This window comes from Enterobacter sp. 186315, from assembly GCF_053290175.1.
This window is the reverse complement of the sequence record NZ_JBPTTK010000007.1, coordinates 57,364-255,730: the sequence shown is the minus strand read 5'-3', so window position 1 is coordinate 255,730 and position 198,367 is coordinate 57,364. Positions and strand designations below refer to the sequence as shown.

Annotated in this window: 170 protein-coding genes, 1 tRNA gene, 1 pseudogene and 1 riboswitch (1 of these 173 cut by a window edge); of the genes and pseudogenes, 110 read left to right on the top strand and 62 right to left on the bottom strand. The window is 55.8% G+C overall.

Annotation, left to right across the window (positions count from 1 at the left end):
- The 4 genes from tssI to ACSVHP_RS10945 all read right to left on the bottom strand — a co-directional run.
- On the bottom strand, positions 1-1,239 hold a 1,239-nt coding region (tssI, locus tag ACSVHP_RS10960), incomplete at its 3' end, for a type VI secretion system tip protein TssI/VgrG (protein ID WP_447551911.1).
- 390 nt (positions 1,240-1,629) lie between these two features.
- A tRNA-Pro gene (locus ACSVHP_RS10955) sits at positions 1,630-1,706 on the bottom strand.
- Between the two features lie 73 nt (positions 1,707-1,779).
- A complete protein-coding gene (yejM, locus tag ACSVHP_RS10950; protein ID WP_417314859.1) occupies positions 1,780-3,540 on the bottom strand; it encodes an LPS biosynthesis-modulating metalloenzyme YejM in 1,761 nt (586 codons plus the stop codon).
- Positions 3,541-3,559: 19 nt separating this feature from the next.
- Positions 3,560-3,787, bottom strand: a complete 228-nt coding sequence (locus ACSVHP_RS10945) for a YejL family protein (protein ID WP_001135586.1) — start codon at positions 3,785-3,787, stop codon at positions 3,560-3,562.
- A 134-nt stretch (positions 3,788-3,921) separates the two neighbouring features.
- On the opposite strand from ACSVHP_RS10945, the gene yejK reads away from it, so the two are divergent.
- Positions 3,922-4,929, top strand: a complete 1,008-nt coding sequence (yejK, locus tag ACSVHP_RS10940) for a nucleoid-associated protein YejK (protein ID WP_447551910.1) — start codon at positions 3,922-3,924, stop codon at positions 4,927-4,929.
- A gap of 52 nt (positions 4,930-4,981) precedes the next feature.
- On the opposite strand, the gene rplY is transcribed toward yejK, so the two are convergent.
- Positions 4,982-5,266: a 50S ribosomal protein L25 gene (gene rplY, locus ACSVHP_RS10935; RefSeq protein ID WP_006176451.1), complete on the bottom strand. Its 285-nt coding sequence runs from the start codon at positions 5,264-5,266 to the stop codon at positions 4,982-4,984.
- Between the two features lie 125 nt (positions 5,267-5,391).
- The gene (locus tag ACSVHP_RS10930) at positions 5,392-7,152 is read right to left on the bottom strand and encodes a DEAD/DEAH box helicase (RefSeq protein ID WP_447551909.1); all 1,761 of its coding nucleotides are present in this window, start codon (positions 7,150-7,152) and stop codon (positions 5,392-5,394) included.
- Between the two features lie 152 nt (positions 7,153-7,304).
- Here ACSVHP_RS10930 and rsuA point away from each other — a divergent pair, with 152 nt between their 5' ends.
- The 3 genes from rsuA (at position 7,305) to ACSVHP_RS10915 (ending at position 9,847) form a co-directional block, all read left to right on the top strand.
- Positions 7,305-8,012, top strand: a complete 708-nt coding sequence (gene rsuA / locus ACSVHP_RS10925) for a 16S rRNA pseudouridine(516) synthase RsuA (protein ID WP_234671732.1) — start codon at positions 7,305-7,307, stop codon at positions 8,010-8,012.
- A 15-nt stretch (positions 8,013-8,027) separates the two neighbouring features.
- Positions 8,028-9,224, top strand: a complete 1,197-nt coding sequence (locus tag ACSVHP_RS10920) for a Bcr/CflA family multidrug efflux MFS transporter (RefSeq protein WP_234671734.1) — start codon at positions 8,028-8,030, stop codon at positions 9,222-9,224.
- Between the two features lie 278 nt (positions 9,225-9,502).
- On the top strand, positions 9,503-9,847 hold the full coding sequence (locus tag ACSVHP_RS10915; protein WP_234671736.1) for a YejG family protein: 345 nt from the start codon (positions 9,503-9,505) through the stop codon (positions 9,845-9,847).
- Positions 9,848-9,850: 3 nt separating this feature from the next.
- On the opposite strand, the gene yejF is transcribed toward ACSVHP_RS10915, so the two are convergent.
- The 9 genes from yejF to ACSVHP_RS10870 all read right to left on the bottom strand — a co-directional run bounded on the left by yejF (position 9,851) and on the right by ACSVHP_RS10870 (position 21,448).
- Complete coding sequence (gene yejF, locus ACSVHP_RS10910; RefSeq protein WP_447551908.1) at positions 9,851-11,440, bottom strand: microcin C ABC transporter ATP-binding protein YejF; 1,590 nt, start codon at positions 11,438-11,440, stop codon at positions 9,851-9,853.
- 1 nt (position 11,441) lies between these two features.
- Positions 11,442-12,467 (bottom strand): ABC transporter permease, encoded by a 1,026-nt coding sequence (locus ACSVHP_RS10905; RefSeq protein ID WP_447551907.1) that lies wholly within the window; start codon positions 12,465-12,467, stop codon positions 11,442-11,444.
- Entirely contained in the window at positions 12,467-13,561 is a 1,095-nt protein-coding gene (locus tag ACSVHP_RS10900) for a microcin C ABC transporter permease YejB (RefSeq protein WP_234671742.1), read from the bottom strand. Before ACSVHP_RS10900 ends, ACSVHP_RS10905 begins: the two co-directional genes overlap by 1 nt.
- A 9-nt stretch (positions 13,562-13,570) precedes the next feature.
- On the bottom strand, positions 13,571-15,376 hold the full coding sequence (locus ACSVHP_RS10895; protein WP_447551915.1) for an extracellular solute-binding protein: 1,806 nt from the start codon (positions 15,374-15,376) through the stop codon (positions 13,571-13,573).
- A gap of 90 nt (positions 15,377-15,466) precedes the next feature.
- The gene (locus ACSVHP_RS10890) at positions 15,467-17,023 is read right to left on the bottom strand and encodes a cyclic di-GMP phosphodiesterase (protein WP_447551906.1); all 1,557 of its coding nucleotides are present in this window, start codon (positions 17,021-17,023) and stop codon (positions 15,467-15,469) included.
- 123 nt (positions 17,024-17,146) lie between these two features.
- Positions 17,147-17,716, bottom strand: a complete 570-nt coding sequence (gene mepS / locus ACSVHP_RS10885) for a bifunctional murein DD-endopeptidase/murein LD-carboxypeptidase (protein ID WP_234671747.1) — start codon at positions 17,714-17,716, stop codon at positions 17,147-17,149.
- 416 nt (positions 17,717-18,132) lie between these two features.
- Entirely contained in the window at positions 18,133-18,846 is a 714-nt protein-coding gene (locus tag ACSVHP_RS10880; RefSeq protein WP_447551914.1) for a phosphatase PAP2 family protein, read from the bottom strand.
- 34 nt (positions 18,847-18,880) lie between these two features.
- Positions 18,881-19,867 carry a CobW family GTP-binding protein gene (locus ACSVHP_RS10875; RefSeq protein WP_447551905.1) on the bottom strand — a complete coding sequence of 329 codons (987 nt, stop codon included), beginning with the start codon at positions 19,865-19,867 and terminating at the stop codon, positions 18,881-18,883.
- 114 nt (positions 19,868-19,981) lie between these two features.
- Positions 19,982-21,448, bottom strand: a complete 1,467-nt coding sequence (locus ACSVHP_RS10870) for a mannitol dehydrogenase family protein (protein WP_447551904.1) — start codon at positions 21,446-21,448, stop codon at positions 19,982-19,984.
- A gap of 205 nt (positions 21,449-21,653) precedes the next feature.
- Between ACSVHP_RS10870 and uxuA the strand changes: the two genes are divergently transcribed.
- Positions 21,654-22,844 (top strand): mannonate dehydratase, encoded by a 1,191-nt coding sequence (gene uxuA / locus ACSVHP_RS10865; RefSeq protein WP_417313965.1) that lies wholly within the window; start codon positions 21,654-21,656, stop codon positions 22,842-22,844.
- Between the two features lie 118 nt (positions 22,845-22,962).
- On the opposite strand, the gene yeiP is transcribed toward uxuA, so the two are convergent.
- Complete coding sequence (gene yeiP, locus ACSVHP_RS10860; protein ID WP_006176435.1) at positions 22,963-23,535, bottom strand: elongation factor P-like protein YeiP; 573 nt, start codon at positions 23,533-23,535, stop codon at positions 22,963-22,965.
- A 164-nt stretch (positions 23,536-23,699) separates the two neighbouring features.
- Between yeiP and ACSVHP_RS10855 the strand changes: the two genes are divergently transcribed.
- Positions 23,700-23,954 (top strand): YkgJ family cysteine cluster protein, encoded by a 255-nt coding sequence (locus ACSVHP_RS10855; RefSeq protein ID WP_234671765.1) that lies wholly within the window; start codon positions 23,700-23,702, stop codon positions 23,952-23,954.
- On the opposite strand, the gene setB is transcribed toward ACSVHP_RS10855, so the two are convergent.
- A complete protein-coding gene (gene setB / locus ACSVHP_RS10850) occupies positions 23,951-25,132 on the bottom strand; it encodes a sugar efflux transporter SetB (protein ID WP_234671767.1) in 1,182 nt (393 codons plus the stop codon). The two genes, ACSVHP_RS10855 and setB, sit on opposite strands and share 4 nt — an antisense overlap.
- 370 nt (positions 25,133-25,502) lie before the next feature.
- Here setB and fruB point away from each other — a divergent pair, with 370 nt between their 5' ends.
- The 6 genes from fruB to ACSVHP_RS10820 all read left to right on the top strand — a co-directional run bounded on the left by fruB (position 25,503) and on the right by ACSVHP_RS10820 (position 32,778).
- Positions 25,503-26,633, top strand: a complete 1,131-nt coding sequence (gene fruB / locus ACSVHP_RS10845; protein WP_234671769.1) for a fused PTS fructose transporter subunit IIA/HPr protein — start codon at positions 25,503-25,505, stop codon at positions 26,631-26,633.
- Positions 26,633-27,571, top strand: coding sequence for a 1-phosphofructokinase (gene fruK / locus ACSVHP_RS10840; RefSeq protein ID WP_234671771.1), 939 nt, complete (start codon positions 26,633-26,635; stop codon positions 27,569-27,571). The genes fruB and fruK overlap by 1 nt, the downstream gene beginning before the upstream one ends.
- Before the next feature lie 16 nt (positions 27,572-27,587).
- Positions 27,588-29,282, top strand: coding sequence for a PTS fructose transporter subunit IIBC (fruA, locus tag ACSVHP_RS10835; protein ID WP_234671773.1), 1,695 nt, complete (start codon positions 27,588-27,590; stop codon positions 29,280-29,282).
- 288 nt (positions 29,283-29,570) lie between these two features.
- Positions 29,571-30,512, top strand: coding sequence for a pseudouridine kinase (locus tag ACSVHP_RS10830; protein ID WP_447551903.1), 942 nt, complete (start codon positions 29,571-29,573; stop codon positions 30,510-30,512).
- A complete protein-coding gene (locus ACSVHP_RS10825; protein ID WP_234671777.1) occupies positions 30,500-31,435 on the top strand; it encodes a pseudouridine-5'-phosphate glycosidase in 936 nt (311 codons plus the stop codon). Before ACSVHP_RS10830 ends, ACSVHP_RS10825 begins: the two co-directional genes overlap by 13 nt.
- A gap of 95 nt (positions 31,436-31,530) precedes the next feature.
- Positions 31,531-32,778, top strand: a complete 1,248-nt coding sequence (locus ACSVHP_RS10820) for a NupC/NupG family nucleoside CNT transporter (RefSeq protein ID WP_447551902.1) — start codon at positions 31,531-31,533, stop codon at positions 32,776-32,778.
- Positions 32,779-32,796: 18 nt separating this feature from the next.
- Here the strand turns inward: ACSVHP_RS10820 and ACSVHP_RS10815 are convergent, their stop codons facing one another.
- The 3 genes from ACSVHP_RS10815 to ACSVHP_RS10805 all read right to left on the bottom strand — a co-directional run bounded on the left by ACSVHP_RS10815 (position 32,797) and on the right by ACSVHP_RS10805 (position 35,862).
- Positions 32,797-33,891, bottom strand: coding sequence for a sugar kinase (locus tag ACSVHP_RS10815; RefSeq protein ID WP_447551901.1), 1,095 nt, complete (start codon positions 33,889-33,891; stop codon positions 32,797-32,799).
- A 2-nt stretch (positions 33,892-33,893) separates the two neighbouring features.
- Positions 33,894-34,751, bottom strand: a complete 858-nt coding sequence (gene nfo / locus ACSVHP_RS10810; protein ID WP_417315733.1) for a deoxyribonuclease IV — start codon at positions 34,749-34,751, stop codon at positions 33,894-33,896.
- A 64-nt stretch (positions 34,752-34,815) separates the two neighbouring features.
- A complete protein-coding gene (locus ACSVHP_RS10805) occupies positions 34,816-35,862 on the bottom strand; it encodes a YeiH family protein (RefSeq protein ID WP_447551900.1) in 1,047 nt (348 codons plus the stop codon).
- Between the two features lie 98 nt (positions 35,863-35,960).
- Between ACSVHP_RS10805 and yieE the strand changes: the two genes are divergently transcribed.
- The 3 genes from yieE to cirA all read left to right on the top strand — a co-directional run bounded on the left by yieE (position 35,961) and on the right by cirA (position 40,809).
- Entirely contained in the window at positions 35,961-36,827 is an 867-nt protein-coding gene (gene yieE, locus ACSVHP_RS10800) for a DNA-binding transcriptional regulator YeiE (RefSeq protein ID WP_234671798.1), read from the top strand.
- 315 nt (positions 36,828-37,142) lie between these two features.
- Positions 37,143-38,612 carry a lysine-specific permease gene (lysP, locus tag ACSVHP_RS10795; protein WP_447551899.1) on the top strand — a complete coding sequence of 490 codons (1,470 nt, stop codon included), beginning with the start codon at positions 37,143-37,145 and terminating at the stop codon, positions 38,610-38,612.
- A gap of 226 nt (positions 38,613-38,838) precedes the next feature.
- Positions 38,839-40,809, top strand: a complete 1,971-nt coding sequence (cirA, locus tag ACSVHP_RS10790) for a catecholate siderophore receptor CirA (protein ID WP_447551898.1) — start codon at positions 38,839-38,841, stop codon at positions 40,807-40,809.
- 109 nt (positions 40,810-40,918) lie between these two features.
- Here the strand turns inward: cirA and fghA are convergent, their stop codons facing one another.
- Positions 40,919-41,755 (bottom strand): S-formylglutathione hydrolase, encoded by an 837-nt coding sequence (fghA, locus tag ACSVHP_RS10785; RefSeq protein WP_447551897.1) that lies wholly within the window; start codon positions 41,753-41,755, stop codon positions 40,919-40,921.
- Between the two features lie 137 nt (positions 41,756-41,892).
- On the opposite strand from fghA, the gene ACSVHP_RS10780 reads away from it, so the two are divergent.
- The 7 genes from ACSVHP_RS10780 (at position 41,893) to mglC (ending at position 50,085) form a co-directional block, all read left to right on the top strand.
- Positions 41,893-43,041, top strand: coding sequence for a YbfB/YjiJ family MFS transporter (locus ACSVHP_RS10780; RefSeq protein WP_447551896.1), 1,149 nt, complete (start codon positions 41,893-41,895; stop codon positions 43,039-43,041).
- A gap of 102 nt (positions 43,042-43,143) precedes the next feature.
- The gene (gene folE, locus ACSVHP_RS10775; protein WP_368541840.1) at positions 43,144-43,812 is read left to right on the top strand and encodes a GTP cyclohydrolase I FolE; all 669 of its coding nucleotides are present in this window, start codon (positions 43,144-43,146) and stop codon (positions 43,810-43,812) included.
- 17 nt (positions 43,813-43,829) lie between these two features.
- Positions 43,830-44,987: a DUF418 domain-containing protein YeiB gene (gene yeiB, locus ACSVHP_RS10770; RefSeq protein WP_447551895.1), complete on the top strand. Its 1,158-nt coding sequence runs from the start codon at positions 43,830-43,832 to the stop codon at positions 44,985-44,987.
- A gap of 155 nt (positions 44,988-45,142) precedes the next feature.
- Positions 45,143-46,165, top strand: coding sequence for an HTH-type transcriptional regulator GalS (galS, locus tag ACSVHP_RS10765; protein WP_234671830.1), 1,023 nt, complete (start codon positions 45,143-45,145; stop codon positions 46,163-46,165).
- Between the two features lie 295 nt (positions 46,166-46,460).
- Complete coding sequence (gene mglB / locus ACSVHP_RS10760; protein ID WP_234671841.1) at positions 46,461-47,459, top strand: galactose/glucose ABC transporter substrate-binding protein MglB; 999 nt, start codon at positions 46,461-46,463, stop codon at positions 47,457-47,459.
- A 79-nt stretch (positions 47,460-47,538) separates the two neighbouring features.
- Positions 47,539-49,059: a galactose/methyl galactoside ABC transporter ATP-binding protein MglA gene (gene mglA, locus ACSVHP_RS10755; protein ID WP_234671843.1), complete on the top strand. Its 1,521-nt coding sequence runs from the start codon at positions 47,539-47,541 to the stop codon at positions 49,057-49,059.
- 15 nt (positions 49,060-49,074) lie between these two features.
- Complete coding sequence (gene mglC / locus ACSVHP_RS10750) at positions 49,075-50,085, top strand: galactose/methyl galactoside ABC transporter permease MglC (protein WP_119937015.1); 1,011 nt, start codon at positions 49,075-49,077, stop codon at positions 50,083-50,085.
- Between the two features lie 41 nt (positions 50,086-50,126).
- On the opposite strand, the gene ACSVHP_RS10745 is transcribed toward mglC, so the two are convergent.
- The 6 genes from ACSVHP_RS10745 to ACSVHP_RS10720 form a co-directional block, all read right to left on the bottom strand.
- Positions 50,127-50,561, bottom strand: a complete 435-nt coding sequence (locus tag ACSVHP_RS10745) for a helix-turn-helix transcriptional regulator (protein WP_417314524.1) — start codon at positions 50,559-50,561, stop codon at positions 50,127-50,129.
- On the bottom strand, positions 50,558-51,907 hold the full coding sequence (locus ACSVHP_RS10740) for a type II toxin-antitoxin system HipA family toxin (protein ID WP_447551894.1): 1,350 nt from the start codon (positions 51,905-51,907) through the stop codon (positions 50,558-50,560). Before ACSVHP_RS10740 ends, ACSVHP_RS10745 begins: the two co-directional genes overlap by 4 nt.
- 320 nt (positions 51,908-52,227) lie before the next feature.
- Complete coding sequence (gene sanA, locus ACSVHP_RS10735) at positions 52,228-52,941, bottom strand: outer membrane permeability protein SanA (protein ID WP_234671856.1); 714 nt, start codon at positions 52,939-52,941, stop codon at positions 52,228-52,230.
- 129 nt (positions 52,942-53,070) lie between these two features.
- Positions 53,071-53,955, bottom strand: a complete 885-nt coding sequence (gene cdd / locus ACSVHP_RS10730; protein ID WP_447551893.1) for a cytidine deaminase — start codon at positions 53,953-53,955, stop codon at positions 53,071-53,073.
- A gap of 128 nt (positions 53,956-54,083) precedes the next feature.
- Positions 54,084-54,779, bottom strand: coding sequence for a CidB/LrgB family autolysis modulator (locus tag ACSVHP_RS10725; protein WP_234671870.1), 696 nt, complete (start codon positions 54,777-54,779; stop codon positions 54,084-54,086).
- Positions 54,776-55,174: a CidA/LrgA family protein gene (locus tag ACSVHP_RS10720; RefSeq protein ID WP_234671873.1), complete on the bottom strand. Its 399-nt coding sequence runs from the start codon at positions 55,172-55,174 to the stop codon at positions 54,776-54,778. The genes ACSVHP_RS10725 and ACSVHP_RS10720 overlap by 4 nt, the downstream gene beginning before the upstream one ends.
- A gap of 203 nt (positions 55,175-55,377) precedes the next feature.
- On the opposite strand from ACSVHP_RS10720, the gene map reads away from it, so the two are divergent.
- From map to ACSVHP_RS10680, 8 genes are all read left to right on the top strand, one after another.
- Entirely contained in the window at positions 55,378-56,157 is a 780-nt protein-coding gene (gene map / locus ACSVHP_RS10715; RefSeq protein ID WP_447551892.1) for a type I methionyl aminopeptidase, read from the top strand.
- A gap of 66 nt (positions 56,158-56,223) precedes the next feature.
- Positions 56,224-57,159 (top strand): tRNA dihydrouridine(16) synthase DusC, encoded by a 936-nt coding sequence (dusC, locus tag ACSVHP_RS10710; RefSeq protein WP_234671878.1) that lies wholly within the window; start codon positions 56,224-56,226, stop codon positions 57,157-57,159.
- 195 nt (positions 57,160-57,354) lie between these two features.
- Positions 57,355-58,047 carry a hypothetical protein gene (locus ACSVHP_RS10705; protein WP_447551891.1) on the top strand — a complete coding sequence of 231 codons (693 nt, stop codon included), beginning with the start codon at positions 57,355-57,357 and terminating at the stop codon, positions 58,045-58,047.
- A gap of 2 nt (positions 58,048-58,049) precedes the next feature.
- The gene (locus ACSVHP_RS10700; protein ID WP_447551890.1) at positions 58,050-58,235 is read left to right on the top strand and encodes a hypothetical protein; all 186 of its coding nucleotides are present in this window, start codon (positions 58,050-58,052) and stop codon (positions 58,233-58,235) included.
- Between the two features lie 32 nt (positions 58,236-58,267).
- The gene (locus ACSVHP_RS10695; RefSeq protein WP_234671883.1) at positions 58,268-58,747 is read left to right on the top strand and encodes a type VI secretion system tube protein TssD; all 480 of its coding nucleotides are present in this window, start codon (positions 58,268-58,270) and stop codon (positions 58,745-58,747) included.
- Positions 58,748-59,163: 416 nt separating this feature from the next.
- Positions 59,164-59,997 carry a BglG family transcription antiterminator LicT gene (gene licT, locus ACSVHP_RS10690; RefSeq protein ID WP_234671886.1) on the top strand — a complete coding sequence of 278 codons (834 nt, stop codon included), beginning with the start codon at positions 59,164-59,166 and terminating at the stop codon, positions 59,995-59,997.
- A gap of 137 nt (positions 59,998-60,134) precedes the next feature.
- On the top strand, positions 60,135-61,997 hold the full coding sequence (gene bglF / locus ACSVHP_RS10685) for a PTS beta-glucoside transporter subunit IIABC (RefSeq protein ID WP_447551889.1): 1,863 nt from the start codon (positions 60,135-60,137) through the stop codon (positions 61,995-61,997).
- A gap of 12 nt (positions 61,998-62,009) precedes the next feature.
- Positions 62,010-63,404, top strand: coding sequence for a glycoside hydrolase family 1 protein (locus tag ACSVHP_RS10680; protein WP_447551888.1), 1,395 nt, complete (start codon positions 62,010-62,012; stop codon positions 63,402-63,404).
- 39 nt (positions 63,405-63,443) lie between these two features.
- Here ACSVHP_RS10680 and yohP read toward each other — a convergent pair whose 3' ends face one another.
- On the bottom strand, positions 63,444-63,527 hold the full coding sequence (gene yohP, locus ACSVHP_RS10675) for a small membrane protein YohP (protein WP_071785213.1): 84 nt from the start codon (positions 63,525-63,527) through the stop codon (positions 63,444-63,446).
- Positions 63,528-63,731: 204 nt separating this feature from the next.
- Here yohP and mdtQ point away from each other — a divergent pair, with 204 nt between their 5' ends.
- Both mdtQ and ACSVHP_RS10665 read left to right on the top strand, forming a co-directional pair.
- Positions 63,732-65,150: a multidrug resistance outer membrane protein MdtQ gene (gene mdtQ / locus ACSVHP_RS10670; protein WP_447551887.1), complete on the top strand. Its 1,419-nt coding sequence runs from the start codon at positions 63,732-63,734 to the stop codon at positions 65,148-65,150.
- 49 nt (positions 65,151-65,199) lie between these two features.
- Positions 65,200-65,964 (top strand): SDR family oxidoreductase, encoded by a 765-nt coding sequence (locus ACSVHP_RS10665; protein WP_447551886.1) that lies wholly within the window; start codon positions 65,200-65,202, stop codon positions 65,962-65,964.
- Positions 65,965-66,058: 94 nt separating this feature from the next.
- Here the strand turns inward: ACSVHP_RS10665 and ACSVHP_RS10660 are convergent, their stop codons facing one another.
- Positions 66,059-66,631 (bottom strand): DedA family protein, encoded by a 573-nt coding sequence (locus ACSVHP_RS10660; protein WP_447551885.1) that lies wholly within the window; start codon positions 66,629-66,631, stop codon positions 66,059-66,061.
- 157 nt (positions 66,632-66,788) lie between these two features.
- Between ACSVHP_RS10660 and ACSVHP_RS10655 the strand changes: the two genes are divergently transcribed.
- Positions 66,789-67,376 (top strand): Yip1 family protein, encoded by a 588-nt coding sequence (locus ACSVHP_RS10655; RefSeq protein WP_234671897.1) that lies wholly within the window; start codon positions 66,789-66,791, stop codon positions 67,374-67,376.
- Positions 67,377-67,541: 165 nt separating this feature from the next.
- The gene (gene pbpG, locus ACSVHP_RS10650; protein ID WP_234671909.1) at positions 67,542-68,465 is read left to right on the top strand and encodes a D-alanyl-D-alanine endopeptidase; all 924 of its coding nucleotides are present in this window, start codon (positions 67,542-67,544) and stop codon (positions 68,463-68,465) included.
- A gap of 165 nt (positions 68,466-68,630) precedes the next feature.
- On the opposite strand, the gene ACSVHP_RS10645 is transcribed toward pbpG, so the two are convergent.
- On the bottom strand, positions 68,631-69,185 hold the full coding sequence (locus ACSVHP_RS10645) for a GNAT family N-acetyltransferase (RefSeq protein WP_234671918.1): 555 nt from the start codon (positions 69,183-69,185) through the stop codon (positions 68,631-68,633).
- Positions 69,186-69,296: 111 nt separating this feature from the next.
- Positions 69,297-71,045 carry a D-lactate dehydrogenase gene (dld, locus tag ACSVHP_RS10640; protein WP_234671920.1) on the bottom strand — a complete coding sequence of 583 codons (1,749 nt, stop codon included), beginning with the start codon at positions 71,043-71,045 and terminating at the stop codon, positions 69,297-69,299.
- Positions 71,046-71,235: 190 nt separating this feature from the next.
- On the opposite strand from dld, the gene bglX reads away from it, so the two are divergent.
- The 5 genes from bglX (at position 71,236) to ACSVHP_RS10615 (ending at position 77,427) form a co-directional block, all read left to right on the top strand.
- Positions 71,236-73,533, top strand: a complete 2,298-nt coding sequence (bglX, locus tag ACSVHP_RS10635; protein WP_447551884.1) for a beta-glucosidase BglX — start codon at positions 71,236-71,238, stop codon at positions 73,531-73,533.
- A 142-nt stretch (positions 73,534-73,675) separates the two neighbouring features.
- Positions 73,676-74,593, top strand: coding sequence for a glycine betaine ABC transporter substrate-binding protein OsmF (gene osmF / locus ACSVHP_RS10630; RefSeq protein WP_447551883.1), 918 nt, complete (start codon positions 73,676-73,678; stop codon positions 74,591-74,593).
- Between the two features lie 11 nt (positions 74,594-74,604).
- Positions 74,605-75,759: an ABC transporter permease gene (locus ACSVHP_RS10625; protein ID WP_447551882.1), complete on the top strand. Its 1,155-nt coding sequence runs from the start codon at positions 74,605-74,607 to the stop codon at positions 75,757-75,759.
- Positions 75,756-76,706: an ABC transporter ATP-binding protein gene (locus tag ACSVHP_RS10620; RefSeq protein WP_447551881.1), complete on the top strand. Its 951-nt coding sequence runs from the start codon at positions 75,756-75,758 to the stop codon at positions 76,704-76,706. Before ACSVHP_RS10625 ends, ACSVHP_RS10620 begins: the two co-directional genes overlap by 4 nt.
- A complete protein-coding gene (locus ACSVHP_RS10615; protein ID WP_447551880.1) occupies positions 76,690-77,427 on the top strand; it encodes an ABC transporter permease in 738 nt (245 codons plus the stop codon). Before ACSVHP_RS10620 ends, ACSVHP_RS10615 begins: the two co-directional genes overlap by 17 nt.
- On the opposite strand, the gene ACSVHP_RS10610 is transcribed toward ACSVHP_RS10615, so the two are convergent.
- Together ACSVHP_RS10610 and mlrA are read right to left on the bottom strand one after the other, a co-directional pair.
- Positions 77,402-77,515 (bottom strand): protein YohO, encoded by a 114-nt coding sequence (locus tag ACSVHP_RS10610; RefSeq protein ID WP_010433613.1) that lies wholly within the window; start codon positions 77,513-77,515, stop codon positions 77,402-77,404. The two genes, ACSVHP_RS10615 and ACSVHP_RS10610, sit on opposite strands and share 26 nt — an antisense overlap.
- 69 nt (positions 77,516-77,584) lie before the next feature.
- Positions 77,585-78,325, bottom strand: coding sequence for an HTH-type transcriptional regulator MlrA (mlrA, locus tag ACSVHP_RS10605; RefSeq protein WP_447551879.1), 741 nt, complete (start codon positions 78,323-78,325; stop codon positions 77,585-77,587).
- 220 nt (positions 78,326-78,545) lie between these two features.
- On the opposite strand from mlrA, the gene ACSVHP_RS10600 reads away from it, so the two are divergent.
- The 3 genes from ACSVHP_RS10600 to ACSVHP_RS10590 are packed head-to-tail and all read left to right on the top strand — an operon-like array spanning position 78,546 to position 81,461.
- A complete protein-coding gene (locus tag ACSVHP_RS10600) occupies positions 78,546-80,231 on the top strand; it encodes a sensor histidine kinase (RefSeq protein ID WP_234671943.1) in 1,686 nt (561 codons plus the stop codon).
- Entirely contained in the window at positions 80,225-80,944 is a 720-nt protein-coding gene (btsR, locus tag ACSVHP_RS10595) for a two-component system response regulator BtsR (protein ID WP_447551878.1), read from the top strand. Before ACSVHP_RS10600 ends, btsR begins: the two co-directional genes overlap by 7 nt.
- A 46-nt stretch (positions 80,945-80,990) precedes the next feature.
- Complete coding sequence (locus ACSVHP_RS10590; protein ID WP_234671957.1) at positions 80,991-81,461, top strand: YehS family protein; 471 nt, start codon at positions 80,991-80,993, stop codon at positions 81,459-81,461.
- 94 nt (positions 81,462-81,555) lie between these two features.
- On the opposite strand, the gene metG is transcribed toward ACSVHP_RS10590, so the two are convergent.
- Positions 81,556-83,589, bottom strand: a complete 2,034-nt coding sequence (gene metG, locus ACSVHP_RS10585) for a methionine--tRNA ligase (RefSeq protein ID WP_447551877.1) — start codon at positions 83,587-83,589, stop codon at positions 81,556-81,558.
- 164 nt (positions 83,590-83,753) lie between these two features.
- On the opposite strand from metG, the gene apbC reads away from it, so the two are divergent.
- A complete protein-coding gene (gene apbC, locus ACSVHP_RS10580) occupies positions 83,754-84,863 on the top strand; it encodes an iron-sulfur cluster carrier protein ApbC (RefSeq protein ID WP_447551876.1) in 1,110 nt (369 codons plus the stop codon).
- 88 nt (positions 84,864-84,951) lie between these two features.
- On the opposite strand, the gene ACSVHP_RS10575 is transcribed toward apbC, so the two are convergent.
- Both ACSVHP_RS10575 and ACSVHP_RS10570 read right to left on the bottom strand, forming a co-directional pair.
- Positions 84,952-85,437, bottom strand: a complete 486-nt coding sequence (locus ACSVHP_RS10575; RefSeq protein WP_447551875.1) for a GNAT family N-acetyltransferase — start codon at positions 85,435-85,437, stop codon at positions 84,952-84,954.
- A complete protein-coding gene (locus tag ACSVHP_RS10570; protein ID WP_447551874.1) occupies positions 85,382-85,714 on the bottom strand; it encodes an RcnB family protein in 333 nt (110 codons plus the stop codon). The genes ACSVHP_RS10575 and ACSVHP_RS10570 overlap by 56 nt, the downstream gene beginning before the upstream one ends.
- A 359-nt stretch (positions 85,715-86,073) precedes the next feature.
- On the opposite strand from ACSVHP_RS10570, the gene ACSVHP_RS10565 reads away from it, so the two are divergent.
- From ACSVHP_RS10565 to ACSVHP_RS10555, 3 genes are read left to right on the top strand one after another with little or no spacing between them, the layout of a single operon-like run.
- Positions 86,074-87,204: a polysaccharide export protein gene (locus tag ACSVHP_RS10565; protein ID WP_447551873.1), complete on the top strand. Its 1,131-nt coding sequence runs from the start codon at positions 86,074-86,076 to the stop codon at positions 87,202-87,204.
- Entirely contained in the window at positions 87,195-87,641 is a 447-nt protein-coding gene (locus ACSVHP_RS10560; RefSeq protein ID WP_447551872.1) for an arsenate reductase/protein-tyrosine-phosphatase family protein, read from the top strand. The genes ACSVHP_RS10565 and ACSVHP_RS10560 overlap by 10 nt, the downstream gene beginning before the upstream one ends.
- Before the next feature lie 11 nt (positions 87,642-87,652).
- Complete coding sequence (locus tag ACSVHP_RS10555) at positions 87,653-89,854, top strand: polysaccharide biosynthesis tyrosine autokinase (protein ID WP_447551871.1); 2,202 nt, start codon at positions 87,653-87,655, stop codon at positions 89,852-89,854.
- 40 nt (positions 89,855-89,894) lie between these two features.
- Here ACSVHP_RS10555 and ACSVHP_RS10550 read toward each other — a convergent pair whose 3' ends face one another.
- From ACSVHP_RS10550 to ACSVHP_RS10530, 5 genes are all read right to left on the bottom strand, one after another.
- Entirely contained in the window at positions 89,895-91,361 is a 1,467-nt protein-coding gene (locus tag ACSVHP_RS10550) for a pyridoxal phosphate-dependent decarboxylase family protein (RefSeq protein WP_447551870.1), read from the bottom strand.
- Positions 91,362-91,379: 18 nt separating this feature from the next.
- Complete coding sequence (locus tag ACSVHP_RS10545) at positions 91,380-92,756, bottom strand: diaminobutyrate--2-oxoglutarate transaminase (RefSeq protein ID WP_234671974.1); 1,377 nt, start codon at positions 92,754-92,756, stop codon at positions 91,380-91,382.
- A gap of 546 nt (positions 92,757-93,302) precedes the next feature.
- Positions 93,303-93,659, bottom strand: coding sequence for a hypothetical protein (locus ACSVHP_RS10540; RefSeq protein ID WP_234671977.1), 357 nt, complete (start codon positions 93,657-93,659; stop codon positions 93,303-93,305).
- A 27-nt stretch (positions 93,660-93,686) separates the two neighbouring features.
- The gene (locus tag ACSVHP_RS10535; RefSeq protein WP_447551869.1) at positions 93,687-93,917 is read right to left on the bottom strand and encodes a hypothetical protein; all 231 of its coding nucleotides are present in this window, start codon (positions 93,915-93,917) and stop codon (positions 93,687-93,689) included.
- Between the two features lie 81 nt (positions 93,918-93,998).
- Positions 93,999-94,271: a hypothetical protein gene (locus ACSVHP_RS10530; protein WP_447551868.1), complete on the bottom strand. Its 273-nt coding sequence runs from the start codon at positions 94,269-94,271 to the stop codon at positions 93,999-94,001.
- Between the two features lie 688 nt (positions 94,272-94,959).
- Here ACSVHP_RS10530 and ACSVHP_RS10525 point away from each other — a divergent pair.
- The 6 genes and pseudogenes from ACSVHP_RS10525 (at position 94,960) to ACSVHP_RS10500 (ending at position 99,932) form a co-directional block, all read left to right on the top strand.
- Positions 94,960-95,898 (top strand): annotated as a pseudogene (locus ACSVHP_RS10525) (hypothetical protein).
- Positions 95,899-96,020: 122 nt separating this feature from the next.
- The gene (locus tag ACSVHP_RS10520) at positions 96,021-96,290 is read left to right on the top strand and encodes a hypothetical protein (protein WP_447551867.1); all 270 of its coding nucleotides are present in this window, start codon (positions 96,021-96,023) and stop codon (positions 96,288-96,290) included.
- Positions 96,291-96,314: 24 nt separating this feature from the next.
- Positions 96,315-97,256: a hypothetical protein gene (locus ACSVHP_RS10515; protein ID WP_447551866.1), complete on the top strand. Its 942-nt coding sequence runs from the start codon at positions 96,315-96,317 to the stop codon at positions 97,254-97,256.
- A 187-nt stretch (positions 97,257-97,443) separates the two neighbouring features.
- Positions 97,444-97,540: riboswitch (TPP riboswitch) on the top strand.
- Between the two features lie 35 nt (positions 97,541-97,575).
- Entirely contained in the window at positions 97,576-98,346 is a 771-nt protein-coding gene (gene thiM, locus ACSVHP_RS10510; protein ID WP_447551865.1) for a hydroxyethylthiazole kinase, read from the top strand.
- Positions 98,343-99,143 carry a bifunctional hydroxymethylpyrimidine kinase/phosphomethylpyrimidine kinase gene (gene thiD, locus ACSVHP_RS10505; RefSeq protein ID WP_447551864.1) on the top strand — a complete coding sequence of 267 codons (801 nt, stop codon included), beginning with the start codon at positions 98,343-98,345 and terminating at the stop codon, positions 99,141-99,143. Before thiM ends, thiD begins: the two co-directional genes overlap by 4 nt.
- 42 nt (positions 99,144-99,185) lie before the next feature.
- Positions 99,186-99,932 (top strand): GntR family transcriptional regulator, encoded by a 747-nt coding sequence (locus ACSVHP_RS10500; RefSeq protein ID WP_234672002.1) that lies wholly within the window; start codon positions 99,186-99,188, stop codon positions 99,930-99,932.
- On the opposite strand, the gene ACSVHP_RS10495 is transcribed toward ACSVHP_RS10500, so the two are convergent.
- Genes ACSVHP_RS10495 through ACSVHP_RS10485 form a run of 3 tightly spaced genes read right to left on the bottom strand, consistent with a single transcriptional unit; the run spans position 99,906 to position 103,134 of the window.
- Positions 99,906-100,859 (bottom strand): PfkB family carbohydrate kinase, encoded by a 954-nt coding sequence (locus tag ACSVHP_RS10495; RefSeq protein ID WP_447551863.1) that lies wholly within the window; start codon positions 100,857-100,859, stop codon positions 99,906-99,908. The genes ACSVHP_RS10500 and ACSVHP_RS10495 overlap by 27 nt on opposite strands.
- A complete protein-coding gene (locus ACSVHP_RS10490) occupies positions 100,856-101,860 on the bottom strand; it encodes an ADP-ribosylglycohydrolase family protein (RefSeq protein WP_447551862.1) in 1,005 nt (334 codons plus the stop codon). The genes ACSVHP_RS10495 and ACSVHP_RS10490 overlap by 4 nt, the downstream gene beginning before the upstream one ends.
- Positions 101,857-103,134, bottom strand: coding sequence for a nucleoside permease (locus tag ACSVHP_RS10485; protein WP_234672009.1), 1,278 nt, complete (start codon positions 103,132-103,134; stop codon positions 101,857-101,859). The genes ACSVHP_RS10490 and ACSVHP_RS10485 overlap by 4 nt, the downstream gene beginning before the upstream one ends.
- A gap of 250 nt (positions 103,135-103,384) precedes the next feature.
- Between ACSVHP_RS10485 and fbaB the strand changes: the two genes are divergently transcribed.
- Positions 103,385-104,437 (top strand): class I fructose-bisphosphate aldolase, encoded by a 1,053-nt coding sequence (fbaB, locus tag ACSVHP_RS10480; RefSeq protein ID WP_234672011.1) that lies wholly within the window; start codon positions 103,385-103,387, stop codon positions 104,435-104,437.
- A gap of 54 nt (positions 104,438-104,491) precedes the next feature.
- Here fbaB and ACSVHP_RS10475 read toward each other — a convergent pair whose 3' ends face one another.
- Positions 104,492-105,433, bottom strand: coding sequence for a sugar-binding transcriptional regulator (locus ACSVHP_RS10475; RefSeq protein WP_447551861.1), 942 nt, complete (start codon positions 105,431-105,433; stop codon positions 104,492-104,494).
- Between the two features lie 201 nt (positions 105,434-105,634).
- On the opposite strand from ACSVHP_RS10475, the gene dalD reads away from it, so the two are divergent.
- The 9 genes from dalD to ACSVHP_RS10430 all read left to right on the top strand — a co-directional run bounded on the left by dalD (position 105,635) and on the right by ACSVHP_RS10430 (position 116,488).
- Positions 105,635-107,002 (top strand): D-arabinitol 4-dehydrogenase, encoded by a 1,368-nt coding sequence (gene dalD, locus ACSVHP_RS10470; RefSeq protein ID WP_447551860.1) that lies wholly within the window; start codon positions 105,635-105,637, stop codon positions 107,000-107,002.
- Positions 107,003-107,011: 9 nt separating this feature from the next.
- Positions 107,012-108,475, top strand: coding sequence for a xylulokinase (gene xylB / locus ACSVHP_RS10465; RefSeq protein WP_447551859.1), 1,464 nt, complete (start codon positions 107,012-107,014; stop codon positions 108,473-108,475).
- A gap of 66 nt (positions 108,476-108,541) precedes the next feature.
- Entirely contained in the window at positions 108,542-109,825 is a 1,284-nt protein-coding gene (locus ACSVHP_RS10460; protein ID WP_447551858.1) for an RbtT/DalT/CsbX family MFS transporter, read from the top strand.
- A gap of 307 nt (positions 109,826-110,132) precedes the next feature.
- Entirely contained in the window at positions 110,133-111,287 is a 1,155-nt protein-coding gene (locus ACSVHP_RS10455) for a mandelate racemase family protein (RefSeq protein ID WP_234672021.1), read from the top strand.
- A 33-nt stretch (positions 111,288-111,320) separates the two neighbouring features.
- Complete coding sequence (locus tag ACSVHP_RS10450; RefSeq protein ID WP_447551857.1) at positions 111,321-112,937, top strand: ABC transporter substrate-binding protein; 1,617 nt, start codon at positions 111,321-111,323, stop codon at positions 112,935-112,937.
- On the top strand, positions 112,934-113,971 hold the full coding sequence (locus tag ACSVHP_RS10445; RefSeq protein WP_234672025.1) for an ABC transporter permease: 1,038 nt from the start codon (positions 112,934-112,936) through the stop codon (positions 113,969-113,971). The genes ACSVHP_RS10450 and ACSVHP_RS10445 overlap by 4 nt, the downstream gene beginning before the upstream one ends.
- Complete coding sequence (locus ACSVHP_RS10440; protein ID WP_447551856.1) at positions 113,968-114,873, top strand: ABC transporter permease; 906 nt, start codon at positions 113,968-113,970, stop codon at positions 114,871-114,873. The genes ACSVHP_RS10445 and ACSVHP_RS10440 overlap by 4 nt, the downstream gene beginning before the upstream one ends.
- Positions 114,845-115,705, top strand: a complete 861-nt coding sequence (locus tag ACSVHP_RS10435; protein ID WP_447551855.1) for an ABC transporter ATP-binding protein — start codon at positions 114,845-114,847, stop codon at positions 115,703-115,705. The genes ACSVHP_RS10440 and ACSVHP_RS10435 overlap by 29 nt, the downstream gene beginning before the upstream one ends.
- Positions 115,706-115,714: 9 nt before the next feature.
- A complete protein-coding gene (locus ACSVHP_RS10430; protein ID WP_417316267.1) occupies positions 115,715-116,488 on the top strand; it encodes an ABC transporter ATP-binding protein in 774 nt (257 codons plus the stop codon).
- 81 nt (positions 116,489-116,569) lie between these two features.
- On the opposite strand, the gene yegS is transcribed toward ACSVHP_RS10430, so the two are convergent.
- Both yegS and trhP read right to left on the bottom strand, forming a co-directional pair.
- A complete protein-coding gene (gene yegS, locus ACSVHP_RS10425; RefSeq protein WP_234676554.1) occupies positions 116,570-117,469 on the bottom strand; it encodes a lipid kinase YegS in 900 nt (299 codons plus the stop codon).
- Positions 117,470-117,718: 249 nt separating this feature from the next.
- On the bottom strand, positions 117,719-119,080 hold the full coding sequence (trhP, locus tag ACSVHP_RS10420; protein WP_447551854.1) for a prephenate-dependent tRNA uridine(34) hydroxylase TrhP: 1,362 nt from the start codon (positions 119,078-119,080) through the stop codon (positions 117,719-117,721).
- Between trhP and ACSVHP_RS10415 the strand changes: the two genes are divergently transcribed.
- The gene (locus ACSVHP_RS10415; RefSeq protein WP_447551853.1) at positions 119,079-119,237 is read left to right on the top strand and encodes a hypothetical protein; all 159 of its coding nucleotides are present in this window, start codon (positions 119,079-119,081) and stop codon (positions 119,235-119,237) included. The genes trhP and ACSVHP_RS10415 overlap by 2 nt on opposite strands.
- An 11-nt stretch (positions 119,238-119,248) precedes the next feature.
- Here the strand turns inward: ACSVHP_RS10415 and baeR are convergent, their stop codons facing one another.
- From baeR to ACSVHP_RS10385, 6 genes are read right to left on the bottom strand one after another with little or no spacing between them, the layout of a single operon-like run.
- Complete coding sequence (baeR, locus tag ACSVHP_RS10410) at positions 119,249-119,971, bottom strand: envelope stress response regulator BaeR (protein ID WP_234676368.1); 723 nt, start codon at positions 119,969-119,971, stop codon at positions 119,249-119,251.
- Complete coding sequence (gene baeS, locus ACSVHP_RS10405; RefSeq protein ID WP_234676370.1) at positions 119,968-121,371, bottom strand: envelope stress sensor histidine kinase BaeS; 1,404 nt, start codon at positions 121,369-121,371, stop codon at positions 119,968-119,970. The genes baeR and baeS overlap by 4 nt, the downstream gene beginning before the upstream one ends.
- Entirely contained in the window at positions 121,368-122,783 is a 1,416-nt protein-coding gene (gene mdtD / locus ACSVHP_RS10400; protein WP_447551852.1) for a multidrug transporter subunit MdtD, read from the bottom strand. Before mdtD ends, baeS begins: the two co-directional genes overlap by 4 nt.
- Positions 122,784-125,861, bottom strand: a complete 3,078-nt coding sequence (mdtC, locus tag ACSVHP_RS10395; protein WP_447551851.1) for a multidrug efflux RND transporter permease subunit MdtC — start codon at positions 125,859-125,861, stop codon at positions 122,784-122,786.
- The gene (locus ACSVHP_RS10390) at positions 125,862-128,984 is read right to left on the bottom strand and encodes an MdtB/MuxB family multidrug efflux RND transporter permease subunit (RefSeq protein WP_447551850.1); all 3,123 of its coding nucleotides are present in this window, start codon (positions 128,982-128,984) and stop codon (positions 125,862-125,864) included.
- Positions 128,984-130,231 carry an MdtA/MuxA family multidrug efflux RND transporter periplasmic adaptor subunit gene (locus ACSVHP_RS10385; protein WP_234676378.1) on the bottom strand — a complete coding sequence of 416 codons (1,248 nt, stop codon included), beginning with the start codon at positions 130,229-130,231 and terminating at the stop codon, positions 128,984-128,986. The genes ACSVHP_RS10390 and ACSVHP_RS10385 overlap by 1 nt, the downstream gene beginning before the upstream one ends.
- Positions 130,232-131,354: 1,123 nt before the next feature.
- On the opposite strand from ACSVHP_RS10385, the gene ecpA reads away from it, so the two are divergent.
- The 8 genes from ecpA to ACSVHP_RS10345 all read left to right on the top strand — a co-directional run bounded on the left by ecpA (position 131,355) and on the right by ACSVHP_RS10345 (position 140,598).
- On the top strand, positions 131,355-131,939 hold the full coding sequence (gene ecpA / locus ACSVHP_RS10380) for a common pilus major fimbrillin subunit EcpA (protein WP_417313551.1): 585 nt from the start codon (positions 131,355-131,357) through the stop codon (positions 131,937-131,939).
- Between the two features lie 52 nt (positions 131,940-131,991).
- Entirely contained in the window at positions 131,992-132,666 is a 675-nt protein-coding gene (locus ACSVHP_RS10375; protein ID WP_447551849.1) for an EcpB family pilus assembly chaperone, read from the top strand.
- 54 nt (positions 132,667-132,720) lie between these two features.
- Positions 132,721-135,213, top strand: coding sequence for a TcfC E-set like domain-containing protein (locus tag ACSVHP_RS10370; RefSeq protein ID WP_447551848.1), 2,493 nt, complete (start codon positions 132,721-132,723; stop codon positions 135,211-135,213).
- A gap of 4 nt (positions 135,214-135,217) precedes the next feature.
- Entirely contained in the window at positions 135,218-136,822 is a 1,605-nt protein-coding gene (locus ACSVHP_RS10365; RefSeq protein ID WP_447551847.1) for a fimbrial protein, read from the top strand.
- The gene (locus tag ACSVHP_RS10360) at positions 136,819-137,514 is read left to right on the top strand and encodes a fimbrial biogenesis chaperone (RefSeq protein WP_447551846.1); all 696 of its coding nucleotides are present in this window, start codon (positions 136,819-136,821) and stop codon (positions 137,512-137,514) included. The genes ACSVHP_RS10365 and ACSVHP_RS10360 overlap by 4 nt, the downstream gene beginning before the upstream one ends.
- Before the next feature lie 100 nt (positions 137,515-137,614).
- Complete coding sequence (locus ACSVHP_RS10355) at positions 137,615-138,346, top strand: winged helix-turn-helix domain-containing protein (protein ID WP_447551845.1); 732 nt, start codon at positions 137,615-137,617, stop codon at positions 138,344-138,346.
- Positions 138,321-138,794, top strand: coding sequence for a hypothetical protein (locus ACSVHP_RS10350; protein WP_234676015.1), 474 nt, complete (start codon positions 138,321-138,323; stop codon positions 138,792-138,794). Before ACSVHP_RS10355 ends, ACSVHP_RS10350 begins: the two co-directional genes overlap by 26 nt.
- A 322-nt stretch (positions 138,795-139,116) precedes the next feature.
- A complete protein-coding gene (locus ACSVHP_RS10345) occupies positions 139,117-140,598 on the top strand; it encodes an EAL domain-containing protein (RefSeq protein WP_447551844.1) in 1,482 nt (493 codons plus the stop codon).
- Between the two features lie 41 nt (positions 140,599-140,639).
- On the opposite strand, the gene yegD is transcribed toward ACSVHP_RS10345, so the two are convergent.
- Entirely contained in the window at positions 140,640-141,992 is a 1,353-nt protein-coding gene (gene yegD, locus ACSVHP_RS10340) for a molecular chaperone (protein WP_417316500.1), read from the bottom strand.
- 131 nt (positions 141,993-142,123) lie between these two features.
- On the opposite strand from yegD, the gene alkA reads away from it, so the two are divergent.
- Positions 142,124-142,996, top strand: coding sequence for a DNA-3-methyladenine glycosylase 2 (gene alkA / locus ACSVHP_RS10335; protein WP_447551843.1), 873 nt, complete (start codon positions 142,124-142,126; stop codon positions 142,994-142,996).
- On the opposite strand, the gene ACSVHP_RS10330 is transcribed toward alkA, so the two are convergent.
- Positions 142,961-146,290: a diguanylate cyclase gene (locus tag ACSVHP_RS10330; protein ID WP_447551842.1), complete on the bottom strand. Its 3,330-nt coding sequence runs from the start codon at positions 146,288-146,290 to the stop codon at positions 142,961-142,963. The genes alkA and ACSVHP_RS10330 overlap by 36 nt on opposite strands.
- Positions 146,291-146,633: 343 nt before the next feature.
- On the opposite strand from ACSVHP_RS10330, the gene udk reads away from it, so the two are divergent.
- The 3 genes from udk to asmA all read left to right on the top strand — a co-directional run bounded on the left by udk (position 146,634) and on the right by asmA (position 149,821).
- Positions 146,634-147,275, top strand: a complete 642-nt coding sequence (gene udk, locus ACSVHP_RS10325) for a uridine kinase (protein ID WP_234676024.1) — start codon at positions 146,634-146,636, stop codon at positions 147,273-147,275.
- Positions 147,276-147,366: 91 nt separating this feature from the next.
- Entirely contained in the window at positions 147,367-147,948 is a 582-nt protein-coding gene (gene dcd, locus ACSVHP_RS10320) for a dCTP deaminase (RefSeq protein WP_234676026.1), read from the top strand.
- A 22-nt stretch (positions 147,949-147,970) separates the two neighbouring features.
- Positions 147,971-149,821, top strand: a complete 1,851-nt coding sequence (asmA, locus tag ACSVHP_RS10315) for an outer membrane assembly protein AsmA (protein ID WP_447551841.1) — start codon at positions 147,971-147,973, stop codon at positions 149,819-149,821.
- Positions 149,822-149,962: 141 nt separating this feature from the next.
- On the opposite strand, the gene ACSVHP_RS10310 is transcribed toward asmA, so the two are convergent.
- Positions 149,963-151,546: a TerC family protein gene (locus tag ACSVHP_RS10310; RefSeq protein ID WP_447551840.1), complete on the bottom strand. Its 1,584-nt coding sequence runs from the start codon at positions 151,544-151,546 to the stop codon at positions 149,963-149,965.
- A gap of 683 nt (positions 151,547-152,229) precedes the next feature.
- Between ACSVHP_RS10310 and ACSVHP_RS10305 the strand changes: the two genes are divergently transcribed.
- The 34 genes from ACSVHP_RS10305 to ugd all read left to right on the top strand — a co-directional run bounded on the left by ACSVHP_RS10305 (position 152,230) and on the right by ugd (position 192,949).
- Positions 152,230-153,369: a polysaccharide export protein gene (locus tag ACSVHP_RS10305; protein WP_234676504.1), complete on the top strand. Its 1,140-nt coding sequence runs from the start codon at positions 152,230-152,232 to the stop codon at positions 153,367-153,369.
- A 6-nt stretch (positions 153,370-153,375) separates the two neighbouring features.
- Positions 153,376-153,819 (top strand): low molecular weight protein-tyrosine-phosphatase Wzb, encoded by a 444-nt coding sequence (gene wzb / locus ACSVHP_RS10300; protein WP_234676501.1) that lies wholly within the window; start codon positions 153,376-153,378, stop codon positions 153,817-153,819.
- 2 nt (positions 153,820-153,821) lie between these two features.
- Complete coding sequence (gene wzc / locus ACSVHP_RS10295; RefSeq protein WP_447551839.1) at positions 153,822-155,984, top strand: tyrosine-protein kinase Wzc; 2,163 nt, start codon at positions 153,822-153,824, stop codon at positions 155,982-155,984.
- A 126-nt stretch (positions 155,985-156,110) separates the two neighbouring features.
- Positions 156,111-156,953 carry a colanic acid biosynthesis glycosyltransferase WcaA gene (wcaA, locus tag ACSVHP_RS10290; protein WP_447551838.1) on the top strand — a complete coding sequence of 281 codons (843 nt, stop codon included), beginning with the start codon at positions 156,111-156,113 and terminating at the stop codon, positions 156,951-156,953.
- Positions 156,953-157,444 carry a colanic acid biosynthesis acetyltransferase WcaB gene (gene wcaB / locus ACSVHP_RS10285; RefSeq protein ID WP_234676495.1) on the top strand — a complete coding sequence of 164 codons (492 nt, stop codon included), beginning with the start codon at positions 156,953-156,955 and terminating at the stop codon, positions 157,442-157,444. Before wcaA ends, wcaB begins: the two co-directional genes overlap by 1 nt.
- The gene (gene wcaC / locus ACSVHP_RS10280; RefSeq protein WP_417313543.1) at positions 157,441-158,658 is read left to right on the top strand and encodes a colanic acid biosynthesis glycosyltransferase WcaC; all 1,218 of its coding nucleotides are present in this window, start codon (positions 157,441-157,443) and stop codon (positions 158,656-158,658) included. The genes wcaB and wcaC overlap by 4 nt, the downstream gene beginning before the upstream one ends.
- Positions 158,633-159,853 carry a colanic acid polymerase WcaD gene (gene wcaD / locus ACSVHP_RS10275; RefSeq protein ID WP_447551837.1) on the top strand — a complete coding sequence of 407 codons (1,221 nt, stop codon included), beginning with the start codon at positions 158,633-158,635 and terminating at the stop codon, positions 159,851-159,853. Before wcaC ends, wcaD begins: the two co-directional genes overlap by 26 nt.
- Before the next feature lie 16 nt (positions 159,854-159,869).
- Positions 159,870-160,616, top strand: coding sequence for a colanic acid biosynthesis glycosyltransferase WcaE (wcaE, locus tag ACSVHP_RS10270; protein WP_234676489.1), 747 nt, complete (start codon positions 159,870-159,872; stop codon positions 160,614-160,616).
- A gap of 15 nt (positions 160,617-160,631) precedes the next feature.
- On the top strand, positions 160,632-161,186 hold the full coding sequence (gene wcaF, locus ACSVHP_RS10265) for a colanic acid biosynthesis acetyltransferase WcaF (protein ID WP_234676487.1): 555 nt from the start codon (positions 160,632-160,634) through the stop codon (positions 161,184-161,186).
- A gap of 21 nt (positions 161,187-161,207) precedes the next feature.
- Complete coding sequence (gmd, locus tag ACSVHP_RS10260; protein ID WP_234676485.1) at positions 161,208-162,329, top strand: GDP-mannose 4,6-dehydratase; 1,122 nt, start codon at positions 161,208-161,210, stop codon at positions 162,327-162,329.
- Positions 162,330-162,331: 2 nt separating this feature from the next.
- On the top strand, positions 162,332-163,297 hold the full coding sequence (gene fcl / locus ACSVHP_RS10255; protein WP_447551836.1) for a GDP-L-fucose synthase: 966 nt from the start codon (positions 162,332-162,334) through the stop codon (positions 163,295-163,297).
- Positions 163,298-163,299: 2 nt separating this feature from the next.
- Positions 163,300-163,779 (top strand): GDP-mannose mannosyl hydrolase, encoded by a 480-nt coding sequence (locus ACSVHP_RS10250; protein WP_234676482.1) that lies wholly within the window; start codon positions 163,300-163,302, stop codon positions 163,777-163,779.
- On the top strand, positions 163,776-164,999 hold the full coding sequence (gene wcaI / locus ACSVHP_RS10245) for a colanic acid biosynthesis fucosyltransferase WcaI (RefSeq protein WP_447551835.1): 1,224 nt from the start codon (positions 163,776-163,778) through the stop codon (positions 164,997-164,999). The genes ACSVHP_RS10250 and wcaI overlap by 4 nt, the downstream gene beginning before the upstream one ends.
- Positions 165,000-165,002: 3 nt before the next feature.
- Positions 165,003-166,439 carry a mannose-1-phosphate guanyltransferase gene (gene cpsB / locus ACSVHP_RS10240; protein ID WP_447551834.1) on the top strand — a complete coding sequence of 479 codons (1,437 nt, stop codon included), beginning with the start codon at positions 165,003-165,005 and terminating at the stop codon, positions 166,437-166,439.
- Positions 166,440-166,547: 108 nt separating this feature from the next.
- Positions 166,548-167,918 carry a colanic acid biosynthesis phosphomannomutase CpsG gene (gene cpsG, locus ACSVHP_RS10235; protein ID WP_447551833.1) on the top strand — a complete coding sequence of 457 codons (1,371 nt, stop codon included), beginning with the start codon at positions 166,548-166,550 and terminating at the stop codon, positions 167,916-167,918.
- A 114-nt stretch (positions 167,919-168,032) separates the two neighbouring features.
- Positions 168,033-169,427, top strand: coding sequence for an undecaprenyl-phosphate glucose phosphotransferase (wcaJ, locus tag ACSVHP_RS10230; RefSeq protein WP_234676475.1), 1,395 nt, complete (start codon positions 168,033-168,035; stop codon positions 169,425-169,427).
- A gap of 9 nt (positions 169,428-169,436) precedes the next feature.
- Positions 169,437-170,915: a colanic acid undecaprenyl disphosphate flippase WzxC gene (wzxC, locus tag ACSVHP_RS10225; protein WP_447551832.1), complete on the top strand. Its 1,479-nt coding sequence runs from the start codon at positions 169,437-169,439 to the stop codon at positions 170,913-170,915.
- A 17-nt stretch (positions 170,916-170,932) separates the two neighbouring features.
- Positions 170,933-172,213 (top strand): colanic acid biosynthesis pyruvyl transferase WcaK, encoded by a 1,281-nt coding sequence (gene wcaK / locus ACSVHP_RS10220; protein WP_447551831.1) that lies wholly within the window; start codon positions 170,933-170,935, stop codon positions 172,211-172,213.
- Complete coding sequence (gene wcaL, locus ACSVHP_RS10215) at positions 172,210-173,430, top strand: colanic acid biosynthesis glycosyltransferase WcaL (protein ID WP_447551830.1); 1,221 nt, start codon at positions 172,210-172,212, stop codon at positions 173,428-173,430. The genes wcaK and wcaL overlap by 4 nt, the downstream gene beginning before the upstream one ends.
- Positions 173,431-173,442: 12 nt before the next feature.
- Complete coding sequence (gene wcaM / locus ACSVHP_RS10210; RefSeq protein ID WP_447551829.1) at positions 173,443-174,834, top strand: colanic acid biosynthesis protein WcaM; 1,392 nt, start codon at positions 173,443-173,445, stop codon at positions 174,832-174,834.
- 174 nt (positions 174,835-175,008) lie between these two features.
- A complete protein-coding gene (galF, locus tag ACSVHP_RS10205) occupies positions 175,009-175,908 on the top strand; it encodes a GalU regulator GalF (RefSeq protein WP_447551828.1) in 900 nt (299 codons plus the stop codon).
- A 262-nt stretch (positions 175,909-176,170) separates the two neighbouring features.
- Positions 176,171-177,568, top strand: a complete 1,398-nt coding sequence (locus ACSVHP_RS10200; RefSeq protein ID WP_032103498.1) for a mannose-1-phosphate guanylyltransferase/mannose-6-phosphate isomerase — start codon at positions 176,171-176,173, stop codon at positions 177,566-177,568.
- Positions 177,568-178,950, top strand: coding sequence for a phosphomannomutase CpsG (cpsG, locus tag ACSVHP_RS10195; RefSeq protein ID WP_447551827.1), 1,383 nt, complete (start codon positions 177,568-177,570; stop codon positions 178,948-178,950). The genes ACSVHP_RS10200 and cpsG (ACSVHP_RS10195) overlap by 1 nt, the downstream gene beginning before the upstream one ends.
- A gap of 34 nt (positions 178,951-178,984) precedes the next feature.
- Positions 178,985-180,304, top strand: a complete 1,320-nt coding sequence (locus ACSVHP_RS10190; RefSeq protein WP_447551826.1) for an O-antigen ligase family protein — start codon at positions 178,985-178,987, stop codon at positions 180,302-180,304.
- Positions 180,301-181,431 (top strand): glycosyltransferase, encoded by a 1,131-nt coding sequence (locus ACSVHP_RS10185; RefSeq protein ID WP_447551825.1) that lies wholly within the window; start codon positions 180,301-180,303, stop codon positions 181,429-181,431. The genes ACSVHP_RS10190 and ACSVHP_RS10185 overlap by 4 nt, the downstream gene beginning before the upstream one ends.
- Before the next feature lie 10 nt (positions 181,432-181,441).
- On the top strand, positions 181,442-182,626 hold the full coding sequence (locus tag ACSVHP_RS10180; protein ID WP_447551824.1) for a glycosyltransferase: 1,185 nt from the start codon (positions 181,442-181,444) through the stop codon (positions 182,624-182,626).
- Entirely contained in the window at positions 182,623-184,116 is a 1,494-nt protein-coding gene (gene murJ / locus ACSVHP_RS10175; RefSeq protein WP_447551823.1) for a murein biosynthesis integral membrane protein MurJ, read from the top strand. The genes ACSVHP_RS10180 and murJ overlap by 4 nt, the downstream gene beginning before the upstream one ends.
- Positions 184,117-184,125: 9 nt before the next feature.
- A complete protein-coding gene (locus ACSVHP_RS10170; protein ID WP_447551822.1) occupies positions 184,126-185,325 on the top strand; it encodes a glycosyltransferase in 1,200 nt (399 codons plus the stop codon).
- Entirely contained in the window at positions 185,303-186,484 is a 1,182-nt protein-coding gene (locus ACSVHP_RS10165) for a glycosyltransferase family 4 protein (RefSeq protein ID WP_447551821.1), read from the top strand. Before ACSVHP_RS10170 ends, ACSVHP_RS10165 begins: the two co-directional genes overlap by 23 nt.
- Before the next feature lie 43 nt (positions 186,485-186,527).
- Positions 186,528-187,964 (top strand): undecaprenyl-phosphate galactose phosphotransferase WbaP, encoded by a 1,437-nt coding sequence (wbaP, locus tag ACSVHP_RS10160; protein WP_447551820.1) that lies wholly within the window; start codon positions 186,528-186,530, stop codon positions 187,962-187,964.
- 64 nt (positions 187,965-188,028) lie between these two features.
- Entirely contained in the window at positions 188,029-189,093 is a 1,065-nt protein-coding gene (rfbB, locus tag ACSVHP_RS10155) for a dTDP-glucose 4,6-dehydratase (RefSeq protein ID WP_447551819.1), read from the top strand.
- Positions 189,094-189,107: 14 nt separating this feature from the next.
- Positions 189,108-189,974, top strand: a complete 867-nt coding sequence (gene rfbA / locus ACSVHP_RS10150) for a glucose-1-phosphate thymidylyltransferase RfbA (protein WP_447551818.1) — start codon at positions 189,108-189,110, stop codon at positions 189,972-189,974.
- A 148-nt stretch (positions 189,975-190,122) separates the two neighbouring features.
- On the top strand, positions 190,123-191,529 hold the full coding sequence (gene gndA, locus ACSVHP_RS10145; protein WP_182381304.1) for an NADP-dependent phosphogluconate dehydrogenase: 1,407 nt from the start codon (positions 190,123-190,125) through the stop codon (positions 191,527-191,529).
- Positions 191,530-191,782: 253 nt separating this feature from the next.
- Positions 191,783-192,949: a UDP-glucose 6-dehydrogenase gene (gene ugd, locus ACSVHP_RS10140; protein WP_447551817.1), complete on the top strand. Its 1,167-nt coding sequence runs from the start codon at positions 191,783-191,785 to the stop codon at positions 192,947-192,949.
- Between the two features lie 54 nt (positions 192,950-193,003).
- On the opposite strand, the gene ACSVHP_RS10135 is transcribed toward ugd, so the two are convergent.
- Positions 193,004-194,008: an NAD-dependent epimerase gene (locus tag ACSVHP_RS10135; RefSeq protein WP_447551816.1), complete on the bottom strand. Its 1,005-nt coding sequence runs from the start codon at positions 194,006-194,008 to the stop codon at positions 193,004-193,006.
- Positions 194,009-194,202: 194 nt separating this feature from the next.
- Between ACSVHP_RS10135 and wzzB the strand changes: the two genes are divergently transcribed.
- Positions 194,203-195,183, top strand: a complete 981-nt coding sequence (gene wzzB / locus ACSVHP_RS10130) for an LPS O-antigen chain length determinant protein WzzB (protein WP_447551815.1) — start codon at positions 194,203-194,205, stop codon at positions 195,181-195,183.
- Positions 195,184-195,223: 40 nt separating this feature from the next.
- On the opposite strand, the gene hisIE is transcribed toward wzzB, so the two are convergent.
- The 5 genes in view from hisIE to hisB are tightly spaced (each overlapping or abutting the next) and all read right to left on the bottom strand, a layout consistent with a single transcriptional unit that may run on beyond the window.
- Positions 195,224-195,835 carry a bifunctional phosphoribosyl-AMP cyclohydrolase/phosphoribosyl-ATP diphosphatase HisIE gene (hisIE, locus tag ACSVHP_RS10125; RefSeq protein WP_417313591.1) on the bottom strand — a complete coding sequence of 204 codons (612 nt, stop codon included), beginning with the start codon at positions 195,833-195,835 and terminating at the stop codon, positions 195,224-195,226.
- A complete protein-coding gene (gene hisF, locus ACSVHP_RS10120) occupies positions 195,829-196,605 on the bottom strand; it encodes an imidazole glycerol phosphate synthase subunit HisF (RefSeq protein WP_447551814.1) in 777 nt (258 codons plus the stop codon). Before hisF ends, hisIE begins: the two co-directional genes overlap by 7 nt.
- A complete protein-coding gene (gene hisA, locus ACSVHP_RS10115) occupies positions 196,587-197,324 on the bottom strand; it encodes a 1-(5-phosphoribosyl)-5-[(5-phosphoribosylamino)methylideneamino]imidazole-4-carboxamide isomerase (protein ID WP_234676140.1) in 738 nt (245 codons plus the stop codon). The genes hisF and hisA overlap by 19 nt, the downstream gene beginning before the upstream one ends.
- The gene (gene hisH / locus ACSVHP_RS10110; RefSeq protein WP_234676138.1) at positions 197,324-197,914 is read right to left on the bottom strand and encodes an imidazole glycerol phosphate synthase subunit HisH; all 591 of its coding nucleotides are present in this window, start codon (positions 197,912-197,914) and stop codon (positions 197,324-197,326) included. Before hisH ends, hisA begins: the two co-directional genes overlap by 1 nt.
- Positions 197,914-198,367, bottom strand: the 3' end of a protein-coding gene (hisB, locus tag ACSVHP_RS10105; RefSeq protein WP_234676136.1) for a bifunctional histidinol-phosphatase/imidazoleglycerol-phosphate dehydratase HisB. Its footprint extends 614 nt past the window's final position; 454 of the gene's 1,068 nt are visible here — the last part of the coding sequence; its start codon lies beyond the right edge, outside the window; it ends in the stop codon at positions 197,914-197,916. Before hisB ends, hisH begins: the two co-directional genes overlap by 1 nt.

Genomic DNA, 198,367 nt, shown 5'->3' with positions numbered 1-198,367 from the left:
TACGCGCACCCAGCAGGAGGTGTCTTCAGGGCTTTTCGGGCTGTTGCGATCCCAGCGGAACTTCACCCGCACCCGGCCATGTTCGTCGCAGAAAATTTCTTCTCCCGCTGGCCCGGTGACGACGGCGCTTTGCGGGCCATCGACTTTAGGTTTTTCCAGCGGTTGAGAGCGCCAGGTTCGGTCGGCCGGAATGGCCTCAAACTGATTGCTTAAGGTGGTTCCATATCCCTGACAATCGTGCAATGCCTGCGGTTGTTGGCCCTTTAACATTGAACCAACGACCTGCCACTCGCGGTTCAGTGTTTCCTGAGGATGGCCTGTGAGTGAAAAGGAATTGCCCGGCCACAGCGAAGGGGAGTTACTGGTCCCCGTTGCTATTTCGGCATCGTTGCGTAGTCCTTCCATTTGATAGCGCGTAAAATCTTGCCCACACTGCTCATCTTTAAAGCGTCCTGGATAATCAACGATCTCATATTGTGTAAGCTGATTATTTAGATGTTCGCCTTTTTGAATGCATTGTCCCGACCATCCTGGCGCTTTAAAGGTGTAGTCTTTGCTCAAAACGGATGAAGGGCGAACATTAGCTTCGTAATGAAATTCGCTAATACATTCATTTACGTTTCCTGTAGACGATAAGGATATAAAAGGAAGCGCATCTTTAATCTGATTCAGGCCTTCTACGTTGTCACAAAGAGTAATTTTTTGCTCTGACCGATCTACGTTTACATTGTCGTAGAAGAAAATACCTTCTTCAGCCCAAATACGTGACAAAAAAACCAAATCGCTTTCGCCATATTGGACGCAAAATTCACGAGGGGAATGGTTTTCATATAATATCGGTTCCCAGTTTGTAACACCATTTTCCCTGAGTAGCGTATCTGAAATGGTCAAGATAGTCTGTTGTTGGAAAATACGAAAATTTTGCCGCAAATCACAACGTGAAAGTGGAGACTGTATTCTTAAACGGTACTGCATTTGCCAGTGATTATCCTCCTTAATTTCAAAGCCCGAAATGAAACCGTTGATTAATCTAAGCGCTTTTGAGCCTTCCCAGATAGTGAGTTTTGCATTTTTTTCAAGGAGGTTTTTAGCTTGCCGATCAAATGAGTAACTGGCAACATCGACATCCAGAATAAAGGGAAAAGAGTAGTCCTGGCTAAGCCAAAAGGCCACCACTGCGAAAGTTTCCGGTTCTTGACCATCAACTTCCAACGTAAAACGTAGTCTATTTAATGACATAAATCCCTCCTGGATACGTTCCGAAAAAACTCACGTATCGATATTATCCATGCATCCAGACATGCTTTTGAAAGGTACCAGATTCTTTTTTATTTTTACTAACAAAACGTTGAGTCAAGTCCGTAAGTGAATTTATAAGATAAATTATTCATTTCGAAAATTCAGGAAGTTATTATTGATTATGATTAGAAGAGTTAACTTAAGACTGTTTGAAAATATTTAAGATATCGTTATGCGTGCGGATAAGCATAAATGACTTGGGAGAGGATGGTGTCAGCTTTTGCGCGAAGCGTGCTTAATTATAAGCCTTAGGAACAAAAAACAGCGAGCTCTAAGACTCGCTGTTTTTGTTTGGTTTATGAATTGATGCGGATTGTTCATAAAAAAAGTTGGTCGGCACGAGAGGATTTGAACCTCCGACCCCCGACACCCCATGACGGTGCGCTACCAGGCTGCGCTACGTGCCGACGCATTGACAAGAATACTACTCGATTCCGTTTTGATTGCAAGGGAACCTAACGCTAACTGATTTAAAATTAATCAGTTAGCGATGAAGCGTTTCTCGTCCGTCAGCACCTGTAAGAGCAGGCTGAGCTGCGGTTTCTGATCGTGCAGCTTCTCACCCTGGAGATTATAGGTCTGGTAATTACCGTTGCTGTTCAGCACCAGCGTCAGCTCAGGGGTGGTGACGGCCAGCGTATTATTGCCAGCGGCGGTGACCCAGTTATGACGACGGGTGGCGCTAAACAGATCCTGACCTTGCGAGTACTCATTCGCCGGCGTGCTCACGTGCAGCAGACGCTGCATCAGCGTGGTCATCACATCTTTATGATCGGTCAGCATGTTAATGCGCTGCGCAGGGGTGCCCGGCCAGTGAACCACCAGCGGCACCTGAAGGTTAGGGCGCGACCAGGTCATGCTCCTGGTTTCGTCACCCAGCGGTATGCCGTGACCCGCGGTGATAATCACCACCGTATTATCCAGCTTGCCGGATTCACGCAGCGCGTTCAGCACGCGGACGATTTGCGCGTCAACGTCGCCCGCCGCGCGGCTGTAACGGCGCGCAAAGCCTTTCTGATTACTGTCGACAAGCGTGGTGCCGTTAAAGGCCACCCAGGAGAACCAGCGGTTGTCTTCCTGCGCATAGCGCTGAAGCCAGTTTACCCACTGACTGGCCGTCTGCTCGTCGGACTGGCTCTTCGCGGCTGGGAGCGAGAAGTCGGATAACAGCGCCTGACGATACAGCGAGCTGTTAAAGCCATCCGAGGAGAACAGCCCTAACTGATAGCCCTGCTGATTTAGCCCGGTGATCAGCGCGGCCGGAATACGCGCCGACAGCACGCCGTCCATATATCCCGCAGAGATACCGTAGAACAGGCCAAAGATCCCGGCATCGGTAGAACTGCCCGAGCTCATATGCTGCGTAAAGGTGACGTTTTGATTGCCGAACTCGGCAAGCGCAGGCATCTGTTTCTCGTAGCGCGAGTAGTTCAGGCCATCGACGGTAATCAGCAGTACGTTTTGCCCGCGTCCCATATCACGGTAGCGCAGGTCGCTCAGCGGGTACTGAACGGTAACCGCCTCCGGATTGCCTTGCTCCACCAGACGACGCTGATACTCCTGCGCGTCCAGCAGGCCGTGTTTTTCAAGGAAGCGGCGCGCCGTCATTGGGTAAGAGAGCGGCAGGTTCGCGCGCTGCATGGTGATCGGGCGATAGAAGTTCGCATCCGCCCAGATATACATGAGGTGCGAACTAATAAAGGATACGAAGAACAGGGCCGCGACGGGCTTCGCGTAGTGGCGTCGCCGGGTCAAACTGCGGAGCTTTTGCCAGCTCCACGTTGCAAAGAGCATCTCAATGAGCAGGATCACCGGCACGCTGATAAACATCAGCTGCCAGTCGCGCGCGGTTTCGTTCTGGTCAGGGTTAATCACCAGTTCCCAGACGATCGGGTTGAGATGGAGGTGGAAACGGGTAAAGACTTCGCTGTCGATAAGCAGCAGCGTCATGCCCGCCGTCGCAAGGATAGCGGACAAGAACCGCATCAGACGTTGCGACATGACGATAAACGTCAGGGGGAACAGAATCAGCAGATAGGTGGCGAAAACGAGGAAACTAAAATGACCAACGACGCTCATCCAGGAGTAGATACGCCCGGTTAACGTGGTTGGCCAGTCCGCCACAAACAGATAACGGCAGCCGAGTACCGTGGCCAACAGAATGTTGAACAGGGCAAACCAGTGCCCCCAGCTAACCATCTGGGAGACTTTTTCACGGTAGCGCTGACGATTCGTCACCATAAACTGTTGTTCGTTTCCCTTAGTGGGCCTGGTCGTCGCTGACGGAAGACTGCAAAGCCTGGGCGAAAGATTTGGCGATCGCCTGACGCTGAGCCGGAGCAACGCTGGTATTGATCAGGTTGGTGACCATATTTCCCAACACCATCAGGGAAAGATCGGTCGGCGTTTTATGTTTTTCCAGTACGTTGACCAGCTCACTGAGCAATTGTTCAACGTGTTCATCACTGTAGCGGGAATGTTGTGGCATAAATCAAAATCATTTCGTTGATGAAAGGGCAACATATTACCGTAGCGACGGCTTTTTTTCCCCTTTTTTATCTCTTGTTGCACACATGCGTTGGTGGTGGTTGAATACCGCCCGGTCTAAAAGGAGAGTTTATCATGAGTCTGGATATCAACCAGATTGCCTTGCACCAGCTTATCAAGCGTGATGAGCAAACCCTTGAAGTGGTGCTGCGCGATTCGTTACTGGAACCAACGCCTACCGTCGTTGAAATGATGGCGGAACTGCATCGCGTTTATAGCGCGAAAAATAAAGCCTATGGCCTGTTCAGTGAAGAGAGCGAACTGGCGGATAGCCTGCGCCTGCAACGTCAGGGCGAGGAAGATTTTCTGGCGTTCAGCCGTGCGGCAACCGGGCGTCTGCGCGATGAGCTGGCGAAATACCCGTTCGCGGACGGCGGTATCGTTCTGTTCTGCCAGTACCGCTATCTGGCAGTGGAATACCTGCTGGTTACCGTGCTGAACAACTTAAGCAGTATGCGCGTCAACGAGCAGCTGGACATCAGCTCCACGCACTATCTGGATATTAACCATGCGGATATCGTGGCGCGTATCGATCTGACCGAGTGGGAAACCAATCCGGAATCCACCCGCTACCTGACCTTCCTGAAAGGGCGCGTCGGGCGCAAAGTGGCGGATTTCTTTATGGACTTCCTCGGTGCCACCGAAGGGCTTAACGCCAAAGCGCAGAACAAAGGTCTGTTGCAGGCCGTTGACGACTTCACCGCTGAAGCGCAGCTCGATAAATCAGAACGCCAGACCGTGCGCCAGCAGGTGTACAGCTATTGCAACGAGCAGTTGCAGGCGGGTGAAGAGATTGAGCTGGAGTCGCTTTCCAAAGAGCTGGCGGGCGTCAGCGAGGTGAGCTTCCAGGAGTTCACTGCTGAGAAGGGCTATGAGCTGGAAGAGAGCTTCCCGGCGGATCGCAGTACGCTGCGTCAGTTAACCAAGTTTGCCGGAAGCGGCGGTGGATTAACCGTGAACTTTGATGCCATGCTGCTTGGCGAACGCATTTTCTGGGATCCGGCCACCGACACCCTGACGATTAAGGGTACGCCGCCAAACCTGCGCGATCAGCTGCAACGCCGGACGTCAGGCGGTAAATAGCAGCCATAAAAAAACCCCGCATAAGCGGGGTTTTTATTCGACGTGTTTGCGATTACGCGCGAACGAAGTCGATGTGAGACAGTTTTGGCTTGAACGGGTGACGCTGAACAGCCTGAACCTTCACTTTTTCTTCTTTACCGCCAACAACGATGGTCAGAACTTCGCTGTAGAATTCAGCTTTAGTCTGCATGTTCCATACTTTGTCGTGATCCAGTTCGATAGCAACTGGAGCAGCTTCGCCACCGTAAACGATAGCCGGGAACTTGTTAGCGTTACGCAGGCGGCGGCTCGCACCCTTACCCTGCACGTTACGTACTTCTGCTTCGATAGTGAACATTGATTTCTCTCTGTATTTAAAACCCTGCTACAGGCGACCCAGCAGCAGGTGAGTGTTCTGCCTCACGGATGTGAAGCGGGCGGCATTTTATACTCAATCGCCCCTCACATCAATGAAAAGTCCCGTTATCCGCGCAATTCATTGGCGCGGCGGAAACGTCCCTCATAGTCAAAGACCTTCTCGCGCACCTGCCAGTACTGGCCTTTCAGGCGGGCAACCACGAAATCCGGATGGCGTAACAGGACCTGCTGATGCAGGATATCGGCGGCGGTTATCCAGCGTAGCGGCACGCCCGGGGTGCGGGTGTGCGGGCGAATAAAGAGCTGCTCAAACGCGGTGCGCTGGGCGGGCGTGTGCAGGCGAAAGCGCTCGCTAACGTCCGCGCCGTCTTCGTCGTAATAGGTGATTTTCAGCCACTCGCCTTTGTCATCCGCCCCGGCTTGCAGCGCCATGCCGGAGCAGCGAAGCACCAGCGCATCTTTTAACTTCAGCGCCGCTTTCAGCATGTCGTCCGGGTCGACCAGCACCGTGTCGCACTCCCGGCAGCGGCGGGCGGCGATGTCGTTTTCCGCATTACACTGCGGGCAGTTTTTAAAGCGGAAGCGGAAGTCGCACTGCTCGCGATGCCCTTCGTCATCCTCAAACCAGCCCTGACAGCGGCGGCCAAAATGTTCGATTAGCGTCCCGTCGGCGGTGGTTTTGCCCCAGAAGGTGTTGGCAAAGCCGCAGGCGGGGCAGAAGACCTGCACCGGCACGTTGTCACTTTTGCCTTTTGGCGTTCCGACTTCCGGGGAGTATAGATCGTGCGGATTTCCCGCGTAGTCCAGAATCAGGCAGTCGGTTTTACCCGGCGCCAGGCGCAGCCCGCGTCCGACAATTTGCTGATACAGGCTGACCGATTCGGTGGGGCGCAAAATCGCGATTAAATCGACGTGCGGCGCGTCAAACCCGGTGGTTAATACCGACACGTTGACCAGATAGCGGAACTGCTGCGCCTTAAACGCCTCGATTAACCGATCGCGCTCCGGCCCTGGCGTTTCGCCGGTGATCAGCGCCGCGTCATCGGCGGGAAGCAGCCCGGTGATTTCCCGCGCGTGTTCGACGGTGGCGGCAAAAATCATCACCCCTTTACGGGTCTGGGCGAACTCCTCAATCTGGCTGATGATGTGCGGGGTGATACGCTGCTGTTTTTTCAGCTCAAGGTTAAGATCCGCTTCGCTGAACAGACCGTTACTCTGCGGTTGCAGGCGGCTGAAATCGTACTGCACCACCGGCATATCCAGCCTTTCGGGGGGCGTCAGATAGCCGTGCTTGATCATGTAGCGCAGCGGCAGCTCGTAAATGCAGTCGCGAAACAGCGCTTTTTCGGTTCCGCGCACCATGCCGTGATAATGGAAATGATAAATCCACCCTTTGCCCAGACGAAACGGCGTGGCGGTCAGCCCCAGCAGACGTAAGTGAGGGTTCACCTCTTTCAGGTGCGTGAGGATTTGCTGGTACTGGCTGTCGTCGTCATCGCTGATGCGGTGACACTCATCGACGATCAGCAGCGAAAACTCGCCGCGAAAGTGTTCCAGATTTCGCGCAACGGACTGCACGCTGCCAAACACCACTTTGCCCTGGCTCTCTTTACGTTTCAGCCCGGCGGCAAAAATATCGGCCTCCAGACCCAGCGCGCGGTACTTGGCGTGGTTTTGCGCCACCAGCTCCTTAACGTGTGCCAGGACCAGCACGCGCCCGCGCGCCACGCGCGCCAGCTCGGCGATCACCAGGCTTTTGCCCGCCCCGGTCGGCAGGACTATTGCGGCAGGCTCGGTGTGTTTTCGAAACCAGGCGAGGGTGGCATCAACGGCTTCTTGCTGATAGGGGCGAAGTGTAAAAGTCATGGGGTCTCTATTCTGTTATCACTCTTATAGTATGCCACGAAACTTTTTCCCTTGAGTGGCACAACCAGACCATTATACTGGACCCTTCTTGACTGCTTCTTTTTTCGGACGCGTCGTCCGACTTCCAGCACCATTAAGGCTAAAAAGACTTCATGCGACTTGATAAGTTTATCGCTCAGCAACTCAGCGTAAGCCGCGCTATTGCCGGGCGTGAAATTCGCGCCAGCCGCGTTACCGTGGATGGCGACATTGTAAAAGACTCCTCATTCAAACTTCTGCCTGAGCATCAGGTGGAGTACGACGGCAATCCGCTGACCCAGCAAAATGGCCCGCGCTATTTCATGCTCAACAAGCCGGAAGGCTACGTCTGCTCAACGGATGACCCGGATCACCCGACGGTACTCTATTTCATCGATGAGCCGGTTGCCCATAAGCTTCATGCGGCGGGTCGCCTTGATATCGACACCACCGGGCTGGTGCTGATGACCGACGACGGCCAGTGGTCGCACCGAATTACCTCCCCGCGCCATCACTGTGAAAAAACCTATCTGGTGACGCTGGAATCCCCGGTTGCCGATGACACGGCTGAACAATTCGAGAAGGGCGTTCAGCTGCATAATGAAAAAGATCTGACCAAACCGGCGGTGCTGGAAATCATCACCCCGACCGAAGTGCGCCTGACCATCAGCGAAGGCCGCTATCATCAGGTGAAACGCATGTTTGCCGCCGTGGGAAATCATGTTGTTGGCCTGCACCGCGAGCGTATCGGCGCGATTGAACTCGATCCAGAACTGGAGCCAGGTGAATACCGCCCGTTAACGGAAGAAGAAATCGCCAGCGTCGGTCTGGCTTCGCGCTAATTTCAGGAGAACTCTGTGACCACCAGGCCACACTCGTCTTTCAAAATCGTCTTCATTCTTGGCCTGCTGGCCATGCTGATGCCGCTGTCCATCGATATGTATCTGCCCGCGCTGCCGGTGATTTCCGCGCAGTTCGGCGTGCCGGCGGGCAGCGCGCAGATGACGCTCAGTACCTACATCCTCGGCTTTGCGATCGGCCAGCTGCTGTATGGCCCGATGGCCGACAGCATCGGACGCAAGCCGGTGATTCTGGGCGGGACGCTGATTTTCGCCGGGGCGGCGGTGGCCTGTGCGCTGGCGCAGAGTATCGACCAGCTGATCGTCATGCGCCTGTTCCACGGCCTGGCGGCTGCGGCGGCCAGCGTGGTGATCAACGCCCTGATGCGCGATATCTATCCGAAAGAGGAGTTCTCGCGCATGATGTCGTTTGTCATGCTGGTGACCACTATCGCGCCGCTGATTGCGCCGATGGTGGGCGGTGCGGTGCTGGTGTGGTTCAGCTGGCACGCGATTTTCTGGATCCTGGCGATTGCCGCGCTGCTGGCCTCGGCGATGATCTTCTTCTTTATAGATGAAACGCTCCCCGCCGAGCATCGCCAGAAATTCCATATTCGCACCACGCTGGGCAACTTTGCCTCGCTGTTTCGCCACAAGCGCGTGCTGAGCTACATGCTGGCGAGCGGCTTCAGCTTTGCCGGGATGTTCTCCTTCCTCAGCGCCGGGCCGTTTGTCTACATCGAGCTTAACCACGTATCTCCGCAGCACTTTGGTTATTACTTTGCGCTCAATATCGTCTTCCTGTTCCTGCTGACCATCGTCAACAGCCGCTTCGTGCGGCGGGTAGGGGCGCTGAACATGTTCCGCACCGGGCTGTGGATCCAGTTTGCGATGGCTGTCTGGCTGGTGGTCAGCGCCTACTTCGATATCGGGTTCTGGGCGCTGGTGCTCGGCGTGGCGGCGTTCGTGGGATGCGTGTCGATGATCTCGTCAAACGCGATGGCGGTGATTCTGGATGAGTTCCCGCACATGGCGGGCACGGCGTCATCGCTGGCGGGGACGTTCCGTTTCGGTATCGGCGCGATTGTGGGCGCGCTGCTCTCTCTCGCGACCTTTAACACCGCCTGGCCGATGCTGTGGGCCATTGCATTCTGTGCGACCAGTTCGATTCTCTTCTATCTCTACGCCAGTCGGCCGCGAAAAACGGCACGCTAGCGCATCTAAAAGGCCCAATTCGGGCCTTTTTTTTGACGCATATCAACCAAAGATGCGTTCGTTTACCCTGTGTTTGTTTCTTTTATGTAAAATATATTTGTGTAAAAAGTCACGTCATTGTATTTAAAAAGGTTGAGTTAGATCGCAGAAACGGGTACATATAGCGCCGACGTCAGCCTGTAACGCCTATAAAAACCGCAGAAGAGTGCAGGTTAACAATGATGTGTTACTATAATTGTAAATAAATTGTGAAGTGAATTTGCTTCCGGGGAACGAACGTGAATACATTACAACTCTCCATAGTCCATCGCTTGCCCCAGAGCTATCGCTGGTCGGCGGGTTTTGCAGGTTCGAAAGTTGAACCGATTCCGCAAAACGGTACCGGGTGCGAGAATTGTCTGGTTGCGCTTAAGCTGCTTAGCCCGAGCGATGAATCTGCATGGCCGGTCATGGAACGCCTGAGCCAGGCGCTGACCGATATCGAAGTGGTGAGCTCGGTGCTGGAGTGCGAAGGCGAGCCCTGCCTGTTTGTGAACAGCCAGGACGAGTTTGCCGCCACCTGCCGCCTGAAAAACTTCGGCGTGGCGATTGCGGAACCTTTTTCCGGTCAATACCCTTTCTAAGCGCTAGCTTAAGGCTAACAGCTGGCGCGTGTAGCTCTGCGTCGGCGCAGCAAACACGCGCTGGCACTCGCCCTGCTCAACGACCTCTCCCTGTCGCAGCACAATCACCTGATGGCACAACGCGCGTACCACCTGCAAATCGTGGCTGATAAAGATATAGGCCAGCCGATGTTTTTCCTGTAACCCTTTTAACAGCGCCAGGATCTGCGCCTGCACGGTTCTGTCCAGCGACGACGTGGGTTCATCCAGAATAATCAGCGCCGGTTTAAGGATCAGCGCGCGGGCAATCGCAATACGCTGGCGCTGTCCGCCGGAAAATTCTGCCGGATAGCGATGTCGCGTGGCCGGATCCAGCCCGACCTCTTCCATCACGCCAATGACCGCCTGTTCGCGCTGCGCTGGCGTCAGCGCGGTCTGGTGAACGCGAAGCCCTTCCTCGATAATCTGCAACACGCTCAGGCGTGGATTGAGCGAGGAGTTAGGATCCTGAAAAACAACCTGCATTCGCGGGCGAACGGGCAGCATCTGGCGGCGGTTGCGGTCGTGCAGCGACATGCGGTCAAACAGAATGTGCCCCTGTGAATTAATCAGGCGCAGCAGCGCCAGCCCGGTGGTGCTCTTGCCGGAACCGGATTCTCCCACCAGCCCCAGCGCCTCGCCCGGACGCAGGGAAAAGCTGATGTTCTTCAGCACCGGATTGTCATCAACGATGCGGCGCAACACGCCTTTGCGGATGGGGAAAGAGACCTTCAGATTTTCCACGTTCAGCAGCGGCGTACCGTTCGCGGGCAGCGGAACAGGAGAGCCGGACGGTTCGCTGTCGAGCAGGCGTTTCGTATATGGGTGCTGCGGATTAGCGAGCAGCGTTTGGGCGGCGTTTTGCTCCACGCAGCGCCCGTTTTGCATTACCGCCACGCTATCCGCCAGCTTCTTCACAATGCTGAGGTTGTGGGTGATAAACAGCAGGCTCATGTTCAGCTCGTCGCGCAGCTCACGCAGCAGCTGGAGGATTTGCGCCTGCACGGTCACGTCCAGCGCGGTTGTGGGTTCATCGGCAATCAGCAGCTCCGGGCGGGTCAGCAGGGCCATCGCAATCATCACGCGCTGGCGCTCGCCGCCGGAAAGCTGATGCGGAAAATCCGTCAGCCGTTTTGCCGCATTGCGAATGCCGGTGCGCTCAAGGCAGTCGAGGATCTCCCCCCGCGCCGCCTCTTTACGCATTCCCCGGTGCAGGCACAGCACCTCGTACAGCTGTTTCTCTATGGTGTGCAGCGGATTGAGCGACACCATCGGCTCCTGGAAGATCATGGCAATCCTGTTGCCGCGGATGCCGCGCAGCGTCTGCTCGTCCGCGTGCAGCAGCGAGGAGCCGTGAAACAGGATATCGCCCTGCGGATAGCTCACCGGCGGGGAGGGGAGCAGGCGCAGCACCGAGAGCGCCGACACGCTCTTGCCCGAACCGGATTCGCCCACCAGCGCCAGCGTTTCGCCGCGCTGGATCTGCAACGACAGATCGCTGACCACGGTCTGGCTTTGGCCCTGTTTTGAGAAGGCAATCGACAGATTTTCGATGCGGAGAAGGGGCTGCGTCATCTTATACCGCCTTGTTGGGATCGAAGGCATCGCGCACCGCTTCGCCAATAAAAATCAGCAGCGAGAGAAGCACCGCCACGGAGAGAAACGCCGTTATGCCAAGCCACGGCGCCTGGAGGTTATTCTTGCCCTGGAGCAGCAGTTCGCCGAGCGACGGCGAGCCCAGCGGCAGCCCGAAGCCAAGGAAATCCAGCGACGTCAGGGTGGTGATGGAGCTGCACAAAATAAACGGCAGGAAGGTGAGGGTTGCCACCACGGCATTGGGGAGCATGTGGCGGAAGATAATCCCCCGATCGTTGACCCCCAGCGCCTGCGCGGCGCGAATGTAATCGAAATTTCGGGTGCGCAGAAATTCCGCGCGCACCACCCCAACCAGCGCCATCCAGCCGAACAGCACCGTGATCGCCAGCAGCCACCAGAAGTTTGGCTGCACCACGCTTGAGAGCAGGATAATCAAAAACAGGGTCGGCATACCCGACCACACCTCAATAAAGCGCTGCCCCCACAGGTCGATTTTGCCGCCGTAGTAACCCTGAACCGCGCCCGCCACCACGCCCATCACGCTGGAAAAGAGGGTCAGCATCAGCCCGAACAAAATCGAGATGCGGGTGCCGTAGAGAATGCGCGCCAGCACATCGCCGCCGTTGGCGTCCGTCCCCAGCCAGTTTTGTGCTGAAGGCGGCGACGGGAAAGGGGCGGTGGTGGCAAAGTTAATGCTGTTTGCGCCAAAGCGGACGGGGGCCCACAGCGCCCAGCCGTGATTATCAATTTGTTCGCGAAGCCACGGATCCTGATACTGCGCCGGGGTGGCGAAGGGGCCGCCGAAATCGCTTTCGCTGTAGTTCTTCAGCACGGGCACGTACCAGCGGTCGTTAAAGTGGACCAGCAGAGGCTTATCGTTGGCAATCAGCTCTGAGCACATGCTTAAGATAAAGATGACGGCAAAGATCCACAGCGACCAGTAGCCGCGGCGGTTGTGGCGAAAACGGGCCCAGCGGGCCTGGTTAACGGGGCTTAAGCGCGACATCAGCGACCCTCAAAATCAATGCGGGGATCGACCAGCGTATAGCTGATATCGCTGATGATATTCAGCAGCAGGCCAATCAGGGTGAAAATATAGAGCGTGCCAAACATCACCGGATAATCGCGGGAAACCGTGGCTTCATACCCCAGCAGACCGAGGCCGTTCAGGGAGAACATGACCTCGATCAGCAGCGAACCGGTAAAGAACATGCTGATAAAGGTGGCCGGGAACCCGGCGATGACCAGCAGCATGGCGTTGCGAAAAACGTGCTTCCACATAATCTGTTTCTCGCCCACCCCTTTTGCCCGGGCGGTGACGACGTACTGTTTGCGGATCTCATCCATAAAGGCGTTTTTGGTGAGCATCGTCAGGGCGGCAAATCCGCCGATCACCGTCGCCAGCACCGGCAGGGTGATGTGCCAGAAATAGTCGGTGATTTTTTTATACCACGGCAGGCTGCTGAAATCGGCTGACACCAGCCCGCGGAGCGGGAAAATGTCGAAGTAGCTGCCGCCCGCAAAAAAGACAATCAGCAGCACCGCAAACAGGAATGCCGGAATGGCGTAGCCGACGATAATAAAGGTGCTGCTCCAGATATCAAAACGGCTGCCGTTATAGACCGCCTTGCGAATGCCCAGCGGAATCGACACCAGATAGATGATTAGCGTCCCCCACAGCCCGAGGGTAATTGATACGGGCAGGCTTTGCTTGATTAGGCTTAATACCGAGGCGCTGCGAAACAGGCTGTCGCCAAAATCAAAGCGCACGTAGTTCCACAGCATGGTGAAGTAGCGTTCGTGGATCGGCTTATCAAAGCCGTAGCGATGGGTGATCTCGGCGATCACCTCCGGATCGAGGCCGCGCCCGCCGCGATAGTTGCTTTCACTAATATTGCCCGTCCCGGTGCGAGCGTGGGTTGCGCCCATGCTTTCTCCGCCACCGCCGGGCATTGCGCCGCGATCGCCGAACTCAACGGCGGCAATCGCCTGATCCACCGGGCCGCCGGGGGCAATTTGCACGATAAAAAAGTTGATGGTGATAATGGCCCACAGCGTGGGAATCACCAGCAATAAGCGGCGAATTAAATAAGCACCCATTCTGATTCCTTAGCGCCGCTCTGCGGGTAGTTTGGCGGCTTTATTAACGTCATACCACCAGGTTTCGAATCCCAGCGAATAGATGGGGCGAACGGAGGGCTGAGAGAATTTGTCCCAGCGCGCCAGGCGGTCTTCGCCCATATACCACATCGGCAGCATGTAATAGTTCCAGGTCAATACCCTGTCGAGCGCGCGGCCGAGCGGCAGCAGCTTTTCTTTATTGCCCTGGGTGGCCACGATTTTGGCGATCAGGGCGTCAATAATCGGGCTTTTCACGCCGGGGGCGTTGTAGGAGGAGTTGATATAGCCGGAGGCCCAGGAGATTTGCAGATCGCTACTCGGCCAGGGCTGCGCCGCCCACAGGCTCTGCATCATGTCGTAATCCCGGCTGCGCTTGCGATTGGTGAGCTGTGCGATATCCACCTGGCGGATACCCATCGTGATCCCCAGCCGGGCGAGGTTCTGCTTAAACGGCATCACCCACTGATCGTTCGCGCCTGAGGCAATCAACAGCTCAAAGGTCAGCGGCTTGCCCGTCTGCGTGTTAACCCGCTTTTGATTTTTCAGCGGCCAGCCCGCCTCGTCCAGCAGCCTGCTGGCCTTCAGCAGGTTGTCACGGTCGAAACCGTTGCCGTCGGACGCGGGCGGCTGAAACACGGTGGTAAACACCTCGGGCGGGAGATCGGCCTTAAACGGCACCAGCAGGGTCAGCTCGTCGGCATCGGGATAGTGACGCGCGGCGTATTCGGTGTTCTGGAAATAGCTGTTAGCGCGGCTGTAGGCGCCGTAAAACAGCGCCTTATTCATCCATTCAAAATCAAACGCCAGGGTGATGGCTTCGCGCACGCGGCGGTCGCTGAACACCGGGCGCTGGATGTTGAACGCCAGCCAGCGGGTATCCTGGGCGGATTCGTTTTTGTGCTCGTCTTTGACGATGTAGCCGTTGGCGAAGTTTTTGCCGATGTAGCGCGTCGCCCAGTTTTTGGCGCTGTTCTCGACGCGCAAATCAAACGCGCCCGCCTTGAAGGCCTCGAACGCCACGTTGTCGTCGAGGTAATAGTCATAGCGAAGGGTGTCGAAATTCCACCGGCCCCGGTTTACCGGCAAATTGGCCGCCCAGTAATCCTTCACCCGCGAGTAAATCACGTACTGCCCCATTCGCCAGTCGGTGATGCGGTACGGGCCGCCCGCCAGCGGCGGGGTAGAGAGCGGGTCGCTCAGCTTATGATTTTTCCAGAAAGATTCCGGCATCACGGGCAGGGAGAACAGGCTCAGCATATTCTCTTTGTTTGGCTCAGGCTGTTCGATCCGCACGGTTAGCGGCGCGATGGCCTTGACGGTGGTGCCTTTGTAGACCAGGCGGAACTGCGGCACGCCCTCGGTCATAAACTTGTGGAAGGTAAAGGCGATATCGCTGGCCTTCACCGGCGTACCGTCGTGAAACCGCGCCTGCGGGTTGATGGCGATTTCCGCCCATGAGAAGTCGTCGGCATAGCGAACATTCTCGGCTACCAGGGGATAGTAGCTGCCCGGCTCATCGTCGGAGGTGACAAAAAGCGTGTCGTAAAGGGAGTCGGTTTTCGCCGCCGCCACGCCGCGCAGGGCGTAGCGGTTGAAGTTATCAAAGGTGCCAATGGCGGAAAGGGTAATGTTTCCCCCTTTGGGCGCCGCAGGGTTGACGTAATCAAAATGATTAAAGTTAATCGCGTACTTAGGCTCACCGAGCACGGCAAACGCGTAGCTTTCTTTGATGGTTTGCGACTGGCCGGAAAAACTCACGAACGCCAGTAGCAGCAACACGGAGCGCATTAACATCTCGCGGCGTTTCCCTCTTTTATTCTGACTCATGCGCACCGGCGCACGTGGATACGCTGAATAATAAGTGACGCCGCCGGGGTTGTGAAATTATTCACCGCCTGACGGCAAATCTGGCTGCCATTTTACGAACTGCTCCAGCGGCATCGGGCGGCTGATCCAGTAGCCTTGCAGATAGTTCACGCCATGTTCGCGCAGCCAGGCGGCCTGCTCGGGCGTTTCAACCCCTTCGGCGACCGTGACCATATTCAGGCGGCGCGCCAGCGTCAGCACGGCATCCAGCACCGGTGAGGTGACGGTTTCCGTGCCAATTGCGTTCACAAAACCGCGGTCGATTTTCAGGTAGTCCATGGTAAAGCGCTCAAGGTAGATCAGCGCGCTGTGTCCGGTACCAAAGTCGTCGATTGCAATTTCAAAGCCTTCATGGTGCAGCCACTCGAACAGCTGGCTGGCTTCGCGCTGCTGGATCATGTCGCGTTCGGTAATCTCCAGAACGGTCTGGAAGTGATCCGGCGGCAGGGCGGCGCTGAAGGTGCGCATGTCGTCTTTAAAGCCCTCTGAATGCAGATGGCCCGGCGCGATGTTAATCCCGAGCTTCGCACCCGGCGGCAGCACCGTTTGCAGCGCGGGCGCATCTTTAATAATGAGATCGAACAGGTGCAGCGTCAGCGGCACGATCAGCTGCTGGGCTTCGGCAAAACTGATAAACGCATCGGGCGGGATTTCACCCATCACCGGATGCTTCCAGCGCATCAGCACTTCCACGCCGGTCATGTTGAGCGTTTTGGCATCGACCACCGGCTGATAAACCACGTAGAACTGCCCGCGCTTAATGGCGGTTAAAATCTCTTTTCCAGGGTTAAGGCGGATGGTCATAACGTAGAAATTCAGCGAGCCAGCGGCAATCCCGCACACCAACCCGAAGAGAAGGGCAAACAGGAGTTCATCGCTGGTCCACGGCTCGGCATACAGCCTGATCGTCAGCGGCACCTCTTTAAGCGAGGCGGTACGCGTTGGGGCGTCCGGCAAATCCTGAGCGTTCACCAGTGAGCCGGAACGCGTCGATAACGCGTAGTTGCCAATCACCACCGCAATGCCGGTGAACTCGTCCTGACGGGCGGTATAGATAAGATAGGGCGTCAGGTTGAGATTAACGGAGGTAAACACGCCGCCGTCTTTTACCAGCGGATTGCGATACCAGATAGCGATGGCGGGTGTGTGGGGCAGCATCGGCGTACCGGGCAGCAGCACCATATCCAGCTGCTTATTAATGTGTATATCGGGGATCAGCTCCTCCATCGGGACGTTCATCGGCCCGGTAGCGGAAGAGCAAAACGCGTTTTTGTCGCGGACCAGCAAAAAGGCGCGGACGTTAATGCTAAACGCCGCGCGGGAGGTCAGTTCCGCGCGCACGTCCTGACAGTTATTCAGCGTGAGGGGCTGAAGGGTGTCGATAGAGGTTTTTAGCTCACCGAAATAGCTTTCCATATACACGCGCAAATCGACGATCAGGGCATCGAATTTGGCTTCTCGCTTATGGTAGCTCCAGAAAAACTGCAAGGTCCCGAGGAGCAGGGCGGTGATTAAGCCGGTAATAATACTGAGCATCAGTATCTTACGGTTGCTTGAAAAGTAGCGGGTGAACATAGAGTGTGTCGTTCCTGGTTTACCGCTGAATGTATAGAGTTTAACGGGCAAAAAAAAACACTGCCGTAGCAGTGCTTTTTTTTATCGTGTTACCAGCCAAGGGATAACCGGCAACATGACAGATTAACTGCGGGTCAGTACACGGCGCGCTTCGTTGTAGCGCTTCTTCCAGTAGGGTTCGTTCATACTGGAGATGGTCACACCGCTGCTGGTGGAGGCATGTACAAACTGGTCGTTACCAATGTAGATGCCAACATGTCGACCCGTAGAACCGGCGCGGAACAGAACTAAATCACCTGTGCGCAGCTTATTACGAGAAATCGACTTACCCATCTCCTGCTGTTCGTAGGTCGAACGCGGAAGGTCTAACCCAAACTGTTCACGGAAAGTACGTTGTACAAAGCTGGAACAGTCGATGCCTTTCTTAGTGCTGCCGCCCAGGCGATAGCGCACGCCTTTCCAGTCAGCATACTGGTCCATAATGCGGGACTTGACGTCCAGATTACGTACCATATTTTCAAATTCATCCTGAGAGGCTTGCAGTGAAGAGGAATCTTCCATTCCCACAACACGCGTCTCAGGATGCATATTCTTTGCGGTATTCGTCGAACTACAAGCTGAAAGCAGAACCGCTACTGCAATCGCCGGGATGCCCCGCAAGATATATCTCAAAATCGGTTGAGATTTGACCATTTTGTTTATTTTCCCTTGAAGTCCTTAACGATAAATATCGTTATAAAAATGCCAAACGTGACGAGACTAATTATCCGTACACAATGAGACAATTCTTTATGATCAAATTTGTGGAACAACGCACAAAATTATTCACCCTGATAATAATTGTCTCTCTGGGGCAAAACGAGTTCGAGATTAACCGATTGCAAGGGGTATTGCGAGCAAAAATATCCCTTTTTTTATAAGAAAAAGTGATACAGAAAGTGAATAAATCGATTTGCGTAAAATAGCGTCAATTTAGCTTAAAAATCATGCAACGCGTTCATTTACTACATGAAAAATGTGACGGGATGATGACAGCAGATGTGGGAGTAAGCGGGATAACCATCAGGGATCGAAAATGATCCCTGATGGATAGCGTTAATTTAAGTTAATTACTTGTTTTGAATTTGTTGATTTCTGCCCGGAAGATAGCGCTCAAATAACCCAATTAAGCGATCGCTCAGCGGGGTCATCAGGCACCACGGCAGCGCAATCAATGCGACGGAGAGCGAACCCACGGCAATATCGGTAAACCAGTGTGCGCCAATCATGACGCGTGGGAAGGCAAAAACCACAAAAATAATCAGGGCAACGGCGAAGGCTTTTTTGCCGAAATAGCGCAGCATAATTGCGGAAAAAATAAGCAGCATCATCCCGTGATCGCCAGGGAAACTGTCTTTAGACGCATCCTTGGTGGGAATATGCAGCAATTCACTCACGCGGTGAATATCAGTGAAGAACAGCGTCGGGCTGGAGCGTTTAACCGGAATAATCGCCGTCGCCAGCTGATTAATGGCCACCGCGAAAAGCAACATCACCAGGCCAATAATCAGGATGCGGCGGCGCCCGGCTTTGTCTTCTTTCAGCCAGAACGAGAGCATCAGACCACCCATCGCCAGCAGCGAGCAGCCGTCAAAGGCGCGATTGTTGGTAATGGCGACCAGCCACAGAAACGCCTGACTCTTCACCAGCTCTTCATTGAAGAAGTGAAAAATCGCCGAGTCCAGCGGGAACCAGAAACCGTGATCCACCGGCAGATACCAGGAGAAAAAGAGCGCCAGACCGGCGGCGTTAAGCAGTAAAATCAGGGGGAATCGAGTTGTCATCATTCTTCAGCAGGCTATGAAATCAGGGGCAACGTTAGCCGCCCAAAGTTAAACGAAGCTTCAACAAGCTGGACTGAAGGGCGTTCCAGTCAGCGTTAAGCGCACTAATTAACTCTATACGACTATCCGGCGGCGCGACGTTTTGCGTTTCAATAAAGAAGTCCTCGCCCTGACGGTTGATCCTCACCAGCCCGTCCGGCGTGCGCATAATGCCTTTCACGCGTTCGACCGGGGCCAGTCTCGCCCACTCTAGAATGCCGATGGTGTCGAACACCGTATCCGCATCAAAGATCCAGCCGCAGGCCTGATGGCCCTGACCGCTGTTCAGGTTGCGTCGCCAGCGCTGATGCTCAGGCAGGCTCAGCGCCGCAAGCCCCTGTCTGGCACCGCTGCCGTGGCCGTGCGCCGCGCTGGCGGGCAGCTCGGTTTTGTTCAGTCGGGGCAGGTCCAGCAGGGCGCTGTCGATATCCCCTTGCGTGGTCTGAACGTACTGACGCTCGCCGCCAGCCTGCTGCCACCAGCTGTCAAACGCCGCCTGGCTTTCTGGCGTGGCGCGGTCGGTTTTATTGGCAACGATAATATCGGCGCTGGCAAGCTGGTCGCGGAAGTTCTCGTTGGTGACGGCTTTTTCATCGAGCAGCTGGCGCGGGTCAAGCAGGCAGAGCGTGGCGCGCAGATCGATCCACGGCTCGTAAACGGGGGCGGTGAGTAAATCGAGAATTTGCTTCGGATGGCCCAGCCCGGTGGGCTCAATCAGCAGGCGGTCCGGTTTGCCCTGGCGCAGCAGCGTGTTCAGCCCGACCTGCATGGGTAAACCATTCACGCAGCACATACATCCGCCCGGGATCTCTTTGATCATCGCACCGCTGTCGGCCAGCAGGGCGCCGTCGATGCCCACCTCGCCAAATTCGTTGACCAGAACGGCCCATTTCTCTGCCGGGTCTTTATTGGCCAGCAAATGCAGAATAGAGGTGGTTTTACCGCTGCCGAGAAAACCGGTGATAAGGTTGGTTTTGGTCACATGCGCTCCGTGTGATGCGATAAGAAGTCGCTATCATCCTGGCTAAAAATGCGTGCAATGAGAAGGGGAAGGGCGAACGGAGCTGATGTCCGTTCGCCTTAAGCGCAATAATCGCTAAAGATTTAACGTTTCGATAACGGCCTGACGCGCGCCGCGCTGCACAATTTGCTGATAAGCCTGGCTGACGGCGTCGACAAACGCCGGGGATTGCGCCAGATCCTGACCGAAGATTTCACTGAGCGACAGCAGGGCGGTGACGCGCGTGTCGTCGCTGCTGGCCTCTACGATTGCGCGGATCTTCTCGCTGAGCGGATCGCGAACGTCAATCGCCTCACCGCGTTCATCGACGCCGCTCGCGTAGCGGATCCAGCCCGCCACGCCTAGCGCCAGCAGCGGCCATGCAGAGCCACGGGTAAGGTGAACGCGAATGCCGTCGAGCATCCGCTGGGGCAGCTTCTGGCTGCCGTCCATCGCGATTTGCCAGGTGCGGTGCTGTAGCGCCGGGTTGGCGAAGCGCTCAATCAGGCTGTCGGCGTAGTCCGTTAAATCCACATCGGTGATGCGCAGCGTCGGCGCCTGCTCATCCAGCATCAAACGGCGTGCCGCCTGGCGGAAATGTTCGTCTTCCATACATTCATTGATGTGCGCATAGCCCGCGAGATAGCCGAGATAAGCCAGGAAAGAGTGGCTGCCGTTAAGCATCCGCAGTTTCATCTGCTCCCAGGGTAAAACGTCCTGCACCATCTGTACGCCAGCCGCTTCCCACTCCGGGCGTCCGGCAACAAAGTTATCTTCTACCACCCACTGGATGAACGGCTCGCAGCTGATGGCGCAGGGATCTTCAACGCCCAGCTCGCGGGTGATTTCCGCCAGCGAGGCGTCCGTCGCGGCGGGCACAATTCGGTCGACCATCGTGCCCGGGAAACTGACGTGCGCGCCTATCCAGTCGGCCAGCTCAGCGGAGCGTTTTTGCGCCATCCCCAGCACCGCGTTTTTCACCACGTGGCCGTTGTCCGGGATGTTATCGCAGGAGAGGACGGTAAACGCCGCCAGGCCGCGCTCGCGGCGGCGGTGCAGGGCCTCGACCAGAATACCGGGTGCGGAATGGGGTTCGGACGGATTTTCCAGATCGTGAATGATGCGGGCGTTGTTCAGATCCAGCTTTCCGGTGGCCGGGTCGATGCAGTAGCCTTTTTCGGTGATGGTCAGGGAAACGATGGCCACCTGCGGCTCGCAAAATTTCTCAATGATCGCCGCCAGCGAATCCAGCTTCGCGTTCAGACATTCGTGTACCGCGCCCACCACAATCGGCCGATTGCCGTCGGCGCCTTTTTCCAGCACGGTAAACAGGTGGTCTTGCGCGCGCAGCTGGCCCATCAGCACATCGCCGCTGAACAGACTGATCTCACAGATCCCCCAGTCGCCCCCTTTCGCATTCAGCACGCGGTCGGTTAACAGCGCCTGATGGGCGCGGTGAAATGCGCCAAACCCGAAGTGAACGATGCGCGAGCGCAGCTGCTGGCGGTCGTAACGCGGCAGCTGGACGTGGGCGGGAAGCGAGGCAGTGGCGATAGTCTTCATTAAATACACACCTGATTAACCATTAATTAACAAGGTCAGTGTAAAGTTATATGACAACAAATAAAATTGGTGAGCCGTAAATATCGCCGTTATGTGAGTTTGATCAATCAATGTGCTGCCCTGTATTGACCCTTATTATGAAACATGTATGGTAGTCGTCATTGCACAAACACATATTGGTATAACAACTTTAGAGGGTGAGACAATGGAACAAACCTGGCGTTGGTACGGGCCAAACGATCCGGTTTCTCTTGATGATGTGCGTCAGGCTGGCGCAACGGGCGTTGTCACGGCGCTGCACCATATTCCCAACGGTCAGGTGTGGCCGGTTGAGGAGATCAAAGCGCGTCAGGCGCTGCTGGCTGAAAAAGGGCTGACCTGGTCGGTCGTCGAAAGCATTCCGGTTCACGAAGAGATCAAAACCCGTTCCGGTGAATGTGACGCCTGGATCGCCAACTATCAGCAGAGCATTCGCAACCTGGCGGCCTGCGGGATCGACACAGTTTGCTATAACTTCATGCCGATTCTGGACTGGACGCGTACAGACCTGGAATACCAGCTGCCGGACGGCTCAAAAGCGCTGCGCTTTGACCAGATTGCCTTTGCGGCGTTTGAGCTGCACATCCTGAAGCGCGAAGGCGCGGCGGCGGATTACACCGACGAAGAGCAGCAGCAGGCGCTGGCGTGGTTCAACGCGGCGAGCGAGGCTGATATCGAAAAACTCACCCGCAATATTATTGCTGGCCTGCCGGGTGCGGAAGAGGGCTATACCCTGGACCAGTTCCGCGCGCGTCTGGCGGAATACGGTGATATCGATAAAAACCAGCTTCGCGAAAACATGGCCCACTTCCTGCGTGCCATCGTGCCGGTAGCAGAAGAGGCGGGCGTGCGGCTGGCGGTTCACCCGGACGATCCTCCGCGTCCTATCCTCGGCCTGCCGCGTATCGTGTCGACGATTGAAGATATGCAGTGGCTGAAAGAGACCGTTAACAGCATCTATAACGGCTTTACCATGTGTACCGGCTCCTACGGCGTGCGCGCCGATAACGACCTGGTGCGGATGATTGAAACCTTCGGCGACCGTATTCACTTCACGCACCTGCGCGCAACGTGCCGTGAAGAGAATCCAAAAACCTTCCACGAAGCCGCTCACCTGACCGGTGATGTGAATATGGTGGCGGTGGTTGACGCGATCCTCTCTGAAGAGAAGCGTCGTAAGGAGGCCGGGGATCTGCGTCCTATCCCGTTCCGTCCGGATCACGGTCATCAGATGCTTGACGATCTGCGTAAGAAAACCAACCCGGGCTATTCGGCGATTGGCCGCCTGAAAGGGATGGCGGAAGTGCGCGGCGTGGAGCTGGCGCTGAAGATGACGAAATATCCTGAGCTTCTTTAGTCAGTAATGCCGGGTGGCGGCTTCGCCTTACCCGGCCTACAAAAACAAAAAAACCGGCTCTGAGGCCGGTATTTTTTTGTAGGTCGGGTAAGCTTGCGCCACCCGACACATACCGCTATCAGTCAGCACGACCCATATAGCGTTTTTCTTCGATATGGATACGAATTTTCTCGCCCGCTGACAGGTATTCAGGTACCTGAACAACCAGGCCCGTGGTCAGTGTGGCTGGCTTGTTGCGTGCGCTTGCTGACGCGCCTTTGATGCCCGGCGCTGTGTCAACGATCTCCAGATCGACGGTCTGCGGCAGTTCGAGCGCCAGCAGCACGCCGTCCCAGGTCAGGACCTGCATGTCCGGCATCCCGCCTTCAGGAATGAACAGCAGCTCTTCTTCAATCTGATCTTTGGTAAAGATGTACGGGGTATAGTCTTCTTTATCCATGAACACATATTCGTTACCGTCGATGTACGAGAAATCAACGTAGCGACGGGTCAGGGTCACGGTATCGACGATATCGTCGCCTTTGAAGCGCTCTTCCACCTTCAGACCGGTACGAACATCGGCAAAACGCATTTTGTACAGCGTTGCTGCACCACGGGCGCTCGGGGCCTGAATATCGATATCTTTCACAATCAGCAGCTTGCCGTTGTAATTCAGTACCATACCTTTCTTAATTTCGTTCGCTCTTGGCATTGCAATAATCCTGTCTACGGGAGGTAAAAAATATCGCGCCAAATTACTCGCGCGCGCGCGTTCAGGCAAGTGGAATTCGTGGCTTTTGCTATCAATACATAAAAGGTGTTACTGTGCGCGCCACGCCCGATTGAGCGGGTATCCGTTGCCAGAAGAGAGCTCTTATGGATTGCCGCCCGGACTGCGGTGCCTGCTGTACCGCACCGTCCATTTCAAGCCCCATTCCCGGGATGCCGGAGGGCAAGCCTGCCAACACGCGCTGCGTTCAGCTTTCTGACAACAACCTGTGCCTGATTTTTGGCTCGCCGCTGCGCCCGAAAGTGTGCGCCGGTTTACAGCCATCGGCTGAAATGTGCGGCACCACGCGGGCGCAGGCGATAACCTGGCTTCTTGAGCTGGAATCGCTCACCGCGCCCTAAACATCCTTAATGCGCGTCAGGCACGATATCGTCAGCACGCACATCCCCAGCGCAATCCAGAAGACCGTGTGATAGTTCCAGATTTCAGCGACCACGCCAGCCATTGAACCGGCAATAATCCAGCCCACGCGGGTGGTATTAGTATAAAGGGTGGTGGCAGAGCCTGCCTGGCCCGGCATCAGATCCTGGAAGTAGAGCATCCCGATCCCGGCGAGAATACCGATATAGATGGCGTTCAGCAGCTGTAAAGCCAGCAGCAGCGCTGGCGTATGCACGGTTAACATGCCCACGTAGAACAGCAGTCCGGCGACGGCCGCGATGCGCATTAAAAAACGCTTCCCGAAACGCTTCGCGTAATAGCCCGCAATCAGCATGGTCGGGATCTCAAGCCCCGCGGCGGTGCCCATCATAATCCCGGCCAGTTTTTCCGGCAGATGCAGCTCATCAATAATAAACAGCGGCATATTGATGATGTATAGACTGTTGGTGCCCCACATCAGCGTACAAATAATGAATAGCAGCAGCGCATCACGGCGGTTACGGCGCGGGGCTTCCAGCGTGCCGGTCGCAAGCTTTGGCTCTTTGCGCATTGTCGGCAGGAAGAACCAGACCATTGCGCCGCACACCACAAAGGCAACTGCCGCGCTCAGATACATCACCGTGAAGCCAAAGCCCATCGCCAGCGCGTAGGCCAGCGGGGGGCCAATCACCCATGCCAGCGACACCTGCGCGCGCAGAATCGAGCTGAACATCACCGCTTCACGCCCGGTACGGTCTGCGTGCTCGCGGGCGAGGGCAAACATCTGCGGGTTTGCCGTCGAGCCAAAGCTGCTCAGGAACACGCCGACAAACAGCAAAATAAAGTAGTTACGGTTCCAGGCGAACAGCAGACAGGCGAAAACGCCGAGCAGGCAGCAGAAGACGATCAGGCTTTTACGGTCGCCTTTGCGGTCGGAGCGTCCGGCCAGAAACTGGCTGACCAGGATGCCGATAATGGCGCTTCCGGTAAAGAAAAAGCCGACCATCGCCGGGCGGGCATGGACTTCGTTCGTCAGGAACAGGCTTAGCGTTGGTGTTTGTAACGCACCGGCAATACCGGTGAGGAAGGCAACAATCAAAAACGCCGTTGACGTCAAATCAAATGGCTTTGGTGAGGCGGCAGCGGGGGTGTTGTGCATGTTCAAATATCAGTGATTGCTTGAGTGTCGCGGAGTTTACGCCGCTTGTCAGAAAATAAACAGGCGGTGCGGTCAAATTCCCCACAAAAAATCAAAATGGCATTTCAAAACGAGTTCACAAGCTGAATCTTGCTGAAAGTTATCTGCTGACGCGCTTGCGTCCTTCAGCAAATGTTGTCCTTCCGTTGAGGAAATGTGCTGCACTTCTAAATTCTGAACAGCCGTTTGTAACTTTTCTTGCAAGGTTCAGCAGAAAGAGCAAGACTTCTTGAAACGTTTCAGCGCTACCTTGTTTTGACTAACTGAGCAGGTTAGCGCATTTTTTCTCAATTAAGCTGAAACGATTCAAGTTCAGCAGGAGAGGAGAACCATGTTCCAGTTATCTGTTCAGGATATTCACCCAGGCGAACACGCCGGGAATAAAGAAGAGGCCATTCGCCAGGTTGCTGCCGCGCTCGTTCAGGCAGGCAACGTGGCTGACGGCTACGTTAACGGGATGCTTGCGCGCGAGCAGCAGACCTCCACTTTCCTCGGCAACGGTATCGCTATCCCGCACGGCACCACCGACACCCGCGACCAGGTGCTGAAAACCGGCGTTCAGGTTTATCAGTTCCCGCAGGGCGTGACGTGGGGCGAGGGCCAGGTTGCGTATGTGGCTATCGGTATTGCCGCCAGCAGCGACGAACATCTGGGCCTGCTGCGTCAGCTGACGCACGTGCTGAGCGATGATTCCGTAGCGGAACAGCTGAAAACCGCGACCACCGCAGAAGAGCTGCGCGCGCTGCTGATGGGCGAAAAACAGAGCGAAGCGCTGAAGCTGGATAACGAAACGCTGACGCTGGACGTCACGGCATCGGATCTGGTGACCTTGCAGGCGCTGAACGCGGGCCGTCTGAAAGAGGCCGGCGCTGCGGATGCGGCGTTTGTGGCGCACGTGATTAACGACAAACCGCTGAACCTCGGTCAGGGCATCTGGCTGAACGACAGCGCTGAAGGCAACCTGCGCAGCGCCGTGGCGGTAAGCCGCGCTGCGACCGCCTTCGACGTGGACGGCGAGCGCGCTGCCCTGCTCGTGACCGTTGCCATGAACGACGACCAGCCGGTTGCGGTGCTGAAGCGCCTGAGCGACCTGCTGCTGGCAAACAAAGCTGAAAAACTGCTGACCGCAGATGCCGCGACCGTGCTGGCGCTGCTGACCAGCGACGACGCGCTGACAGACGACGTGCTGAACGCCGAGTTTGTGGTGCGTAACGAACACGGCCTGCACGCTCGTCCGGGCACGATGCTGGTTAACACCATTAAACAATTCTCAAGCGACATCACCGTCACCAACCTCGACGGCTCAGGCAAACCGGCTAACGGCCGCAGCCTGATGAAGGTTGTCGCGCTGGGCGTGAAGAAGGGCCACCGTCTGCGCTTCACCGCGCAGGGGCCTGATGCTGAACAGGCGCTGAAGGCGATTGGCGATGCCATCGCGGCAGGTCTTGGGGAGGGCGCATAATGAGCAGACGTGTTGCGACTATTACGCTGAACCCGGCCTACGACCTGGTGGGCTTTTGCCCGGAAATTGAGCGCGGCGAAGTAAACCTCGTGCGCACCACGGGCCTTCATGCTGCCGGTAAAGGGATTAACGTCGCGAAAGTGCTCAAAGATCTCGGTATCGACGTCACCGTAGGCGGCTTCCTCGGTAAAGACAACCAGGACGGCTTCCAGCAGCTGTTCAGCGAGCTGGGCATTGCGAACCGTTTCCAGGTGGTGCAGGGCCGTACCCGTATCAACGTCAAGCTGACCGAAAAAGACGGTGAAGTGACCGACCTGAACTTCTCCGGCTTCGAAGTGACTCCGGCAGACTGGGAGCGTTTTGTAACCGACTCCCTGAGCTGGCTGGGTCAGTTCGACATGGTTTGCGTCAGCGGCAGCCTGCCGTCCGGCGTCAGCCCGGAAGCCTTCACCGACTGGATGACCCGTCTGCGCAGCCAGTGCCCGTGCATTATCTTCGACAGCAGCCGCGACGCGCTGGTTGCCGGTCTGAAAGCCGCGCCGTGGCTGGTTAAGCCAAATCGCCGCGAGCTGGAGATCTGGGCTGGCCGCAAGCTGCCAGAATTAAAAGATGTGATTGAAGCTGCCCACGCGCTGCGCGAGCAGGGTATCGCCCACGTGGTGATCTCCCTTGGCGCGGAAGGTGCGCTGTGGGTTAACGCCTCCGGCGAGTGGATTGCCAAGCCGCCATCGGTTGAAGTTGTTAGCACCGTCGGCGCCGGGGATTCCATGGTTGGCGGCCTGATTTACGGCCTGCTGATGCGTGAATCCAGCGAACATACCTTGCGTCTTGCCACCGCCGTGGCTGCCCTGGCGGTGAGCCAGAGCAACGTCGGCATTACCGATCGTCCACAGTTGGCCGCGATGATGGCGCGCGTTGACTTGAAACCCTTTAACTAACAGCAGGAGAGGCATAATGAAAACGCTGCTGATCATTGACTCCGGTCTGGGACAGGCTCGCGCCTATATGGCGAAAACCTTACTGGGCGCGGCTGCAAGCAAAGCACATCTGGAATTTATCGATAATCCGGGCGACGCCGAAATGGCAATTGTTCTGGGCGATAGCGTTCCGGCAGACAATGCACTGAACGGCAAGAAAGTGTGGCTGGGCGATATCAATCGCGCGGTGGCGCACCCTGAACTGTTCCTGAGCGAAGCAAAAGGCCACGCGTCCGTCTACAGCGCGCCTGTGGCTGCGGCTCCGGTGGCGGCTTCCGGTCCAAAACGCGTGGTGGCGGTAACGGCTTGTCCTACGGGCGTGGCGCATACCTTTATGGCGGCTGAAGCCATTGAAACCGAAGCGAAAAAACGCGGCTGGTGGGTAAAAGTTGAAACCCGCGGTTCCGTGGGCGCAGGCAACGCGATCACCCCGGAAGAGGTGGCTGAAGCGGATCTGGTCATCGTGGCGGCGGATATCGAAGTCGACCTGGCGAAATTTGCTGGTAAGCCGATGTACCGCACCTCTACGGGCCTGGCGCTGAAAAAGACGGCGCAGGAGTTTGATAAAGCGCTGGCAGAAGCTAAGCCGTATCAGGCAGCGGGTAAAGCGCAGACGGCAACCGAAGGCAAGAAAGAGTCAGCGGGTGCCTATCGTCACCTGCTGACCGGCGTGTCTTACATGCTGCCGATGGTGGTGGCGGGCGGCCTGTGTATCGCGCTCTCCTTCGCATTCGGTATTGAAGCCTTTAAAGAACAGGGCACGCTGGCCGCGGCGCTGATGCAGATCGGTGGTGGTTCCGCCTTCGCGCTGATGGTCCCGGTTCTGGCTGGTTTTATTGCGTTCTCCATCGCTGACCGTCCGGGTCTGACCCCGGGTCTGATCGGCGGTATGCTGGCGGTGAGCACCGGCTCCGGCTTTATCGGCGGTATCATTGCGGGCTTCCTGGCGGGTTATGTCGCGAAGCTTATCAGCTCGAAGCTGAAACTGCCGCAGAGTATGGAAGCGCTGAAGCCTATCCTTATCATCCCGCTGATCTCCAGCCTGGTGGTGGGTCTGGCAATGATTTACCTCATCGGTAAACCCGTTGCGGGCATTCTGGAAGGCCTGACGCACTGGCTGCAAACCATGGGTACAGCGAACGCGGTACTGCTGGGTGCAATCCTCGGCGGCATGATGTGTACCGATATGGGTGGCCCGGTGAACAAAGCCGCTTACGCCTTTGGCGTGGGTCTGCTGAGTACCCAAACCTACGCACCGATGGCCGCAATCATGGCTGCGGGTATGGTACCGCCGCTGGCGCTGGGTCTGGCAACAATCATTGCGCGTCGTAAGTTCGACAAAGCGCAGCAGGAAGGCGGTAAAGCCGCGCTGGTGCTGGGCCTGTGCTTTATCACCGAAGGTGCGATTCCGTTTGCTGCGCGTGACCCAATGCGCGTACTGCCTTGCTGTATCGTTGGTGGCGCGGTAACAGGCGCTATCTCTATGGCGGTTGGCGCGAAGCTGATGGCACCGCACGGTGGTCTGTTCGTTCTGCTGATCCCTGGCGCAATCACCCCGGTTCTGGGTTACCTGCTGGCGATTATTGTCGGTACGCTGGTCGCAGGCTTGTCCTACGCCGTGCTGAAACGTCCGGAAGTGGACGCAGCCGCCGCGGCAGCAAAAGCCGCGTAAGTTCATACCTCTTCAAAAGGGCAGAGATTTCTCTGCCCTTTTTTTATCTCTGCATTTTGTGCCCTGCCTCGCAATTTTATTTTCCCTGCTTAACTGTATCCCTAAAAAATTGTGACTCTGTTCATATCTATTCGCTTTGGCGCTTGTCGACGGATTTACTTTACTCAAAACACGCATATTATGAGCACATGTTCGCAGATGAACATGTGCTCTAAAAGTTGTTAGATGTTGTCGTAAATATTCTTAACGAACTCATTTTTATGGCCGTTTATTGCCAGAGGATGTGCTATGCGTGGAAAGGAATACATAGTAACGATAGGCTCAGCAAATATGGATGTCGCCGGATATTCTCATGCCTCATTAAATTATGCGGATTCAAATCCCGGAAAAATAAAATTTACGCCAGGCGGCGTGGGGCGGAATATCGCACATAATCTGGCATTGCTCGGTAAAAATTCCTGGCTGCTGACGGCCGTTGGCAGCGATTTTTATGGTCAGTCATTATTGGCACAAACCAGTCAACACGGTGTACATGTTGATAAATGTCTGCTGGTGCCAGGGGAAAACACATCATGTTATTTATCATTGCTCGATAATACCGGCGAAATGCTGGTGGCGATTAATGATATGTCGATTTCAGACCATATTTCCGTGGTGTTTTTAAAACAGCACCTGGAATTTATTCGCGGCGCGGCGGCGATTGTGGCGGACTGCAATCTCAGTGAAGAGGCGCTGGTCTGGCTGCTGGAAAATGCCGGAGATGCCCCGGTGTTTGTCGACCCGGTGTCGGCCTGGAAATGCGTCAAAATTCGCGAGCATCTCAGCAAGATCCACACCCTTAAACCTAACCGTCTGGAGGCGGAAACCCTTAGCGGCATCACGCTGTCCGGTCGGGATGATGTGGCGCGCGTAGCGGCCTGGTTCCACGACAACGGGCTCACGCGCCTGGTGTTAAGCATGGGCGGCGACGGCGTTTATTACAGCCACGCAAACGGCGAAAGCGGCTGGTCGCTCCCGGTGAAAACGCGGGTGGTGAACGTAACGGGCGCGGGCGATGCGATGATGGCAGGGCTGGTTTCCTGCTGGGTAGAAGGCCGAACCTTCATTGATTCCGTTCGATTTGCACAGGGTTGTTCATCCATGGCGCTGGCCTGTGATTATACCAATAACCCTGATTTATCTGTTGAAAATGTTACATCCTTAGTGGAGAACACAGAATGTCTGAATTAATGCTGAACGCTGAATTATTACAAATTTCCCCGGAAGTACAGGAAGCGCTAAAAGCAAATAAACCGATTGTTGCGCTGGAATCCACTATTATTTCCCACGGCATGCCGTTCCCGCAAAATGCGCAGACGGCGATTGAGGTTGAACAAACCATTCGTAATCACGGCGCCGTTCCGGCCACCATTGCTATTATCGGTGGCGTAATGAAAGTCGGCCTGAGTCAGGAAGAAATAGAATTACTGGGTCGCGAAGGCCATAGCGTAACGAAAGTCAGTCGTCGTGATTTACCTTTTGTTGTTGCGGCAAAGAAAAATGGCGCAACTACCGTGGCATCCACGATGATTATTGCCGCGCTGGCCGGTATTAAAGTCTTTGCGACCGGCGGGATTGGCGGCGTGCATCGCGGTGCGGAACACACCTTTGATATTTCCGCCGATCTTCAGGAGCTGGCAAATACGAATGTCACGGTCGTGTGTGCCGGTGCGAAATCTATTCTCGACCTGGGGTTAACCACAGAATATTTAGAAACCTTCGGCGTGCCGCTAATTGGCTATCAGACCAAAGCGCTCCCGGCCTTCTTCTGCCGCACCAGCCCGTTTGAAGTGAGCATTCGCCTCGACAGCGCCGAAGAGATCGCCCGCGCGATGGCGGTGAAATGGCAGACCGGTCTGAACGGTGGCCTGGTGGTGGCGAACCCAATCCCGGAACAGTTTGCGATGGCGGAAGGGAAAATCAATGCGGCAATCGACCAGGCGGTGCAGGAAGCGGAAGAGCAGGGCATTGTCGGCAAAGAGAGCACGCCGTTCCTGCTGGCGCGCGTGGCGGATCTGACCGGCGGCGACAGCCTGAAGTCCAATATTCAGCTGGTGTTTAACAACGCCATTCTGGCCTGCGAGATCGCAAAAGCGTACCAGCGCCTCGTCTGAGTTACCCGTCCGGGCAGAAAGCTGTCGCCCACGCAAAGCAAGCATACCTAAACCTGGCGGTTACGCCGGGTTTCCTGGCATGAAGGGAATCCATTATGGACATCGTAAGAAGTGTTGTGGGGATGGTGGTTTTACTGGCAATTGCGTTCCTGCTGTCGGTAAACAAAAAGCGTATCAGCCTGAGAACCGTCGGCGCGGCGCTGGTGTTGCAAATCGCCATCGGCGGGATCATGCTCTACTTTCCGCCGGGCAAATGGCTGGTGGAGCAGGCGGCGCTGGGCGTTCATAAGGTCATGTCCTACAGCGACGCGGGCAGCGCCTTTATCTTTGGCTCTCTGGTGGGGCCAAAAATGGACGTGCTGTTTGACGGGGCGGGTTTTATCTTCGCGTTTCGCGTTCTGCCCGCCATCATTTTCGTTACCGCGCTGATCAGTCTGCTTTATTACATCGGCGTGATGGGGCTGCTGATCCGCATTCTCGGCGGGATTTTCCAGAAAGCGCTCAACATCAGCAAGATCGAATCGTTCGTCGCGGTTACTACGATTTTCCTCGGGCAGAACGAGATCCCGGCGATCGTGAAGCCCTTTATCCATCGCCTGAACCGTAACGAGCTGTTTACCGCCATCTGTAGCGGGATGGCCTCCATTGCGGGGTCGATGATGATTGGCTATGCCGGAATGGGCGTTCCGATTGATTACCTGCTGGCGGCCTCGCTGATGGCGATCCCGGGCGGTATTTTGTTTGCCCGAATGCTCAGCCCGGCGACGGAAGCCTCTACCGTCACCTTCGAAAACCTGTCATTCACCGAAACGCCGCCGAAAAGCATTATTGAAGCCGCCGCGAGCGGGGCAATGACCGGCCTGAAAATCGCCGCCGGAGTGGCGACGGTGGTGATGGCCTTTGTCGCGATTATTGCGCTCATTAACGGCATTATCGGCGGCGTTGGCGGCTGGTTTGGCTTCGGGTACGCGACGCTTGAAGGGATTTTTGGCTACGTGCTTGCACCGCTGGCGTGGATTATGGGCGTGGACTGGAGCGACGCAACATTGGCCGGAAGCCTGATTGGGCAAAAGCTGGCGATTAACGAGTTCGTCGCCTACCTCAACTTCTCACCGTATCTGCAAACGGCGGGGGCGCTGGACGTCAAAACCATCGCGATTATCTCTTTCGCCCTGTGCGGTTTTGCAAACTTCGGCTCTATCGGCGTGGTGGTGGGGGCGTTTTCAGCCATCGCCCCGCAGCGTGCGCCGGAAATCGCCCAGCTTGGGATGCGGGCGCTGGCCGCCGCAACGCTCTCGAACCTGATGAGCGCCACGATAGCCGGATTCTTTATTGGGTTGTAAGGCATTGCAGCCCGGGCATTACGCCTGGGCTGTCTGGATCAGATACAGCGCGTTATCCGCGGAGAGGGTCGGGTTGTTGATGCTGACGCTGGCGCGCGATAGCGCGGCGCAGGCCATCGCAAAGCTGGCGCTGTCGCGGAAACTGCTCCCTTCCAGGAAGCTGTAAATCAGCCCCGCCATAAAGCCGTCGTCGGCACCGAAGCTGTCTACTACCGTATGCGCAGGCGGAGTCAGCAGGAACTGCTCGCCGTTCTTCTGGCTGCAAAATACCGACTCATCTTTCAGGCAGACATAAATGTGCTCAACGCCCTGCTGATGCAGAGAATTAACCGCGCTTATGCGGTCCGCGTCTGAGGTGACAGGCTTGCCCCAGAGGATCTCCAGCTCTTTTTGCGTCGGCTTCAGGGTATGAATGCGCGGGAACCAGGTTTTGATCTTTTCGGCTTTAAATTCCGACACCGTATCAATAAAGACCGGAATATCATCCGCAATCGTAAACACCCACTCGATGGCTTCCGGCGTCAGGTTGCAGTCGGCGAGCACCACGCCTGAGTGACGGATCAGGTCGCGCGAGCTGTTCAGCAGCTGCGGCGTGAGCTTTTCCAGAATATGGGTATCGTTAATCGCCAGCACGGTTTCTTCCTGCTGGTTGGCAATCGACAGATAGGTGGACGTGTTGTGCCCGTGCAGGCGCATGCAGCTGGAGATATTCACCCCGGCCTGACGGGTTTGCTCCAGCAGCGTTTCACCGTAAAAGTCGCTGCCGACGGCGGAAATCAGATGCACGTCGCGCCCCAGAAGCGCCAGGTTATGCGCGATGTTGCGACCCACGCCGCCCGCCGAGCACTGAATGCTGCCGGGATTGGACGCCGCCTGCGGATAGTGAATGTCCGCCACGCCGCGAATATCCATATTAATGGCGCCGACCACCACGCAGTATTCCTGCTCGGTCAGGATATAGCCTTTGCCTTTGATCATCCCTTTGCGCATCAGATCCATAATGTGCGCCGCCACGCGCGAGCGGCTGATCTGCAAAATATCCGCGATCTCGTTTTGCTGGATCAGAGGGTTGCGCCGCAGGATCTTGAGTATCTGCTTCTCTCTGTCGTTCATTATTACGCAACCGCCTTTTCAGTCTGCTGTGCTTTCAGCCAGGCGATCTCCTCGGCCCAGATATCCGGGTTGATGGTTTCCAGCACCATCGGAATGCCGTCAAAGCGTGAGTCCTGCATGATAAAGCGGAACGCATCGTGGCCGATATTGCCTTCGCCGAGGCTGTGGTGGCGGTCAACGCGGCTGCCGAAGGCGCTTTTTGCATCGTTCAGGTGCATTCCGCGCAGGTACTCAAAGCCCACGATACGTTCGAATTCGGCAAAGGTGTCCCGGCAGGCTTCGGTGGTGCGCAGATCGTAGCCGGCGGCAAAGGCGTGGCAGGTATCGATGCACACGCCCACGCGGGATTTGTCTTCCACGCCGTCGATGATGGCCGCCAGGTGTTCAAATTTAAACCCGAGGTTGCTGCCCTGACCGGCGGTGTTTTCGATAACGGCGGTCACGCCTTTGGTGTTATCCAGGGTGATGTTAATGGACTCGGCGATGCGCGCCAGGCAGGCGTCCACGTCGATTTGCATCAGGTGGCTGCCCGGGTGGAAGTTCAGCAGCGTCAGCCCTAGCTGTTCGCAGCGCTGCACTTCATCAAGAAAAGCCTCGCGGGATTTTTCCAGCGCCTCTTCAACCGGATGGCCAAGGTTAATCAGGTAGCTGTCATGAGGGAGGATTTGCCCTGGCCCGAAACCGTACTTTTCGCAGGCGGCCTTGAAATCATCAATGACTTCCGTTGTGAGCGGGGCGGCGCGCCACTGGCGCTGGTTTTTGGTAAACAGTGCGAAAGCGGTCGCCCCGATTTCGTCGGCGCGAATGGCGGCATTCGCAAGGCCACCGGCAGCGCTAACGTGCGCTCCAACATATTTCATTCAAGAACTCCTGTTAACCCAAAACGCTTATGATAGCGGGTTAACAGGAGAAGGACGAGAGGGGTTATGCCAGCAGGCTGTGAACGGCCAGGTTAATGGCGCCGCCGCCGACAATTAGCCAGATGAATAACATCAGCGCCATCAGCAGCGGTTTGGCTCCCGCTTTTTTCAGCGCGCTGACGTGGGTGGTGATCCCCAGCGCCGCCATCGCCATTGCCAGCAGCACGGTGTCCAGCGTGATGAGCATATCCACAACCGCTTTTGGCAGCAGGTGGAAGGAGTTAAAAATCGCCACCACGATGAACAGAATCGCAAACCACGGAATGGTGATTTTGCTTTTCTCACCGCTGTTCGCCGGGGCAAGCTGTTTAACCCGCGCCGCCAGGAAAATCAGGAACGGGGCCAGCATCATCACGCGCAGCATTTTGGCAATCACCGCCGCGTTTTCTGCATCCGGGTTAATCGCATGGCCCGCCGCCACAACCTGCGCTACCTCGTGCATGGTTGAGCCGATATAGATGCCGTAGGCTTCCGGCGTGAACCAGTGGGCGACCAGCGGATACATGGCCGGATAGAGGAATATCGCCAGCGTACCGAAGATAACCACCGTTGCCACAGCCACGGTAACCTTGCTGGATTCCGCTTTGACGACCGGTTCCGTGGCGAGTACCGCCGCCGCACCGCAGATGCTGCTGCCCGCGCCGATAAGCCAGCTGGTTTGCTTGTCCAGGCCGAAGACCTTTTGCCCGATAAAACAGGCGAGGATAAAGGTGCTGCTTAGGGTCAGCACGTCGATGGCAATCCCGCTGACGCCCACGTCCGCAATCTGCGAAAAGGTGAGGCGGAAGCCGTACAAAATGATCCCCAGGCGCAGCAGATGCTGTTTCGCGAAAATCACGCCGCCGTCGCAGGCTTTCCAGATGCGCGGATAGACGGTGTTACCGACCACCATGCCGAGCAAAATGGCCAGCGTAAGGGCGCTGAACCCTGCGCCTGCCACCGAGGGAATACTGCCGCCCCATAACGCCACGCCCGTCACGACGGCGCTGAGCGCAAGACCGGGCACGAAGTGCCACACTGTATGATGATTCTGTAGGGTGATGTCTGTCATAACCTTCTCCTTTCAATGGCTGAAAGGTTACGGCGCTCTGGCTTAAAAATAAAATTGATTATATATTTATAATCAATCTTTATAAGTGGTAAGCAACCATGCACATTACATTGCGCCAGCTGGAAGTTTTTGCCGAGGTACTGAAAAGCGGGTCTACGACCCAGGCCTCGGTGATGCTCTCTTTATCGCAGTCAGCGGTCAGCGCCGCGTTAACCGATCTGGAAGGGCAGCTCGGCGTTCAGCTTTTTGACCGGGTAGGGAAGCGGCTGGTGGTGAACGAGCACGGCCGCCTGCTGTACCCGCGCGCGCTGGCGCTGCTGGAGCAGGCTGTTGAGATAGAGCAGCTGTTCCGGGAAGACAACGGCGCTATTCGGGTTTACGCCAGCAGCACCATTGGTAACTACATTCTGCCGGAAGTGATTGCCCGCTATCGCCGGGATTTCCCGACGCTGCCGCTGGAGATGAGCGTGGGCAACAGTCAGGACGTGATTAACGCGGTGATTGATTTTCGCGTGGATATCGGGCTTATCGAGGGCCCGTGTCATAACGTGGATATCGTGGCGGAGCCCTGGCTGGAAGATGAGCTGGTGGTGTTTGCCTCCCCGGCCTCTTCTTTATTACAGGGCGAGGTGACGCTGGAGCGGCTGGCGCAGGCCCAGTGGATTTTACGCGAGCAGGGTTCCGGCACGCGTGAAATCGTGGATTATCTGCTGCTGTCGCATCTGCCGCAGTTTCAGCTGGGGATGGAGCTTGGAAATTCCGAGGCCATTAAACATGCGGTTCGCCACGGGCTTGGGATCAGCTGTCTCTCCCGGCGGGTGATCGCCGAGCAGCTTGAATCCGGCACGCTGGTGGAAATTCCGCTGCCGCTGCCGAAGCTGGTTCGCACGCTGTGGTGTATTCATCATCGTCAGAAACATCTTTCCAGCGCGTTGCAGCGGTTTTTGCGCTACTGCGAGATGTAATTGTTTGCCCTCACCCTAACCCTCTCCCACGGGGAGAGGGAATTGTTCCAGCGACCACAGTGTCGGCCAATGGCGCCCTGGCACGTTCACAAGTATTGTGATGACAGAGAAGCAAGGAACCTAAGGTGAACGGAATGACCACGACTGCCTCATTTTCCCCTTAGCCACTCGCCTAAAACAGACCATCATATTTATGCTTTACTTATAATCCAGGCCGCGTCATGAAGCTCTCTTATAACTGGGTATTTCTGCCAGAAGGAACGCTTATCGTCTGCTACAATCGCGCCTCATTTAATAAATGGACAGCATTTTCACATGGTTTCAGAAACTAAAACCACAGAAGCGCCCGCGCTACGTCGCGAACTCAAGGCGCGTCACCTGACGATGATCGCGATTGGCGGCTCAATCGGTACAGGTCTTTTCGTTGCCTCTGGCGCAACGATTTCGGCAGCAGGCCCGGGTGGGGCACTCTTCTCTTACATTCTGATTGGCCTGATGGTGTATTTCCTGATGACCAGTCTGGGCGAGCTGGCGGCATACATGCCCGTGTCCGGCTCTTTCTCTACCTACGGCCAAAAATACGTTGAAGAAGGCTTCGGCTTCGCGCTGGGCTGGAACTACTGGTACAACTGGGCGGTAACTATCGCCGTTGACCTCGTCGCCGCACAGCTGGTGATGAACTGGTGGTTCCCGGATACGCCGGGCTGGATCTGGAGCGCATTGTTCCTGTGCGTCATCTTCCTGCTGAACTACATCTCCGTTCGCGGTTTTGGTGAAGCGGAATACTGGTTCTCCTTAATCAAAGTCGCGACCGTCATCATCTTTATCGTTGTGGGTGTGGCGATGATCGTCGGCATCTTTAAGGGGGCACAACCCGCGGGCTGGAGCAACTGGACAATCGGCGATGCGCCGTTTGCCGGCGGGCTGTCGGCGATGATTGGCGTGGCGATGATTGTCGGCTTCTCTTTCCAGGGCACCGAGCTGATTGGTATCGCTGCCGGTGAATCTGAAGATCCGGAGAAGAACATTCCGCGCGCGGTGCGTCAGGTGTTCTGGCGTATCCTGCTGTTCTACGTGTTCGCCATCCTGATTATCAGCCTGATCATTCCTTATACCGATCCGAGCCTGCTGCGTAACGATGTGAAAGACATCAGCGTCAGCCCGTTCACGCTGGTCTTCCAGCACGCGGGTCTGCTCTCTGCGGCGGCAGTGATGAACGCGGTGATCCTGACGGCGGTGCTGTCTGCGGGTAACTCCGGCATGTACGCCTCGACCCGTATGCTCTACACCCTGGCCTGTGACGGCAAAGCGCCGCGCATTTTCGCCAAACTGTCCCGTGGCGGCGTGCCGCGCAACGCGCTGTACGCGACCACGGTGATTGCGGGTCTCTGCTTCCTGACCTCAATGTTCGGCAACCAGACCGTCTACCTGTGGCTGCTGAACACGTCCGGTATGACGGGCTTTATTGCCTGGCTGGGGATTGCTATCAGCCACTACCGCTTCCGTCGCGGCTATGTGATGCAGGGGCATGACCTTAAGGATCTGCCGTACCGTTCCGGTTTCTTCCCGCTGGGGCCGATTTTCGCCTTCATTCTGTGCCTGATTATTACCCTGGGACAGAACTATGAAGCGTTCCTTGCGGACACCATTGACTGGGGCGCCGTCACGGCCACCTACATTGGTATTCCGCTGTTCCTGATCATCTGGTTTGGCTACAAACTGACGAAAGGAACCCACTTCGTTCGCTACAGTGAAATGGAATTCCCTGAACGATTTAAAAAATAATCGCACTTCCTCTCTCTTAGCCCGCTCATTCGAGCGGGCTTTTTTGTCTCCACAGTATGCAGAACGGATATAAATTTTAACAATTAAATTGATAATTGTTATCGTTTGCATTATCGTTACGGAAAAATAAGACCCAGCCAAAACCCGCCGGAGATGCGGGCGGGCGATAAAGCAATATGAGCAAAAATTCTTTGATTTAGTTGTATTTACCTCATGGAGATATGGAATGTTTAGGTTGAATCCCTTCGTCCGGGGAGGACTGTGCGCGTCCGCAATGTCCCTGGCTCTGCCCGTCATCGCAGCGGAATCCGGCGACACCATGGTGGTCACCGCCGCCGCCACTGAGCAAAACCTGAAAGACGCACCGGCCAGTATCAGCGTCATCACTCAGGAAGATCTGCAACGTAAACCCGTCCAGAATCTGAAAGATGTGTTACAGGACGTGCCGGGCGTGCAGCTCACGAACGAAGGGGATAACCGCAAAGGGGTCAGTATTCGCGGCCTGGACAGCAGCTATACCCTGATCCTGGTCGACGGCAAACGCGTCAACTCCCGCAACGCCGTATTCCGCCACAACGATTTCGACCTGAACTGGGTGCCCGTGGATGCCATCGAGCGTATCGAAGTGGTGCGCGGCCCGATGTCCTCTCTGTATGGCTCCGACGCGCTGGGCGGCGTGGTGAACATTATCACCAAAAAAATCGGCCAGAAGTGGACCGGCACCCTGAGCGCAGATTCCACCATCCAGGAACACCGCGATCGCGGCGATACCTACAACGGCCAGTTCTATACCAGCGGCCCGCTGGTGGATGGCGTGCTGGGGCTGAAGGCCTACGGCAGCCTCTCTAAGCGCGAAAAAGACGATCAGCAGAAATCCTCAACCTCCGCCACGGGCGAAACGCCGCGCATCGAAGGCTTTACCAGCCGGGATGCCAACGTCGAGTTTGCCTGGACCCCTACGGAAGACCACGACTTCACGGCGGGCTACGGTTTCGATCGTCAGGACCGTGACTCCGACTCGTTAGATCAGAACCGCATGGAGCGCCAGAACTACTCCCTGAGCCACAACGGCCGCTGGGGCGTGGGCAACAGCGAACTCAAATTCTACGGCGAGAAGGTCGATAACAAGAATCCGGGTAACGCGGGCACCATCACCTCTGAAAGCAATTCCCTGGACGGTAAATACGTCCTGCCGCTGGGCGAGATCAACCAGATGCTGACCTTCGGCGGCGAATGGCGTCACGACAAGCTGAAAGATCCGGTGAACCTGACCGGCGGCAACAGCAGTAATACCTCTGCCAGCCAGTACGCGCTGTTCCTGGAAGATGAATGGCGTATCTTCGAACCGCTGGCGCTGACCACCGGCATCCGTATGGATGACCATGAAACCTACGGCGATCACTGGAGCCCGCGTGCGTATCTGGTCTATAACGCAACGGATACCCTGACGGTGAAAGGGGGCTGGGCAACGGCCTTTAAAGCGCCATCGCTGTTGCAGTTAAGCCCGGACTGGGTGACCGGCTCCTGCCGTGGCGCCTGCGAAATTGTAGGTAACCCGGATCTGAAGCCAGAAACCAGCGAAAGCTTTGAACTCGGACTGTACTACAGCGGGGAAGAGGGCTGGTTAGAGGGCGTACAGGCCAGCATCACCACCTTCCAGAACGACGTGGACGATCGTATCAGCATCAGCCGCACCGCCAACGTTAACCAGGCGCAGAGCTACCCGAACTACGTGGGCCTGAACGCCGACGGCGAGCCGATTTTCCGCTACTACAACGTCAACAAGGCGCGTATTCGCGGCGTGGAAACCGAGCTGAAGTTCCCGATTGCCGAAGACTGGAAAATGACGCTGAACTACACCTACAACGATGGACGCGACATCAGCAACGGCGGCAACAAGCCGCTGTCCGAGCTGCCGTTCCATACCGCCAACGGGACGCTCGACTGGCAGGCAACCCAGGAGTGGTCGTTCTACGTTCAGGGCAACTACACCGGTGAGAAACGTGCGCTGACCAGCGGCGAAGCGACGCCGGGCGGGTATGTGGTCTGGAATACCGGTGCCGCATGGCAGGCAACGAAAAGCGTCAAGCTGCGCGCGGGCGTGCAGAACCTGCTGGATAAAGACCTGAGCCGCGACGACTACAGCTACACGGAAGATGGCCGCCGTTACTTTGTTGGCGTGAGTTATCAGTTCTGATGTGATTTAGTGCGGCCTGCTTGCCGGGTGGCGGCTACGCCTGACCCGGCCTACATACCTGGTTTTTAGGCCCGGTAAGCGAAGCGCCACCGGGCAAGAGAGGCCGCACTCACCCCAGCAAATGCGCCGCATGGAAGCGGAGGTGATCCTCAATAAAGGACGCAATAAAGTAATAGCTGTGATCGTGCCCCGGCTGGATGCGCAGCGTCAGCGGCCACGCCTTCTGGCGTGCGGCTTCGGCAAACACCGCAGGCTGAAGCTGTTCGGCGAGGAACGGATCCGCATCACCCTGATCGATAAGCATCGGGATCGCATCGCCCGCTTCGCTTGCCAGCAGCAGCGCACAGCTGTCCCACGCCTGCCATGCTTCGCTATCTTCGCCCAAATAGTGCGTAAAGGCTTTCTGCCCCCACGGCACCTGGCATGGATTCACGATCGGCGCAAATGCCGACACGCTGGTGAATTTACCCGGATTTTTCAGCGCCATAATCAACGCCCCGTGGCCGCCCATCGAGTGCCCGCTGATGGCGCAACGCTCGCCCACTGCAAATTCAGACCGGATCAGCGCGGGCAGCTCGTCGCGCACGTAATCATACATCCGGTAATGGCTTGCCCAGGGCTGCTCGGTAGCGTTCAGATAAAACCCGGCGCCTTTGCCCAGATCGTATCCGGCATCGTCCGCAACATCATCGCCGCGCGGACTGGTGTCCGGCATCACCAGGGCGATGCCCAGCTCGGCGGCAATACGCTGTGCGCCCGCTTTGGTGGTGAAATTCTCGTCGTTGCAGGTTAAACCGGAAAGCCAGAACAGGACCGGTGGCCTTGCGTTTTTCTCGACGGGAGGAAGAAAAATACTGAACGTCATGGCGCAGTTCAGCGTGGTGGAGTCGTGCCGCCAGCGCTGCTGTCGACCTTCAAAACAACGGTGCTCTTCGAGCAGTTCCATGCAGGGCTCCTTATACGAAGGGGTATTCATGAGAGCCATAATACAGAGTTTTCATTAACCTGTGAGCAACTTTCACTTCCGCTCGACCGACAGATGCGGCATCATAAATTTACTTTTCTTTAACATTTGGAGCGGTCATGGCGCTGCGTATTGCGCTCAGTGGATTCGTGGTTCTGGTTGTGGCGATGGGGATAGGGCGCTTTGCCTTTACGCCGCAGGTGCCGCTGATGATTGCGGCCGGACAGCTTACGCTGACGAGCGCCGGCCTGGTGGCGGCGATGAACTATCTGGGCTATCTGGTGGGGGCCTGGGATGCGATGCGGGCGCACCGCTTTGTCGAAGGACGCCTCTGGCTGGGGATCGGCGGGGCGGTGGCCCTGACGCTGCTCTCTGCCGCTGCCGATAACGCGCTCGTTCATGGCGCGCTGCGCTTTGTTATCGGGTGCATGAGCGGCTGGTCGATGGTGCTTATAGCGGCCTGGACCAACGAACGCCTGGGGCAGCTCGGTAAACCGGGCCTCAGCGCGGCGGTGTTTGCCGGGCCGGGGGCGGGTATCGCCCTGAGCGGGCTGCTGGCAGTCTACATCCAGTCGCGATCGCTGTCGGCGGGCGCGGCATGGCAAATCTACGGCGTGCTGGCGCTGGTTCTGATTGCTCTTGTGGCGCGCTATCTTCCCCGGGGTGGACAGCTTCACCGCCCGGAAACCGCGCCGGAGCCGCTGGTGCTGAACGCCGATTTACGCCGCCTGGTCTGGAGCTACAGCCTGGCGGGCTTCGGCTACATCCTTCCGGCCACCTTTTTATCGCAGATGGCCGTGGCGCGTTTTCCCGGCAGCCTGTTTGCTCAGTTCGTGTGGCCGCTGTTCGGCGCGGCGTCGGTAGTTGGCATTGCGCTTAGCATCCTTCTGCGCAACGCCTCGTCGTCTAACCGCAGGCTGGCGATTGTGCTCTGGCTACAGGGGATTGGCGTGCTGGCGGCCTGGCTGGTGCCGGGCATTGCGGGCCTTCTGCTCGGCGGACTGCTGGTGGGCGGCGGCTTCCTCTGCGCTGTTCAGCTTTCGCTGCTGTATGGCCGGGAGCTTGCGCCAAACCATACGCGCTATATGGCGGGGCTTCTTACTACCGGCTATGCGGTGGGGCAGCTGGTCGGCCCGATGACCTCGGCATTATCCACGTGGCTTATGCATCAGCTGGAACCGGCGTTAGGGCTGGCGGGTGTTGCGCTGTTTATCGGCAGCGCGCTGGTGTGGAATCGTCATCCTGAAAGCCAGCGTCAATTGCAATAATTATCGTCGTGAATACTGGATTATGTGCGCCGCCTCACGCACAATGAGCGCACACTTTTGCCACAACGAGGGCAAAAGAGAGTTACACCTGCGGAGAACAACATGCCATCACTCAGTAAAGAAGCAGCCCTTGTCCATGAAGCCCTGGTCGCTCGCGGCCTCGAAACGCCACTGCGTCCACCGGTTCATGAGATGGACAACGAAACACGTAAACGTCTGATTTCAGGACACATGACCGAGATCATGCAGCTGCTGAATCTTGACCTGAGCGATGACAGCCTGATGGAAACGCCGCACCGCATCGCCAAGATGTACGTCGACGAGATTTTCTCGGGCCTCGATTACGCCAACTTCCCGAAAATCACCGTTATCGAAAACAAGATGAAGGTTGATGAGATGGTGACGGTTCGCGATATCACCCTGACCAGCACCTGCGAGCATCACTTTGTGACCATCGACGGTAAAGCGACCGTGGCGTACATTCCAAAAGATACGGTGATTGGCCTGTCCAAAATCAACCGTATCGTGCAGTTCTTTGCCCAGCGTCCTCAGGTGCAGGAACGTCTGACGCAGCAGATCCTCACCGCGCTGCAAACGCTGCTGGGGACCAACAACGTGGCGGTTTCCATCGATGCCGTTCACTACTGCGTGAAGGCGCGCGGCGTGCGCGATGCGACCAGCGCAACCACCACCACCTCGCTGGGTGGCCTGTTTAAATCCAGCCAGAATACTCGCCAGGAGTTCCTGCGCGCGGTACGTCACCACAACTAATTTTCAGGGCAGGAACCATGGAGCGAAACGTCACGCTCGATTTTGTTCGCGGCGTCGCCATTCTCGGTATCCTGCTGCTCAATATCAGCGCCTTTGGCTTGCCGAAGGCCGCCTATCTGAATCCCGCGTGGTATGGCGACATTACCCGCAGCGATGCCTGGACCTGGGCCATTCTCGATCTCTTTGCCCAGGTCAAATTCCTCACGCTGTTTGCGCTGCTGTTCGGCGCGGGGTTGCAGCTTTTACTTAAGCGCGGCACCCGCTGGATCCAGTCGCGCCTGACCCTGCTGGCGATCCTCGGTTTCATTCATGGCCTGCTGTTCTGGGACGGCGATATTCTGCTGGCCTACGGGCTGGTGGGGCTGATCTGCTGGCGGCTGATCCGCGATGCGCCCGGTGTGAAAAACCTGTTCAATACCGGTGTGATGCTCTACGTGATGGGGCTTGCGGTCCTGCTGCTGCTCGGCCTGATTTCCGGCGAGGCAACAAACCGCTCGTGGATCCCGGACGCCGCTAACCTTCAGTATGAGCAGTTCTGGAAGCTTAAGGGCGGCGCGGAGGCCATCAGCAATCGCGTGGATATGCTCGGGGATAACCTGCTGGCGCTGGGGGCGCAGTACGGCTGGCAGCTGGCGGGGATGATGCTGATGGGCGCCTCCCTGATGCGCACCGGGTGGCTGAAAGGAGAGTTTAGCCTGCGCCACTATCGCCGCACGGGGGCGGGGCTGGTGCTCATCGGCGTGCTGATTAACGTTCCGGCCATCATTACGCAGTGGTATCTGCACTGGGATTACCGCTGGTGCGCTTTCCTGCTCCAGCTGCCGCGCGAGCTGGGCGCGCCGTTCCAGACCATCGGCTATGCGGCGCTGATTTACGGCTTCTGGCCGCAGCTGTGCCGCTTCTGGCTGGTCAGCGCCGTGGCCTGCGTCGGTCGGATGGCGCTGAGCAATTACATCCTGCAAACCCTCATCTGCACCACGCTGTTCTACCGCTTCGGCCTGTTTATGAAATTCGACCGGCTCGAACTGCTGGCGTTTGTTATTCCGGTCTGGGCCGTGAACCTGACGTTTTCCGTTATCTGGCTGCGCTATTTCCGTCAGGGACCGCTGGAATGGCTATGGCGTCAATTAACCGCACATGCTTCGGGTGTATCATTGAATAATACATCCAGATAACGATCTGGATCACAATCATTAACAAAACGGATGTAAGCGTTTTCATCTGTGTGAGCTTCTTCACGTAGTCCCCTTCTTCTCGCTGCCAGAATAGCCACCTTGCTTAACACAGGGGGTGTCTGTGAGTTGCTGCAATCCTTTGAAGGATGGTGAATATGATCACCATTCGTGACGTCGCCCGCCTGGCGGGCGTTTCCGTTGCTACCGTTTCCCGCGTGCTGAACAACAGCGCGCTGGTCAGCCCTGATACCCGCGAAGCCGTGACCAAAGCGGTAACGCAGCTGGGATATCGGCCTAACGCCAATGCCCAGGCGCTCGCCACGCAGGTGAGCGACACCATTGGCGTGGTGGTGATGGACGTATCCGACGCCTTTTTTGGCGCGCTGGTGAAGGCGGTCGACGTGGTCGCCCAGCAGCACCAGAAATATGTCCTGATCGGCAACAGCTATCATGAGGCTGAAAAAGAGCGTCATGCCATTGAGGTGCTGATCCGCCAGCGCTGTAACGCCCTGATTGTTCACTCAAAAGCCCTGAGCGATGAGGAGCTGGCGGGCTTTATGGAGCAGATCCCTGGCATGGTGTTGATCAACCGTATTGTGCCCGGCTACGCCCACCGCTGCGTCGGGCTTGATAACGTCAGCGGGGCGATGATGGCCACGCGGATGCTGATTAACAATGGGCATCAGCGCATCGGCTATCTGGCCTCCAGCCACCATATTGAAGACGATGATATGCGTCGGGAAGGCTGGCAGCGGGCGCTGAAGGAGCACGGCATCGTGCCGCTTGATAGCTGGATAGGTACCGGCTCGCCGGATATGCAGGGCGGGGAAGCTGCGATGGTCGAACTGCTCGGGCGTAATCTGCAACTTTCCGCGGTCTTTGCCTACAACGACAGCATGGCGGCCGGGGCGCTTACCGCCCTGAAAGATAACGGCATTGCGGTGCCGCAGCATTTATCGCTGATCGGTTTTGATGATATCCCCATTGCCCGTTACACCGACCCGCAGCTGACGACCGTGCGTTACCCGATTGCCTCGATGGCAAAACTGGCGACTGAGCTGGCGTTACAGGGTGCGGCAGGGGTGTTGGATCCGGGCGCAACACACTGTTTCATGCCGACTTTAGTGCGTCGCCATTCCGTATCTATTCGGCAAACTGTGGTTCCGATCACTAACTGATTACATCAGGTGATGTAACCGTTTTCAATCTGTGAGTAAATTCACAGTATCTTAACAAGACGCTTACTATGATGTCAGCGTTTTAGGGGCTGAAACGCTATGTAACGGTGATTAATCAGTTTCACCATAGTCAACGTGCCCCAAACAACCAATAAAACGCATTTCTGGAGCGTTACCGAACACGGAAGATAGAAATTTTATAAGTGAACTTCGGCTGTCAGTAACGTTTTATTAACACCTGCCCGCCGTCCGTTATTCACAAGAACTACCCTGCATAAAAAAAACCGGAGATACCATGAACAAGAAGGTGTTGACCCTGTCCGCTGTTATGGCAAGTATGCTTTTTGGTGCAGCAGCGCACGCTGCGGATACCCGTATTGGCGTAACGATTTATAAATACGACGACAACTTTATGTCCGTTGTGCGTAAAGCTATCGAGAAAGACGGCAAATCAGCGCCAGACGTTCAGCTGCTGATGAATGACTCCCAAAACGACCAGTCCAAACAGAACGACCAGATCGACGTTCTGCTGGCAAAAGGCGTGAAAGCGCTGGCTATCAACCTGGTTGACCCGGCAGCAGCAGGCACCGTGATTGAGAAAGCGCGCGGCCAGAACGTGCCAATCGTCTTCTTCAACAAAGAACCTTCCCGTAAAGCGCTGGATAGCTACGACAAAGCGTACTACGTGGGTACTGACTCTAAAGAGTCCGGTATTATCCAGGGCGACCTGATCGCGAAACACTGGGCGGCAAACCCTAACTGGGATCTGAACAAAGACGGCCAGATCCAGTTCGTTCTGCTGAAAGGCGAACCGGGCCACCCGGATGCTGAAGCGCGTACCACTTACGTGATCAAAGAGCTGAACGACAAAGGTCTGAAAACCCAGCAGCTGGCGTTAGATACCGCGATGTGGGATACCGCTCAGGCAAAAGACAAGATGGACGCGTGGCTGTCCGGCCCGAACGCTAACAAAATCGAAGTGGTTATCGCCAACAACGATGCGATGGCAATGGGTGCGGTAGAAGCGCTGAAAGCACACAACAAATCCTCTATCCCAGTATTCGGCGTGGATGCACTGCCAGAAGCGCTGGCGCTGGTTAAATCTGGCGCAATGGCCGGTACCGTGCTGAACGATGCCAACAACCAGGCGAAAGCCACCTTCGACCTGGCGAAAAACCTGGCCGACGGTAAAGGTGCGGCTGACGGCACTAACTGGAAAATTGAAAACAAGATCGTTCGCGTACCTTACGTGGGCGTAGACCAGTCCAACCTGGCTGAGTTTATCGGTAAATAAGTTATTGGTAATGTCATCACTGGGCGCAATCCGTTGCGCCCTTTTATAACGCGATATGCGAGGCCAACAAGGTATAATTATGGTCAGCACAACTACTCAGTCGTCCGGTGAATACTTGTTGGAAATGAGCGGTATCAACAAGTCATTTCCCGGTGTTAAGGCACTCGATAACGTTAATTTAAAAGTTCGTCCTCACTCTATTCACGCATTAATGGGGGAGAACGGTGCGGGTAAATCAACGTTATTAAAATGCCTTTTTGGGATCTATCAAAAAGATTCTGGCAGCATTCTTTTTCAGGGGAAAGAGATCGATTTCCATTCAGCGAAAGAAGCGCTGGAAAACGGTATCTCCATGGTTCACCAGGAACTTAACCTGGTACTGCAACGTTCGGTAATGGATAATATGTGGTTGGGTCGCTACCCAACGAAAGGTGTGTTTGTCGATCAGGATAAAATGTATCGCGACACCAAAGCCATTTTCGACGAGCTGGATATTGATATCGATCCGCGCGCCCGCGTCGGGACATTATCCGTTTCCCAGATGCAGATGATCGAAATTGCAAAAGCGTTCTCCTATGATGCCAAAATCGTCATCATGGACGAGCCAACATCGTCATTAACGGAAAAAGAGGTTAACCACCTTTTTACCATCATCCGTAAATTAAAAGATCGCGGCTGCGGTATTGTTTATATCTCGCATAAAATGGAAGAGATCTTCCAGCTGTGCGATGAAATCACCATTCTGCGTGACGGTCAGTGGATTGCCACTCAGCCTCTTGAAGGGCTGGACATGGACAAGATCATCGCCATGATGGTGGGTCGTTCCCTGAACCAGCGCTTCCCGGACAAAGAAAACAAGCCGGGCGAAGTGATTCTGGAAGTGCGCAATCTTACCTCTCTGCGTCAGCCCTCTATTCGCGATATCTCCTTCGACCTGCACAAAGGCGAGATCCTGGGAATTGCCGGACTGGTCGGCGCAAAACGTACCGATATCGTGGAAACTCTGTTCGGGATCCGTGAAAAATCGGGCGGCACAATTACGCTGCACGGTAAGAAAATTAATAACCACAACGCCAACGAAGCCATCAATAATGGTTTTGCGCTGGTGACCGAAGAGCGCCGCTCGACCGGTATTTATGCCTATCTCGATATTAACTTTAACTCGTTAATCTCGAATATTCGCAATTACAAAAGCAAAATTGGCCTGCTGGATAATTCCCGCATGAAGAGCGATACCCAGTGGGTTATTGACTCTATGCGCGTAAAAACGCCGGGCCATCGCACGCAAATCGGTTCCCTTTCGGGGGGTAACCAGCAAAAGGTGATTATCGGCCGCTGGTTATTAACCCAGCCGGAAATTCTGATGCTGGATGAACCCACCCGTGGTATCGACGTGGGGGCAAAATTCGAGATTTACCAGCTGATCGCCGAGCTGGCGAAAAAGAATAAAGGGATCATTATTATTTCTTCCGAAATGCCGGAATTGTTAGGGATCACAGATCGTATTCTGGTAATGAGCAATGGTCTCGTCGCCGGTATTGTTGACACTAAAACAACAACGCAAAACGAAATTCTCCGTCTTGCGTCTTTGCACCTTTAAGATCAGGGGCTCCTTATGAGTGCGTTAAATAAAAAAAGTTTTCTCACTTATCTGAAAGAAGGCGGTATTTACGTTGTTCTTTTAGTATTACTGGCGATTATTATTTTCCAGGATCCTACGTTCTTAAGTCTGCTGAACTTGAGTAACATTCTGACCCAGTCTTCGGTGCGTATTATTATCGCACTGGGCGTGGCGGGGCTTATCGTAACGCAGGGTACTGATCTGTCCGCAGGGCGTCAGGTGGGGCTGGCGGCGGTTATTGCCGCAACCATGCTGCAATCGATGGAGAACGCCAACAAGGTGTTCCCGGAAATGGCGACCATGCCGATTTTCGTGGTGATCCTGATTGTCTGCGCCATTGGCGCGGTGATTGGTCTGATTAACGGTATCATCATTGCGTATCTGAACGTGACGCCGTTTATCACCACCCTGGGCACGATGATCATCGTTTACGGTATCAACTCCCTGTATTACGACTTCGTGGGCGCATCGCCAATCTCCGGCTTTGACAGCGGGTTCTCGACCTTCACGCAAGGGTTTATCGCGATGGGCAGCTTCCGCCTGTCGTACATCACCTTCTACGCGCTGATTGCGGTGGCCTTCGTCTGGGTGCTGTGGAACAAAACCCGCTTCGGTAAAAATATCTTCGCTATCGGCGGCAACCCGGAAGCGGCGAAAGTCTCCGGCGTTAACGTTGCTCTGAACCTGCTGATGATTTATGCGCTGTCCGGCGTGTTCTACGCCTTCGGCGGGATGCTGGAAGCGGGCCGTATCGGCTCTGCCACCAACAACCTCGGCTTTATGTACGAGCTGGATGCAATTGCCGCCTGCGTGGTGGGCGGGGTCTCCTTCAGCGGCGGGGTGGGGACGGTGCTTGGCGTGGTAACCGGTGTAATCATCTTCACCGTTATCAACTACGGCCTGACCTATATCGGCGTGAACCCGTACTGGCAGTACATTATCAAGGGCGCGATAATTATCTTCGCGGTTGCGCTGGATTCACTGAAATACGCGCGTAAGAAGTAAGCGTTGTGATGTGAAAAGCCCGCTCGTGTAGCGGGCTTTTTTTATGATAAGAGCGAAACGAGCAACGTTTTTGACACCGGGACCAGCCCGGTGACGAGGCCGAATGGCTTGAAGATTTTGTTAATGACCTCTGCGGAATAATTGCCTCTGTCGTTTTCCACATCCGACAGCGTTTTTCGTGACACATTGACCAGCCTGGCGTATTCATCCTGTTTAAGCCCGAGGACTTCAACCCTCAGCCGTTTCAGGGCCGCTCCCTGGGTGATGTTGCCCAGCAAAATGTCCCGAATCGCTGCATGTAACACGGACTGTCGCTCCAGGGTTCCGACCCGCTGTATACCCGGCGAAACGCGCTGTCTTATAACGGGTATCGCCTCGGCACTATCCGTTGAGCTATTTTTCTGATTTTTCTCTGTTTTTCGAACGCGAGCTAATGTCTGTTCGAGGGCAGACTCTTTCTTATCAGGCGTTTTCATAGCAATCCCCAGCGAGCCAGCTTATCCGAAACATATCGAAAACCGATGGCGGGCATTTCCAGTATTTGTTCGGGTACGCCGCGAGCATGTAACCTTTCGGGCAGGTCTATAAGCTGAACGGCCGTTTCATGCAATGCTTCCATTAAAGTGGATGCGGGAACCCATTCCGTCAGCGACTGGGCAATGTTATTAAAATGATATTCGCCTCCCGATTCACAGGATAATGACCACTTAAGCGTGCGTGGTATTCCCTCTGGATCTGCTTTCATCGGGGCAAAATCATACACGGGCGAGAGCATGATCTGATTCTCGGCTTTTATAAACGCGGTGTTTCGACCATGGTTATCGCTGTTTCCAAAAATGATATTCAACAGGTCGCGGCGTACCCATTCAATGACAAAATCCTGAGTATCAAAATGATAACCCTGTTGTTGAACCATATTGCTGCCCGTGATTTTTTCGATCAACGTTCGCAGCGTGGTTTCCTGGTCAAGGATAGTGCCCGGTGCTTTTTGTAACAGCGAATACACCGACTCCATACCCAGTCTGATCAACTGGCCCTGCTCATTTCTTGTGATGTCGAAGCGCGGCAGCCACAGGGAAGGGTAATGTGAACCTTCCTCAAGACGCATCGTCTGCGTAGGAATGGTAGAAAATCCCATCGTGGCGAGTTCATGGTAATAGTAAAATTCAGCCCGGAGGATATTGCAGTCAACTTCCGTTCTGCCGCCGCGTGGATACTTGACCAGATAATAGCGATCTTCTCTGGACGGTTCGTTTTGCCAGGTATCTATCCAGATGGCGTCTTCTTCACTACAACGCAGTAAAAGCTTAGGAGCTTCACCGCCCGCACCGGTAGCGCCACCCGCTGCGGCACCTCGCTCCTGTGCGTAATCCAGAAAATCGGCGGCACGATTAATAACATCATTAACGGTGAATGTTTTAGCGCTCGCCGATTCGCTCCACTCAGGTACGGATTCTTTTATACGTAAATTCCCGACCGGAGACATCGTCCCGTATTTCAGTAGCCTGTAATTTTGCTGCGCCGCGGGCAAATCGCTGATATCGAGCGCATTTACCCAGTATCGGCGGCTCGCTCCGCTTGGAATAATGTCATCAATGAATCTTAACCAGCCGGGGTGTCCACCATCATCAAAGAAAAGTGATACCGGATGATTGAGAGAAACCGCGTGATTATCATCGCGATCGAGAAAATCGAGGGCGTAGTCGGTGAGATAATTGACCTGCGTGGTGTTCCAGTCACCCTTGTCAGCGCCTGGGTAGTTGATAAGCGCAATATCTCTCCATGTTTCATTCAACCACGCCTGTATCGTCAGAGATTCCACGTCGCCTCTCCCTAATAGAGTAATGGGTGAAATAATACTCATTAAAGCGCGTTAAGGCAAATTAGGTTACTTATATCACTCATTGTTGAGTAATTATGTAGTTAATGCGTTTTATATTACGCATTAATTTGAGGGGGCTTCCCGGTGGCGCTGCGCTTAACGGGCCTACATATCCGGTACGTAGGCCGGGTAAGGCGAAGCCGCCACCCGGCTTGAGTTCGTCGCGAAGTCAGAATTTGCCCGGTGGCGCTGCGCTTACCGGGCCTACATTTCTGGTACGTAGGCCGGGTAAGGCGAAGCCGCCACCCGGCGATGAACATCTACTTCTTCTTCTGAATATCCAGCAGCTGCTCTGGCGTGACCGCCGGATACCCCTGCGCATCTTCAGGCACTTCATGCATCGTCGGGATTGGCACCAGCGGGCCTAAAAAACGCGGCTCACGTTTGAAGAGGTACAGGTCGGCCAGCGCACCGAAGCGCGCGCCAAACTCACGCACGCGCACGCTCAGCATATCTTTCGGTGATGGCACCGCGTAGCACTGCGCCTGAATGCCCATGTGCAGGGCGATAAACAGCGCGCGCTCGCAGTGGAAGCGCTGGGTAATGATGATGAAATCGTTGGTATCGAACACCTTACGGGTACGCACGATGGAGTCCAGGGTGCGGAAACCCGCGTAGTCGAGCACGATATCCGCCGGATCCACGCCCGCCGCAATCAGATCCTTACGCATCGTCACCGGTTCGTTATAGCTTTGCAGCGCGTTATCGCCGCTCAGCAGCAGGTAATTAACCTTGCCGCTGTTATAGGCGTTCAGCGCGCCCTGAATACGGTAACGGTAATACTGATTGATCACGCCGGTGCGATAATACTTGGCGGTGCCGAGCACCACGCCAACCTGGCGATAGGGGAGGTCTTGCAGATCGTCGAAGATATAGGGGGCTGTTTTCCAGCTCATCCAGCGGTCAAGGCCAAGCACGATCAACAGCAGTATGCCGACCAGGACAGACAGGCTGTAAAAAACGCGCTTTAACATACGGATGGCTCGTTCCGGAGATGAGAATTAACTCAGGCTACTTTACCCGTCAGGTAAGAGCAAGAAACAGCGAATCAAGTGAGGTGTTTTTCATCAATGCGCGGGCATTTCTGCCCGCACAAAGTGGCGTTATGCAAGCAGCACGCGGTCTATGGTGGTGCAGCCCAGCGCCTTAAGGGTTGCGGCGGTGGCGTCCCACTGAATCAGTGGCGCATCGGCTTTCTCTGCCAGAATGGCGCGCTGGATATCAGGATAATCGTAACCGTTAAGACTCAGCAGGTTCAGCGCGCCCTGTAGCGGAGGCAGGGTTGGGTTGAACGCCGCGTTCTCGGCGTAGCTGCCGCTGAAGATGCGACCGTCGCGGCACTGGAGCGCCACGCCGCTCGGGGATTTGCTGTACGGGGTATGGCTCTTATTCGCGGCAGCGATCGCCGCTTCGCTCAGCGCATCGCCGGAGAGCGTAAAGCCGTGGTCCTGTTCGTCCATCAGCAGCGTTTTGATCTCCAGATCTTTCGGCCCGAAAGCGTCCGGCAGGTAATCGCCCAGGGTATGCGGCGCGCGGCCCGGCAGGTTAATGCGCAGCTGCAATCCGCTGTTGAGTTCATTCATAAACTGACGGCAGTGGCCGCAAGGGGTGTAGTTCACGGTGATGGCGCGAAGCGCTGTTTCACCGCGCAGCCAGGCGTGGCTGATGGCGCTCTGTTCGGCGTGAACGGTTTGCTGCATGGTGGCACCGAGGAACTCCATGTTTCCGCCGAAGTACCAGGTGCCGCTAACGCCGCGCGCAATGGCGCCAACGTTGAAGTGGGAGAGATCGGCGCGGGCGCAGGCGGCAGCCAGCGGCAGCAGCGCGAAGGCCAGCGCGTCTTCGTCAAGTCCCGTCGCCGTTTTGAGCGTCGTGACCTGCTCAGCCGTCAGCAGGGCGGGGAAGTGTGCATCCGCCAGAATCGGGGTCAGGGCTGACTGCAAATTCTCGGCAAGCTCTGCAAAAGCAGCGTGAAAACGTGGGTGCATGGCGAAGCCTCATAAAGGTTAATGGATCGGTAGTGTACGGAGCCGATGGGGCTTTATATGTGATCCATTTCTCATTATTTATGCAACTTATGAAAGCAAAATGAAATTTGCGCGACGCATCGCAAATTTTAGCCCACCACCGCCAGAATAATCGGGAACAGAAACGGGGCGATTAACGAGGTCATGATCCCGCAAATCACCAGGGCCAGCGAGCTAAAGGCCCCTTCCTGATAATCCATCTCGGCGCAGCGCGCGGTGCCCAGGGCGTGAGAGGCCGTCCCCATCGCCAGGCCGCGCGCCGCTTTGGTATGAATACGCATGGCGTTCAGCAGGGTGTGCCCGAACACCGCACCCAGAATACCGACAAAAATCACGCACACGGCGCTGATCGCCGGGATGCCACCGATGCTGCCACCCACCGCCATCGCAATTGGCGTGGTGACCGATTTCGGCAGAATAGAGGCCGCAATCTGTGGCGAAGCGCCCATCAGTAAGGCCACGGTGGTGCCGGTCACCATCGCCACCAGGCTGCCGATAAAACAGATGGTGATGATGGACTTCCAGCGGGCGCGGATCTGGTGCAGCTGCTCATATAAAGGAAACGCCAGCGCGACGACAGCCGGTTGCAGCAGGTCGTTTAACACTTTGCTGCCGGCAAAATAACGCTCGTAGGGGATACCCGTCAGCAGCAGGAAAGGAATAATCACCACCATCGCGACCAGCAGCGGGTTCAGCAGGGGCATTTTGAAACGAACGGCCAGCCTGCGCGCGGCGAAGAAGACCACCAGGGTTAACGGCAAAGACCACCAGATATTAGCCATCATTGTTTTGTTCCTTTCTGCCCGACCACTTTACGTTCGCCGTGTACCAGGTGCGAACTCCAGCTCACCACCAGGAAAACCACCAGCGTACTCACCGCGCAGGAGACCACGATCGGGCCGAACTGGGCTTTAAGAAGCTCGTAATACTGCATCACACCCACGCCGATAGGGACGAACAGCAGCGCCATATAGCGGATCAGCACAAAGCAGCCGGGGTTAACCCATTTGGCCGGCAGAACCTGTAGCGCCAGCAGCACGAACAGGATCAGCATGCCGATAATGCTGCCGGGAATGGTGATAGGAAGCAGGGAGGCGATGAAAATCCCGGCGTAAAGACAGGCGTAAATCAGGACGAATGCGCGCAGGTACTGCCAGATAGTATTGAGTGTTTTTCTCATGGTGAAAGTCCTTGAAGAAACGCATTCATCATACAATTAAACCCGAAAATGTGCCACGGATCACATCATGAATTTTGAGCATACCAGACATTCCAGAATGGAACGTTGGGCATTTCCACAAATGGACAGCCCCGCGTTTCAGTGCCAGTATGTGATTTACAGCTGAATCAAGCAATTAAGCCTGGCAACGCAGGAGATGCGCCATGTCATCCATCATTATCAAAACCGCCGACGAGCTGGCAAAACAGCGTCATGCGGGTGAACTGTTAGCCTCTGTTTTTACAATGTTAGACGGATTTATAAAGCCCGGCGTCACGACCATGGCGATTAACAACCGCGTTGAAGAGTTCATCGTTAACGAACTGCACGCCCGTCCGGCCAGCAAAGGGCAGTACGACTTTCCCTACGTTCTGAACACCTCTGTTAACGACGTGGTGTGCCACGGGATGCCGAAAGAGTCCGAACACCTGAAAACGGGCATGATTGTGAACGTGGACATCACCCTCGAAAAAGAGGGCCTGATAGCCGATTCCAGCAAAATGTATCTGATTGGCGAGGTATCGCCCCTCGCGCGTCGTCTGGTGAAAAAGACCTACGAGGCGATGTGGGAAGGTATTAAGGCGGTCAAACCCGGCGCCACGCTTGGGGATATCGGCCACGCGATTCAGTCTTACGTTGAGGGCAACGGCTACAGCGTAGTGCGCGAATACTGCGGGCACGGCGTGGGCCGGGAGATGCACGAAGATCCGCAGGTGCTGCATTACGGCAAACCGGGAGAAGGCGCGGTGCTGAAAGAGGGAATGGTGTTTACCATCGAGCCGATGGTGAATCAGGGCGACAGCCGCATCAAAACCAAAAAAGACGGCTGGACGGTGGTGACGCGTGACAAAAAACTCTCGGCGCAGTGGGAACATACCGTCGCCGTGACCGCAGACGGTTTTGAGGTGCTGACGCTGCGCCCGGAAGAGTCCATTCCCGATTAACGGCCGGGCTTTCCACATACCTGGAGAGCGGCTACTATAGCGCGTCTTTTTTCACAGGTACTCAGAATGCGTGTTTTACTGGCCCCAATGGAAGGCGTGCTCGATTCGCTCGTGCGCGAGCTGCTGACCGAGGTGAACGATTACGATCTCTGCGTGACGGAGTTTTTGCGCGTGGTCGATATGCTGTTGCCGGTAAAATCCTTCTACCGGCTCTGCCCGGAGCTGCATCGTCAGAGCCGCACCACCTCCGGCACGCTGGTGCGCATCCAGCTGTTAGGCCAGTATCCTGAATGGCTGGCGGAAAACGCCGCCCGCGCCGTGGAGCTTGGCTCTTACGGTGTCGATCTCAACTGCGGCTGTCCGTCGAAAATGGTCAACGGCAGCGGCGGCGGAGCGACCCTTCTCAAAGATCCCGAGCTTATCTATCGCGGCGCAAAAGCCATGCGCGAGGCGGTGCCGTCGCATCTGCCGGTCACGGTTAAGGTGCGTCTGGGCTGGGACAGCGGCGATAAACAGTTTGAAATCGCCGACGCCGTTCAGCAGGCCGGGGCTACCGAGCTGGTGGTTCACGGGCGAACCAAAGAAGACGGCTACAAAGCCGAGCGCATCAACTGGCAGGCGATCGGCGAGATCCGCAAAAGGCTGCGTATCCCGGTGATCGCCAACGGTGAAATCTGGGATTACGACAGCGCGCAGGCCTGCATGAAAGAAACGGGCTGCGACGCGGTGATGATCGGACGCGGCGCGCTCAACGTGCCGAACCTGAGCCGGGTGGTGAAATACAACGAGCCGCGCATGCCCTGGCCCGATGTGGTCACGCTGCTGCAAAAATACAGCCGCCTGGAAAAGCAGGGCGATACCGGGCTGTATCACGTGGCGCGCATCAAGCAGTGGCTGAGCTATTTGCGCAAAGAGTATGACGAGGCGCTGGGGCTGTTCCAGGAAATCCGCGTGTTGCAGACGTCGGCGGAGATTGCTTACGCGATTAATAAAATCCAGTAAGGTATAAGTCACTAAGCGTACGTTTTACCGTATTGCTGTCAGTTCAACGTATGCTCAGTGACTAACACGGAAGCAGCGCGATACCCTGTCAGCTTATCTCGCTGAACCATCCTCAGTTTTGTAGACAACGGTTCACCGGTCGCCGCCCGTGGATAATAAGGAAAATGGATATAGTGAAATAATCAAGGAGCGGTTATGTACTATAGAAATGAAATTATAAGTTACTTACAGGCAAACAAAATTCTTGCGTTAAAACTCGACCATGTATTAACAGGTGTGGGGGAAGCTGTATCAAATGTGATTGAAACGATCGGCGCAGGTGCAACACGTGCGCTGTATTATACATCCTGCTTTACTGAAGAATATCAAGACGTTTGCCAAAAGCAAAAATCCGAAGACATCCGATTTACTAAAGGTCTTTATCATATTATAAGCAATACAGATATTGTTTATGAAATGCTCAAAATATACTTTGAAGGAATATTTCGACATAAAACGTCTGACCAGCTAGAGCACATCAAAAAACTGTTAATGGCCGTAAATATTCATATCGCAGCGAGCTCACTCACTAACATGGGATTTGCTTTTGCAACAGCATCCTTTGTCGCAGCTGGCATGAATTTAAACCTTGAACTCAGTGCCCTGACAGGGCGAAGAGCTGGCGGGGTTGTTGGCGTAATGGGCGTATATGGCGTTGTACAGAAAGCGGCAGATAGTGCGCGTCGTCTTAATTTAATTTATCCAGAGTATTACTCAGCGCTGCATACTCAAGAGTTGGAAATGATGTACTTCCTGATTGAGCCACTGTTTGAACGAGCTGAGGCGTATAAAGCTCAATGGGTATCGGATGATGAGATCGCCGACATCATTTCAAGGATGATTCGATAATCATGATGAATTTTATTAAAAGATTTTTTAGACGAATATTTAGGTCGTTAATATTGATGTACGGCCCTGCTTTATTGACGCTTTTATTTGCGGTAGTCTTTTTTCAGGTCTTTCCTGACGGGCCGGTATGGCCTGTTCCCATTTTTTGCATTTTCGTGATCGTCGTTTTTTATCGGTATGTGAAATAGTAACTTCGAAATTTATCTTATAAGGAAATACGATGTCTACACCAGCACACTTATGGCTTGAAGATGAAAATGGTTCGCCGATTGTGGGTAATTGCCTTATGCCATTTCGCCTGGGTTCAATCGAGTTAAAATCATTCTCACACGGCGTCACTATTCCGGTAGACCCACACTGGGGAAAATTGACAGGAACGCGTGTCCACCGACCTGTCACCATAGTGAAGGAGTTCGATCAAACAACACCACTTTTGTACAGAGCGGTTTGTGAAGGCAAAACGATGCAGAAGGCCACAATCAAGATGTACCGTATTCTGGAGTCAGGTATTGAGTCCGAATATTTCAATATCATCCTTGAGAACGTCAAGTTCACAACGGTTGCGCCATTCCTGTCTCCTAACGGTACGAGTAGTACTCACCTGGAAACGCTCGAATTACGTTATGAGGCGATCACCTGGAAGTATACAGAGGGTAATATTATCTATCGTGATTCCTGGAACGATCGCTGTTGTGGCTGATTAAAATTAAGGTTATCCCCAGCTTACACCAGAATGAAAACTAATAAAATTCAGTCAGCTAGATCGCTCTGCTTTCAGATTGTTTCTGTCGCATAGTGTCGACGGCGGGGAAAACGAGTAAGTTATCCCGAGTGCCCCGCTGACCAAAAAATCGGCCGGAATCCCACCGTTGCAAGCGTTACTCTGGCTGTTGCTCGCTTATTACAACGAACCTTAATCACCTGAATGAGCGCATGAAAATAATAAACGTTACTCCGCTCACACTTTTTTAAAATTTAAAACAATCGCTGTTATCAACAGGGCGTGACGGTGGTAAGGTGCCACTGTTTCAACACAGGATTGTTACTGCTGCGGCAGGCAAAACCTGATTTTCTGGCATAAGCCGGAGGTCAGGTTTTTTTGTTTCTGGGGTTCCGATGAAAATCGCCAAAATTCTAAATAATAATGTGGTGGTTGTTCAGGATGAATGCGGGCGCGAACAGGTCGTGATGGGGCGAGGTCTGGCCTTCCAGAAGCGCGTCGGTGAGGATCTGGATACTGCACTGATTGAAAAAGTGTTTGCGCTGCAAAGCGATGAGCTGGTGCGTCGGCTGGGGGAGCTGTTAAACCAAATCCCGCTGGAGGTGATGACCACCTGCGATCGCATCATCGACCTGGCGGCGCAGCGGTTAGGAAAATTGCAGGACAGTTTGTATATCACGCTGACGGACCACTGCAACTTTGCGATTGAACGGCAGAAGAAAGGGCTGGCAATCAAGAACGTGCTGCTCTGGGAGATTAAACGACTGTACCCGAAGGAGTTCAGCCTGGGGCAGGAGGCGCGGGCCATTATCGCCAGACGCCTCAACGTTGAGCTTGCCGAGGACGAAGCCGGGTTTATCGCGCTGCATCTGGTCACGGCGCAGCTCAACAGCGAAATGCCGGAAGTGATGCACGTGACCCGGGTGATGCAGGAGATCCTGCAACTGGTGAAGTATCAGCTGAAGCTTGAGTACGACGAAGAGTCGCTGAGCTACCAGCGTTTTGTCACCCATCTGAAGTTCTTTGCCCAGCGGATGCTGACCCGTACCGTGGTAGAGGACGACGATGTATCGCTGCATACGGCGGTGAAAGACAACTACGCGAAAGCGTGGAAATGCGCCGAGACCATCGGGCAGCATTTGCAGAAAAGCTATCAGCGCGAGCTGACGACGGAAGAAATTATGTTTCTCGCCATTCACATTGAACGGGTGAGAAAAGAGGGGCGTTAAGCCCGAAAACTGGATTGTTACTGCATAACGCAGGCAAAACCTGAGCGCGGCCTTCGCAAGAAGGACGTTCTCGGGTTTTTTTTATTTTTAAACTCAGTCAACAGGTGCCTGCGGGCATCGGATGTAAGGAAATCGAGATGCAATACCAGGATTTGGCGAAGGATATTCTCGGCCACGTTGGCGGAAAAGAGAACATCGTAAGTCTCGTTCACTGCGCCACCCGGCTTCGCTTTAAGCTGAAGGACAATCAGAAAGCGGACGCGGAGGGGCTTAAGCAAAACCCCGGCGTAATCATGGTGGTGGAAAGCGGCGGCCAGTTCCAGGTGGTAATTGGCAACCACGTTCACGACGTCTGGGAGGCGGTGCGCAAGGAGGGCGGCCTGACGGACGACGCGCCGCCCGCCGGTGATGACAAAGGCGCAAAAAGCAGCCTGCTCGGCACCCTGATCGATATCATCTCAGGGATATTCACCCCGTTTATCGGCATCCTTGCCGCCTCCGGTATTCTCAAGGGCCTGCTGGCGCTTGCCGTGGTCTGCGGCTGGCTTGTTCCCGAAAGCGGCACCTACAAAATCTGGTATGCCGCCAGCGACGCGCTGTTCTTCTTCTTCCCGCTGGTGCTGGGCTATACCGCCGGGAAAAAGTTTGGCGGAAATCCGTTTATCACCATGGTGATTGGCGGCGCGCTGACCCACCCGATGATGATCGCGGCGTTTAACGCCAGCCAGCAGCCCGGCGCGGTGCCGGATGATTTTATGGGCATTCCGGTGACCTGGTTTAACTACAGTTCGTCGGTTATCCCGATCATTCTGGCCTCCTGGGTCAGCTGCTGGCTGGAAAAAAAGAGCATGGCGGTGCTGCCATCGTCGATGAAAAATTTCTTCGCCCCGCTGATCTGCGTAGGGCTGACCGTGCCGCTGACCTTCCTGGTGATTGGCCCGGTGGCGACCTGGCTTAGCCAGATGCTGGCAAACAGCTACCAGTGGATTTACGCGCTGGCGCCGTGGCTGGCGGGTATGGCGATGGGCGCGGTGTGGCAGGTCTGCGTGATCTTCGGCCTGCACTGGGGGCTGGTGCCGCTGATGATCAACAACCTGGCGGTGCTGGGCCACGACTCCATGATGCCTATGCTGCTGCCTGCGGTGTTCGGCCAGGTCGGGGCGGCGCTGGGGGTATTCCTGCGCACCCGCGATGCGCGTCTGAAAATGCTCTCCGGCTCGTCCGTGACCGCAGGGATATTCGGCGTCACCGAGCCGGCGGTCTACGGCGTTAACCTGCCGCTGCGCCGTCCGTTTATCTTCGGCTGCGTGGCCGGGGCGATTGGCGGCGGGATCGTTGGCTTCAGCGATACCCACGTCTACTCCTTTGGCTTCGGCAACATCTTTACCTTTGCCCAGATGATCCCGCCGGGCGGCGTGGATGCGACCCTGTGGGGCGGCATTCTCGGCACGGTGGTGGCGCTGATCCTGAGCTGCGCGCTGACCCTGATTGCGGGTATGCCAAAGAGCACCACCCCAGCCGCCGCCGTGCCGGTGACGGTGGGTGAAAACGATGTCCTGTCACCGATGACCGGCACCGTGCTGGCGCTGGATGAGGTGCCGGATGCCACCTTTGCGAGCGGCCTGCTCGGTCAGGGGGCGGCGATCATTCCGTCCGATAACAAAGTCGTTGCGCCGTTTGCGGGCGAGGTGGCCTCGCTGTTCCAGACTAAACACGCCATCGGCCTGCTCAGCGATAGCGGCATTGAAGTGCTGATCCACGTTGGTATCGACACCGTGAAGCTCGACGGTAAGCCGTTTACCGCCCATGTGAAGGTGGGCGACAGAGTGCAGCCGGGCGACCTGCTGCTGGAATTTGACCGTCAGGCGATTATCGATGCCGGATACGACCTGGCGACCCCGATTATTATCAGTAACAGCGATGAGTATCGCGAGGTAACGACCGTGGCGGGAACCTCCGCCCAGGCCGGAACGCCGTTGCTCAGCGTAAGCCATCAATAACAGGAGAACGTGATGAAGACTTTCCCGGATGATTTTTTATGGGGCGGCGCGGTTGCTGCCAATCAGGTAGAAGGCGCATACCTGGAAGATGGCAAAGGGCTGTCCACATCGGACGTCCAGCCGCAGGGGGTCTTTGGCCCGGTGGTGGAGCGCGCGGTGGGGGACAGCGGCATCAAGGACGTTGCCATTGACTTCTACCATCGCTACCCGGAAGACATTCAGCTGTTCGCCGAAATGGGCTTTAGCTGCCTGCGCGTCTCCATTGCCTGGACGCGTATTTTCCCGAACGGCGACGAGCAGCAGCCAAACGAGGCGGGGCTGGCGTTTTACGATAAGCTGTTCGACGAGCTGGCCGCCCACAACATCACCCCGCTGGTCACCCTGTCCCACTACGAGATGCCGTGGGGGCTGGTGAAACAGTACGGCGGCTGGGGCAACCGTCAGGTGATTTGCTTCTTCGATCGCTACGCCCGCACCGTGTTTGCCCGTTACAAAGAAAAAGTAAAGCTGTGGCTCACCTTCAACGAGATCAACATGTCTTTGCACGCCCCGCTGACCGGCGTCGGTCTGCCGGAAACCAGCAGTAAAGGCGAGGTGTATCAGGCGATCCACCATCAGCTGGTGGCGAGCGCGCTGGCGGTGAAGGCCTGCCACGAGATTATCCCGGACAGCAAAATCGGCAACATGCTGCTCGGCGGGCTGGTCTATCCGCTGACCTGTAAGCCGGACGATGTGCTGGAGGCGTTGCAGGAGAACCGCGCCTGGCAGTTCTTTGGCGACGTCCAGTGCCGTGGCGCGTATCCGGGCTATATGCTGCGCTTCTTCCGCGATAACGGCATTGCGCTGGAGATCACCGACGCCGACCGCGAGGCGCTGAAATCCACCGTCGATTTCATTTCGTTTAGCTATTACATGACCGGGTGCGTCACCACCGATGAAGAGCTGAACCAGCAGGCGCGCGGCAATATCCTGAGCATGGTGCCTAACCCGCACCTGGCAAGCTCCGAGTGGGGCTGGCAGATTGACCCGGTTGGCTTGCGCACGCTGCTGAACGTGCTGTGGGATCGCTATCAGAAGCCGCTGTTCATTGTGGAAAACGGCCTGGGGGCGAAGGATAAACCGGACGCCAGCGGCGTGGTGCAGGACGATTACCGCATCAGCTATCTGAACGATCATCTGGTGCAGGTGCGCGAGGCCATCGAAGACGGCGTTGAGGTGATGGGCTACACCAGCTGGGGGCCGATCGATCTGGTCAGCGCCTCAAAAGCGGAGCTGTCCAAGCGCTACGGCTTTATCTACGTCGACCGTGACGACAGCGGCAACGGCACGCTGGCGCGCAGCCGCAAGAAGAGTTTCCACTGGTATAAAGAGGTGATTGCCACGAAAGGGGCATCGCTGAAGGCGTAACGGAAGTAACTTTGCCCGGTGCTGAGCCGGGCAAAGCGATCAGAAAATCATTTTAAAGACGCCGGTAACCACTAATAACCCTATTAAAAAGATAATTAATACTGCCCACAGTAATATTTTCATTCCCTTCTCCTGCTCTTGTTGGTTCAAAAATAAGTGTAGCAGCGAATTTATGATTCATTTGAATGCGTTGAGTTTAATTATTTACAGGGTGAATAATTTTCTGACTGTATAAATGTATGACAAATTACGGATTGCCACGCGTTACTAAAAAAAAGCGTATCAGCCAGCGTAATTTGCGCCTTTATTTTTCAGATGAATGGCGTAATGAAACCTTCTCGTATTTTATCTCTGAGTGCTCCACTGATTTTAATTCTGACGGCCTGTGCGCCTCAGCATTCCACCGTAACAGCAGAAAAAACGCAGCCGATTAATACGTCGGTGAGCACGCAGCTCAGCCATACCGACTGGCCGAAAAACGACTGGTGGACGGATTACAACGATCCCCAGCTCACGGCGCTTATTACCAAAGCCCTGAGCGACGCGCCTGATATGCACATTGCCCGCCAGCGCATTACGCTTGCGGAAGCGCAGGCCAAAGCGACAATGGCGGCCGACGGCCCGCAAATTGATTTGTCCGGCGACGTCGAGCGGCAAAGAATGTCGGCAGAAGGGCTGATGGGGCCGTTTGCCATTACCGATCCGGCGGCGGGAACGACCGGGCCGTGGTACACCAACGGCACCTTCGGGCTGACGGCGGGCTGGGATCTGGATCTGTGGGGCAAAAACCGCGATTTAGTGCAGGCGCGAATTGGCAAGGTGAACGCGCAGAAGGCCGAGCTGGAGCAGACCCGACAGCTGCTCGCCACCAGCGTGGCGCGGCTGTACTGGGAGTGGCAGACCGAGGCCGCGATCGATTCCGTCCTCGCCACCATCAGCCAGGATCAGCACGCCATTATCGATGCGGATAAAGAGCTGTATCAGCACGGCATTACGTCGTCCGTGGAAGGGGTCGAGACCGATATCAACGCGGGCAAGACCGACGAGCGCATTGCCGAAGTACACGGCAAGATGAAGGCGATCGAGGCGCGTTTGCAGGCGCTGACCAACTCCTCTTCGATCAAACTGAACCCTCGTGACTTACCGGACGTTGAGGCCTCGCTGCCGTCGACGCTCGGCTACGCGCTGCTGGCGCGTCGTCCTGATTTGCAGGAAGCGCACTGGTATATCGAAGCGTCCATGAGCAACGTCGATGCCGCCAAAGCCGCGTTTTATCCCGATTTCAACCTGATGGCCTTTTTGCAGCAGGACGCGCTGCACCTGAGCGATCTGTTCCGCCACTCTGCCCAGCAGATGGGCGTCACCGCCGGGTTTACGCTGCCTATTTTTGACAGCGGTCGTCTGAACGCCGAGCTGGATATCGCGAAGGCGCAGAACAACCTCACGGTCGCGGATTACAACAAGGCGGTGGTGGATGCGGTAAACCAGGTGGCGCGCACCGCGAGCGAAGTGGACACGCTGGCGACCAAAGCGCAGCAGCAGCAGCGCGTCGAGCGCGACGCCGCGCGGGTTGTTACGCTAGCCGAAGCGCGGTTTAACGCCGGGCTGATTGCCGGCTCGCGCGTGAACGAAGCAAAAATCCCGGCATTGCAGGAGCACATCACCGCGCTGACCCTGAAAGGGCAGTACGTTGACGCCACGCTCCAGCTCACTTCAGCGCTCGGCGGCGGCTATCATCAGGGCTAAAAAACGGGATTAACTATACTTACCTCTTTTGATACTTCTGGAGGTAAATATGACGCGAGTGGCCATTGTGACCGCATCGGATTCGGGTATTGGTAAAACCACGGCGCTGATGCTGGCGGAGCGCGGGTTTGATATCGGCGTGACCTGGCATTCCGACGAGGAAGGGGCGCTGGAAACCTGCCGCGAGGTTGAAGCGCGCGGGCAGCGGGCGGAAGCTATCCAGCTGGATTTGGGCGTCCTGCCGGAAGGGGCAAAAGCGATTGAAACCTTAATAGCCCGCTTTGGTCGCCTCGACGCGCTGGTGAACAACGCCGGGGCGATGACCAAAGCGCCGTTCCTCGACATGGCGTTCGACAAGTGGCGGAGCATTTTCACCGTCGACGTTGACGGCGCGTTTCTCTGCTCGCAGATAGCCGCGCGCCAGATGGTGAAGCAGGGGGAAGGCGGGCGGATTGTGAACATCACCTCGGTGCATGAACACACGCCGCTGCCGGACGCCAGCGCCTATACCGCGGCAAAACACGCCCTGGGCGGGTTAACCAAATCGATGGCGATGGAGCTGGTGCATCACAAAATCCTCGTTAACGCCGTCGCGCCCGGTGCGATTGCCACGCCGATGAACGATATGGATGACGCCGAGGTCAAAGAGGGTTCCATGCCGGAGATCCCGCTGGGGCGGCCGGGGCATACCAAAGAGATCGCCAGCCTGGTGGCCTGGCTCTGTGACGATGACGCCAGCTACACGACGGGGCAGTCGTTTATCGTGGACGGCGGGTTTATGCTGGCGAATCCGCAGTTTAAGCCGAAGGAGTAATTCCCCTCACCCTAACCCTCTCCCCAAAGGGGCGAGGGGACTTAAACTCCCTCTCCCTGTGGGAGAGGGCCGGGGTGAGGGCACCAGGCCGCACTCACTCCTCATCGCGTTTCTTGTCCCTATGCCGCATCCACAACCGCACCCCAATCACGCCTACCACGACCAGAATCAGCCACGCCCAGTGCTTAATATGCTGATCCAGGTTATGCAGCCAAGGCCCAATCACCTCGCCGCCCACGTAGCCTAACGTGGTAAAAATCAGCGCCCAGGCGATCGCGCCCGCAATATTCAGCGGCAGAAAAATTTTCGGCGGCAGGCGGCTCGCGCCAATCAGGATCGGCCCGATAATGCGAAAGCCGTACATAAAGCGCGTGCCAATCACGAACAGATAGGGATGGCGCTGGATAAGCCGCTGGGCGCGCTTAATTTTTTTCTGATGCTTTGCAAAGCGCTTAAGCAGCGTCGGCCCAAACCGCAGCCCCAGAAAGTACAGAAGCTGGTCGCCAATCATGCCGCCCAGCGCGACGGCGGCCACCACCAGCGGGAAACGCAGTAACCCCTGGTGCGCCGCGACACCACCCAGTAGGGTGATGGTTTCTCCTTCCGCCACGCTGCCAATGACCAGCGCCGCGTACCCGTACTGCTCAATCAGACCGTTGATATCCATAAACTAACCGTAGTCTCCCTGCGTTTGCCTACGTTAATCATATACCCCATGAATCAACAGCGCGGCAATCAACGGAAATTTCCCACTGTACATAAAATAATCTAAAGCCTGCATTATACTTAAGGTATCGCTGACGGGCCGACAACAAGGGGGCGTTATGAACCATGTCTGGGGACTTTTCTCCCATCCCGATCGTGAAATGCAGGTCATCCGGAACGAGAACGAAACGGTCGCGCATCATTACACTCACCACGTGCTGCTGATGGCGGCGGTGCCCGTAATCTGCGCATTTATCGGCACCACGCAAATTGGCTGGAACTTCGGTGATGGCACCGTCGTAAAACTCTCCTGGTTTACCGGGCTGTACCTCGCCGTTCTCTTCTACGGCATTATGCTGGCCGGGGTGGCGGTGATGGGGCGCGTCATTCACTGGATGGCGCGCAACTACCCGAATCGTCCGTCGCTGAATCACTGTATGGTCTTTGCCGGATACGTCGCGACCCCGCTGTTCTTAAGCGGTATTGTTGCGCTCTATCCACTGGTCTGGCTGTGCGCGCTGATCGGTACCGTGGCGCTCTTTTATACGGGCTATCTGCTGTATGTGGGGGTGCCAACCTTCCTGAATATCAATAAAGAAGAGGGCCTGAGCTTCTCCAGCTCAACGCTCGCCATCGGCGTGCTGGTGCTGGAGGCGCTACTGGCGCTGACGGTTATTCTGTGGGGTTATGGATATCGCCTCTTTTAAGCTCACTGCATTGCTGGCGTAAATGCCAGCAGTGCAGCATCTGTTCACTATTCTCTACTGGCGACAACGCATTGAGGCGGCTATGATGCCGAAGCCAGCCTGGGTTTATCTTAACGCAGGCGGTGTACGTCATTACGTGCGTGAATAATTACCAGAAGCCTCACCATGCTGAAATTCCGAGTTTCTTTACTTAGCCTTGCGCTGATCCTGGGGGCGAACGTTGCCGCGCCGGCGATCGCAAAAACGCCTGCTGTGACCACCGCCGCCGCACAACCGGAAATCGCCTCCGGCAGCGCCATGATTGTTGATCTGAATACCAACAAGGTGATCTATTCCAGCCACCCGGATCTGGTGCGCCCGATAGCCTCAATTACCAAATTAATGACCGCGATGGTGGTGCTTGATGCGCGACTGCCGCTGGATGAAAAGCTGAAGGTGGATATCAGCCATACGCCGGAGATGAAAGGCATTTACTCGCGCGTGCGTCTGAACAGTGAGATCAGCCGCAAGGACATGCTGCTGCTGGCGCTGATGTCTTCCGAGAACCGCGCGGCGGCGAGCCTGGCCCACCACTATCCGGGCGGTTATGACGCGTTTATTCGTGCCATGAATGCCAAGGCCAAATCCCTGGGCATGACCAACACGCACTACGTTGAGCCAACCGGGCTGTCGATTCACAATGTATCCACCGCGCGCGATCTGTCGAAGATGCTGATTGCCACCAAACAGTACCCGCTGATTGGCCAGCTCAGCACCACCCGTGAAGAGATGGCAACCTTCGCCAACCCGCCTTATACCTTACCGTTCCGCAATACCAATCATCTGGTGTACCGCGAGAACTGGAACATTCAGCTGACCAAAACCGGGTTTACCAATGCGGCGGGCCACTGTCTGGTGATGCGCACCGTGTTCAACGGCAAGCCGGTGGCGCTGGTGGTGATGGACGCCTTTGGCAAATATACCCACTTTGCCGACGCGAGCCGTCTGCGGACCTGGATCGAAACCGGGAAGGTACAGCCCGTTCCGGCTGCGGCGCTGAGCTATAAGAAGCAGAAAGCCCAGCAGATGGCGACGGCGCAGAACGACTGAGCCGCCTGTTTGTGCCGGGTGGCGGCGTTGCCTTACCCGGTCTACAAATAACTTACCGTCTTTTGGTTTTCTCCCTCTCCCCGTGGGAGAGGGAACTGTTCCGACTGCTTTTCTCCCTCTCCCCGTGGGAGAGGGCCGGGGTGAGGGCACCAGACCGCACAGAACCTACTCCGGCAGCGTCCAGTCCCCGTCGTTCAGCGGACGCTGCATAATCACCGTATCCCGCCAGTCGCCTTTCTTGTAACCCACGCTGCGCAGCTGCCCGACAATCTCAAAACCGTGCTTTTTATGCAGGCGCAGCGAACCGGCGTTGTTATTCCCGTCCCCGACAATGGCGATAATCTGACGCCACTGGCCCTCTTCGCAGCGCGCAATCAGCGCGTCCATCAGCGCCGTACCAAAACCGCGTCCGGTGGTGCTGGCGTCCACGTAGATAGACTCTTCAAGGGTGTAACGATAGGCAGGGCGCGGACGATAAGGCGTTGCGTAGCAATACCCCACGACAATCCCACGGTACAGGGCAACCAGCCACGGCAGACCGCTCTCAGCGACGTTTTTCATCCGCTGGCGCATCTCATCGACCGTTGGGGGAACCTCCTCGAACGACGCGCGTCCGTGAAGCACATGCCAGGCATAAATGGCCGCAATGGCGTGAACGTCGTCGGGCAGGGCATCGCGCACCTCAACTTCGGTTTCGGATAACGTATCGATAGCCGACATGATGTGCTTGCTCCTCGTCGAAAAAGCCGGAGAAACGTTTCTCCGGCGACAGGCAGTTACTCTAGTACGTTTGAGGAGCGCTTAACAATCTCTTAAATATGGCTGTAGTATTCATTCAGGGACTTGCGTATTGCGAGGCTCGGTTTCATCACTCTCTTTCCAGTATTTATGCCGCGTTGTCTTGCCAATACCGGGATTCATACTGTTTGTAGGGTCATTCTCGCGATAAAAACGCTTAAGCGTATCCGGGGCTTTATACAGATGGCCGACGTTATGCTCCGCAGGATATTGCGCGCCGCGTTCGTGCAGCAGGGCAAGCATCTGCTCTTTCAGCGCGTGGGCATCCACCCCTTTTTTCACGATGTAGTCCTGATGGAACACGTAGCACATGAAATGACCGTAATAGAGCTTATGCACCAGCTTGCTGTCGATTTCCGGCGGCAGATGCTCAAACCACTCGGTATCGTTACGGCGCAGGGCGATATCCAGCGCCAGAATATCCTCCACCTCGTCGGAATGTACCGCCTGATAGCGGATCGCCGCCCCCGCCGCCGCAAAGCGGTGCAGGAAGGCTTTGCTTCCTTCCTCCGGCGTGCAGGCAAAGAAATCGCCCTCGGCGGTTTTGAAAAATTCGCTCAGCCAGGTCTGCGCCTCGTCGATACCGTCCCCGGCCATTTTCAGCAGCAGATGGTGCTCGTATTTATCGCGCCAGGTTTTCATACGTTCCGGTAAATGCGCCGGGAAGACGTTGCCGAGCTTCTGCATAAAGCGGTCGGTGAAGTGCGGCTTGAACAGCGGCACTTTATCCAGCATCGCGTCGGTGCGCCCCTTCATGGTGAAGAAAAACGGCATCTTGTCGGTGCCGAGCTTGTCGATCATCAGGAAGGTGTCTTTGCCGTAGCGCTCGGCGATATCGTAAATATCCCGGTGCATATACTCGCCCGCCACCGGCAGGTGGGTGAACTCGCCGAGAATATGGCGGCGGATTTCGGTCAGCACCTCGGGCTGATTGGTGCCGATGTAAAACACCTGCTGCTTTTTCTCCGCCGGGAAGGTATCCAGACGCACCGCGAAGACCGCCAGCTTGCCCGCACAGCCGGAGGACTCAAACAGCCTGTCCGGATCGGCGTTATAGCGCGCCGGGGTATCGGCGTCGATATCGCGCACGCGGGTCACGTAGTCGTGGTCGTGCGCGTGGCGGCCGTCGTGCTGAACGTCGGTGTCCCGCACGCGGTCGTCGTCAAGCTTGCTGAGGATCTGCTCCGGCGTCACGCCTAAGTCGATCCCCAGATGGTTGACCAGCGTCAGCTTGCCGGTCTCGTCAATGCGGGCAAACAGCGACATCTCGGTATAGGCCGGACCGCGCTGCACCAGCGAGCCGCCGGAGTTATTGCAGATCCCGCCAATCACCGATGCGCCAATGCACGAGGAGCCAATCACCGAATGCGGCTCACGGCCCAGCGGCTTAAGAGCTTTTTCCAGCGAATAGAGGGTGGTGCCGGGGAAGGCGAGAACCTGCTCGCCTTTATCCAGCAGGTGCAGCTTGTCGAGGCGCAGGGTGCTGATAATCACGATGTCACGATCGTAATCGTTGCCGTTCGGCGTCGAGCCTTCGGTCAGGCCGGTATTGGCGGCCTGCATTAAAATAATCTTGTCGGCGGCGACGCAGGCGCTCAGTACGCGCCACAGCTCAAGCAGCGTGCCGGGGAAGACTACCGCCAGCGCGTCGCCCTGGCCGGAACGAAAGCCTTTGCGGTAGCGGGCGGTTTTAGCCGGGTCGGTAAGCAGGTGAGAGGAGCCAACCAGGCGCGACAGTTCGTGAATAAAAGTATTGTTATCGTCAGTTCGAACAGAAGACATCTTCCACTCCTTGTGGTGGGGCAAATTTCTCGCTGTAAAGCATAGCGCGATTAGCGGCTAAGGGTGCTGGTATTCATGAGAAAAATCAGAGAATAACCCTGCAACACGCAGAGGGTTTGTGGCACACTGCGCTTTTCACAGGGTCTGGCCGAGAACGTCCGGCGGTTATTGATGAGAGAGTAAATACGACATGAAATGGCTATGTTCTGTAGGTGTCGCCGTCAGCCTGGCGCTGCAACCTGCGCTGGCAGAGGAACTGTCTGGCAATCATCCCCTCACGCCTGAAGCGCGGGATGCGTTTGTCTCCGAACTGCTCAAAAAAATGACGGTCGACGAGAAAATCGGTCAGCTCCGTCTTATCAGCGTGGGGCCGGATAACCCGAAAGAGGCTATCCGCGAGATGATCAAAGAGAGCCAGGTGGGGGCGATTTTTAACACCGTCACCCGCCAGGATATCCGCGCGATGCAGGATCAGGTGATGGAACTCAGCCGCCTGAAAATCCCGCTGTTCTTCGCCTTCGACGTGGTTCACGGCCAGCGCACCGTCTTCCCGATTAGCCTCGGCTTAGCCTCCTCCTTTAACCTCGACGCGGTGAAAACCGTGGGGCGCGTGTCGGCCTATGAAGCGGCAGACGACGGCCTGAACATGACCTGGGCGCCGATGGTCGACGTTTCCCGCGATCCGCGCTGGGGCCGCGCTTCGGAAGGCTTTGGTGAAGACACCTACCTGACCGCGACAATGGGTAAAACCATGGTCGAAGCGATGCAGGGTAAAAGCCCGGCGGATCGCTACTCGGTGATGACCAGCGTCAAACACTTTGCGGCCTACGGCGCGGTCGAGGGCGGTAAAGAGTACAACACCGTCGACATGAGCCCGCAGCGCCTGTTTAACGACTATATGCCGCCGTACAAAGCGGGGCTGGACGCGGGCAGCGGCGCGGTGATGGTCGCGCTGAACTCCCTCAACGGCACGCCAGCGACGTCCGATTCGTGGCTGCTGAAAGACGTGCTGCGCGACCAGTGGGGCTTTAAGGGCATCACCGTGTCCGACCACGGTGCGATCAAGGAGCTTATCAAGCACGGCACCGCCTCCGATCCGGAAGATGCGGTGCGCGTGGCGCTCAAGTCCGGCATCAACATGAGCATGAGCGACGAGTACTACAGCAAATACCTGCCGGATCTGGTCAAGAACGGCAAGGTGACGATGGCGGAGCTGGACGACGCCACCCGTCACGTGCTGAACGTGAAATACGACATGGGGCTGTTTAACGATCCGTACAGCCATCTGGGGCCGAAAGAGTCCGACCCGGCGGACACCAACGCCGAAAGCCGCCTGCATCGCAAAGAGGCCCGCGAGGTGGCGCGTGAAAGCCTGGTGCTGCTGAAAAACCGCCTCGACACGCTGCCGCTGAAAAAATCCGGCACCATCGCCGTGGTGGGCCCGCTGGCCGACAGCAAGCGCGACGTGATGGGCAGCTGGTCTGCCGCGGGCGTGGTCGATCAGTCCGTGACCGTTCTGACCGGCATCAGGAGCGCGGTGGGTGACAGCGCGAAAGTGGTGTACGCCAAAGGGGCGAACGTCACGGACGATAAAGATATCGTCACCTTCCTCAATCAGTACGAAGAGGCGGTGAAGGTCGACTCCCGCTCGCCGAAGGAGATGATTGACGAAGCCGTTAACGCCGCGAAGCAGTCCGACGTGGTCGTCGCGGTGGTAGGTGAAGCGCAGGGCATGGCGCACGAAGCGTCCAGCCGCACCGACATTACCCTTCCGCAGAGCCAGCGCGATCTGATCGCTGCCCTGAAAGCCACCGGCAAGCCGCTGGTGCTGGTGCTGATGAACGGCCGTCCGCTGGCGCTGGTGAAAGAAGATCAGCAGGCTGACGCGATGCTGGAAACCTGGTTTGCAGGTACAGAGGGCGGTAACGCGATTGCCGACGTGCTGTTTGGCGATTACAACCCGTCCGGCAAGCTGCCGATGTCCTTCCCGCGCTCCGTCGGGCAGATCCCGGTTTACTACAGCCACCTGAACACCGGTCGCCCGTATAACGCCGATAAGCCGAACAAGTACACCTCACGCTACTTCGATGAAGCCAACGGCCCGCTGTATCCGTTTGGCTACGGTCTGAGCTACACCACCTTTATGGTGTCTGACGTGAAAATGTCCGCGCCGATCCTGAAGCGTGACGGCAAGGTGACCGCCAGCGTCGAGGTGACCAACACCGGCAAGCGCGAAGGGGCCACGGTGATGCAGATGTACGTGCAGGACGTGACCGCCTCCATGAGCCGTCCGGTGAAACAGCTGCGCGGCTTCGAGAAAATCACCCTGAAGCCGGGCGAAACCAAAACCGTCAGCTTCCCGATCGACGTCGACGCGCTGAAGTTCTGGAACCAGCAGATGAAATACGATGCGGAGCCGGGCAAATTCAACGTGTTTATCGGCGTGGACTCTGCCCGCGTCAATAAAGGCGAGTTCGAACTGCTGTAATCCTTCCCCCTGCATCCCCCGACCTCCGGGGGATGCTTCTTAACTTATGCTAAAAAGGCATTTTGACGGTTAACTTCCCCGTTTTAAGCTACGCTTTTCTCTCAAGCCTCTGAAATAGGCAGCAAAAATTGGGGATAGCGGAATGACGATTACAAAGGGGATGTTGGGATCTGCGGCCCTGCTGGCGGCGCTGAGTTTGCCGTTACAGGCGGCGGAACCGGTGAAGGTGGGCTCGAAGATTGATACCGAAGGCGCACTGCTCGGGAATATTATTTTGCAGGTGCTGGAAAGCCACGGGGTCAAAACGGTCAATAAAGTGCAGCTTGGCACCACGCCTGTGGTGCGTGGGGCAATTACCTCCGGCGAGCTGGATATCTACCCGGAATATACCGGCAACGGGGCGTTCTTCTTCAAAGATGAAAACGATCCGGCCTGGAAAAACGCCAAAACCGGCTACGAAAAAGTGAAAAAGCTGGATGCAGAACAGAACAAGCTGGTCTGGCTAACCCCGGCTCCGGCCAATAACACCTGGACCATTGCGGTTCGCAAAGATGTTGCCGAAAAGGGCAAGCTGACTTCTCTTGAGGATCTGAGCCGCTATCTGAAAGAGAAGGGCGAGTTCAAGCTGGCGGCCTCCGCCGAGTTTATCGAACGTGCTGACGCGCTGCCCGCTTTCGAAAAAGCGTATGGCTTCAAGCTCGACCAGAGCCAGCTGCTGTCGCTGGCCGGGGGCGATACGGCGGTGACGATTAAAGCCGCCGCGCAGCAGACCTCCGGCGTGAACGCGGCGATGGCCTACGGCACCGATGGCCCGGTGGCGGCGCTGGGTCTGCAAACCCTGACCGATCCGAAAGGCGTCCAGCCAATTTACGCCCCAACCCCGGTTGTGCGTGAAGCGACGCTGAAGGCCTATCCGGAGCTGGAAACATGGCTCAAGCCGGTGTTCGAAAAACTGGATGAGAAAACGCTGCAACAGCTTAACGCCAGTATTGCGGTTGAGGGGCTGGATGCCAAAAAAGTGGCAGCCGACTTCCTGAAACAACAAGGGCTTGTGAAGTAACAGGACAGGATGTGCCGATAAAATGTCATAACCGCGTGCTGCTGCTGTTGGCGATCGTCGCCATTGCAGCCGCCGCGCTGCCGTTTGTAAGCGTTGCGCCCAACCGCCTTGTCTCCGGGGAAGGGCGCGCCCTCTGGCAGCTCTGGTCGTTTACCCCCGTTCTGCTGCTCGCGGTGCTCTGCGCGCTGGTGGCCCTGGCTTTTACGCCGGGACGCGCCGCGCGCTGGCTCACGCTTATCCTCAGCGAAGGGCTGTTTATTGGGCTTTTCTGGAGCGCGGGGCTGGCGGCAACGGCGATGATCTCCGCCGAAAGCCCGCTGGCGCGCACCTCCATCGGCAGCGGCCTGTGGCTGTGGCTCGCCCTGTGCCTGCTGGCCAGCAGCGATGCCATTCGCCGCCTGACGCCGCATCCCGTATGGCGCTGGGTGCTGAACGCGCAAATCTGGATTGTGCCGCTAATTCTGCTGTTCAGCGGCGAGCTGAACGCGCTGTCGCTGCTAAAAGAGTACGCCAACCGTCAGGAGATCTTTGACGACGCGCTGGCGCAACACCTGACCATTTTGTTCGGCACGCTGGCACCGGCGCTGCTGATTGGCGTGCCGCTCGGAGTCTGGTGCTATCGCCATCCCGCGCGTCAGGGCGGTATTTTTGCGCTGCTGAACGTTATCCAGACCATTCCATCCGTAGCGCTGTTTGGCCTGCTCATCGCGCCGCTGGCCGGGCTGGTGAAATCCTTCCCGCTGCTCTCCACGCTTGGCATCGCAGGAACCGGGTTAACACCCGCGCTGATCGCTCTGGTGCTGTACGCGCTGCTGCCGCTGGTGCGCGGCGTGGTGGCGGGGCTGAGTCAGGTATCAGCCGACGTGCTGGAAAGCGCGAAGGCGATGGGCATGAGCACCCGCCAGTGCTTCTGGAAGGTGCAGCTGCCGATTGCGCTGCCGTTATTACTGCGCAGCCTGCGGGTGGTGGCGGTACAAACGGTCGGGATGGCGGTGATCGCGGCGCTGATTGGCGCAGGCGGATTTGGTGCGCTGGTGTTCCAGGGATTGCTCAGCAGCGCGCTGGATCTGGTGCTGCTTGGCGTGGTTCCCGCCATTGCCCTGGCGGTGGTGATTGATGCGCTGTTTGCCCTGTGGCTCGCGCTGCTCGGGGGAGAGGGACGATGATTGAATTTCATGATGTAAGCAAAAATTTTGCCGGTCACGCGGCGGTCAGCCACCTCAATCTCAATTTTGAGGAGGGGGCGTTTTCCGTGCTGATTGGCACCTCCGGGTCGGGAAAATCCACCACCCTGAAGATGATCAACCGGCTGGTGGAGCACGACAGCGGCCAGATCCGCTTTGCGGGCGAGGAGATCCGCTCGCTGCCGGTGCTGGAGCTGCGCCGCCGCATGGGCTACGCCATCCAGTCCATCGGCCTCTTTCCGCACTGGACGGTGGCGCAGAATATCGCCACGGTGCCGCAGCTGGAAAAATGGACGCGGCAGAAAACCGACGCCCGCGTGGACGAGCTGATGGCGCTGCTGGGGTTAGATCCGAGCCTGCGCGAGCGCTATCCTCACCAGCTTTCCGGCGGTCAGCAGCAGCGCGTCGGGGTAGCGCGCGCGCTGGCGGCCAATCCGCAGGTATTGCTGATGGACGAGCCGTTCGGCGCGCTGGATCCGGTAACGCGCAGCGCGTTACAGGCGGAGATGACGCGTATCCATAAAATACTCGGGCGCACGATAATCCTCGTAACCCACGATATTGACGAGGCGCTGAGGCTCGCGGATCGCCTGGTGCTGATGGACAACGGTGAAGTTATCCAGCAGGGCACACCGCTGGAAATTCTCACCCGTCCGGCGAATGACTTTGTGCGCGAATTTTTCGGGCGCAGCGAGCTGGGCGTTCGGCTGCTCTCCCTGCGTACCGTCGGGGATTACATGCGCCGCGAGGGCGTGCAGGCGCCGGGTGAACCCTTGCTCCATCACATGAGCCTGCGCGATGCGCTGTCGGCGTTTGTGGCGCACCAGTGCGACGCGCTGCCCGTTACGGATGCGCAGGGCGCGCCGTGCGGGACGCTCTATTTCCGTGATTTGCTGGCCGGGGAGGTGACGCGTGAAGTGGGTGCGTGATCCGCTGCTCTGGCTGGTGGGATTGTTTGTCCTGCTGCTGTTTCTGATGCCCTACAGCGCCGGGGTGTTTAACGCGCTCTTTCCGGGGCTGCCGCGTCCGGTTTATCAGCAGGAGAGCTTTATTAATCTGACCCTGGCACACTTCTGGCTGGTGGCGGTGTCCAGCGTCTTCGCCATTGCTATCGGCGTGGGGGCCGGGATTGCGGTGACGCGTCCGGCTGGCCGGGAGTTTCGCCCGCTGGTGGAAACCATCGCCGCAATTGGCCAGACGTTTCCGCCCGTCGCGGTGCTGGCTATCGCGGTGCCGGTCATTGGGTTTGGTCAGCAGCCTGCCATTATTGCGCTGATTTTATACGGCGTGCTGCCGATTTTACAGGGCACGCTGGCGGGGCTGACGGCCGTACCGGCCTCGGTCACGAGCGTGGCGCAGGGGATGGGGATGAGCGCCTGGCAGCGGCTTCGTCACGTCGAGCTGCCGCTGGCCGCGCCGGTGATTATCGCGGGGATCCGCACGTCGGTGATTATCAACATCGGGACCGCGACCATTGCCTCGACCGTCGGGGCGAATACGCTGGGGACGCCGATCATTATCGGCTTAAGCGGGTTTAATACGGCCTACATTGTTCAGGGGGCGATTCTGGTTGCGCTTGCCGCAATCCTGGTCGATCGCGGGTTTGAGCGCCTGGCGCTGTACCTCAGCCGACACCGCCGCGAACAATAAATGAGTAGCCTGCCAGCATCACGCCGCCGATGCCGCTCACGGCCATCAGGACAAAAAGGGTAATTACGGCCAGTTTGGTTGCCTTCATCATGTGCTCCTGTTGTTAACGGAACAATTATACGGTGAAGCGCAGCTGTTAATGAACCATTAAATGCCGTTACGACCCATTCGGGCCAAGGGGATACACCGGGTAACCGTGCTCGCGCCACTCCGTCAGCAGCTGCTGCTGTGAGGCGGACGGCACCTCACCGCACCAGACCAGCAGCGTCTGACCGTCGAAAAACTCAGGCCGCAGCTGCGCCAGCGAGTGCGCCAGCACGTCCACGCGCCAGCCTTTCTGGGTGGCGATCCACGCTTCCAGCCACAGGCGAGTGGTGTCGTGAACGTTCCAGCCGACCACCAGCGCGTCCTTGCCGTTTTTGTTGCGCGCCGAGGCAAGGCAGACGGAAATGTAGTTGATCAGCACCCCGTCGAGCATGCTCAGCAGCGCCTGGAGCGTGGACTGCTGGCACTGAAGACGGCGGCGAAGAGGGATAAACAGATGGGTAATAAGGGTTTGCGCCGGGTGGTCGCGCCCTTGCTCTTTGATCCAGGCGCGCAGGCGTTGCAGGTTACCCGCCTGGAGCAATCGCAGCAGGGTCTCCTGCTGTTCGCGCCAGATGTGCCGGGTGTCGGAATCGTCCTCGCTCAGCAGCGATTTGACTTTTCCCACCTGAACGCCGTTGTCGATCCAGCTTTTGATCTCGCGGATACGGTCGATATCCGCCTCGTTAAACAGGCGATGTCCGCCGTCTGTCCTCTGCGGTTTGAGCAATCCGTATCGTCGCTGCCACGCCCGTAGGGTTACGGGATTGATATCACAAAGGAGTGCCACTTCACCGATTGTGTAAAGCGCCATATTCTTCGCCCCCTGGCTCACGCATCCCCAGCTTAACTGTAGACCCAGTTTGCCGAACCAGGAAATATTGGCGACTTTTTGCACAAATTAGTCAAAGGGTGGCCTAAATTCGGCAAAAGATGTGATACCGGGCACGAATTACACCTTTTTTGGTGTGCTTCAAAGAAAGTTTAATCGCATCAGTGTATGTTACGCGTTTTTGAAAATGTGCGGTTTGTGTATGTACGAGTTTAACCTGGTGTTACTGCTTCTCCAGCAGATGTGCGTGTTCCTGGTCATCGCCTGGTTGATGAGTAAAACGCGCCTGTTCATTCCGCTGATGCAGGTCACCGTTCGTCTGCCGCACAAGCTGCTTTGCTACGTTACCTTCTCCATTTTCTGCATTCTGGGTACTTACCTGGGGCTTCACATCGAAGATTCCATCGCCAACACCCGCGCTATTGGCGCCGTGATGGGTGGCCTGCTCGGCGGCCCGCTGGTGGGCGGGCTGGTGGGGTTAACCGGCGGTCTGCACCGTTACTCGATGGGCGGCATGACGGCCCTGAGCTGCATGATCTCGACCATCGTCGAAGGGCTGCTGGGCGGCCTGGTCCATAGCTACATGATCAAGCGCGGTCGCCCGGATAAAGTCTTTAGCCCGCTCACCGCCGGGGCGATCACCTTTGTGGCGGAGCTGGTGCAGATGATGATCATCCTGCTGATCGCCCGCCCGTTCCAGGACGCGCTGCATCTGGTGGGCAGCATTGCCGCGCCGATGATGGTGACCAACACCGTGGGGGCGGCGCTTTTTATGCGCATTCTGCTCGACAAACGCGCCATGTTTGAGAAATACACCTCGGCCTTTTCCGCCACCGCGCTGAAGGTGGCGGCCTCGACCGAGGGGATCCTGCGCCAGGGGTTTAACGAAGAGAACAGCATGAAGGTGGCGCAGGTGCTGTATCAGGAGCTGGATATCGGCGCGGTTGCCATTACCGATCGCGAGAAGCTGCTGGCCTTTACCGGCACCGGGGACGACCACCATCTGCCGGGCCGACCGATTTCGTCCACCTACACGCTACGCGCCATTGAAACCGGTGAGGTAGTCTATGCCGACGGTAACGAAGTGCCGTACCGCTGCTCGCTGCATCCCCAGTGCAAGCTTGGCTCCACGCTGGTGATCCCCCTGCGCGGTGAAAATCAGCATGTGATGGGCACCATTAAGCTCTACGAAGCGAAAAACCGCCTGTTCAGCTCCATCAACCGCACGCTGGGGGAGGGGATTGCGCAGCTTTTGTCGGCGCAGATCCTGGCCGGGCAGTATGAACGGCAAAAAGCGCTGCTGACCCAGTCGGAGATCAAGCTGCTGCACGCCCAGGTCAATCCGCACTTCCTGTTTAACGCGCTGAATACGCTGAAAGCGGTGATCCGCCGCGACAGCGACCAGGCGGCGCAGCTGGTGCAGTTTTTGTCGACCTTCTTTCGTAAGAACCTCAAGCGGCCGTCCGAGATTGTGACGCTGGCCGATGAAGTGGAGCACGTGAACGCCTATCTGCAAATCGAGCAGGCGCGGTTTCAGTCGCGCTTGCAGGTGTCGCTCTCGGTTCCGGACGAGCTGGCGTATCAGCATCTTCCGGCCTTTACCCTACAACCGATTGTGGAAAACGCCATTAAGCACGGCACCTCGCAGCTGCTCGGCACCGGGGAGATCACCATTTCCGCCAGCCGTTTTAACCATCATCTGGTGCTGGATATTGAAGACAACGCCGGGCTGTATCAGCCGAGCGCCTCGGGCGGGCTGGGCATGAGCCTGGTGGACAAGCGGCTTCGCGCCCACTTTGGAGATGACTGCGGCATCACCGTGGCCTGCGAGCCGGACCGATTTACCCGCATTACTTTACGACTACCGCTGGAGGAGAACGCATGTTGAGAGTGCTGATTGTGGATGACGAGCCGTTAGCACGGGAAAACCTGCGCATTCTGTTGCAGGAGCAAAGCGATATCGAGGTGGTGGGCGAGTGCGCGAACGCCATCGAGGCGATTGGCGCGGTGCACAAGCTGCGCCCCGACGTGCTGTTCCTCGACATCCAGATGCCGCGCATCAGCGGTCTGGAAATGGTGGGGATGCTCGACCCCGAACATCGCCCCTATATCGTGTTTCTGACCGCCTTCGACGAATACGCCGTGAAGGCCTTTGAGGAGCACGCCTTTGACTATCTCCTCAAGCCGATTGAAGAGAAGCGTCTGGAGAAGACCCTCAACCGCCTGCGTCAGGAGCGCACGGTTCAGGACGTGACCCTGCTAGCGGAAAACCAGCAGCCGCTGAAGTTCATTCCCTGCACCGGGCACAGCCGGATCTATCTGCTGCAAATGGACGACGTGGCGTTTGTCAGCAGCCGCCTGAGCGGCGTATTCGTCACCAGCGCCGAGGGCAACGAAGGCTTTACCGAACTGACGCTGCGCACCCTGGAAAGCCGCACGCCGCTGATCCGCTGCCACCGCCAGTATCTGGTGAACATGGCGCATCTGAAAGAGATCCGCCTGGAAGATAACGGCCAGGCCGAGCTGGTGCTGCGCGCCGGGCAAACCGTGCCGGTCAGCCGCCGCTATCTTAAGAGTTTGAAAGAGGCGATTGGCCTGTAAAACTGGTACACTGCGCCCCATTGCATCACCGACAGTTGAAGGCTCTATGCTCAGTAACGATATTCTCCGTAGCCTGCGCTACACCCTGAAAGCAAACAATAACGACATGGTGCGCATTCTTGCGCTCTCCGACATGGAATCCACCTCGGCCAGCTTCGATACCTGGATGACCAAAGAGGATGAAGAGGGCTTCGTTCGCTGCCCGGACATTATTCTGTCTGGCTTCCTGAACGGCCTGATTTATGAAAAACGCGGCAAAGATCCGGCCGCGCCCGAGCTGGCGCTGGAGCGTCGCGTGAATAACAACACGGTGCTGAAAAAGCTGCGCATCGCCTTCTCGCTGAAAACGGACGATATCGTGGCGATCATGACCGAGCAGAAGTTCCGCGTGTCGGTGCCGGAAGTGACCGCCATGATGCGCGCGGCGGATCATAAAAACTACCGCGAGTGCGGCGACCAGTTTATGCGTAACTTCCTGCGCGGGTTGACCCACCGGGTGCATCATCCTAAGGGGTGATTTTTAGCCGGGTAGCGGCTTGATGCCCTCACCCCGACCCTCTCCCACGGGGAGAGGGAGAAAAAAAAGCCGGAGATAATCTCCGGCTTTTTTGTTATTTCACCTGCTGACCCGGCTTCGCGCCTTCGTCAGGGCTTAACAGGAAGATATCTTTCCCGCCTGGGCCTGCGGCCATCACCATCCCTTCCGAGATGCCGAAGCGCATTTTGCGCGGGGCCAGGTTTGCCACCATCACCGTCTGGCGACCGATCAACACCTGCGGATCAGGATACGCGGAACGGATACCGGAGAAGACGTTACGCTTCTCGCCGCCCAGATCCAGCGTCAGGCGCAGCAGCTTGTCAGAGCCTTCCACGAACTCCGCGTTTTCGATCAGCGCCACGCGCAGGTCGACTTTCGCGAAATCATCAAAGGTGATGGTTTCCTGAATCGGATCGTCCGCCAGCGGGCCGGTCACCGGTGCCGCCGCAGCCTTCACCTCTTCTTTAGAAGCTTCGACCAGGGCTTCAACCTGTTTCATTTCGATACGGTTGTACAGCGCCTTGAAGGTATTCACCTTATGGCCGAGCAGCGGCTGCTGGATAGCATCCCAGGTCAGCTCGGTGTTCAGGAAGGCTTCAGTACGTTCTGCAAGCTGTGGCAGAACCGGCTTCAGCCAGGTCATCAGCACGCGGAACATATTCAGACCCATGGTGCAGATCGCCTGAAGGTCAGCGTCGCGGCCTTCCTGCTTCGCCACCACCCACGGAGCCTGTTCGTCAACGTAGCGGTTAGCCACGTCGGCCAGCGCCATGATTTCACGAATCGCTTTACCGAACTCGCGGCTTTCCCAGGCTTCCGCAACCGTTGCAGCCGCATCGGTGAAGGTTTTATACAGCGCCGGATCGGCCAGCTCGGCTGACAGAACGCCGTCAAAACGCTTGGCGATAAAGCCCGCGTTACGGGAAGCCAGGTTCACCACTTTGTTCACGATGTCGGCGTTCACGCGCTGCACGAAATCTTCCAGATTCAGGTCGATGTCGTCAATGCGGGAAGAGAGCTTCGCGGTGTAGTAGTAGCGCAGGCTGTCCGCGTCGAAGTGGTTCAGCCAGGTGCTGGCCTTAATGAAGGTGCCGCGAGACTTGGACATCTTCGCGCCGTTAACCGTCACGTAGCCGTGCACGAACAGGTTGGTCGGCTTGCGGAAGTTGCTGCCTTCCAGCATCGCCGGCCAGAACAGGCTGTGGAAGTAAACGATGTCCTTACCGATGAAGTGATACAGCTCGGCGGTAGAATCTTTCTTCCAGTATTCGTCGAAGCTGGTGGTGTCGCCGCGCTTGTCGCACAGGTTCTTGAAGGAGCCCATGTAGCCAATTGGCGCGTCCAGCCAGACGTAGAAATATTTGCCCGGCGCGTTCGGGATTTCGAAGCCGAAGTACGGCGCATCGCGGGAGATATCCCACTGTTGCAGACCGGATTCGAACCACTCCTGCATTTTATTTGCCACCTGCTCCTGCAACGCGCCGCTGCGGGTCCACGCCTGGAGCATTTCGCTGAACGACGGCAGGTCGAAGAAGAAGTGCTCGGAGTCACGCATTACAGGGGTTGCGCCAGAGACCACGGATTTCGGCTCGATAAGCTCGGTTGGGCTGTAGGTCGCGCCGCACACTTCGCAGTTATCGCCGTACTGGTCCGGGGATTTACATTTCGGGCAGGTGCCTTTCACGAAACGGTCCGGCAGGAACATGCCTTTTTCCGGATCGTAGAGCTGAGAGATGGTGCGGTTTTTAATAAAACCGTTCTCTTTCAGACGGGTGTAGATAAGCTCCGACAGCTCGCGGTTTTCGTCGCTGTGCGTGGAGTGATAGTTGTCGTAGCTGATGTCAAAGCCAGCAAAATCAGTCTGATGCTCCTGACTCATTTCGGCAATCATCTGCTCAGGTGAAATCCCCAGCTGCTGGGCTTTCAGCATGATTGGCGTGCCGTGGGCATCGTCCGCGCAGATGAAATTAACCTGGTGGCCGCGCATTCGCTGGTAACGGACCCAGACATCAGCCTGGATATGCTCCAGCATGTGGCCGAGGTGGATTGAGCCGTTGGCGTACGGCAGGGCGCACGTTACCAGAATTTTTTTCGCGACTTGAGTCATAGTAGGCATTACTTCTTTTAACTGTGAAAAGGGGTTTCGATGTTACCCGAAAGGGAATAACTACGCCAAGCGATAAGGGCATTAATCCGTAAATGAATAATTGTCACCTCTGGGGTAAACTTGTTCATTACACGTCTTTCTAGAACAACCACAAAGGAGTCGGGATGAGTTCGCAATCCCAGGCCAAATCACCGGAAGCCTTACGCGCAATGGTCGCCGGAACGCTGGCTAATTTTCAGCATCCAACCCTGAAGCACAATCTCACCACCCTGAAAGCGCTGCACCACGTGGCGTGGCTGGACGATACGCTGCACATTGAGCTGCAAATGCCGTTTGTCTGGACCAGCGCGTTCTACGTGCTGAAAGAGCAAACCAGCGCCGAGCTGCTGCGCATCACCGGGGCGAAAGCCATCGACTGGAAGCTGAGTCACAGCATCGCCACGCTGAAGCGGGTGAAAAACCAGCCGGGCGTGAACGGCGTGAAAAACATCATCGCCGTCAGCTCCGGCAAGGGCGGGGTGGGTAAATCCTCAACTGCGGTGAACCTGGCGCTGGCGCTCGCTGCCGAAGGGGCGAAGGTCGGTATTCTGGATGCCGATATCTATGGCCCGTCCGTTCCGAATATGCTGGGTGCGGAAAACCAGCGTCCAACCTCGCCGGACGGCACGCACATGGCGCCGATTATGGCGCACGGCCTGGCGACCAACTCCATTGGTTATCTGGTGACCGACGATAACGCGATGGTCTGGCGCGGCCCGATGGCCAGCAAGGCGCTGATGCAGATGCTGCAAGAGACCATGTGGCCGGATCTCGATTATCTGGTGCTGGATATGCCGCCGGGTACCGGGGACATTCAGCTGACGCTGGCGCAGAACATCCCGGTAACGGGGGCGGTTGTGGTGACCACGCCGCAGGATATCGCCCTGATCGACGCCAAAAAAGGCATCGTGATGTTCGAGAAGGTGGAAGTGCCGGTGCTCGGCATCGTCGAGAATATGAGTATGCACATTTGCAGCAACTGCGGTCACCATGAGCCTATCTTCGGCACCGGCGGCGCGGAAAAACTGGCGGCGCAGTACCACACTCAGCTGCTGGGTCAGATGCCGCTGCATATCACGCTGCGTGAAGATCTCGACAGCGGTAAGCCGACGGTTGTCAGCCGTCCGGAAAGTGAATTTGCGGAGATTTATCGCCAGCTGGCAGGGCGCGTTGCGGCGCAGCTTTACTGGCAGGGTGAGGTTATCCCGAGCGAAATCGCCTTCCGCGCGGTGTAAATCTTCTTTGCTTGAGTGCCGGGTGGCGCTTCGCTTACCCGGCCTACCCGGTTTTGTAGGTCGGGTAAGGCGAAGCCGCCACCCGACTTTAACGCAATCGATAGTGCATCAAAAAATAGTCGCCGTCCGGCGATCTCCCCGATGCTTCAATATGCCAGCCGTGGCGCTGGTAAAACGCCACCGCCCGTTCGTTTTTCACCAGACACTTCAACGCGCCGGTACTGGTAAAGGTCTTTTGCACCTGTTCCAGCAAGGCATTGCCCACGCCCTGTCCCTGATACTGCGGGTCGACAAACAGGTTGTGCAGAAAATTATCGTTAGTCCAGACCGAGGCAAATCCCACCCGGTGCCCGTCCTGCTCGGCAACCCAAATCTGTTCATCCAGGGTCGCTGCATCGAAATCTTCAAGCTGCCACGCGTCGCTGGCGAGCCACGGCCAGGCTTCACGCCGCGCATGTAAATACAGCGTGCGCAGGAAGGGGCGATCGCTCTCCTGCCAGGCACGCACGGTCACGGAATTAGCGGTGATAGAAAATATCTCCGTTATAGGCTTTATGGATTTTGCCGTCGGCATCGCCGATCAGGACGTAATTCTCGCCCATATAGGTCCAGTGGGTGCCTGCGTCCGGTGCCGGGAGATTGCGCAACTGATACTGCTTGATGGTGTATTCAGGCGTCTGGTAAAGCGCGGGTGCGGTATCACCAATCTTAAATTTGGTGAAATCGGCGATGAATTCTTGTTCTTCGTAAGCCTGAATCCCTGAAGGGGCGGCTGTCGTCGCAGGCGCGGAGAAGGCGGCACCTGCAAAAGACATTAACGCACCCAGAAGCAGTAATTTACCTTTAGTCATTGTTTCTCCGGTTTTTCTTCATTGAGCAAAAGTGGGGGCTGCCGTTCCAGGGCTTTCCTTAAGACGGTCCATTTTATGGCTGGCGGTCTTGCCCGGTCGAAAAAAAATGTAACAAAGTTTTGAGTAGGGGTTTATCGGTTTGCTCTGAAATAAAGATGAATTTAAGCGTTTATTTATTTGCTGGGTTATCTCTTCATATTCTTGTTTAAATTGTGTGGTTATTATTAACGGCTGACCATGAATTGATTTTAATCTGCTTTTTATTTTACGGCGCGGACCGTTCTGCCTGCCGTGTATTTACCGTCAACACATCAGGTTTTCTGCCTGCTTAATTAATAATGGTTATCGTTAATAATAATATGAAATTAATACATTCTCTGTTTCTGGCCTCCGCGCTGTTAATTACGGGGTGCCAGGTGACGCCCGGACAGCATGTTAAAACGGCGGGGAAAAATAAGCCCGACGTGGCGGATAAAAATTTCGACATCGATAAGATGATCGATATTTACCCGCTGACCCCGGCGGTCATTGAAAGCCTGCGTACCTCGCCGTTAACCTCCCGAGCCAATCCCGCTCTGGACGAGCAGCTAAAGCAGTGGCAATACCATATCGGGCCGGGGGATGTGCTGACGATCACCGTCTGGGATCACCCGGAATTAACCACGCCAGCGGGGCAATACCGCAGCGCCAGCGACACCGGAAACTGGGTCGGGGCCGACGGATCGCTGTTTTATCCCTATGTCGGCAAAATGCACGTCGCGGGTAAAACCCTTGAGGAGGTGCGCGACGTCATTACCGCTCACCTGGACAAAATCATCGAAAGCCCGCAGGTGGATGTCAGCATCGCCGCATTTCGCTCCCAGAAAGCCTACGTCACCGGAGAGGTGGCAAAATCCGGGCAACAGCCCATCACCAATATTCCGCTGACGGTCATGGATGCGGTCAACGCGGCGGGGGGACTCTCCGCTAACGCCGACTGGCGCAACGTGGTGTTGATTCACGAGGGCAAACATTCCCAAATTTCCCTCTATGCGCTGATGCAGCACGGCGATCTGACCCAAAACCACCTGCTGTGGCCGGGGGATATTCTGTTCATTCCGCGTAATGACGCCCTGAAAGTGTTCGTGATGGGCGAGGTGGTGAAGCAAAGCACCCTCAAAATGGATCGCAGCGGCATGACGCTCGCCGAGGCGTTAGGCAACGCCGGAGGCCTGAACCAGAACATGGCGGACGCCAGCGGGATCTTTGTGATTCGTTCCGCGCGCGGGAGCAGCGGCAAAGGCAAGATTGCCTCGGTGTATCAGCTTAACGCCCGGGACGCCTCCGCGATGGTGTTAAGCACCGAGTTCCACCTTGAGCCTTACGATATCGTCTACGTCACCACCGCGCCGCTCTCGCGCTGGAATCGCGTGGTGAGTCAGCTGGTGCCCACCATTAGCGGCATTCACGATCTGACCGAAACCGTCCGCTATATCAAAACGTGGCCATGATGATGATTCAGTCGGTCCTCGTCGTCTGTACGGGCAATATCTGCCGCTCCCCGATGGGCGCGCGCCTGCTGCAAACCCGCGTGCCCACTATTCGGGTGGGATCCGCAGGGATTTACGGCCTTGAAGGCCAGGGCGCCGATCCGCGCGCGACGGCGATTTGCCGTCAGCACGGCGTGTCGCTTAACGATCATATCGCGCGAAAGCTGACGATTTCGATGCTGCGCCAGTCGGATCTGATCCTCGTAATGGAACGGGAGCATCTGAACCGCATTTCAGCGATTGCGCCCGAGATGCGCGGCAAATGCCTGCTTTTTGGGCGCTGGCTTGATGTGCAGGAGATCCCCGACCCCTACGGCAAAAGCCAGGAGGCCTTTGACTACGTGTTTGGCCTGCTGGCGGGGGCGAGTCGGGAGTGGGCCAGACGGCTTAACAGGTAAAGGATTAACCCATGTTATCGAAAAATGATTACGCCTATGGCGAATCTGCTGAAATAAAGGAGATAGAGCTGGGGCGGATTATTGCCGAGCTTTTTGACCATCGGCTTTACGTCATCTTTATCACCCTCTGCTTCGCCACTATTGGGGTGCTGGTTGCGCTGTTTTCAACCCCGGTTTATGTCGCCGATGCGCTGGTGCAAATCGAGGACAAGCAGCAAAACAGCCTGCTGAAATCGTTAAACCAGCTCACGCCGGGCCTTACGCCGGACGCCTCGGCGGAGATCCAGCTGCTGAAATCACGCATGATCCTCGGTAAAACCATTCACGATCTCGGCCTGCGCTATCAGGTGACGCGCGTGCGATTTCCGCTACTGGGGGAAGGCTGGGCAAGGCTGACGAGGGAAACACCGGCGGTATTAACGCTGGGGCTGCTGGAGTTTACTGGCGAACAAACAGGGGAGCGGGCGCTAACCCTCACCGCGCTCGGGGAGGGGCGATTCCGCATCGAAGGGGAGGGGCTCAGCGCCTACGGCATGGCCGGGCAGATGCTGCAAACGCCGGGCCTGACGCTGCGCGTCAATACCCTCGACGCGGCAGCGGGCACGCGCTTTACGATAGCGCTACTCTCGCTGCCGCACGCCATTAACGATCTGAATACGCGTTTTAGCGTCAAGGAGGTGGGCAAGGAGAGCGGGATGCTTAGCCTCGGGCTGACCGGCACCGATCCGCAGAAGATTGCCGCGACGCTCAAAAGCATCACCGATAATTATCTGCGACAGAATATCGCCCGTCAGGCGGCGCACGATTCTCAGAGCCTCGCCTTTTTACAGCGCCAGCTTCCGGGCGTGCGCGCGCAGCTGGAGGATGCAGAAAAGCGGCTCAACAGCTATCGCCGGCAGCGGGATTCGGTCGACCTGAATCTGGAAGCCAAATCGGTGCTGGAGCAGCTCGTTAACGTCGATAATCAGCTCAACGAGCTGACCTTCCGCGAGGCGGAAATCGCGCAGCACTTTAAAAAAGATCACCCGAACTACCGCGCCCTGAGTGAAAAGCGTCATACCCTGGAGGATGAGCGCGGAAGGCTAAACCGGCGCGTGTCGGCAATGCCCACCATCCAGCAGGAGATCCTCCGTCTGAGCCGGGAAGTGGACTCCGGGCGCGCCATTTACCAGCAGCTGATGACCCGCCAGCAGGAGCTGAACATCTCCCGTTCCAGCACCATTGGCAATGTACGCATCATTGATGAGGCGCTGACCAGCCCGGATCCCGTAAAGCCACGCAAGATGCTGACGGTGGCGCTCGCCACCCTGATGGGGCTGATGTTCGCCGCCGTTTCGGTGATGGCGAAAGCGGTGCTCAGGAAGGGGATCGACTCCCCCGACCGGCTGGAGGCGCAGGGGATGAACGTCTACGCCACGCTGCCGCGCTCCGCCTGGCTGTGGCAGAAAACCCGCTTCAGCAGAATGCCGTTCTTCTGCGCCACGGAAAAACACCAAACCACCAACGTGCCGTTTCTGCCCGTCGACAGGCCGCTGGATATTTTTGTTGAAGCGGTAAGAGGGCTACGCACCAGCCTGCACTTCGCGATGATGGATGCCGATAACAACATCCTGATGTTCAGCGGCCCGGCGCAAAACTGCGGCAAAACGCTGGTCAGCACCACCCTCGCGGCGCTGGTGGCGCAGGTTGGCGAGCGCGTGTTGCTGGTGGATGCGGACATGCGTAAAGGCTATGTTCACAACATTTTTGAGCTGAGCAATGAGGCGGGTTTATCGGACGTACTGTCCGGGAGAGTGGTGTTTCAGCAGGCGGTTCAGACCTACGCGGCGTCCGGTATTGACGTGGTGACCTGCGGCCAGGTGCCGCCCAATCCGTCCGAACTGCTGATGCACGATCGCTTTAAAAAGTTCATGCAGTGGGCGAGCGAACAGTACGACATGGTGATTGTGGACACGCCGCCGATTCTGGCAGTGACCGACGCGGCGCTGGTGGGCAGCATTGCGGCCTCGACGCTGCTGGTGGCGCGCTATAACGTGACCAGCGTGAAGCAGATGCTGGTCTGCACCCGGCGGCTGCAAACCATGAACGTCAACGTTAAAGGCGTGGTGTTGAATGACGTGGTGAAGTCGGCGGTCAATGGCTACGCCTCGGGCTACAGCCTGCATGAGGATGCGGTGATGGAAAACGCGGGAAGTCGGGGGAGGGGGAGATAAAAAAACGGGTGCGGACAGCGGTCCACACCCGTCAGAGCGGTTACTTCGCCATTACTTCCTGCGCGGTACGCTCAACCAGCGACAGCAGGACCTGAATGTCCTCCAGCGTCACGGTTGGGTTCAGCAGGGTCAGCTTCAGGCAGGTGATACCGTTATGCTCGGTTACGCCCACGTTCGCACGACCGGACTCAAGCAGCGCATCGCCGATCTTCTGGTTCAGCAGGGCGATACCTGCGTCATCCATCTGCGTTTCTGGACGGAAGCGGAACAGCACGCTTGCCAGCTGCGGCTGCATCACCAGCTCAAGAGCAGGCTGCTCTTTAACATAGGCCGCAACCTGCTGCGCCAGCGTCACGCCGTGATCGATGATCGCCGCGTATTGCTCCTGACCCAGCGCTTCCAGGCTCATCCACAGCTTCAGCGCGTCGAAACGGCGCGTGGTTTGCAGAGACTTGGAGACCAGGTTCGGTACGCCCGCTTCTTCGTCGAACTCAGAGTTCAGATAGGCCGCCTGATAGCGCATCAGCTCGTAGTGACGCGCTTCTTTCAGCAGGAACGCGCCGCAGCTGATGGTCTGGAAGAACTGCTTGTGGAAGTCCAGAGTCACGGAGTCCACCAGCTCAATGCCGTCCAGGTAGTGACGATACTGCTCAGACATCAGCAGCGCGCCGCCCCAGGCCGCATCAACGTGAACCCAGATATTCTGCTTCGCCGCCATTTCAGCAATGGCGCGCAGCGGATCGATAGCACCGGCATCGGTAGTACCCGCCGTCGCGACAATCGCCAGGATCTGCTCGCCGTTCGCGTTGCACTGTTCGATTTTCGCGGCCAGATCGCTGAGATCCATACGCGAGAATTCGTCCGTTTTCACCTGCACCACGGACTGGTAGCCCAGACCCATCAGCGCCATGTTTTTCTGCACGGAGAAGTGCGCGTTTTCGGAACACAGCACGCGAATTTTGCGCAGATCGCCCACCAGACCGTCCTGCTGAACGGAGTGACCCTGACGCGCGAAGAACGCGTCACGCGCCAGCATCAGGCCCATCAGGTTGCTCTGGGTACCGCCGCTGGTGAAGACACCCGCATCGCCAGCCTGATAACCCACGCGGGTACGCAGCCATTCGATCAGTTTAATTTCGATGATGGTTGCGGACGGGCTTTGATCCCAGGAGTCCATGCTCTGGTTTGTGGCGTTGATCAGCACTTCTGCCGCCTGGCTTACGACCAGGCTTGGGCAGTGCAGGTGCGCCACACACTGAGGATGGTGGACGGACAAGCTGTCTTTCAGGAAGAACTCAACGGCGCGTTCAATCGCCGCTTCGTTGCCCAGACCTTTCGCATTGAAGTCCAGCTTGATGCGGTCGCGCAGCTCGGCGACCGTTTTGCCCTGGTACATCTCAGGCTGTTTCAGCCACTGCATCACAGCCTGAGTGCTTTGTTCAATCGCCTGCTGGTAAGCGTCGATGCTCTTAGCAGAGGAGAACAAAATTGGGTTTGAATCAGACATCGTATTCAACAACTCCGGTTAGGCCGGGCGAACGCCCGCAGCAAGCAGCGCCTGCTCGAATTTATCCAGGAACACTTTCAGCTCGTCATCGCTGATCAGCAGTGAAGGCAGCAGGCGCAGCACGATACCGTTACGGCCACCGCGTTCCAGAATCAGACCATTTTCGAAGCACTTCTTCTGGATCAGCGCAGACAGCTCGCCGTCGCCCGGGAAGCAACCCATATGGTCAGCCGCTTCGTTTGGCTTGACGATCTCGATACCGATCATCATGCCCAGACCGCGCACGTGGCCGATTACCGGATAGCGTTTCGCCATCTCTTTCAGCTGGCCTTTCAGCCATTCGCCCTGAGCGGCAACTTTGCCGGCGATGTTCTGATCTTTGAGGATTTTCAGCGTCGTCAGACCGGTTGCCATCGCGAGCTGGTTGCCACGGAAGGTGCCGGTGTGGTGACCAGGTGCCCAGGCATCGAACTGCTTTTTGATACCGAGAACGGCCAGCGGCAGACCGCCACCGACGGCTTTGGACATCACGATGATGTCTGGCTCGATACCCGCGTGTTCAAAGGCGAAGAATTTACCGGTACGGGCAAAGCCAGCCTGAACTTCGTCGAGGATCAGCAGAATGCCGTGTTCCTGAGTCACTTTACGGATGCGTTGCAGCCACTCGGCCGGAGCCGGGTTCACGCCGCCTTCGCCCTGAACCGCTTCCAGAATAACGGCCGCAGGTTTGCGCACGCCGCTTTCTACATCGTTAATCAGGTTGTCGAAGTAGTAGGTCAGCGCTTTCACGCCCGCTTCGCCACCGATACCCAGCGGGCAGCGGTATTCGTGCGGGTAAGGCATGAACTGCACTTCTGGCATCATGCCGTCGACCGCTTCTTTCGGAGAGAGGTTGCCGGTCACGGACAGCGCGCCGTGGGTCATACCGTGGTAACCACCAGAGAAGCTGATGATACCGCTACGACCGGTCACTTTTTTCGCCAGCTTCAGCGCCGCTTCAACGGCATCCGCACCGGAAGGACCGGTGAATTGCAGGCAGTACTCTTTGCCCTGACCCGGCAGCAGTGAGAGCAGGTATTCGGAGAACGCGTCTTTCAGAGGCGTTGTCAGATCCAGGGTATGTAACGGCAAGCCGCTGGTAATGACATTTTGGATGCTTTTCAGCACATCAGGATGATTATGTCCAAGCGCGAGGGTGCCTGCGCCTGCTAAACAGTCAAGGTATTCTTTATTATCTGCATCGGTGATCCACACGCCGTCTGCTTTAGTAATCGCTAAAGGCAGCTTGCGCGGATAACTCCTGACGTTAGATTCAAACTCGGCCTGACGGGCCAGATAGGTTTCGTTGCTTTTATGGGCATCTACAGTGTCAATACGGACTTTATCCGTCATCATATCACTCCTACAACCGCCGCTTCGTTATGAGCAACGATTGAATAAAAAGTTAAAAAACAGATGGGGCCTGAAAAAAACGCCGCCAATATAGAGCCTTTTGCCACGGGGCTCAATGGTTAATTTGTTTACTGTTTTGTTACGCAGCAGTTAGGGGAGGCAGCATCATAAATCCCGGTCATAGGTACAGGGGTTTTATAGTGTAAAATCAGCAGGTTGAAACACCTCTGACCTCTGTGTAAAGGTACTCATTAGAGTGTTACAAATCGTGCCTTTTTTTGATCTAAAAAGAGGCTTGACGCCCCCTGAAGATAATAACTTCTACGTAGCCTGACGGCTGGAGGCGGTCAAAAGCGGGATGAGGTGATTCTTATGCTGCTAAGTACATTGATTTATTATCGTAAAATAAATAACGCCCATAAAAAAGCCAACCGCAACCAGCCCTAGCGACACGAGGGTGCTACAAAGGATTAATTTCATTACGTTGAGATCATTACAGAGGAAGAGATTATCAGCGCTGAAATAGTGGCGGCCTGTGCCGCCAGTATTTTATTTCGTTAACTGGCTATTCACGACCTTATCGTTTTCAACCACTAAGCGTAAAATATACCCGCTCTTGTGCCATTCGCCATTATTCGGCTTCCAGCCTTTAGACAGCAAATATTCCGCCACGTCGGAAATGGGTTTATTCATGGCATACGCCGCATCAGCAGACAGCGCTTTATAGCCTGAGCCCGCTTTGGCGTTCTGGGCTTTGGTTTTGGTGATGTCACAGGTCCCGTTGGCATCGCTCACCTGCGTACAGCCAGAGTGCTCCAGCTGCGCGCGGTATTTTGCGCTAATCGCGTGAGCAGGCGAAATGGCTACCACAGATAAGAGAGCTAACAGCGCTAGTTTCATTTTCATAACGACGTTCCTTTAATGATAAAGATATCAGTGGTGCTTTTTCTTTTCTTTTGAATCGCTTACCGCATCATGGGCGTTGGCATAAGCCGCCGCCATCGAGGCATTATTGATGGACGCCTGCCGCGTTTGCTCCCCAATGTAACAGGCATCCAGGCTGACGCCTGTGGCCTGGCATTCAGCGATGCGCTGTTGCGGAGTAGAGCAGCCTGTTAACAGGGTAGCCCCTGCCAGGGCGATTAACATGATTTTTATTTTCATATATTTACGTCGTTATATTTTTGCTATCAACATGGATTAATTAACGGTGTCGCTTAACGCGCCGACGTCAGAGTTTATAAATCAGGCATAACGTCCTGAACGACCAGCCTGAGTCGTCTTATCAGATGCCACTTCAAGAGCGTTATTTTGTCTTTTCCAGAGGGCGGTGAAAGCTGGCGTTTCTACCCTCCTGATTAGAACCCGTGGACCGGCATTCCCGTTGTCGCCTGCGCCTTGCGTTTCGACGATGCTGACGCTGTCCCATTCGAACTTCACTTTGCATAGCGCAGTGTAAGCATGAGCCACGGTTACGCCAGACACAGCCAGAGCAATAATTGTTTTGTTCACTCGCATGTAAAACACCATCATTAACGTATTGGGTAGGTTCAACTGGCTTGCTTTGCGGCATGGACAACGCTCTTCTAAGGGCCTGCGCCAAAGAGGTTAAAAGCGGTCAAAACGCCCTTTAGTTTCGTGACTGAACTATCAATTAAAGCCAAACTGATGATCTTGATCTAAATCATGTGTCTAATGAATAGGTTTAAGGTCATGTTATTGTTTTTGTTAATGTTTACATTGAGTTGGGAGTTGCCGCTTTCGGATGCTGAATGAGGATAAGGGCTTGATTGGCATCTGGTTGTGCTGTTTTTATAACCAGTTTGAGAACGACTTAATGTTTCAGGTGAAAGAGGCTAAGGCGATTAATGAAGGCGCGGGCAGGGCGTTGAGGCAAATAAAAAATTTTCCCTGCCGGCGTTCATCACGCTCTTAACCTTCCAAGCGAATAAAAGAGATGCGTGAAAAACGTGTTGCTTCCGGCCTTTTGCCCCGGGAGAATGATTGATACAGTTTATGTTTAAGTAACTGATTGAATAAATTGTAATTTTTCTCGGGGGCCTTCTTTGTGAGGGCAGAGAAATACCCGTATTACCTGATCTGGATAATGCCAGCGTAGTCCTGGCGACTATCATCATATAAATCAAAAGATTATTACTCCTTTTCGTCCCGTATTGTCCAGCCGTAACACATTGAGGCTCTCCAAATGGGACACAAAACCATTCGCCACACCGTTAAACGTAACGGGGTTTATTATGTTCGTTTTCGCTTGCCTGATATTAAGTTTTTCCGTTAGTCGTTAGAGACTGACAGCCACACCAGGCGCAGTTGCTCATGTCTTTTGCTTCTCCTGTAATTCCTTTGGTTCAACGTGGAACCATCCAACCGGATCACTTCGGTAGGCGTCTTTCTGAGTATGGCAATAGTTTGAAGCAGCAGAACGAACAATGGCTGGCGCAACAATTTCTGAATGATGTGCGGCGCCATATTCAGCCAATGGTTGCTCAGGAAGACCGCGAGGTTGTCACTCCTTCGCGAAATGAGGAAGAACACACTGAAGCTCAACCAGAACACGTGTTAACAATGGCTGGCGTGTGGAATATGTATAAAGATGAGAAAGCCCAAAACTGGACGAAGGCAATTTAACAGGCCAATGAGCGCTTTATGGAAGTCATGTTAATTGTCCTCGGTGCATCAACAGAAGTAACGAAGATAACCAAGCAGGACATCATGCAGGTGATGGAAGTTGTTGAAAACATGCCAAAGCGCGTTGTACAGCCTTATCGGTCGATTACTGTTCAGCAACTAACCGAGTGGGATTTCCTTGTTTCGTTAACCATCAATGGAAAGTGAAGATTTTCTAGCCTGTGTCGGGTAAGAACATGCATAAAATCGGCAAGGTCTTGGCTGATGTCCGTGATCAGCTGGGTATTTCGTATCTTGATGATTGTGGACAGCGCCGACTGGCAAATTCATTCCGGCAAACCATGATTTTAACCTATTAAGCTGGCAGGGTTGTAACTTGGCACATCTGCAACAGGTAATCGTTCATGAGAAAAGCGGATCAGGAATCACCCAGGATTATCTGCATATGTTTCCTTTATTTTCAGTCTGCTATTTGAATGATGGTCTTCACTGGGAATGATGAAATCAAAATTTTGTCTACCATTTTGATGCCGATCAAAAAAGTCTTTAGGAATCATCTTGAAATGGAGGTTCAGAGTATTCATATAGTTTGAGTATTCATTTCAAAAGGAAATTGGATCTATGGCAAATTGCGAAGATCAGCATCGTTACTGGGATTTTTTTGAAAAGCTTCCTGACGATCAAGGAGGAATGGGTAGACATAAATGTTGTGGTTGCGCGTATGAAAAAGGTTATGAAGCAGGTATAAGGCGCGATGAAACACTTTGGATTAATTTAGATTCCCTTCCTGAAAGCCAAGCTGGAAATGTAAGGCATAAGAGCCCGCATGCTGCCTATGCTCAGGGGTATCTTGACGGAATATCTATGTCTTATGGAAAAAGTAATCGTTGATGAAACTTATCGAAGGGAGAAGAAATGACTAGCCGAAGAATTGCTTATGCCTATTACGATCCAAAATGGAACAAATCAACGATGCCAATTGTAGCGCTAAACAGAGTTGAAGTTGAGCCGTTGGAATATGAAGCAGAAATGAAAGGATATCTTCACTGTCCTTCATGCTATGAACCTTTGTTAAGAGTTCCAGGAGATCCAGCTGTGTCTATCATGGCGAATGGCGCTGAAGCTCTTTTTAGACACTACCCTGATGAAGACGCACCGTATTGCCGTTTACGAAGTGGGATCATGGTTGGGAAAAAATACGATAACGAAGCCGAAGCAGCACAAGCCGTTGAAGATGGTGAACTTATTATTATTAGTGGTTTCAAGCAAGAGCGGCCTCAGAATAACGCAAGACAACATGATGAGGAACATGCTGAACTGGTTGAAACAGAATTTGAAAGTGAGAATGGGCCGCCTGTTAATGTTCCTGCCTCTAGGCATGAAGGCCAGACCTTCAACCTACCAAGTAAGGTGACAAGCGTTCAATCGTTGTGCACCAATTTTCGCCAAAACTACTATCGAGATATCCACGTTGCGGTAGGGGACCATGTATATCATTATGTTTTAGCAGAGTCTTTGAAAGAGGCTGCTGAGATCGATTCTGAAGATGATATTCCCAATTTTTATTTTGGAGAAATTGTACGCATAGATCGATTTGAACATAACAGTCACGTATTTTTGAGGCACCCTAGGCTTGTTGGCAATGTCGATTTCAGAATATCTGCCAGTAATGGTGATTTGGATGCCAGAGGAATTACTCAGGCAAACGCATTGAGGCGGATTCTGCTCTTTTTTGGAAAAATAGCCTCATGTGGTGCAGGATACTGGTCCAAAGATAAAACGTGGGGAGAAATTGCCATACTTCCAGCGAAGTATGAGGATTTTCTTCGTACGAACTACAGACGTGACGAAGAGTAATTTTCAACATGTTTCAAATAGCAGGGGCATTTTTTTTTGCCCCTGACTAGCGTCAGTGTAATTGTCACTCATCCTTTCACACATTGCCCAAAAGGTTCGCTTTAGCCGTTTACAGCACTTCCCGCTAGCATTACTATCCCGTTCAGAGATTAATGAGAAGCATTAATCTCAAACTTTTGATTTTGTAGTAAATGACTCGGGGTGCCCTTCTTTGTGAAGGCTGAGAAATACCCGTATTACCTGATCTGGATAATGCCAGCGTAGGGAAGTCAGATGCCTTCCCGGACATCGCTTCTTCACGCAAGGCAGGAGCGATACCATGCAGCCTGACCTGCTCGATCTACACGTTTTACATCAGTTCCGAACCCGTTCTCCGCTTACCCACTGTATGACCAACGATGTCGTACAGACGTTCACGGCCAACGTGCTGCTGGCGCTTGGCGCGTCACCTGCGATGGTGATTGAGGCCGAAGAGGCCGAGCAGTTCGCCGCGCTGGCGGACGCGCTGCTCATTAACGTCGGCACGCTCACCGCGCCCCGGGCGCAGTCGATGCGCCGGGCGATTGAAAGCGCCGTGGCGGCAGGCAAGCCCTGGACGCTCGATCCGGTTGCGGTGGGGGCGCTGGCGTTTCGCACCCGCTTTTGCCAGCAAGTTCTCTCCCTCCAGCCTGCCGCCATTCGCGGTAATGCCTCCGAAATCCTCGCCCTTGCCGGGATGAGCGCGGGCGGGCGCGGCGTGGATACCACCGATACCGCCGCCAGCGCGCTGCCTGCGGCACAGGCGCTGGCGCGGCAGACCAACGCGATTGTGGCGGTGACCGGGGAGGTGGATTACATCACCGACGGGCAGCGCACCCGGTCGATAGCGGGCGGCGATCCGCTGATGACCCGCGTGGTGGGAACGGGCTGCGCGCTCTCGGCGGTAGTAGCGGCCAGCTGTTCGCTACCCGGCGACAGGCTCGACAACGTGGCGGCGGCCTGCGGCTTTATGAAACGCGCCGGCTCGGTTGCCATAAGCCACTCTCGCGGCCCGGGCAGCTTCGCCAGCGCGTTCCTCGATGCGCTCTACGCGCTGGAGGATCGCGCATGAAGCGAATCAACGCATTAACCATTGCCGGGACCGACCCGAGCGGCGGGGCGGGGATCCAGGCCGATCTCAAAACCTTCTCGGCGCTGGGGGCGTACGGCTGTTCCGTTATTACCGCGCTGGTGGCGCAAAATACGCGCGGCGTGCAGTCGGTGTACCGCATCGAGCCTGATTTTGTGGCGGCGCAGCTCGATTCGGTGTTCAGCGACGTGCGCATTGATACCACCAAAATCGGGATGCTGGCGGAAACGGATATCGTCGAGGCGGTGGCGGAAAGGCTCAGGCGCTATGAGGTGCAAAACGTGGTGCTCGATACCGTGATGCTGGCGAAAAGCGGCGACCCGCTGCTCTCATCCTCGGCGGTGGATACGCTTCGTAAAAAGCTGCTGCCGCAGGTGGCGCTGATCACGCCAAACCTGCCGGAGGCCGCCGCGCTGCTCGACGCGCCGCATGCGCAAAACGAGCGCGAGATGAAAGCCCAGGGCCACGCGCTGCTGGCGATGGGCTGCGGGGCGGTGCTGATGAAAGGCGGTCATCTTGATGATGCCGAAAGTCCGGACTGGCTCTTTACCCGCGACGACGAGGTGCGTTTTACCGCCCCGCGCGTGCAGACCAAAAACACCCACGGGACGGGATGTACGCTCTCGGCGGCGCTGGCGGCGCTGCGCCCGCGCCATCAGAACTGGGGCGATACGGTACAGGAGGCCAAGACCTGGCTTTCTGCCGCGCTGGCCAAAGCCGATACTCTGGAGGTGGGTCACGGTATTGGGCCGGTTCATCATTTTCATGAATGGTGGTAGATCGTATACTGGCAGGAAACCTCACGCCTGAGAAAAACAGAGATGGAACAAGCGCATACCCGGTTAATCGAGCAGTTACTGGAGCGAATTTCCGCACCGGACAACACGCCCCTGTACCTGAAGTTTGCCGACACGGTGAAAAACGCGGTGCGCAGCGGCGTGCTGGCGCACGGCAATATCCTGCCGGGCGAGCGCGATCTGAGTCAGTTAACCGGGGTGTCGCGCATTACGGTGCGTAAGGCGATGCAGGCGCTGGAGGAAGAGGGCGTGGTGACCCGCGCCCGCGGCTACGGCACGCAAATCAACAATATCTTTGAATACTCCCTGAAGGAGGCGCGCGGGTTTTCTCAGCAGGTGGTGCTGCGCGGCAAAACGCCCAACACGCTGTGGGTGAATAAACGGGTGGTGAAATGCCCGGAAGAGGTCGCCAGCCAGCTCTCGCTGCCCGCGAACAGCGATGTCTTTCTGCTTAAGCGTATTCGTTACGTGGATGACGATGCCGTATCGATTGAGGAGTCCTGGGTGCCGGTGGGGTTAATTCACGACCCGGACGCGATCGGCATTTCGCTTTACGACTATTTCCGCAGCCAGAATATCTTCCCGCAGCGCACCCGCTCCCGCGTCAGCGCCCGGATGCCGGACAGCGAATTTCAGACGCACATTAAGATGGATGACAAAATTCCGGTGCTGGTGATCAAGCAGGTTGCGCTCGACCAGCAGCACCGGCCCATTGAGTACAGCATTAGCTACTGCCGCAGCGATCTATACGTCTTTGTGTGCGAGGAGTAGTTCCTCGCGCGTTGGCGCACAATCGCCGCCCCGGTGGCTCACCACCCAGGCGGCAACCGCGTTACCCAGCCTGACCGACTCCGCCAGGCTCCAGCCCGCCGCCAGCCCGGCAAGCGTCCCGCCCGCATGGCTGTCTCCCGCGCCGATGGTATCCACCACGGTGGCCGCAAACGCCGGAACGTTGCCGGACTGTCCCGCCTCATACCAGGCCGCGCCGTCTTTGTCGTGACGCACAATCAGCGGCGAGCCGAAACGCTGCTGCCAGTGAGCGCCCAGCGACTCTACCTCCACGCCGAGCCTCTCTGCGGCAAGCTGCGCCTCCTGACGGTTAAGCGAAACAATCGGTTTGCAGGCCATGATCCGCGCCATCAGGTCGTCGGGGATATCGGCAATACGCGGGCCAAAGTCGATAAATGCGGTGACGTCCTGAAGATCTTCCAGCCAGCGCGTCAGCATCTCGCCGCTCGGCGAGGCCAGCTGATAGCCCGACAGATACACCAGGCTGTTTTGCGGCACGCTAAGCGAGTCAAGCCAGCCCTGCTGCCACTGGTTCTCGACGCCGCTGAACGACATAAACGTCCGCTCGCCGTCCGGCTCCACCAGCGCCAGGCACCAGCCGTTATCGCCATTTTCGGCTTCAACGGCGCTGTGCAGATCCTGCTTTTGCATGGCGTTGCGGATAATATCCGCCCACACGCCGTGGCCGACGGGTAGCGCGTTTTGCGCCGAAATGCCGAGGCGCTTCAGGGCGATGGCAATATTCAGCGCGCAGCCGCCGATGTTCACGCCCTGCTGTTTAAGTTCGATATCGCAGCCGCGCCAGGGCAGGGCGTAGGCGTCGGCGATGACGTCTATCACCGCCGCGCCCAGCACCGTCACCGGACGCGTGGCCTGCAATGTCTCAAGGTGTCGGGCAAACGAATTCATACCCCCTCCCGTTTCTCCCGGTAGTGCAGCAGTTTTTCGCAGTAATGGCCGAAATCAAGCTGATTGACGGCGTCGAGCTCTGCCTTCAGCGCCGGATCGATAGCCTGTACGCCGTGCAGCGCGCCGCAGACGGCGGTCGCCATCGCGCCGATGGTGTCGGTATCGCCGCCGAGGTTAGCGCATAACATCGCGCAGCGGTTCGGGTCGGTTCCGGCCAGTTCGACCATCGCGATAGCCGCCGGAACGGACTCGATGGTGCTGGTGCCCGCGCCGACCAGCTGATACACCTGCTCGCTGGCCGATTCCGTGCCGTTGGCTTCGCGCACGACCTTGAGCGCCAGTTCGATACGTGCCGCCAGCGAAGCGCTGAAGGTGGTGGTTTTCGCCTCCTGAGCGTAGCGCGCGATCCCCGGCAGGGCATCAACGATGTTCTGCCAGCGCTCTCCGTCAATCGCGCGGGAAATCGCCCAGGCAATGACCACCGCACCGGCAACGGCGAGGTCGGATTTATGGGTCGGGCTGGAGGCCAGCGCGACCTGCTCAACAAAGTGTTCAAGGCGGGTCGCCGGCAGCAGGCAGCCCAGCGGGGAGGCGCGCATCGCCGCCCCGTTGGTGACGCCGTTGTTCTCCAGTTCGCTCACCGGTTTGCCGTCACGAATGGCGTTCAGCGCGATTTTAGAGGTCGGGCCGAGCACGTTTTTATTGAACGCGTCGAACCCTTCCGCCCAGCGCAAAATGTGTCTGCCGATAGCGTCGGCGTTAATCTCGCCGTCGCATTCGATGATGGCGTCCGCGAGGCACAGCGCCATTGAAGTGTCGTCGGTAAACTCGGCGCGGTTGAAATAGCAGGCGGCGTTATTCTCCGCAGGCCCCGGCAGGAAACGGTCGATCCAGCCGAAGTGCGCCTTCACGCGCTTGCGCGGCCACAGCTCCGACGGCATGCCCATCGCATCCCCCAACGCCTGCCCGTAAAGAGCACCGAGAACACGTTCTTGTTTCATTTAACTTCCCCTTGTGTCAGCGCGGTATCGCCATCAACCACCTCAATTGCGGTGATCTCTTTATCCGATTCGCGGAAAAACAGCATAAACAGCACGGCAATCACGGCAATCATGATCCCGCCGAATGCCCACATTCCGGCCCAGTTGAAGGTCAACCCGTTCACCGGCTCTTTGTATGCGAACATTTTTTCCATCATCACGCCGCCCAGGCGGTAGCCCAGCAGGCTACCAAAGCCCTGACAGCACAGCGTAATCAGGCCCTGCGCCGCGGTGCGCATGTGCGCGGGCGCTTTTTTGTCCACGTAGATGTACGCGGTCACGTAATAGAAGTCGTAGCTCACGCCGTGCAGCAGAATGCCGAGGAACAGCAGGGCGTAGGTGAAGTATTGTTCCGCGCCGCCGTAAACGAAAAAGCCGTAGCGGATGGCGGCGGTAATCAGACCCAGCAGCAAGACCTTTTTAATACCAAAGCGTTTGGTAAAGAACGGCAGGGCGAGCATAAAGAAGATTTCGGAGAACTGGCCGAGGGTCATCCAGCCGGTGGCGTTTTTCATCCCCACTTCGGTGAGATAGCCGTTGGCGAAGATGTAGTAGAAGGCCAGCGGCATCGCGAACAGGAACGAGCAGAAGAAGAACACCAGGAAGTTCTTGTCGCGCAGCAGGATCAGCGCGTCGAGGCCGAGCATCACCTTGAAGTCGAGCTTGCCGGTGCTCTTCGGCGGCGTGTTCGGCAGGAACAGGGCAAACACGCCCAGCAGCGCGGAGCTGGCGGCGGTCATCAGCAGCGGAATGTTGGTATCCGAAATGTCGCTGTAGCCGAGCATCTGCGGCAGGAACCCGCAGGCGAGGCCGGAGGCGATCCAGCCGATGGTGCCCATCACGCGGATGCGCGGGAAGTCCGCTTCCACATCGTCCACGTTGGCGAAGGCGATGCTGTTGGTGAGCGCGATGGTCGGCATATAGGTCAGGGAGTAGATCAGCAGCAGCGGGAAGAAGGTGCTGAACTGGGTTTGCTGCGCGGCGAAGTACATCAAAATCGCGCCGGCGAACATCAGCACCGACAGCACCTTCTGGGCGGCGAAGAAGCGGTCGGTCAGCGAGCCGACGAGAATAGGCGAGAGGATCGCGGCGATGGCGGTACAGGCATAAGACCAGCCAATTTCCCCGGCGGTAAAGCCGCTTTTGCTCAGCCAGAGCCACAGCGGCACAAACCACGCGCCCCAGATAAACCATTCAACAAACATCATGAATGACAGTTGGACTTTCGTTTTCATTGTTTAATCCTGCATGTCAGAGAGGGTACGCCTTTAACATACCACTCAATAATACCTTTTAAATACCTTTGGCGTGAATGTATGACCGATGTAACATTTTTGTTGTAAATGAATCGAGCCAGCAGATTGTGCTTAAAAAAGTTGCAGACGCTGGAAAATCTGTTAAGTCGGTACCAGGATTAGTCTGCCTGCACACTCCAGGCTTGGATCACACGCTCCGACCTCACGTCGGACTTACGGGAGCATCACTATGACTGATATTGCGCAGTTGCTTGGCAAAGACGCCGACAGCCTTTTACAGCATCGTTGTATGACCATTCCAGCCGACCAGCTTTACCTGCCTGGCCATGATTACGTTGACCGCGTGATGGTTGACAATAACCGCCCGCCTGCCGTGCTGCGAAACATGCAGACGCTGTATAATACCGGACGTCTTGCCGGCACAGGGTACCTGTCTATTCTGCCGGTTGACCAGGGCGTTGAGCACTCTGCGGGTGCCTCGTTTGCCGCCAACCCGCTCTATTTCGATCCGAAGAACATTGTCGAACTGGCGATTGAAGCGGGCTGTAACTGCGTGGCGTCGACCTACGGCGTGCTCGCCTCCGTGTCCCGCCGTTACGCGCACCGCATTCCGTTCCTCGTGAAGCTGAACCACAACGAAACCCTGAGCTATCCAACCGAATATGACCAGACCCTGTACGCCAGCGTCGAGCAGGCGTTCAACATGGGCGCGGTGGCGGTTGGGGCGACCATCTACTTCGGCTCCGAGCAGTCGCGCCGTCAGATTGAAGAGATCTCTGCGGCGTTTGAGCGCGCGCACGAGCTGGGCATGGTGACGGTGCTGTGGGCGTATCTGCGTAACGAAGCGTTCAAAAAAGACGGCGTGGATTACCACGTATCCGCCGACCTGACCGGGCAGGCTAACCATCTGGCGGCCACCATCGGCGCGGATATCGTGAAGCAGAAAATGGCCGAGAATAACGGCGGGTATAAGGCGGTGAACTTTGGGTACACCGACGACCGCGTCTACAGCAAGCTGACCAGCGATAACCCTATCGACCTGGTGCGCTACCAGCTGGCGAACTGCTATATGGGCCGCGCGGGGCTGATTAACTCCGGCGGCGCGGCGGGCGGCGAAACCGACCTGACCGATGCGGTGCGCACGGCGGTGATCAATAAACGCGCGGGCGGCATGGGGCTGATCCTCGGCCGTAAGGCGTTTAAAAAGTCGATGGCCGACGGCGTGAAGCTGATTAACGCGGTGCAGGATGTGTATCTGGATAAGAAGGTGACTATCGCCTGAGCAGGCGGCCCGCCTCGTGCGGGCCGTTTTAATGAGGCTACACAGCGCGGAAGACTAGCGGGTTAATAGCCAGCGGGCGGTGTGTTCATCGGTCACCAGGCCATTGATCCACTTGCCTTTTAACGCCGCCAGAATAGCCGGGCGTTTGTCCTCGCCGCAGGCCGCCGCTATGCGCGGGCAGGGATTCTGGCGAATATCGTAGCTGGTGATCAGGCTGTTGATCAGGGTATCGACGACCTGGCCTTCAGCGTCAATAAAGCGGCCAAGAATTTCCCCCACCCCGCCGTGAGCGGTTAATTCATCAAGCTGCGCCCGATTGATAAACCCGTCTTTGAAGATCGGGCTTTGCACGCCCAGGGCGCCAATACCGACAAAAATCACGTCGGCTTCCTGCGCCGCTGACGAAACGTTGTGAAACAGACGGGTGCCGCACCACAGCTTGTGCTCTTCGCGAGATTGCGCGTAGCGTGGGGCGGGCCACTGATAATATTTGCCCTGGATTTTACTCGCCAGCAGCAGGGGCACATCGTCGTAATAGTTACACTGCCCTTGCTCGTTCATGGCGCTGATCAGCGCCACGCACCGGCTATTCGGGCTGTCAAAATCGATGCGTTTGATGGTTTTTTTCAGCGTCAGACCGGAGCCAATCCCCACCACCCTGCGCGCGTCGCCCTGTAGGTAGCGGGCCATCAGCTGATAGCAGCCGAACGTCACCGCATCCAGCGTGCTCTCGCTGCTGTAGACGGGCACGATAGTGCAGTCGCTGAGCTGGTACTTCTCCTGCAACAGCTGTGCATAGTCAAGGCAGTGAGCGACAGGGTGGTGCAGCCCTATTGAGACAATCCCTTCTTCCTTGGCGGCGGCCAGCAGACGCTGCACAACGGGTCTTGATGTCCCCAGCTGGCTGGCAATTTCGCTCTGGTTTAACCCGGTGACGTAATACATCCATGCGGCTCTGACCTTCTGATCCAGCCTGATGTCATCTTCTTTGCTCACGCTTTCCTGCCTCGATAGTAGGGCCTAATGCCTGACCGATAAGGCGCCATTCTGGCGGCTGCTCAGCGGGTAGGCAAGTGTTTTGCTCGCAACTGGTCATTTGTAATTTTTATGGGCATTTGTTCTTTTGTGATCTAACGCTCTTAATTTACACAAATGATTAACTACAGTGCTTACATAACCTCACAGGAGAGCAGAACAATGCACAAGCAAAATACCTGGCTTCACATCGGATTAGGATCTTTCCACCGGGCGCATCAGGCGTGGTACTTACATCGCCTGATCGCCGCAGGCGACACCCGCTGGCATATCGCGGCGGGTAATATTCGCAACGATGCCGAGAACGTGGTGCAGGCGCTGGCGGCTCAGCAGGGACGCTATGTGCTGGAAACCGTCAGCCCGGCGGGGGAGCGCGAATACGAAGAGATCGCCTCTATTCAAAAACTGCTGCCGTGGCAGGCGGATCTCCAGCCGCTGATCGCCGAAGGTGCCAGCCCGCAGACCAAAGTGATCGCCTTTACCGTGACGGAAGGGGGCTACTACCTGAACACTCACCATAAGCTGGAGGTGACCAACCCGGATCTGGCAGGCGACTTGCAGGGCGCCTGCAACACCATCTACGGCGCGATCGCCCGCATTCTTGAAGCGCGTATGGCTAACGGTGCCGGGCCGTTAACCCTGCTGAACTGCGATAACGTGCGCCATAACGGCGAGCGCTTCCACGACGGGCTGGTGGAGTTTTTACACCTGACCCGGCGGCAGGCGGTTATCGACTGGCTGCGCGTTAACGCTACCTGCCCGAACACGATGGTCGACCGCATTACGCCGCGCCCGGCCGCCGATCTTCCGGCGCGAATTAAAGCGCAAACCGGCATCGACGATCGCGTGCCGGTGATGGGTGAAACCTTTATCCAGTGGGTCATTGAGGACAACTTCCGCGACGCGCGCCCGGCGCTGGAAAACGTCGGCGTGGAGCTGGTGGAATCGGTCATTCCCTACGAAGAGGCGAAGATCCGCATCCTTAATGCGTCCCACAGCTGCATCGCCTGGGCGGGAACGCTCATCGGCCAGCGCTATATCCATGAAAGCACGCTTACCGATTTCATCTATCAGATAGCCGATCGCTACGTGACGGAAGATGTTATCCCGAGCCTTGGCGATAACGGCATCGATTTACCTCTCTATCGCGACGTGGTGCTTAAGCGCTTCACCAACCCCTACATTCAGGATACCAACCAGCGGGTAGCGGCCGACGGATTTTCCAAGATCCCGGCGATGATCGCGCCAACCCTACGGGAATGTTATCAGCGCGGCGCCCGCCCGGAGGCCACCGCCATGCTGCCGGCGCTGTTCTTCGTCTTTATGCAGCAGTGGCATCTCGGCAAACTGCCTTATGAGTACCAGGACGGCATCCTGGACGCGGACGCGGTGCACGCCATGTTCGAGGCGGCCGATCCTGTTGCGGTATTTGCCGGGGATAAAGCCCTGTTTGGCGATCTGTGCGAGCGGGCGGATTTTGTTGCGCTCTTGCGCGAGAAGATTGCTGCCGTCAATACGCTTATCGGTTAAGGAGGCGCTATGTATCTTGGCATCGATCTGGGCACCTCAGAAGTTAAGGCGCTGGTCATTGACGAAAACAATGACATCGTCGTTAGCCACAGCGCGCCGCTGACTATCCAGCGGCCGCATCCCCACTGGTCGGAACAATCTCCCGAGGCCTGGTGGGAGGCGACGGAATACCTGATGGCGACCCTGCGCGAGAAGTGCGGCCATCACTGGCAGGCCATTAAGGCCATCGGCCTTTCCGGGCAGATGCACGGCGCGGTGCTGCTGGATGAAAAGGGCGATACCCTGCGCCCGGCCATCCTGTGGAATGACACCCGCAGCGCGCAGGAGTGCGCAGAGCTGGAAGAGATCGCCCCCGAGCTGCATCAGGTGGCCGGTAACCTGGCAATGCCCGGTTTTACCGCGCCCAAACTGCTGTGGGTGCGTCGGCATGAGCCGCAGATCTTCGCGAAAGTGGCCAGTGTGCTGCTGCCCAAAGATTATCTGCGTTTCAAAATGACCGGCAAAAAAATCTCCGATATGTCCGATGCGGCAGGCACCCTGTGGCTGGACGTCGGCAAGCGCGACTGGTCCGACGCGCTGCTGCAAAAATGCGGCTTATCCCGCGAAAATATGCCCAGCCTGGTAGAAGGCTGCGACGTGTCGGCCACCCTCGATCCTGACGTTGCCGAACGTTGGGGTTTGCACGCCTCGGTGGTGGTGGCGGGGGGCGGGGGTGATAACGCCGTCAGCGCCATCGGCGTGGGGGCGGTATCGCCGGGCGATGCGTTTATCTCGCTCGGCACCTCGGGGGTGCTGTTTGTGGTGACGGACGCCTACCGCCCTGCGCCGCAGTCGGCCGTGCATGCCTTTTGCCATGTGCTGCCCAACCTGTGGCATCAGATGAGCGTTATGCTCAGCGCGGCCAGCTGCCTTCAGTGGTTTTGCCGTCTGGTGGGCACCACGGAGGCTAACCTGCTGGAGGAGATAGCTCAGCTGTCGGAGGCTGAAAAAGCCGCCGCCCCGCTGTTCCTGCCCTATCTCTCCGGGGAGCGAACCCCGCACAACGATCCCGACGCCCGTGGGATGTTCTGGGGGCTAACCCATGCCAGCCAGCGGCCCGCCATGGGCTACGCGGTGCTGGAGGGGGTCAGCTTCGGCATGGCCGACGGGCTGCGCGTCCTCCAGGAGAGCGGTACCCGGGTAGAGCAGTGCTCGCTGGTGGGCGGCGGGGCCAGAAGTCCGTTCTGGGCGCAGCTGCTGGCAGACATTCTGGACATGCCGGTTATGACCCACAAAGGCGGCGAGACCGGTGGGGCGCTGGGGGCCGCGCGGCTGGCATGCCTGGCCGCCGGTAAACCGCTGGCTGCGGTATGCGAAAAACCGGAAGTGCATAAAATCTGGCGCAGCGACCCGGCGCGGCACGCCGCTCTGATGCAGCGCTATCAACAATTTAAAACCCTCTATCAAAACGACCGGAACTATCGAACTCACTAATTTATAAAAAACGCCCTCTGGCACTACTGCCAGAGCGGTGCCCTGTACCCTACAGAAGAGGTCAATATGTCGTTAAACACGAAACAATGGCTGGGGTTACCCCTGAGCCTGGTCTGGGGATATATCGCCATTGCCGTTTTTATGACCGGGGATGGCTTTGAGCTGGCGTTTCTCTCCCATTACATTAAATCGCTTGGGTTTACCCCTGCCCAGGCCTCAATGGCCTTTACCCTCTATGGCCTGGCGGCAGCGCTGTCGGCGTGGGTTTCAGGCGTGGTAGCAGAGATCATTACCCCGCAAAAGACCATGCTGATTGGCTTTGTGCTGTGGTGCATTTTTCACGTGCTGTTTATGGTCTTTGGCCTCGGCCACGCCAACTACGCGCTGATTTTGCTCTTTTACGGCCTGCGCGGCCTGGCCTATCCGCTGTTCCTCTACGCGTTTATCGTCGCCATCGTGCATAACGTGCGCAGCGACAACACCAGCGCGGCGCTGGGCTGGTTCTGGGCTGTTTACTCAATCGGCATCGGCGTTTTCGGCAGCTATATCCCCAGCTTCACCATCCCGCTGATCGGGGAAATGGGCACCCTGTGGCTATCGCTGCTGTTCTGCGGCATCGGCGGGATCATTGCGCTGGTCTCCCTGCGCAACATCAACACCCCGCGCCATATGCTCAATCTCACCACCCGGGAAAAATTCAGCGAGCTGGGGCGCGCCGCCACGCTGCTCTACACCAACCGCAGCATTTTGCTCTCCAGTATTGTGCGCATCATTAACACGCTGTCGCTGTTTGGCTTTGCGGTGATTATGCCGATGATGTTCGTTGACGAGCTGGGCTTTACCACCTCCGAGTGGTTGCAGGTGTGGGCGGTCTTCTTCTTTACCACCATCTTCTCCAACGTTTTCTGGGGCGTGCTGGCCGAAAAAATGGGCTGGATGAAAGTGGTGCGCTGGTTTGGCTGTCTGGGCATGGCGGCCTCAAGCCTGGCCTTCTATTACATCCCGCTTCACTTCGGGCATAACTTTGCCATGGCGCTGATACCGGCCATTGCGCTGGGGATTTTTGTCGCAGCCTTCGTGCCGATGGCGGCGGTCTTCCCGGCGCTGGAGCCGAGGCATAAGGGGGCAGCCATCTCGGTTTATAACCTCTCTGCCGGGCTGTCGAACTTCCTGGCACCGGCCATTGCGGTGGTGTTGCTGCCGTACTTCAGCACGATTGGCGTGGTGATCGCCTACACGCTGCTCTACATTCTGGCCTTCGTGCTGTGTCCGTTTATACGGGTAGATCAGCCGGGATTTACCTCCCAACGCCTGCCCGAACGGGATACCGCCCTCGAATCCATTGAATAACCTACCAAAAGGTAAGCGCAGATCCCCCGGGGATGGCACCGGTCTGATGCATCCCGCCCTGCGCTTACCCCCTCCCGATCCAGCTCACAGTTCGTTGCGTTTTTGTGAAAATTGTCACGCAGAGTCGTGCGTATGCCCAAAAAATAGCCATCCCATAGCGATGAATGTCTAAGGACGCGTTGCTTTTTTGTGCTTAGATTGGATATTGAAACATCTTTTTAATTACATAGAACCTCTTTGCCAGGCGATGAAATCGAAGAAGTTTATCGTCGAAGCGTGAATTATTATGCCGTTCTAAGGACTTTTCATGAAAATAGAATCCGTAAACGTCACCGTCTTCCAGTACCCGACGCGGCGCGTATCCGACAGCGCCGGGCATTCGCATCCGGGGCCGGAGAGCATGGCTAAAATGGCGATGCTCACGATTACCGCAGACGATGGCACCAAAGGGTATTCCTTCGCGCCGCCGGAAGTGGTGCGCCCCTTTGTGGTGAACACCTTCTTTCGTAAAGTGCTGGTCGGTCAGGACGCGTTCAACCGCGAGCGTATCTGGCAGGATCTGGCGCACTGGCAGCGCGGGAGCGCGCATCAGCTGACCGAGCGCGCGCTGGGCTTTGTGGAGCAGGCGCTGTGGGATCTGATTGGTCGCAGGCTCAATATGCCGGTGTGGAAACTGCTTGGCGGCTACCGCGACAGGGTGCCGGCCTACGGCAGCACCATGTGCGGCGACGATCTGCCGGGCGGATTATCCACGCCGGACGAGTACGCCAGCTTCGCCGAAACGCTGGTGGCGCGCGGCTATAAGGCCATCAAGCTGCACACCTGGATGCCGCCGGTCTCTTTTGCGCCGAACCCCAAAATGGATATCAAAGCCTGCGCCGCCGTGCGTGAAGCGGTGGGCCCGGATATCGACCTGATGATCGACGGCTACCACTGGTACAGCCGCGCCGAGGCGCTGTGGATCGGCAAAGAGCTGGAAAAACTCAGCTTCGCCTGGTTCGAGGAGCCGATGGAAGAAGAGAGCATGTCCTCTTACGCCTGGCTGGCGGAAAACCTGTCGATCCCGATTATCGGGCCGGAAAGCCTGGGCGGAAAACACCACAGCCGCGCCGACTGGGTCAAAGCCGGGGCGTGCGACATTCTGCGCGCGGGCGCGAACGGCGTGGGCGGGATCTCCCCGACGCTGAAGGTCGCCAATCTTGCGGAGGCGTTCGGCATGGATTGCGAAGTCCACGGCAACGGCGCGGCGAGTCTTGCGGTGATTGGCGCTATCAAAAACTGCCGCTGGTACGAACGCGGCCTGCTGCACCCGTTCCTGGATTACGACGAACCGGCCGCGTATCTGCACAGCCTGGTCGATCCGATGGATGACGACGGCATGGTCAGCCTGCCGACCCGCCCGGGACTGGGCGAAGACATTAATTTTGCATATATCGAAGCCAATACCGTCAGCCACGACTGACAGATAAAAACGTACCCTACAGGCGATATATACATGAAACGATCTCCCTTAGCCGGGGCGTGCCTGCTCGCGCTCTCGCTGATGATGGAGAGCGGGGCGACGTACGCGAAAACGCCGCCCGATCAGCTCATCATCGGCATGAATATGAACAACCTCCTGACCCTCGATCCGGCGGCGATGACCGGCAACGAAGTGGTCGGCATTGTGGTTAACCTCTACGACTCGCTGGTGGAGCTGGATCCCAACGAACTCACCAACGTGCGGCCCGCGCTGGCGACGTCCTGGGATATTGCCCCGGACGGCAAAACCCTGACCTTCCACCTGCGCGACGACGTGACCTTCCACTCCGGCAACCCGCTGACCGCCGAGGACGTGGTCTGGTCGATGCGCCGCCTGCTGCACCTCAACCTCGCTCAGGCATCGGTGTGGAAATCCTACGGGTTTTCCAAAAAGAACATCGATAACCAGATCAGCGCCCCGGATGCCTATACCGTGCAGATCGTGCTGCCGAAGCCTAACGATCCGCAGCTGGTGATTTACTCCCTGGGCGCGCTCGGCAACCTGGGTGTGCTCGACAGCAAAACGGTGTCGCAGCACGCGGTCAACAACGACTGGGGCAACCGCTGGCTCACCACCAACGAGGCCGGGTCGGGGCCGTTTATGCTCGAAACCTGGCAGGCCAAAGACGTGCTGAGGATGCAGCGCAACCCGCACTACTGGCGCGAAGCGCCGAAGATGAGCCGCGTGGTGCTGCGCCATTTCCAGGAGTCGCAAACCCTGCGCCTGATGATTGAGAAGGGCGATCTCGACATCGCCAACAGCATGGCGGTATCGGACATCAACGCCCTGCGCAAAGACCCGCAGGTGACCGTTGAGGCGGTGCAGAAGGGGACGGTGTACTACGTGGCGATGAGCATGAAGGAGGTGCACTTCGCCAACCCGAAGGTGCGCGAAGCGGTGCGTTATCTGATTGACTACCAGGGGATCAACAAGGCGCTGATGCCGGGCTATGGCGTGCTGCACCAGCGTCCAATCAAGGCGGGCATGCCCTCCACGCTCCCGGACCCGGGCTATAGGCTCGATATCCCGCGCGCCAAAAAGCTGCTGGCGGAAGCGGGCTACCCGGAGGGCTTTGATACCACCCTGCGGGTGCTGGCGGACCAGCCGTTCCTCAATATCGCCATCGCCGTGCAGTCGACGCTGATGCAGGCGGGCATTAACGCCAAAATCATCACCGGCACCGGGAATCAGATTTACGGCGCGATGCGCGAGCGTAAGTTCGACATGCTGGTCGGGCGCGGGGGCAGCGGGGTAGAGCCGCATCCGCACTCCAGCCTGCGCGCGCTGGTCTACAACCCGGACAACAGCGACGAGGCGCGCCTCACCAACTTCCAGGGCTGGCGCACCAGCTTCTACGATAAGCCGCTGAACGCGATGATCGACAACGCCCTGCTGGAGCGCGATCCGCAGAAACAGATCGCTGACTATCAGCAGATCCAGGTGCGCTACGACGAACTGATCCCGGCGATGGTTCCCCTGTCGCAGATGGTCGATTCGGTGGTGGTGCGTAACGAGGTGAAGAACTTCCAGTCGCACCCGTCGGCGACGACCTTCCTGCGCGACGTCTATAAAACCGGAGGTGACAAATGAGCGTAGCGATCCTCTCTCCCGGCTCACGTACCCGGCGCTTCTCAAAGCGGCTGACCCAGGTGCTGATCACGCTCTTCGGCCTGCTGCTGCTGACCTTTTTCATCGGCCGCGTAATGCCCGTCGATCCGGTGCTGGCGATTGTTGGCCCGGATGCCGACCACAGCACCTACCAGCAGGTTTATCACCAGCTCGGGTTCGATCGGTCTCTGCTGGCCCAGTTCGGCATTTATCTCAGCAACCTGCTGCACGGTGATTTAGGCAACGCGCTGCTGACCGGCAAGCCGGTGCTGGACGACATACTGCGCGTCTTCCCGGCAACGCTGGAGCTGGCGACGATGGCGATTATCGTCGGCGCGGGTCTCGGCATTCCGCTCGGCGTGCTGGCGGCGGCGCGTCGCAACAGCCTGTCCGATTACGTGGTGCGTATCATCAGCCTGGCGGGGTACTCCACGCCGATCTTCTGGGTCGGGATGATGGGGCTGCTGCTGTTCTACGCCTGGCTCGGCTGGGTGGGCGGCGCAGGGCGGCTGGATCTGGGGCTGGACGGCATCGTGCCGCGCCGCACCGGACTGATGACCGTCGATGCGCTGCTGGCGGGCAATAGCGCGGTGTTCTGGAACGCCATTAACCATCTGGTGCTGCCCGCTTCGCTGCTCGGCTTTCACTCGCTGGCCTACATCAGCCGCATGACCCGCAGCTTTATGCTCGCGCAGCTGTCGCAGGAGTTCATCATCACCGCGCGGGTAAAAGGCTTAACCGAGCGTCAGGTGATCTGGAACCACGCGTTTCGCAACATCCTCGTGCAGCTGCTGACGGTGGTGGCGCTGGCCTACGGCTCGCTGCTGGAAGGGGCGGTGCTGATTGAAACCGTCTTCTCCTGGCCGGGCTTTGGCTCGTATCTCACCGGCAGCCTGCTGCTGGGGGATATGAACGCGGTGATGGGCTGCGTGCTGCTGGTGGGGGCGATCTTCGTGATGCTCAACCTGCTCTCCGACATGCTGTATCAACTCTTTGACCCGAGGACGAAATCATGACCGTTTCTCTGGATACACCGCGGGGGGCGGGGCAGTCCGAAAGCCGCCAGCGTATTCAACGCACGCTCAGCCGTTTAGCCGGTTTTATCGGCAAGATGGCGCGTAACCCGCTCACCGCCATCGGCGGCGGGATTATCCTGCTGCTGCTGATTGTCGCCGCCTTCGCGCCGCTGATTGCGCCCTATAACCCGCTGGTGCAGGACCTGAACAACGCGCTGGTGGCCCCGAACGCGCAGCACTGGTTCGGCACCGACGAGTTTGGCCGGGATATCTTCAGCCGCCTGGTCTACGGCTCGCGCATCACGCTGTATATCGTGCTGCTGGTCTCCGTTACCGTGGGGCCGCTCGGGCTGCTGCTCGGCGTCACGGCGGGCTATTTTGGCGGCAGGGTCGACGCGGTGCTGATGCGCGTCACCGATATCTTTATCTCCTTCCCGAGCCTGGTGCTGGCGCTGGCCTTTGTCGCGGCGCTCGGGCCGGGGCTGGAGCACGTGGTGATTGCCATTACGCTCACCGCCTGGCCGCCGATTGCCCGTCTGGCGCGCGCCGAAACGCTCTCTCTGCGCCAGGCCGATTTTATCTCCGCCGTGCGGTTGCAGGGGGCGTCTGCGCCGCGCGTGCTGTGGCGGCATATCGTGCCGCTGTGCCTGCCGTCGGTGATTATCCGCATCACCATGAACATGGCGGGGATTATTTTGACTGCCGCCGGACTCGGCTTTCTTGGCCTCGGCGCACAGCCGCCGGAGCCGGAGTGGGGGGCGATGATCTCCAGCGGGCGCACCTACATGATGGAGTGCTGGTGGGTGGTGACTATTCCGGGGCTGGCGATCCTGATCAACAGCCTGGCGTTCAACTTCTTAGGAGATGGCCTACGTGACATCCTCGATCCTCGCAGCGAATAACCCCTTGCTCGACGTGCGCGATCTCCATGTCGATTTTATCAACGGCGGCGCGGTCACCCACGCGGTGCGCGGAGTCTCCTTCCAGCTTGGCCGGGAAAAGCTGGCGATTGTCGGGGAGTCGGGCTCCGGTAAATCCACCGTCGGGCGGGCGCTGCTGCGCCTGCATCCGGCGAAAGCGCAAATCAGCGCTACGCGGATGCAGTTTGGCGACATCGATCTGCAAAACGCCAGCGAAGCGCAGATGCGCGCCGTTCGCGGCAGGCGGATCTCAATGATTATGCAGGATCCGAAATACTCCCTGAACCCGGTGGTCTGCGTGGGCGACCAGATTGCCGAGGCCTGGCTGACCCATCATCCGGGGCGAAAGGCCGAGGCGAAGGCCAAAGTGCTGGAGATGCTCGACGTGGTGCGCATCCGCCAGCCGGAGCGGGTTTACCGCCTCTATCCGCACGAGATTTCCGGCGGGCAGGGGCAGCGCATCATGATCGCCATGATGCTCATCACCGACCCCGAGCTGGTGATTGCCGATGAGCCCACCTCCGCGCTGGACGTGTCGGTGCGGCTTCAGGTACTGGGGCTGCTCGACGACTTAGTGCAGTCCCGCGGGCTGGGGCTTATTTTTATCAGCCACGACATCAACCTGGTGCGCAGCTTCTGCGACCGGGTGCTGGTGATGTATGCCGGGCGGGTGGTGGAGTCTATCGCCGCAAAAGATCTGCATAACGCGCAGCACCCCTACACGCAGGGCTTAATCAGCGCGCTGCCGGAAATTAACCATCGTCGCCCGACGCTGCCGGTCTTGCAGCGCCAGGCCAGCTGGCTGACCGAGTAAGGAGCAGAGATGATCGAGATTAACCACCTCAACCTGGCGTTCGGCGAGGGCGAGAAGCGCAACCAGGTGCTGGATGACGTGAACATTCACGTGCAGGCAGGGGAGATCTACGGGCTGGTGGGCGAGTCCGGTTCGGGGAAAACCACGGTGCTGAAGTGCCTGGCCGGGCTGTTTACCCACTGGGACGGCGAGCTCGCCATTGACGGCAAACCGCTGGAGAAACGCATCAGCCGGGCGCGCTGTCGTCGGGTGCAGATGGTGTTTCAGGATCCCTATGGCTCGCTTCATCCCCGGCATACCATCGGCGATATTTTGGAAGAGCCGCTGCACATTCACGGCATTAAAGACCGGGATCGGCGGGTGCATACCCTGCTGGATAAGGTGGGGCTTAACCGGGCGTTTCGCGATCGCTACCCGCATCAGCTTTCGGGCGGCCAGCGCCAGCGCGTGGCGATCGCCCGGGCGTTGATTCTGGAACCGCAGGTTCTGCTGCTGGATGAACCCACCTCGGCGCTGGACGTGTCGGTGCAGGCGGAAATTCTTAACCTGCTGGCGGAGCTTCAGCGCGAGTCAAACCTGACCTATCTGATGGTGACGCACGATTTAGGCGTGATAGCGCACCTGTGTCAGAAGGTGGCGGTGATGCAGTACGGTAAGATCCTCGAAAGCCTGACCGTGGATGCGCTGGTAGCCGGGCAGGCCAAAACGGAGTATACGCAGATGCTGGTGAACGCCAGCCAGCGGTATTCCCGCGAGATGGCGCGGGAGGTGGCGGTGTATTAGGGTTGTGCGGTCTGGTGCCCTCACCCCCAGCCCTCTCCCACAGGGAGAGGGAGAACTACGCAGCCGCCACCCGACAAAACCTCAGCGCAAAAGCACACAGTCCGGCGGCAACCGGCACTGCAACGCACCCGGCAGCACTTCGATGCGGAACTTCTCACCGCTCAGCGGCTCCCCGTCGAGGTTAAAGGTCATGCCGTGCGGGGCCGTGACCTCAAACCACGCGGATTGCCCGTCGACAATGTTCGGGCTCTCTTCCGGCTGGGTGAGGGTGGTGAACAGCGCAGGCAGCAGCCCGTCGCCGGTGAAAATACGCAGCTGCAGCAGCCCGTCGTTAATCAGCGCCTCCGGGCACAGCTGCTGCCCGCCGCCCGCCTGACGACCGTTGCCGATGCCAATTACCAGCGCGTCGCCCTGCCAGTGAAAATTCTCGCCGTTGATTTCACAGCGGTCGGGCTTGAGGGTGTCCATGCGCATCAGACCGTGGATCAGATACGAAACGCCCCCAAGAGCGGCTTTCAGTTTTTCCGGCGTTTCGCTGGTAATGCGCGTGCCGAATCCGCCCGTCGCCATGTTGATAAAGCAGGTTTTGTCGTTGACCTGTGCGATATCCACCGCGGTAGATTTGCCAATAATCGCGAGCTGCAACGCCTTGTTGAGCTCTTCGGGGATCCCCGCGCTGGTGGCAAAATCGTTCGCCGTCCCAAGCGGTAGAATGCCCATCGCCGGGCGCTCTGCGGCGTTCAGCTGGATCAGCGCAGAGGCGATTTCGTTGATCGTGCCGTCGCCGCCGCCGGAAATAATGGTGTCGACGCCTAGCGCGATACCTTCATCGATATAGCGCGCCGCGTCGCCCTTTTCCCAGGTGACGCGTACGTGAATGCGTGCGCCTTCGTTTCGCAGGTCGACGATCGCCTGGCGCAGAATATCGTTTCCGGCGCTCTTGCCGTTCAGAATCAACAAACTGTCTGGATAGGTTGCCATCCGCTTTGCTCCCTTTTTTAGCTCTGCTAAGAGTGTATCTCAGTAAGGGAAAAAGCGGGTAAGAACAGGATGAAAGGCAAAAAATAAGCCCGCGTAAGGGAGATTACGCAGGCTAAGGAGGTGGTTCCTGGTACAGCTAGCATTTATGGGTTATGTTTTTCAGCGGGTGGGATAATACCCGTATTGAACGAAGCGGTATGTGATCCGTTTCTAAGAATTATCCCAGTATGAAAAAATTTCCCTGATTGACTATTTACTGTGCGGATTACGGGTGTTTTCGCCTTCGAAATTGCGCATAAGCAGCGCAAACTCCAGCTCAACCTCTTCCGGAACAGGCAGCCAGACGATGTGACCGTCACCCGGCGCCACGTCAATGGCTTCGCCTTTTTTGTTTTCCAGATGCTCCAGGCGGAAGTTCATGTTGCCCTGCGGGGTCATCAGCTCCAGGCTGTCGCCTTTGGTGAATTTGTTTTTCACCGCCACGGCCGCCAGCGCGCCTTTGCGCTCGCCGGTGAAGTCGCCGACGAACTGCTGGCGCTCGGAAATCGAGTAGCCGTGCTCGTAGTTCTGGTAATCGTCGTGGGTGTGGCGACGCAGGAAGCCTTCGGTGTAGCCGCGATGCGCCAGCCCTTCGAGGGTTTCCAGCAGCGAGGTATCGAACGGTTTCCCGGCAGCGGCATCGTCGATGGCTTTACGGTAGACCTGCGCGGTACGGGCACAGTAGTAATAGGATTTGGTACGGCCTTCGATTTTCAGCGAGTGAACGCCCATCTGGGTCAGGCGCTCAACGTGCGCGATGGCGCGCAGGTCTTTGGAGTTCATGATGTAGGTGCCGTGCTCGTCTTCAAAGGCGGTCATGTACTCGCCCGGACGTTTGGCCTCTTCAATCATAAACACGCTGTCGGTCGGTGCGCCCACGCCAAGCGTTGGCTCCACGTTGGTGACCGGGATCGGCTCGTGCTTGTGAACGATATTGCCTACGTCATCCTCTTTGCCTTCCTGGACGTTATATTCCCAGCGGCAGGCGTTGGTGCAGGTGCCCTGATTCGGGTCGCGCTTGTTGATATAGCCCGAGAGCAGGCAGCGGCCAGAGTAGGCCATGCACAGCGCGCCGTGAACGAAGATTTCGATCTCCATATCCGGCACCTGGGTGCGGATCTCTTCGATCTCTTCCAGAGAGAGTTCGCGGGACAGAATCACGCGGGTCAGCCCCATCTGCTTCCAGAATTTCACCGTCGCCCAGTTAACGGCGTTGGCCTGCACGGAGAGGTGAATGTCCATTTCCGGGAAGTGCTCCCGAACCAGCATGATTAAACCCGGGTCTGACATGATCAGCGCATCCGGCCCCATCTCCACAACGGGCTCGAGGTCACGGATGAACGTTTTCAGCTTGGCGTTGTGCGGCGCGATGTTAACCACCACGTAGAATTTTTTACCCAGCGCGTGCGCTTCATTAATGCCGAGCTGGAGATTCTCGTGGTTGAATTCGTTGTTGCGCACGCGCAGGGAGTAGCGAGGCTGGCCCGCGTAAACCGCATCGGCGCCATAAGCGAAAGCGTAACGCATATTTTGCAGCGTTCCCGCCGGGGAAAGGAGTTCCGGTTTAAACATGTTTGTTCTCGTTCTGATGACAGGTCAGATCCGCATGCACCTGGTGCAGCGGGAAGGGGAGATCCCCTACTTTAAGGGCGGGCATTGTAGCGCTGCGGGGCGGGGAGGTAAAGCTATTGCGCCGGGTGGCGGCTTCGCCTTACCCGGCCTGTATTGACCAGCGGCTAACTACGCAATCCTGCACGCATCCGCTTCCCAGCGATACCCCACGCCGTACACCGCGCGAATAAACGACTGGTCGGCGTCGAGGGCTTCCAGCTTGCGGCGCAGGTTTTTGATGTGGCTGTCGATGGTGCGGTCGGTCACCACGCGGTAGTCGTCGTAGAGGTTATTCAGCAGCTGCTCGCGGGAGAACACTTTACCCGGCTCGTGGGAGAGGGTTTTCAGCAGGCGAAACTCCGCCGGAGTGAGGTCAAGCAGCTTGCTGCGCCAGCTCGCCTGGAAGCGGCTTTCGTCGACGATCAGCGGGCTTTCGGCGTCCAGCGCCTGAAGTTCACGATGCGGCTTGCAGCGTCGAAGAATGGTTTTCACGCGGGCCACCACCTCGCGCGGGCTGTAGGGCTTGCAGATGTAATCGTCTGCGCCGATTTCCAGACCCAGCAGGCGGTCAATCTCTTCGATTTTCGCGGTCACCATCACGATGGGCACGTCGGAGAAGCGGCGGATCTCCCGGCACAGGGTCAGGCCGTCGGTACCCGGCAGCATCAGATCCAGCAGGATCAGATCCGGCGGGGTCTGGCGCACGTAGGGCAGAACCTGATCCCCGTGACTGATAAGCGACGGGGCGTAGCTCGCCGCGCGCAGATAGTCGATCAGCAACTGCCCAAGCTTGGGCTCATCTTCCACAATCAGAATGCGGGGGGTGTTTTCGTCAATCGGTAACTCGGTCATGCTTCTCTCGATAAATCCCGTTCCAGAGGTAACTCTACTGTAATGCTAACCCCGCCAAAAGGCGAATGGGCGGCGCGCAGCGTACCGTTATGCGCCTCGACGATATTCACGCAGATCGCCAGCCCCAGCCCGGAGCCGCCGCTGGCGCGGTTGCGCGAGCCTTCGGTGCGATAAAAACGTTCAAACAGCTTTTCCAGCTGGTCGTCCTGCACGCCGGGGGCCGAGTCGGCGAAGGTGAGGGCGAAGCGCCCGTCCACCTGCCTGCCGGAGATATGCAGCGCGCCGCCGCTGTCGGTATAGCGCAGGCTGTTTTCCAGCAGGTTGTTAAAAAGCTGCATCAAGCGGTCGCGGTCGCCAAACACCACGGCGCTGTCCGGCAGGGAGAGGTCAATTTTCAGATTGCGGCTGGCAAAACGCTCGCGGAAGGCGCCGCTGGCGACCTCCAGCACGTTAATCACGTCAATCGGCGCCTTCTGGTAGGCCAGCGCCCCTTCGTCGGACATCGAAAGCTGGTGGAGATCGTCCACCAGCTTGGTGAGCGTGCCGACCTCTGCCTGCAACGAGGCCACCGATTCGGGGGTGAACTGGCGCACGCCGTCCTGAATGGCCTCCAGCTCGCCGCGCAGCACCGCCAGCGGGGTGCGCAGCTCGTGGGAGATATCGGCCATAAAGTCCCGGCGCATTTGCTGGTTTTTCTCCAGGGTGCTGGCGAGCTGGTTAAAGTCCTGCGCCAGCTTGCCCAGTTCGTCCTGACTGCGGGTGTCTACGCGGGTGGAGAAATCCCCGGCGGCCAGCTTGTGGGTGCCTTCGACTAAACGTTTCACCGGGGCGAGCAGGCCGCGCGCCAGCGGGAAGGTGGCGAGGGCGGCGAGCAGCGTGGAAAGGGCGACAATCAGCCAGCTGGTCTGGCGCTGCTGGCGGTCAAAGTTGATATCGGTATTGCGCGTCAGCCGCTCCACCGGAGAGGCGATCACCCAGCCGACGGTCGCGCCGTTCGAGGTAATGGCCCGCTTTGTGCCGTCCGGCGGCACCGGGGCGCGTGGGCCGACCAGCACGCGCATCTCCTGGTCGATCACCCAGAACTGGGTACGCCAGCCGTGCGGCGGCATTCCCGGGCCGGGGCGATCGTCGTCGTTGTCGTGCTCCAGCGAGCGCAGAATTTGGAACACGAAGCGGTCGTTATTGCGCAGGAAGCGCCAGTTGCCGTGCAGCCCGTACTGCTCGCCCAGCGCGTCGCTCAGGCCCTGCAAGCGCTGCTCGTTGCCGTGCTTAATGTAGTCGATAAAGCCGCGCTCAAAGCTCACCCGCACCGCCCAGTGCATGGTGATCAGCAGCACGATACAGGTGGCGAAAATGGCGACGAACAGCTTGCCGGTAATGCCGGGACGCCAGAATTTCATGGTGCGCTCCTTTTGCCGCGTCGGATCACGACATTCTTGCTGGTATCAGTAGGGACTCTGGCGAATATCAAGGCGGGCAGGGCGATAATCACCGCCATGCTGAGATAGGTATATAAGAAGACCTGATGCGCCACCGGAGTATCGACGCTGAGGTGGTGCTGCCCGTACATGCCGAGCAGCAGGCCCGCTATCGTGACCCCCACGCTCATGGAGAGCTGCATGATCATCGAAAGCAGGCTATTGCCGCTGCTCGCCAGCTCGTCCGGCAGATCTTTCAGCGTCAGGGTGTTCATCGACGAGAAGCGCATGGAGTTGATAATCCCCTGGCAGAACAGCACCAGCGGCAGGGCGTAATACCAGCCCATCAGCGCCACGGCCATAAACAGCAGGCTGATTAACGCCAGCCCGAGCGTGGCGGACACCAGCACCCGGCGATAGCCGAAGTGGTTCACCACCTGCACCACGATGCGCTTCATCCCCATGCTGCCGAGCACCATCGGGATCATCATTAACCCGGCGTGGAACGGCGAAAAGCCCATGCCGATCTGCAAAAATACCGGTGTCATAAAGGGCAACATGCCGCTGCCGACGCGCCCGGCGAAGCTGCCAAACAGCCCCAGACGGTAGGTAGGCGTTTTAAACAGATTCAGGCTGAACAGCGCCCGGTCGTTACCTCTGGCGTGCCACAAATACCACAGCACCGACGCCACGCCAATCGTCACCAGCAGGCCGAGCGTCAGGGAAGAAATGCCCAGCCTCTTTTGCCCGTCGAGCGCCAGGGTCAGGGTCGCCATTCCCGCCGCGAGCAGGATAAAGCCGACAAAATCAAAGCGGCGGGTCTGCATGGTGTAGTTCGGCATCAGCGTCAGCGTGGCGATGGCGCCGATAATGCCGACGGGCAGATTGATTAAGAAGATCCAGTGCCAGGAGGCATACTCCACCAGCACGCCGCCGAGCGCCGGGCCGAGCAGCGGCCCCACCTGGCCGGGCAGGGTGACGAAGGTCATCGCCGCCATGTACTGCTCGCGCGGGACGATTTTCATTACCGTCAGCCGCCCGACGGGCACCATCATCGCGCCGCCGACGCCCTGAAGCACACGCGCCATCACCAGCTGGTCGAGGGTATTGGCCTGGGCGCAAAACAGCGACCCGGCGGTGAACAGCACGATCGCCGTGAAGAAGATATTCCTCACTCCCACCTTGTCCGCCAGCCAGCCGCTGGCGGGGAGCATCACCGCCACCGTCAGCACGTAGGCGACAATCACCATATGCATGTGCAGCGGGCTCTCACCCAGGCTTTTCGCCATCGAGGGCAGGGCGGTGTTCACAATCGTCGTGTCCAGCGACTGCATAAAGAAGCCGAAGGCGACAATCCATAGCTGCCAGCGGACGTTTTGTGGTAGTTCAGTCATTTACCCGGTTACCGTTTCTCTTTTTTTACGTGAAAAACGCAGACGCAGGCGGTCGAAGAAAAGATAGACCACCGGCGTGGTGTAGAGCGTCAGCAGCTGGCTCATCACCAGGCCGCCGACAATCGTGATCCCCAGCGGCTGGCGCAGCTCTGAGCCATCGCCGCCGGAAATTACCAGCGGCAGCGCGCCGAACAGCGCCGCCAGCGTGGTCATCATGATTGGACGAAAACGCAGCAGGCAGGCCTGGAAAATGGCCTCTTCCGGCGTCAGGTTGCCGTTGCGCTGGGCGTCCAGCGCGAAGTCGACCATCATAATGGCGTTTTTCTTCACGATGCCGATGAGCAGCATAATACCGATTAACGCGATCAGGCTAAACGGCGCGCCGAACAGCTCCAGCGCCAGCAGCGCCCCCACGCCCGCCGAGGGCAGGGTGGAGAGAATGGTCAGCGGATGGACGTAGCTCTCATACAGCACGCCGAGCACGATATAGACCGTGGCAATCGCCGCCAGAATCAAAATCACCTGCGAGTTCATGGTGTCCTGGAACACCTGCGCCGTTCCCGCGAAGCTGCCGCGCACGGTAGACGGCACGCCGAGCTGGGTCATGGCGCGGTTAATGGCGTCGCTCGCTTCCGAGAGCGACGAGCCGGTGGGCAGGTTAAACGACACCGTCGACGCGGCGGACAGCCCCTGATGGTTCACCGACAGCGGCGCGTTCGCGGGCTGCCAGCTGGCGAAGTAGGAGAGCGGAATCGCCTTGCCGTCGCTGTTAATCACGAACATTTTGTCCAGCGCGCTGATGTCCTGGGTATAGCGCGGATCCACCTCCATCACCACCTTATACTGGTTCATCGGCTGGTAGATGGTGGAGATTTCACGCTGCCCGAAGGCGTTGTTGAGCAGGCTGTTGGCCGCCGCAACGTCAATGCCGAGGCGCGACATGGTTTCACGATCGTAGGTCAGCGCCATCTCCGCGCCGTTGTCCTGCTGATCCGAGTTGACGTCCGCGAGCTGCGGCAGCGCCGCCAGCGCTTTACGGATTTTCGGCTCCCATTCGCGCAGGGCGGCTAAATCATCCGACAGCAGGGTGTACTGATAGCTGGCGTTCGACTGACGTCCACCGACGCGGATATCCTGAACGGCCATCAAAAACAGGTTCGCCCCCGGCTCTTTGGCGAGCTTCACGCGCAGGCGGTCGATCACCTGCTGCGCGGTTTCGTGCCGCTCGCCGCGCGCTTTCAGGGTGATAAACATCATCCCGCTGTTGACCCGCGAGCCGCCGGTAAACCCGGTGACGTTATCCACCGCCGGATCTTCGCGGATGATCTTCATAAAGTCCTGCAACTTGCCGCGCATCGCCTGGAACGAAATGCTCTGGTCTGCCTGAATCCCGCCCATCAGCACCCCAGTGTCCTGTTCCGGGAAGAAGGTTTTCGGGATCGAGATATAAAGCCAGACGTTCAGCACGATGGTGCCAATCAGCACCAGCCCGACGATCCGCGTGTGGTTCAACACCCACTTCAGGGATTTACCGTACCCCTCCTGCATCGCCACCAGAAAACGGCCAAAGCCCTTCCTGCGCGGCTGGGAGTGCGGCCTGCTGCGCTTGAGCATCCAGCCGCACATCATCGGCGTGAGCGTGAGCGAAATCACCAGCGAAATGCCGATGGCGACCGACAGGGTGACGGCGAACTCGCGCAGCAGGCGCCCCGGCAGGCCGCCCATCAGCAGCAGCGGCAGGAACACCGCCACCAGCGACAGGCTCATGGAGAGCACCGTAAAGCCCACCTCGCGCGTGCCCTGAAGCGCCGCCTGTAGCGGCTTCATGCCCGCTTCCAGATGGCGCGAGATATTTTCCAGCACCACGATGGCGTCATCCACCACGAAACCTGTGGCGATGGTCAGCGCCATCAGCGACAGGTTGTTGAGGCTAAACCCACACAGGTACATGGCTGCGAAGGTGCCGATCAGCGATACCGGAACGGCCACCGCCGGAATAAGCGTCGCGCGACCGGAGCGCAGGAACAGGAACACCACCAGGATCACCAGACCCACGGAGATCACCAGCGTCTGCTCCACCTCTTCGAGGGAGGCGCGAATGGTCGGGGAGCGATCCTGCGCAATCTGCAAATCAATCGCCGCCGGGATGGTTTCCTGTAGCTCCGGCAGCCGCTCGCGGATGCTGTTGACCGTCTGAATGATGTTGGCTTCCGGCAGCTTGCGGATCATCAGCAAAATCGCCGGTTTGGCGTTGGTCATCCCGGCGTTGCGCACGTCCTGCACCGAGTCGGTCACGCTGGCGACGTCGCTCAGGCGCACCGCCGCGCCGTTGTTGTAGTGGATAATCAGCGGCTGATATTCGGCAGCGGTTTTCAGCTCGTCGTTGGTCTGGATCTGCCAGCGGTGGCTGCTGTCTTCAATCGCCCCCTGCGGCTTGCGCACGTTGGCGTTGCTGATGGCGGTGCGCACGTCGTCCAGCGACACCCCCTGGTTAAACAGCGCCTGCGGGTTCAGCCCCACGCGCACCGCGGGCAGGGAGCTGCCGCCCACGCTCACATCCCCGACGCCGTCGATCTGGGCGATGGTCTGCGCCAGCTGCGTGGAGGCAAAATCGTACAGCTGCCCCTGGGAATAGGTGTCCGAGGTGAGGGTGAGGATCATCACCGGCGCGTCGGACGGGTTAGCCTTGCGGTAGGTCGGACGGCTCGGCATTCCGCTTGGCAGCAGGCTTTGCGCGGCGTTAATGGCCGCCTGCACGTCGCGCGCCGCGCCGTTAATGTCCCGGTCGAAGCTGAACTCCAGAATGATACGCGTGCTGCCGAGCGAGCTGCTGGAGGTCATTTCGTTGACCCCGGCAATGCGCCCGAGCGAGCGTTCCAGCGGCGTGGCGACCGACGAGGCCATCGTTTCCGGCGAGGCGCCCGGCAGCGACGCGCTGACCATGATCACCGGGAAATCCACCTGCGGCAGCGGGGCGACCGGCAGCAGGCGGAAGCCCAGCACGCCGCACAGGGTAATGGCGAGCGAAATTAAAATCGTCGCCACCGGACGGTAAATGAAGAGGGCGAAAAACTTCACTTACGCCTCCTCTTCACGTTTCGGGAAGCGGCTTTTGGTCCACAGCGCCAGACGGTCAAACAGCAGATAGATAACCGGGGTGGTGAACAGCGTCAGCACCTGGCTTAGCATCAGGCCGCCCACCATGCCGATACCCAACGGACGGCGCAGCTCCGCCCCGACGCCGGTACTGAGCATCAGCGGCAGCGCGCCTAACAGCGCCGCGAGGGTGGTCATCAGGATCGGACGAAAACGCAGCAGGCAGGCCTGGAAGATAGCGTCGCGCGGCGACATACCCTGCTCGCGCTCGGCGGCCAGGGCGAAGTCGATCATCATGATGGCGTTTTTCTTCACGATCCCGATCAGCAGAATGATGCCGATAATCGCAATCACGTCCAGCTCGCTCCCTGCGAGCATCAGCGCCAGCAGCGCCCCCACGCCCGCCGTCGGCAGGGTAGAGAGAATGGTGATCGGATGAATAAAGCTCTCGTACAGCACGCCGAGCACGATATACATCGCCACCACCGCCGCGACGATCAGCCAGACGGTGCTGCCCAGCGCGGCCTGGAAAGCCAGCGTGCTGCCCTGGAACTGGGTCTGAATGTCGGTCGGGAAGCTCAGCGCTTTTTCCGCCGACAGCACGGCTTCCACCGCCTCGCCCAGCGAATAGTTGTCCGGCACGTTAAAGGAAATGGTGGTGGACGGGAACTGATCCAGATGGTTGATGGAGAGCGGGGTGTAGCGCTCCTCGACGTGAGCAATCGCGCTTAACGGCACGATGCCGCCGTCCTTGCTGGTCAGGCGCACCGAATCCAGCGCCGCAAGGCCCGGCGTGTTGTCGGTGTCGTGCTCCAGCACCACGCGATACTGGTTCGCCTGGGTATAAATCGTGGAGATCAGGCGCTGGCCGAAGGCGTTGTACAGGGCGTTGTCCACGTCAGACATGCTAATCCCCAGACGGCTGGCGCTGTCGCGGTTCACGTTCACGTAGGCCGCGAGCCCCTTGTCCTGCCAGTCGCTGCTGACGTCCGAAAGCTGCGGCAGCATCTGGAGCTTGTTCACCAGCTGCGGCACCCAGGTGCTGAGCGCGTCGAGGCTGGTGGCCTGCAACGTGAACTGGTACTGGGTGCGGCTCACCTGGGTATCGATAGTCAGATCCTGAATCGGTTGCAGGTACAGCTCAATGCCCGGCACGCGCGCCACGGCGGTTTGCAGACGCTCAATCACGGCGTTCACGCGGTCGTCACGCTCGTCCAGCGGCTTGAGGTTGATCTGCAAACGGGCGCTGTTCAGCGACGGGTTGGTGCCGTCCACGCCCACGTAGGAGGTGAGGCTTTCCACCGCCGGATCTTTCATGACGATCTCAGCCACCTGCTGCTGGCGCTGGGCCATGCTGGCGAACGACACCGACTGCGGCGCCTGAAGGGTGCCCTGAATAATGCCGTTATCCTGGATCGGGAAGAAGCCTTTCGGGATGAAAATCCACAGCATCACGGACAGCGCCAGCGTGCCAAGCGCCACCCCCAGCGTGGCCCACGGGTGATTGAGCACTTTTTCCAGCACCCGGCCGTAGGCGGCAATAATGCGCTCGAACATCCTTTCCGAGGCGCGTGAGAAGCGGTTCTGCTTGCGCAGGGACTCGTGGCTCAGCATGCGGGCGCACATCATCGGCGTCAGGGTCAGGGAGACAATCGCGGAAATCAAAATCGCCACTGCCAGGGTGACGGCAAATTCCCGGAACAGCCGCCCGACGATATCGCCCATAAACAGCAGCGGGATCAGCACCGCAATCAGCGAGAAGGTCAGGGAGATAATGGTAAAGCCGATCTCGCCCGCCCCTTTCAGCGCGGCGGCCAGCGGTTTTTCACCTTTTTCGATATAGCGCGAGATGTTCTCAATCACGACGATGGCGTCATCCACCACGAAGCCGGTGGCTATCGTCAGCGCCATCAGCGTCAGGTTGTTGATCGAGAAGTCGAGGAACACCATCACCGCGAAGGTGCCGACCAGCGACAGCGGCACGGCGACGGCGGGAATGATGGTCGCCGGGACGTTGCGCAGGAAGACGTAGATGATCATCACCACCAGCGCGATGGCCAGCATCAGCTCAAACTGGGTGTCGCTTACCGAGGCGCGAATGTTGGTAGTGCGGTCGGAAAGCACCTTCACGCTCACCGACTTCGGCAGGCTTTCGATCAGCTGCGGCAGCATGGTGCGAATGCTGTCGGCGGTGTCGATGATGTTAGCCCCCGGCTGGCGCTGCACGTTCATCACGATCGCCTGCTGCTTGTTCGCCCACGCGCCCAGCCAGCTGTTTTCCGCCCCCTGTTCCACTGTCGCCACATCGCCGAGGCGAACCGGCGCGCCGTTCTGGTAGGCCACAATCAGCTGACGGTATTCATCGGCGGACTGCATCTGGTCGTTGGCGGAGAGCGTCACCGCGCGGGTCGGGCCGTCGAGGGAGCCTTTCGCGGAGTTGACGTTGGCGCTGCTGATGGCGGTGCGGATGGTTTCGCTGGTTAAGCCCAGCGCGGCAATGGCCTGCGCGTTGAGCTTCACGCGCACCGCCGGACGTTGCCCGCCCGCGAGCGTCACCAGCCCCACGCCGGTGACCTGAGAAATCTTCTGCGCCACGCGGGTTTCCACCATGTCTTCCACCTGCGTCATCGGCAGGGCGGAAGAGGTGACCGCGAGGGTCATGATCGGCGGGTCAGCCGGGTTTACTTTGCTGTAGACCGGCGGGTTGGGCAGGTCAGACGGCAGCAGGTTGGTCGCGGCGTTAATCGCGGCCTGCACCTCCTGCTCGGCGACGTCCAGCGACAGCGTGAGCTGGAACTGGAGCGTCACCACCGACGCGCCGCCCGAACTTTGCGACGACATCTGCTTTAAGCCGGACATCTGCCCGAACTGGCGCTCAAGCGGCGCGGTGATGGCCGACGTCACCACATCCGGGCTGGCGCCAGGGTAGAGGGTGACGACCTGAATGGTCGGGTAATCTACTTCCGGCAGGGCCGATACGGGCAGGAAGCGATAGCCGATGATCCCGGCGAGCAGAATCGCCACCATCAGCAGGGTGGTGGCAACAGGGCGCAGAATAAACAGGCGTGACGGCCCACCTGTGGAGCTTGGGGGCATCACCTGCATCAGGAAGCCGCTCCCTGTTTTTTGCGTTCAGCTTTTGCGGGCTGTTCGGCGGTCGTCGTGCTGTCGTGCGCTTCCACCACTTCCACTTTCGCCCCTTCGGTCAGACGGTCGATACCGTCGGTCACCACGCGGTCGCCCGCCGACAGCCCGGCGCTAATCACCACCGTCTGGCTGTCCTGAATCCCGGTTTTGACCAGATGCTTGCTCACTTTATTGTCGCTGTTCAGCACCCAGACGAAGTTGCCTTCGTTACCCATTTGCAGGGCGGCGGTCGGGATCACCACGGCATTTTCTTCGGTGGCGACCAGCATTCGCGCATTCACAAACTGGTTAGGGAACAGCGCGTCGTCCTGATTGTTAAACCGCGCCTTCAGCTTGATGGTGCCGGTGGTGGTGTCGATCTGGTTATCAAGGCTCAGCAGTTTACCGTCGCTGAGTTTCTGCTTGTTGGTGCGGTCCCAGGCCTCGACGACCAGGCCGTTGCCGCTTTTTTGCGCCTGCATCACGGTGGCGATATCGCTTTCCGGCAGGGTAAAGACCAGATCGATAGGGTGGGTCTGGGTAATGACGACGATCCCGGTGGTGTCACCGCTGGAGATCTGGTTGCCGATGTCGACCTGCTTCAGCCCCACGCGGCCGTCGATGGGCGCGGTGATGCGGCTCCAGTCGAGCTGGAGCTGGGCGCTCGCCACGGCGGCCTGGTCGGCTTTGATGGTGCCCTGAGATTCGCTCACCAGCGCCTGCTGGGTGTCCAGCTCCTGACGCGACACCAGATTGGTTTTAACCAGCTGCTGATAGCGCGCCAGATCGCGTCGCGCGTTGGCGAGGGTTGCCTGGTCTTTCGCAAGCTGCCCCTGCGCCTGGGCAAGCGCCACCTTAAACTGGCTCGGGTCGATTTCAGCCAGTAAATCACCGGCTTTTACCTGCTGACCTTCCTGGAAATGGATCGCCAGAAGCTGGCCGTCAACCCGGCTGCGCACCGTCGCGGTGTTTGCCGCGGTGATGGTGCCGAGCCCGGAAAGATAACGAGGAACCGCTTTATTTTCCGCCGTGGCGGCCTGAACCGGAGCCAGCGCGCCGCCGCGCATACCGTGACGGCCACCGCCGGAAGGGCGCTGCGCCTGGCTGCTGGCACCCGCAGGTGCCGCTGAACCGGAGGATTGGCTGTGCCAGTACCAGGCGGCGGCAAGCGCCACCACAATGATGCCAGCGGCGATTGCCCAGCGGGATTTATTACTGCCTTTCATCGTTATCTGTTCTCATCCTGAAACACGTCGGGGAATGATACTAGTTTAGTCAGCTAACACAGCGGAAAAATGGAGGAAATATGGAAGACTGTCAGGAATGGTCTGAATGAAGGGGCGGGTTTTGCCGGGTGGCGGCGTTGCCTTACCCGGCCTACAGACTCTGCGGTCTGATGCCCTCACCCTGACCCTCTCCCACGGGGAGAGGGAATTGTTTTGCGACTCCGGTGCCGGCTAATGGCACCCTGGTCCGGCTGTAAATCGCCGAAGCGTTTCCGTAATGCCGGGGCGAGGCGCATGGACGCGCCGAGAGGGCATAGCCTGCATGGATGCAGGCTGGTGCCCGACCCGATAGCATGAAGGAATAAGCTGAGGGAATCGCGAAGCGACGATTTTCTTGCCGGGAGCCCGGGTTGCCAGGGGGGCGGCGGCGAGCCCCCATGGCACGTTCACAAGTCGTGTGGTGACAGAGAAGCAAGGAACCCAAGGTGAACGGAATGACCACCTGAGCCGTATATTCCCCCCCAAAAAAATGAAGAGGGCATTGTCTGTCGAGAAATAAATATAAGAATATTCCCTCCCTGGGAAATATTCTTATATTTTTCTTTCTTTATTAATATAATAACCGCCCATAACGTTATTTATTTCATATCCCCTCCAATAAGAATTTTCCCACTTCCAATAATAAGAGATAAGAATATTTCCATTTCAACGAAATGCTTTCATTTTCATATCATTTGTTTAACAATTGACGGTGAGTTATTCACCACATCTATACTTTATTGATTTGTAATGCTTTTACTGCCGCTGGCGCTTGCCTCGTGTTTTGATTTGTATCAAGAAAAGAAAATAGATTTATTCCCCTTAATATGTGTAAATAATGGTTATTTAAACCATTAAATAAATAATAATCAGATTTATATCTTCTAAATCGCGCTTTATTGCGGATTGAGACTAAGAAATATCTTATGTCGGCAGGGGTATTTTCTGGTTCAGGCGGTTGTGGCGATACATCATTTCCAATAATAATTTTTTGGCGCGGCACCTCTCGCTCGCAATTAAAAGGAGCATCCTCGTGACTTATATATAAGCACCGGGTTGCGCGTTTGTTTTCAGGAGAAGAAAAATGAAAAAATTATTACTGGTGGCCTCTCTGGTTTCTGTATTCGCAACGGCAAACGCAATGGCTGACGTCACCGCGTCGGCTACGGCGTCATGGGATGCTACGGCCACAAAAGACACGACCAGCATGTTGGTGGTAACCCCGCTGAACTCGCTGACCTTCCAGTACGCGGAAGGCCTGAACGGGTTTAACACCCAGGACGGTGCGTTTGACGTGACGATCCAGGGCCAGGAAAGTGCGACAGACTTTGAGCTGACGGCTCAGGTCATCAGCAATACCCTGACCAACGCAAGCGGCGATGCCTCTACGCTGGACGTGGGTGTGGCCTGGAACGGCAACGCGCTGTCCACCTCTACGGAAACCGTGCTGGTGAACGCCGCCTCTACCTCTGGCCTCGAAAGCCTGATGGCGGATGGCGCGTATAACGGCGCTGAGCGCGTGAGCGATCAGTCCAGCTTCAAATTCTCCATCACCTCTGCAACCTCTGATGGCACCACGGCGGTCACTGACTACTCCGCGCTGCCGGACGGCTACTGGACTGGCGACGTGAAAGTGCAGTTCAACGCCACCTGGACGACCCCTGCGTAATCAATAAACGATTCGGGAGAGCCATTCTCCCGAATTTCTCAGGAAATAAGTGATGAAAAACTATTTGCCAATCGCCCTGCTGGCAGGGATCGCTGCATCTTTTTCCTGCCAGGCGATTAACGTGGGTGATATCACCTCGATAATGACCACCGATCAGCGTTCCTTATCGAAGGAAATCATCAACACCACGGGGTCGGCGCGCTACGTGAGCGTGACGGTAAAACAGCTCTCATCGCCGCTGCCCGGTGGCGTTGAGATGAACATGACGCCAGGCGAATTACTGTCCACCCCTGCCAACCTTATTCTGCCGGGCGATGCAAAAGACGTGTTCCGCTTTTTCTACAAAGGGCCAGAAGACGATAAAGAGCGTTATTACCGCTTGCAGTGGATTGATGAGCCGATAAGCGAAAGCGCCACAACCAAAGCCGGTAAAGCCGCCGTGGCAACCGCCTCTGCTGAAATTGGCACCATTTTAGTTGTCGCCCCGCGCAAGGAGCGTTTCGACTACAGCCGCCAGGGAGACCTGATTACCAATACCGGAAATGTCTCTTTTCGCGTGATTGCCTATGGCGCCTGTAAAGACCCCGCCCAGGACCAGGGCAGAGGCTGCCGTGAGCGCTATTACGTTATGCCTGGCACGAAAATAAGACTGCAAAAAAGCGATGTGTCGAACAGCCGCACGCGAATTGGCATCTGGCACGGTAAGCAATTTATTACGGTGAAGTAGCGCCCGATGCCATGACCGTCGCCAAAAATTAAATGCCGAAGTGTAAGGATGCGTATGTCGTTTAAAACTCTCTTTGGGGGAAGCGTTTTTCTCTCTTTAGCGTTAACACCAGGCTTTGCACATTCAGCGCCCGTTAAAATTGGTCATTACGTGATCCCCGGTGCTTTTGCGCGCTCGCTGGAGCAGGGGATGACGGTGCCGGTCTTTATTCGCTATCAGGAAACGGATGAAAAGAGCCAGCAAAAAATAGCGGATGCGACGATCTCGCTGGTCGACGGCAATATTACCGTGAAGTCGATAATGATTTCCGACCTGCCCAACAACGCGGTGCTGTCGGACAAAACCCGCGCGATGGTAGAAAAGATCGCTGACGTTAAGTTCGTCGACAACACCGCAATTGCCCTGACCCCTGAAGCCCGCTTGCAGCTCAACGTGTCGTCGTTTCATCTGGAGATGATTGTCAGTCGCGATGCGCTTACCGAAGCGGTGGTTGCGCGCAGCTCGCTGTTAGGCCCGTCCAGCGTCGACAGGCTCTCGAACGTGCTTAATTACAACATTGGCTCGTACTACAACAACTATCAGAACGGCAGCAGCTCGCGGAGTTATGTCACCCTCGATAACACCACTTCGCTTCGGGAGCACCACGTCAATATTAACGGCTCGGTCTACGGCATCGGTGAAAGCAACGCCACCAGCAAAGTCTATCGCGCCATGTACGAGCGCGATTACGCAGGCTATCGCCTGGCGCTGGGGATGCTCGACACCTGGAACGTCCAGTCGATTGCCAGCCTTAACGCGCTTAACGGCGGCAAAATCTACGGCGTCAGCTACGGAAATAAAGGCAGTACCGTGGTGGAAAACACCGCGCTCTCCCTGACCCCGATTACGGTCTTCCTGCCCGCAGCGGGGGAGGTGCACGTGTTTCGTGACGGGCGTCTGCTCAGCGTGCAGAACTTCAATATGGGCAGCTACGAAATCGACACCAGCCGTTTTCCCTACGGCGTCTATGACGTGACCGTGGATATCGTGATTAACGGCCGCACGGTGAACACCCGCCAAAGCCGCGTGAATAAAATCTTCGCGCGCCAGCAGGCGGCCGGGGTGAAGGAGATGTCCTGGCAGCTGTTCGGCGGTTCGCTGGATTACGATCGCGTCAGCTATAAGCGTAATCGGTATCGTGATTTAGGCAGCGAGCAGACCTGGATTGCCGGGGGCGCGGGCTCGCTGACGCTGGCGATCCTCTCCGGTCTTAACGTGAAATCGACGTTCTACGGTTTTGATAACAATGCCGTTAACGAAACGGATCTGACCCTCAACGTGAACGAATACGTGAGCGCGGGCACCCAAACGCTGGTGGCGAACGACGGCAGCTGGCGCAACGTGAGCAGCGTGAGCCTCAGCGTGCCCGGCGGATTTGGCTCCCTGTGGGCCTCCCGGGAGGACAGCAGCATCGGCGATCGGTTGCCGGTGCAGGAGCGCGACAACTATTCGATTGGCGGCACCCTGAATCTGGGCAGCGTAATCCCGCACGGCGGTTCGCTGACCCTGAGCCAGACCGAAAACCGCTACTCTGGCAATAAATACCGCAACCTGGATTACAGCACCACGCTGTATTCCGGGCGCTACGCCACCGTCGGCTTACGCGCCGGGGTGCAGCGCTATTACTACAACAACACCAATGATGACGGGCGTCAGGAACGCTACGTTAGCCTCGATTTTTCGCTGCCGCTGGCCTCCTGGCTGAGCGTGGGCGCGTCGCGCGATCGCTACGGCGCCACGCAGGGCAACATCAGCGCGCGCAAGCAGTTTGAAGAAGGGCCGATTACCTCTGCCGGGATCGCCGCGTCGGCCCGTCTGAAAGGGGCGCAGAGCTACGGCAACGACTATTCCGTTAACGGCAATATGAGCTACGACACCCAGTACAACGCCGGGACGGTTTCCGTGACCCGCTCAGCGGATAACGCCACCGGCCTGAACTTCTCGTCGCAGGGATCGGTGGCCTGGACGGGCGGTGATGTTGGCCTCAGCAAGGAGCGCCAGCGCTCCGGCATCATCGTCAAAACCGGGCTGGCGGGCGACGGCAAGCTGGCCGCCAAAATCAACAACCGCAACTACGTGCTGAGCGGTAAATCGAGCTTTATCGCGCTGCCGCCTTACGCGCAGTACAGGCTTGAAATCATGAACGACCGCCACTCCGAAGACAGCTTCGACATTGTCTCCGGACGCAAGCAGGCGTTAACCCTCTACCCGGGGAACGTGGGCATGGTGGCGCCTGAGGTGAAAAGCATGGTGACGGTATTTGGTCGCGTGCGTTATCCGAACGGCGCGCTGGCCTCGAATACCGATATTCATAACCACATCGGCAAGACGCGTACCGACGCGAAAGGGGAGTTTGCGATCGATATCGATAAGAAATACCCGGTGATCACGCTGGTCTCCGCCAGTGGAAACCTCTGCGAAGCCGATCTGGATCTGGAAAAAGCCCGCGGCGCCGCGTGGGTCGGGGACGTGAAGTGTGTACTGCAAACGACAATGGCACAGAGATAATCGAATGAAGATAATTATTCCTCTCCTTATGGCGGGCGCGTGTATGCCGTTAACGGCGAACGCGCTGACCGCAAGTTCGTCCGGATCGGTCAGCAATAACTTCCTGTTTATCGAAAACGCCGTGGACGGCGAGTATTTCATTACGCCCTCCGCGCTCGATCCCCGCTTCAGCGGCTCGAACACCTGGGTGAAATACGGTTCATCGCAGGTCAGCCTGGGCTATCTCGGCTACGTTGGCTGGACGGCGCCGGGCAATAACTATCAGGATATGTGGATAGATAATTCGCCAATTGACGGGCCGTTTCGCGGCATCCGCTGCTACAGCGGGTCGCAGTGCCCGACGTCCGGCTATATCACAGGCCTGGGCACCGACGAAAACGGGTTCTACCACGCCCAGGTTGGCTCGGTGGCGGGCGTGGTCGGCGGCGCGTACGGCTTTGCCTCGTTGAGCGAATCCGCTTACGAATACTTCCGCAATATGTCGACCGGCAGCAGCGAAACCTACGTCTTCAACCGCTGCTATACCTCGGTCAATTATGATTACGCGGCGGGAGAGCGCTGCAAGGATCAGAGTTCAGGGCGCTGGCAATACGTGAACTACACCCTGACCAAGCGCGGGCATCTGGCGCTTGAATCGACGAGCGCGTTTCAGGAACTGTGGATCGCCAGCGACGGGACGCCGAGCATCACCAACGACTCCGGCGCCTGCGAGCTGGGAGTGGTCAGCAACGTGAGCGGCGTGATCTGCAAAATGGTCAGCTATAACCTCCAGCAGACGGCGAATTTGACCGCCTCGCTGACCTTCCGCGCCTATATAGATTCGGCTTCGCTTGGCTTTACCCCGGCGGCCTCCACGGTGCGCTATTCCGGTAATGGCTCCAGTTGGTATAACTTTAGCTCCACCACGGCCTATTACAACGTCTTCTCAACGGGCGGGGAGTACGTTTATCTCTTCTTGTCGAAGACCTTTCTTAAAAACCTGGTGGATTCCGGATACAGCATCACCAACAGCCAGCCCTTTACCTTCGGGTTTTATAACGGCCTGACGCCGGAATCGGGCTATTACCAGTTCACCCCCTCGTTGCAGCTGAACATCGTGCCGAAGGAGTACGGGATCAGCATTTTGTCTTCGAACAATACGACCGCGGCCAGCGGCAGCGGCACCATTGGTGACGATTCGCCGATTACCATGGACTACGTGGTGACCGTGTCCGGCCCGCGACAGGCAGACAGCATTACCGCGCAGGTAATCGGGGAGAGCACGACAATCAACAACACGCCGTACTGCCTGTTCACCTCTGCCCAGGGAGGGCTGAGCGTGCCGATCCCGGCCTATCTGCAATATAACAACCAGTCGGGCAGCCTGACGCAGGTGAGAAACAGCTGCGGCGAGGCGGCCATCAGCCTGAGCGACGCCCTGTGGCAGCAGACCCCGTGGGATGTTAACAACACCGACGACGGAAGCTATTTCAGCACCAGCCTGTCGCTGCTGTTCCCGATGAACGACTCCCGCTCGGCGTTAACGGTTGCAGGCGCGGACTGGGAGGGGGTGGTCAGCGCCAGCGGTGAAATCAAAGTGACGGCAAACTGGCTGGGAGTAACGAAATGAGGCGCTGGCGTGCGGTTCTGATGTGCGCAGTCTACGCGTGTGCGGCGCTGTGCAGTTTTTCTGCCCGCGCTATTTATCTCGACTCCACCATTTACGATATGCCAGCGGACGCGTCGTTTATCAGCAAACGCATTTTTAACAACAGCAAAAAGCAGAATGTTTACAGCATCTCCGCGGTGAAGATCGATAAGCCCGGGCCGGGCGGCGAGCGGCGCCAGCCGATAGAAGAGGGGGAGCTGCTGTTCGCGCCGCTGAACTTCTCCCTCGCGCCGGACGCCGGGGAGTATTTCAAAATTTTCTATCGTGGCCCGCAGGATGACCGGGAGCGCTATTACCGGGTGCAGTTTACGGAAACGCCGGTCACGATGTTCCCGGCGCGTAACCAGGGCAAAAAGAGCGAAGCCATACCCGCGATTGCCATGGAAACGATACTGGTGGTACGTCCGAGAAAGCTGGATCTGCGCTACACGCTCGATGAACGCAGCGGGGTGCTCAAAAACACGGGCAACACCTTCTTTAAAATCATTGTACAGCGGGGGTGCCATTCAACGGATGATGAGGCCACCATCCGCTACGTATTGCCAGGTGAAACCTACCGCAGCAGCGGGCTAAAATATCAAAATAAAAAGTTTATTGTGGCATTGCAGAAGTATATCCCTGTCGGTGATGGGTGCTTTAAGCGTGTTGAGTAAAATCTAAATAAAGTATTCTTATATTGCTAACCTCTATAAGGTAAATATACTCTGTGGAGGTTATTTGAATCATGAAAGATAAATATAAGAGTTTAGCTGGATGAAAAAAATAATTAACGATCGGATTTTATACGATTCAGAGAAGCGATCGCTGAGCGTACAAGATCAACAGGTTGTCCTTTCCGTTCCCACGGCCAGGTTACTCGCGCTATTTATTGCCAACAATTATCAACAATTAAACAGAGAGGCGATTATTGAAGAGGTCTGGGGCAAGCACGGGATGATCCCCTCAGGCCATACGCTGAACAAAAATATCAGTATATTACGCAAAGCGTTTAGCGGGCTGGGGGTTGATGATGTCATTATCACTATTCCCCGCGAAGGTTTTATTTTTCAGGCACGGATGAATAACGTACAGGAAAAAATATCCCCTAACGTTAATGAAGTTATTTTGCCGGAAAAGACATCTGCGGTGCTTAGCCAGTACAGGCCGTTTTTGTTATGGCTCATTTTAGGATTAACGCTTTTTGCCGCGTCCGGTTTTTTTCTCACCTTTATTTTCCGTCATCACGACGGGATAGTGTTTGTTTTAAAAACGGGTGCCTGTGACGTGTATACCACCGAAGAAAATTCGGATGAAAAAATCGTTCATTTTCTTCACTCAGCGAAATGGCTAGAGATAAGTTCTATCTGCGAACGAAAAGATAAGGTCGTGATATTTTACGACGATAACAGTTTGTCTCCCGGTAACAGACTAAAGGAGTACTTTTTTAGCGTGTGTATGATGGATCGTAACGGGGTGGCGAATGAATGCGAAAATTATTTTTATTAGTTTAATTGCCGTGCTGTTGGCGGCATTTGTTTATGTGCTGACCCGACACGCGATCCCTTCGGTGCTGGTCTGCACCTCTAAAGTCAATATTGCGCTACATACGCAAAAGGAGGGCGTTAATATTGAGGGGGAAATTATGCAGGTATTGCGGATCTCGTCCGGAAAGGGGGGCGTTTATTCCCAGGTGGGCACGCTGGACGTCAACGGTAAACTCTACGCCGTTAACCGGGCAACCACCCTGACGTTTTTAGGGCAGGAGAGCGATGGATATTGGCGAACCCGGCGTTCGGCCGTGATTAAAAATGTGAATGACGACCTGCCGGATAAAATAACGGATCTCTTGATGACCAGGCAGCCGCTCTTTTACTACAAGATCATGCATATCGCCAGTAACGTATACGGCCTTCGCGATCTGCGCCGCACGATCATGGTCTGCCGGGCAAAGTGAAAAGCGGTTTTAATATCACTTTGCAGATGTTAATTCTGCATATTGCTTGATTCTTATTGTTTTGTTTTGTCGTGGCGTGAATGCAAGGGGTTTAATTTGTACTTTTCGCCACTCGGATAATTCCTTGTTTTGGTGACAGGAATATTCTTATCATTTTACTCCTGTTAACGCGCAAGAAGGAGGAAAACATAAAGCAGATTTTTTCGTCTTAATGAATGTCATTGACCCGGCATTTAATATTTTTGGAAACCGTAAAATTGTAAACGTTCTCTCTGTTTAAGGGCGGGGCTGCCTTTGCAATTAAACCATGATGGTGATGATGATGAATACGAAAAAGGTCTTCCTGCTTAGTTATGACATTTATCTTTTCTCGGGGATCAGATCCTGGTTACATAATCTGATTCTGGTGGATAGCGGAACCTATATTGTTGATACCGACGTGTCTGCCCCCCAGTATAATTCCTGTCTGTTGATTATTGACAGCAGAATGCCGTTTACGTTAGTGAAAAAGTGGCTGCAACGAAATAGCGGACAATTTATCAGTGTGAACAGCGTGGTTATCCGACTGAGTGAAAATAAATGTATTAACCGAGGGTTTGAATACGCTGAGGCTATTGATGCAAATCTCCAGTGCGGCACCCTGATGGGCAGCCTTAAGCGCATCCTGATGGCTGAAAACGATCCGGGTAACTCCGGTGCGCTGGGGATGGTGGATGACTTCCGCCTGAGCGATTTTGAGCAGGAGATGCTTTACGCCTCTTTCACCCGATCGGGGCTGGAGGCGTTTTGTCACGCGAACTCGTTAACGATAAAATCCCTGTACCGCTACCGGGACAAAATCAACCACCGTCTGGGATTTGATAATTTCAACGAATCCCTGATTTATCTGTGCAGAAATAGCTTCCTGGCACAGAGCAGAAAAGGGAAGGGCGGTTTAACTGCCCGGGCCGTTCAAAGTTCAGTCTCCGACAGCGCGGAGGCCAGCCGCTTAAGTCTGGCACTCAAAAACGATGAAATTATCCCTTATTACCAGCCCATTGTCGGCCACGCGGGGGACGTGTGCGGCGTAGAGGTGCTGGCGCGTTGGCCATTGGGTCATCACTATGCGATTTCCCAGCGCGAGTTTATTCCGCTGGCAGAAAGCAGCGGATTAATTAATGAGCTAACCAGCTATTTAATGAATAAGGTCGCGGGTGATTTAAATGAGATTGTCGGCCTGGAAAAGCCGTTTTTCGTGGCGTTTAACGTCAGCCCGTCAAACTTGAGCAACCCGGTCTTTTACTGGGAATGCCTCAATTTTTTAGAGCTGACCGAATCGCTGCCCATCAAGCTGATGATCGAGATTACGGAAAATCAGACGCTGGTGGTCACGCCCGCGGTGAAAGAGCTGATCCGTTCATTGCGCAACCGCGGCGTGCTTTTCGCGCTGGATGATTTCGGTACCGGCTACGCCAACCTCTGCTATCTGAACGAGCTTGAACTGGACGTGATTAAAATCGACAAGACCTTTATCAACGGCATTCACGCGCAGGAGCAGTCGTTACCGATGCTGGAGTCGATGATTAACCTGGCGGCGATCCTCGGGCTGCGCACCGTCGCGGAGGGGGTGGAATATGATTACCAGCGTGACTGGCTGATGAATAACCAGGTTGATTTTCAGCAGGGCTACTATTTTATGCCGCCGGTGGCGCTGGCTGACTTTAAAGGCTATTTGCAGCGATGTGAAAACGTCGTCACGGAGCCTGTATGGGAAAAGAAGCAGGTGGTAAGGCGGCGGGAAGACAAGCGCGTTAGCCTCCTGTAGATAACAAAGCCCCTCGCTAACGCAGAGGGGCTTCACGAGCCTTAGCTGAACATCACCTGCGCCCAGCGCGCCAGCCCGGCGGTCACGGAGCCAAAGTCATCGCCTCCGGCAATCGGAATACCCGGCAGCTGCTCCGCCAGCGCCTTTTTGATCAGCGGTGAACGGGCGCTTCCGCCGGTCAGGTAGATCACGTCCGGCTTCTCTTTACCGTTCTCCAGCGCCAGCTGCACCTGTTCCAGAATGCGCTGTAGCGGCTGCGCGAGCGCCGTTTCCAGCCCCTGTTGGGTAATGGCGGTGGCGAGATCGTCGCTGATAAAGGGCAGCGAAACCGCGTGCTCGGGGCTGCCAGAGAGCGCAATTTTGCTCTCTTCCGCCGTGCGCACCACGCGATAGCTCAGGCGCTGACGCCAGACCTTGTAGAGCAGGGCGACTTTGTCGGCGTCCTGGGCATCGCGCATCATATCGTTCAGGAAGCGGCCGTTGGCGGTGCTGTAAAAATCGCTCTGCGCCGGAACATCGTTAATAGCGATGGCGTTCCACCACGGCAGGATCGGCAGGGCGATCCCTTTTTCCGTTTGTCCGCCCATGCCCAGCAGCGGCATCAGGCTTTTAAACGCGAGGGCGATATCCAGATCGTTACCGCCCACGCGGCACCCGCTGTGCCCGAGCAGGCTGCCTTCGCGGTCGCGGCGGTTATGCCACTGCGGCCCCATCAGCAGCAGCGAGCAGTCCGTGGTTCCGCCCCCGATATCCACCACCAGCACGCGTTTCTCTTCCGTCAGCGTGGCTTCGAAATCCAGCCCCGCCGCAACCGGCTCGTACTGGAACACCACGTCGTGAAAGCCGGCGCGCTTTGCGGCACGCTCAAGAATGCCCTGCGCCTGCTGGTTGGCCTCATCGCCCCCTAAGCCCTGGAAGTTAATCGGACGGCCAATCACCGCCTGGTCGATGGTTTCCGTTACCTGGGTCTGCGCCTGATTGCGAATGTGTACCATCATCGCGCACACCAGATCCTCGAACATCGCTACCTGCTGCGGCTTCAGGCCGCTGGCACCGAGGAACGATTTAGGCGATTTAACGAAGTAGACCTCTTCCGGATCCTCAACGTACTGGCCCAGAGAGGAGAGGCCAAACTGGACGCTTGCGGGCGTGACGTCGATATCTTCTTCACGGTTGAAACTCACCGCGCGGCGCAGCAGCGCCTGGGTTTCCGCAGCAGTAGCCGGAACCTGATGGTGACGGAAAAGCCATTCGCTGACCGCTTCACGGGTCGGTGCGCAGAGCATAGACGGCAGCAGCGTGCTCTCTTTTTCCATTTTCAGGAGCCGTGGTTGCCCGTTTTGCACGATCGCAACCGAGCAGTTCGCCGTACCGTAGTCAAATCCAATAAACACGTAGACATCCCCATGCCGGTGAGAAGGGGCGAGACTTTAGCGAAATGTCCGGCCTGCGACAACAGGAATATGAAAGCAAAGCGAAAGCGGTCTCTTCGGTTTATGCTGTGGAGAACATAAAAGGAGCAGCGATGTATTCCCTGAACTGGCAACCCCCTTACGACTGGCAGTGGATGTTTGGCTTTCTTGGCGCGCGTGCGCTCGCGGGCGTTGAAACCGTCACCGAAACCTACTACGAGCGCAGCTTTGCCTGCGACGGGCATCAGGGCGTGTTTCGCGTCACTCCGGATATCAGCACCTGCACGCTACAGGTGACGCTCAGTGCGGGGCTGGAGCCGGTGGCGCCCGCGTGTCTGGCGCGTATCGAACGGCTGTTCGATCTTCAGTGCGATCCGCAGGTCATACAGGCCACGCTCGGCGAGCTTGGCGCAGCGCGGCCCGGTTTACGCCTGCCGGGGGCAATGGACGCGTTCGAGCAGGGCGTGCGGGCGATTCTGGGGCAGCTGGTGAGCGTGGCGATGGCGGCAAAGCTTGCCGGACGCGTCGTGGCGCTGTGCGGCGAGCCGGTAAAGGATTTCCCGCACTATCTCTGCTTCCCAACGCCCGAGGCGCTGGCGGCAGCAGATCCGCTGGCTCTGAAGGCGCTTGGAATGCCGCTTAAGCGCGCGGAATCGCTGATCCATCTGGCGCGGTCGGTGTCAGAGGGGACGTTTCCGCTACGGCCGCCGGAGGATATCGAGGCGGGCATGAAGGCGCTACAGCAGAGGCCGGGAATAGGGCGCTGGACGGCGAACTATCTCGCCCTGCGCGGCTGGCAGGCGAAGGACGTATTTCTGCCGGACGATTATCTGATTAAGCAGCGCTTTGCGGGCATGACCCCGGCGCAGATCCGCCGCTATGCCCTGCGCTGGCAGCCGTGGCGCTCTTACGCCCTGCTTCATATCTGGTACACCGACGGCTGGACGCCGTCAGTTGATGGCGAAATAGCTGGTGTTCAGCAGTAGATCCAGCGGCTGCGGTTCGGCAATGGTGTCGCCGTAGATAAAATCGATGCCGATGCCGGAAAGCGTGTCCATCATGATGGGCTGATTGCACGGCCCGGCGAGGGTTTTCATTCCCAGGCGCTGGGCGTGTCCCTGAATAATGGTCACCATCATCTCATCCATCAGGTTACCGTGAACGTTGGTCACCACGTCGGCGTCCAGCATCAGGTAATCGGCCACGTTTGCTGAAAGGGCGCTGAAGACGTTCATGTCGTGCCCCACCTGGCTTAGCACCACGCGGCAGCCCGCCTGACGCAGTTTTTGCAGCCCCTGCTGAACGTTCTGATCGGTGCTTTGCACCACGTCAACGGCAATCACCAGATGCAGCAGACGGCCCGGCAGCGGGCTTTTCTCCAGCATGTCGAGCAGTTCGTCCACCAGCGTGACGCTGGCCAGCCCGGCTTCGGAGAGGGGCAGGGCCACGCCCATCCCTTTTGCCGCCACCTGCGGCGCGTAGCTGCGGAAGAACTCGCTGAAAATGCGGCGGTCGAGGGCGTGCAGCAGCTCGGTTTCCGCCAGACCGGCGCGGAAGGCCTGTTCTTCCTGCATTTCCCCCTGGCTGGTCCACAGGCGCAGGGAGATCAGCCAGAAGCTGGTGCTTTCCGGGATGCGCGGCGAGGCCACGCTGCGGCCGATCATCATCAGATGATTGTCTTTGATCATGTGCCACTGCTCGTCGAGCGACATCATGCTGCGGCTACTGTGAACGCGCTCCTGCTGCGGTTCGTAGACCGTCACCACGCCGCGCCCGTTGTTCTTCGAGGCGTAACAGGCGATATCGGCCTGAGACATCACCTCGGCGGCCTGATGGTTGCCCTCATCAATCAGGGTAATGCCCGCGCTGGCGCCGATGCGGTGCAGGCGGCCTTCCCACATAAAGTGATAGTTATTGATGGAGTCGATCAGGCGACCCGCAATGTAGCGGGCGCTTTCGATATTGCACTCCGGCAGCAGCAGGCCAAACTCGTCGCCCCCCAGACGTGCCAGCACGTCGCTGGAGCGCAGCATGGTCAGCATCAGCGAAGAGAGCTCCCGCAGCAGCGCATCCCCGGCGGCGTGCCCGGCGGTATCGTTCACCGCCTTAAAGCGGTCAAGATCGATAAACACCAGCGCGTGTCGCTGGCGGGTCTCCTGTACCGTCTGCAACAGCCGCTTAAGGTGATTCTCAAAGCTCACGCGGTTTGCGAGGCGGGTGAGGGCGTCGTGCGATGCGCTGTAGCTCAGCTGGCGCAGCATTTTGCGCGATTCGGTTACGTCCTGGATCACCAGCACCGAGCCGATGTTTTGCCCGTCGAGGGTGCTGAGCGGGGTGATGCTGTAGTGAATGTCAAAACTGCCCCCGTTACGGCAGTTCAGCACCACGTCCTGCTCGATATCCGAACGCGACATATCGCCGCTGTGGATGTTCTCCATCAGCGGGCCATTTTCACCGAAGGTGATGTGCAGCACTTTCAGCACCGGCTGGCCAATGGCATCAGCCTGCGCCCAGCCGCTCATCTTCTCGGCGACCGGGTTCATAAAGGTGACGTTCATGTCCACGTCGGTACAGAGCACCGCTTCGCCGATGGAGTCGAGGGTAATGTGCAGACGCTCTTTTTCCTGGAACAGGGCCTCGTTAAGCTGCTTCACCTCGGTCATATCCATGTTAATGCCGAGCACGCGTTCCACCTCGCCCTGCTTGTTCAGCACGCGGTTCGCCAGGGAGCGAATATGTCGCACCCCCTCCTTAACCCGGATGCGGAATTCCAGCTTGAAGGGCATACGCGCCATCAGCGAGTCGCGCACCACCTGTTCGGCGTATGCTCTGTCTTCGGGCACCATCGCCTCATGCCAGATCTGCCACGTCGGCTTGATGTGCGGGGGAATTTCGTACAGCTCGAACATCTTTTTGTCCCAGCTGATGACGTCAGGCTCCAGATCCCACTCCCAGATGCCTATTCCGCCCGCGTCGTTGGCAAGCGTGATGCGCTCCATCAGACGTTTATTGACCCACTCCGTCTGTTTGAGATCGTTGATATCTTCAATCTGGGCGATGAAATAGAGCGGGGTGCCGTCCGCGTGGCGCACGACGGAGACCGCCAGCAGCGCCCAGACCACCTCGCCGCTGCGGGTGTAGTAGCGTTTTTCCAGCGAATAGGTGTTGATGTCACCGCTGACCAGCTGTTCCAGCTGCTCAAGATCGGTATTGAGATCTTCCGGCCAGGTGAGCTGCTGGAAGGTCAGGGACTGTAGCTCGCTCTGGGTATAGCCGAGGAAGTGACACAGCGCTTTGTTGGCCTGTAGCCACTGCCCCTCAATGCCTACCAGCGCCATGCCGATAGCGGAATACTCCATGGCGTTACGAAAACGTTCTTCGCTCTCGGTAATGTGCTTACGCTCGGCGCGAAAGGCATACATCACCATGGTCATCACGTTGGCGGGAAGCAGCATCATCAGGAAGGGGAGCCACGGGGCGTTAAACATCGCGCCGTTGTTTTGCGTCACCATCGGCGCGGGGTTGTGCGCCATCATCAACGACACCATCATGACGGTGACCAAAAAGACCAGGAAGGCTTCCATGCGCGGCAGACGCACCGCGCTCCACATCAGCAGTACGATGACGCAGGTAAACGGCCAGGGCAGCCAGGTCATGGCTATCCAGCTCAGCATCAGCGTTACCGCCATCGTTAACAGCGTTTCCAGCAGCAGCTGCGGGTTGCGGTGGCGCAGTAAATAGTGCGGCTTAAAGAGTAATCCCAGCGGCACCAGCGCCAGCGCGCCGATAGATTCCGATAATACCCAGACCAGGAAGTTACGCAGCGGCTCCGCGCTCGGCACCAGGAAATGAATCATTATCCCGCCTAACAGCGGCGGGATCAGGGCGCTGCCGATAGCCAGGCGTATCCAGTCGTTGAGGTTTTGCAGCGGGTTGTACCAGGGCAGCAGCTTACGCAGCAGCAGGGCGCCAACGCAGGCTTCAATGACGTTAACGGCGGTATAGGCAAGACCAATTGAGTTCCAGGAGAACAGCATCCACGAGGCAAACACGTTGCCGAAGGAGCAGGCCAGCGCAATGCCCGGCCACATCTTTCCGGCATGGCGATAAAACGCCACCATCATAATGGACGTCGGGAACCAGAGCGGGGCGAGGAGCGTGCCAAAGCGGGTCAGCTCCAGCGAGAAAAGGGTAAAGATGAAAGTGACCAGGCCCAGGCAGACAAGTCGCAGTAAAGGATGTGGGGTAGTAACCAAAACCCGCTGGTATTGTTTATTCATTACCGCTTTATCCAGGGACGCCGTGCCGTCAGGAACCAGGTCCGGACGAGAGAATTTTTGAATTTGGTTTATGCTAGTACAAACAATTTACAATTCATATGCTGACTGCTCATAATTTGACATCATAGACTTATTAAATAGTTACTCCCTAAAAAATTCATATTAAACGCCGAAAAAGTGATCGTTAAAATTTAGCTAAAGTGAGAAAAACTGACTTTTCAGCCCGTCTCGCAGAACCTGCGCTTTCGACTGGTATCACGACCCCGAAATCCCTATAATTGCCGCGTTTGACGCTCCGGCGTCGCCCTTCCTTAACATCCAGGTTAATCAGGTCGCTAAATTTATGACTGATAAGTCTCATCAGTGCGTCATCATAGGCATCGCCGGCGCATCCGCTTCAGGTAAAAGTCTTATTGCCAGTACGCTTTATCGCGAACTGCGCGAACAAGTTGGTGATGAGCACATCGGTGTCATTCCCGAAGATAGCTATTATAAAGACCAATCGCATCTCTCGATGGAAGAACGCGTTAAAACCAACTATGACCATCCGAATGCGATGGACCACAGTCTGTTGTTCCAGCATTTAGAAGCGCTGAAAAGCGGCCAGGCGATTGAACTGCCTGTTTACAGCTACGTAGAACACACCCGCACCGCGGATACCGTTCGCATTGAGCCGAAAAAAGTCATCATCCTTGAAGGCATTCTGCTTCTGACCGACGCGCGCCTGCGTGAATCCATGAACTTCTCTATCTTCGTGGATACCCCACTGGATATCTGCCTGATGCGCCGCATCAAGCGCGACGTGAACGAGCGTGGCCGTTCGATGGACTCGGTAATGGCGCAATATCAGAAAACCGTCCGCCCGATGTTCCTGCAATTTATCGAACCGTCCAAGCAGTACGCCGATATCATCGTGCCGCGCGGCGGGAAAAACCGCATTGCTATCGATATCTTAAAAGCGAAAATCAGCCAGTTTTTTGAATAAACCGCGCGAATTGTGTACCGTTCAGAGATAACCTGGTTTGCCCTGACGCTTCAACGGCTTCAGGGAACGATGCACGAAAGGAGAAAGTGCCATGCGTCTTTGTGACCAAGATATAGAAGCCTGGCTGGATGAAGGCCGTCTGTCTATCACGCCTCGCCCGCCGGTTGAGCGTATCAACGGCGTGACCGTTGACGTGCGGCTGGGGAATAAATTCCGTACCTTTAGCGGCCATACCGCGCCGTTTATCGATCTTAGCGGGCCGAAAGATGAAGTGAGCGCGGCGCTCGATCGCGTGATGAGCGACGAAATCGTGCTTGCGGACGGCGACGCGTTTTACCTGCATCCGGGCGAGCTGGCGCTGGCGGTGACCTATGAATCCGTCACCCTTCCGGCGGATCTGGTGGGCTGGCTTGACGGGCGTTCTTCGCTGGCGCGTCTGGGGCTGATGGTTCACGTGACCGCGCACCGTATCGATCCGGGCTGGTCTGGGCGCATCGTACTGGAGTTTTTCAACGCCGGTAAACTGCCGCTGGCGCTGCGTCCTGGTATGATGATTGGCGCCCTGAGCTTCGAGCCGCTGACCGGGCCGGCCGCGCGTCCTTATAATCGTCGCCAGGATGCAAAATATCGCGATCAGCAGGGTGCCGTCGCAAGCCGTATCGATAAAGACTGACAGTGAGTCCATTGAGGATGCCATGAGAAGAGTTCTGACGACGCTGATGATTTTGCTGGTGGTGCTGGTTGCTGGCCTTTCAGCGTTAGTTCTGCTGGTTAACCCTAACGATTTTCGCGCCTACATGGTGCGTCAGGTCGAAGCGCGTAGCGGTTATGAACTGAAGCTGGACGGCCCGCTGCGCTGGCACGTCTGGCCGCAGCTCAGCATTCTCTCTGGCCGCATGTCGCTCACCGCGCCGGGGGCCGCTGCGTCGCTGGTGTCGGCGGACAATATGCGCCTTGATGTTGCCCTTATTCCGCTCTTTTCGCATCAGCTTCAGGTGAACCAGGTGATGCTGAAAGGGGCGGTGATCCAGCTTACGCCGCAAACCGAAGCCGTCCGCAAGGCGGATGCCCCGGTTGCGCCGCGTGAAAACACCCTCCCGGATGAACCCTCTGATACCGGCTGGTCGTTTGATATCGGCAGCCTGAAGGTGGCGGACAGCGTGCTGGTCTTCCAGCATGAAGGTGATGAACAGGTCACGGTGCGCAATATCAGCCTGAAGATGGAGCAGGACGAGAATCATCAGGCCACTATTGATTTCTCCGGGCGCGTCAACCGCGATCAGCGCGATCTGACGCTCTCTCTCAACGCCAACGTCAACGCCGCCGATTATCCGCATCAGCTGACGGCGGACATTCAGCAGCTAAACTGGCAGCTGACGGGGGCCGATCTGCCTTCGCAGGGGATCGCCGGCCAAGGCTCGCTACAGGCCGTCTGGCGCGAAGAACAACAGCAGCTTGAGCTGGATAAGCTCAATCTCCAGGCGAATGACAGCAGCCTGAAAGGGCAGGCGAGTGTCTCCCTTGCCGAAAAACCGAAGTGGGTATTTAACCTGCAATTCGACAAACTCAATCTCGAAAACCTTCTTGCCGTCCCGGCAGCGGACGGAAATGGCGCAGACGCGCCGCAGACCGGGCAAAACCAGCCTAAACAGCCGCGCCCGGTGATCTCCTCAAACCTTGACCAGCCGGATTATAATGGGCTGCGCGGATTTACCGCGGACGTGATGCTTAAGGCCAACAGCGTGCGCTGGCGCGGTATCGACTTCACGGACGTCAGCAGCCAGATGTTCAACCATAACGGGCTGCTGGTTATCTCAGATCTGAGCGGCAAGATGGGCGACGGGCATATCTCGTTACCCGGCACGCTGGACGTGCGTAACGATAATTCCACCGCTGAGTTCCAGCCGCGCCTCGACAACGTCGAGATTGGCACCATTCTGAAAGCCTTCAACTACCCGATCTCCCTTACCGGGAAGATGGCGCTGGCGGGGGATTTCTCCGGCACCAAAATTGATGCCGATGCCTTCCGCCATGACTGGCAGGGGCAGGCGCACGTCGAGCTGAAAAACACCCGCATGGAAGGCCTTAACTTCCAGCAGCTGGTGCAGCAGGCGGTTGAGCGCAGCAGCAACGTTACCGCGAAAGAGAACTACGATAGCGCCACGCGTCTGGACTCCTTCGTGAGCGACCTGACGCTTGATAGCGGCACGCTTACCCTGAACGGTATGGAAGGCGCCTCGCAGATGCTCTCTTTAACCGGCGAAGGCTCTCTTGACCTGGTAAAAGAAACGGCGGATACGCGCTTTAACGTTCGCGTGCTGTCCGGCTGGGAAGGCGAGGGCAAGCTGGTCGATTTTTTGAAAGAAACGCCGATTCCGCTGACCGTATACGGGAAATGGCAGGCGCTGAACTACAGCCTCCAGGTGGATCAGGTGCTGCGTAAGCATTTGCAGGATGAAGCGAAGCGTCGCCTGAACGAGTGGGCGGATAAGAATAAGGATTCCCAAAAAGGGAAGGATGTGAAGAAGCTTTTAGAGAAGCTTTGATGGGGAACCAAATCGCGCTGACACCTTCACGAGTCGTATGGCGTGAGTGAAGCAAGAAACTCAGGGTGAACAAAGCGGCCGCAACAGCCGTATGTTCCCCCTCACCCCGACCCTCTCCCTCAAGGGAGAGGGGGCTGTAACCTAAACCTCAAAATCCAGCGCGTCCTCATCCCGTAGCGGGATCAGCTGCACCTTCTGCACGCGGTGGCTCTCAACCTGGAGCGTCTTCAGCCTGTAGTCCCCCACCTGAACCTCTTCGCCCGGCTTCGGAATGCGCTGTAGATACTCCATCAGCAGCCCCGCAATGGTGTGGTATTCGCGCTTATCGTCCAGCGGCAGCGGTACAAACTGCACCAGATCTTCCAGCGGCATATGGCCGTTCGCCGTCCAGGAGCCGTCCGCGTTTTTCTGGATGTCATGGCGCGCGTCAATCTCGTCCACCTCGTTCGGCAGATTCCCGGCGATGGTTTCCATCACGTCGCTCAGCGTCACCAGCCCCTCGACGGAGCCAAACTCATCCACTACAAAGGCAAAGTGGGTGCGCGCGTTGCGGAACTGCTCCAGCGCAGACAGTAGCTGGAGCGTTTCCGGGAACACCAGCGGCTGGCGCACCAGCACGCGCAGGTTGAGGGGGTCACCGTGAAGCTGCTGCTGGAGCAGGTCGATAACGTGGACCACGCCGAGCAGATCTTCCTCGTCATCGCGCCCGGTCACCACCACGCGGGTATGCTGGTTTTTATCCAGCAGCGCGCGGATCTGCTCTTCCGGGGCGTTCAGATCGATATGCTCAATATCGTGACGCGACGTCATGATGCTGCTGACCGAGCGCTGGTTGAGATTCAGCACGCGCTCAATCATCAGCCGCTCCTGCGGGTTAAAAATCTGCCCGTCGCTGTGGTCGGCCAGCATAGCGGAGGACTCCGCGTCCAGCTCTGCATCCTCTTTTCTGCCGCTCAGCAGGCGCATTACCGTGTCCGCGGTGCGCTGACGCAGAGACTGGTTAGCGGACAGGAAGCGTCGACGGTTGAAAATCGCCAGCTGGTTCAGCGATTCGATGATCACCGAGAAGCCAATCGCGGCGTACAGATAGCCCTTCGGAATAGTGAAGCCAAAGCCGTCGGCGACCAGGCTAAAGCCAATCATCAGCAGGAAGCTCAGGCAGAGGATCACGATAGTCGGGTGGCTGTTCACAAACCGCGTCAGCGCCTTGCTCGCCATCACCATCAGGCTGATAGCGATAATCACCGCCGCCATCATCACCGCCAGATGGTCAACCATCCCGACGGCGGTGATCACCGAGTCCAGCGAGAAGACCGCGTCGAGCACCACAATTTGCGCCACCACCGGCCAGAACTTCGCTCCGCGCCGCTGGGTGGGGTTTTCATTATCTTTCCCTTCGAGCCGCTCGTTAAGCTCCACCGTTGCCTTGAACAGCAGGAACAGCCCACCGAACAGCATGATCAGATCCCGGGCGCTGAAGCTCAGGCCGTGGAACGACACGATGGGTTTTGTCAGCGTCACCAGCCAGGAGATAGAGGCCAGCAGCAGCAGGCGCATCACCATCGCCAGCAGCAGACCCGTCACTCGCGCGCGGTCGCGCTGGGACGGCGGCAGTTTTTCGGCGAGGATGGCGATAAAGACCAGATTATCAATACCGAGCACTAGCTCGATGACCACCAGCGTGACCAGCCCGGCCCAGATTGATGGATCGGCAATCCATTCCATAGTAATAGCAATACCTTCTGTTATATGACCAATGTCACACTTCGATCATGGATAAAGCGGGCGAAAATTGCAATGTCGACCTGAGATTTCTCTTAATCAATATTAAATGAAGGGGTAAAAGTATTCTTATTATTGTCAGGTGAAATATCAAATTGTCTGATAATGAATAAAAATAAGAAATATCGCAGGACGCTTTTTTCTCTTTGAATAAGTCAATATAAAGAAAATCCTAAAAGGCGAAAAACGAGCGCTTAATATTAATCTTAAAAAACCATTTCCGGGCAGTTGTTACCTTGCCTGCTATTAGGTTAGCTGCAACAATTCCTCCAGTATCACATTTCCTGCTGTTATTACCATGCTTACAGAATGGTGAGGAATACGTAATCAGTGCGGCATTAAACGCGCCTGAAGTATTTTTTGTTTTAACCCAATCAAAGAGGGTGTTTATCCATAACATATTGTTTATGCAGTGGATTGGTAACTGAAAGCCAAGGGCGGTAGCGTGCCTGAAAGCGTGTGAATCGGCCCCGTTTATTCTGTCAATAGCCAATGGATGAATAAGATTTTTTTAGGACTGATGCCAGTTATATTTGTATTTAATTAACTGCATTCTGATTGTCGTTTCGATCCGCGCTTATTTAAATTGCACAGGATAATTACTCTGCCAAAGTGATAATTAATCAATGATGAAATCCAAAATGAAATTGATGCCATTATTGGTGTCTGTGACCTTGATGAGTGGTTGCACGGTTTTTCCCGGCAGCAATATGTCAACCATGGGAAAGGATGTGATTAAACAGCAAGATGCTGATTTCGACCTCGACCGGATGGTCAACGTCTATCCTCTCACCCCTCGTCTGGTTGAACAGCTCCGCCCGCGACCAAACGTGGCGCAGCCCAATACCTCTCTGGACCAGGAAATTGCCGCCTACCAGTACCGCGTAGGGCCGGGCGATGTGATTAACGTGACGGTCTGGGATCACCCGGAACTCACCACGCCGGCGGGCCAGTACCGCAGCTCCAGCGACACCGGTAACTGGGTGCAGCCGGACGGCACCATGTTCTATCCGTATATCGGCAAAGTCCACGTGGTCGGCAAAACCCTCGCAGAAATTCGTAGTGATATTACCGGCCGCTTAGCGCAGTACATCGCCGACCCGCAGGTGGACGTTAATATCGCCGCATTCCGCTCGCAAAAAGCCTATGTCTCCGGACAGGTGAACAAATCGGGCCAGCAGGCGATCAGCAACGTGCCGCTGACGGTGCTCGATGCGATCAACGCCGCGGGCGGCCTGACCGATGCGGCAGACTGGCGCAACGTGGTGCTGACCCACAACGGCAAAGAGCAGCGCATTTCCCTGCAAGCGCTGATGCAAAACGGCGACCTGAGCCAGAACCGTCTGCTCTATCCGGGCGATATTCTCTACGTGCCGCGCAACGACGATCTCAAAGTGTTCGTGATGGGCGAAGTGAAAAAACAGAGCACGCTCAAAATGGACTTCAGCGGCATGACCCTGACCGAAGCGCTGGGCAATGCGGAAGGTATCGATCTGACCTCGTCTAACGCCAGCGGCATCTTCGTGATTCGTCCGCTGAAGGGCGAAGGCAGCGCGAAGGGCAAGATTGCCAATATTTACCAGCTGGATATGTCCGATGCGACCTCGCTGGTAATGGCGACCGAATTCCGCCTCCAGCCGTACGATGTGGTGTATGTCACGACCGCACCGGTTGCCCGCTGGAACCGCCTGATCAACCAGTTGCTGCCAACCATCAGTGGCGTTCGCTACATGACGGACACGGCGCGCGACATTCATACCTGGTAATCCGCGATGTTTAACAAAATTCTGGTGGTATGCGTGGGGAACATTTGCCGTTCCCCGACGGCTGAGCGGCTGCTCAAACAGTATCAACCCGGCCTTACCGTGGATTCCGCAGGGCTCGGCGCGCTGGTCGGTAAAGGAGCCGACGCGCGCGCCGCGAGCGTTGCCGGAGATCACAACCTCTCTTTAGACGGTCACAGCGCCCGTCAGGTTACGGGGCGCATGTGCCGTGAATATGACCTGATTCTGGCGATGGAAAAACGCCACATTCATGCCCTGTGCGAAATTGCCCCGGAAATGCGGGGCAAGGTGATGCTCTTTGGGCACTGGGACGGTGAGCGCGAAATTCCCGACCCGTACCGCAAGAGCCAGGAGGCATTTGAGGCGGTGTACACCTTACTTGACCAGTCTGCCCGACAGTGGGCGCAGGCACTGAAAGCTCAGCAGGGATAACAATGACAGAAAAAACAAAACCTTCTGCCGCCCCGGTATCGGGCAGTGATGAGATCGATATTGGCCGCCTGGTGGGCACCATTATCGAAGCAAAATGGTGGGTGCTGGGGATCACCGCGGTGTTTGCGGTGGCGGCGTTTGTCTACACCCTGTTCGCCACGCCAATCTATAGCGCCGATGCGCTGGTGCAAATTGAGCAAAACACCGGCAACTCGCTGGTGCAGGACATCGGCTCGGCGCTGGCCAACAAGCCACCGGCGTCCGATGCGGAAATCCAGCTGATCCAGTCGCGACTCGTGCTGGGCAAGACCGTAGACGATCTTGACCTGGACATTGGCGTGTCGAAAAACACCTTCCCGGTGTTTGGCGCTGGCTGGGATCGGTTAATGGGCCGGCAGAACGACACCGTCAAAGTGACCACCTTTACCCTGCCAAAGGGCGGGGCGGAGCAAACCTTCACCCTGACCGTGCTCGGGCCAAAGCAGTATCAGCTGACCAGCGACGCCGGATTTAGCGCGCGTGGCGAAGTGGGGAAAATGCTCACTAAAGACGGCGTCAGCATGATGGTGAGCGCAATTCGCGCGGCGGACGGCGGCGAGTTTACCGTCACCAAATTCTCCACGCTCGGCATGATAAACAACCTGCAAAACAACCTGAGCGTCACCGAAAACGGCAAAGACACCGGGGTGCTGAGCCTGAGCTTTACCGGTGAAGATAAGGATCAGATCCGCGACATCCTCAACAGCATCACCCGCAACTACCTTGAGCAGAACGTTGAGCGCAAGTCGGAAGAGGCGGCGAAAAGCCTCGCCTTCCTCGCAAAACAGCTGCCGGAAGTGCGTCAGCGTCTGGACCAGGCGGAAGAGAAGCTCAACACCTATCGCCAGCAGAAGGACTCGGTGGATCTGCCGCTGGAGGCCAAATCGGTGCTGGATTCGATGGTGAACATCGACGCCCAGCTGAACGAGCTGACCTTTAAAGAGGCGGAAATTTCCAAGCTTTATACCAAACGTCATCCGGCCTACCGCACGCTGCTGGAAAAACGCCAGGCGCTGGAAGATGAAAAATCGAAGCTGAACAACCGCGTCACCGCGATGCCGGAAACCCAGCAGGAGATTGTCCGTCTGACCCGCGACGTGGAATCCGGCCAGCAGGTCTATATGCAGCTGCTGAACAAACAGCAGGAGCTGAAGATCACCGAAGCCAGCACCGTGGGCGACGTGCGTATCGTCGACTCGGCCATCACCCAGCCCGGCGTGCTGAAACCGAAGAAGGCGCTGATTATTCTCGGCAGCATTATCCTCGGCCTGATGCTCTCTATCGTTGGCGTGCTGCTGCGCTCCCTGTTTAACCGCGGTATCGAAAGCCCGCAGGTACTGGAAGAGCACGGCATCAGCGTGTATGCCAGCATTCCGCTCTCCGAGTGGCAGAAATCCCGCGACAGCGTCAAAACCGTCAAGGGCGTTAAGCGCTACAAGCAGAGCCAGCTTCTGGCGGTGGGTAATCCGACCGATCTGGCGATCGAGGCGGTGCGCAGCCTGCGTACCAGCCTGCACTTCGCCATGATGCAGGCGAAAAACAACGTCCTGATGATGACCGGGGTCAGCCCGTCAATTGGTAAGACCTTTGTCTGCGCCAACCTGGCGGCGGTGGTGAGCCAGACCAACAAGCGCGTGCTGCTGATCGACTGCGACATGCGTAAGGGCTACACCCACGAGCTGCTCGGCACCAATAACGTCAACGGCCTGTCGGAAATTCTGCTCGGTAAAGGGGACATCAGCCAGAGCGCGAAGCCCACTTCCGTGCCGAATTTTGACCTCGTGCCTCGCGGTCAGGTGCCGCCAAACCCGTCTGAGCTGCTGATGAGCGAACGCTTCACCCAGCTTATCGATTGGGCGAGCAAAAACTACGACCTGGTGCTGATCGATACCCCGCCAATCCTCGCCGTGACCGATGCCGCCGTCGTGGGGCGCCATGCGGGCACCACGCTGATGGTGGCGCGCTATGCGGTGAATACCCTGAAAGAGGTGGAAACCAGCCTCAGCCGCTTCGAGCAGAACGGCATTGAGGTGAAAGGGGTGATCCTGAACTCCATCTTCCGTCGCGCCACCGGGTACCAGGACTACGGGTACTACGAGTACGAATATAAGTCTGACAGTAAATAACAAAACACCTTACCCCTCACCCTAACCCTCTCCCTAAAAGGGAGAGGGGACTGTTCGGTGCCGCCTTTCACCCTCTCCCTCTGGGGAGAGGGCCGGGGTGAGGGGAGTAGAGGTGAGGGGAATAATATGAATACACAACGCCCTTTAATTTCAATTTACATGCCGACATGGAACCGTCAGCAGCTGGCGATCCGCGCCATTAAGTCGGTCCTGCGCCAGGACTATGACCACTGGGAACTGCTGATCGTCGACGACTGCTCGTCGTCCTTCGAGCAGCTTCAGGCCTTCGTTGACGAGCTCAAGGATCCGCGCGTGCAATACACTCATAACGCCATTAATTCCGGGGCGTGCGCGGTGCGCAATCAGGCCATTATGCAGGCCAAAGGGCAGTATCTGACCGGTATCGATGATGACGACGAGTGGACGCCGAACCGCCTCTCCATCTTCCTTGCGCACAAGCACCAGCTGGTGACCCACGCGTTTCTCTACGCTAACGACTACGTGTGCCAGGGCGAAGTCTATTCCCAGCCCACGAGCCTGCCGCTTTATCCAAAATCGCCGTACTCCCGTCGCCTGTTCTACAAGCGCAACATCATCGGTAACCAGGTCTTCACCTGGGCGTGGCGCTTTAAGGAGTGTCTGTTTGATACGGAGCTGAAGGCGGCGCAGGACTACGACATTTTCCTGCGCATGGTGGTGGAATATGGCGAACCCTGGAAAGTGGAAGAAGCCACGCAAATTCTGCACATCAACCACGGGGAGATGCAAATCACCTCCTCGCCGAAGAAATTCTCCGGCTACTTCCACTTTTACCGCAAGCACAAGGACAAGTTCGACCGTGCCAGCCGTAAATACCAGCTCTACACCCTCTATCAGATCCGCAATAAGCGGATGAACTGGCGCACGCTGCTCACGCTGCTGTCCGTTCGTAACGGCAAGCGTCTGGCCGATGGACTTCGGGGGAAATAATGTTTCTGGAAGATTGCCGCGCGAACAGCTGGAGCCTGCGCCCCTGCTGCATGGTTCTGGCGTACCGTATCGCCCATTTTTGCTCAGTGTGGCGCAAAAAAAACGTACTCAACAATATCTGGGCCGCGCCGGTTCTGGTGCTGTACCGCATCATTACCGAGTGCTTCTTTGGCTATGAGATCCAGGCGGCCGCCACCATCGGTCGTCGCTTCACCATCCACCACGGCTACGCGGTGGTGATCAACAAGTTTGTGGTCGCCGGGGATGACTTCACCATTCGCCACGCGGTCACTATCGGCAACCGCGGGCCGGAAAGCCTGGCCTGCCCGGTGATTGGCAACAACGTCGAGCTGGGGGCAAACGTGGTCATCATCGGCGACCTTACCGTCGGCAATAACGTGACCATCGGCGCAGGCAGCGTGGTGCTGGACAGCATTCCCGATAACGCGCTGGTGGTGGGTGAAAAGGCCCGCGTGAAGGTGATCAAATGAATATTCTGCAATTTAACGTTCGCCTGGCCGAAGGCGGGGCGGCAGGGGTAGCGCTGGATCTGCACCAGCGCGCGCTGCAAAAAGGGCTACAGTCGCGCTTCGTTTACGGCTACGGCAAAGGCGGCAAGAAAAGCGTCAGCCACGATAACTATCCGCAGGTGATCAAACAGACGCCGCGCGTAACCTCTATCGCCAACATCGCGCTGTTCCGCCTGTTTAACCGCGATCTGTTTGGCAATCTCAACAGCCTGTACCGCACCGTGACCCGCTCGGCGGAGCCGGTGGTGCTGCATTTTCACGTCCTGCACAGCTACTGGCTGAATCTGGACGAGGTGGTCGCCTTTTGCCAGAAGGTTAAAGCGCACAGGCCGGATACCACCTTTGTCTGGACGCTGCACGACCACTGGAGCGTGACCGGGCGCTGCGCCTTTACCGACGGCTGCGAAGGCTGGAAAGATAACTGCCAGAAATGCCCGACGCTGAGCAACTATCCCCCGGTGAAGGTGGATCGCGCGCATCGGCTGGTCTCCGGCAAGCGTCAGCTTTTCCGCGACATGCTCGCCCTCGGCTGCACCTTTATTTCCCCGAGCCAGCACGTGGCGGACGCCTTTAACAGCCTGTACGGGGCGGGGCGCTGCAAAATCATCAATAACGGTATCGACGTGGCGACCGAAGAGATTCTGGCCGAGCTGACCCCGGTTCCCGTAACCCAGGGTAAGCCGAAAATCGCTATCGTTGCCCACGACCTGCGCTACGACGGCAAGACCAATCAAACGCTGGTGCGCGACATCATGGCGCTTGGGGACAACATCGAGCTGCACACCTTCGGCAAATTTTCGCCGTTCGACGGCGCGAACGTGGTTAACCACGGGTTTGAAACCGACAAGCGCAAGCTGATGAGCGCCCTGAACGGCATGGACGCGCTGGTGTTTAGCTCGCGCGTGGACAACTATCCGCTGATCTTGTGCGAAGCGCTGTCGATTGGCGTGCCGGTCATTGCCACCCACAGCGACGCCGCGCGCGAGGTGCTGGAAAAATCGGGCGGGAAAACTTTCAGCGAGAACGAGGTGCTTCCGCTGGTGCAGTTACCGAAGGCCGAGATCGCCAGGGCTGTTTTTGGCACCGACCTGGAATCGTTCCGCAACCGCAGCCGCAAGGCCTACAGTGGACAACAGATGCTGGAGGAGTATGTCTCGTTCTATCAGAATCTGTAGCTATCTGCTGCTGCCGCTGATCTACCTGCTGGTCAACGTGAAGATTGCCCAGCTTGGCGAAAGCTTCCCGATCACCATCGTCACCTTCTTGCCGGTACTGCTGCTGCTGTACGTCGAGAAGATCAGCGTGAAAAAGCTGCTGATTGCGCTGGGGATGGGAGTTGGCTTAACGGCATTTAACTACATCTTTGGGCAGTCGCTGGATGCCAGCAAATATGTAACCTCCACCATGCTGTTTGTTTATATCGTTATCATTATTGGCATGGTGTGGAGTATTCGCTTCAAAACTATTTCACCGCACAATTATAGGAAAATCCTCAGGTTCTTTTATATTGCTGTAGCCCTGATTGTTATGCTTGCCGCAATGGAGATGGCGCAAATTATTTTGACCGGCGGCAGTAGCCTGATGGAAATAATTTCGAAATATCTCATATACAGTAACAGCTATGTTCTGAACTTCATTAAGTTTGGCGGCAAGCGTACTACGGCGCTCTATTTTGAACCGGCATTCTTTGCTCTGGCGTTAATCTCAATTTGGCTCAGCATCAAACAGTTTGGTATCAAAACCCCTAAAACCGATGCTATGATTCTTGCAGGAATCGTTCTGTCAGGATCGTTCTCCGGGGTCATGACGTTTATATTGTTTTACCTGCTGGAGTGGGCGTTCCAGTACCTGAACAAGGATGCGATTAAGAAAAAACTGCCGCTGGCGATCATCTCTCTGACGGTATTTTTAGTGGGCATCATATTTGCGTTTCCGTACATCTCAGAGCGTCTGGGCGATTTGGGAACCGAAGGCTCATCCTCTTATTATCGCATCATTGGCCCATTAGTGATGGTGGGGTATTCATTAACCCATATCGACGGCGTAGTAAGATTCGGCTCACTTTACGAATATGTAGCATCATTCGGAATCTTTAACGGTGCGGATGTCGGAAAAACAATAGACAATGGCCTGTATCTGTTAATTATTTATTTTTCGTGGTTCGCCGTACTGTTGACACTTTGGTATCTGTTTAAAGTTTTTAAAATGATGATTAACGCGTTTGGTGATAACCAAAAATTTCGCGTGCAGCTTTATCTTTTTACGCCAGTGTCGCTGTTTTTTACGGGGTCAATATTTAGCCCGGAATATGCTTTCTTAATTGTCTGTCCGTTTATTCTGCGCAAAGCGCTCAATATTACGCGTGTATGACGAACTGGAGTGATTTATGTTTCTTAGCGTGATAACTGTCGCTTTTAGAAATTACGAAGGGATTGTTAAAACCTGGCGCTCGCTGCGTAACCTGGCCCGCGATCCGAGCCTCACTTTTGAGTGGATTGTGGTCGACGGCGGCTCTGATGACGGCACGGCGGAGTTTCTCGAAAAACTCAACGGTGAGTTCAACTTACGCTACATCAGCGAGAAAGATAAGGGCATTTACGACGCGATGAACAAAGGCATCGCGATGGCGCAGGGGCGTTACGCCATCTTCCTGAACTCGGGCGATATTTTCCACGATGACGTGGCGCTGTTTGTCCGTCAGCTGGCGCGCCAGAAAGAAGAGGCCATGTATATTGGCGATGCGCTGCTGGACTTTGGCGACGGCAATAAAGTGCTGCGCAGCGCTAAGCCGGGCTGGTATATCTACCACAGTTTGCCTGCCAGCCATCAGGCTATTTTCTTCCCGACCGCCGGGCTGAAAAAACAGCCATACGATTTGCAGTATAAAGTGTCCTCCGATTATGCCCTGGCCGCCAGCCTGTATAAATCCGGCTATCCGTTCCGTCGAATTAAAGGGCTGGTGTCTGAATTTTCGATGGGCGGCGTGTCAACCTCCAATAATCTGGAATTATGCCGGGATGCCAAATCGGTGCAGCGCAATATTTTACGCGTTCCCGGCCCGGTAGCGGAATTGTCCTATTTATTTCGTCTGAAAACGACGGGTAAAGCGAAAGCCTTATATAACAAATCCTGAATATAAGGAAACGTAATGCAGGAACTTAAAGGATTCTCCGTGCCGAAAGGTTTTCGGGGCGGGAACGGTATTAAGGTTCAGCTGTGGTGGGCCGTTCAGGCAACGTTATTTGCCTGGTCCCCGCAAATACTGTATCGCTGGCGCGCGTTTTTATTACGATTATTCGGTGCAAAAATCGGAAAAAACGTAGTGATTCGCCCGTCGGTCAAAATTACTTACCCCTGGAAATTAACCCTCGGCGATTACGCCTGGGTCGGGGATGACGCGGTGTTATATAACCTCGGCGATATCACCATCGGGGCAAATTCGGTGGTATCTCAGAAGTGTTATTTATGTACCGGCAGTCACGATTTTATGAGTCAGCATTTTGATATTACCGCTTCGCCTGTAGTTATCGGCGAAAAATGCTGGCTGGCAACGGATGTCTTTGTTGCGCCAGGTATTTCTGTTGGCGATGGCACGGTAGTCGGTGCCCGCAGCAGCGTTTTTAAATCGCTACCGGCAAATAAGATTTGCCGTGGCAACCCCGCAGTGGTGATACGCGAACGCGTTGAAACTGAAAAACTTTGATAAGTACAGAGGAATATAAACATGTCTAAAGTCGCTCTCATCACCGGCGTTACCGGGCAGGATGGTTCTTACCTGGCAGAACTGTTGCTGGAGAAAGGTTACGAAGTTCACGGCATCAAGCGTCGTGCCTCTTCATTCAACACCGAGCGCGTGGATCACATTTATCAGGATCCGCACTCAGCGAACCCGAAATTCCACCTGCACTACGGCGACCTGACCGATACCTCCAACCTGACCCGCATCTTGCAGGAAGTGCAGCCGGATGAAGTCTACAACCTGGGGGCGATGAGCCACGTTGCGGTCTCCTTCGAATCGCCGGAATACACCGCCGACGTGGATGCCATGGGCACCCTGCGTCTGCTGGAGGCGATCCGCTTCCTCGGCCTTGAGAAGAAAACCCGCTTCTACCAGGCGTCCACTTCCGAGCTGTACGGTCTGGTGCAGGAAATTCCACAGAAAGAGACCACGCCGTTCTACCCGCGCTCTCCGTATGCGGTTGCCAAACTGTACGCGTACTGGATCACCGTGAACTACCGCGAATCCTACGGCATGTACGCCTGTAACGGCATCCTGTTCAACCACGAATCCCCACGCCGCGGTGAAACCTTCGTGACCCGCAAAATCACCCGCGCGATCGCAAACATCGCTCAGGGCCTGGAATCCTGCCTGCACCTCGGCAACATGGACTCCCTGCGTGACTGGGGCCATGCGAAAGACTACGTGAAAATGCAGTGGATGATGCTGCAACAGGACAAACCGGAAGACTTCGTTATCGCAACGGGCGTGCAGTACTCCGTGCGTCAGTTCGTGGAAATGGCCGCGGCACAGCTGGGCATCAAACTGCGCTTCGAAGGCACCGGCGTGGAAGAGAAAGGTATCGTGGTTTCCGTGACCGGTCACGACGCGCCGGGCGTGAAGCCAGGCGACGTGATTGTGCAGGTTGACCCGCGCTACTTCCGTCCTGCTGAGGTAGAAACCCTGCTCGGCGACCCAACCAAAGCGCACGAAACCCTGGGCTGGAAACCAGAAACCACGTTGCAGGAGATGGTGTCCGAGATGGTCGCGAAAGATCTTGAAGCGGCGAAGAAACACTCTCTGCTGAAGTCCCACGGCTACGAGGTTGCCATCGCGCTGGAGTCCTGATAATGACCAAACAACGTATTTTTGTCGCCGGTCATCGCGGCATGGTGGGTTCCGCCATTGTCCGCCAGCTGGAACAACGCGGTGACGTTGAGGTGATTGTCCGTACCCGCGACGAGCTGAACCTGCTCGACGGCAAAGCGGTGCAGGATTTCTTTGCAGAGTCCCGCATCGACCAGGTGTATCTCGCGGCGGCGAAGGTGGGCGGCATTGTCGCCAACAACACCTACCCGGCGGATTTCATCTACGAAAACATGATGATTGAGAGCAACATCATTCACGCGGCGCATCTGCACAACGTGAACAAGCTGTTGTTCCTCGGCTCATCCTGCATCTATCCGAAGATGGCGAAACAGCCGATGGCGGAGAGCGAGCTGTTGCAGGGCACGCTTGAAGCCACCAACGAGCCGTACGCCATCGCCAAGATTGCCGGGATCAAGCTGTGCGAGTCCTACAACCGTCAGTATGACCGCGACTATCGCTCGGTGATGCCGACCAACCTGTACGGGCCGAACGATAACTTCCACCCGAGCAACTCCCACGTGATCCCGGCGCTGCTGCGTCGCTTCCACGAGGCGACGGCGGAAAACGCGCCGGACGTGGTGGTGTGGGGCAGCGGTACGCCGATGCGTGAGTTCCTGCACGTGGACGACATGGCGGCCGCCAGCATTCACGTGATGGAGCTGGATCGCGAGGTGTGGCAGGAAAACACCCAGCCGATGCTGTCGCACATTAACGTCGGCACCGGGATCGACTGCACCATCCGCGAGCTGGCGCAGACCATCGCCAAAGTGGTGGGCTACAAGGGCCGCGTGGTGTTCGATGCCACCAAACCGGACGGTACGCCGCGCAAGCTGCTGGACGTGACCCGTCTGCATCAGCTGGGCTGGTATCACGAGGTGGCGCTGGAGCAGGGGCTGGCAAGCACCTACCAGTGGTTCCTTGAAAACCAGCACCGCTTCCGGGGGTAATCATGTTTTTAAGTCAGGAAGATTTTGCCACGGTCGTCCGTTCCACGCCGCTGATCTCAATTGATTTGGTGGTGGAGAACGAACGCGGCGAGTTCTTGCTGGGGAAACGAACCAACCGCCCGGCGCAAGGGTACTGGTTCGTACCCGGGGGACGTGTTCAGAAGGATGAGTCGCTTGAGCGTGCGTTTGAGCGTCTTACCCAGGCCGAGCTGGGGCTGCGCCTGCCGCAGTCCGCGGGCCGGTTTTACGGGGTCTGGCAGCACTTCTATGACGATAACTTTTCAGGTAATGCCTTCTCCACGCACTACATCGTGCTGGGGTACCGCCTGAAGGTGAATCAGGCAGACCTGCGTCTGCCTGACGCGCAGCATGACGACTACCGCTGGCTGACGCCCGATGCGCTGCTCGCGAGCGACAACGTTCACGACAACAGCCGGGCGTACTTCCTTGCGGATCGTCAGGCCGGGGTGCCGGGCCTATGAAGATCCTCGTATACGGAATCAACTACTCGCCGGAACTGACCGGGATCGGGAAATACACCGGCGAGATGGTCGAGTGGATGGCAAGCCAGGGTCACGACGTGCGCGTCATCACCGCGCCGCCGTACTACCCGGAATGGAAAGTGGGCGAGCGCTACTCAAGCTGGCGCTATCGCCGGGAAGAGGGGGCGGCGACCGTCTGGCGCTGTCCGCTGTACGTGCCGAAGCAGCCGTCAACGCTGAAGCGATTAATTCATCTGGGCAGCTTTGCGCTCAGCAGCTTTTTCCCGCTGATGGCGCAGCGTCGCTGGAAGCCGGATCGCATTATCGGCGTGGTGCCGACGCTGTTTTGCACGCCGGGTATGCGCCTGCTGGGCAAACTCTCCGGCGCGCGCACCCTGCTGCACATTCAGGATTATGAAGTCGACGCCATGCTCGGCCTGGGGATGGCGGGCAAAGGCAAGGGCGGCAAAGTGGCGAAGCTCGCCAGCGCCTTTGAGCGCAACGGCCTGCACAACGTCGACTACGTGTCGACCATCTCGCGCTCGATGATGAACAAGGCGCAGGAGAAGGGCGTGGCGGCGGAGAAAGTGATCTTTTTCCCGAACTGGTCCGAAGTGGCGCGTTTTCGCGACGTGTCCGAAGGCGACGCGCAGGCGTTACGCCAGCAGCTCGGTTTGCCTGATGACCATAAAATCATTCTTTACTCGGGCAACATCGGCGAAAAGCAGGGGCTGGAGAGCGTGATCGACGCGGCGCAGCAGCTGAGTCAGCACACCTGGACCTTTGTGATTGTCGGGCAAGGTGGCGGCAAGGCGCGGCTGGAGAAAATGGCCCGCGAGCGCGGCCTGAACAACGTGAAATTTTACCCGCTTCAGCCTTACGAGGCGCTGCCCGCGCTGCTGAAGATGGGCGACTGCCACCTCGTCGTGCAAAAGCGCGGCGCGGCGGACGCGGTACTGCCGTCCAAGCTGACCAATATTCTGGCGGTGGGCGGCAACGCGGTGATTACCGCAGAAGCGGATACCGAATTAGGCCAGCTGTGCGACAGCTATCCGGGCATTGCCGTGTGCGTAGAGCCAGAATCGGTCTCTGCGCTGGTGGCCGGAATTGAACGGGCGCTCGCCATGCCAAAAGAGAACACGGTGGCACGTGAGTATGCCGAACGTACGCTCGAAAAAGAGAGCGTACTTAGCCAATTTATTGCAGATATACGGGGATAAATCATGAGTCAAAGCAAACTCTTTCCGGTCGTGATGGCTGGAGGCTCTGGTAGCCGGTTATGGCCGCTGTCCCGCGTGCTCTATCCAAAACAGTTCCTCTGCCTGAAAGGGGATCTCACCATGCTGCAAACGACGGTCTGCCGTCTGAAGGGCGTGGAGTGCGAAAGCCCGGTGGTGATCTGTAACGAACAGCACCGCTTTATCGTCGCCGAACAGCTGCGCCAGCTCAACAAGCTGACCGAAAACATCATTCTGGAGCCCGCCGGGCGCAACACCGCCCCGGCTATCGCGCTGGCGGCGCTGGCGGCCAAACGCAGCAGCGGCGACTGCGACCCGCTGATGCTGGTGCTCGCCGCTGACCACGTTATTCAGCAGGAAGATGCCTTCCGCGAGGCGGTACGCGCCGCCATTCCTTACGCCGAAAGCGGCAAGCTGGTGACCTTCGGCATCGTGCCGGATCTGCCGGAAACCGGGTATGGCTATATCCGCCGCGGCGACGTCACCCCGGGTGAAGGCGACAGCGTGGCCTTTAACGTGGCGCAGTTCGTCGAGAAACCAAATCTGGAAACCGCCCAGGCCTACGTCGGCAGCGGCGAATATTACTGGAACAGCGGCATGTTCCTGTTCCGCGCGGGTCGCTATCTGGAAGAGCTGGAAAAATTCCGCCCGGATATCCTCAACGCCTGCAAAAAAGCGATGGACGTGGTTGACCCGGATCTCGATTTTATCCGCGTGGACGAAGCCGCGTTCCTCGCCTGCCCGGAAGAGTCCATTGACTATGCGGTCATGGAGCGCACCGCCGACGCGGTGGTCGTACCGATGGATGCGGGCTGGAGCGACGTGGGCTCCTGGTCCTCGCTGTGGGAGATCAGCGCCCATACCCCGGAGGGTAACGTCCACCACGGCGATGTCATTAGCCACAAAACGGAAAACAGCTACGTTTACGCGGAGTCGGGTCTGGTGACCACGGTCGGCGTAAAAGATCTGGTGGTCGTGCAGACCAAAGACGCGGTGCTGATTGCCGACCGTAATGCCGTGCAGGACGTTAAAAAAGTGGTGGAGCAGATCAAGGCCGACGGGCGTCACGAGCACCATATCCACCGGGAAGTGTACCGCCCGTGGGGGAAATATGACTCCATCGATTCCGGCGACCGCTATCAGGTGAAACGCATTACCGTGAAGCCGGGAGAAGGGCTGTCGGTACAGATGCACCATCACCGCGCCGAACACTGGGTCGTGGTGGCGGGCACCGCTAAGGTGACCATCGACGGCGAAATCAAACTGCTCGGCGAAAACGAGTCGATCTATATCCCGCTCGGGGCGACGCACTGCCTGGAAAACCCGGGGAAAATTCCGCTCGACCTGATTGAAGTGCGCTCCGGCTCGTATCTGGAAGAGGACGATATCGTGCGCTTCCAGGATCGTTACGGGCGGGTGTAGCGCTGTCTTAACGCCGGATGGCGCTTCGCTTATCCGGCCTACGAATGAATAAAAACAATTTTGCCTGTTAATCGGGCGGGCCAACTGTTGCCTGAAAAAGGGGTCATCATGGAAAAATTAACCTGTTTCAAAGCCTACGACATTCGCGGCAAGCTCGGCGAAGAGCTGAATGAAGACATCGCGTGGCGTATTGGTCGTGCCTATGGCGAATATTTAAAACCGGAAACTATCGTGCTGGGCGGCGACGTGCGCCTGACCAGCGAAACGCTCAAGCTGGCGCTGGCAAAAGGGCTTCAGGACGCGGGCGTTAACGTGCTGGACATCGGCCTCTCCGGCACCGAAGAGATCTATTTCGCCACCTTCCACCTGGGCGTGGACGGCGGTATCGAAGTCACCGCCAGCCATAACCCGATGGACTACAACGGCATGAAGCTGGTGCGCAAGGGCGCGCGTCCAATCAGCGGCGACACCGGCCTGCGCGACGTGCAGCGTCTGGCAGAGGCCAACGACTTCCCGCCGGTGAACGAGGCGGCGCGCGGCAGCTATAAAAAAATCACGCTGCAAAAAGAGTACGTCGACCACCTGCTGGGCTACATCAACGTGGAGAACCTCAAGCCGCTGAAGCTGGTGATTAACAGCGGTAACGGCGCGGCCGGCCCGGTCGTCGATGCGCTGGAAGCCCGCTTTAAGGCGCTGAACGTGCCGGTCACCTTTGTGAAAGTCCACAACACCCCGGACGGCAACTTCCCGAACGGTATCCCGAACCCGCTGCTGCCCGAGTGCCGCGCGGACACCCGCAACGCGGTCATCGAGCACGGCGCGGACATGGGTATCGCCTTTGACGGCGACTTCGACCGCTGCTTCCTGTTTGACGAAAAAGGCCAGTTCATCGAAGGCTATTACATCGTTGGCCTGCTGGCGGAAGCCTTCCTGGAGAAAAATCCGGGGGCGAAGATCATTCACGATCCGCGCCTGTCCTGGAACACCGTTGACGTGGTCAGCGCGGCAGGCGGCAAGCCGGTGATGTCCAAAACCGGTCACGCCTTCATTAAAGAGCGGATGCGCGAAGAAGACGCCATTTACGGCGGCGAGATGAGCGCCCACCACTACTTCCGCGATTTTGCCTACTGCGACAGCGGGATGATCCCGTGGCTGCTGGTCACCGAGCTGCTGTGCCTGAAGGGTCAGACGCTGGGCGAACTGGTGCGCGACCGCATGGCGGCGTTCCCGGCGAGCGGTGAAATCAACAGCACCCTGGCGCTGCCCGCCGAGGCGATTGCCCGCGTGGAGCACCATTTTGCGATCCACGCCCTGGAGATCGACCGCACCGACGGCATCAGCATGTCGTTCCCGCAGTGGCGCTTTAACCTGCGCTCGTCCAACACCGAGCCGGTGGTGCGCCTGAACGTTGAGTCCCGCGCCGACGTCCCGCTGATGGAAGCCCGAACGCAGGACATTCTGGCGCTGTTGAATCAGTAACAATTGCCCCTCACCCCCGCCCTCTCCCCAGAGGGGAGAGGGTGTTCAAGTTCCCTCTCCCCTCTGGGGAGAGGGGTAGGGTGAGGGGTAAGGTTTTGAACGAAAGGAACAACGATGACAAATCTAAGAAAGCGCGAGCGAGCCAGAACGAATGCATCGTTAATCTCAATGGTGCAGCGATTTTCTGACATCACCATCATGGTCGGTGGCCTGTGGGTGGTGTGCCGTCTTAGCGGACAACCCTTCTTCTACATGCATTTACTGATGGCGCTGATTGCGCTGGTGGTCTTCCAGATGATCGGCGGGATGACCGATTTCTACCGCTCGTGGCGCGGCGTAAAAATCACCACCGAGCTGATGCTGCTGTTGCAGAACTGGACCTTAAGCCTGATTTTCAGCGCCGGGCTGGTGGCCTTCAGCCACGATTTCGATAACCGACTGGTCACCTATCTTTGCTGGTATGCGTTAACCAGCGTGGGGATGGTGGTGTGCCGTTCGTTTATCCGCTATTTTGCCGGATGGCTGCGTAACCGCGGCTACAACACCCGCTACGTGGCGGTGGCGGGCGATCTGCCGGTCGGGCAGGTGCTGCTCGACAGCTTCCGTAAAGAGCCGTGGCTCGGCCTCGAAGTGGTAGGCATTTATCACGATGCCAAACCGGGCGGCGTGTCTGCCGACTGGGCGGGTAACTTTGAGCAGCTTATCGACGACGCCAAAGCGGGCAAAATCCATAACGTCTATATCGCCATGCAGATGAGCGACGAGTCGTGCATCAAGCATCTGGTGCGTGAGCTGGCCGACACCACCTGTTCGGTGATCCTCATCCCGGACGTCTTCACCTTTAACATCCTGCATTCCCGCATCGACGAAGTGAACGGCGTGCCGGTGGTGCCGCTGTACGACACCCCGCTGTCCGGCATTAACCGCGTGCTGAAACGCGCGGAAGATATCGTGCTCTCTTCGCTGATCCTGCTGCTGATCTCCCCGGTGTTGTGCTGCATTGCGCTGGCGGTCAAAATCACCTCCCCCGGCCCGGTCATCTTCCGCCAGACCCGCTACGGCATCGACGGCAAGCCGATCATGGTGTGGAAATTCCGCTCCATGCGGGTGATGGAAAATGACCAGGTGGTGACCCAGGCGACGCAAAACGATCCGCGCGTCACCCGCGTGGGCAACTTCCTGCGCCGCACCTCGCTCGACGAACTGCCGCAGTTTATCAACGTCTTTACCGGCGGAATGTCGATTGTCGGGCCGCGCCCGCACGCGGTGGCGCACAACGAGCAGTACCGTTCGCTGATCGAAGGCTACATGCTGCGCCACAAGGTGAAGCCGGGCATTACCGGCTGGGCGCAGATCAACGGCTGGCGCGGTGAAACCGACACCCTGGAAAAAATGGAAAAGCGTATTGAGTTTGACCTGGAGTATATCCGCGAGTGGAGCCTCTGGTTCGATATCAAAATCGTCTTTCTGACCATCTTTAAAGGCTTTGTGAACAAAGCTGCGTATTAAGGAACGGTCATGAGCTTACGTGAAAAAACCATCAGCGGTGCGAAATGGTCGGCGATGGCGACCATCGTCATCATCGGCCTCGGGCTGGTGCAGATGACGGTGCTGGCGCGCATCATCGATAACCACCAGTTTGGTCTGCTGACCGTGTCGCTGGTGATTATCGCCCTGGCCGACACGCTGTCCGACTTTGGTATCGCCAACTCTATTATCCAGCGCAAAGAGATCAGCCAGCTGGAGCTGACCACCCTCTACTGGCTGAACGTCGGCCTGGGCATTACCGTGTTTGTGGCGGTGTTTTTGCTGAGCGGCGTGATTGCCCGCGTGCTGCACAACCCGGACCTCGCGCCGCTGATGCGCACCCTGTCGTTTGCCTTTGTGGTGATCCCCCACGGGCAACAGTTCCGCGCGCTGATGCAAAAGGAGCTGGAGTTCAACAAAATCGGCATGATCGAGACCAGCGCCGTGCTGGCGGGCTTTACCTTTACCGTGGTGAGCGCCCATTTCTGGCCGCTGGCGATGACCGCGATCCTCGGTTATCTGGTGAACTCCGCCGTGCGCACGCTGCTGTTTGGCTACTTTGGCCGCAAGATTTACCGTCCGGGGCTGCATTTCTCGCTGGCCTCCGTTTCCTCCAACCTGCGCTTTGGCGCCTGGCTGACGGCGGACAGCATCATCAACTACGTCAACACCAACCTCTCCACGCTTGTGCTTGCGCGTATTCTCGGCGCGAGCGTGGCGGGGGGCTATAACCTGGCCTACAACGTGGCGGTTGTGCCGCCGATGAAGCTCAACCCGATTATCACCCGCGTGCTGTTCCCGGCGTTCGCCAAGATTCAGGACGACACCGAGAAGCTGCGCGTCAACTTCTACAAGCTGCTCTCCGTCGTCGGCATCATCAACTTCCCGGTGCTGCTGGGGCTGATGGTGGTGTCCAGCAATTTCGTGCCGCTGGTGTTTGGCGAGAAGTGGGTCAGCATCGTTCCCGTTCTGCAACTGCTGTGCGTGGTCGGGCTGCTGCGCTCGGTGGGGAATCCGATTGGTTCCCTGCTGATGGCAAAGGCCCGCGTGGACATCAGCTTTAAGTTCAACGTTTTTAAAACCTTCCTGTTTGTCCCGGCAATTATCGTCGGCGGCCATCTGGCGGGGGCGATTGGGGTGACGCTCGGCTTCCTGCTGGTGCAGATCGTCAACACCGTTCTGAGCTACTTCGTGATGATCAAGCCGGTGCTGGGCTCCAGCTACCGTCAGTACATCCTGAGCCTATGGCTGCCGTTTTATCTCTCCCTGCCGACCCTTGCCCTGAGCTACGGCCTGGGCGTGCTGCTGAGCGGCCATCTGCCGCTGGCGGCGCTGCTGGCGGTGCAGGTCGCAGTGGGCGCGCTGGCCTTCGCGGTGATGATCGTGCTGTCGCGCAACCCGCTGGTGGTGGAGATGAAACGCCAGTTTTGCCGTAACGAAAAAATGAAAACGCTGCTTCGCGCAGGCTAGTTCTTTAAGAGGCCATTATGAAATTATTAATTCTTGGCAACCATACCTGCGGCAACCGTGGCGACAGCGCCATCCTGCGCGGTTTACTGGATGCAATTAACACCCTTAAGCCTGAGACCGAAGTGGACGTGATGAGCCGGTATCCGGTCAGCTCCTCCTGGTTACTCAATCGTCCGGTGATGGGCGACCCGCTCTACAGCCAGATGAAGCAGCACAACAACGCCGCGGGCGTGATGGGGCGCGTGAAAAAAGTGCTGCGTCGTCGCTATCAGCATCAGGTGCTGCTCTCCCGCGTGACGGACACCGGCAAGCTGCGCAACATCGCTATCGCGCAGGGCTTTACCGATTTCGTGCGCCTGCTCTCCGGCTACGACGCCATTATCCAGGTAGGCGGCTCGTTCTTTGTCGATCTCTACGGCGTGCCGCAGTTTGAGCACGCGCTCTGCACCTTTATGGCGAAAAAGCCGCTGTTTATGATTGGGCACAGCGTCGGGCCGTTCCAGGATCCGCAGTTTAACCAGCTGGCGAACTACGTGTTCGGACACTGCGACGCGCTGATCCTGCGTGAATCCGTTAGCCTCGATCTGATGAAGCGCAGCGACATCGACACCTCAAAGGTCGAGCACGGCGTCGACACCGCCTGGCTGGTGGATCATCAGAACGACAGCTTCCAGCCGAGCTACGCGGTGCAGCACTGGCTGGACGTGGCGGCAAAACAGAAAACCGTGGCCATCACCCTGCGTGAGCTCGCGCCGTTCGATAAACGCTTAGGTACCACCCAGGCGGCCTATGAAAAAGCTTTTGCCGAGGTGGTTAACCGCATTCTGGACAGTGGCTATCAGGTGCTGGCGCTTTCGACCTGTACCGGGATCGACAGCTACAACAAGGATGACCGCATGGTGGCGCTGAATCTGGGCCATCTGGTTAACGATCCGTCGCGCTACCACGTGGTGATGGACGAGCTGAACGATCTGGAAATGGGCAAGCTGCTGCGCGCCTGCGATCTGACAGTGGGCACGCGCCTGCACTCGGCGATCATCTCCATGAACTTTGGTACGCCAGCCATCGCCATCAACTACGAGCACAAGTCGGCGGGCATTATGCAGCAGCTGGGTATGCCGGAAATGGCGGTGGATATCCGTCATCTGCTGGACGGCTCGCTGGGGGCGATGGTGGGCGACACGCTGGGACAGCTTCCTGCGATCAACGAACGTCTGGCAGTCGCGGTCAGCGCCGAGCGGGAAAAGGGGATCGGGATGGTGAAATCGGTCCTCGACCGCGTGGGGGAGGGCAAATGAAGGTTGGTTTCTTCTTGCTGAAATTTCCGCTGTCGTCAGAAACCTTTGTGCTGAACCAGATCACCGCGTTTATCGATATGGGATATGACGTGGAGATTATCGCCCTGCAAAAGGGCGATACGCAGAACACCCATGCGGCCTACACCCGCTACGGGCTGGAGGCGAAAACCCGCTGGCTTCAGGACGAGCCGGGCGGGCGGCTCAACAAGCTTCGCTACCGCGCGGGCAACACGCTGCGCGGGATCCATCGTCCGTCGACCTGGCGCGCGCTGAACCTGTCGCGCTACGGCGCCGAGTCGCGCAACCTGATCCTCTCCTCTATCTGCGGACAAACCCCGCGCCCGTATCGTGCGGACGTGTTCATCGCCCACTTTGGCCCGGCAGGCGTGACCGCCGCCAAGCTGCGCGAGCTGGGGGTGATCGAGGGCAAAATCGCGACCATCTTCCACGGGATTGATATCTCCAGCCGTGAGGTGCTCAACCACTACACGCCGGAGTATCAGCAGCTGTTCCGCCGTGGCGACATGATGCTGCCCATCAGCGATCTGTGGGCCGGGCGTCTGAAAACGATGGGCTGCCCGCAGGAGAAAATCACCGTGTCGCGCATGGGCGTGGACATGGAGCGCTTCACCCAGCGTCCGGTAAAGGTGCCGGGAAAGCCGCTGCAAATCATCTCCGTGGCGCGTCTGACCGAGAAAAAAGGGCTGCATGTGGCGATCGAAGCCTGCCGCCAGCTTAAGGAGCGCGGGGTGGATTTCCACTACCGCATTCTGGGCATCGGCCCGTGGGAGCGTCGCCTGCGCACTCTCATCGAACAGTATCAGCTTGAGGGCTATATCGAGATGCCGGGGTTCAAGCCGAGCCACGAGGTCAAAGCCATGCTCGATGAGGCCGACGTATTCCTGCTGCCGTCCGTGACCGGGGCCGACGGGGATATGGAGGGCATTCCGGTGGCGCTAATGGAGGCGATGGCGGTGGGGATCCCGGTGGTTTCCACCCTGCACAGCGGCATTCCCGAACTGATCGAGCCTGACCGCTCCGGCTGGCTGGTTCCGGAAAACGACGCCACCGCGCTGGCCGACCGGCTGGCGACGTTCAGCCATATCGACCAGCAGGCGCTGATCCCCGTGCTGAACAATGCGCGACAGAAGGTCGAGGCTGATTTTAACCAGCACGTGATTAACCGCGAGCTGGCAAGCCTGTTACACACGCTTTAACGCCGAGGTTGTATGTTAAAAAAGATTACCCGACGCTCGTTTATCTCCACCTGTTCGCTGCTTGCCGCCACGCCGCTGCTCGCCTCGCGCGTGGTGCGTGCCGCCGCGGGCAGCACGGTGGATATCAGCCAGTATAACCGCAATGACTGGATCGCCAGCTTTAAGCAGGCGTTTACCGAGGCCGATACGGTAGTGGTGCCCGCCGGATTAACCTGTGAAAACATCAACACCGGGATTTTTATCCCCGCCGGGAAGACGCTGCTCATTCGCGGCGCGCTGACGGGCAACGGTCGCGGACGATTTGTCTTGCAGGATGGCTGCAAGGTGGTGGGAGAGAAGGGCGGACGCACGGAGAATATCACGCTGGACGTGCGCGGTTCCGACTGCGCTATCGAGGGGCTGCGCATGAGCGGCTTTGGCCCGGTGACGCAGATTTATATTGGCGGGAAAAAGCCGAAGGTGATGCGCAATCTTATTATCGACAACATCACCGTTACCCAGGCGAATTACGCCATTCTGCGCCAGGGATTTCATAATCAGGTCGCGGGCGCGCGCATCACCAATAGCCGCTTTAGCCATCTTCAGGGGGACGCAATTGAGTGGAACGTCGCCATCAACGACCACGATATTCTTATCTCCGACCACGTGATTGATAACATCAACTGCACGAACGGTAAGATCAACTGGGGCATCGGTATTGGCCTTGCGGGCAGTACCTATGACAATGATTATCCGGAAAAGCAGGTGGTAAAAAACTTCGTGGTGGCCAATATCACCGGCAGCAACTGTCGACAGTTAGTCCACGTTGAGAATGGCAAACACTTTATTATTCGTAATGTAAAAGCGACCAATATCACCCCGGATTTCAGTAAAAAAGCCGGAATAGATAATGCCACCGTGGCAATTTACGGCTGTGATAATTTCATTATTGATAATATTGATATGGTTAACAGCGCGGGCATGTTAATAGGCTACGGGGTGATTAAAGGGGATTATCTGTCGATCCCTCAAAACTTCAAAATCAATGATATTCGCCTGGATAACCGACAGCTTGATTATAAATTGCGCGGCATTCAGATCTCGTCCGGGAACGCCACCTCTTTTGTTGCTATAACTAATGTAAACATGCAGCGCGCTACCCTTGAGCTTCATAACAAGCCACAGCATCTTTTCCTGCGCAATATCAACGTAATGCAGGAGGCCGCCATCGGGCCGGCGCTGACGATGAATTTCGATCTGCGCAAGGATATCCGGGGTAAGTTCATGGCGAAAAATGAGACCTTGCTCTCGCTGGCGAACATCAAGGCGGTAAATGAGAAAGGGCAAAGTTCGGTGGATATTGACCGGGTCGATCAGCACACCGTGAATACAGAGCGCTTAAATTTTAGGCTGCCGCGCGGTTAGCTAGCCTGGCTATTTTGCGATTAATCCTGGCGTAATTTCGCTCTTTATTCAGAGCGCAACTACTGTAATTTGTGGTGCTAAAGCGTAATATCGGACGCAGGCTACAGTAAATCATGCTGGCGAAAACAGGTTTAAGAGCTATAATTCGTCAACCATTTTAAGGTGGAAGAAATAATGATTAATTTGAAAGCAGTCATTCCGGTGGCGGGACTGGGCATGCATATGCTGCCAGCGACTAAGGCTATTCCTAAAGAGATGCTGCCGATCGTCGACAAGCCGATGATTCAGTACATCGTTGACGAGATTGTGGCTGCCGGGATCAAAGAAATCGTTCTGGTCACGCACTCCTCCAAGAATGCGGTAGAGAACCACTTCGACACCTCTTACGAACTCGAAGCGTTGCTTGAGCAGCGCGTGAAGCGCCAGCTGCTGGCGGAAGTTCAGTCTATTTGCCCTCCTGGCGTCACTATTATGAACGTGCGTCAGGCACAGCCGCTGGGCCTGGGCCACTCTATTCTGTGCGCGCGCCCTGTTGTGGGTGACAATCCGTTTATCGTTGTGCTGCCGGACATCATCCTGGACAACGCCAGCGCCGATCCGCTGCGCTATAACCTCGCCGCGATGGTTGCCCGTTTCAACGAAACAGGCCGCAGCCAGGTTCTGGCGAAGCGCATGAAGGGCGACCTCTCTGAATACTCCGTGATCCAGACCAAAGAGCCGCTGGAATCCGAAGGGCAGGTGAGCCGCATCGTCGAGTTTATCGAAAAACCGGATCAGCCACAGACCCTGGACTCTGACCTGATGGCCGTTGGCCGTTACGTTCTGAACGCCGATATCTGGGCCGAACTGGAAAAAACCGAGACCGGCGCGTGGGGCCGCATCCAGTTAACCGATGCGATTGCCGAGCTGGCGAAAAAGCAGTCCGTTGATGCAATGCTGATGACTGGCGACAGCTACGACTGCGGTAAGAAAATGGGTTACATGCAGGCGTTCGTGAACTACGGAATGCGTAACCACAAAGAAGGGCAGAAGTTCCGTGAGAGCATTAAGAAGCTGCTAGAAGCGCATGATTAAAAGCCAGTTGTAATAACGCAGTAAAACAGGAGACTACCCTGAAATTTCAGTGTGGTCTTTTGTCTTATATAAACCACATAAATACGTTTTGGTTTTCGGCATAACAGTAGCCAAAAACGTTATTGTTTATCTCGGCGTTCGCGTAAAACGCGAGCAGTACGAGAGCCTCAATGTCGAACATTGCTTCTGGTAGCGTAGGCCAGGGGCGGTAGCGTGCCTTTTTTACACACAATCTAGTATTGAGCAAAGCAGGAGAAGCAGGATGTTACTTCCAGTGGTGATCGCAGGAGGAACAGGGAGTCGACTATGGCCGATGTCTCGCGAGTTGCAGCCTAAGCAATTCCTTTCATTCCATCAGGGCGGATCGATGCTGCAAAATACGATCTCACGCCTCGACGGTCTGGATGTGACAGATCCGATTGTTATCTGCAATGAAGATCACCGTTTTCTGGTGGCCGAGCAGTTGAGACAAATGCATAAGCTCGCCGGGAATATCATTCTTGAACCTGTTGGGCGCAATACGGCACCGGCTATTACTCTGGCTGCCCTCCATGCACTGGAAACCGGTGAAGATCCTGTCATGCTCATTCTGGCTGCCGATCACTTGATTGCCGACACGGCCACATTCCATTCCGTCATTACCAACGCCATTCCTTTTGCAGAACAAGGCAAATTGGTTACCTTCGGTATCGTGCCTACGCAGCCAGAAACTGGCTACGGCTACATTCAGCGTGGTGAAGAACAACACGCCGATCAGTCTACCGCCTGGAAAATCAAGCGCTTTGTTGAAAAACCGGATCAGGCGACCGCTATCTCTTACCTCGAAAGTAAAGAGTATCTCTGGAACAGCGGTATGTTTATGTTCCGGGCCTCTTCCTATCTGAACGAAGTTGCGAAATTTTGTCCGTCGATCCTTGATGCATGCAAAAATGCCATGCAGCAGCCCGTCAGCGATCTCGATTTTATCAAACTCGATAAAGAGACATTCACCTGTTGTCCGTCTGATTCCATCGACTATGCGGTGATGGAACATACAGACCTGGGCATTGTGACGGCGATGGATGCAGGGTGGAACGACGTGGGCTCGTGGTCAGCGCTATGGGAAACCTCGTCGCATGATGCTAATGGCAACGCGCTGATCGGCGATGTTTTCACCCATCAGACCCGCGATTGTTATATCCGCAGCGAAGGGAAACTAACCGCAGCGTTAGGGCTGGACGACCTGATTATTGTTAATACCAAAGATGCGCTGCTAGTTTCCCATAAGGATAATGTCCAGGATGTGAAAGTTGTTGTTGAGCATCTTAAAGCCCATTCACGTGCTGAATGTCGCGAACATACCACGCGTTATATGCCCTGGGGCCATGTCGAAACGCTTGTTCGGGATACGCGTTACCGGGTTAACCGTGTAACCATTATTCCTGGTGGTGAGCTCTCGCTTCAGCTGCATCATCATCGTATTGAGCACTGGGTTGTGCTGACCGGAACGGCGCTAATTGGTGTCGAAGGGAACGAAATTTATCTCACTGAAAATGAATCAACGACAATCCCTGTGGGAAAAAAACATAAGCTCTCGAATCCAGGAAAAATAAATCTGGAAATTCTGGAAATTCAGTTTGGTAGTTATTTGGGTGAAGATGACGTACTAAGGATTTCATAATGGAAAATAACAATAAAAAATTAAGTTGTTTTAAGGCCTATGATATTCGTGGGAAATTAGGTGAGGAGCTTAATGAGGATATTGCCTGGCGTATTGGTCGCGCTTATGCGCAATGTCTGGAACCAAAACAGGTTGTTGTCGGCGGCGACGTCCGTCTGACAAGTGAGTCTCTGAAGCTGGCTCTCGCCGAAGGCTTGATGGCGGGCGGCTGTGATGTGCTTGATATTGGACTTTCTGGCACAGAAGAGATTTACTTCGCCACCTTCCATCTGGGCTTTGATGGCGGTATAGAAGTAACGGCCAGCCATAATCCGATTGACTATAACGGGATGAAGCTGGTTCGCAGTGGTGCCCGGCCGATCAGCGGAGACACGGGTTTGAAAGAGATCCAGCGCCTCGCGGAAATAAATGATTTCTCCCCATCTCAGCGTAAGGGAAGCTATAAAAAGATTAACGTTCTTAATGAGTATGTTGATCATTTGCTGGGCTATATCAATCTCGACAACTTCCGCATTAAACCGATTAAGTTAGTTATCAACTCCGGTAATGGTGCCGCGGGGCACGTTATTGATGAAATTGAAAAGCGTTTCAAAACGGCCGGGATTCCTGTCGATTTTATAAAAATTCATAACGATCCGGATGGTACTTTCCCGCACGGTATTCCAAATCCACTTCTGCCAGAAGCACGCCAGGATACCGCTAATGCGGTTGTTACAGCTGAAGCGGATATGGGTATCGCGTTTGACGGAGATTTTGACCGCTGCTTCCTGTTTGACGAGAAGGCCAATTTTATCGAAGGTTACTATATCGTTGGACTCTTAGCAGAAGCCTTCCTGAATAAAGAGCGCGGCGCGAAAATCATCCACGACCCGCGACTGACCTGGAATACTGTTGATATTGTCGAGCGCGCGGGCGGGATCCCTGTGATGTCTAAAACCGGTCATGCTTTTATTAAAGAGCGTATGCGCAAAGAGAATGCAGTATACGGCGGTGAAATGAGCGCTCACCATTATTTCCGTGAGTTTGCTTATTGTGACAGCGGCATGATTCCATGGTTGCTGGTTGCTGAACTGGTAATAACATCCGGACGCTCTCTTGGCTCGCTGGTGGAATCACGTATTGCACGCTTCCCTGTATCTGGCGAAATTAACCGCAAAGTGGTCCATGCTTCCGCGTTAATTGATGAGATTGAAAACCGCTACTCCTCTCTGGCTGTGAATATTGACTACACGGATGGTCTGAGCATGTCTTTCCCGGGCTGGCGCTTTAACATTCGCACCTCCAATACCGAGCCGCTGCTGCGTCTAAATGTGGAAGCAGATGCCGATCTGGGTTTAATGGAAGCGAAACGAGATGAGCTGTTAGGGCTGATAAAAAGCTAATTTCTAAGTTGCCTAATCGCGTGGGAAAATATTAATGATAGAAGTCTTATTAGCGGCAATCGTAGGTTTAATTTTCTTTTTTGTTTTCCTCGCTCTGCCCCTACGCATCAGGTTGTTAATGGTGCTGGTATGTAGTATCCCGCAGCTCTATCTGGTGCAATTAGGTGGAGCCGATGTTCCAATGGCATTTCTGCTTCCGGCATTGCTCCTGCCTGAATTTATTATTAATGCAAACCGGTTCTTAGCAAAAGCTACGAATATTATGCTTCTTGGCCTGATTATCATCAGCGCCGTAAGCCTTGCGTGGTCGGTTGAGAAATCGATGGGCATTCGTGATATTGCCTATTTGTGTGAATTTATCATCATCTCAAACGCCGTCTACGTTTTAGCGGTTAAAGATCGAGTTGCATTGTATAAAACTATCAACGTGATGCTATTTTTTGTTTGCTTGCAGGCGATTACGGTCATCATCTTTAGATTTAATGAGTCACTCGAATTGGCGGTAGTGTTGTCCCCTGTAAGTAAATATACGATGGGAATGAATACGCTTCAGAGCTTATTGGATGGAGCCAGGAATAACTTTTACGATCCGGTTAAAGCGGGTGGGGTTTTGTTCGTTAATGCCAATGCTGCTGCCTGTTATACAGGGATCTCATCCTTTATGGCCTGGGGCATTTACAAGGCGTTGAAATCAAAAATCACGCTTATGATGGCTATTCTGCTCTGGGCAACCGTATTTTTTACCGGCTCCAAAGCGGGCGTCCTTTTCGCGATACTTATTCCCGCGTTTATTTTCTATCTGAAACTTCAGCGTTCAACACGCGTCATTTTGAGTTCAGTAGGCGCCTCGTTTGCCATAGTATTAATCGTTATAAGCGTTGTTTTCAGCATTACCGAACAAAGCGGTTTTTTAAAAGAATCCACGGATACGGCTGAAACACGTTACGAGATATGGAACTATGCATTTGACGCATTTTTAAATAATCCACTGATGGGGCAGGGCTACGGTGGTTGGGAAGCCGATTACAGTAAGCACACTGATTATTTCCTTCCGCCACATAACACGCTTATTTACCTATGGTCTAAGTCAGGAATTATTGCTTCAATGCTGGGGCTAGGTTTTATCCTTTGCAGTATTGGGGTTGCTTTGAGAGCAATACGAAGCACAAATGATGAACAAAAAAACATCGGCTTTTCCTTCCTGATGGTACTTTCTTGGCTTTTTGCTCACGGATTTGGCGAAAACTTTGGCTTAATAGGTGAGCAACACCAGATGATCGTGTTAGCCGTAATGCTTGGGCTTTGTCTGGCAGCAAATTTACCGATTAATCGGCAAAATAGGGTACAGGAATGAAAACGGTCGGTATTTTCAGGAATCAGCTTTTTAAAGGTTCGGAAGTTTTTATTCAGCAACAGGCTGAAGCACTACAGAGTTTTGATAAATGCTATATTGGTAGACGCCTCATTGGGACAAAACCAAAGGGCTCAGTCGCATGTGTGTTGAATGAACATGGAAATGTTTACGGTAAACTCGCAGAAATGTTGAATGCGCTCACCACGTCGCCGCTGCCTTATCAGTCTGTTTTAAAATCACAGCCCTTAGACCTCATTCATGCACACTTTGCGATCGATGGTCTTTATGCTTTAAAGCTGGCGCAGAAGAGAGATATTCCTTTGGTGACGACACTTCATGGATTTGATGTGACGGTCAGTAATAAGGATTTACTGGCGTCCCGGTCACCAGCCTGGATTAATTATCTTCTCCATCAAAACAAAGTTAAAAGTCAGGGCGATAAGTTTATTTGTGTTTCAGATTTCATTGCCCGTCAGGCACTGCAACACGGTTTCCCGGAAAGCAAAATCATTCAGCACTATATTGGTATCGATGTGAATAAATATCAGCCGCGTGCAAAAGAGGACGATCAAGGCATTATCCTTCATGTTGCAAGGCTGGTAGAGAAAAAAGGGACGGCCGTTTTAATCAACGCAGTCAAGCAGGTAAAGGTATCAAATCCTGATGTTAAGCTTGTGATTATAGGAGAAGGGCCGTTATTGGATGGGCTAAAGGCTCAGGTCACATCCCTTGGTCTGGATCAAACCGTTACTTTTACAGGCGCGTTGCCCCACGTCGATGTTATGGAATGGATGCGTAAAGCCAGCATGTTGGTTTTACCAAGCATTACAGCGAAAACCGGTGATGCTGAAGGGTTGGGTATGGTTCTTCTTGAAGCGGCAGTGACCGGTGTTCCTGTCATCGGTACTCAGCATGGTGGGATACCAGAGGCGATTATCGATGAGCAAACTGGATTTTTAGTTAAAGAGCGAGATGATAAGCAGCTTGCAGATCGTATCTCATACTTATCTAATAATGAAAATATAAGATTTATTATGGGGACTAATGCGCGTAAATTTGTTAATCAAAAGTTTAACTTATCTCAACAAACAAAAAAATTAGAAAATATATATCAAAAACTTTTATAATAGGCTGCACATGAAACATAATATTCTTATTGTTTGCCGCTCGTTACCCGTTCATACACTTGGTGGTATGGAGCTTATTACATTAGATTTAGTATCAGAGTTGGCCAAAAATTCAAATAACGACGTTACTGTTCTAACAACTGATATTCAACCAGAAAAAAAACAACAGAATGAAAACTTCGCTGTTAGCTATGTCGCTGGCAGTCCCTCAGGTAAATATAGTCGTTATTGGTGGAGTCGAAGTTCTTTAGAAGCACGAAAAATAATTCTTGAAAAAAATATTGATTCGGTAATTAGTGTTAGCTCCGGAGCTTACGAGATTGTTAAGCTCAAAAAAGAGTTTCCAAATGTTAAATTTATTTTCCAGGCTCACGGAACTTCGTTAGGAGAAATAGTATCGAAGTTTAGATCGAAAAATATTAAATCAATGATAGGTAGTGTCAGAAACTTCTCCTGGATTGTAAAAGATATCCTGAGTTATAACCGATTCGACAAAGTTGTAGCTGTTGGAGGTCACGTATATAAGCAGCTAACATCAGGCATTTTGTCACATTTTTTCGAAAAAAATAAATGTGTGTGCATCAATAATGGTGTAGATAATGCTCTATTTGGATATGACGAAAGTCGACGTCTTTTGAAAAGAAGTGAGCACGATATCGAAACCAACATAAAGGTTTTCCTTTCAGTTTCACGGTTACATAAGCAAAAGGGCGTTCTAAGCGCTATTAAACTCTTTAATGAATATAGAAAACTAAACAAACACTCGTTTCTAATAATTGTTGGTGATGGGCCTCATCGAAAACAAATACAAGATTATGTACACTCTCTGGGTATAACTGATTCGGTTTTATTAGTAGGTAATAAAACAAGAGTGCAAATAAGCGAGTACCTTTCGGCTTCAGATTGTCTTTTATTCTTAAGCGATCGGATTGAAGTCGGTCTAACCTTGAATATGCTTGAGGCGTTGACTTCAGGCTTACCTATTGTCGTTGGCAATAATTTTAAAACCACGATTAATAATCCTGGTGCTTTAAATAACTTGATTTTTTCTACTAATGTAAATGAAATAGATTGTAAAATTCAAGAGGTGCTTGAAAAAAGGAGCTCTTTTGTTACTTACGATTATAGCTTAAGTACAATGGCTAATAGATATCAAACATTGCTCGATAGAATGATGAGTAACAAACCACAATGAAAAAAGCCATTAGCCAGCTGCTTGGCGGCAATATGCTTTCGAAGGTCCTTGGTTTGGTCAGGGAAGTTTTGATGGCAAAATTTTTTGGTACAGGTGATATCAATGGGGCTTACCGTATTGCACAGACGGGAACCTTAGTACCAATCAATTTTATGACCAGTGACAGCCTTAATTCAGCATTCATTCCATTATATAAAAAATATCTCACTGAGAATGAATTCCGTGCATCGACCTTCAAGGTATGCATGTTTTTATTTTTTTCCGTGATATCGCTACTGCTTTTTTTTGTTCTTTTCTTCCTGTCGGATTATTGGGTTGGCGTCATGGCGCCGGGAATAAATGGTAATGCCCGTGAAATGACGAACGAACTGTTCAAAATTATGGCCATTTGTTGTCCGTTTTATTTGTGTTCTGGATTGATAAATTATATATCGATGGCGCATGATGACTATAAACCTATGTCAATGCGTGCTTCAATTCAGAACATTGGCATGTTAATAGGTGTTGTAGCGGCTTATTATTATAATAATTATTTACTGTTGGCTTGGGGCTTTACCGGAAGCTACGTCGTATTTAGCATTTGGGCGGTAATCAGAGCGAAAAGGGGCAACATTCTTAACTTGCCTGATCGCTTCGATTTGACCGAAGTTAAGCAAGTTATGCACAGTTTTTGGATAACGCTTCGGCCATTACTTCTTCTACCACTTATTCTCCAGGGCAATATTACTCTGGAAAGAGCGCTGGCATCGTTACTTAGCATTGATGTGGTTTCAGGCTTAGACTATGCGCGTTTTATTACAGATACGGTTATTTTCATTTTATCGGTTCCTATCGCTTTTGCAGGATTACCCGTTTGGTCTTCACAATCTCCTGAAATTGTCAGAGAGAAAGTCACCACTATATATAACTGGTTAGCACTCCTATCTTTAAACATGTCCTTCTTTATCTTTATGTATGCAAAAGATATTGTAGTCATATTGTTTATGAGAGGGCAATTTAACGAACATTCTGTAGTCGTCACTACTGATATCATTCAGGGGATGTGTATCGGACTTTGGGCTCAGGTGATCGGTTATATTTTCATAAAAGCATTAAGTGCGCATCTGAATAACAAACAGGTTTTAATAGTGATGATCATTGCATTACTCAGTAATGCAGTTGTTAACCTTGCAACATATAAGATATGGGGCGCTTTCGGACTAGGTGTCGGCAATTCTATTTATGGTCTGGTCATGTTTGTATGCAGCGCATGTTATTTAAAAATAGCTAAGAATCTAATTCCTGCGATAATGAAGATTGCTCCAGGTTTAGTAATTTATACTTTACTGATGCTCCCATTGAATCACTACATCACCGAAGCAGTAAGCGTCTTCTTCAAATTGCTAATAAATGGCATCATTTTCTTCATATTTAGTCTGTTATGGGCAATGTTATTCCCATTGTACCGAAATGGTATTAAAGGGATTTTCCTAAAAAAGGGACTGAGATAGCGTATTTTTATGAAAAAAAATAAAGATATACAAGACATCGTCGTCTTATCCACGGCAGACTGGGACAACCCATTCTGGACAAATAAACAGCATGTTGCCTTAGAGCTGGCAAACCGTGGGCACCGTGTTCTTTACATAGAGTCTCTGGGACTGCGCCGACCTAGTGTAAATAAGAAAGACCTTTCGCGTATCTTCCGCCGGGTTCTTAAAGCGATTAAAGCACCTCGAAAAGTACGCGACAATGTCTGGGTATGGTCACCAATTTCCATCCCATTTAATAACTACGCTTTTGTGCGTAAGCTTAATAAGCTGATTTTGAGCAGCGCGCTCAAATTCTGGTGCTGGCGTTTAAAATTCAAAGACGAGACGCTATGGACCTATAACCCGTTGACAACGCGTTTTCTGGAGCCGGGCGATTTCGGTTATGTTGTTTATCATTGTGTCGACGAAATTAAAGCTCAGCCTGGAATGCCGGTAGAGATCCTTCAGGATGCAGAGGAAGAGCTTGTACGTCGCGCAGACATTACCTTTGTCACTTCTCTGACGCTTCTGAAGTCAAGAAAGCATTGGAGCGATGAGGTCTATTACTTCTCTAACGTAGCTGACTATAATCACTTTTCAAAAGCGCTGGATGATCAACTGCCCGTTCCTGCCGACCTGAACGCGATCCCGGAGCCAAGAATTGGCTTTATTGGCGCGATTAGCGGCTATAAGGTGAATTTCTCTCTCCTGGAAGCGATTGCAGAAGCTCATCCGGAATGGTCGCTCGTGATGATTGGCGATGTTGGCGAAGGAGATCCGAACACTGATGCGACTCAACTTACCCGCCATAAAAATATTCATTTAATTGGGCCAAGGGCGTACCAGCAGTTGCCTGGTTACCTGAAGGGCTTTGACGCAACTTTGCTGCCTAATAATTTGAATGAATATACTGCTTCAATGTTCCCTATGAAGTTCTTTGAGTATCTGGCGGCAGGGAAGGCAGTGGTGAGTGTCGATTTAGCGTCCTTATGTGACTTTAAAGACTATTTTCGCGTTGCCCACACCCCCGCTGAGTTTATTTCAGCTCTGGAAAATATTACCTCTGGCGATCGGATTTCTGTGGAGAAATGTCAGGAGCTTGCCCGAGAATATACTTACCAGTCACGCACTGAAAAAATGTTTAAGCTAATTGATGAGAAGCGCAATGAAAGTAGCAATCGTTCATGAGTGGTTCAGTTCCTATGCGGGTTCTGAAAAAGTGGTTGAGCAAATTTTACGTTGTTATCCCGATGCGGATGTTTTCGCTGTATGTGATTTCTTGAAGCCGAAAGACAAACATTTTCTTAATAATAAAAAAGTCACTACTACATTTATTCAGCATTTACCATTTGCAGCAAAAAAATTCCAGTCTTATCTGCCGTTGATGCCATTAGCAATTGAACAGCTTGATATGTCAGCTTATGATGTCGTTATTTCAAGCAGTCATGCTGTTTCTAAAGGGGTGATTACAGGCCCTGACCAGATTCATGTGTCATATGTCCATTCGCCTATTCGTTATGCCTGGGATTTCCAGCACCAGTATTTGCGTGAATCTGGCCTGAACAAAGGTCTTAAAGGCTGGCTTGCCAAGTATCTCCTGCATAAGATTCGTATTTGGGATTACCGTACTGCTGCGGGCGTTAATCATTTTATTGGTAACTCGCGATTTATTGCACGTCGCATTAACAAAGTTTATGGCAGACAAGCAGACGTCATCTATCCGCCGGTGAATACGGATAAGTTTGAATTCAGTGAAAAAAAAGAGGATTTCTATCTGGCTGCTTGTCGCATGGTGCCTTATAAGCGTGTTGATCTTATTGTTAGTGCGTTTGCCAAAATGCCTGATAAAAAGTTAGTGGTTATCGGTGATGGTTCTGAGATGGATAAGATCAAACAGCTGGCGACGGATAATATTACGCTACTCGGCTATCAGGATGATGCTGCCATGGTCGACTATATGAAGCGTGCCAAAGCTTACGTATTTGCCGCAGAAGAGGATTTTGGTATCTCACCTGTAGAAGCACAAGCAAGCGGTACGCCGGTCATTACGTACGGTAAAGGCGGGTGCCTTGAAACGGTTAAACCCCTTGGTAGCGATAAACCGACGGGGCTGTTCTTCTTTGAACAAACCGCAGACGCTATATGCGAAGCCGTGAATACTTTTGAAAAATACGCCGATAAAATTAAGCCAGAAGACTGTCGCGAACATGCTTTAACCTTCTCAGAGCAGCGTTTCCGTGACGAGATTAGTAAGTATGTCGATAGTGCCTGGGCTCAATATTCTGAGTCACTGATCAATACTCAGGCTGCGCGAGTACAGAACAGTTATACTCATCCGGAAAAATAATGACCACGGCATAAATCAGTCGATTTATGTCAGGGATTAAACAATGAAAATTAGCGTATTTAAAGATCAAAAGAAAGAATTCATTTGCCGTGGGGCCTTAATTGCATCGGATTTATTTTGGCTTAATGTTTCTTTGGGGCTTTCCTTTTTAACCGTCATGTTTTTTATTGGCGATTTAAATACCTTTATGCCAATTCGACAGATTGATGTGAGGGTGTTATCACACTTTATTCTGACTGTAATGTGTGTGTTTTGGTTTGGCGTCCGTTTACGTCATTATGCACAAAAGAAACCCTTCTGGTCTGAACTTAAAGAAACACTTCGTACTATTGTCATTTTTTCGATCTTCGACCTTGCATTAGTGGCATTTTCTAAATGGCACTTTTCTCGCTATATTTGGGCCTACTGTTGGCTATATGCCATCATTATGGTTCCGTTATCCCGTGAAATTACAAAAATCATTCTTAATAAGTTTGGCTGCTGGAAAAAGCGCACTGTTATTTTAGGTTCCGGACGAAACGCGCGTGAAGCCTATTATGCTTTACAAAGCCATGAAGTGTCTGGTTTCAAAATTGATGCGTTTTGTGATTTTGATGCGACAGCCGATATGATGGAAGAGTGTCCGATTGTTAAAGATGAAGAGACATTGCTAAGTCATTATAATTCTTTTTCAACGCAGTTTGTTGTCGCGTGCGATTTTGACGAAAAAGATAAATTTGAAAATTGGTTACGATTCCTTGCGAAACATAAGTGCCGCAACGTTATCATTATCCCTTCTCTGAGAGGATTCCCTTTATACGGAACTAGCATGTCCTTTATTTTTAGCCATGAGGTTTTACTTCTTCAGGTTCATAATAATCTGTCAAAAATGACGTCCCGCTTTATCAAAAGAACCTTCGATATCGTCTGCACATTGGGCATTCTTCTTGTCTCATCGCCGCTGCTTGTTTACTTATGGTATAAAGTTTCCCGCGATGGCGGCCCGGCTATCTATGCCCATACGAGAATTGGGCGCCGTGGTGAGAAATTTGACTGTTATAAGTTCCGCTCTATGAACATCAATTCAAAAGAGATCCTTGCAGAATTACTTGAGAAAGATCCTGAAGCCCGTGCTGAATGGGAAAAAGATTTTAAGTTGAAAAACGATCCGCGCATCACTGCCATTGGTCACTTTATCCGTAAAACGAGTCTTGATGAGTTACCTCAGTTATTTAACGTACTTAAAGGTGAGATGAGTTTAGTTGGTCCACGTCCGGTTATCCACGAAGAATTGGAACGTTATGCTGATGACGTTGAGTATTATCTTATGGTGAAGCCAGGCATGACTGGGTTATGGCAGGTGAGTGGTCGTAACGATGTTGACTATACCACGCGTGTCTACTTTGACTCCTGGTATGTTAAAAACTGGTCTTTGTGGAATGATCTAGTCATTCTTTTTAAGACCGTTAACGTTGTCCTGCTGAGAAAAGGAGCTTATTGATTGTTCCTGAATCAATTGGATTAAGAACAGTGATTAATCTTTAGCTCAAAATAGTGAAGGGAATATGAAAATAATCATAACTGGTGGTGCAGGGTTTATCGGATCTGCTGTTGCTCGTCATATTATTAACCAAACCCAGGATACTATATGTGTCGTGGATTGTTTAACCTACGCGGGCAATCTTGAATCTCTTACCGCTATAGCAAATAGTCCCCGCTATTCTTTCTCACGTACCGATATCACTGATGCTAACGGAATCACAAAACTGTTCCGCGATTTCCAGCCGGACATTGTGATGCATCTGGCTGCCGAAAGTCATGTTGACCGCTCTATAGATGGCCCGGCAGCTTTTATAAATACTAACGTTATCGGCACATTTACGTTACTTGAAGCGGCACGGCAGTACTACTCTACGCTGGATGAGAACCGGAGAGCGAAATTCCGTTTCCATCATATTTCTACTGATGAAGTATTTGGCGATCTCCAAGACGACACAAGGCTATTCACAGAAGAAACGGCCTATGCACCAAGCAGCCCCTATTCCGCATCTAAGGCTGGTAGCGATCATTTAGTTCGAGCCTGGAACCGCACCTATGGCTTGCCTGTGGTTATTACTAACTGTTCTAATAACTACGGTCCGTATCACTTCCCTGAAAAGTTGATCCCTTTGATTATTCTCAATGCACTGGCAGGAAAGCCTCTTCCGGTATATGGCAATGGTGAACAGGTTCGTGACTGGTTGTATGTGGAAGATCATGCCCGTGCATTGTACAAAGTTGCAACGGAAGGGAAAGATGGGGAAACCTACTGTATTGGTGGGCATAACGAGCGGAAAAATATCGACGTTGTAAAAACCATTTGCGCAATTCTCGACAAAATGATCGTTAAAAAGCCAGCAAATATCCAAAGTTTTGCTGAGCTGATCGTTTTTGTGGCTGACCGTCCTGGACACGATCTCCGATATGCCATTGATGCTAGTAAAATTAAGCGCGATCTCGATTGGGTGCCGCTGGAAACGTTTGAAAGTGGAATCGAGAAGACTATCCACTGGTACCTTAACAATGAAGCGTGGTGGCAACGAGTGCTTGATGGCTCTTATGCTGGCGAGCGTCTAGGGCTAAAGAAATAAGCGAGGTTAGAACGATGAAAGGTATTGTATTAGCGGGAGGTTCCGGTACGCGGCTGTATCCGATTACTCAGGGCGTTTCGAAGCAATTACTGCCGATCTACGATAAGCCTATGATTTTCTATCCGGTTTCCGTATTAATGTTGGCCGGAATTCGCGATATTTTAATTATCACCACTCCTGAAGATATGCCTGCTTTCCAGCGTCTGATGAAAGACGGCTCACAATTTGGGGTTAATTTTACCTATGCCGTCCAACCTTCGCCAGATGGCCTAGCTCAGGCATTTATTATCGGTGAGAAATTTATAGGCAACGATACATGTGCGCTAGTGCTGGGAGACAATATCTTCTTTGGCCACGGTTTCAGTAAGAAACTTGAGGACGCGGCAAGTAAGACGCGTGGCGCGACGGTATTTGGCTATCAGGTTCAGGATCCGGAGCGTTTTGGAGTCGTAGAGTTTGATGCGAACTACAAAGCGTTATCTATCGAAGAAAAACCGCTTAAACCAAAATCAAACTGGGCAGTGACAGGACTTTATTTCTACGATAACAATGTCCTGGAAATGGCTAAGCAGGTTAAACCCTCTGCGCGCGGTGAGCTTGAAATTACAACTTTGAATCAGATGTACCTTGAACGCTGTGAGCTAGAAGTCGGTCTTCTCGGGCGTGGTTTCGCATGGCTTGATACTGGAAATCACGACAGCCTTATTGAAGCTTCCCAGTATATTCACACTATTGAGAAGCGTCAGGGTATGAAGGTAGCTTGCCTCGAAGAGATTGCTTTTCGTAAAAAATGGTTAACCGCCGATGACATCGCTATCCAGGCGGAAAAGCTAAAGAAAACCTCTTATGGTCAATATTTAGCGATGTTGATTAAAGAATAAAGGTGACTGCGTGTTCTGCTCCACAATTTCTCTGGTATACGCGTTAGCGCACCAAAGGCTATCCATACGTAACAGGCTTGAGTTAACATCGTATATACATTCAAACTGCATCGCACCGCAGTGATTATCCCCAAGACAGGAGTATGTAATGTCCAAGCAACAGATCGGCGTTGTCGGTATGGCAGTGATGGGGCGCAACCTGGCGCTCAACATCGAAAGCCGTGGTTATACCGTGTCCGTATTCAACCGCTCCCGTGAAAAGACCGAAGAAGTGATTGCCGAGAATCCAGGCAAGAAACTGGTTCCGTTCTACACGGTGCAAGAATTTGTTGAATCTCTGGAAACGCCTCGTCGTATCCTGTTAATGGTTAAAGCGGGCGCTGGCACAGACGCAGCCATCGACTCACTGAAGCCGTATCTGGAAAAGGGCGACATCATTATTGATGGCGGTAACACCTTCTTCCAGGACACCATCCGTCGTAATCGTGAACTGTCTGCTGAAGGCTTTAACTTCATTGGTACCGGCGTTTCCGGTGGTGAAGAGGGGGCGCTGAAAGGCCCATCCATCATGCCTGGCGGCCAGAAAGAAGCGTATGAGCTGGTTGCACCTATCCTGACCAAAATCGCCGCTGTCGCTGAAGATGGTGAGCCGTGCGTGACCTATATCGGTCCGGACGGTGCGGGTCATTATGTGAAGATGGTTCACAACGGCATCGAGTACGGCGACATGCAGCTGATCGCAGAAGCCTATTCTCTGTTGAAAGGTGGCCTCAACCTTTCCAATGAAGAGCTGGCAGAGACCTTCACCGAGTGGAACAAAGGCGAGCTGAACAGCTACCTGATCGACATCACCAAAGATATCTTCACTAAGAAAGATGAAGAGGGTAAATACCTGGTTGATGTGATTCTGGATGAAGCTGCGAACAAAGGCACCGGTAAATGGACCAGCCAGAGCTCTCTGGATCTGGGCGAGCCGCTGTCTCTGATCACCGAATCCGTCTTCGCTCGCTATATCTCTTCTCTGAAAGAGCAGCGCGTTGCGGCGTCTAAAGTGCTATCTGGCCCGCAGGCTAAACCAGCCGGTGAAAAAGCAGAGTTCGTCGAGAAAGTGCGTCGCGCGCTGTATCTGGGTAAAATTGTTTCCTACGCTCAGGGCTTCTCTCAGCTGCGTGCTGCGTCTGACGAAAACAACTGGGATCTGAACTACGGTGAAATTGCGAAGATCTTCCGCGCGGGCTGTATCATTCGTGCGCAGTTCTTGCAAAAAATCACCGATGCATACGCTGAAAACGCGGGCATCGCAAACCTGCTGCTGGCTCCGTACTTCAAGAAAATTGCTGATGAATACCAGCAGGCGCTGCGTGACGTAGTTGCCTATGCGGTTCAGAACGGTATTCCGGTTCCGACTTTCTCTGCCGCTGTGGCGTACTACGACAGCTACCGTGCTGCCGTTCTGCCTGCCAACCTGATTCAGGCGCAGCGTGATTACTTCGGTGCCCATACCTACAAACGCACTGATAAAGAAGGTGTGTTCCACACCGAATGGCTGGATTAATCTGATTTAACCCAGTCCGATAGCGAGGCCCGGTAAACATTACCGGGCTTTTTTTATCGCGTCGTTCCCCCGGATGTCTTGCTTTGTCCAGGGTGGTTCCCTCAATGCAGAATAAACCTCTGTATTATTACCTCTCTGTAGCAAGGCATTCGCCTTGACAGTCGATAAACATAAGAGGTAAAAACCTCAACAGTTGTTTATTGCGGTGGCGCGGCTGTGCCTCCTGACACTCATACTTGAAGAAGTTGAACGAATGAAAATAACAATCTCCGGAACAGGCTATGTTGGTCTTTCAAACGGTATTCTGATTGCGCAGAATCATGAAGTGGTTGCGCTGGATATCGTGCAGGCCAAAGTGGACATGCTTAATCAGAAGATCTCCCCGATTGTTGATAAAGAGATCCAGGATTATCTTTCAAACAAGCCGCTGAATTTCCGTGCTACGACGGATAAAGAAGATGCCTACCGCGATGCTGATTACGTCATCATTGCCACGCCAACCGACTACGATCCAAAAACCAACTACTTCAACACCTCCAGCGTCGAAGCGGTGATTAAAGACGTTACGGCGATCAACCCGAACGCGGTGATGATCATCAAATCGACCATTCCTGTGGGCTTCACTAAATCGATCAAAGAAGAACTGGGTATTGATAATGTCTTCTTCTCACCGGAGTTCCTGCGTGAGGGAAGGGCGCTATACGATAACCTGCATCCATCCCGTATTGTGATTGGTGAGCGCTCTGAGCGTGCCGAGCGTTTTGCGGCGCTGCTTCAGGAAGGCGCAATCAAAGAAGATATCCCGGTGCTGTTCACCGACTCCACCGAAGCCGAAGCGATCAAGCTCTTCGCCAACACCTACCTGGCGATGCGCGTAGCTTACTTCAACGAGCTGGACAGCTATGCCGAGAGCTTGGGGCTGAACACCCGTCAGATTATCGAAGGCGTGTGCCTCGATCCGCGCATTGGCAATCATTACAACAATCCATCATTTGGCTACGGCGGTTACTGCCTGCCGAAAGACACGAAACAGCTGCTGGCAAACTATCAGGCGGTGCCTAACAACCTGATTTCAGCGATTGTTGATGCGAACCGCACGCGTAAAGACTTCATCTCTGATTCCATTCTGGCGCGCCATCCGAAAGTGGTCGGCGTATATCGTCTGATCATGAAGAGCGGTTCTGATAACTTCCGCGCCTCTTCTATCCAGGGGATCATGAAGCGTATCAAGGCGAAGGGCGTACAGGTTGTGATTTACGAACCCGCGATGAAGGAAGACGAGTTCTTCCACTCTCGCGTGGTGCGCGATCTGGATGCGTTCAAGAAAGAAGCTGATGTGATCATCTCTAACCGTATGGCCGAAGAGCTAGCGGACGTAGCGGATAAGGTTTACACCCGCGACCTGTTCGGTAGTGACTGATTAACGCATAACAGTGCATATAAAAAAGCCCGGCATCGCCGGGCTTTTTTGTTTTTATACCTTGTAGAAATCGCGATACCAGTCAACGAAGTTCTTCACCCCGTCTTTGACCGAGGTTTGTGGCTTAAAGCCGACCACGTCATACAGCGGTTTGGTGTCGGCGCTGGTTTCCAGTACGTCACCCGGCTGCACAGGCATCATGTTCTTTTTCGCCTCGATGCCCAGCGCCTCTTCAAGCGCGGTGATGTAATCCATTAGTTCAACCGGCTCGCTGTTGCCGATATTGTAAATATGGTAAGGCGCGGAGCTGGTCGCAGGAGAGCCGGTTTCAACCGTCCAGTCAGGATTTGGCTGCGGAATAACGTCCTGAAGGCGAATAATTCCTTCGACGATATCATCGATATAGGTAAAGTCGCGCTTCATCTTGCCGTAGTTGTAGACATCGATGCTGTTGCCTTCAATCATAGCTTTGGTGAATTTGAACAGCGCCATGTCCGGGCGACCCCATGGGCCGTACACGGTGAAAAAACGCAGCCCGGTGGTGGGCAGGCCGTAAAGATGCGAGTAGGTGTGGGACATCAGCTCGTTGGCTTTTTTGGTCGCGGCATAGAGCGATACCGGGTGATCAACGGAGTCGTCAGTGGAGAACGGCATCTTGCTGTTCAGACCATAAACGGAGCTGGACGAGGCGTACACCAGATGCTGAACTTTGTTGTGGCGACAGCCTTCCAGGACATTCAGATGACCCATCAGGTTGGATTCAGCGTACACGTGCGGATTTTCGATGGAGTAGCGCACGCCTGCCTGAGCGGCGAGGTGAATGACGCGATCGAACTTCTCATCAGCAAAGAGTGATGCGATGCCTGCGTTATCTGCGAGATCGAGTTTGTGGAACGTAAAATTCTCAGAAGCCAGAAGATCCAGTCGGGCTTGCTTCAGGCTGACATCGTAGTAGCTATTCAGATTATCAATACCTACAACCTGATGGCCTGCCTTCAGTAGGCGTTCGCAGACGTGAAAGCCAATAAAACCCGCGGCTCCGGTAACCAGAAATTTCATACCAATCCTCTTAAGTAACAAATATCGCAAACCATACTGCGCAAAAGATGTGGTGCATCATACCGCTAAGTGCCAGGTTAGCAAAACTTCGCCTTTGCGAAGATAACTCATAGGATTCTTATAGAAAAATCGGCAGCACACGATAAACTATACAAACAATATTTTATTTATGCTTTTTACCTGTTAAGGATTGTATGACGCAGAACAACAATAATGCGGTCAGCAGAAGCAATGACCCGGAACAATTTGATTTACTTGATTTAGTAATGCAACTTTGGCTCGGCAAAAAGACAATCATCATCAGCGTTATTGTCGCCATCGTTCTGGCTGTTATCTACATCTTCGTCGCGAGGGAGAAATGGACCTCCACTGCAATCATTACCCAGCCAGATGCTGCACAAATTGCTACTTATAACAACGCGCTGAATATTTTATATGGTAATGCGGCCCCATCAATGACCGACGTTCAGAACCGTGTGGTTGGTCGTTTCAATGCTTCTTTCTCCGCGCTTTCTCAAGCTCTTGATAATCAAGAGGTCCCTGAGAAGCTAACCATTGAACCTGCGGTCAAAGGTCAGGCGCTACCACTAAACATCTCGTATACAAGCAGTACGGCAGAAGGCGCGCAGAAACAGTTGGCGCGTTACATCCAGCAGGTTGATGAGCAAACGGCCAAAGAGTTAAGCGTTGACCTAACGGACAACATCAAGCAGCAAATCTCTACGCTGAATGACTCTCTCGAAAACCAGGAAAAAGTGGCTCAGGAGCAAAAGGACCTGCGCATTAAGCAAATTACGGAAGCGCTAAAATTTGCTGAAGCCTCGAAGGTCGTTAACCCGCAAATCCAGCAAACGCAGGATGTTACTCAGGACACAATGTTCCTTCTTGGGAGCGAAGCGTTGAAATCAATGATTCAGAATGAAGCCACTCGTCCACTGGTCTTCTCTTCTGCATACTATCAGACTAAACAGAATCTTCTTGATATTGAAAATCTTAACGTTAATCCGTCTACTATCCATGTTTACCGTTATGTCATGAAGCCAAACCTGCCAGTCACTCGCGACAGCCCAAAAAAATCAATTGTGCTGATCCTTGCCGTACTGCTTGGCGGAATTGTGGGTTCAAGCATTGTTCTGGTGCGAAGCGCCCTGCGCAACTACCAGCCAAAAGCCTAATCAGTAGACAAAAAAAGACCGGGTCTCCCCGGTCTTTTTTTCACTTATGACGCGCCCGAAGATTTTCAATCACCGCCGTTAAATCCAGCTCCTGATCCTGCAACAGCACCAGCAGGTGATACATCAAATCAGACGCCTCGTTGGTCAACTCCTCACGGTCATGCACGGTAGCGGCCAGCGCCGTTTCAACGCCTTCTTCGCCTACCTTCTGCGCGATGCGTTTAGTACCGCTGGCGTACAGCTTCGCGGTATACGAGCTTGCCGGGTCTGCCGTTTTACGCTCGGCTAACAGCTGTTCAAGCTGATACAGGAACAGCCACTGGTGGCTTGCCTCGCCAAAGCAGCTGCTGGTGCCTTTATGGCAGGTTGGGCCAATAGGGTTGACCAGGATCAGCAGCGTGTCGTTATCGCAGTCAGGGGTAATACTGACGACGTTCAGGAAATGGCCGGAGGTTTCACCTTTCGTCCACAGGCGCTGTTTGGTGCGCGAGAAGAAGGTGACTTTACCGCTGTCGACGGTTTTGGCTAACGCTTCCGGGTTCATATAGCCCAGCATCAGCACTTCGCCTGATACGGCATGCTGGACAACCACTGGCAGTAATCCGTCAGTTTTTTCCCAGTCCAGCTGCGCCTGTTGTTGCTCTGTTAACATACCCTGATCTCCACGCCCTGGTCTGCCAGGTACGTTTTTAACTCACCAATATTGATAATCTGTTTGTGAAACACGGAAGCAGCAAGCGCGCCGTCGACGTTTGCATCCCGGAAAGCCTCCAGGAAGTGCTCCATCGTTCCCGCGCCGCCGGAGGCAATCAGCGGCACACGGCATACCGAGCGCACTTTCTTCAGCTGTTCCAGATCGTAACCGTTACGCACGCCGTCCTGGTTCATCATATTCAGGACGATCTCCCCGGCACCGCGTTTTTGCACTTCCTGCACCCAGTCCAGCGTTTCCCACTGGGTTACGCGGGTACGGCTCTCGTCGCCGGTATATTGATTGACGTGATATTTCCCAGTGTCCGCGTCAAACCAGGTGTCGATACCCACCACGATGCACTGTACGCCAAAACGGTCAGCCAGACGGGTAATCAGCTCCGGGTCGGCCAGCGCCGGGGAGTTAATGGAAATTTTATCGGCACCGAAGGAGAGGATCTTCGCCGCGTCTTCCGCAGACTTAATGCCGCCCGCCACGCAGAAGGGGATATCAATCACCTCTGCCACGCGCGCCACCCAGCTCTTATCCACCACGCGGCCGTCGCTGGAGGCGGTGATATCGTAAAAGACCAGCTCGTCGGCGCCCTCATCGGCATAGCGTTTTGCCAGCGGAACGATGTCGCCAATAATTTCATGATTGCGGAACTGCACGCCCTTCACCACCTGGCCATCGCGCACGTCAAGACAGGGGATTATCCGTTTTGCCAGCATTGAATTGCCTCCGACACAGTAAATTTCTCTTCCAGTAACGCGCGTCCGACAATCACGCCGCGAACGCCTGTTCCGCGCAGGGCGGCGATATCGGCCAAATCGCCAATCCCGCCCGATGACTGAAACGCCACCTGCGGATAGCGCGCGCACACCTCTTCATAAAGGGAGACGTTCGAGCCTGCCAGGGTGCCGTCGCGCGAGATATCCGTGCACAGCACATGCTTTAGACCGACCGGCAGATAAATATCCACCAGCGCTTCAAGCGTCACGCCGGAGTTTTCCTGCCAGCCGCTGACCGCAACCTGCTTCGTGCCCTGGTCATCGATGCGCACGTCCAGCGCCAGCACCAGCGCATCTGCGCCAAAGCGACGGAACCAGCCTTTGACCATTTCAGGATTTTTGACGGCGGTAGAGCCGACAACCACCCGCGCCACGCCCGCTTCAAGCAGGGCGGCAACGTCGTCTTCCGTTCGCACACCGCCGCCAACCTGTACCGGAACATTCACGCCCGCCACCAGTTTTTTCAGCAGCGGTATCTGGCGCTTAGCCGGATCTTTCGCGCCGGTAAGGTCAACGAGGTGCAGCACCTCAGCACCCTGGGCGGCATAGTCCTGCAAGCGCGGCAGCGGATCGTTCCCGTAGTCACGCTGTTGCGCGTAATCCCCCTGATGGAGCCGGACGACCGTGCCGTCAATCAAATCTAAAGCAGGAATAATCATCACATCTCCAGGAAATTTTTCAGCAGCTGCGCGCCTGCGGCACCCGAACGTTCCGGGTGGAACTGCACGCCGAAGAAATTGTCTTTCTGCACCGCTGCGGTAAAGGCCTCGCCGTAGTTGCACTGGGCAATGGTGTACGGGTTCACCGGCATGGCGTAGCTGTGGACGAAGTAGAAGTACGCGCCGTCTTCGATACCGCGAAACAGCCTGTCACCCGCTTTCGGATAGACGCGGTTCCAGCCCATGTGCGGCAGCGGCAGACCGTGGTCGACCATTTTAGGAACGTCTTCTTCGATAATATCCAGCAGATCGACGCCGTGGCTCTCTTCGCTGCGACGACCCAGCAGCTGCATCCCCAGGCAGATGCCCAGCACCGGCTGGGTGCAGGCTTTGATCAGGTTAAAAAGCTCACGTTCATGGATCTGATCCATCGCCGCCTGCGCAGTGCCTACGCCCGGTAAAAACAGCTTGTCTGCGCGCAGCACCACATCCGGATCGCGGCTCACCAGCGGCTCATAGCCGTGGCGCGAGATCGCTGATTTCACGGAGTTCAGGTTGGCGCACCCGGTATCCAGAATGACCACGTTCATCAGAGCACTCCTTTAGACGAGGGCAGGGCATCGCCTTCCACGCGAATCGCCTGGCGCAGGGTGCGGCCAAAGGCTTTGAACAGGCTCTCCACGCGGTGGTGATCGTTCTTGCCTTTGGTTTTCAGGTGCAGCGTCAGGCCCATGGTGTAGGACAGAGAGCGGAAGAAGTGTTCCACCATTTCAGTGCTGAGATCGCCCACGCGCTGGTAGGTGAAGTCGGCTTTATATTCCAGGTGCGGACGGCCGGAGATATCCATCGCACAGCGGGCCAGACACTCGTCCATCGGCAGGACAAAGCCGAAACGGTTGATGCCGCGCTTGTCGCCCAGCGCCAGCTTCAGCGCTTCGCCCAGCGCCAGGCCGGTATCTTCTACGGTGTGGTGATCGTCAATGTACAGATCGCCTTTAACGGCAATCTCCATGCGAAAACCGCCGTGGGTGGCAATCTGATCC

Coding starts and splice junctions, on each gene's coding strand:
- baeR (WP_234676368.1), bottom strand. CDS start 119,971: ATGACCGAGTTACCGATTGACGAAAACACCCCCCGCATTCTGATTGTG.
- ACSVHP_RS10355 (WP_447551845.1), top strand. CDS start 137,615: ATGAAAAAAATAATTAACGATCGGATTTTATACGATTCAGAGAAGCGA.
- wcaL (WP_447551830.1), top strand. CDS start 172,210: ATGAAGGTTGGTTTCTTCTTGCTGAAATTTCCGCTGTCGTCAGAAACC.
- lysP (WP_447551899.1), top strand. CDS start 37,143: ATGGTTTCAGAAACTAAAACCACAGAAGCGCCCGCGCTACGTCGCGAA.
- uxuA (WP_417313965.1), top strand. CDS start 21,654: ATGGAACAAACCTGGCGTTGGTACGGGCCAAACGATCCGGTTTCTCTT.
- wbaP (WP_447551820.1), top strand. CDS start 186,528: ATGAAAATTAGCGTATTTAAAGATCAAAAGAAAGAATTCATTTGCCGT.
- ACSVHP_RS10720 (WP_234671873.1), bottom strand. CDS start 55,174: ATGAGAAAAACACTCAATACTATCTGGCAGTACCTGCGCGCATTCGTC.
- ACSVHP_RS10495 (WP_447551863.1), bottom strand. CDS start 100,859: ATGAATTCGTTTGCCCGACACCTTGAGACATTGCAGGCCACGCGTCCG.
- yieE (WP_234671798.1), top strand. CDS start 35,961: ATGCACATTACATTGCGCCAGCTGGAAGTTTTTGCCGAGGTACTGAAA.
- ACSVHP_RS10520 (WP_447551867.1), top strand. CDS start 96,021: ATGGCAAATTGCGAAGATCAGCATCGTTACTGGGATTTTTTTGAAAAG.
- ACSVHP_RS10350 (WP_234676015.1), top strand. CDS start 138,321: ATGAATGCGAAAATTATTTTTATTAGTTTAATTGCCGTGCTGTTGGCG.
- hisIE (WP_417313591.1), bottom strand. CDS start 195,835: ATGTTAACAGAGCAACAACAGGCGCAGCTGGACTGGGAAAAAACTGAC.
- ugd (WP_447551817.1), top strand. CDS start 191,783: ATGAAAATAACAATCTCCGGAACAGGCTATGTTGGTCTTTCAAACGGT.
- ACSVHP_RS10745 (WP_417314524.1), bottom strand. CDS start 50,561: ATGAAAACGCCTGATAAGAAAGAGTCTGCCCTCGAACAGACATTAGCT.
- mglC (WP_119937015.1), top strand. CDS start 49,075: ATGAGTGCGTTAAATAAAAAAAGTTTTCTCACTTATCTGAAAGAAGGC.
- hisH (WP_234676138.1), bottom strand. CDS start 197,914: ATGAACGTGGTCATTCTGGATACCGGGTGCGCCAACCTGAACTCCGTG.
- ACSVHP_RS10375 (WP_447551849.1), top strand. CDS start 131,992: ATGAAAAACTATTTGCCAATCGCCCTGCTGGCAGGGATCGCTGCATCT.
- ACSVHP_RS10360 (WP_447551846.1), top strand. CDS start 136,819: ATGAGGCGCTGGCGTGCGGTTCTGATGTGCGCAGTCTACGCGTGTGCG.
- ACSVHP_RS10890 (WP_447551906.1), bottom strand. CDS start 17,023: ATGTTCACCCGCTACTTTTCAAGCAACCGTAAGATACTGATGCTCAGT.
- trhP (WP_447551854.1), bottom strand. CDS start 119,080: ATGTTTAAACCGGAACTCCTTTCCCCGGCGGGAACGCTGCAAAATATG.
- ACSVHP_RS10250 (WP_234676482.1), top strand. CDS start 163,300: ATGTTTTTAAGTCAGGAAGATTTTGCCACGGTCGTCCGTTCCACGCCG.
- wzb (WP_234676501.1), top strand. CDS start 153,376: ATGTTTAACAAAATTCTGGTGGTATGCGTGGGGAACATTTGCCGTTCC.
- cdd (WP_447551893.1), bottom strand. CDS start 53,955: ATGCACCCACGTTTTCACGCTGCTTTTGCAGAGCTTGCCGAGAATTTG.
- wcaK (WP_447551831.1), top strand. CDS start 170,933: ATGAAATTATTAATTCTTGGCAACCATACCTGCGGCAACCGTGGCGAC.
- ACSVHP_RS10895 (WP_447551915.1), bottom strand. CDS start 15,376: ATGTTAATGCGCTCCGTGTTGCTGCTACTGGCGTTCGTGAGTTTTTCC.
- galF (WP_447551828.1), top strand. CDS start 175,009: ATGATTAATTTGAAAGCAGTCATTCCGGTGGCGGGACTGGGCATGCAT.
- ACSVHP_RS10490 (WP_447551862.1), bottom strand. CDS start 101,860: ATGAAACAAGAACGTGTTCTCGGTGCTCTTTACGGGCAGGCGTTGGGG.
- cpsB (WP_447551834.1), top strand. CDS start 165,003: ATGAGTCAAAGCAAACTCTTTCCGGTCGTGATGGCTGGAGGCTCTGGT.
- wzxC (WP_447551832.1), top strand. CDS start 169,437: ATGAGCTTACGTGAAAAAACCATCAGCGGTGCGAAATGGTCGGCGATG.
- ACSVHP_RS10565 (WP_447551873.1), top strand. CDS start 86,074: ATGAAATTAATACATTCTCTGTTTCTGGCCTCCGCGCTGTTAATTACG.
- ACSVHP_RS10540 (WP_234671977.1), bottom strand. CDS start 93,659: ATGAAAATGAAACTAGCGCTGTTAGCTCTCTTATCTGTGGTAGCCATT.
- ACSVHP_RS10695 (WP_234671883.1), top strand. CDS start 58,268: ATGTCTACACCAGCACACTTATGGCTTGAAGATGAAAATGGTTCGCCG.
- ACSVHP_RS10535 (WP_447551869.1), bottom strand. CDS start 93,917: ATGAAAATAAAAATCATGTTAATCGCCCTGGCAGGGGCTACCCTGTTA.
- yeiP (WP_006176435.1), bottom strand. CDS start 23,535: ATGCCAAGAGCGAACGAAATTAAGAAAGGTATGGTACTGAATTACAAC.
- ACSVHP_RS10900 (WP_234671742.1), bottom strand. CDS start 13,561: ATGGGTGCTTATTTAATTCGCCGCTTATTGCTGGTGATTCCCACGCTG.
- yohP (WP_071785213.1), bottom strand. CDS start 63,527: ATGAAAATATTACTGTGGGCAGTATTAATTATCTTTTTAATAGGGTTA.
- ACSVHP_RS10620 (WP_447551881.1), top strand. CDS start 75,756: ATGATTGAATTTCATGATGTAAGCAAAAATTTTGCCGGTCACGCGGCG.
- gndA (WP_182381304.1), top strand. CDS start 190,123: ATGTCCAAGCAACAGATCGGCGTTGTCGGTATGGCAGTGATGGGGCGC.
- wcaC (WP_417313543.1), top strand. CDS start 157,441: ATGAATATTCTGCAATTTAACGTTCGCCTGGCCGAAGGCGGGGCGGCA.
- ACSVHP_RS10820 (WP_447551902.1), top strand. CDS start 31,531: ATGGACATCGTAAGAAGTGTTGTGGGGATGGTGGTTTTACTGGCAATT.
- ACSVHP_RS10805 (WP_447551900.1), bottom strand. CDS start 35,862: ATGACAGACATCACCCTACAGAATCATCATACAGTGTGGCACTTCGTG.
- metG (WP_447551877.1), bottom strand. CDS start 83,589: ATGACTCAAGTCGCGAAAAAAATTCTGGTAACGTGCGCCCTGCCGTAC.
- licT (WP_234671886.1), top strand. CDS start 59,164: ATGAAAATCGCCAAAATTCTAAATAATAATGTGGTGGTTGTTCAGGAT.
- dld (WP_234671920.1), bottom strand. CDS start 71,045: ATGTCTTCTGTTCGAACTGACGATAACAATACTTTTATTCACGAACTG.
- pbpG (WP_234671909.1), top strand. CDS start 67,542: ATGCTGAAATTCCGAGTTTCTTTACTTAGCCTTGCGCTGATCCTGGGG.
- ACSVHP_RS10500 (WP_234672002.1), top strand. CDS start 99,186: ATGGAACAAGCGCATACCCGGTTAATCGAGCAGTTACTGGAGCGAATT.
- ACSVHP_RS10530 (WP_447551868.1), bottom strand. CDS start 94,271: ATGCGAGTGAACAAAACAATTATTGCTCTGGCTGTGTCTGGCGTAACC.
- ACSVHP_RS10180 (WP_447551824.1), top strand. CDS start 181,442: ATGAAACATAATATTCTTATTGTTTGCCGCTCGTTACCCGTTCATACA.
- bglX (WP_447551884.1), top strand. CDS start 71,236: ATGAAATGGCTATGTTCTGTAGGTGTCGCCGTCAGCCTGGCGCTGCAA.
- rfbB (WP_447551819.1), top strand. CDS start 188,029: ATGAAAATAATCATAACTGGTGGTGCAGGGTTTATCGGATCTGCTGTT.
- xylB (WP_447551859.1), top strand. CDS start 107,012: ATGTATCTTGGCATCGATCTGGGCACCTCAGAAGTTAAGGCGCTGGTC.
- osmF (WP_447551883.1), top strand. CDS start 73,676: ATGACGATTACAAAGGGGATGTTGGGATCTGCGGCCCTGCTGGCGGCG.
- udk (WP_234676024.1), top strand. CDS start 146,634: ATGACTGATAAGTCTCATCAGTGCGTCATCATAGGCATCGCCGGCGCA.
- alkA (WP_447551843.1), top strand. CDS start 142,124: ATGTATTCCCTGAACTGGCAACCCCCTTACGACTGGCAGTGGATGTTT.
- ACSVHP_RS10415 (WP_447551853.1), top strand. CDS start 119,079: ATGTTTGTTCTCGTTCTGATGACAGGTCAGATCCGCATGCACCTGGTG.
- ACSVHP_RS10450 (WP_447551857.1), top strand. CDS start 111,321: ATGAAACGATCTCCCTTAGCCGGGGCGTGCCTGCTCGCGCTCTCGCTG.
- ACSVHP_RS10780 (WP_447551896.1), top strand. CDS start 41,893: ATGGCGCTGCGTATTGCGCTCAGTGGATTCGTGGTTCTGGTTGTGGCG.
- baeS (WP_234676370.1), bottom strand. CDS start 121,371: ATGAAATTCTGGCGTCCCGGCATTACCGGCAAGCTGTTCGTCGCCATT.
- fcl (WP_447551836.1), top strand. CDS start 162,332: ATGACCAAACAACGTATTTTTGTCGCCGGTCATCGCGGCATGGTGGGT.
- hisA (WP_234676140.1), bottom strand. CDS start 197,324: ATGATTATTCCTGCTTTAGATTTGATTGACGGCACGGTCGTCCGGCTC.
- ACSVHP_RS10655 (WP_234671897.1), top strand. CDS start 66,789: ATGAACCATGTCTGGGGACTTTTCTCCCATCCCGATCGTGAAATGCAG.
- ACSVHP_RS10880 (WP_447551914.1), bottom strand. CDS start 18,846: ATGACAACTCGATTCCCCCTGATTTTACTGCTTAACGCCGCCGGTCTG.
- ACSVHP_RS10725 (WP_234671870.1), bottom strand. CDS start 54,779: ATGATGGCTAATATCTGGTGGTCTTTGCCGTTAACCCTGGTGGTCTTC.
- ACSVHP_RS10310 (WP_447551840.1), bottom strand. CDS start 151,546: ATGGAATGGATTGCCGATCCATCAATCTGGGCCGGGCTGGTCACGCTG.
- nfo (WP_417315733.1), bottom strand. CDS start 34,751: ATGAAATATGTTGGAGCGCACGTTAGCGCTGCCGGTGGCCTTGCGAAT.
- ACSVHP_RS10645 (WP_234671918.1), bottom strand. CDS start 69,185: ATGTCGGCTATCGATACGTTATCCGAAACCGAAGTTGAGGTGCGCGAT.
- murJ (WP_447551823.1), top strand. CDS start 182,623: ATGAAAAAAGCCATTAGCCAGCTGCTTGGCGGCAATATGCTTTCGAAG.
- cpsG (WP_447551827.1), top strand. CDS start 177,568: ATGGAAAATAACAATAAAAAATTAAGTTGTTTTAAGGCCTATGATATT.
- btsR (WP_447551878.1), top strand. CDS start 80,225: ATGTTGAGAGTGCTGATTGTGGATGACGAGCCGTTAGCACGGGAAAAC.
- ACSVHP_RS10190 (WP_447551826.1), top strand. CDS start 178,985: ATGATAGAAGTCTTATTAGCGGCAATCGTAGGTTTAATTTTCTTTTTT.
- mdtQ (WP_447551887.1), top strand. CDS start 63,732: ATGAAACCTTCTCGTATTTTATCTCTGAGTGCTCCACTGATTTTAATT.
- yegS (WP_234676554.1), bottom strand. CDS start 117,469: ATGGCAACCTATCCAGACAGTTTGTTGATTCTGAACGGCAAGAGCGCC.
- wcaI (WP_447551835.1), top strand. CDS start 163,776: ATGAAGATCCTCGTATACGGAATCAACTACTCGCCGGAACTGACCGGG.
- mglA (WP_234671843.1), top strand. CDS start 47,539: ATGGTCAGCACAACTACTCAGTCGTCCGGTGAATACTTGTTGGAAATG.
- yeiB (WP_447551895.1), top strand. CDS start 43,830: ATGGAGCGAAACGTCACGCTCGATTTTGTTCGCGGCGTCGCCATTCTC.
- ACSVHP_RS10945 (WP_001135586.1), bottom strand. CDS start 3,787: ATGCCACAACATTCCCGCTACAGTGATGAACACGTTGAACAATTGCTC.
- ACSVHP_RS10590 (WP_234671957.1), top strand. CDS start 80,991: ATGCTCAGTAACGATATTCTCCGTAGCCTGCGCTACACCCTGAAAGCA.
- hisF (WP_447551814.1), bottom strand. CDS start 196,605: ATGCTGGCAAAACGGATAATCCCCTGTCTTGACGTGCGCGATGGCCAG.
- wzc (WP_447551839.1), top strand. CDS start 153,822: ATGACAGAAAAAACAAAACCTTCTGCCGCCCCGGTATCGGGCAGTGAT.
- mlrA (WP_447551879.1), bottom strand. CDS start 78,325: ATGGCGCTTTACACAATCGGTGAAGTGGCACTCCTTTGTGATATCAAT.
- folE (WP_368541840.1), top strand. CDS start 43,144: ATGCCATCACTCAGTAAAGAAGCAGCCCTTGTCCATGAAGCCCTGGTC.
- dcd (WP_234676026.1), top strand. CDS start 147,367: ATGCGTCTTTGTGACCAAGATATAGAAGCCTGGCTGGATGAAGGCCGT.
- ACSVHP_RS10185 (WP_447551825.1), top strand. CDS start 180,301: ATGAAAACGGTCGGTATTTTCAGGAATCAGCTTTTTAAAGGTTCGGAA.
- asmA (WP_447551841.1), top strand. CDS start 147,971: ATGAGAAGAGTTCTGACGACGCTGATGATTTTGCTGGTGGTGCTGGTT.
- ACSVHP_RS10345 (WP_447551844.1), top strand. CDS start 139,117: ATGAATACGAAAAAGGTCTTCCTGCTTAGTTATGACATTTATCTTTTC.
- rfbA (WP_447551818.1), top strand. CDS start 189,108: ATGAAAGGTATTGTATTAGCGGGAGGTTCCGGTACGCGGCTGTATCCG.
- ACSVHP_RS10485 (WP_234672009.1), bottom strand. CDS start 103,134: ATGAAAACGAAAGTCCAACTGTCATTCATGATGTTTGTTGAATGGTTT.
- ACSVHP_RS10665 (WP_447551886.1), top strand. CDS start 65,200: ATGACGCGAGTGGCCATTGTGACCGCATCGGATTCGGGTATTGGTAAA.
- ACSVHP_RS10830 (WP_447551903.1), top strand. CDS start 29,571: ATGCGTGGAAAGGAATACATAGTAACGATAGGCTCAGCAAATATGGAT.
- rplY (WP_006176451.1), bottom strand. CDS start 5,266: ATGTTCACTATCGAAGCAGAAGTACGTAACGTGCAGGGTAAGGGTGCG.
- ACSVHP_RS10390 (WP_447551850.1), bottom strand. CDS start 128,984: ATGCAGGTGATGCCCCCAAGCTCCACAGGTGGGCCGTCACGCCTGTTT.
- wcaB (WP_234676495.1), top strand. CDS start 156,953: ATGTTTCTGGAAGATTGCCGCGCGAACAGCTGGAGCCTGCGCCCCTGC.
- map (WP_447551892.1), top strand. CDS start 55,378: ATGTCATCCATCATTATCAAAACCGCCGACGAGCTGGCAAAACAGCGT.
- ACSVHP_RS10330 (WP_447551842.1), bottom strand. CDS start 146,290: ATGAATAAACAATACCAGCGGGTTTTGGTTACTACCCCACATCCTTTA.
- ACSVHP_RS10570 (WP_447551874.1), bottom strand. CDS start 85,714: ATGACTAAAGGTAAATTACTGCTTCTGGGTGCGTTAATGTCTTTTGCA.
- fbaB (WP_234672011.1), top strand. CDS start 103,385: ATGACTGATATTGCGCAGTTGCTTGGCAAAGACGCCGACAGCCTTTTA.
- ACSVHP_RS10600 (WP_234671943.1), top strand. CDS start 78,546: ATGTACGAGTTTAACCTGGTGTTACTGCTTCTCCAGCAGATGTGCGTG.
- ACSVHP_RS10445 (WP_234672025.1), top strand. CDS start 112,934: ATGAGCGTAGCGATCCTCTCTCCCGGCTCACGTACCCGGCGCTTCTCA.
- ACSVHP_RS10815 (WP_447551901.1), bottom strand. CDS start 33,891: ATGAACGACAGAGAGAAGCAGATACTCAAGATCCTGCGGCGCAACCCT.
- ACSVHP_RS10365 (WP_447551847.1), top strand. CDS start 135,218: ATGAAGATAATTATTCCTCTCCTTATGGCGGGCGCGTGTATGCCGTTA.
- dalD (WP_447551860.1), top strand. CDS start 105,635: ATGCACAAGCAAAATACCTGGCTTCACATCGGATTAGGATCTTTCCAC.
- dusC (WP_234671878.1), top strand. CDS start 56,224: ATGCGTGTTTTACTGGCCCCAATGGAAGGCGTGCTCGATTCGCTCGTG.
- cirA (WP_447551898.1), top strand. CDS start 38,839: ATGTTTAGGTTGAATCCCTTCGTCCGGGGAGGACTGTGCGCGTCCGCA.
- wcaD (WP_447551837.1), top strand. CDS start 158,633: ATGTCTCGTTCTATCAGAATCTGTAGCTATCTGCTGCTGCCGCTGATC.
- wzzB (WP_447551815.1), top strand. CDS start 194,203: ATGACGCAGAACAACAATAATGCGGTCAGCAGAAGCAATGACCCGGAA.
- ACSVHP_RS10680 (WP_447551888.1), top strand. CDS start 62,010: ATGAAGACTTTCCCGGATGATTTTTTATGGGGCGGCGCGGTTGCTGCC.
- gmd (WP_234676485.1), top strand. CDS start 161,208: ATGTCTAAAGTCGCTCTCATCACCGGCGTTACCGGGCAGGATGGTTCT.
- ACSVHP_RS10165 (WP_447551821.1), top strand. CDS start 185,303: ATGAAAGTAGCAATCGTTCATGAGTGGTTCAGTTCCTATGCGGGTTCT.
- ecpA (WP_417313551.1), top strand. CDS start 131,355: ATGAAAAAATTATTACTGGTGGCCTCTCTGGTTTCTGTATTCGCAACG.
- ACSVHP_RS10700 (WP_447551890.1), top strand. CDS start 58,050: ATGATGAATTTTATTAAAAGATTTTTTAGACGAATATTTAGGTCGTTA.
- yejM (WP_417314859.1), bottom strand. CDS start 3,540: ATGGTGACGAATCGTCAGCGCTACCGTGAAAAAGTCTCCCAGATGGTT.
- ACSVHP_RS10460 (WP_447551858.1), top strand. CDS start 108,542: ATGTCGTTAAACACGAAACAATGGCTGGGGTTACCCCTGAGCCTGGTC.
- apbC (WP_447551876.1), top strand. CDS start 83,754: ATGAGTTCGCAATCCCAGGCCAAATCACCGGAAGCCTTACGCGCAATG.
- ACSVHP_RS10610 (WP_010433613.1), bottom strand. CDS start 77,515: ATGAAGGCAACCAAACTGGCCGTAATTACCCTTTTTGTCCTGATGGCC.
- ACSVHP_RS10455 (WP_234672021.1), top strand. CDS start 110,133: ATGAAAATAGAATCCGTAAACGTCACCGTCTTCCAGTACCCGACGCGG.
- yejF (WP_447551908.1), bottom strand. CDS start 11,440: ATGACGCAGCCCCTTCTCCGCATCGAAAATCTGTCGATTGCCTTCTCA.
- thiM (WP_447551865.1), top strand. CDS start 97,576: ATGCAGCCTGACCTGCTCGATCTACACGTTTTACATCAGTTCCGAACC.
- ACSVHP_RS10855 (WP_234671765.1), top strand. CDS start 23,700: ATGGATTGCCGCCCGGACTGCGGTGCCTGCTGTACCGCACCGTCCATT.
- rsuA (WP_234671732.1), top strand. CDS start 7,305: ATGCGACTTGATAAGTTTATCGCTCAGCAACTCAGCGTAAGCCGCGCT.
- sanA (WP_234671856.1), bottom strand. CDS start 52,941: ATGTTAAAGCGCGTTTTTTACAGCCTGTCTGTCCTGGTCGGCATACTG.
- mglB (WP_234671841.1), top strand. CDS start 46,461: ATGAACAAGAAGGTGTTGACCCTGTCCGCTGTTATGGCAAGTATGCTT.
- wcaF (WP_234676487.1), top strand. CDS start 160,632: ATGCAGGAACTTAAAGGATTCTCCGTGCCGAAAGGTTTTCGGGGCGGG.
- ACSVHP_RS10705 (WP_447551891.1), top strand. CDS start 57,355: ATGTACTATAGAAATGAAATTATAAGTTACTTACAGGCAAACAAAATT.
- galS (WP_234671830.1), top strand. CDS start 45,143: ATGATCACCATTCGTGACGTCGCCCGCCTGGCGGGCGTTTCCGTTGCT.
- ACSVHP_RS10170 (WP_447551822.1), top strand. CDS start 184,126: ATGAAAAAAAATAAAGATATACAAGACATCGTCGTCTTATCCACGGCA.
- ACSVHP_RS10825 (WP_234671777.1), top strand. CDS start 30,500: ATGTCTGAATTAATGCTGAACGCTGAATTATTACAAATTTCCCCGGAA.
- ACSVHP_RS10905 (WP_447551907.1), bottom strand. CDS start 12,467: ATGTCGCGCTTAAGCCCCGTTAACCAGGCCCGCTGGGCCCGTTTTCGC.
- ACSVHP_RS10575 (WP_447551875.1), bottom strand. CDS start 85,437: ATGCCGACGGCAAAATCCATAAAGCCTATAACGGAGATATTTTCTATC.
- fruA (WP_234671773.1), top strand. CDS start 27,588: ATGAAAACGCTGCTGATCATTGACTCCGGTCTGGGACAGGCTCGCGCC.
- yejK (WP_447551910.1), top strand. CDS start 3,922: ATGAGTCTGGATATCAACCAGATTGCCTTGCACCAGCTTATCAAGCGT.
- ACSVHP_RS10135 (WP_447551816.1), bottom strand. CDS start 194,008: ATGAAATTTCTGGTTACCGGAGCCGCGGGTTTTATTGGCTTTCACGTC.
- ACSVHP_RS10930 (WP_447551909.1), bottom strand. CDS start 7,152: ATGACTTTTACACTTCGCCCCTATCAGCAAGAAGCCGTTGATGCCACC.
- ACSVHP_RS10550 (WP_447551870.1), bottom strand. CDS start 91,361: ATGTCTGATTCAAACCCAATTTTGTTCTCCTCTGCTAAGAGCATCGAC.
- wcaJ (WP_234676475.1), top strand. CDS start 168,033: ATGACAAATCTAAGAAAGCGCGAGCGAGCCAGAACGAATGCATCGTTA.
- wcaA (WP_447551838.1), top strand. CDS start 156,111: ATGAATACACAACGCCCTTTAATTTCAATTTACATGCCGACATGGAAC.
- ACSVHP_RS10370 (WP_447551848.1), top strand. CDS start 132,721: ATGTCGTTTAAAACTCTCTTTGGGGGAAGCGTTTTTCTCTCTTTAGCG.
- wcaE (WP_234676489.1), top strand. CDS start 159,870: ATGTTTCTTAGCGTGATAACTGTCGCTTTTAGAAATTACGAAGGGATT.
- ACSVHP_RS10870 (WP_447551904.1), bottom strand. CDS start 21,448: ATGAAGACTATCGCCACTGCCTCGCTTCCCGCCCACGTCCAGCTGCCG.
- mdtD (WP_447551852.1), bottom strand. CDS start 122,783: ATGACTGAACTACCACAAAACGTCCGCTGGCAGCTATGGATTGTCGCC.
- cpsG (WP_447551833.1), top strand. CDS start 166,548: ATGGAAAAATTAACCTGTTTCAAAGCCTACGACATTCGCGGCAAGCTC.
- ACSVHP_RS10555 (WP_447551871.1), top strand. CDS start 87,653: ATGTTATCGAAAAATGATTACGCCTATGGCGAATCTGCTGAAATAAAG.
- ACSVHP_RS10200 (WP_032103498.1), top strand. CDS start 176,171: ATGTTACTTCCAGTGGTGATCGCAGGAGGAACAGGGAGTCGACTATGG.
- mepS (WP_234671747.1), bottom strand. CDS start 17,716: ATGGTCAAATCTCAACCGATTTTGAGATATATCTTGCGGGGCATCCCG.
- bglF (WP_447551889.1), top strand. CDS start 60,135: ATGCAATACCAGGATTTGGCGAAGGATATTCTCGGCCACGTTGGCGGA.
- ACSVHP_RS10660 (WP_447551885.1), bottom strand. CDS start 66,631: ATGGATATCAACGGTCTGATTGAGCAGTACGGGTACGCGGCGCTGGTC.
- fruB (WP_234671769.1), top strand. CDS start 25,503: ATGTTCCAGTTATCTGTTCAGGATATTCACCCAGGCGAACACGCCGGG.
- ACSVHP_RS10305 (WP_234676504.1), top strand. CDS start 152,230: ATGATGAAATCCAAAATGAAATTGATGCCATTATTGGTGTCTGTGACC.
- thiD (WP_447551864.1), top strand. CDS start 98,343: ATGAAGCGAATCAACGCATTAACCATTGCCGGGACCGACCCGAGCGGC.
- wcaM (WP_447551829.1), top strand. CDS start 173,443: ATGTTAAAAAAGATTACCCGACGCTCGTTTATCTCCACCTGTTCGCTG.
- ACSVHP_RS10430 (WP_417316267.1), top strand. CDS start 115,715: ATGATCGAGATTAACCACCTCAACCTGGCGTTCGGCGAGGGCGAGAAG.
- ACSVHP_RS10515 (WP_447551866.1), top strand. CDS start 96,315: ATGACTAGCCGAAGAATTGCTTATGCCTATTACGATCCAAAATGGAAC.
- setB (WP_234671767.1), bottom strand. CDS start 25,132: ATGCACAACACCCCCGCTGCCGCCTCACCAAAGCCATTTGATTTGACG.
- ACSVHP_RS10385 (WP_234676378.1), bottom strand. CDS start 130,231: ATGAAAGGCAGTAATAAATCCCGCTGGGCAATCGCCGCTGGCATCATT.
- ACSVHP_RS10545 (WP_234671974.1), bottom strand. CDS start 92,756: ATGATGACGGATAAAGTCCGTATTGACACTGTAGATGCCCATAAAAGC.
- fruK (WP_234671771.1), top strand. CDS start 26,633: ATGAGCAGACGTGTTGCGACTATTACGCTGAACCCGGCCTACGACCTG.
- fghA (WP_447551897.1), bottom strand. CDS start 41,755: ATGGAACTGCTCGAAGAGCACCGTTGTTTTGAAGGTCGACAGCAGCGC.
- ACSVHP_RS10440 (WP_447551856.1), top strand. CDS start 113,968: ATGACCGTTTCTCTGGATACACCGCGGGGGGCGGGGCAGTCCGAAAGC.